This window comes from Streptomyces sp. NPDC001406 (assembly GCF_042895285.1).
Taxonomy (GTDB): domain Bacteria; phylum Actinomycetota; class Actinomycetes; order Streptomycetales; family Streptomycetaceae; genus Streptomyces.
Genome location: NZ_JBIAWG010000010.1, coordinates 90,233 through 320,918 on the forward strand (window position 1 = coordinate 90,233; position 230,686 = coordinate 320,918).

Annotated in this window: 194 protein-coding genes, 2 tRNA genes and 4 pseudogenes; 105 read left to right on the top strand and 95 right to left on the bottom strand. The window is 69.9% G+C overall.

All coding sequences use genetic code 11. The features are described 5' to 3' along the window. Positions 1–1,308, bottom strand: a 1,308-nt coding sequence (locus tag ACFY1J_RS24530; RefSeq protein ID WP_390731915.1) for a CehA/McbA family metallohydrolase, incomplete at its 3' end; no start/stop codon positions are given. Positions 1,309–1,382: 74 nt separating this feature from the next. On the opposite strand from ACFY1J_RS24530, the gene ACFY1J_RS24535 reads away from it, so the two are divergent. The 3 genes from ACFY1J_RS24535 (at position 1,383) to ACFY1J_RS24545 (ending at position 5,612) form a co-directional block, all read left to right on the top strand. Next, positions 1,383–2,249, top strand: coding sequence for an LLM class F420-dependent oxidoreductase (locus ACFY1J_RS24535; protein ID WP_390731916.1), 867 nt, complete (start codon positions 1,383–1,385; stop codon positions 2,247–2,249). A gap of 69 nt (positions 2,250–2,318) precedes the next feature. Beyond that, positions 2,319–4,904, top strand: coding sequence for a bifunctional FO biosynthesis protein CofGH (locus ACFY1J_RS24540; protein ID WP_390709774.1), 2,586 nt, complete (start codon positions 2,319–2,321; stop codon positions 4,902–4,904). 123 nt (positions 4,905–5,027) lie between these two features. Continuing rightward, positions 5,028–5,612: a hypothetical protein gene (locus ACFY1J_RS24545; protein ID WP_390709775.1), complete on the top strand. Its 585-nt coding sequence runs from the start codon at positions 5,028–5,030 to the stop codon at positions 5,610–5,612. Here ACFY1J_RS24545 and ACFY1J_RS24550 read toward each other — a convergent pair. Next, entirely contained in the window at positions 5,605–6,099 is a 495-nt protein-coding gene (locus tag ACFY1J_RS24550; RefSeq protein WP_390709776.1) for a DUF2165 domain-containing protein, read from the bottom strand. The genes ACFY1J_RS24545 and ACFY1J_RS24550 overlap by 8 nt on opposite strands. 90 nt (positions 6,100–6,189) lie before the next feature. On the opposite strand from ACFY1J_RS24550, the gene ACFY1J_RS24555 reads away from it, so the two are divergent. After that, positions 6,190–8,670 carry a tetratricopeptide repeat protein gene (locus tag ACFY1J_RS24555; RefSeq protein WP_390731917.1) on the top strand — a complete coding sequence of 827 codons (2,481 nt, stop codon included), beginning with the start codon at positions 6,190–6,192 and terminating at the stop codon, positions 8,668–8,670. A 141-nt stretch (positions 8,671–8,811) separates the two neighbouring features. Then, positions 8,812–9,930, top strand: coding sequence for an ADP-ribosylglycohydrolase family protein (locus tag ACFY1J_RS24560; protein WP_390731918.1), 1,119 nt, complete (start codon positions 8,812–8,814; stop codon positions 9,928–9,930). Positions 9,931–10,097: 167 nt separating this feature from the next. Here the strand turns inward: ACFY1J_RS24560 and ACFY1J_RS24565 are convergent, their stop codons facing one another. Together ACFY1J_RS24565 and ACFY1J_RS24570 are read right to left on the bottom strand one after the other, a co-directional pair. Further along, positions 10,098–11,645 carry a sodium:solute symporter family protein gene (locus tag ACFY1J_RS24565; protein ID WP_390731919.1) on the bottom strand — a complete coding sequence of 516 codons (1,548 nt, stop codon included), beginning with the start codon at positions 11,643–11,645 and terminating at the stop codon, positions 10,098–10,100. A gap of 218 nt (positions 11,646–11,863) precedes the next feature. Then, positions 11,864–12,649: an SDR family oxidoreductase gene (locus ACFY1J_RS24570; protein ID WP_390732026.1), complete on the bottom strand. Its 786-nt coding sequence runs from the start codon at positions 12,647–12,649 to the stop codon at positions 11,864–11,866. 97 nt (positions 12,650–12,746) lie between these two features. On the opposite strand from ACFY1J_RS24570, the gene ACFY1J_RS24575 reads away from it, so the two are divergent. Further along, complete coding sequence (locus ACFY1J_RS24575; protein ID WP_390731920.1) at positions 12,747–13,589, top strand: hypothetical protein; 843 nt, start codon at positions 12,747–12,749, stop codon at positions 13,587–13,589. A gap of 17 nt (positions 13,590–13,606) precedes the next feature. Here the strand turns inward: ACFY1J_RS24575 and ACFY1J_RS24580 are convergent, their stop codons facing one another. After that, positions 13,607–15,517, bottom strand: coding sequence for an MFS transporter (locus tag ACFY1J_RS24580; RefSeq protein WP_390709781.1), 1,911 nt, complete (start codon positions 15,515–15,517; stop codon positions 13,607–13,609). A gap of 197 nt (positions 15,518–15,714) precedes the next feature. Then, a complete protein-coding gene (locus ACFY1J_RS24585) occupies positions 15,715–18,618 on the bottom strand; it encodes a D-alanyl-D-alanine carboxypeptidase (protein ID WP_390731921.1) in 2,904 nt (967 codons plus the stop codon). A gap of 211 nt (positions 18,619–18,829) precedes the next feature. Between ACFY1J_RS24585 and ACFY1J_RS24590 the strand changes: the two genes are divergently transcribed. The 3 genes from ACFY1J_RS24590 (at position 18,830) to ACFY1J_RS24600 (ending at position 21,091) form a co-directional block, all read left to right on the top strand. Further along, on the top strand, positions 18,830–19,585 hold the full coding sequence (locus ACFY1J_RS24590) for a GPP34 family phosphoprotein (RefSeq protein ID WP_363298249.1): 756 nt from the start codon (positions 18,830–18,832) through the stop codon (positions 19,583–19,585). Between the two features lie 266 nt (positions 19,586–19,851). After that, positions 19,852–20,709, top strand: coding sequence for a helix-turn-helix transcriptional regulator (locus ACFY1J_RS24595; RefSeq protein ID WP_363298248.1), 858 nt, complete (start codon positions 19,852–19,854; stop codon positions 20,707–20,709). A gap of 190 nt (positions 20,710–20,899) precedes the next feature. Next, entirely contained in the window at positions 20,900–21,091 is a 192-nt protein-coding gene (locus ACFY1J_RS24600) for a DUF397 domain-containing protein (protein ID WP_263209855.1), read from the top strand. A gap of 133 nt (positions 21,092–21,224) precedes the next feature. Here the strand turns inward: ACFY1J_RS24600 and ACFY1J_RS24605 are convergent, their stop codons facing one another. The 3 genes from ACFY1J_RS24605 to ACFY1J_RS24615 form a co-directional block, all read right to left on the bottom strand. Further along, positions 21,225–22,073, bottom strand: coding sequence for a MerR family transcriptional regulator (locus ACFY1J_RS24605; RefSeq protein ID WP_390709783.1), 849 nt, complete (start codon positions 22,071–22,073; stop codon positions 21,225–21,227). Positions 22,074–22,153: 80 nt separating this feature from the next. Next, the gene (locus ACFY1J_RS24610; RefSeq protein ID WP_390709784.1) at positions 22,154–22,660 is read right to left on the bottom strand and encodes a glutathione peroxidase; all 507 of its coding nucleotides are present in this window, start codon (positions 22,658–22,660) and stop codon (positions 22,154–22,156) included. Further along, on the bottom strand, positions 22,647–23,687 hold the full coding sequence (locus ACFY1J_RS24615; protein WP_390731922.1) for an ArsR/SmtB family transcription factor: 1,041 nt from the start codon (positions 23,685–23,687) through the stop codon (positions 22,647–22,649). The genes ACFY1J_RS24610 and ACFY1J_RS24615 overlap by 14 nt, the downstream gene beginning before the upstream one ends. Before the next feature lie 102 nt (positions 23,688–23,789). Between ACFY1J_RS24615 and ACFY1J_RS24620 the strand changes: the two genes are divergently transcribed. After that, entirely contained in the window at positions 23,790–24,989 is a 1,200-nt protein-coding gene (locus ACFY1J_RS24620) for an MFS transporter (protein WP_390731923.1), read from the top strand. Here ACFY1J_RS24620 and ACFY1J_RS24625 read toward each other — a convergent pair. Continuing rightward, positions 24,925–25,761: a slipin family protein gene (locus ACFY1J_RS24625; protein ID WP_390731924.1), complete on the bottom strand. Its 837-nt coding sequence runs from the start codon at positions 25,759–25,761 to the stop codon at positions 24,925–24,927. The genes ACFY1J_RS24620 and ACFY1J_RS24625 overlap by 65 nt on opposite strands. 148 nt (positions 25,762–25,909) lie before the next feature. Here ACFY1J_RS24625 and ACFY1J_RS24630 point away from each other — a divergent pair, with 148 nt between their 5' ends. The 4 genes from ACFY1J_RS24630 to ACFY1J_RS24645 all read left to right on the top strand — a co-directional run bounded on the left by ACFY1J_RS24630 (position 25,910) and on the right by ACFY1J_RS24645 (position 28,901). Next, positions 25,910–26,257 carry a PadR family transcriptional regulator gene (locus tag ACFY1J_RS24630; protein WP_363298241.1) on the top strand — a complete coding sequence of 116 codons (348 nt, stop codon included), beginning with the start codon at positions 25,910–25,912 and terminating at the stop codon, positions 26,255–26,257. Beyond that, positions 26,254–27,216: a hypothetical protein gene (locus tag ACFY1J_RS24635; protein WP_390709788.1), complete on the top strand. Its 963-nt coding sequence runs from the start codon at positions 26,254–26,256 to the stop codon at positions 27,214–27,216. The genes ACFY1J_RS24630 and ACFY1J_RS24635 overlap by 4 nt, the downstream gene beginning before the upstream one ends. A gap of 290 nt (positions 27,217–27,506) precedes the next feature. Continuing rightward, positions 27,507–28,361, top strand: coding sequence for an alpha/beta fold hydrolase (locus ACFY1J_RS24640; RefSeq protein ID WP_390709789.1), 855 nt, complete (start codon positions 27,507–27,509; stop codon positions 28,359–28,361). A 108-nt stretch (positions 28,362–28,469) separates the two neighbouring features. Beyond that, entirely contained in the window at positions 28,470–28,901 is a 432-nt protein-coding gene (locus ACFY1J_RS24645; RefSeq protein WP_390731925.1) for a DUF6233 domain-containing protein, read from the top strand. Between the two features lie 36 nt (positions 28,902–28,937). Here ACFY1J_RS24645 and ACFY1J_RS24650 read toward each other — a convergent pair whose 3' ends face one another. The 4 genes from ACFY1J_RS24650 to ACFY1J_RS24665 all read right to left on the bottom strand — a co-directional run bounded on the left by ACFY1J_RS24650 (position 28,938) and on the right by ACFY1J_RS24665 (position 33,997). Beyond that, positions 28,938–30,410 (bottom strand): sugar transferase, encoded by a 1,473-nt coding sequence (locus ACFY1J_RS24650; RefSeq protein WP_390709791.1) that lies wholly within the window; start codon positions 30,408–30,410, stop codon positions 28,938–28,940. A 162-nt stretch (positions 30,411–30,572) separates the two neighbouring features. Then, entirely contained in the window at positions 30,573–31,349 is a 777-nt protein-coding gene (locus ACFY1J_RS24655) for a glutaminyl-peptide cyclotransferase (RefSeq protein ID WP_390731926.1), read from the bottom strand. After that, positions 31,342–33,183, bottom strand: coding sequence for a DUF4012 domain-containing protein (locus ACFY1J_RS24660; protein ID WP_390731927.1), 1,842 nt, complete (start codon positions 33,181–33,183; stop codon positions 31,342–31,344). The genes ACFY1J_RS24655 and ACFY1J_RS24660 overlap by 8 nt, the downstream gene beginning before the upstream one ends. Positions 33,184–33,259: 76 nt before the next feature. Further along, on the bottom strand, positions 33,260–33,997 hold the full coding sequence (locus ACFY1J_RS24665) for a hypothetical protein (RefSeq protein WP_390731928.1): 738 nt from the start codon (positions 33,995–33,997) through the stop codon (positions 33,260–33,262). 300 nt (positions 33,998–34,297) lie between these two features. Between ACFY1J_RS24665 and ACFY1J_RS24670 the strand changes: the two genes are divergently transcribed. The 5 genes from ACFY1J_RS24670 to ACFY1J_RS24690 all read left to right on the top strand — a co-directional run bounded on the left by ACFY1J_RS24670 (position 34,298) and on the right by ACFY1J_RS24690 (position 38,216). Further along, positions 34,298–35,749 carry a polysaccharide biosynthesis tyrosine autokinase gene (locus tag ACFY1J_RS24670; RefSeq protein ID WP_390709795.1) on the top strand — a complete coding sequence of 484 codons (1,452 nt, stop codon included), beginning with the start codon at positions 34,298–34,300 and terminating at the stop codon, positions 35,747–35,749. A gap of 1 nt (position 35,750) precedes the next feature. Next, positions 35,751–36,296, top strand: coding sequence for a low molecular weight phosphatase family protein (locus ACFY1J_RS24675; RefSeq protein WP_390709796.1), 546 nt, complete (start codon positions 35,751–35,753; stop codon positions 36,294–36,296). Between the two features lie 50 nt (positions 36,297–36,346). Continuing rightward, positions 36,347–36,571 (top strand): hypothetical protein, encoded by a 225-nt coding sequence (locus tag ACFY1J_RS24680; RefSeq protein WP_390709797.1) that lies wholly within the window; start codon positions 36,347–36,349, stop codon positions 36,569–36,571. Positions 36,572–36,663: 92 nt separating this feature from the next. After that, a complete protein-coding gene (locus ACFY1J_RS24685; protein ID WP_390731929.1) occupies positions 36,664–37,602 on the top strand; it encodes a sigma-70 family RNA polymerase sigma factor in 939 nt (312 codons plus the stop codon). A gap of 56 nt (positions 37,603–37,658) precedes the next feature. Continuing rightward, a complete protein-coding gene (locus ACFY1J_RS24690) occupies positions 37,659–38,216 on the top strand; it encodes a dihydrofolate reductase family protein (protein WP_390709799.1) in 558 nt (185 codons plus the stop codon). A gap of 55 nt (positions 38,217–38,271) precedes the next feature. Here the strand turns inward: ACFY1J_RS24690 and ACFY1J_RS24695 are convergent, their stop codons facing one another. From ACFY1J_RS24695 to ACFY1J_RS24705, 3 genes and pseudogenes are all read right to left on the bottom strand, one after another. Further along, the gene (locus ACFY1J_RS24695; RefSeq protein ID WP_390731930.1) at positions 38,272–38,814 is read right to left on the bottom strand and encodes a GNAT family N-acetyltransferase; all 543 of its coding nucleotides are present in this window, start codon (positions 38,812–38,814) and stop codon (positions 38,272–38,274) included. A gap of 9 nt (positions 38,815–38,823) precedes the next feature. After that, a pseudogene (sigJ, locus tag ACFY1J_RS24700) lies at positions 38,824–39,709 on the bottom strand (RNA polymerase sigma factor SigJ). A 161-nt stretch (positions 39,710–39,870) separates the two neighbouring features. Further along, positions 39,871–41,049, bottom strand: coding sequence for an NAD(P)/FAD-dependent oxidoreductase (locus ACFY1J_RS24705; protein WP_390709801.1), 1,179 nt, complete (start codon positions 41,047–41,049; stop codon positions 39,871–39,873). A 473-nt stretch (positions 41,050–41,522) separates the two neighbouring features. On the opposite strand from ACFY1J_RS24705, the gene ACFY1J_RS24710 reads away from it, so the two are divergent. Together ACFY1J_RS24710 and ACFY1J_RS24715 are read left to right on the top strand one after the other, a co-directional pair. Next, positions 41,523–43,376: an FG-GAP-like repeat-containing protein gene (locus ACFY1J_RS24710; protein ID WP_390731931.1), complete on the top strand. Its 1,854-nt coding sequence runs from the start codon at positions 41,523–41,525 to the stop codon at positions 43,374–43,376. A 31-nt stretch (positions 43,377–43,407) separates the two neighbouring features. Continuing rightward, the gene (locus ACFY1J_RS24715) at positions 43,408–43,968 is read left to right on the top strand and encodes a hypothetical protein (protein WP_390731932.1); all 561 of its coding nucleotides are present in this window, start codon (positions 43,408–43,410) and stop codon (positions 43,966–43,968) included. A 67-nt stretch (positions 43,969–44,035) separates the two neighbouring features. Here the strand turns inward: ACFY1J_RS24715 and ACFY1J_RS24720 are convergent, their stop codons facing one another. The 3 genes from ACFY1J_RS24720 to ACFY1J_RS24730 all read right to left on the bottom strand — a co-directional run bounded on the left by ACFY1J_RS24720 (position 44,036) and on the right by ACFY1J_RS24730 (position 46,136). Next, positions 44,036–45,229, bottom strand: a complete 1,194-nt coding sequence (locus ACFY1J_RS24720) for an SPFH domain-containing protein (RefSeq protein WP_390709804.1) — start codon at positions 45,227–45,229, stop codon at positions 44,036–44,038. 12 nt (positions 45,230–45,241) lie between these two features. After that, entirely contained in the window at positions 45,242–45,493 is a 252-nt protein-coding gene (locus ACFY1J_RS24725) for a hypothetical protein (RefSeq protein WP_390709805.1), read from the bottom strand. Positions 45,494–45,785: 292 nt separating this feature from the next. Continuing rightward, complete coding sequence (locus ACFY1J_RS24730) at positions 45,786–46,136, bottom strand: hypothetical protein (RefSeq protein WP_390731933.1); 351 nt, start codon at positions 46,134–46,136, stop codon at positions 45,786–45,788. Positions 46,137–46,366: 230 nt separating this feature from the next. Between ACFY1J_RS24730 and ACFY1J_RS24735 the strand changes: the two genes are divergently transcribed. The 3 genes from ACFY1J_RS24735 to ACFY1J_RS24745 all read left to right on the top strand — a co-directional run bounded on the left by ACFY1J_RS24735 (position 46,367) and on the right by ACFY1J_RS24745 (position 48,571). Continuing rightward, positions 46,367–47,113 carry a hypothetical protein gene (locus ACFY1J_RS24735; protein ID WP_390709807.1) on the top strand — a complete coding sequence of 249 codons (747 nt, stop codon included), beginning with the start codon at positions 46,367–46,369 and terminating at the stop codon, positions 47,111–47,113. 244 nt (positions 47,114–47,357) lie between these two features. Then, positions 47,358–47,699: a hypothetical protein gene (locus ACFY1J_RS24740; RefSeq protein WP_390709808.1), complete on the top strand. Its 342-nt coding sequence runs from the start codon at positions 47,358–47,360 to the stop codon at positions 47,697–47,699. A gap of 431 nt (positions 47,700–48,130) precedes the next feature. After that, positions 48,131–48,571: a VOC family protein gene (locus ACFY1J_RS24745; RefSeq protein WP_390709809.1), complete on the top strand. Its 441-nt coding sequence runs from the start codon at positions 48,131–48,133 to the stop codon at positions 48,569–48,571. 430 nt (positions 48,572–49,001) lie between these two features. On the opposite strand, the gene ACFY1J_RS24750 is transcribed toward ACFY1J_RS24745, so the two are convergent. The 3 genes from ACFY1J_RS24750 to ACFY1J_RS24760 all read right to left on the bottom strand — a co-directional run bounded on the left by ACFY1J_RS24750 (position 49,002) and on the right by ACFY1J_RS24760 (position 52,896). Then, a complete protein-coding gene (locus ACFY1J_RS24750; RefSeq protein ID WP_390709810.1) occupies positions 49,002–50,612 on the bottom strand; it encodes a serine/threonine-protein kinase in 1,611 nt (536 codons plus the stop codon). A gap of 360 nt (positions 50,613–50,972) precedes the next feature. Next, positions 50,973–51,239 carry a GlsB/YeaQ/YmgE family stress response membrane protein gene (locus ACFY1J_RS24755; protein WP_390709811.1) on the bottom strand — a complete coding sequence of 89 codons (267 nt, stop codon included), beginning with the start codon at positions 51,237–51,239 and terminating at the stop codon, positions 50,973–50,975. Between the two features lie 259 nt (positions 51,240–51,498). Next, complete coding sequence (locus tag ACFY1J_RS24760; protein WP_390731934.1) at positions 51,499–52,896, bottom strand: NAD(P)/FAD-dependent oxidoreductase; 1,398 nt, start codon at positions 52,894–52,896, stop codon at positions 51,499–51,501. Between the two features lie 218 nt (positions 52,897–53,114). On the opposite strand from ACFY1J_RS24760, the gene ACFY1J_RS24765 reads away from it, so the two are divergent. Then, positions 53,115–53,654, top strand: coding sequence for a TetR/AcrR family transcriptional regulator (locus ACFY1J_RS24765; RefSeq protein WP_390709813.1), 540 nt, complete (start codon positions 53,115–53,117; stop codon positions 53,652–53,654). Positions 53,655–53,820: 166 nt separating this feature from the next. Next, positions 53,821–55,320: a protein kinase gene (locus tag ACFY1J_RS24770; RefSeq protein WP_390731935.1), complete on the top strand. Its 1,500-nt coding sequence runs from the start codon at positions 53,821–53,823 to the stop codon at positions 55,318–55,320. Here the strand turns inward: ACFY1J_RS24770 and ACFY1J_RS24775 are convergent. The 4 genes from ACFY1J_RS24775 to ACFY1J_RS24790 form a co-directional block, all read right to left on the bottom strand. Continuing rightward, complete coding sequence (locus tag ACFY1J_RS24775; protein ID WP_390709815.1) at positions 55,310–55,558, bottom strand: hypothetical protein; 249 nt, start codon at positions 55,556–55,558, stop codon at positions 55,310–55,312. The genes ACFY1J_RS24770 and ACFY1J_RS24775 overlap by 11 nt on opposite strands. Then, positions 55,555–55,935, bottom strand: a complete 381-nt coding sequence (locus ACFY1J_RS24780; protein ID WP_390709816.1) for a hypothetical protein — start codon at positions 55,933–55,935, stop codon at positions 55,555–55,557. Before ACFY1J_RS24780 ends, ACFY1J_RS24775 begins: the two co-directional genes overlap by 4 nt. Positions 55,936–55,994: 59 nt before the next feature. Beyond that, positions 55,995–56,603, bottom strand: a complete 609-nt coding sequence (locus tag ACFY1J_RS24785) for a hypothetical protein (protein ID WP_390731936.1) — start codon at positions 56,601–56,603, stop codon at positions 55,995–55,997. Between the two features lie 193 nt (positions 56,604–56,796). Further along, positions 56,797–56,925, bottom strand: a complete 129-nt coding sequence (locus ACFY1J_RS24790) for a hypothetical protein (RefSeq protein ID WP_390709818.1) — start codon at positions 56,923–56,925, stop codon at positions 56,797–56,799. 724 nt (positions 56,926–57,649) lie between these two features. Here ACFY1J_RS24790 and ACFY1J_RS24795 point away from each other — a divergent pair. The 5 genes and pseudogenes from ACFY1J_RS24795 to ACFY1J_RS24815 form a co-directional block, all read left to right on the top strand. After that, the gene (locus tag ACFY1J_RS24795) at positions 57,650–58,747 is read left to right on the top strand and encodes a sugar ABC transporter substrate-binding protein (RefSeq protein WP_390709819.1); all 1,098 of its coding nucleotides are present in this window, start codon (positions 57,650–57,652) and stop codon (positions 58,745–58,747) included. Between the two features lie 311 nt (positions 58,748–59,058). Continuing rightward, complete coding sequence (locus ACFY1J_RS24800; protein WP_390709820.1) at positions 59,059–59,250, top strand: KOW motif-containing protein; 192 nt, start codon at positions 59,059–59,061, stop codon at positions 59,248–59,250. Between the two features lie 330 nt (positions 59,251–59,580). Continuing rightward, the gene (locus ACFY1J_RS24805) at positions 59,581–59,853 is read left to right on the top strand and encodes a hypothetical protein (protein ID WP_390709821.1); all 273 of its coding nucleotides are present in this window, start codon (positions 59,581–59,583) and stop codon (positions 59,851–59,853) included. Positions 59,854–60,214: 361 nt separating this feature from the next. Then, positions 60,215–62,221 (top strand): YncE family protein, encoded by a 2,007-nt coding sequence (locus ACFY1J_RS24810; RefSeq protein WP_390731937.1) that lies wholly within the window; start codon positions 60,215–60,217, stop codon positions 62,219–62,221. Positions 62,222–62,682: 461 nt separating this feature from the next. Beyond that, positions 62,683–62,832: pseudogene (locus ACFY1J_RS24815) on the top strand (site-specific integrase); the annotation flags it as partial. A gap of 76 nt (positions 62,833–62,908) precedes the next feature. Here ACFY1J_RS24815 and ACFY1J_RS24820 read toward each other — a convergent pair. The 4 genes from ACFY1J_RS24820 to ACFY1J_RS24835 all read right to left on the bottom strand — a co-directional run bounded on the left by ACFY1J_RS24820 (position 62,909) and on the right by ACFY1J_RS24835 (position 66,929). Beyond that, positions 62,909–62,984, bottom strand: a tRNA-Arg gene (locus ACFY1J_RS24820). 243 nt (positions 62,985–63,227) lie between these two features. Next, positions 63,228–64,724 (bottom strand): hypothetical protein, encoded by a 1,497-nt coding sequence (locus ACFY1J_RS24825; RefSeq protein ID WP_390731938.1) that lies wholly within the window; start codon positions 64,722–64,724, stop codon positions 63,228–63,230. Next, on the bottom strand, positions 64,724–65,647 hold the full coding sequence (locus ACFY1J_RS24830; protein ID WP_390731939.1) for a hypothetical protein: 924 nt from the start codon (positions 65,645–65,647) through the stop codon (positions 64,724–64,726). The genes ACFY1J_RS24825 and ACFY1J_RS24830 overlap by 1 nt, the downstream gene beginning before the upstream one ends. Positions 65,648–65,888: 241 nt before the next feature. Further along, the gene (locus ACFY1J_RS24835; protein WP_390731940.1) at positions 65,889–66,929 is read right to left on the bottom strand and encodes a hypothetical protein; all 1,041 of its coding nucleotides are present in this window, start codon (positions 66,927–66,929) and stop codon (positions 65,889–65,891) included. A gap of 445 nt (positions 66,930–67,374) precedes the next feature. Here ACFY1J_RS24835 and ACFY1J_RS24840 point away from each other — a divergent pair, with 445 nt between their 5' ends. Further along, a complete protein-coding gene (locus ACFY1J_RS24840; RefSeq protein ID WP_390731941.1) occupies positions 67,375–67,788 on the top strand; it encodes a helix-turn-helix domain-containing protein in 414 nt (137 codons plus the stop codon). Positions 67,789–67,901: 113 nt separating this feature from the next. Here ACFY1J_RS24840 and ACFY1J_RS24845 read toward each other — a convergent pair whose 3' ends face one another. From ACFY1J_RS24845 to ACFY1J_RS24860, 4 genes are all read right to left on the bottom strand, one after another. Next, entirely contained in the window at positions 67,902–68,387 is a 486-nt protein-coding gene (locus ACFY1J_RS24845) for a very short patch repair endonuclease (protein ID WP_390731942.1), read from the bottom strand. A 150-nt stretch (positions 68,388–68,537) separates the two neighbouring features. Continuing rightward, complete coding sequence (locus tag ACFY1J_RS24850) at positions 68,538–71,924, bottom strand: AAA family ATPase (protein ID WP_390731943.1); 3,387 nt, start codon at positions 71,922–71,924, stop codon at positions 68,538–68,540. A 97-nt stretch (positions 71,925–72,021) separates the two neighbouring features. Further along, entirely contained in the window at positions 72,022–72,393 is a 372-nt protein-coding gene (locus ACFY1J_RS24855; protein ID WP_390731944.1) for a hypothetical protein, read from the bottom strand. Further along, positions 72,393–74,789: an AAA family ATPase gene (locus ACFY1J_RS24860; protein WP_390731945.1), complete on the bottom strand. Its 2,397-nt coding sequence runs from the start codon at positions 74,787–74,789 to the stop codon at positions 72,393–72,395. The genes ACFY1J_RS24855 and ACFY1J_RS24860 overlap by 1 nt, the downstream gene beginning before the upstream one ends. A gap of 543 nt (positions 74,790–75,332) precedes the next feature. Here ACFY1J_RS24860 and ACFY1J_RS24865 point away from each other — a divergent pair. Then, on the top strand, positions 75,333–75,761 hold the full coding sequence (locus ACFY1J_RS24865; RefSeq protein ID WP_390731946.1) for an ADP-ribosylglycohydrolase family protein: 429 nt from the start codon (positions 75,333–75,335) through the stop codon (positions 75,759–75,761). Here ACFY1J_RS24865 and ACFY1J_RS24870 read toward each other — a convergent pair. Next, positions 75,731–76,936, bottom strand: a complete 1,206-nt coding sequence (locus tag ACFY1J_RS24870) for an IS110 family transposase (protein ID WP_390732027.1) — start codon at positions 76,934–76,936, stop codon at positions 75,731–75,733. The genes ACFY1J_RS24865 and ACFY1J_RS24870 overlap by 31 nt on opposite strands. Positions 76,937–77,203: 267 nt before the next feature. Between ACFY1J_RS24870 and ACFY1J_RS24875 the strand changes: the two genes are divergently transcribed. Next, positions 77,204–79,597: an ADP-ribosylglycohydrolase family protein gene (locus ACFY1J_RS24875; protein WP_390731947.1), complete on the top strand. Its 2,394-nt coding sequence runs from the start codon at positions 77,204–77,206 to the stop codon at positions 79,595–79,597. A gap of 109 nt (positions 79,598–79,706) precedes the next feature. On the opposite strand, the gene ACFY1J_RS24880 is transcribed toward ACFY1J_RS24875, so the two are convergent. Then, entirely contained in the window at positions 79,707–81,080 is a 1,374-nt protein-coding gene (locus ACFY1J_RS24880) for a ribonuclease HI (protein WP_390731948.1), read from the bottom strand. A gap of 431 nt (positions 81,081–81,511) precedes the next feature. Continuing rightward, on the bottom strand, positions 81,512–82,264 hold the full coding sequence (locus tag ACFY1J_RS24885) for a hypothetical protein (RefSeq protein ID WP_390731949.1): 753 nt from the start codon (positions 82,262–82,264) through the stop codon (positions 81,512–81,514). A gap of 235 nt (positions 82,265–82,499) precedes the next feature. On the opposite strand from ACFY1J_RS24885, the gene ACFY1J_RS24890 reads away from it, so the two are divergent. From ACFY1J_RS24890 to ACFY1J_RS24915, 6 genes are all read left to right on the top strand, one after another. After that, the gene (locus tag ACFY1J_RS24890; RefSeq protein WP_390731950.1) at positions 82,500–84,638 is read left to right on the top strand and encodes a hypothetical protein; all 2,139 of its coding nucleotides are present in this window, start codon (positions 82,500–82,502) and stop codon (positions 84,636–84,638) included. 17 nt (positions 84,639–84,655) lie between these two features. Beyond that, a complete protein-coding gene (locus ACFY1J_RS24895; protein WP_390731951.1) occupies positions 84,656–86,278 on the top strand; it encodes a type I restriction-modification system subunit M in 1,623 nt (540 codons plus the stop codon). After that, positions 86,271–87,482 (top strand): restriction endonuclease subunit S, encoded by a 1,212-nt coding sequence (locus ACFY1J_RS24900; protein WP_390731952.1) that lies wholly within the window; start codon positions 86,271–86,273, stop codon positions 87,480–87,482. The genes ACFY1J_RS24895 and ACFY1J_RS24900 overlap by 8 nt, the downstream gene beginning before the upstream one ends. Further along, positions 87,479–90,745, top strand: coding sequence for a type I restriction endonuclease subunit R (locus ACFY1J_RS24905; protein ID WP_390731953.1), 3,267 nt, complete (start codon positions 87,479–87,481; stop codon positions 90,743–90,745). The genes ACFY1J_RS24900 and ACFY1J_RS24905 overlap by 4 nt, the downstream gene beginning before the upstream one ends. Positions 90,746–91,020: 275 nt before the next feature. After that, positions 91,021–92,331 carry a hypothetical protein gene (locus ACFY1J_RS24910; RefSeq protein WP_390731954.1) on the top strand — a complete coding sequence of 437 codons (1,311 nt, stop codon included), beginning with the start codon at positions 91,021–91,023 and terminating at the stop codon, positions 92,329–92,331. Between the two features lie 464 nt (positions 92,332–92,795). Beyond that, positions 92,796–93,248: a hypothetical protein gene (locus tag ACFY1J_RS24915; RefSeq protein ID WP_390731955.1), complete on the top strand. Its 453-nt coding sequence runs from the start codon at positions 92,796–92,798 to the stop codon at positions 93,246–93,248. A gap of 425 nt (positions 93,249–93,673) precedes the next feature. On the opposite strand, the gene ACFY1J_RS24920 is transcribed toward ACFY1J_RS24915, so the two are convergent. The 6 genes from ACFY1J_RS24920 to ACFY1J_RS24945 all read right to left on the bottom strand — a co-directional run bounded on the left by ACFY1J_RS24920 (position 93,674) and on the right by ACFY1J_RS24945 (position 101,982). Beyond that, positions 93,674–94,651, bottom strand: coding sequence for a helix-turn-helix domain-containing protein (locus tag ACFY1J_RS24920; RefSeq protein ID WP_390731956.1), 978 nt, complete (start codon positions 94,649–94,651; stop codon positions 93,674–93,676). Between the two features lie 54 nt (positions 94,652–94,705). Next, the gene (locus ACFY1J_RS24925) at positions 94,706–97,249 is read right to left on the bottom strand and encodes a S8 family peptidase (RefSeq protein ID WP_390731957.1); all 2,544 of its coding nucleotides are present in this window, start codon (positions 97,247–97,249) and stop codon (positions 94,706–94,708) included. 97 nt (positions 97,250–97,346) lie between these two features. Next, positions 97,347–98,333 carry an AAA family ATPase gene (locus ACFY1J_RS24930; protein ID WP_390731958.1) on the bottom strand — a complete coding sequence of 329 codons (987 nt, stop codon included), beginning with the start codon at positions 98,331–98,333 and terminating at the stop codon, positions 97,347–97,349. Between the two features lie 648 nt (positions 98,334–98,981). Then, positions 98,982–99,467 carry a hypothetical protein gene (locus ACFY1J_RS24935; protein WP_390731959.1) on the bottom strand — a complete coding sequence of 162 codons (486 nt, stop codon included), beginning with the start codon at positions 99,465–99,467 and terminating at the stop codon, positions 98,982–98,984. A gap of 252 nt (positions 99,468–99,719) precedes the next feature. Next, on the bottom strand, positions 99,720–100,178 hold the full coding sequence (locus tag ACFY1J_RS24940; protein WP_390731960.1) for a hypothetical protein: 459 nt from the start codon (positions 100,176–100,178) through the stop codon (positions 99,720–99,722). 520 nt (positions 100,179–100,698) lie between these two features. Beyond that, on the bottom strand, positions 100,699–101,982 hold the full coding sequence (locus ACFY1J_RS24945; protein ID WP_390709823.1) for a M6 family metalloprotease domain-containing protein: 1,284 nt from the start codon (positions 101,980–101,982) through the stop codon (positions 100,699–100,701). A gap of 328 nt (positions 101,983–102,310) precedes the next feature. Here ACFY1J_RS24945 and ACFY1J_RS24950 point away from each other — a divergent pair, with 328 nt between their 5' ends. Next, a complete protein-coding gene (locus ACFY1J_RS24950; RefSeq protein WP_390731961.1) occupies positions 102,311–102,964 on the top strand; it encodes a TetR/AcrR family transcriptional regulator in 654 nt (217 codons plus the stop codon). Between the two features lie 289 nt (positions 102,965–103,253). Further along, the gene (locus ACFY1J_RS24955; RefSeq protein WP_390709825.1) at positions 103,254–104,792 is read left to right on the top strand and encodes an MFS transporter; all 1,539 of its coding nucleotides are present in this window, start codon (positions 103,254–103,256) and stop codon (positions 104,790–104,792) included. Between the two features lie 117 nt (positions 104,793–104,909). Here ACFY1J_RS24955 and ACFY1J_RS24960 read toward each other — a convergent pair whose 3' ends face one another. Beyond that, a complete protein-coding gene (locus tag ACFY1J_RS24960; RefSeq protein WP_390709826.1) occupies positions 104,910–105,419 on the bottom strand; it encodes a MarR family winged helix-turn-helix transcriptional regulator in 510 nt (169 codons plus the stop codon). Positions 105,420–105,536: 117 nt separating this feature from the next. On the opposite strand from ACFY1J_RS24960, the gene ACFY1J_RS24965 reads away from it, so the two are divergent. Beyond that, complete coding sequence (locus tag ACFY1J_RS24965) at positions 105,537–106,328, top strand: dioxygenase (protein ID WP_390709827.1); 792 nt, start codon at positions 105,537–105,539, stop codon at positions 106,326–106,328. A gap of 36 nt (positions 106,329–106,364) precedes the next feature. On the opposite strand, the gene ACFY1J_RS24970 is transcribed toward ACFY1J_RS24965, so the two are convergent. Beyond that, positions 106,365–106,883, bottom strand: a complete 519-nt coding sequence (locus tag ACFY1J_RS24970; protein WP_390709828.1) for a GNAT family N-acetyltransferase — start codon at positions 106,881–106,883, stop codon at positions 106,365–106,367. 186 nt (positions 106,884–107,069) lie between these two features. Between ACFY1J_RS24970 and ACFY1J_RS24975 the strand changes: the two genes are divergently transcribed. Together ACFY1J_RS24975 and ACFY1J_RS24980 are read left to right on the top strand one after the other, a co-directional pair. Further along, positions 107,070–108,068 (top strand): RNA polymerase sigma factor RpoD/SigA, encoded by a 999-nt coding sequence (locus ACFY1J_RS24975; RefSeq protein ID WP_390709829.1) that lies wholly within the window; start codon positions 107,070–107,072, stop codon positions 108,066–108,068. Between the two features lie 556 nt (positions 108,069–108,624). Next, the gene (locus ACFY1J_RS24980) at positions 108,625–109,299 is read left to right on the top strand and encodes a TetR/AcrR family transcriptional regulator (protein ID WP_390732028.1); all 675 of its coding nucleotides are present in this window, start codon (positions 108,625–108,627) and stop codon (positions 109,297–109,299) included. Between the two features lie 19 nt (positions 109,300–109,318). Here ACFY1J_RS24980 and ACFY1J_RS24985 read toward each other — a convergent pair whose 3' ends face one another. After that, positions 109,319–110,284 (bottom strand): helix-turn-helix transcriptional regulator, encoded by a 966-nt coding sequence (locus ACFY1J_RS24985; protein ID WP_390731962.1) that lies wholly within the window; start codon positions 110,282–110,284, stop codon positions 109,319–109,321. A 62-nt stretch (positions 110,285–110,346) separates the two neighbouring features. On the opposite strand from ACFY1J_RS24985, the gene ACFY1J_RS24990 reads away from it, so the two are divergent. The 5 genes from ACFY1J_RS24990 to ACFY1J_RS25010 all read left to right on the top strand — a co-directional run bounded on the left by ACFY1J_RS24990 (position 110,347) and on the right by ACFY1J_RS25010 (position 116,460). Then, positions 110,347–111,891, top strand: a complete 1,545-nt coding sequence (locus tag ACFY1J_RS24990) for an MFS transporter (protein ID WP_390731963.1) — start codon at positions 110,347–110,349, stop codon at positions 111,889–111,891. Between the two features lie 175 nt (positions 111,892–112,066). Continuing rightward, positions 112,067–112,828, top strand: a complete 762-nt coding sequence (locus tag ACFY1J_RS24995) for a DeoR/GlpR family DNA-binding transcription regulator (RefSeq protein ID WP_390709832.1) — start codon at positions 112,067–112,069, stop codon at positions 112,826–112,828. Then, positions 112,825–113,772, top strand: a complete 948-nt coding sequence (gene pfkB, locus ACFY1J_RS25000; RefSeq protein ID WP_390709833.1) for a 1-phosphofructokinase — start codon at positions 112,825–112,827, stop codon at positions 113,770–113,772. Before ACFY1J_RS24995 ends, pfkB begins: the two co-directional genes overlap by 4 nt. 214 nt (positions 113,773–113,986) lie before the next feature. Then, positions 113,987–116,071, top strand: a complete 2,085-nt coding sequence (locus ACFY1J_RS25005) for a fructose-specific PTS transporter subunit EIIC (protein ID WP_390709834.1) — start codon at positions 113,987–113,989, stop codon at positions 116,069–116,071. Positions 116,072–116,211: 140 nt separating this feature from the next. Further along, complete coding sequence (locus ACFY1J_RS25010) at positions 116,212–116,460, top strand: hypothetical protein (protein ID WP_390709835.1); 249 nt, start codon at positions 116,212–116,214, stop codon at positions 116,458–116,460. A 73-nt stretch (positions 116,461–116,533) separates the two neighbouring features. Here ACFY1J_RS25010 and ACFY1J_RS25015 read toward each other — a convergent pair whose 3' ends face one another. From ACFY1J_RS25015 to ACFY1J_RS25030, 4 genes are all read right to left on the bottom strand, one after another. Then, complete coding sequence (locus ACFY1J_RS25015; protein ID WP_390709836.1) at positions 116,534–117,280, bottom strand: DUF6227 family protein; 747 nt, start codon at positions 117,278–117,280, stop codon at positions 116,534–116,536. Positions 117,281–117,455: 175 nt separating this feature from the next. After that, positions 117,456–118,676, bottom strand: a complete 1,221-nt coding sequence (locus ACFY1J_RS25020) for an Ig-like domain-containing protein (RefSeq protein WP_390709837.1) — start codon at positions 118,674–118,676, stop codon at positions 117,456–117,458. A gap of 245 nt (positions 118,677–118,921) precedes the next feature. Then, positions 118,922–119,950: a P1 family peptidase gene (locus tag ACFY1J_RS25025; protein WP_390709838.1), complete on the bottom strand. Its 1,029-nt coding sequence runs from the start codon at positions 119,948–119,950 to the stop codon at positions 118,922–118,924. A 39-nt stretch (positions 119,951–119,989) separates the two neighbouring features. Continuing rightward, on the bottom strand, positions 119,990–121,174 hold the full coding sequence (locus ACFY1J_RS25030; RefSeq protein ID WP_390732029.1) for a low temperature requirement protein A: 1,185 nt from the start codon (positions 121,172–121,174) through the stop codon (positions 119,990–119,992). Between ACFY1J_RS25030 and ACFY1J_RS25035 the strand changes: the two genes are divergently transcribed. The 8 genes from ACFY1J_RS25035 (at position 121,093) to ACFY1J_RS25070 (ending at position 128,410) form a co-directional block, all read left to right on the top strand. Then, on the top strand, positions 121,093–122,775 hold the full coding sequence (locus ACFY1J_RS25035; RefSeq protein ID WP_390731964.1) for a recombinase family protein: 1,683 nt from the start codon (positions 121,093–121,095) through the stop codon (positions 122,773–122,775). The two genes, ACFY1J_RS25030 and ACFY1J_RS25035, sit on opposite strands and share 82 nt — an antisense overlap. 854 nt (positions 122,776–123,629) lie before the next feature. Continuing rightward, positions 123,630–124,064: a hypothetical protein gene (locus tag ACFY1J_RS25040; RefSeq protein WP_390731965.1), complete on the top strand. Its 435-nt coding sequence runs from the start codon at positions 123,630–123,632 to the stop codon at positions 124,062–124,064. Then, positions 124,064–125,512 carry a phage/plasmid primase, P4 family gene (locus tag ACFY1J_RS25045; RefSeq protein ID WP_390731966.1) on the top strand — a complete coding sequence of 483 codons (1,449 nt, stop codon included), beginning with the start codon at positions 124,064–124,066 and terminating at the stop codon, positions 125,510–125,512. The genes ACFY1J_RS25040 and ACFY1J_RS25045 overlap by 1 nt, the downstream gene beginning before the upstream one ends. 401 nt (positions 125,513–125,913) lie before the next feature. After that, entirely contained in the window at positions 125,914–126,096 is a 183-nt protein-coding gene (locus tag ACFY1J_RS25050; protein WP_390731967.1) for a hypothetical protein, read from the top strand. Positions 126,097–126,149: 53 nt separating this feature from the next. Then, positions 126,150–126,362 carry a hypothetical protein gene (locus tag ACFY1J_RS25055; RefSeq protein ID WP_390731968.1) on the top strand — a complete coding sequence of 71 codons (213 nt, stop codon included), beginning with the start codon at positions 126,150–126,152 and terminating at the stop codon, positions 126,360–126,362. A gap of 55 nt (positions 126,363–126,417) precedes the next feature. Then, entirely contained in the window at positions 126,418–127,116 is a 699-nt protein-coding gene (locus tag ACFY1J_RS25060; protein WP_390731969.1) for a hypothetical protein, read from the top strand. After that, positions 127,113–127,307, top strand: a complete 195-nt coding sequence (locus tag ACFY1J_RS25065; protein ID WP_390731970.1) for a hypothetical protein — start codon at positions 127,113–127,115, stop codon at positions 127,305–127,307. Before ACFY1J_RS25060 ends, ACFY1J_RS25065 begins: the two co-directional genes overlap by 4 nt. Positions 127,308–128,266: 959 nt before the next feature. Then, positions 128,267–128,410: a ribbon-helix-helix protein, CopG family gene (locus ACFY1J_RS25070; RefSeq protein ID WP_390732030.1), complete on the top strand. Its 144-nt coding sequence runs from the start codon at positions 128,267–128,269 to the stop codon at positions 128,408–128,410. 76 nt (positions 128,411–128,486) lie between these two features. On the opposite strand, the gene ACFY1J_RS25075 is transcribed toward ACFY1J_RS25070, so the two are convergent. Beyond that, the gene (locus tag ACFY1J_RS25075) at positions 128,487–129,704 is read right to left on the bottom strand and encodes a helix-turn-helix transcriptional regulator (protein ID WP_390731971.1); all 1,218 of its coding nucleotides are present in this window, start codon (positions 129,702–129,704) and stop codon (positions 128,487–128,489) included. Positions 129,705–130,352: 648 nt separating this feature from the next. Continuing rightward, positions 130,353–130,604 (bottom strand): annotated as a pseudogene (locus ACFY1J_RS25080) (low temperature requirement protein A); the annotation flags it as partial. 109 nt (positions 130,605–130,713) lie between these two features. On the opposite strand from ACFY1J_RS25080, the gene ACFY1J_RS25085 reads away from it, so the two are divergent. Next, positions 130,714–130,890, top strand: coding sequence for a hypothetical protein (locus ACFY1J_RS25085; RefSeq protein ID WP_390731972.1), 177 nt, complete (start codon positions 130,714–130,716; stop codon positions 130,888–130,890). Positions 130,891–130,915: 25 nt separating this feature from the next. On the opposite strand, the gene mscL is transcribed toward ACFY1J_RS25085, so the two are convergent. The 6 genes from mscL to ACFY1J_RS25115 all read right to left on the bottom strand — a co-directional run bounded on the left by mscL (position 130,916) and on the right by ACFY1J_RS25115 (position 136,703). Continuing rightward, positions 130,916–131,377 carry a large conductance mechanosensitive channel protein MscL gene (gene mscL / locus ACFY1J_RS25090; protein ID WP_390731973.1) on the bottom strand — a complete coding sequence of 154 codons (462 nt, stop codon included), beginning with the start codon at positions 131,375–131,377 and terminating at the stop codon, positions 130,916–130,918. Positions 131,378–131,539: 162 nt separating this feature from the next. Further along, positions 131,540–132,112, bottom strand: a complete 573-nt coding sequence (locus ACFY1J_RS25095; protein WP_390709842.1) for a hypothetical protein — start codon at positions 132,110–132,112, stop codon at positions 131,540–131,542. Between the two features lie 132 nt (positions 132,113–132,244). After that, complete coding sequence (locus ACFY1J_RS25100) at positions 132,245–133,078, bottom strand: S-methyl-5'-thioadenosine phosphorylase (protein ID WP_390709843.1); 834 nt, start codon at positions 133,076–133,078, stop codon at positions 132,245–132,247. Between the two features lie 100 nt (positions 133,079–133,178). Next, on the bottom strand, positions 133,179–133,496 hold the full coding sequence (locus tag ACFY1J_RS25105; protein WP_390709844.1) for an FmdB family zinc ribbon protein: 318 nt from the start codon (positions 133,494–133,496) through the stop codon (positions 133,179–133,181). Positions 133,497–133,563: 67 nt separating this feature from the next. Next, complete coding sequence (locus ACFY1J_RS25110; RefSeq protein ID WP_390709845.1) at positions 133,564–134,856, bottom strand: MFS transporter; 1,293 nt, start codon at positions 134,854–134,856, stop codon at positions 133,564–133,566. Positions 134,857–135,149: 293 nt separating this feature from the next. Then, positions 135,150–136,703, bottom strand: a complete 1,554-nt coding sequence (locus ACFY1J_RS25115) for a potassium/proton antiporter (protein WP_390709846.1) — start codon at positions 136,701–136,703, stop codon at positions 135,150–135,152. Positions 136,704–136,929: 226 nt separating this feature from the next. On the opposite strand from ACFY1J_RS25115, the gene ACFY1J_RS25120 reads away from it, so the two are divergent. Next, positions 136,930–139,689: a penicillin acylase family protein gene (locus ACFY1J_RS25120; protein ID WP_390731974.1), complete on the top strand. Its 2,760-nt coding sequence runs from the start codon at positions 136,930–136,932 to the stop codon at positions 139,687–139,689. 90 nt (positions 139,690–139,779) lie between these two features. Here ACFY1J_RS25120 and ACFY1J_RS25125 read toward each other — a convergent pair whose 3' ends face one another. After that, entirely contained in the window at positions 139,780–140,361 is a 582-nt protein-coding gene (locus tag ACFY1J_RS25125) for a 5-formyltetrahydrofolate cyclo-ligase (RefSeq protein ID WP_390709848.1), read from the bottom strand. Between the two features lie 133 nt (positions 140,362–140,494). Here ACFY1J_RS25125 and galU point away from each other — a divergent pair, with 133 nt between their 5' ends. From galU to ACFY1J_RS25160, 7 genes are all read left to right on the top strand, one after another. Next, entirely contained in the window at positions 140,495–141,406 is a 912-nt protein-coding gene (gene galU / locus ACFY1J_RS25130) for a UTP--glucose-1-phosphate uridylyltransferase GalU (protein WP_390709849.1), read from the top strand. Continuing rightward, complete coding sequence (gene glp, locus ACFY1J_RS25135; RefSeq protein ID WP_390709850.1) at positions 141,403–142,725, top strand: gephyrin-like molybdotransferase Glp; 1,323 nt, start codon at positions 141,403–141,405, stop codon at positions 142,723–142,725. Before galU ends, glp begins: the two co-directional genes overlap by 4 nt. Positions 142,726–142,839: 114 nt before the next feature. Further along, positions 142,840–143,352 carry a cyclic pyranopterin monophosphate synthase MoaC gene (moaC, locus tag ACFY1J_RS25140; RefSeq protein WP_390709851.1) on the top strand — a complete coding sequence of 171 codons (513 nt, stop codon included), beginning with the start codon at positions 142,840–142,842 and terminating at the stop codon, positions 143,350–143,352. Further along, positions 143,349–143,849, top strand: coding sequence for a molybdenum cofactor biosynthesis protein B (locus ACFY1J_RS25145; RefSeq protein ID WP_390709852.1), 501 nt, complete (start codon positions 143,349–143,351; stop codon positions 143,847–143,849). Before moaC ends, ACFY1J_RS25145 begins: the two co-directional genes overlap by 4 nt. Positions 143,850–143,869: 20 nt before the next feature. Further along, positions 143,870–144,520 carry a GNAT family protein gene (locus ACFY1J_RS25150; RefSeq protein ID WP_363302184.1) on the top strand — a complete coding sequence of 217 codons (651 nt, stop codon included), beginning with the start codon at positions 143,870–143,872 and terminating at the stop codon, positions 144,518–144,520. A 185-nt stretch (positions 144,521–144,705) separates the two neighbouring features. Next, positions 144,706–145,986, top strand: coding sequence for a gephyrin-like molybdotransferase receptor GlpR (gene glpR, locus ACFY1J_RS25155; protein ID WP_390709853.1), 1,281 nt, complete (start codon positions 144,706–144,708; stop codon positions 145,984–145,986). A gap of 91 nt (positions 145,987–146,077) precedes the next feature. Next, positions 146,078–146,151 (top strand) — tRNA-Ala (locus ACFY1J_RS25160). 49 nt (positions 146,152–146,200) lie between these two features. Here ACFY1J_RS25160 and ACFY1J_RS25165 read toward each other — a convergent pair. Then, positions 146,201–146,677, bottom strand: a complete 477-nt coding sequence (locus ACFY1J_RS25165) for a GNAT family N-acetyltransferase (RefSeq protein ID WP_363302186.1) — start codon at positions 146,675–146,677, stop codon at positions 146,201–146,203. Between the two features lie 77 nt (positions 146,678–146,754). On the opposite strand from ACFY1J_RS25165, the gene ACFY1J_RS25170 reads away from it, so the two are divergent. Beyond that, positions 146,755–147,558 (top strand): exodeoxyribonuclease III, encoded by an 804-nt coding sequence (locus tag ACFY1J_RS25170; RefSeq protein ID WP_390731975.1) that lies wholly within the window; start codon positions 146,755–146,757, stop codon positions 147,556–147,558. Positions 147,559–147,571: 13 nt separating this feature from the next. On the opposite strand, the gene ACFY1J_RS25175 is transcribed toward ACFY1J_RS25170, so the two are convergent. Further along, entirely contained in the window at positions 147,572–148,192 is a 621-nt protein-coding gene (locus tag ACFY1J_RS25175) for a MerR family transcriptional regulator (RefSeq protein ID WP_390710002.1), read from the bottom strand. Between the two features lie 185 nt (positions 148,193–148,377). Between ACFY1J_RS25175 and ACFY1J_RS25180 the strand changes: the two genes are divergently transcribed. The 4 genes from ACFY1J_RS25180 (at position 148,378) to ACFY1J_RS25195 (ending at position 152,062) form a co-directional block, all read left to right on the top strand. Then, complete coding sequence (locus ACFY1J_RS25180) at positions 148,378–149,910, top strand: flavin-containing monooxygenase (RefSeq protein WP_390709855.1); 1,533 nt, start codon at positions 148,378–148,380, stop codon at positions 149,908–149,910. After that, entirely contained in the window at positions 149,907–150,824 is a 918-nt protein-coding gene (locus ACFY1J_RS25185; protein WP_390709856.1) for an alpha/beta fold hydrolase, read from the top strand. Before ACFY1J_RS25180 ends, ACFY1J_RS25185 begins: the two co-directional genes overlap by 4 nt. Continuing rightward, the gene (locus ACFY1J_RS25190; protein WP_390709857.1) at positions 150,821–151,705 is read left to right on the top strand and encodes an SDR family oxidoreductase; all 885 of its coding nucleotides are present in this window, start codon (positions 150,821–150,823) and stop codon (positions 151,703–151,705) included. The genes ACFY1J_RS25185 and ACFY1J_RS25190 overlap by 4 nt, the downstream gene beginning before the upstream one ends. A gap of 135 nt (positions 151,706–151,840) precedes the next feature. Next, a complete protein-coding gene (locus ACFY1J_RS25195) occupies positions 151,841–152,062 on the top strand; it encodes a hypothetical protein (RefSeq protein WP_390731976.1) in 222 nt (73 codons plus the stop codon). A 46-nt stretch (positions 152,063–152,108) separates the two neighbouring features. Here ACFY1J_RS25195 and ACFY1J_RS25200 read toward each other — a convergent pair whose 3' ends face one another. After that, positions 152,109–155,381: a S41 family peptidase gene (locus ACFY1J_RS25200; protein WP_390731977.1), complete on the bottom strand. Its 3,273-nt coding sequence runs from the start codon at positions 155,379–155,381 to the stop codon at positions 152,109–152,111. Positions 155,382–155,547: 166 nt separating this feature from the next. On the opposite strand from ACFY1J_RS25200, the gene ACFY1J_RS25205 reads away from it, so the two are divergent. The 6 genes and pseudogenes from ACFY1J_RS25205 to ACFY1J_RS25230 all read left to right on the top strand — a co-directional run bounded on the left by ACFY1J_RS25205 (position 155,548) and on the right by ACFY1J_RS25230 (position 161,406). Continuing rightward, entirely contained in the window at positions 155,548–156,150 is a 603-nt protein-coding gene (locus ACFY1J_RS25205; protein WP_390709860.1) for a TetR/AcrR family transcriptional regulator, read from the top strand. Between the two features lie 120 nt (positions 156,151–156,270). Next, on the top strand, positions 156,271–158,499 hold the full coding sequence (locus ACFY1J_RS25210) for an MMPL family transporter (RefSeq protein WP_390709861.1): 2,229 nt from the start codon (positions 156,271–156,273) through the stop codon (positions 158,497–158,499). A 122-nt stretch (positions 158,500–158,621) separates the two neighbouring features. Further along, entirely contained in the window at positions 158,622–159,143 is a 522-nt protein-coding gene (locus ACFY1J_RS25215) for a YbaK/EbsC family protein (RefSeq protein WP_390709862.1), read from the top strand. Beyond that, positions 159,140–159,982 (top strand): annotated as a pseudogene (locus ACFY1J_RS25220) (EamA family transporter); the annotation flags it as partial. The gene ACFY1J_RS25215 and the pseudogene ACFY1J_RS25220, both read left to right, overlap by 4 nt. Positions 159,983–160,125: 143 nt before the next feature. Next, on the top strand, positions 160,126–161,016 hold the full coding sequence (locus tag ACFY1J_RS25225; RefSeq protein ID WP_390731978.1) for an NAD(P)-dependent oxidoreductase: 891 nt from the start codon (positions 160,126–160,128) through the stop codon (positions 161,014–161,016). 114 nt (positions 161,017–161,130) lie between these two features. Further along, positions 161,131–161,406, top strand: a complete 276-nt coding sequence (locus tag ACFY1J_RS25230) for a DUF1876 domain-containing protein (RefSeq protein ID WP_390709864.1) — start codon at positions 161,131–161,133, stop codon at positions 161,404–161,406. Here the strand turns inward: ACFY1J_RS25230 and ACFY1J_RS25235 are convergent. The 6 genes from ACFY1J_RS25235 to ACFY1J_RS25260 form a co-directional block, all read right to left on the bottom strand. Continuing rightward, a complete protein-coding gene (locus ACFY1J_RS25235; RefSeq protein ID WP_390732031.1) occupies positions 161,396–162,568 on the bottom strand; it encodes a serine hydrolase domain-containing protein in 1,173 nt (390 codons plus the stop codon). The genes ACFY1J_RS25230 and ACFY1J_RS25235 overlap by 11 nt on opposite strands. Before the next feature lie 138 nt (positions 162,569–162,706). Continuing rightward, positions 162,707–163,171: an organic hydroperoxide resistance protein gene (locus ACFY1J_RS25240; protein ID WP_390731979.1), complete on the bottom strand. Its 465-nt coding sequence runs from the start codon at positions 163,169–163,171 to the stop codon at positions 162,707–162,709. Between the two features lie 105 nt (positions 163,172–163,276). Then, positions 163,277–163,735 (bottom strand): MarR family winged helix-turn-helix transcriptional regulator, encoded by a 459-nt coding sequence (locus ACFY1J_RS25245; protein ID WP_390731980.1) that lies wholly within the window; start codon positions 163,733–163,735, stop codon positions 163,277–163,279. Positions 163,736–163,781: 46 nt separating this feature from the next. Then, positions 163,782–164,549, bottom strand: coding sequence for an energy-coupling factor ABC transporter ATP-binding protein (locus tag ACFY1J_RS25250; protein ID WP_390731981.1), 768 nt, complete (start codon positions 164,547–164,549; stop codon positions 163,782–163,784). Beyond that, positions 164,537–165,337, bottom strand: a complete 801-nt coding sequence (cbiQ, locus tag ACFY1J_RS25255) for a cobalt ECF transporter T component CbiQ (protein WP_390709868.1) — start codon at positions 165,335–165,337, stop codon at positions 164,537–164,539. The genes ACFY1J_RS25250 and cbiQ overlap by 13 nt, the downstream gene beginning before the upstream one ends. Position 165,338: 1 nt before the next feature. Beyond that, positions 165,339–166,382 (bottom strand): energy-coupling factor ABC transporter permease, encoded by a 1,044-nt coding sequence (locus tag ACFY1J_RS25260; RefSeq protein ID WP_390731982.1) that lies wholly within the window; start codon positions 166,380–166,382, stop codon positions 165,339–165,341. A gap of 176 nt (positions 166,383–166,558) precedes the next feature. Here ACFY1J_RS25260 and ACFY1J_RS25265 point away from each other — a divergent pair, with 176 nt between their 5' ends. Continuing rightward, the gene (locus tag ACFY1J_RS25265; protein ID WP_390709870.1) at positions 166,559–166,912 is read left to right on the top strand and encodes an SsgA family sporulation/cell division regulator; all 354 of its coding nucleotides are present in this window, start codon (positions 166,559–166,561) and stop codon (positions 166,910–166,912) included. Between the two features lie 44 nt (positions 166,913–166,956). Here the strand turns inward: ACFY1J_RS25265 and ACFY1J_RS25270 are convergent, their stop codons facing one another. From ACFY1J_RS25270 to ACFY1J_RS25285, 4 genes are all read right to left on the bottom strand, one after another. Then, positions 166,957–168,621, bottom strand: coding sequence for a penicillin-binding transpeptidase domain-containing protein (locus ACFY1J_RS25270; RefSeq protein WP_390709871.1), 1,665 nt, complete (start codon positions 168,619–168,621; stop codon positions 166,957–166,959). A gap of 105 nt (positions 168,622–168,726) precedes the next feature. Beyond that, positions 168,727–170,352 carry a penicillin-binding transpeptidase domain-containing protein gene (locus tag ACFY1J_RS25275; RefSeq protein ID WP_390709872.1) on the bottom strand — a complete coding sequence of 542 codons (1,626 nt, stop codon included), beginning with the start codon at positions 170,350–170,352 and terminating at the stop codon, positions 168,727–168,729. A gap of 566 nt (positions 170,353–170,918) precedes the next feature. Next, on the bottom strand, positions 170,919–171,290 hold the full coding sequence (locus tag ACFY1J_RS25280; RefSeq protein ID WP_390709873.1) for a hypothetical protein: 372 nt from the start codon (positions 171,288–171,290) through the stop codon (positions 170,919–170,921). Between the two features lie 490 nt (positions 171,291–171,780). Beyond that, complete coding sequence (locus ACFY1J_RS25285; RefSeq protein ID WP_390731983.1) at positions 171,781–173,526, bottom strand: dolichyl-phosphate-mannose--protein mannosyltransferase; 1,746 nt, start codon at positions 173,524–173,526, stop codon at positions 171,781–171,783. 97 nt (positions 173,527–173,623) lie between these two features. Here ACFY1J_RS25285 and rsmI point away from each other — a divergent pair, with 97 nt between their 5' ends. The 6 genes from rsmI to ACFY1J_RS25315 all read left to right on the top strand — a co-directional run bounded on the left by rsmI (position 173,624) and on the right by ACFY1J_RS25315 (position 179,481). Beyond that, a complete protein-coding gene (rsmI, locus tag ACFY1J_RS25290) occupies positions 173,624–174,475 on the top strand; it encodes a 16S rRNA (cytidine(1402)-2'-O)-methyltransferase (protein WP_390731984.1) in 852 nt (283 codons plus the stop codon). A gap of 246 nt (positions 174,476–174,721) precedes the next feature. Continuing rightward, entirely contained in the window at positions 174,722–175,117 is a 396-nt protein-coding gene (locus ACFY1J_RS25295; RefSeq protein ID WP_390731985.1) for a hypothetical protein, read from the top strand. A gap of 48 nt (positions 175,118–175,165) precedes the next feature. Further along, entirely contained in the window at positions 175,166–176,044 is an 879-nt protein-coding gene (locus ACFY1J_RS25300) for a TatD family hydrolase (protein WP_390731986.1), read from the top strand. A gap of 110 nt (positions 176,045–176,154) precedes the next feature. Beyond that, positions 176,155–177,438, top strand: coding sequence for a ubiquitin-like domain-containing protein (locus ACFY1J_RS25305; RefSeq protein WP_390731987.1), 1,284 nt, complete (start codon positions 176,155–176,157; stop codon positions 177,436–177,438). A 271-nt stretch (positions 177,439–177,709) separates the two neighbouring features. After that, on the top strand, positions 177,710–178,591 hold the full coding sequence (gene rsmA, locus ACFY1J_RS25310; RefSeq protein WP_390709879.1) for a 16S rRNA (adenine(1518)-N(6)/adenine(1519)-N(6))-dimethyltransferase RsmA: 882 nt from the start codon (positions 177,710–177,712) through the stop codon (positions 178,589–178,591). After that, entirely contained in the window at positions 178,588–179,481 is an 894-nt protein-coding gene (locus ACFY1J_RS25315) for a 4-(cytidine 5'-diphospho)-2-C-methyl-D-erythritol kinase (RefSeq protein ID WP_390709880.1), read from the top strand. Before rsmA ends, ACFY1J_RS25315 begins: the two co-directional genes overlap by 4 nt. Positions 179,482–179,486: 5 nt before the next feature. On the opposite strand, the gene ACFY1J_RS25320 is transcribed toward ACFY1J_RS25315, so the two are convergent. Continuing rightward, positions 179,487–180,077, bottom strand: coding sequence for a Uma2 family endonuclease (locus ACFY1J_RS25320; RefSeq protein WP_390709881.1), 591 nt, complete (start codon positions 180,075–180,077; stop codon positions 179,487–179,489). 157 nt (positions 180,078–180,234) lie between these two features. Between ACFY1J_RS25320 and ACFY1J_RS25325 the strand changes: the two genes are divergently transcribed. The 4 genes from ACFY1J_RS25325 to ACFY1J_RS25340 all read left to right on the top strand — a co-directional run bounded on the left by ACFY1J_RS25325 (position 180,235) and on the right by ACFY1J_RS25340 (position 186,961). Continuing rightward, the gene (locus ACFY1J_RS25325; RefSeq protein ID WP_390709882.1) at positions 180,235–182,043 is read left to right on the top strand and encodes an ABC-F family ATP-binding cassette domain-containing protein; all 1,809 of its coding nucleotides are present in this window, start codon (positions 180,235–180,237) and stop codon (positions 182,041–182,043) included. Positions 182,044–182,288: 245 nt separating this feature from the next. After that, positions 182,289–184,094: a PQQ-binding-like beta-propeller repeat protein gene (locus ACFY1J_RS25330; protein WP_390731988.1), complete on the top strand. Its 1,806-nt coding sequence runs from the start codon at positions 182,289–182,291 to the stop codon at positions 184,092–184,094. 55 nt (positions 184,095–184,149) lie between these two features. Further along, a complete protein-coding gene (locus tag ACFY1J_RS25335) occupies positions 184,150–186,012 on the top strand; it encodes a PQQ-binding-like beta-propeller repeat protein (RefSeq protein ID WP_390709884.1) in 1,863 nt (620 codons plus the stop codon). A 250-nt stretch (positions 186,013–186,262) separates the two neighbouring features. Beyond that, on the top strand, positions 186,263–186,961 hold the full coding sequence (locus tag ACFY1J_RS25340) for a LuxR C-terminal-related transcriptional regulator (protein WP_390709885.1): 699 nt from the start codon (positions 186,263–186,265) through the stop codon (positions 186,959–186,961). Between the two features lie 61 nt (positions 186,962–187,022). On the opposite strand, the gene ACFY1J_RS25345 is transcribed toward ACFY1J_RS25340, so the two are convergent. Both ACFY1J_RS25345 and ACFY1J_RS25350 read right to left on the bottom strand, forming a co-directional pair. Then, positions 187,023–187,361, bottom strand: a complete 339-nt coding sequence (locus ACFY1J_RS25345; RefSeq protein ID WP_390709886.1) for a hypothetical protein — start codon at positions 187,359–187,361, stop codon at positions 187,023–187,025. Positions 187,362–187,382: 21 nt separating this feature from the next. Then, complete coding sequence (locus tag ACFY1J_RS25350; protein ID WP_390710004.1) at positions 187,383–189,080, bottom strand: sodium:solute symporter family protein; 1,698 nt, start codon at positions 189,078–189,080, stop codon at positions 187,383–187,385. A gap of 131 nt (positions 189,081–189,211) precedes the next feature. Here ACFY1J_RS25350 and galT point away from each other — a divergent pair, with 131 nt between their 5' ends. Genes galT through galK form a run of 3 tightly spaced genes read left to right on the top strand, consistent with a single transcriptional unit; the run spans position 189,212 to position 192,416 of the window. Then, a complete protein-coding gene (galT, locus tag ACFY1J_RS25355) occupies positions 189,212–190,297 on the top strand; it encodes a galactose-1-phosphate uridylyltransferase (protein ID WP_390709887.1) in 1,086 nt (361 codons plus the stop codon). Further along, a complete protein-coding gene (gene galE / locus ACFY1J_RS25360; protein ID WP_390709888.1) occupies positions 190,294–191,262 on the top strand; it encodes a UDP-glucose 4-epimerase GalE in 969 nt (322 codons plus the stop codon). The genes galT and galE overlap by 4 nt, the downstream gene beginning before the upstream one ends. Further along, positions 191,262–192,416, top strand: a complete 1,155-nt coding sequence (gene galK, locus ACFY1J_RS25365; RefSeq protein WP_390709889.1) for a galactokinase — start codon at positions 191,262–191,264, stop codon at positions 192,414–192,416. The genes galE and galK overlap by 1 nt, the downstream gene beginning before the upstream one ends. Before the next feature lie 8 nt (positions 192,417–192,424). Here galK and ACFY1J_RS25370 read toward each other — a convergent pair whose 3' ends face one another. Continuing rightward, a complete protein-coding gene (locus ACFY1J_RS25370) occupies positions 192,425–192,880 on the bottom strand; it encodes a GNAT family N-acetyltransferase (RefSeq protein ID WP_390710005.1) in 456 nt (151 codons plus the stop codon). A gap of 266 nt (positions 192,881–193,146) precedes the next feature. Here ACFY1J_RS25370 and ACFY1J_RS25375 point away from each other — a divergent pair, with 266 nt between their 5' ends. Beyond that, entirely contained in the window at positions 193,147–193,920 is a 774-nt protein-coding gene (locus tag ACFY1J_RS25375) for a response regulator transcription factor (protein WP_363300299.1), read from the top strand. Between the two features lie 111 nt (positions 193,921–194,031). Here the strand turns inward: ACFY1J_RS25375 and tamR are convergent, their stop codons facing one another. Continuing rightward, positions 194,032–194,529: a MarR family transcriptional regulator TamR gene (tamR, locus tag ACFY1J_RS25380; RefSeq protein ID WP_390709890.1), complete on the bottom strand. Its 498-nt coding sequence runs from the start codon at positions 194,527–194,529 to the stop codon at positions 194,032–194,034. A gap of 89 nt (positions 194,530–194,618) precedes the next feature. Between tamR and ACFY1J_RS25385 the strand changes: the two genes are divergently transcribed. Further along, complete coding sequence (locus ACFY1J_RS25385; RefSeq protein WP_390709891.1) at positions 194,619–195,431, top strand: trans-aconitate 2-methyltransferase; 813 nt, start codon at positions 194,619–194,621, stop codon at positions 195,429–195,431. After that, the gene (locus ACFY1J_RS25390) at positions 195,431–195,814 is read left to right on the top strand and encodes a glyoxalase (protein ID WP_390731989.1); all 384 of its coding nucleotides are present in this window, start codon (positions 195,431–195,433) and stop codon (positions 195,812–195,814) included. Before ACFY1J_RS25385 ends, ACFY1J_RS25390 begins: the two co-directional genes overlap by 1 nt. Here the strand turns inward: ACFY1J_RS25390 and ACFY1J_RS25395 are convergent. From ACFY1J_RS25395 to ACFY1J_RS25405, 3 genes are all read right to left on the bottom strand, one after another. Next, complete coding sequence (locus ACFY1J_RS25395; RefSeq protein WP_390731990.1) at positions 195,786–196,400, bottom strand: Uma2 family endonuclease; 615 nt, start codon at positions 196,398–196,400, stop codon at positions 195,786–195,788. The two genes, ACFY1J_RS25390 and ACFY1J_RS25395, sit on opposite strands and share 29 nt — an antisense overlap. A gap of 106 nt (positions 196,401–196,506) precedes the next feature. Continuing rightward, complete coding sequence (locus tag ACFY1J_RS25400; protein WP_263209629.1) at positions 196,507–197,181, bottom strand: TetR/AcrR family transcriptional regulator; 675 nt, start codon at positions 197,179–197,181, stop codon at positions 196,507–196,509. Beyond that, entirely contained in the window at positions 197,178–198,182 is a 1,005-nt protein-coding gene (locus tag ACFY1J_RS25405) for an acyl-CoA desaturase (protein WP_390731991.1), read from the bottom strand. The genes ACFY1J_RS25400 and ACFY1J_RS25405 overlap by 4 nt, the downstream gene beginning before the upstream one ends. Before the next feature lie 302 nt (positions 198,183–198,484). On the opposite strand from ACFY1J_RS25405, the gene ppc reads away from it, so the two are divergent. Beyond that, positions 198,485–201,217 (top strand): phosphoenolpyruvate carboxylase, encoded by a 2,733-nt coding sequence (ppc, locus tag ACFY1J_RS25410; protein ID WP_390709895.1) that lies wholly within the window; start codon positions 198,485–198,487, stop codon positions 201,215–201,217. Between the two features lie 64 nt (positions 201,218–201,281). On the opposite strand, the gene ACFY1J_RS25415 is transcribed toward ppc, so the two are convergent. The 7 genes from ACFY1J_RS25415 to ACFY1J_RS25445 all read right to left on the bottom strand — a co-directional run bounded on the left by ACFY1J_RS25415 (position 201,282) and on the right by ACFY1J_RS25445 (position 207,796). Then, positions 201,282–201,980: an LPXTG cell wall anchor domain-containing protein gene (locus ACFY1J_RS25415; protein WP_390731992.1), complete on the bottom strand. Its 699-nt coding sequence runs from the start codon at positions 201,978–201,980 to the stop codon at positions 201,282–201,284. Positions 201,981–202,103: 123 nt separating this feature from the next. Further along, the gene (locus ACFY1J_RS25420; RefSeq protein WP_390709897.1) at positions 202,104–202,607 is read right to left on the bottom strand and encodes a hypothetical protein; all 504 of its coding nucleotides are present in this window, start codon (positions 202,605–202,607) and stop codon (positions 202,104–202,106) included. Between the two features lie 52 nt (positions 202,608–202,659). Further along, positions 202,660–203,262: an aminoacyl-tRNA hydrolase gene (pth, locus tag ACFY1J_RS25425; RefSeq protein WP_363300290.1), complete on the bottom strand. Its 603-nt coding sequence runs from the start codon at positions 203,260–203,262 to the stop codon at positions 202,660–202,662. A 108-nt stretch (positions 203,263–203,370) separates the two neighbouring features. Then, positions 203,371–203,967 (bottom strand): 50S ribosomal protein L25/general stress protein Ctc, encoded by a 597-nt coding sequence (locus ACFY1J_RS25430; protein WP_390709898.1) that lies wholly within the window; start codon positions 203,965–203,967, stop codon positions 203,371–203,373. Positions 203,968–204,159: 192 nt separating this feature from the next. Continuing rightward, positions 204,160–205,140, bottom strand: coding sequence for a ribose-phosphate diphosphokinase (locus ACFY1J_RS25435; protein ID WP_390709899.1), 981 nt, complete (start codon positions 205,138–205,140; stop codon positions 204,160–204,162). A 133-nt stretch (positions 205,141–205,273) separates the two neighbouring features. Then, entirely contained in the window at positions 205,274–206,722 is a 1,449-nt protein-coding gene (gene glmU / locus ACFY1J_RS25440; RefSeq protein ID WP_390709900.1) for a bifunctional UDP-N-acetylglucosamine diphosphorylase/glucosamine-1-phosphate N-acetyltransferase GlmU, read from the bottom strand. Positions 206,723–206,938: 216 nt separating this feature from the next. After that, positions 206,939–207,796, bottom strand: a complete 858-nt coding sequence (locus tag ACFY1J_RS25445) for a hypothetical protein (protein ID WP_390731993.1) — start codon at positions 207,794–207,796, stop codon at positions 206,939–206,941. Between the two features lie 166 nt (positions 207,797–207,962). On the opposite strand from ACFY1J_RS25445, the gene ACFY1J_RS25450 reads away from it, so the two are divergent. Then, positions 207,963–209,279 (top strand): sensor histidine kinase, encoded by a 1,317-nt coding sequence (locus ACFY1J_RS25450; RefSeq protein WP_390709902.1) that lies wholly within the window; start codon positions 207,963–207,965, stop codon positions 209,277–209,279. An 86-nt stretch (positions 209,280–209,365) separates the two neighbouring features. Here the strand turns inward: ACFY1J_RS25450 and ACFY1J_RS25455 are convergent, their stop codons facing one another. Together ACFY1J_RS25455 and ACFY1J_RS25460 are read right to left on the bottom strand one after the other, a co-directional pair. Continuing rightward, entirely contained in the window at positions 209,366–209,860 is a 495-nt protein-coding gene (locus ACFY1J_RS25455; RefSeq protein ID WP_390709903.1) for an SUKH-3 domain-containing protein, read from the bottom strand. A gap of 92 nt (positions 209,861–209,952) precedes the next feature. Then, entirely contained in the window at positions 209,953–210,504 is a 552-nt protein-coding gene (locus ACFY1J_RS25460) for a YwqJ-related putative deaminase (RefSeq protein ID WP_390709904.1), read from the bottom strand. Between the two features lie 288 nt (positions 210,505–210,792). Between ACFY1J_RS25460 and ACFY1J_RS25465 the strand changes: the two genes are divergently transcribed. The 3 genes from ACFY1J_RS25465 to ACFY1J_RS25475 all read left to right on the top strand — a co-directional run bounded on the left by ACFY1J_RS25465 (position 210,793) and on the right by ACFY1J_RS25475 (position 215,716). Beyond that, positions 210,793–211,782: an SMI1/KNR4 family protein gene (locus ACFY1J_RS25465; RefSeq protein ID WP_390709905.1), complete on the top strand. Its 990-nt coding sequence runs from the start codon at positions 210,793–210,795 to the stop codon at positions 211,780–211,782. A gap of 9 nt (positions 211,783–211,791) precedes the next feature. Next, complete coding sequence (locus tag ACFY1J_RS25470; protein ID WP_390731994.1) at positions 211,792–214,623, top strand: SUKH-4 family immunity protein; 2,832 nt, start codon at positions 211,792–211,794, stop codon at positions 214,621–214,623. 205 nt (positions 214,624–214,828) lie between these two features. Beyond that, complete coding sequence (locus ACFY1J_RS25475; RefSeq protein ID WP_390731995.1) at positions 214,829–215,716, top strand: cellulose-binding protein; 888 nt, start codon at positions 214,829–214,831, stop codon at positions 215,714–215,716. A 58-nt stretch (positions 215,717–215,774) separates the two neighbouring features. On the opposite strand, the gene ACFY1J_RS25480 is transcribed toward ACFY1J_RS25475, so the two are convergent. The 3 genes from ACFY1J_RS25480 to ACFY1J_RS25490 all read right to left on the bottom strand — a co-directional run bounded on the left by ACFY1J_RS25480 (position 215,775) and on the right by ACFY1J_RS25490 (position 219,556). Then, positions 215,775–217,394: a cation acetate symporter gene (locus ACFY1J_RS25480; protein ID WP_390709908.1), complete on the bottom strand. Its 1,620-nt coding sequence runs from the start codon at positions 217,392–217,394 to the stop codon at positions 215,775–215,777. Positions 217,395–217,397: 3 nt separating this feature from the next. Then, positions 217,398–217,865 (bottom strand): DUF485 domain-containing protein, encoded by a 468-nt coding sequence (locus tag ACFY1J_RS25485; protein ID WP_390731996.1) that lies wholly within the window; start codon positions 217,863–217,865, stop codon positions 217,398–217,400. A gap of 197 nt (positions 217,866–218,062) precedes the next feature. After that, entirely contained in the window at positions 218,063–219,556 is a 1,494-nt protein-coding gene (locus ACFY1J_RS25490; protein ID WP_390709910.1) for an MFS transporter, read from the bottom strand. A gap of 425 nt (positions 219,557–219,981) precedes the next feature. Here ACFY1J_RS25490 and ACFY1J_RS25495 point away from each other — a divergent pair, with 425 nt between their 5' ends. The 5 genes from ACFY1J_RS25495 (at position 219,982) to ACFY1J_RS25515 (ending at position 228,975) form a co-directional block, all read left to right on the top strand. Then, entirely contained in the window at positions 219,982–220,770 is a 789-nt protein-coding gene (locus ACFY1J_RS25495) for an ABC transporter ATP-binding protein (RefSeq protein ID WP_390709911.1), read from the top strand. After that, a complete protein-coding gene (locus tag ACFY1J_RS25500; RefSeq protein ID WP_390709912.1) occupies positions 220,767–223,334 on the top strand; it encodes an ABC transporter permease in 2,568 nt (855 codons plus the stop codon). Before ACFY1J_RS25495 ends, ACFY1J_RS25500 begins: the two co-directional genes overlap by 4 nt. A 396-nt stretch (positions 223,335–223,730) precedes the next feature. Continuing rightward, positions 223,731–227,288, top strand: a complete 3,558-nt coding sequence (gene mfd / locus ACFY1J_RS25505; RefSeq protein WP_390709913.1) for a transcription-repair coupling factor — start codon at positions 223,731–223,733, stop codon at positions 227,286–227,288. Between the two features lie 150 nt (positions 227,289–227,438). Beyond that, a complete protein-coding gene (locus ACFY1J_RS25510) occupies positions 227,439–228,152 on the top strand; it encodes an HNH endonuclease family protein (protein WP_390710006.1) in 714 nt (237 codons plus the stop codon). Positions 228,153–228,231: 79 nt separating this feature from the next. Next, entirely contained in the window at positions 228,232–228,975 is a 744-nt protein-coding gene (locus ACFY1J_RS25515) for a GNAT family N-acetyltransferase (protein WP_390709914.1), read from the top strand. A gap of 18 nt (positions 228,976–228,993) precedes the next feature. On the opposite strand, the gene ACFY1J_RS25520 is transcribed toward ACFY1J_RS25515, so the two are convergent. Then, positions 228,994–229,743, bottom strand: a complete 750-nt coding sequence (locus tag ACFY1J_RS25520) for a hypothetical protein (protein WP_390709915.1) — start codon at positions 229,741–229,743, stop codon at positions 228,994–228,996. Between the two features lie 90 nt (positions 229,744–229,833). Further along, positions 229,834–230,523 (bottom strand): hypothetical protein, encoded by a 690-nt coding sequence (locus ACFY1J_RS25525; protein WP_390709916.1) that lies wholly within the window; start codon positions 230,521–230,523, stop codon positions 229,834–229,836. Positions 230,524–230,686 lie beyond the last annotated feature (163 nt).

The window sequence follows — 230,686 nt, forward strand, 5'->3', positions numbered from 1 at the left end:
CTCGACCACCCCGGAGCCGGTCACCGGCAGCGGGTCGCTCGTCAGCAGGACGCCCTGGTCGGTGACGAGGCGGACGGTGCAGCGCGGGGTGCCCGAGGCCTCCAGGCGCACGGTGACCGGGGTGTCGGGGTCCGCCTCCAGCCGTTCGCCGATGCCCGCCCGCTGCCCGTCCTCGCTCGTCGCCGTGAACGTCAGCGCCACGTTCTTCGACTCGGCGACGTACGAGCGGCCCGCGCGCAGGCCCTCCAAGATCGCCTCCCGTGTGAGGTCGTCGGCGAGGACGACCGTCTGGGGCATGCCGACGACGTCCGGGTCGCGGTGGGCGTCGCTGTTGCCCATCGCGGGGAGCCAGCCCCGTCCCGACTCCCGCACCGAAGCCACCAGCTGCGCGTCCCAGGTGGCCAGTGCCACCTCGTCGTCGGGTGTGTAGGGGCCGTTCCACACCTCGACCGCGTCCGCCTCCGCGAAGCCGAACTTCCAGGCGCAGCCGACGCAGGTGGCGTGCGGATGGGCGGGGACGACCAGGCCGCCGGCCCGGTGGATGCGCCGGGCGAAGCGGCCGAAGCGGTGGTCCCGTGCCCGGTAGCGCCAGTCGACGAAGGTGCCGGGGTCGGTGCCGAGGGCCAGTACATGGCCGTTTCTCGTCGTGACCTCCTCGCCCAGCAGGATCAGCAGGTCGTCGCCCGCCTCGGCGGCCCAGTGGGCGTGTGCCGCGTTGGTGTTGTGCTCGGAGCTGTTGATGAAGTCCAGGCCGGCCGCCCGCGCCAGCGCCGCGATCTCGGCCGGGGTGCGGCGGCCGTCGGAGTGCCAGGAGTGCAGATGGCAGTCGCCCCGGTACCAGGCCCGGCCCCGGCCCCTGGCGCGGGCGGGCGGGTACACCGGTGGTACGGCGGTGCCCGGCTCGCCGTGCGTCAGCGTGACCGTCAGCTCGTAGGCCAGGCCCTGGGGCGCCACCGTGTACGGGCCGAGGACGATGTGCCAGGTGCCCTCGCGCAGGGGGCCGGGGAGATAGCCCGGTGTCGCCTCGTCCGCGCGGACGAAGAACTCGGTGCGGGCGCCGCCGGACCAGCCGCGGAAGCCCTCGCCGCCCGGCTCGGTACCGCGTTCGTCGAAGAGTCCGATGTCGAGGGCGTTCCCGGGGGTGCCGGGTGGCACGGGAGGCCTGTCGTAGGTGTAGGAGACCTTCAACTCGCTCACGCCTGCGGGGACTTCGACAGGAACGTAGACGTAGTCCGGGGAGCCGGGCGGCAGGGTGCCGCGTATCGTCCTCACCTTTCCCAACCTAGACGCGGCGGCCGGTCCCGTCATCGGCGCGATACCGCCAGGGGCAGTGCCTACCGGTCGGTATCGACAGCCGGCCCGGGGCTGGGTACACCTGGGACATGCGAATCGCCGTCACGATCTTCCTGACCGACGAGACCATCGCCCCCGTCCGGCTCGCCCGTGAGCTGGAACAGCGCGGCTACGCCGGGCTGTATCTGCCCGAACACACCCATATCCCCGTCGAGCGAACCACCCCGTACCCGGCCGGCGGTGAGCTGCCGCGCGAGTACGGCCGCACGCTCGACCCCTTCGTCGCGCTCGGGCAGGCCGCCGCGGTGACCGAGCGGCTGGGGCTCGGCACCGGCATCACGCTCGTCGCCCAGCACGACCCGATCGCCCTCGCCAAGCAGATCGCGACCCTGGACCATCTGTCCGACGGGCGGTTCACGCTCGGCCTCGGCTTCGGCTGGAACGTCGAGGAGGCCGCCGACCACGGGGTCGAGTGGCGTACGCGGCGGGAGCTGGTGCGCGACCGGATGGGGCTCATGCGTGCGCTGTGGGAGGAGGAACCCACCGCCTACGAGGGGGAGTTCGGGAGCGTGCGGGCCAGCCGGGCCCACCCCAAGCCGGCCCAGAAGCCCAGGGGGCCGGTCGTCGGGCCCCGTACGCTCGTCGGCGGCGCCGCCGGGCCCAAGTTGTTCGCGCACATCGCCGAGTACGCGGACGGCTGGATGCCGATCGGCGGGCGCGGGCTCGCCGAGTCGCTGCCCGTGCTGCGCTCGGTGTGGGCGGACGCCGGGCGCGACCCGGCCGCCCTCCAGGTGGTGCCGTACGCCGTTCAGCCCACCCCCGGAAAGCTCGCCCACTACACCGAACTCGGCATTGGGGAAACCGTGGTGCAGCTGCCGCCCGCCGGGGAGTCGGAGGTGCTGCGGGTGCTCGACGAGTACGCCCGATACCTGCCAGGAGCCAGTGACACCGTGTAACGACGAGCGGCCGGGGACGAATCGGACAGCACCTCTTTGCCCTGATCAACCCGAACGTATGCTCAAACAATGACGACTTCCGCGACCTCCGGAACCGGCCCGACCGAGAACTCCATGCGTCGCGCCCTCAGACGTGCCCGGGACGGCGTCGCCCTCGACGTCTCCGAGGCGGCGGTGCTGCTCCAGGCACGCGGCGAGGCCCTCGAGGACCTCGCCGCGTCCGCCGCCCGGGTACGGGACGCGGGCCTCGAAGCGGCGGGCAGGCCCGGTGTCATCACGTACTCGAAGAGCGTCTTCATCCCCCTCACCCGGCTGTGCCGGGACAAGTGCCACTACTGCACCTTCGTCACCGTCCCCGGCAAGCTCCGCCGCGCCGGGCACGGGATGTTCATGTCCCCGGACGAGGTCCTCGACATCGCCCGCAAGGGCGCGGCCCTCGGCTGCAAGGAAGCCCTGATCACCCTCGGCGACAAGCCCGAGGACCGCTGGCCGGAGGCCAGGGAGTGGCTCGACGCGCACGGCTACGACGACACCGTCGCGTACGTCCGGGCCGTCTCCATCCGCATCCTGGAGGAGACGGGCCTGCTGCCCCATCTCAATCCGGGCGTCATGAGCTGGACGGACTTCCAGCGGCTCAAGCCGGTCGCCCCGTCGATGGGCATGATGCTGGAGACGACGGCGACCCGTCTGTGGTCGGAGCCCGGCGGCCCGCACCACGGCTCCCCGGACAAGGAGCCCGCCGTACGCCTGCGCGTCCTGGAGGACGCCGGCCGCTCCTCCGTGCCCTTCACCTCCGGGCTGCTCATCGGCATCGGCGAGACGTACGAGGAGCGCGCCGACTCCCTGTTCGCGCTGCGCCGCGTCTCCCGCTCCTACCACGGCATCCAGGAGCTGATCATCCAGAACTTCCGCGCCAAGCCGGACACGGCGATGCGCGGGATGCCGGACGCCGAACTGGACGAACTGGTCGCCACGGTGGCGGTGGCCCGGCACATCATGGGCCCGGCCGCCTGCCTCCAGGCCCCGCCCAACCTCGTGGACAGCGAGTACGAGCGGCTCATCGGCGCCGGCATCGACGACTGGGGCGGGGTCTCCCCGCTCACCATCGACCACGTCAACCCCGAGCGCCCCTGGCCGCAGATCGAGGAGCTGACCGAGCGGTCCCGGGCGGCCGGCTTCGAGCTGCGTGAACGCCTGTGCGTGTACCCGGAGTTCGTCACGCGCGGCGAGCCCTGGCTGGACCCGCGGCTGCTGCCGCACGTGCGGGCCCTGGCGGACCCGGACACGGGCCTGGCACGGCCGGACGCGGTCGTCGAGGGGCACCCCTGGCAGGAGCCGGAGGAGGCATTCGTCGCCACCGGGCGCACCGATCTGCACCGCACCATCGACACCGACGGCCGTACCTCCGACCGGCGCGACGACTTCGACGAGGTGTACGGCGACTGGGGCGCCCTGCGCGAGGCGGCCGCCCCGGGGATGGCGCCGGAGCGGATCGACGCCGACGTCCGCGCGGCCCTGGCGACCGCGGCCGACGACCCGACACGGCTGACCGACGCCGAGGCGCTGGCCCTCTTCCATGCGGACGGTCCGGCGCTGGACGCGCTGACCCGGATCGCGGACGACGTGCGCAGGTCGGCGGTCGGCGAGGACGTGACGTACGTCGTCACCCGGAACATCAACTTCACCAACGTCTGCTACACCGGCTGCCGCTTCTGCGCCTTCGCCCAGCGCCGCACGGACGCCGACGCCTTCACCCTGTCTTTGGAGCAGGTCGCCGACCGGGCCCAGCAGGCGTGGGACGTGGGCGCGGTCGAGGTGTGCATGCAGGGCGGGATCCATCCGGACCTGCCCGGGACGGCGTACTTCGACATCGCCAAGGCGGTCAAGGCCCGGGTTCCCGGTATGCATGTGCACGCCTTCTCGCCGATGGAGGTGGTCAACGGCGCGACCCGCACGGGCATGTCCGTCCGCGAGTGGCTCACGGCCGCCAAGGAGGCGGGCCTCGACAGCATCCCGGGCACGGCGGCGGAGATCCTCGACGACGAGGTCCGCTGGGTGCTGACCAAGGGCAAGCTGCCCGCGGCCACCTGGATCGAGGTCGTCACGACCGCGCACGAGCTGGGCATCCGGTCGAGCTCGACGATGATGTACGGCCATGTCGACCAGCCCCGGCACTGGCTCGGCCATCTGCGCACCCTGGCCGGTATCCAGCAGCGGACGGGCGGCTTCACGGAGTTCGTGACCCTGCCCTTCATCCACACCAACGCGCCCGTCTATCTGGCGGGCATCGCGCGCCCCGGGCCGACGACGCGGGACAACCGGGCGGTGACGGCGATGGCCAGGCTGTTGCTGCACCCGTGGATCCCCAACATCCAGACAAGCTGGGTGAAGCTGGGCACGGAGGGCGCGGCCGAGATGCTCCGCTCCGGCGCCAACGACCTGGGCGGCACGCTCATGGAGGAGACGATCTCCCGGATGGCGGGCTCGTCGTACGGCTCGTACAAGTCGGTCAAGGACCTGATCGCGGTGGCCCAGGCGGCCGGCCGCCCGGCGCGGCCGCGGACGACGCTGTACGGGGAGGTGTCGGAGGAGCGGCAGCGGGCGGCGGCGGCGTCGGACGGGCATCTGCCGGAGCTGCTGCCGGTGCTGGACTGAGGTCTGCCGGGGCCGGACGGCGGCCTGCAGCGGGCTGGACTGAGGCAGTGCTCTGGGGCGCTCGCAGTACGATGATCCGACCCCCGTGCGATGGGGGACCCGGAGCTGAGGAGATGCGTGCCCGTGCCTGCCCGACTGCCCTCGTGGGCCTGGGTCACCGGCCTTACGGCGGGGGCGACCGCCGCCGTCGTCGTCCTCGCCGTACAGGCGGACAGGGGCCCGCACCCGACGGCCGCGTCCGTCCGGCCGAGCGCCTCGGCGTCGGCCGGCGCGCACGGGTCCGGCTCGTCGAAGCCCAAGTCGAAGCCGAAGACGTCCGCGGTCCCCGCGATACCGGCCGCCTCGGGCACGGGCCGCCGGGTCGTCTACTCGCTCGGGCAGAAGCGGGTGTGGCTGGTCGACGCGAGCGACAAGGCCGGCCGCTCCTTCACGGTGTGGCCGGGAACGGTGAGCCCCGACCCCGGCACCTACACGATCTCCAAGACCCTCGCGGCCACCACCGGCTCCGACGGTGTGCAGATCGAGCACATTCTGTACTTCGCGGCGAAATCGGGCCTGTCGATCGCCTTCTCCAACGCGGTCGACGGCTCCTCCCCGGCGTCCGCCGCGGGCAAGCAGACCAGCGGCATCCGCATGCCCAAGGCGGACGGCACGGCACTGTGGACCTTCGGCACGGAGCCGAACACCAAGGTGACCGTCGTCAAGTAGCCGACTTCTCCGGCAGCTGTACGACGATCAGGGCGATCCCGGTGAGCACGAGGACGCGGGTCGCCGCGTCCAGCCCGTTCCAGGTCTTCGACTGCCACATGGCGAACCACTCACCGCCGATCGCGATGAACCCGGCGCCGAAGAGCAGCATCAGCATCAGCAGCCCGTAGGTGGAGAGCTGCCGGGCGCGGTCGTGCCGGCGTCTCGCCCAGAACCACGTCCCGGCGATCAGCACGAGCGCCGCGACCGTTTCCCACACGATGATGGCGATGTACGCGGCGTCCTGAAGCCCCTTGTTCGTGATCGCCCGCCACATCAGGTCGTCGTCCTTGAACGTGGTGTCCATGGCGAGAACATGCCGCACGAATTGCTGGTTGGTCCCGAAGTCCGTGATGTTCCCCAGGGCGACGAGGGAGATGTAGAGGGCGACGGTGGCGGTGAGCAGGGCCGCGGCGAGGGGAAGGGTGCGTGAGGTGGGAGTGGCCATGGAGGTGATCTTTCCCTGCCCGGCCCGCCACGTGCCGCTCGGATTGAGCCAGAATGACGGGGTGTCGGCTCCGGAGGAGGGAACGGACGGATGGCGCAGGCGCGGCCGTCGATGCAGGAGCTGATCGCACGGCGCAGGCGTGCCGGTTTCGTGGGGCGTGGCGCCGAACGGGCCGCGTTCCGGGCGAACTTCGGCATCCCGCCCGAGGACGAGCGGCACCGCTTCCTCTTCCATGTGCACGGTAACGCGGGCGTCGGAAAGACCTTTCTGGTCCGGGAGTTGGAGCAGATCGCGCGGGAACTCGGCGCGCCGACCGTGTATGTCGACGAGGGCGCCGGGAGCGTGCCGGAGACGATGGCCGTGATCGGCCGCCAACTCGCCGCGCAGGGCCACCGGTTGAAGGATCTGGACCGGATGCTGGCCGCGCACCGCGAGCGTCGGCACGAGGCGGAGGCGGCCGCCGTCGCCGTACCGGAACCGGACGGGCCGTCGGCGGGCAGCCTGGCGCTGGCCCGGGCGGGCCTGGTGGGCCTCGGCCTCGTCCCGGTGGCCGGTGCCTTCGCGCCGGCGCTGGACGCGGACCGGATCGCCCAGGGCGCGGACCGGCTGCGGGCCGGACTCAGCGCGCGCTTTCGCAATCAGGAGGACGTACAGCTGGTGCTGTCCCCGGAGCGGGTGCTGACGCCGGTGCTGCTGGCCGAGTTGGCCGCCGTCGCGTCGGCGGTCCCGTGGCTGGTCCTGTTCTTCGACACCTACGAACGCACCGGGCCGTTCCTCGACGGCTGGCTGCACGAGGTGATGACCACCGACCGGTACGGGGTACTGCCCGCCAACGTCGTCGTGGTGACCTCCGGCCAGCGTCCCTTCGACACCGCCCGCTGGGGCGGCTTCGCGGACTTCATGACCGATGTGCCGCTCGGGGCGTTCACGGAGGCGGAGGCGCGGGGGCTGCTGGCGGACCGGGGGGTGCGGGACGAACCGGTGGTCGCCGAGGTGCTGCGGCTGACGGGCGGACTGCCGGTGCTCGTCTCCACGCTCGCCCAGGCCCGGCCCGCCGATCCGGACGACGTGGGCGATCCGAGCGCGGACGCCGTGGAGCGGTTCCTGAAGTGGGAGCGCGATCCGGTACGGCGCGGTGTCGCCCTGGCCTGCGCGCTGCCCCGGCGGCTGGACGCGGACGTGTTCCGGGCGGTGGTGGACTGCGAGGAGACCGAACTCGACTCGCTGTACGAATGGTTGAGAGGGCTGCCGTTCGTCGACGGGCGCGGGGAGCGGGTGCGGTACCACGATGTCGTACGGGTGCCGATGCTGCGGTTGCAGCGGACGCGGTCGCCGCGGGGGTGGGCCGAGCGGCACGGACGGCTCGCGGAGGTGTTCGGGCGCTGGCGGGACGAGGCCGAGGCCGGGCTGGACCCCCTGCGCCGGTGGGCGGACGCCGACTGGCGGGAGCTGCGGCTCGCGGAGTCCTACCACTCCTTGTGCGCGGCGCCCCGGGCCGCACTGCCCGCGATCCTGGCCGATGTCGTCCACGCCTGCGGGCAGGGCGACGAGGTGGCGCTGCGCTGGGCGAGGGTCCTGGTCGAGGCGGGTGAGGACGCGGCCGCGGAGGCCGTGCGGACCTGGGGGAACGGGCTGGCGGAGACGCTCGCGGGGAGCGGGCCGGCCGAGGCGCTCCGGCTGCTGCTGGATCGCGCGGGGGGCGACGAGCCGTGGCGGGCGGAGGCGATGGCGCTGCGGGGTGACGCCTTCGCGCGGGACGGCGACCACGCGCGGGCGCTGGAGGAGTACGACCGTGCCCTCGCCCTCGACCCGGACCTGGTGCGGGCGCATCGTGCGAAGGCCGCGACCCGGGGCGGACTGGGGGACTACGAGGCCGCGGTCGCCGGTCTCGACCGGGTGGTCGCGCTGGAGCCGGACAATCCGTACAACGTCATCCTGCGCGGCGAGTACCACCGCCTCCTGCGCCACCACGACGAGGCGCTGCGGGACCTGACCGAAGGCATCCTCCGTGACCCCGCCAGCGAGTTCGCCCGGGCCTCGCGCGGCGCCGCCCACGAGCGCGCCGGCGATCTCGACGCGGCGCTGGCGGACCTCGACCGCGCGCTGGAACTCAAGCCGGACTATGCCTGGGCGCTGGGCCGCCGGGCCCGGGTCTGGCGCGGCCTCGGCGACCACGACCGGCAGCTGGCCGACCTCGACCGGGCGATCGCCCTCTGGCCCGACTGGGGCTGGGGCCACTGCGAACGGGGTGACGCGCTGCGCGTGGCCGGTCGCGACGAGGAAGCCCTCGCCGACTACGCAACCGCGCTCGCCATCGACCCCGAATATGCGTCGGCATACGCGAGCCGGGGGGTGTCGCTGTCCAACCTCGGCCGCCACCGCGAGGCGCTCGCCGACCTGGACCGGGCCCTGGAGCTCAACCCCTCCTACCCATGGGCCCTGTGCCGACGGGCGGAGGTGCACCTCGACCTCGGAGACCCGGAGAGGGCGCTGGCCGACGCGACCCGCGCGCTGGAGCTCAGCCCCGACTACCCCCCGGCCCGCACCCTGCACGACCGCCTCACCCGCTGACCGACTCCCCGGTCACCCGAAGCGCTCATCGCTGTACGGGAATGACCGGGCCGGGATGATTTGCCCCCGTGAACCGATCGTCCCCGGTCGATTACAGTGCTGAGCTGTCGTAGGTACGGACACCGCTGTGAGGAGGTCTCGGTGGATGCGACATCCGGCGCCGTCTGGGGCCGCGCCGAGCAGCAGGACTTCCGCAGCAGGGTGCGCGGCACCCTCCTCGGCGCCGCCGTCGGGGATGCGCTCGGCGCCCCCGTCGACGGGCTCACCACGGAGGAGATCCAGACGTCGTACGGCGTCGAGGGCCTCGTCGACCTCGCCCTCGCCTACGGCAGACGCGGCGCCGTGACCCATCACACCCAGCTGACCCTGTTCACGGTGGACGGGCTGATACGCGCCCAGGTCCGCCGTGACACCGGCGCCTGGCATCCGCCGACCGATCTGCACCGGGCGTATCTGCGCTGGGCGGCCACCCAGCGGGACTGGGGCCCGGACGAGCGCCGCAAGGACGACGGCTGGCTGGCCCGCGAGGAGTGGCTGTACGCCCGCCGCGATCCGTCGCGTGCGCTGCTGATCGGCTTCGGGGACGAGAACATGGGCACGCTGGAGGTGCCCAAGAGCCCGGGCGAGCTGGGTCCGGAGGCCGTCGTCCGCTCGGCACCCTTCGGGCTGCTGGTCGGCTGGGAGCCGCAGCTGGTGCTGCAGCTGGCGGTGGAGTGCGCGACCCAGAGCCACGGTCACCCCACCGCGTATCTGTCGGCGGGCGCGTACGCCGTGATCGTGCACGCGCTGGCCCGCGGCGACAGCCTGGACGGCGCCGTGCAGCGCGCGCTGGCCCTGCTCGCCGTCCGCCCCGGTCACCAGCCCGTCTCCGACGCCCTCCAGCACGCGCTGGGCACGGTGCGGCAGGGGATGCCCGGCCCGGCACGGGTGGAGGAGCTGGCGGGGGACGGGGCCGCGGACGGTCTGCTGGCCGCCGCCGTGTACTGCGCGCTGGTGGGGGAGGACGTACGGCACGGCCTGTGCCTGGCGGTCAACCAGGCCGGCCCCTCCGGCGCCACGGGCGCGCTGACCGGCGGTCTGCTCGGCGCCCTGCACGGCGAAACGGCCCTCCCGCCGGCCTGGCTGGCCGAACTGGAGGGCCGCCCCACGATCCTGGAACTGGCCGACGACTTTGCGATGGAGATGACCCAGGGCCCGGCACTGCACGGTCCGGCGGGGGCGGCTCCGGGGTGGCTGGCGAGGTACCCGAGAGGCGCCTAGGGCTTGTCCGGCGGATCATGCCGGAGTCGCGGGGCGTGGCACGCCCTTGCAGCTGGACGCACCACGCCCCGCTCACCTGCGCTGGTGAGGCACCGTTGCCCGGAGCCGGCCTGATCCGCCGGACAGGCCCTGGCCGTCGCCGTTGCCTTCGCGCCGGCCGCCCGCGGTTACGCGGGCTCGGTTCCCGCCGTGGCCGGCACCGGGACCGCCGCCCCGTCTCCGTCCGTGTTGATCCGCTCGATGATCGCGAGCCGCTCCGGGGTGTCCTCCGGCTTCAGGTAGCCGATCAGGATGTACAGGACCAGGGAGACGACAAGCGGTACGGACACCTGGTACTGGAGCGGGACTCCGCCGTCGACGTTCCAGTTGATCGGGTAGTTGACCAGCCAGAAGGCCAGCAGCCCCGCCGCCCAGCTGGTGAGCGCGGCCGTCGGGCCGGAGCGGCGGAACGGGCGGAGCAGGCCCAGCATCATCGGGATGGCGATCGGGCCCATCAGACCGGCGACCCACTTGATGACGACGGTGATGATGTCCTTGAACGTGGGGGAGTTGACCTGCGTCGCCACCGACATGGACAGGCCGAGGAAGACGACCGTGGTCACCCGCGCCGCGATCAGCCCCGACCGCTCGTTCCAGGCCCGGGCCCGGGCCGAGAGCACCGGTGCCACGTCCCGGGTGAACACCGCGGCGATCGCGTTGGCGTCGGAGGAGCACATGGCCATGGTGTGGGAGAAGAAGCCGACGATGACCAGGCCCAACAGGCCGTGCGGCAGGAGTTGTTCGGTCATCAGGGCGTAGGAGTCGGAGCCGTCCGGCTTGTTGGCGTGCACCAGCAGCGGCGACATCCACATGGGGAAGAAGAGGATCACCGGCCAGACCAGCCAGAGGGCCGCCGACAGACGTGCGGAGCGGGTGGCCTCCCGCGGGCCGGCCGTCGCCATGTAGCGCTGGGCCTGGTTGAGCATGCCGCCGTTGTACTCGAAGAGCTTGATGAAGAGGAACGCGAGCAGGAAGACGGTGCCGTACGGGCCGACCAGCGGCTTGCCGTGGCCGTGCAGCGCGGGCTCGTCCCAGGCGCCGAGGAAGCCGATGTTCTTGTCGTCGAGCTTGATCACGACCGCGACGAACATCGACAGACCGGCGAGCAACTGGATGACGAACTGGCCGAGTTCGGTCAGCGCGTCCGCCCACAGGCCGCCGATCGTGCAGTACACGGCCGTGATGGCGCCGGTGATGAGGATGCCCTGGTTCAGCGAGACGCCGGTGAAGACCGACAGCAGCGTTGCGATCGCCGCCCACTTCGCGCCCACGTCCACGATCTTCAGCAGCATGCCGGACCAGGCCAGGGCCTGCTGGGTGGGCAGGTTGTAACGGTTCTTCAGATACTCCAGCGGGGAGGCGACATGGAGCCTGGACCGCAGCCGGTTGACGCGCGGCGCGAACATCTTCGAGCCGATGGCGATGCCGAGCGCGATCGGGAAGGACCAGGTGACGAAGGAGGTGACGCCGTAGGTGTAGGCGATGCCCGCGTATCCGGTGAACATCACCGCGCTGTAGCCGGACATGTGGTGCGAGATGCCGGACAGCCACCAGGGCATCTTGCCGCCGGCCGTGAAGAAGTCGCTGACGTCGTCCACGCGCTTGTGCGACCAGATGCCGATCGCGACCATCACGCCGAAGTAGGCGATGAGCACGGTCCAGTCGAGACCGTTCATATGCCCCCCTTCCAGGGTCCGCCTTGTGAACTCCGCCCAGCTGGCTGGCACTTCGCATAGGCGGAGCGGGGACGGGGAAGGCCGCGAAGTGCCCGCTCATCGTGGGTGCGGTTACGCGAGCACGACAAGCAAGCGGAAGGTCAAGAGCAAGCAAAAATGTTCTGCTTGCTGACCTTGGTTCACCTATGTGAACAGTTCGTCGAGCTGGGAGCATCGCCTCAACGCATCAGCTCCCCGGCGTTGACCAGCAGGGACTGCCCGGTGATGGCCCGTGCGCGGTCGGAGGCGAGGAACACCGCCGCGTCTGCCACGTCGCCGTCCGTCGCCAGTTCCGGGAGGGCCATGCGGGCTGTCAGGCGTTTCAGGACCGTGGCCTCCGGTACGGACTCCGTGTGGGCGGTGAACTGGACGTAGGCCTGTACCGGTGGGCCCCACATCCAGCCGGGCAGGACCGTGTTGACGCGGATCCGGTGGGGGCCGAGTTCCCGGGCCAGGGAGTACATCGCGCTGGTCAGGGCGCCCTTCGAGGCGGCGTACGCGGCCTGCTTCACCTGTGAGGGCGCGGCGACCGCCGACTGGGTCCCGATGAAGACGACCGAACCGCCGCGCTCCTTCAGTGCCGGCAGACAGGCCCGGGTCATGCGCAGCGACCCCAGCAGATTGACGTCGATCACCGACTGCCAGGTCGCGAAGTCCGCGTCCTCGACACCGCCGAAGTAGGAGTCCCAGGCCGCCACATGCACCACGGCGTCGATCGCCCCGAACCGCTCCCGCGCCAGCCCCGCCAGCGCCTCGCACTGCCCCTCGTCGGTGATGTCCGTCGCCCGGTGCGCCGTGTGCGCCCCGTCCGCATCGATCTCGGCAGCGCTCTTCGCGAGGTTGGCCTCGGTGCGCGCCCCGAGCACCGCGTTCCCCCCGTCCCGTACGACCGCCGCCGCGACCTGGTGGCCGAGACCCGCACCGACCCCCGAGACGACGACGGTCTTGCCCGCGAGCAGTGACATGGCGGCCTCCCGACCCTGGCGCTTCATCTGACGGTCCGTCAGAGTATGGGCGAGCGCCGGAGGACGGAAGAGAGAGCGGAAGCGGAAGGGGAACGGCATGAGCGATGAGACCCGCAGCGAGCGGTACGCCGAACTGGCCGCCGTCGGCCCGTACGGCGTCCGCCCCGGCCACGCCCTGATCACCATGGTCGAGCCGCACCCCGGCCACGAGTTCGCCTACAACCGCTGGTACGAGGACGACCACTACTACGCCGGCGCGATGGCCATGCCCTGGATGTACGCGGGCCGCCGCTGGGTGGCGACGCGGGACCTCCAGCTCCTGCGCTACCCGGAGAAGTCCGCGATAGCCCAGCCCGTCACCGCCGGCTGCTACATCTCGACGTACTGGATCACCGACGGCCGCTACGACGACCACATGAAGTGGACCGTCGCCATCAACAAGCGCCTCAACCGCGACGCCCGCGTCTACCAGGACCGCACCCACGTCTTCACGGCCTTCCAGGACCACGAGACGACCGTCTACCGCGACGGCGCGGCGGGACCGAGGGACTTCCACGCCCTCGACCATCCCTACGCGGGCCTGGTGGTCGAGGTCATCGACGCCGAGTCCCCGGACCGGCGCGCCGAACTCCTTCAGTGGCTCCGCTCCCGGCACCTCCCGAAGCGGGTGGCGGCCTCCCCGACGGCCATGGTGACCGTCTTCCGCCCGACCCCGCTCCCCGGCGACCGCATGACCTATGTGAAGCAGGTCGAGGGCGTCGACACCCGGCTCACCCTGCTGTGGTTCCTGGAGACGGACCCCCGGGAGTGCTGGCAGGGGCACTTCACCGGCCTGGACGAGCAGGTGGCGGAGTCGGGACTGGGGCGGGTCGAGCTGGTGGCGCCCTTCATCCCGACGATTCCGGGCACGGACCGGTACGTGGCGGAGCTACGCGGCTGATCCGGGGCGCCGGGCGGTCACTTCAGCTCGTCGGGGCAGGGAGTGCCCCGGGGCAGCTGGTAGGGCGCGGCCAAGCGGTACGTACCGGCCTTGGGTGCCAGCAACATCGTCCACTTGTCCCCCTGCGCGTCCTGCTGTGTCTCCATCAGGCACCCGTTGACGTTGTCGTACGACTTCGGCGTGCCGTTCGCTCGGTGCTTGGAGGCCCGTGTCTCCTGCGGCGGCTTGAGGCTCTTGCCCTGGGCGTCGACGATGCTCAGCCACGGCGAGTACGGGATGCGGATGAGGATGCGGCCGGCGTGGCGGACCTCGATCGTCAGCTCGCCCTGCTCGGCGCGGTCGACCACCGCGTCGGGCTCGGCGAGCGACGCCGGGTCGGTCACCTTGAACAGCTGCCAGTTGGCGTCGCCCCAGATCTGCTTCAGATACGGCATACCGCGCTGGACCAGGGCCCGCTCGCGCTCGCCGCCGTCCCCGTCCGGATCGTCCTTGGGCAGCACGACGAAGTGGACGGCCCAGCGCTGGAGCCACTCGTGGTAGTTCGCCGAGTTGAGCGTGTCGTCGTAGAAGAGCGGATTGCGCTCCATGTCGGCCTGGCGGTTCCAGCCGCGGGCCAGGTTGACGTACGGCGCGAGCGCGGAGGCCTCGCGGTGCGAGCGGGCCGGGACCACCTCGACGCGGCCCTTCTCGGCGCCGACCTCCTGCAGCTCGTTCACGAGCGGGGCCAGCTCGCGCGCCCAGGACGCCGCCGGGGTCGTATGGATGATGTCGTCGACCGACTTGAAGCCGATCCAGCCGACGGTCCCGAGGAACGCCAGCACGATCGTGTACCACTTGCGCGAGCGCGGCACCGCGAACGGCAGCGCCGCGATCAGCGTCACGCCCGCGAACAGCATCGGCAGCCGCGAGATGTTCGACCCGATCTGCGAGCTGACCAGCCAGACCAGTACCACCCCGATGCTGAAGACCGCGGCGGTCAGCCGGACGGTCCGCCACTCCTTGGGGACGAGGAAGAGGCACAGCAGCCCGTACGCCAGCGGCAGGATCACCGAGAAGATCGTCATCGGCTGGGTGCCGGAGAAGGGGAACAGCCAGGCCGAGACGGCGACGACCGCCGTCGGCGCGAGCCCCAGCGCCCAGGCGCCCGGCCGCCGCTTCTGCAGGAACAGCGCCGCCGCGACCAGGCCCACGAACAGGCCCGCGACGGGGGAGCCCATGGTGGCGAGCGCGGCGAGCGGCGCGGCGACCAGGGCCTTCGCCCACCGTTTGTGCCGCCAGCGGTACGGCCAGCAGAACACGGCCGCGACCGCGCCGAGCGCGAACACCGTGCCGAGACCGAAGGTCACCCGGCCCGAGACCGCGTTGCAGATCAGCGCGAAGACCCCGGCCAGCGCGGCCCACAGCGGGTTCTTCACGACCCGGCTGCGGACGAGGATCAACGTCAGCAGGCCCGCCGAGACCGTCCCGGCGATCATCATCGTCGTACGGACACCGAGGACCGACATCAGGTAGGGCGAAACCACGCTGTACGACACCGGGTGCATCCCGCCGTACCAGGCCAGGTTGTACGCCGAATCGGGGTGCCGGCCGACGAACTCGGCCCATGCGTCCTGCGCCGCGAGGTCGCCGCCGCTGTTGGCGAATGTGAAGAACCAGATGACGTGCAGCACACCGGACAGTGCGGTCATGGACAGCACGGGATGGAGCAGCAGCCGCTGTCGCAGGGGCTCGGCGGCGGCGAGCAGCCGGGCCCGTCTGCCGGTGCGGCCGGCGCCCGGGCCGTCCTCACGGCGGTCGTCGCGGCTGTCGCCGGGGCCGTGTGTCCCGGTGCCGTGACCGTCCGTGTCAGCTTCGGGCAGGCGTATTCGCGGGCCGGATCCCGGGCCCGGATCGGCGTCGTCGGCGCGTGTCGGCTCCGCTGTGGCCACCTGAAGGCACTCCCCGTGTCCCGTCTTCTGTTCTCGGCCGTGTCCCTTGGTGTTCCCGGCCGCTTCTCGTCCAGTTCGCGGCCTGGTCCCGCTGACCGGCGACCTGCCCCGATTCGTGACGCTAGCACGCACCCCGCCGCGGGGCTCCCGGGTGGGGGCTCCGCGACGGGGTGCGGTGACGGAACGTGCCGTATGCGTCAGCCGAGACGGGTCAGCTTGCTGCCGAAGCCGGGCTCGGTCAGGTCCTTCTGCAGGGCCACCGGGACCTGCACCGCGCCGCTCTTGCCGTCACCGACGGTGAGCGTGCCGACCTTGGTCCCGGCCTTCGCGGTGTGCGGGACGGTGTCGGACGCGAAGGACAGCTTCACCTTCAGACCGGCCCAGCCGACGGCCGTGACGTCCTCGGTGACGACCACCGGGGTGTGCCCGTCGAGGCCGTCGTCCACATACCCGACCACATCGCCCTTCTTCACGGTCTTCGCCGAGGTGAGCGCGTCCTCGGCGGCGAGCAGCGCCGTCTTGCTGACCGCGTTGACCGTGTCGAGGATCGACGGCTTGTGCTGGCCGAGGATCGCGCCGACGACGGTGACCGTCTCGCCGCCGACCTTCTTGCGGGCGGCGAAGAGCAGGTTGCCGCCGGCCGCGGTGGTGCTGCCGGTCTTGATGCCGATCGCCCCCACGAGGTAGGGGAGCTGGTTGTAGTTCGGCCAGTTGTGTCCGGAAGGGTCCTTCCAGCTGGCCGCGCTGGTGATCGCGACGAGAGCCGGGACCTTCACGACCGCGTTGCCGAGCTTCACCTGGTCCCCGGCCGTGGAGACGGTGGTCTCCTTCAGTCCGGAGGGGTCGGTGTACGTCGTCGCCGTCATCCCGAGCTCCTTGGCGGTGGCGTTCATCTTCTTGACGAACGCCGCCTCGGAGCCGCCCGCGTCCCAACGGGCCAGCAGACGGGCGATGTTGTTCGCGGACGGGATCATGACAGCCGACAGGGCCTGCTTCAGCGTGAGCTTGTCGCCGGCCTTGATGCTGTTGAGCGTGGACTCGCCGGTCTTGTCGTAGCCGCCCTCCTTCTCGGCGGTGGCGTCGACGGTGATGGTCGGACCCTCCTCGCCCGCCTTGAGCGGGTGGTCCTTCAGCACGATGTACGCGGTCATCGTCTTGGCCACCGAGCCGATGGCGACGGGCGTCTGCTTGCCGAAGCTGTCCATCGTGCCGATGCCGTCGACGTCCATCCAGCCCTGGCCCTCGGAGGGCCAGGGGAGGGTGACCTTGCCGCCTTCGAACTGGTACGACTCCTCGGCGGTCAGCGCGAGGGTGGGGGTGGGCAGGGGGCGCATGGCCTGTACGACCGCAAAGATGATCACCAGTAGGACGACCAGCGGGGTCCAGATCTTGACCCGCCGCACGATCGTCCTGACCGGGGTCTCCGGCGGCGGGGGCGTGTTCGTCAGCTCGGCGAGCAGGTCGAGCGGGGGCTTGGGCGGGAGCGGCTGCTGGGTGGTGCGCTCCGGGCCGACCTGGGGGATGGCGGTGGTGACGTCGGCCGGGGCCGGTGCGGGCGCCTGGGCCGGCGGCTTCGGCGTGCGGGTTGCCGGGTCGTCGAGGGGCTTGAGCGCGACGAACTTGCTGGTGCGTTCGGCTTCCGCCGGCTCGGAGGGCTTCGGCTTCGGCGTGCCGCCCAGCTTGAGCATGGTGGTCGGCTGGTCGACCTGGGGCTTGGGCCTGGGTGCCTTGAAGACGGCGGTGGGGTGGTCGACGGGGGGCTTGGGGGCGTCGGTGGGCTTGGCGTCCTCGGCCTCGGCTTCGCCTTCGGCCGTGCCGTTCCCACCCGCACCACCCGTGCGGCTTTCGTCCTTGGGTGCGGGTGGCCCCTGTGGGGCGTCCCCGCCGTCGGCGGCTCGCGGGTCGCGGGGCGTCCTGGGGTCGGGCGTCGACTTCGGGGCGGAGCCCTTTGCGTCGGCATCCACCTTCGACGCGGAAGCCGGCTCGGCGTCAGCGGCAGGCTCGTCCACGTCACCGCCGCCGCCCGCCTCCGGGGCTTCGCCGTCCTCGGCGTCGGCCTGGGCCGCGCTCCGCGCGTCCTCGGGCTCGGAGTCGGCCTGAGCCGCCGCCTCGTCGTCCTCGGTCTTCGAACCGGCGGCAGCCTCCCTCGCCTTGGTCTCGGAGTCGGCCCGCGCCGTGCTCCGGGCGTCCTCGGGCTCGGAGTCGGTCTGGCGCTGTGCCGCTCCGTGGTCGTCCTCGCCGTCGGAGTCGGTGTGCGCCTCGTCGTCGGTCTCCGAACCGGCCGCAGTCTCGCTCGCCTTGGCCTCGGAGTCCGCCTGCGCCGTGCTCCGGGCGTCCTCGGGCTCGGAGTCGGTCTGGCGCTGTGCCGCTCCGTGGTCGTCCTCGCCGTCGGAGTCGGCGTGCGTCTCGTCGTCGGTCTCCGAACCGGCGGCAGTCTCGCTCGCCTTGGCCTCGGAGTCCGCCTGCGCCGCGCCTCGGGCGTCCTCGGACTCGGAGTCGCCCCGGCCCGCCGCCTCGTCGTGCTCGGTCTCGACCGTGGCCGACCTGCCCTCGCCCTTGGCCTCGGTGTCGGCTGCCGACTCGCCCTCGCCCTTGGCGTCGGCCGCCGACCCGACCCCGTCCGTCGCCTCGGAGCCGGACTGTGCTGCTCCCTGCTCGTCCTCGCCGTCGGAGTCCGCGTGCCTCTCGTCCTCGGTCTCCGAACCGGCCGCGGCCTTCCCCTTGGCCTCGGAGTCGGCCCGTGCCGCGCTCCGGGCGTCCTCGGGCCCGGAGTCCGCCTGCGACGCGCTCCGAGCCCCCTCGCCCTCGGAGTTCGCCTGGGTCTCCTCGTCGGCCCCGGCGGAGCCGCCCGTGCGGACCCACGTTGCCACCGCCGCGCGCAGGCGGCTGTCCTCGGCCTCCTGCTCGGGGCCTCCCGCGGTAGCGGGCACGTCCCGGACCGACAGGACACGGGTCGCCGTGTCCGCGGTGCGGCGGGACACCGCGAGACGCGGGTCGCGTGCCTCGGGAACCGGACCCCCGCTCCCCGGCGTCGGTTCTGCCGACGACTCGCGCTGCTTCGACTTGTCGGGGGACTCGCCCGCCACCGATGCCTCCTCCATGTGCCGCACGCCCTCCGTGCCCTAACCGCAGTCCGGACCCCGCCTCCCCGACGCTGTCCGAACCATGTACCAGTGTCCTGTGTGCGGGCTTAACCCATGCGGCTAGACGAGAACGACATACCTACCGGTTCCCTCACGAACCGGTCACGCACCCTCGACAGACCAATGTGAGAGGGGTCACCCTGTCATTCATCCACGCGGGGAGGCATGGATGGGCAGGAGCCGCAGAACAATTCCGGAGGAGCTTCTGCTGCTGGCATTGGACCCGGCCACGGGTACCACTGCGCAGCCGCAGTCGCTCGACCTCGGTCTGGCCGGAGCACAGCTAGTGGAGCTGGCGCTGGCCGGACGGATAGCCCCAGACGGGGATCGTATCGCCGTGGTGGTGCCACGGCCGACAGGAGATCCAACTCTGGACTGCGCGTTGGAGTTGCTGCGAAGGCGCGGCGCTCCGGTTCGTGCTGTCCACTGGATCGGCGGGCCGCGTCTCGGGCTCCGCCAGACGTACCTCTCGCATCTGGAGCGGTGCGGCATGGTCGCCGCCGTGCCGGGGCAGATGTGCGGGGTGCTGCCGACGACTCGTTACCAGGCGACGGACACCGCCATCAGCCGGGAGATCCGTTCCCGGCTGGATTCCGCGATCCGCACCGGCGTACCGCCGGACCCGCGGACCGCGGCGCTCGCCGCCCTGGCGCACGCGGTCGGCCTCGGCAAGCACCTGTATCCGGGGAACGAGGGACGCTCGTCCCGCTCCCGGCTGCGGGACCTGATCCGGCACGACCCGATGGGCGGCCTCGTGGCACACGCCGTGATGGACGTCCAGAACGGCGCTGTGGCCCAGCCACGCCGCAACCCGGCCTCCGCCGGCCGCCAGGCCGGACCGGGAGCCAGGGCCGCAGCGGAACCCGCTCGTGGCGTTCCGATGCAACCGCGCCACGGTTCCATGGCGCGCGCCGTGGTCCACTGAGCCGCAGCACCACGGCAGCGCACCCGCGCACACCGCACGACCGCCGCACCGTCAGTCCCCACAGACCCGGTTCGGGAGCCGCTGGTCCGAGCGGGGCGGTGAGACACCGTGTCTCACCGCCCCGCTCGGCTGCTTGTGCCCGAACTGACGCGTACGCGCCGCATATCCACCGTTTGCCAGCGGTAGTAAGCACCTTGGTGGCAGTCTGCTCAACAGCAGATACGCAAAGTGCCAGGTACAGGCAGGCAGCCGGAGGTGCACGTCCCGTGGCGTCCAATGTCAATCCAACCGTCAGGCGACGCCGGCTGGGCCAGGAGCTGCGCAGGCTCCGCGAGCTCAAGGGCATGACGGCCGAGGAAGTGGCGGAGCGACTGCTGGTCTCGCAGTCGAAGATCAGCCGTCTGGAGAACGGCCGGCGCAGCATCAGCCAGCGTGACGTCCGTGATCTGTGCGGGGTGTACGAGGTCGAGGACCAGCGGGTCGTCGACTCGCTGATGGAGATGGCCCGGGACTCCCGGCAACAGGGCTGGTGGCATGCGTTCGGGGACATCCCGTACAGCGTCTACATCGGCCTGGAGACCGACGCCGAGTCGCTGCGGGTGTACGAACCCCAGCTGGTCACGGGGCTGTTGCAGACCCGGGCGTATGCGGAGGCCCTGGTGCAGGGCGCGCTGCCGGAGACCTCGACGACCGACATCGAGAAGCGGGTCCAGGTGCGGCTGCGGCGACAGGAACGTATCGCCGCCGAGAACAACCCGCTCCGGCTGTGGGTGGTGCTGGACGAGGCGGCGCTGCGCCGGGTGGTCGGCAGCAAGCTGGTCATGCGGGAGCAGCTGGAGCACCTCATCGAGATGTCCCAGCTGCCCCATGTCACCGTGCAGGTCCTGCCGTTCGAGGTGGGCGCGCACCCCGGGCTCAACGGCCAGTACGCGATCCTGGAGTTCGCCGACGCGGCCGACTCCAGCGTGGTGTACCTGGAGGGCGTCACCAGTGATCTCTATCTGGAGAAGGCGCACGACGTCCAGAAGTACGCCGTGATGTATGAGCACTTGCGGGCACAGTCCCTGAATGTGGAGCAATCCCGGCAATACATTGCAGACGTGGCCAAAGAGTACGCCCGTTGAGGGGGGTCCCGCGTGAAGCGCCGGATCGTACACCGGTGTAACGCTCCAGCGGAAGGCTCACCTGGAATATGCCATCCGGTTGAGTGAACAGCCACTCCAGGAAGGGATGTTGCCGAGTAGCGTCGATCACGCCAATCGATCGACATGGTTGGCGTGAATGGCACTACAGCAACTCGCTACAGGAGTGGAAATGGCACTGCTTCAGGGCGCCACGGAGACGTGGACCAAGTCCTCCTATTCCGCAGGGAACGGAGCCTGCGTCGAGGTCAAGTCGGCCGCGGCCGTCGAGCTCGCCGTGCGCGACTCCAAGGTCGCGCAGGGCCCGGTCCTCGCCTTCCCCGCCGACGCCTGGAACGCCTTCGTGGCCTCGGTCAAGGCTTAGGGGGCTCCCTGACCCTCGCCAACAAGCCCCGGACACCTACACGACAACTGCACAAGCACCACCCAGAGCCCTCTCGACCAGCCCGCCGTCCTTGCCGAGGGGGCTCACCCTCTTTCTGCTCCTGCCACGGCCCTCACTTCACCGGGAACGCCACATCGCACACCGGGTCATGTGCCCCCGACGCCTCCCAGTCCGCGAAGTACACCTCCCGGCACGGCCCGGCCATCTCCAGGCCCTGACCGGACATCCACTCCTCCACCGCCTCGAAGGCGGCCAGGATCTGCGGATGGGCCACCTGGGCCTTGGTGATGCGGGTGAACGCCAGCCGCCGGGCCGGCTCCACCCTCACCTTCGTCTCCCAGGTCCGCCCGTGCCGGGCCGCCCACGCGCGGGCCGCCTCCGCGTCCGCGACCGGTACGCACGACTCCGCGGGGCCGTCGCTCTCCATGGACACCTCGGCGTGGTAGACGACGAACGGGGCACCCGCGACGCCCCCGCACTCCCGTGCCGCCGACTCCAGCCGCCCCAGTGACGCCCCGATCCACGCCGGCAGCTCGTCGGCCAGGGTGTGCCGCGTCTCGGTGATCACCACCTGCTCGGGCACGTCCACCGTCTCCACCACGAACTTCCCGTACATCTCCGCACTCCTCCCGGACAACCGTCCACGGAGGTACTCGGCGAGCGTCCGCTGCCCCGCGACCCGCGCCTCGACGTCCGCCCAGTACGCGGCGAGCCGGTCCGCGGCCTCGGGCCCGTCCGCCTCCACCACCTCGGCGATCCGCGCGAGCGGCATGTCCAGCTGCCGCAGCAGCGCCACCAGGCGGGCACGCTCCGCCTGGTCGGCGCGGTAGTAGCGGTAGCCGCTGGCCCCGTCGACGCGTGCCGGGGACAGCAGTCCGAGCCGGTCGTACAGCCGCAGGGCCTTGGCCGAGAGCCTGGCCCGCGCCGCGAACGCGCCGATGGTGAGCAGTTCGTCGTCCACTACGCCATCCTCCGTCACCGGGCGCCTTCCGCCCGGTGACTAGGACGCTCACCCTTGCCCCAGGGGCAAGGTCAACCCGACTAGGAGAGCTGGGCCTCCACGGCGGCCACGAGCTCGGCCGACTCCGGCTCGGTCTGCGGCGAGAAGCGGGCGACGACCTTGCCGTCCCGCCCGATCAGGAACTTCTCGAAGTTCCAGCGGATGTCCCCGTCGTGCCCCTCGGCGTCGGCGAAGCCGACCAGACGGTCGTACAGCGGGTGCCGGCCCTCGCCGTTCACCTCGACCTTCTCGGTCAGCGGGAAGGTCACGCCGTACGTCGCGGAGCAGAACTCGGCGATCTCCTCGGCGCTCCCGGGCTCCTGCCCGAGGAACTGGTTGCAGGGCACGCCCAGCACGGTGAAGCCCTGTCCGGCGTAGCGCTCCTGCAGCCGCTCGAGGCCGATGTACTGCGGGGTCAGCCCGCACTTGGAGGCCACGTTCACGATGAGCACGGCCTGGCCCGCGTACTGCGGCAGGTCCGCGGAACCGCCCCGGAGGGCGCCGATCTCGACGTCCAGTACGGAGCCGTTGTCGTCAGTAGTCGTCATAACCGGATGCTAACTCCGGTAAGTGTCCCGGAGGTGACCGGTGTGCCGACGGCTCCCGGCCTCGGCTCCCGGCCTCGACGAGGACCTCGCCCGCCGCGGTGCGCGAGTACAGCACCGAGCGGCCCGCCCGCCGCCGCTCCACCAGCCCCGCGTCCAGCAGCACCTTCAGATGCCGTCCGACGGACCCGAGGCCCTGCCCGGTCACCGCGGTCAACTGGGTGGTGCTCATGGGGGAGTCGAGCAGCACCAGCACCCCGGCCCGTGCCGCCCCGAGCAGCGCGCCCAGGCTCGCGGGCACGGGCGCGGCGCGGCCGTCGGCGAGCACGCCCGCGCAGGGGTAGATCACCGCGTACCGGTCCCGCTCCTCCCACGACACCCACCCGTGCCGCTGCGGCGTCACCGGAACGAAGACCAGTTCGGCACCGGAGATCTCGCGCGGCGGGTACTCGTGCCGGTTCACCTGGAGCCTGCTGTCCCCGAGCCACCGTGTCCGCCCCGGCCGGATCGAGTCCAGTACGGCCGCCCAGCCGCCCCGGCTCACCTGTGCCGTCCGCGCGACCACATCGGCCTCCAGGACGCGTCGGCGCCGCTGCCAGTACGGCCGTACGGTCTCCTCCCAGACGTACTCCAGGAGCGCGGCCGCCCGCTCCGGCAGGTCGTCCCGGTCCAGGGCGGGCGGCAGCGGCCCGGCCAGGGACACCCGCAGATGGGCGCGGGCGTCCGCCGGGTGGGCCGCACGGACCCGTGCCACGCCCTGCTCGAACGTCTCGCCGTCCCGGGGCGTGGGCGTGAGGAAGTCGGCGATCCAGTCCGCGCCGAGGCCCGCGCGCACCAGCACCGCGGTGACCGGGTCGGACGCCAGCCGGGCCCGGTAACCGGGCAGATGCGTCCGCAGCCAGTCCTGCTCCCCGGGATGGGCGCCCTCGGCCGCGTGCAGCAGCTTGAGGCACGCGAAGGTCTCGGCGACGGGGGAGAGGACGAACCGGCTGCTCGCGAGCGTGTCCGCGTCGACCTGCCACCAGCCCATCCGCGGCCCTCCCCACGACGTTCCCCACGATGTTCCGTACGACGTTTCGCACCAGGGCGAAACAATAACGGCCGCCCGCGCGGCCGCCGCAGACTCCGCGGCATGCGCAGCTATCAAGTCCTGTTCCGTACCCCGGAGTTCACCCCGCTCTTCGTTGCCTCCGCCGCACATACGGCGGCCCAGACGGTCGGCGGTCTGGCCCTCGGCACGCTCGTGTACCGGGCGACCGGGTCGCCCCTGCTGTCCGCGGTGAGCATGTTCGGCCCGTCGCTGGCCCAGGTGCTGGGCGCGGCCTTCCTGCTCTCGGGCGCCGACCGGCTGCCCCCGCGGGCCGCCCTGACCGGGATCTCCCTGGCCTTCGCGGCCGGTACGGCGGCCCTGGCCCTGCCCGGCCTGCCGGTCGGAGCGGTGTTCGCCGTCGTCCTGGTGCTGGGCCTGGTCGCCTCGCTCGGCGGCGGGGTCCGGTGGGGCCTGCTGACCGAGATCCTCCCCAAGGACGGCTATCTGCTGGGGCGCTCGGTGTTCAACATGACGAGCGGGATCATGCAGATCACCGGCTACGCGACCGGCGGCCTCCTGGTCGCCGCCCTCTCCCCGCGCGCCTCGCTGCTGCTGTCGGCGGCGCTGTATCTGGCGGCCGCCGTGGGCCTGCGGCTGGGCCTCACCGCCCGCCCGCCGAGGGCCACCGGCCGCCCCTCGGCGTCGGCGACGTGGCGCACCAACGCCGTCCTGTGGTCCGCCCGCCCCCGCCGCCTGACCTACCTGGGCCTGTGGATCCCCAACGGCCTGGTCGTCGGCTGCGAGTCCCTCTTCGTGTCGTACGACCCCGGCGCCGCGGGCACGCTGTTCGCCTGTGCGGCGCTGGGCATGCTGGCCGGGGACATGACCGTCGGCCGACTGGTCCCGCCGACCGCGCGCACCCGCCTGGCGACCCCGCTGCTCCTGCTGCTGGCCGCGCCGTACACCCTCTTCGCCCTGCACCCGGCGGTCCCCGTCGCCGCGGTCTGCGCCGCGGTTGCCTCCGTCGGTTTCGGGGCGAGCCTGGTCCAGCAGGAGCGGCTGATGGCGCTGACCCCGGACGAGCTCGGCGGCCACGCCCTGGGGCTGCACTCGGCGGGCATGCTGACCCTGCAGGGCGTGAGTGCCGCGCTGGCGGGTTCGGTGGCCCAGTTCACCTCGCCCGCGACAGCGATGACGGTGATGGCAACGGCGTCACTCGCGGTGACGCTCGCGCTGGCTACGGCTGCTCGGTGGCCTCGGGTTCCGGAGCGGGGGCCGGAGCCGGCACCGTCGGGGCGTTGAGGCCCGCGTCGAGCTTCTGTGCGGCCCGGTCGAAGTAGCGCAGCAGCTCCACCGGGAACGGCATCACGAGGGTGGAGTTCTTCTCGGCGGCGACCTCCACGACCGTCTGGAGCAGACGCAGCTGCATGGCCTCCGGGGTGTCCGACATGATCCGCGAGGCGTTGGCGAGCTGCTGCGCGGCCTGGAACTCACCATCCGCGGTGATGACCCGGGCGCGCCGCTCGCGCTCCGCCTCGGCCTGCCGGGACATGGAGCGCTTCAGGGACTCCGGCAGCTGTACGTCCTTGATCTCGACGCGGTCGATGTGGATGCCCCACTCGGCGGCCGGGCTGTCGATCATCAGCGCCAGGCCCTCGTGCAGCCGCTCGCGGTCGGTGAGCAGGTCGTCGAGGTCGCTCTTGCCGATGATGGACCGGAGCGAGGACTGGGCGACCTGGCCGACGGCGAAGACGTAGTCCTGCACCTCGATGGCGGCCCGTAGGGGGTCGGTCACCCGGAAGTAGACGACGGCGTCGACCTTGACGGACACGTTGTCCTTGGTGATGCCCTCCTGGGTGGGCACCGGCATGGTGACCACCTGCACGTTCACCTTCCGCATCCGGTCGGCGAACGGGATCAGGAAGGTGATGCCCGGATGACGGTACGACGGCAGCGCCTTGCCCCAGCGGAACACCACTCCGCGCTCGACCTGGTTGACCACCCGCATCCCACTGCGCAGCACGAGCAGGGCCAGCACGACCACGAGCACGACTGCGACGACGGTGCCCTCCATGGCACTCCATTCTCCGACGGGACATTGGGACACCGGAGATGACATCGGCCGGGGCCCGGCGGATGCGGTGGGGCGCGTCAGGAGTGCGTAAAGAATCCTGACGCGGGCAGGTGGCGGCATATATCGGTAGCCGGTATATGCTCGGCGTATGACCGAGCAACCGCTGCGGGAGCCGACGCTCCTTCTCCTGACCGCGTTGGCGGACGCCCCCCGCCACGGCTACGCGTTGATGCAGGAGGTAGAGAAGATCTCCCGGGGCCGGGTCCGCATGCGGGCCGGCACCCTGTACGGCGCACTGGACCGCCTGCTCAAGCAGGGGCTCGTCCGCGTCGAGAGCGAGGAGATCGTCGACAGCCGGATGCGCCGCACCTACGCCCTCACCGACGCCGGTTCCGTCCTGCTGGCCGCCGAGGCCGAGCGCCTGCGCGCCACCGCCGACGAAGCGGTGAGGCGCCTGGGCGCCAACCCCGCCCGGCCGGACGGAGCCACCGCATGAGCACGCCCCCGCCGCACTGGACCACCCGTGCGTACCCCGCCGCCTACCGCCGCGAGTACGCCGCCGAGATCAGCGACCTCATCCTCCGCGTCACGGCCGAGGAAGGCCGGCGCGCCGGTGCCCTCGAACAGGCCGCGGTCCTCGGTCACGCCCTGCGCCTGCGCACCGGCCTGGACTCCGCCCGCCCCGGCGGCCGCCTCCTGGCGAGGCTGCTGCCCCTGGCGATTCCGACAGCCGCCACTCTCTCCCTCACCCTGCTCGTCCTGTGGCGGGTGCCTCCGCTGCCCTGGGACGGTGAGCGCGCCTACACCCCGCTCGCCTACGCCCCCTGGCTCGCCGTCCTCGGCTGTGCGCTCGCGGGCCGCTGGCCGGCCGCCCGGATCGCCGCCGGGGCCGCGCTGCTGGGCGCCGTCGTGTCCGTCCCCCTGGTCCGCTGGACGGACGGCACGGAAGGCCTCGCCGAGAACCGGTCGACGCTCGCGGGGCTGGCCCTGGTCGCCGTCCTCGTCCTGCTCGCCCCGCCCGACCTGCCGCCCACCACGAGTTCCGCCCGCCGGACCATGGCGCTGATCGCCCTGGCCCTGGGAGTGCCGCTGCTGGTGGGGTCGCTCACGGTCTTCCAGGCCGACTCCGGGCCGTCCGCCACGACCGACGCGCGCCCCGATCCGCTGCGTCTGCTGTTCTTCTTCACCCCGCTGGTCCTCGCGGTGCCCGCCGCCCTGGCGATGGCCCGCGCCCGCTTCGGCCCCCTCCTGGCGGCCCTCCTGATGACCGCTTCGGTACTCGCGTTCGTCCCGGTCGGCCGGCTGCAGCAAGTGCCGTACGCCGGCGGGGGCTTGCTGGCCCGCCTGACCTTCCTGACCGGCGCACTGACCCTGACCGCCTACGCGACCCGCACCATCCGCAACCGCCGACGCGGGCTCAACGGCCCCGCTGGTGAAGGCGCACGAGTTCGCTGAGGTCGTTCGCGACCATGACCCGCGCGAGACGTCCGGCGACTGCCACGGCCTAAGGCCAGGCCTTCGAGGTTGTCGGCATCGCAGAAGTCGTCGAAGAGCGTGTGGAAGATGTGATCCAGGCTCTCGAAGACGGACGGGTCCAGTCAGACGTCCCGCTGCCACGGCGGGTTGGCCGGCGCCAGGACTGCCGGGACGCTGGTGGGGACCGGTCGCGGGACTGTGGCGGGAGGGCTTGAATGAGGGCGTGCGGAGGAATGAGGGTGTGACGGGGGAGGACGAGGGAGGGTGTCATGGACCCGGCCGTCGAGCCGCTGGCCGTATCGCGCGGTCCCTACCGCCTGCACGCCGAAGTCCTGCCGGGAAACGGCACGCCTGTGGTCCTCATGCACGGCTTCCCCGACAGCACCCGCCTCTACGACCGGCTGCTGCCGTACCTCCAGGGCCGGGCGCCCGTGGTGCGGTTCGACTTCCTGGGCTGGGGGGAGTCGGAGAAGCCGCGCGAGTACCCCTACTCGGTGGCCGGTCAGGTGGGCGACCTCTCCGCCGTCGCCGGAGCGGTGGCCGAGAACCTGGGCGCCCGCCGGCTGGTGCTGGTGGCGCACGACGCCTCGGGCCCGCCCGCGATCGACTGGGCGCTCGCCCACCCGGACCGGGTCGAGCGGCTCGTCCTGCTGAACACCTACTACCACTGGACCCCCGCGCTGCGCCGCCCGCCCGCCATCGCCCTCTACTCCACGCCGCTGCTACGCATGGCCGCGCGCGCCGCCGTCCGGCGCCGACCGGAGCTGGACCGGCGCCTCTTCGCCTGGCAGGTCGGCCGGTTCATCCGTGACCCAGGCGTGCGCGAACAATACGTGGCGCGGCTCTACGAGCAGTTTCCCGCCGCGCGCCCGGCCTTCTGGCGGCTCAACGACGAGCTCCTCGCGGCCGTACTGAGCCGCACACGCCGCCTCCCCGAGCTGCGCGCGTTCCAGCCGCCCGTACGGGTCGTCTTCGGGGCCCGGGACCGCTACCTCAACGCGCGGGTGGCGCGGCAGTTCACCGACCTGTTCCCGAACAGCGAGCTGTGTCTGCTGGTCGACGCCGGTCATTACGTCCAGGTCGACGAGCCCGGGCAAGTGGCCGACGCGATCGTTTCCGCGTAGCTCAGGATGGCGCCCGAAATCGAACACGTGCTTGAATTTGGCCCATGCGACCGTTCCTCGACGACCTCGTCCAGGCGCAGCAGGCGTGGACCGCCACCGGTGCTGGGCATGTCCGCGCTGCCACCTGACGCACCGCGGCTCCGGGCGATCCTCGTGTACCTCCAGGAACAGATCGCGCAGAGCGACACCGTCGGCATCTATCTGCGTCTGCAGCGGGACGCGGTACGGGAGGCACTGGACCGCGCCGAGGGCCGGTCGGCGCCGGGAAGCCCACGGCCGAACGCGCCCGCACGGCGTCCCGCCGTACCGCCCTCCTTCGCGCCGAGCCGGGGCCGGCGGCGGTCGACGGGGTTCGTCGTCCAGCAGAAGCGGACGCCGGGCGGACCCGAGCCCGCCGTGATCCACACGGACGACTGCACGATGATCGAGGGCACCCCCCACCCGATCGGAGACCACGAGGCCCGCGTCGCGCTCACGGACCCGAACATCGAACCGTGCGGGTTCTGCCGCCCGGACACCGAGCTGGGCGTCCTGGACTAGAGGCACCGCCGCCCGTCCCGACCGTCCCACCTGCGCTCAGTAGGCCCCGGTGCCGGCCACGACGACACGCACGGTACGAGCGAGAACCGCGAGGTCTCCGGCCGGGGACCAGTTGTCCACGTACCGCAGGTCCAGGGCGACCGTCTCGTCCCAGGACAGGTCGGAGCGGCCGCTGACCTGCCACAGGCCGGTGAGCCCCGGCTTGACGGACAGCCTGCGCAGTTCCACCTCGTCGTACCCGGCGACCTCGTCGGGCAGCGGCGGCCGCGGACCGACCAGGGACATGCGGCCCTGCACCACGTTGAACAGCTGGGGCAGTTCGTCCAGGGAGCAGCGGCGCAGCACCCGGCCGGTGCGGGTGATCCGCGGATCGCGGCGGATCTTGAACATCCGGCCGTCCTGCTCGTTGCCCCCGGCCAGCTGGTGCCGCAGCCGCTCCGCGTCGGCGACCATGGTGCGGAACTTGGCCATGGTGAACGGCCTCCCGTTGCGGCCGATGCGCGTCTGCCGGTGCACGACCGGGCCCGGGGAGTCCAGCCGTACGGCCAGGGCCACCGCCGCGAACACCGGGGCGAGCAGCACGATCAGCAGTGCCGCGCCGAGCCGGTCCGTCACCGACTTGACGAGCATCGCGAGCCCGCGCCGCAGCGGCGGGGCCACGTTCAGCATCGTGAGCCCGGCCACCGAGTGGATGCCCACCCGGCGCCCGGCGACCTCGCTCAGGCCGGGTACGACCACGAGCGGGCGCTCCTCGCCGTGCAGGGCCCACGACAGCCGCCGCAGGCGAGTGCCGGACAGATGCGAGCCCGGTACGACGACCACCACGTCCACATCGAGCCGCCGGGCCGCCTCCAGTACCGGGGCGGTGTCGGCCGACGGGCGCTGCGGCGCCTGTCTGTCCAGGCGGGTGGCGACCGGGGCCAGCGCGTGCGGGTCCTCGTCGCCGACCGGGCACACCCCGACGACGACGAGCTCGTGGTCGGTCCGTCGCGCGAGGTGGCTCACCAGACCGTCGACGGCGTGCGCCTCCCCGATCACCAGGGCCCGGCGGACGGCGAGGCCGTCGCGGCGCCGGGCGAGAAGATGACGGTGGATCAGCCGGTGCACGACGGCGCTCGTCGGCACGCAGGGCACCAGTGCGGCGAGCGCGACGAGGAACGGGGACTCCTCGCCCGTCGCCGCCCGCACCACCGCGAGCAGGCCGACGAGTACCAGCCAGTCCTGCAGCGCGAGCCCGGCGCTGTTGCCCTCGCCGAGACTGCGTTCGGCGTAGCGGTTCCGTACGACGCGTACGAGCAGCCAGGCCGCGGCCGCCACCGTCGCGTAGGCCAGGGCACTGGCGCGGTCGACCAGTGCGAAGGCCAGGTATACCGGCAGGGCCGCGCCGGTCGCGTCGCCGACGACGGCGGTGGGTGCGTACCAGGCGGCCTTGCCGGTGCGGCGCCGGGGTGGCGGCGGCTCCCGGATGACCTGTGTCTGCGCAGGTCTTGCCCCAGGCACGTGGGGCATTGTGTCCTCGAACAGCCACATTCCGCCTCCAAGTACATCAAAAAGGACTGTTCGAGTGTGTATGGATGTGCCATGCACATGGGGGCGCGACGCTGGGGTGCGGGCAACTCTCACCCGATGAGCAGAGTTCCATGCCGATTGCATATGCCAGGTGCCCGTACGTCAGGCCGGGACCAACGCCACCTTGAACATTTTGGGCCAGAACTTCCCGGTGACCAGGAACTGATCCGTGCCGGGGACCGCCGCGATGCCGTTGAGCGTGGACCCCGGGACGAGTTCGTCGGCGCGCAGCAGTCCGGAGGCGTCGATGCGCGCCGTCACCGCTCCCGTGGCGGGATCGATGCGCACGATGCGGTCGGTGAGGAGCACGTTGGCGTACACCGCGCCGCCGACGCACTCCAACTCGTTCAGCTCCGTCACCGGCCGGCCGTCCTCGGTCACGGTGACCTCGCCCGTCTTCGCGAGCGTGCCGGGGTCACGGAACGTCAGCCGGGCCGAGCCGTCACTGGTCACGATCCGGTGCCGGTCCCGCTGGAGGCACACGCCCCAGCCGTCGTCCGGGTACGGGACGCGACGCAGCTCCGCAAGTGTCTTCGCGTCGCGCTCGATTGCGGTCCGGTCCCGCCAGGTCAGCTGCCACAGGGTCCGGCCGAGCACGGTGATGCCCTCACCGAACAAGGGCGCGGGGAGCGCCACGCGCACCGTGGGCTCCTCGCCCAAGAGCCCCGCCCGCACCGAGGACTGGCCGGACAGGCCGGTGCCTTCGTAGAGCGTGCCGCCGGCCATCTCAAGTCCCTGGGTGAACGCCTGCGGGTCGTGCGGAAAGGTCTTGAGCACCTCGACCCGCAGCTGCTCGACCCGGTGCGCCGGCGGGCGTGCCGCGAGCAGCAGTGCGGCCGCGACTACGGCCCCCGTCGTGCGGCGCACACGCTCAGACACGGCAGGCACCGCCCGGCTCGATCGTGGTCCGCTGCGGCATCACCAGAGACTGCCGCAGCAGCGTCGGCGTGCCGTCCGCGTGCGGCTCCCGCAGATGCAGCACCAGGGTGCGGCTGGAGCCGGCGGGCAGCTCCAGGTCCTTCGTGAACACGGAGTGGCCGCGTTCGAGGGCCGGCGCGAGCAGCGCGCTGCGGCCGTCCAGGGTGGCGTCGGTGAGGGTGGCTCCGACCCCGGCGTAGTACGACACCCTCAGGCGGTTGTCCCCCGGGCGGGTGCGGTAGGGAGGCTGGTCCGCCCTGAGGGTGACGTAGTCGGGCAGGCCAAAGGCCGGGGCCCGGTTGGTCAGGGTCATGCGTACGGTGACCGCGCGCCCGTCGCCGGAGCAGGCTCCCGCCTCCCAGGTCAGACTGCGGTCGAGGTAGTAGTCCAGCTTGCCGCCGGCCGCGTTGTTCACCACCATTCCCGCGAAGGGGCCGGGGGTGTCCGGGAGCGCGCCCGCGTAGGGGCGGGACTCCAGGAGGCGCTGCTCCGCCGGGTGGGCGCTCCAGACCTTCAGCCGTCCGGCCCGCTGGGCGTCGTTCACGGCGACGAGCAGTGCGGGCAGCCGGTGCGTGTCGTCGAGCGCCCCCATCAGCCGCGCGGCGGCGGCACGGGCGGCGTCGACGAAGAACGCCTTGCGCCGGGCCACGTCGTCGTACTTCGCGTAGCTGGTCCGCTCGGTGAGGTCCACGACGTTGCCCGGGGTGAGCTCGGTGCCGTCGGCCATCCGGGCCGGGCCGGTGACCTGCAGGAGGCGGCTCAGCGTGACCGGATCGACGGCGATCGCCCCGTCCACGCGCTCGCCGGTGTGCTTGCGCCAGGCCGCCGCCCAGATGCGGGCAGCGTAGGGGAAGTGCGGGCTCATGTTGGAGTTGGGCCAGGTATGGGCGGGGTCGCTGCCCGCGTACCGGGTGTTGAATTCCGCACCGAGGTCGATGTCCGGCTTTACCGTTTCCATCTCCGTGTTGTTGCCGAACCGCTCGAACGACAGCCGGCCCCGGTCGGCCCGCAGCACGGCGAAGGCGCCCGGAAGGCCCCCGGTGCCGCGCGACTCGGCGAGGTTCTGGAACGCGAGGAAGTAACGCCGCTGTCCTTGCGTGCCGAGCATGGGCGGCAGGACGCGAGCGGCCACGGAGGCGTCGGTCATCACCGGGGCGAGGCGGTCCAGTTGCTGCTGCAGCCCGGCCCGGGCCCGGTCGGCCGCCGGCAGCCAGGTGGACCGGGGCAGACCGTGCACATCGGTCCGCACCTCGGCCACGACATCCGCGGCCCGGGCGATGTCCCGCCCGTGCTGTTGCAGCCCCGCGAGGGCCTCGGACATACCGCCGCCGTCCTGCGTGGCCGGCGGCAGGACGTCGGTCAGCGAGGTCAGCACATCGCCGGCCAGCCGGTCCACGGCGTAGGCGGTGCCGCGCACGGTGCGCACGGGCTCCCCGAGAAAGGGCAGTTCGGCAACGGAGTACCAGGCGGGCCCGGTGGTGAGACGATGCGCCCGAGCCGCGTGGTCGGCGGCCGAGCGCACGGCCTGTTCCGCCGCCCGTGCGGGCACCGTGCCAAAGGCGGAGCCGGCCGCCATCGAGTGCCGCAGCGCGTCGAGGTCCTGCTGGGCCGCGAGCAGCTCCCGGCGGGCGAACAGCCCGGTGGCACCGATCCAGACGGCGCCGGCCAGCGGAAGCAGCGCGGCGGCCAGGAGTGCGGTCCTGAGCAGGCGGCGGCGACCCGGTGAGGGTTCGCCGGAGAAGTCTTCGGAGGAGTCTTCGGAGGAGTCCTTGGCGGAGTCTTCTGCCCCAGGCATGCGGATGGCGTCCCGGCCGGGGCCGGGACGCCGTTCCACTTCAGTACGGATGTCTCGCTCCGTCATGAACTGCCCGTCATGAGTTGCGGCGACGGCGTACGGCCAGCGTCGTGCCACCGCCCGCCAGGAGCAGCGCCGCGGCGGCGCCGCCCAGGGTCAGGGCCTTTGCGTTGCCCGTCTCAGCGAGACTTTCGCCGTTGTGCTGCTGAGTCTGCTGCTCGTAGCTCACCGGGTCGGTGACCAGCTCGCGGTCGTGGGATCCGTTGTTCCCGTCGTCATGTCCGTCGTGCCCACCGGGGTGCTGGGTGGGGCTGTGGGTCGGCTTCGGGGGCTTGGTCGGCTTCGGAGGCTTGGTCGGCCTCGGGGGCTTCGTATGCGTCGGAGTGGGCGTCGGAGTGGGCGTCGGCGTCGGGGTGCCACCGACCCCGCCCACGATGTAGATGGTGACGCCGACGCTCTGGTCGGGGTTGTCCCCGGTGAGCCGGAAGACGTGCCAGCCGTTGGGGGCGTTCGTCGGGATGGTCACCGTCCCGGCCAACGATCCATCGGCCCTGGCCTGGAAATGGCCGAGGACGATCGGTGTCGATTCCAGCAGCACCGTGATGGTCTGGAAGGGGGCGAAGACTCCCGCGGGCGTGTCGAAGCTCAGCAGTTCGCCGGCAGTCACCGTCGTGGTGCTGACGTTCAGTGGCGGAGGTGACCCCGGGTATGGCTGCGCGTAGGCGGCCTGCGCGCCAACCAGGGGTGCCGCGATGAGCATGGCAGCCGATGCCGCCGATGCCAGGGCAACCCGCCATTTGGGCGATGTCGTCATCTTTTTCACTCTCCTCGTCTCGACTTCAGTCCGGGCCAGGCTGCAGCGTGGTCGTGATCAAGATTTCGGGTACCAAGGATCTTGATACATGGAATAAGTGGGACATACCGACAGCTATTGGTGTGGCGGCACTCAGAAGCCATCGGATGGTGGAGTGCTTGCCCACCGTTGGCCTACGTCGCCGCGTCGGCTCCCCTCGTTTGAGTGCTTGAGTCCCTATGTTTCGGTGTGCCCATAGGGAACAAGGCATTTCATTTCGGATAGATCCCTCGGTCTGCGAGGGGTTATGAGGGGTGCAGCTTGGATCTCCACGGATTCCTTAGAGCTATTGCCAGACGCTGGCCGACCTTCCTGGTCTGTCTGGTCCTCGCGATCGGCGCCGCACTCGCCGTGACCGGCCTGAGTACCCCCGTCTACGAGGCGCGGACCCAGCTCTTCGTGGCCACCCCCAGCAGTGAGGACACCGCCCAGCTGAACCAGGGGCAGAACTTCTCGCAGGCGCGCGTGCAGTCGTACGCCTCGATCGTGACGACCCGCCAGGTCACCGTTCCCGTGGTGAAGAAGCTGAAGCTGCGCATCACACCGGAGGAACTGGCGTCCCGGATCACCGCCGTCGCCCCGCTCAACACCGTGCTCATCGACATCACCGTCCGGGACACCGTGCCCAGGCGGGCGGCCCGCATCGCCAACGCCGTCGCGGAGCGGTTCAGCGTGGTCGTCGAGCAGTTGGAGACGCCCAAGCGCGTCGTCCAGCCGGCGAAGGGGGCTGCGCACGCCTCGCCCGTCTCACCCGTCTCCCTGGGCGTCACCCAGGAGGCCGTCACCCCCATCCATCCGGTCTCGCCCCGCCCGCTGCTGAACCTGGCCGTGGGCGTGCTCGGCGGACTGCTGGTCGGTGCCGGACTCGTCGCCCTGCGCGAGACCCTCGACACCACACTCAAGACCAGCGAGGCGCTGGGCGAGTTCACCGCGCTGCCGGGTCTCGGCACCATCCCGTACGACAGGAACGCCCCCAGGCAACCGCTCGTCAGCACCGACGGACGCTCCAACCGCGCCGAGGCCTTCCGCAAACTGCGTACCAACCTGCAGTTCTCCCAGGTCGACGACCCGCCTCGGATCATCGTGGTGACCAGTTCGCTGCCCGGCGAGGGCAAGACCAACACCGCGGTGAACCTCGCCCTCTCGCTCGCCGAGGCGGGCGTCTCCACCTGCCTGGTCGATGCCGACCTGCGCCGCCCGTGCGTGGCCAGAACCTTCGGCCTCGTCCGGGACGCCGGTCTGACCACGGTGCTGATCGGGCAGGCCCGCGCCGAGGACGTGATGCAGCAGGTCGGCGGCCGGCTCTCGGTGCTCGCCAGCGGTGCCGTACCGCCGAACCCCACGGAACTGCTCGCCTCGGCACGCATGCAGGAGGTGCTGCGCGAGCTGGCCGACACCTACGACGCCGTGATCGTCGACACCGCGCCGCTGCTCCCGGTCGCCGACACCGCCGGACTCGCCTCGCTCGCCGAGGGCGCGCTGCTCGTCGTACGCGCCGCGAAGACCAGCCGGGACCAGGTCCGTTCCGCCGCGGAATCGCTGGACCGCCTGGGCGTCCGCGTCCTCGGCACCGTCTTCAACATGGCTCCCGTCCCCAGGGGCGACCGCTACGGCGCCTACGGGCCCTACGGCGAACTGCCCGCACCCCGTGTGTCGGCTCCTCAGGAGGAGGCCGCGGCGCCCGCGGCGACGCAACTCGCCGGCGAAGGATGACATGACCCGGGTCCTGTTCGTCTGCACGGGCAACGTCCACCGCTCGGTGCTCGCCGAGCGGCTGCTGGCCGCGAAGCTTCCGCCCGGCTCGGCCGTACGGCCGAGCAGCGCCGGCACGGAGGCATGGCCCCGGCCCGGCATGGAGAGCTCCACCAGGGCGGTGCTGGAGAAGCTGGGCGGCGACGGCTCCGGCTTCGAGGCCCGCCCGCTCACCGCACGGCTCGTCGCGGAAGCGGGGCTGGTCCTCGGACTCGCGGGCGAACACCGGGAGGCGGCCGTGCGGCTCGCGCCGGCGGCGATGCGGCGCTGCTTCACCCTGAAGGAGTTCGTGCGGCTTGCGGTTGCTGTCGACGCCGTGGACGTCGTCGACGCCGTGGTCGCGGCCGCGGCGGGCCGCCGGGGCCGCGCCGCCCCGGTCCCGCCGGCCGAGGACGACATCGCGGACCCGTGGGGAAGGCCGCACCCTGTGCTGTACGAGTGCGCCCGCGAGATCGACGGTGCGGTGAGCACGCTCGCGCGGCTGCTGGGCGGCGGGGCGAGCGCCTGACACAATGCCGCGACGCGACGCTGGTCGTGGGGTTGGGGAGGGAAGCGGCGTTGATCTTTCGTGGGGTGCTCGCACTGCTCGCGGGCGGCGCGTTCACGGCGGTGGCCTGCGGCTACCGCGGTGTCGACGTGTGGGTCTGGGACTGGGCGGACGTGGTGTTCACGCGGCGCGCCCGGTACGGAACGCCCTGGCGGAGCCTGACCACCATGCGGATCAACTTCGGGATCGCGGGAGCGATCTTCCTGGTGGCCGGCCCGTACTTCCTGACGCACTGACCGCGGCCGGGCACTTACGGGGCCCCGTCAGCGGCTGTCGCCGTCACCGCCGTCGCCGAAGGTGAGCTGCCCGGGTGCGCCATGATGGGCCCGTGGACTTCGAGCCGTACCGGGGTGAGTTGGTGGCGTACTGCTACCGGATGCTGGGCTCGTTCGACGAGGCCGAGGACCTGGTCCAGGAGACGATGCTGCGGGCCTGGAAGGCCCGTGACCGGTACGACCGCACCCGCGCGTCCGTGCGGACCTGGCTGTACCGGATCGCGACCAACGCCTGCCTGACGGCGCTGGAGGGGCGGGCCCGGCGGCCGTTGCCCTCCGGGCTGGGTGCGCCCAGCGAGGACCCCGGGGCGCCGCTCACCTCGGCCCTCGACATCCCCTGGCTGCAGCCGTTCCCCGACGCGCGCTTCGATGCGGAGGCGCGGACCGACCTGCGGGTCGCGCTGGTGGCGGCGACGCAGGTCCTGCCTGCGCGGCAGCGAGCCGTGCTGGTGCTGCGCGAGGTCCTGGAGTTCACCGCCGCAGAGGTCGCCGAGCAGCTGGGGACCACGGCCGCGGCCGTCAACAGCGCGTTGCAGCGGGCCCGTGCCGCCCTCGCCGGCGTGGGCGGCGTGGACGAGATCACGGAGCCGGACGATCCCGAGGTACGCGCGGTGATCCAGCGCTATGTACGAGCCTTCGAGGCGGCCGACGTCCCCGCGCTGGTGCAACTGCTCACGGACGAGGCGGTCCTGGAGATGCCGCCGGTGCCGCTGTGGTACCGGGGCAGCCGCGACTACGGCCTGTTCATGGAGCGTGTGTTCCGGATGCGGGGGACGGGCTGGACCATGACGCCCCTGACCGCCAACGGGCAGCCCGCGCTCGCCGCGTACGCGCCGGAGCCCGGCGGCGGGCATCGGCTGCACACGCTGCAGGTCCTCACCGTCACCGGCGGGCGGGTCGCGCACAACGTCGTGTTCGCCGATCCGCACGTGTTCAGGGCGTTCGACCTGCCCCGGCGGATTTCTTCCGACGGATTTCGCCGCGCGCGATGAGTGGGGCCGATGCCGCCGGTATGTACGGCTGAGCATCGAGCGAAGGGACACCCATCGTGAGCGTCATCGTCATTGAGTTCATCACCCTGGACGGATTCGTGTCCGACCCGGACGGCTCCGCCGGCACGCCGACCGGCGGCTGGGCGTTCCAGCACGGTCCCGAGGCGGTCGCCGGGGACAAGTTCCGGCTCGGCGGCACCCTCGACGAAGGGGTGCTGCTGCTGGGGCGTACGACCTGGCAGTTGTTCTCACGCATCTGGCCCGGACGGGACGACCCCTTCGCCGCGCGGATGAACGCCGTACCGAAGCTGGTCGTCTCCCGCACGCTGACCGACACCTCGACGTGGACGAACTCGCGCCTCGTCGACGGCAGTCTCGTCGACGCCGTCAGGAACGAGAAGCGGGACGTGATCATCACCGGCAGCCTGAGCGTCGTACAAGCGCTGATGGCCGAGGCACTGATCGACGAATACCGGCTGTTGACCTTCCCCACGATCCTCGGCACCGGCCGACGGCTCTTTCCCGACCACGGCCCGCACACCGACCTGGAGTGCGTGTCGGCCGAGCGTTCCGGCGCCGCCGTCCTTGCGCGGTACCGGAGGACGGCACGATGACGGTCCATGCAGGCAGTTGCCGGCAACGGCGCTGCACCTGCCGCTCTTCGGCAACCTAGGCCTTCGAGTCCGGCTTCCAGTCCTGGGCGAGGAGCCCGAGCAGCACCTCGTCCAGGAACTCGCCCATCACCCAGGCCGAGGAGCGCAGCACGCCCTCGCGGACGAAGCCGTTGCGCTCGGCCGAGCGCAGCATCGCGGTGTTGTCCGCGAGTGTCTCGATCTGCAGTCGCTGCAGACCGCGCACGACGAAGCCGTAGTGGCACAGCACTGCGACCACGTCGGTGCCGTAGCCCTGGCCGCGGGCGGACGGCAGCAGCCCAAGGCCGATGTGTGCGGACCGGTTGTGGTTGTCGATGCCCCACAGTGTCGCGGTGCCGACCAGGGTGCCGCCGTCCAGCTCCACCACGGAGAACGGGACGTGCCCCTGCTCCTTGTCGTCCACCACGAGCCGCGGATCCTTCGAGCCGGGCGTGATCGGCCGCCACGGCCCGCTTTCGGCCCGCGAGGCGTTGACCACGTCGTCGTAGAGCTCGGTCCGCAGGACCGGGATGTCGTCCTCGTGCCGGGCCCTGAGCCCGACCTTGCCGCCTCGTAGCATGCGTGCTTCCTATCCGGCCGGACTGGCCGGCGGCAAACCAATTTGCGCAGGCTTGATCGCTTCAGGGGGCGCCAGGCCGTTGTCGGGGGTCAGGCCGTTGTCAGGGGTCAGGCCGCTGAGCTTGTCGGGGTTGACCTGGAAGCGCAGGTTGTGGATACGGCCGTCACCGAGGTCGAAGGAGAGGGCGCCGACGGTGTGGCCGTCGAGGGTGGCCAGGATGCCGAGTTCGCCGTTGATGACGGCCGGCTCCATGGTCAGGGCGGCCAGTTCGGGCTTGGCCAGGAAGCCCAGGAGCCAGCGCGCGACATGGTCGATGCCGTGGAGCGGGCGACGGGCCGCGGTGACCTTGCCGCCGCCGTCGGACCAGGCGGTCACGTCGGGGGCGAGCAGTTCCATCATGGCGTTCAGGTCGCCGCCCGCGCAGGCGTCCAGGAACTGAGCGGTGATCTGCCGGCGCCGGTCGGGGTCGGCGTCGTAGCGGGGGCGGCGGGCCCGGACGTGCGCGCGGGCGCGATGGGCGATCTGACGGACCGCCGGCTCGGGGCGTTCGAGGGTCTCGGCGATCTCGCCGTGTGAGTAGCCGAAGACCTCGCGGAGCAGGAAGACGGCGCGTTCCACGGGGCTGAGGGTTTCCAGCACGACCAGCATGGCAGTGGAGACGGAGTCGGCCAATTCGGCCTCCGAGGCGATGTCCGGGGACGTCAGCAGGGGTTCGGGGAGCCACGACGTAGGTCTCGCGGGTGGCCCGCGCGGAGGTGAGGCGATTCAGGGAGAGGTTGGTGACCGTGCGCACCAGGTACGCCTTGGGATGGCTGATCGCGTCGCGGTCCGTGGCGCTCCACTTCAGCCAGGCGTCCTGCAGGACGTCCTCCGCGTCGGTGACGCTGCCCAGCATGCGGTAGGCGGTGGCGAACAGCAGCCTGCGGTGTTCGAGGTACGGGTCGTGCCCGGCGCCGGTGTCGATCACCGGCTCAGGCTCGCAGCGCCGCGAAACGGACGGCAAGGCGGGGATCGCGGCGCCGGGAGCGGGCTTGCCGGTCATGCCGGTCATGCCGGTCATGCCGCGGGCCTGCGGGTGGCCCGGCCGCCCTTGGAGACGATGGTGCTGACGTTCATGCGCTTGCTGAACCGGTACGTCATGAGGGGGCTGCCACTGACCATCTCCTTGTACGCGACGGCACCGCGCCCGGTGAGGCACTGGCGGCGGGGGGTGAAGTCGGTCCTGGTGAACTGGATGACGGCGTCCCGGCGGCCGAGGCTGACCGGCTGGTGGTAGTAGCCGAAGCGGAACGGCTTGACGGCCTTGCCGCGTATTAGCCGCGTGATGGTGTCGGCGGTGTACTGGGCGGTGGGCAGCCCGCTCTGGCAGGAGCCGTGGAGCTGTCCCCAGGCCAGGCGTACGGCGGCGGCGTCGCCGATGGCGTGGATCTCCGGGTGGGACACCGACCGCAGCGTGGCGTCGACCAGGATCAGACCGCGGTCGTCGGTGGCGATCCGGGCGTCGGCGGCGAGCGACGGCACCTTGACACCGGCGGTCCACAGGCAGGCGTCGGAGCGGATGATCCGGCCGTCGGCCAGCTCGACGGCCGCGGGCAGCACCTTGGTGATGCGGGCGCCGGTCTCCCGGGTGATGCCGAGGCGGTCCAGTGCGCGGTGGAGGTGGGCGCGGGCCTTGGTGCCCATCATGCCGCCGGGTTCGTCCGGGCTGATCAGCGTGACGTCCAGGCCGGGGTGGCTCTCGGCGATCTCGGTGGCCGCCTCGATGCCGGTGAAGCCGGCGCCGCAGACGGTGACCGTGCCGCCGGCCGCGGCGACCTCGGTGAGCCGAGCGGCGAACCGGGCGGCGATCTCGGGGCTGTTGAGGGTGAACGCATGGACATCGGCGCCGGGGACGTTGCCGGTGTCGGTCGAGCTGCCCAGCGCGTAGACGAGCGTGTCGTAGTCGAGGGACATCGCGCCGTCCACGGTGACACGCCGGGTCTCGGGGTCGATGGCGGTGGCGGTGCCCTGGACGAACGTGACGCCGGTACCGGTGAGCAGGTCGGGGATCCGGTGGTCGGCGAGCTGTTGCCCGGCGGCGATCTGGTGCATCCGCAGCCGCTCGACGAACCGGCTCGACGGGTTGACCAGGGTGATCTTCACGCCGGTCCGGCGGGTGCGGTGGGCAAGCCGGACAGCGCTGAACATACCTGTGTAGCCGGCGCCGAGAACGACGATGTGGTGGCCGTTGGTCATCTCAGTCTCCCTGGGTCGGTCACCGGCCTCGGTGCCGGTGACACCCGTGGGACAAGGAACCCCCGCTGGACGTGACAGGCCGCCGATGTGGCCCGTACCACATCGGTGCCCTTGAGGTAGGTTTGGATCAAGGTCGGCAGTGATCTGCCGAAGACATGCATGCCGGGCCGGAGCACGGGGAGTCCGACCAACTCGCCCGTCCGGCCACGGCTCGCGGAACGGGGGACTCATGACCAGGTATCAGTGCGTGCCCGCTGGGGCGGGCGCGATTGCCGTCGGCGCCGGAATCGAGCTTTCCCTGAAGTAACGGCTGGAGCGGTGCAGTTGTCGCGGTAGCGGCCGCGGACCCGGGTGTCACCGTGCCCGCAGTCGGGCTTGGCGGTGTCGGGCTTGGCGTGCGTCGAGCCGACTGGGCCGCCCGTAAGGGACCACCAGCCTGCCAAGAGCGCCATACATGTTGAGGAAGCATGCGCATGACTCGCATACACAAACTACTGATGTCAGCCGGTGCGCTGGTCCTGGCAACCGCCACGCCCGCCATCGCCGACACTCCCTCTCCTACTCCCTCTATTGCGCCCTCCACGCCCGTGCCCTCCGCCGACGCCGACGTTGACGATGCGGTCGAAGACGGCCAATGGACGAGCGAGGCGGCCGAGAAGTTCTGGACACCCGAGCGGATGGCCGCGGCCGTACCGGACTCTCCCCGCCCCGATGCGCCCGCCGGCTGGAAGCCCGCCGCACGCGGGTCGGGCGCGGCAGCCGCGGCAGCCGCCAAGGACGGCCACTACTTCGGCGGCGTTCCCACCGTCGGCACCTTCTTCCACTACACAAGGAACCCCGCCACCGACCAACTGGAGGGGCGGTTCTGCTCGGCCAGTGTCATCGACAGCCCGCAGGGCAACGTCATCCTGACCGCCGCACACTGCTCGGGCGGCAGCAAGGGCATGTTCGTACCCCGCTACGACGGCGCGGCGACGAACCCCGCCCCCTACGGCCGGTTCCCGGTGCAGAAGTGGATCCGCGACTCCCGCTGGTACAAGGTGGGCGACCAGCCCACCCGTGACGCCTACTCCGACCTGGACTACGCCTTCGCCCGGGTAGGCACCAACAGCAACAACCGCAGCCTGCAGAAGGCGGTCGGCGCCGCTCTCGAGCTCGGCCAGGTGAACGGCGACTACAGCCGGACGGTGACCGTGGTCGGCTACCCGGGAAGCCACAACCCGAAGAACCGGCCGATCATCTGCCCCGGCGTCACAACCCGGCAGCTTCGCGGCTACCGGCAGCTGCGCATGGAGTGCGGCGGCTTCTACGGAGGCACCTCCGGAAGCCCCTGGATCACCGGCCTGAACACCACGACCGGCAGCGGAACCGTGATCGGCAACCTCGGCGGCTACTACGGCGGCGGCCTGGAGAACAACAGCGACCGCATCTCCTTCGCCGTCACCTACGACAAGCGCGCCCTGGAGATCTACGCCGCCGCGAAGAACAACACCGAACCGCGGCAATACCCGCGCGGCTACAGCATGTACCCCACCGGCGGCGGCCTGTGGACCAAGGCCAAGAAGTTGGCCTCCGGTGACTACAACGGCGACGGCAAGACCGACATGATCGTGGTCTGGACGGACGGCGAGGTCACCCTCTACACCGGTGACGGCAAGGGCGGCTTCTCCGGCGAGAAGAGGATCACGAAGTCCGACACCTGGAAGAACGCCAAGGTCATCGCCGGAGGTGACTTCAACGGCAGTGACTCCTCCGACCTCGTCGTGGTCTGGACGGACGGCGAAGTCACCCTCTACACCGGCGACGGCAGGGGCGGATTCGCCAAGGAGACGCAGCTCCAGAAGCCCAACGACACCTGGCGGAACGCCAGCCAGATCACGGCCGGACGCTACAGCGACAACAAGTGGACCGACGACCTCATGGTCCGCTGGGTCGACGGGGAACTCTCCCTCTACACCGACGTCGACGGCCGGGGCCTCCTCCACGAGCACAAGCTCAAGGACCCCGACGACACCTGGAAGCACGCCACGATCCTCACCGCCGGCAACTTCACCGGCGGCCCCAACTGGGATGTGATGGTGCGCTGGTCGGACGGCGAGCTCTCGCTCTACCGCGACGCGGGCCCCTCCGGTGTGGGAACGGAAGTCCGGATGATGTCCTCTAACCAGCTGTGGACCCACGCCTCCGTCATGACCGCGGGCGCCTACACGCAGGGCGAGCCCGACGACCTGCTGGTGCGCTGGTCGGACGGTGAGACCACCCTCTACACCGACACCTCCACCACCCTCGGCCGTGAACACATGCTCGTGCCGCCCAAGGCCGGCTGAACCCCCCTCTCAGGAAGGCGAGGTACGCACGATGTACCTGCGCACTGCAGCGACCGCTCTCACCGCGACCGCTCTCACCGCGACCGTCATCGGCATCACGGGCTCCCACACAGCCTCGGCGGCGGACGGTCCGGGCCTGAGCGTCAGCATCCGCGAAAACGACAGCGACAGCACCGGGGACGGCCCGCTTCAGCGGGGTGCGCCCGTCGTGGTCACGTCCGACGTCGACCTGACCTCCCTGGCCGCGGACGGCAACGGCCGCTTCACCGTGAAGTCTCCGGCGTTCACGAAGGACGTGACCGTGGAGATGCGGAAGAACAGCTTCGGGGAGGGCCACGGCACCATCAGCTGCGACATCGGGCCGGGAAGCTACCCGGTCGACATCGCCGGGCAGCACGAGAACTCCGCGGCGATCGGCAACCGGGGCCACCTGACCATCACGGTCAAGGACGACAACGACCGGTACTGCGGGCAGGCGGCCGGTTCCTCCAGCCGTACCGGCACTGTTGCCGCAGTCGTCGGCGGCGGCGCGATAGTCCTCGCCGCCGCCGGCTACACCGTCATGCGCCGCAGGAGGACCAGGAACACCTGACCGCTCACCATCGGCGCCCGGACGACTCCGCAGTGAGCGCGCTCGGTCGCCGCCCCTGGTCGCCGCCCTAGTCGACGTCCACCGGACCGTCGTTCGACTTCCTCCCCTTGTTGGTGGGCAGCTGGAGCAGGCCGCTGCCGCTGCCCTCGCGCTCCTCCTCGGTCCGCCGTCCGTCGGTGTCCTGGCCGTTCAGGTTCTGTCGGACCGAGTCGAGGATCGTCAGGCCCTGGGACACCAGACCGGCGGCGATCTCGCCGAGGCCGTCCGCACCGTTGAGGACGTTGACGTTGGCGCCCGCGAGGCCGCCGGCGGCCTCCTTGACGATCTGCGGGAGCTGGTCGATCAGCATCCGGTCGAGCGCGACCCGGTCGTACGACGCCGCCGCCTCTGCCTGGATCTTCATCCGCTGCGCCTCGGCGGCCGCGAGGATCCTGACCCGCTCGGCCTCGGCCTCGGCGGGCTTCACGACTTCGGCGACCAGCTGCTGCTGGCGCAGCTTGGCCTGGCGCTGGGCCAGCTCCGTCTGGGCGGCGAGCACCTCCTGCTGGGCGTGCGCCTGCGCCAGCGGTCCGGCCTGCGCGGCCTGCGCCTGGGCGCGGTCCACCTCGGCCGAGTACTCCGCCTTGACGATGGCGGTCTGCCGGGCGTACTCGGCCTGGTTGCGGGCCGCCACCTGCTCCGCCTCGACCGAGGCCTGGGTGGCCTGCGCCTGGGCGATCTGGGCCTGCCGCTGGATGGCCGCCTTGTGCGGCGCGGACATCGCGTCGATGTAGCCGGTGTCACCGTCGTCGATCGACTGGATCTGCAGCGAGTCGACGATCAGCCCGATCTTCGCCATCTCCGTCTTCGACGTGTCCAGCACCTCCGCGGCGAGCTTCTGCCGCTCGGTGACGATCTCCTCGACCGTCATCGAGCCGATGATGGCCCGCAGGTGACCGGCGAAGATCCGGCCGGTGAGCACGGACATCTGCTCCTGGTCGGACAGGAACCGCTGACCGGCGTTGATGATGCTCTCGTGGTCGTTGCCGACCTTGAAGGCGATGACCGCGCGGACGTGCAGCGCGATGCCCTGCCTGGTCACACAGGTCTCGGTGACCTCGGACTCACACATGGACAGGGTGAGGAACCGGACCTTCCGGAACACCGGCAGCACGAACTTCCCGTGCCCCGTGACCACTCGGAACGGCGCGCCCCCCAGTCCCCGCCTGCCCCCCGAGATCAACATCGCCTCGTCGGGAGCGGGTACGCGGTATCCGAACATTCCTGTTACTCCTCAGCCGGCCTCGGCGGCATCCCCGCCGAGCGCGTCCAATGGATCCACCCACTCGATGACGCCGACCTCGCGGCATCCCCGTGATTCGATCACGAGCACCGTCGTGCCCACGGGCAGGGGCTCCTCCGACCAGGCGAGAAACGTCTCGGAACCGCCTCTGACGCGCACCAGGACTTCGCCGGGGCCTGTGGAACCGCGAGTTCCGATGAGTACCTTCCCCGTGCAGCCGATCACGGCCTCGTCCTGCGGCATCACCGGCCGTCCTCCTCCTCCTGGCCCCTTGATTCCGACGATAGACCCAGTCCGGCCGGGACCCAACGGGCGGGGGGACTCGGACCGAGCCACCGGGACGGACGGGCGGGCGGCGGCGATGCTCGGCACTGATGGGCAAGACCCACGCCCGGGCAACGACCGCACGACGCGCCACATGGCCGGAGGGCCGAAGACCGTTCCTCGCGGTCTTCGGCCCTCCGGCCGGGGTGGCGGTTGTGCCGACTACGACGAAGGGCGGCAGAAGGTGCTGCGACCGGCCTCCGAGGTGGGGCTAGCGGTTGCCGAAATAGCGGTAGTGATCGTGGCGCCGGTCGCTGTACCAGCCGTAGTGCCGACCCTGGTCCCAACCGCGGTTCCGTCCTTGGCCCCAACCGCGGTTCCGGTCCCAGCGCCAGCCGCGGTCCCAGTCCTGGTGCCGCCGGTCGTCGAAGCGACCGTCGTGGTCGTGCTCGATCCCGCGGCTGTGTGAGTAACTCCTGCCGCTGTCGCTGTCGCTGTCGCTGTCGCGGTCGTGGTCGCGGTCGGCTCCGGAAGCCAGGGCCGGCACGGCGGCCGCGCCGACGAGGGCCCCCGAAGCCACCAAGTTGGCGATCAGGCGGACCGTCGTACGGGAAACAGACATGAATCCATCACCTCACGTTCGCGCTCACCGTCCCTGGCCGGGCACGGCGTGCAATCCGGAACTCCCGGCTCAGCGCCGAGGCCCCACACTGTGGCCCTCCACGGCGACACGAGACGTAGGAAAGGTCACGACGCGGGGCCTCTGTCCGGGGGACCCGTTGCGGCGCCCGTGCGCGCAGGACACCGGAAGCACATCGAGTGCGCTTGCGGCAGTCTGCTTGGATACCGGAGATGACGACGAGTTCTCCTGCTCCCCGCGCGGACGACGCCGATTCCGACCGCCTGAGGGCCCTGCTGGAACGTGCCGCCACGGGCCGGGACAGTCAGGCCTGGAGCGACCTCTGGACGGAGCTCTACCACAACGGCTCTCTGGATGTCGCCCATCCGCTGGTGCTGCACACGCTGGCCGACATGGCGCAGGCCGACGAAGCCGACACGGCAGCTTCGGCCCTCCACCTGGCCGGCGCTCTTCTCGTCCAGGCCGACCAGCGGTACGAGACGCGGAACCTGCGACACCAGTACGCGCCGGAAGTCGCATCCCTACTGGGCGCAGCAAACCGGTGGCGGCAGGTCACCGCCGACCGGAACGACTACTGCTGTCTGGTTGAGGCGGTCCTGAACCTGGAAGGCGACATTGACTGGGCGGAGGACTTGATCTGTGGCGTCGTCGGCCAGGAATACGAGCTCGAGTGCCCCGATCCCGACGGGTGCGCGTCGCTGTGGGTGATTTTCGGAGAGCGGGGCTTCTTCAGTGCAGCGGAGGACTATGCCCTCTCCGACGACGTCGAGACCTTCCCTCTCCATCCGGTCGATCCCCGTGCCCTGGAAGGTCTCGGTCGGCGCATCCACGACCTTGCCCTGGCCGACGGCCATGAGGAAGTCGCGCGTGCCCTGACTTATGCCTTCGGTGAGGCGACTTGCCCGGAGTGTGAGCAGCGCTTCTCTGTCGTCGGGCAGGTCATCGCCAGGTACAGCTGAGAACCGCGTCGGGTGGCGGGGGTTCGAACCCACGACCGCTTGGTCCCGAAGCGACTCGTGCGGGCGTGGTTGTCCGCCTCTGTCGGCCGGCGTTGTCACGCACTCGGACACGCACTCGGACACTCACTTGCTCATCGCGGAACCGTGCACGCCGTGTTTGATGTCGTGCTGTGTCGTGGACACAGCCAAGCCGAGCTCCAGCTCCTGTCTCCCCTGGGCGGTCTCCGCATTGTTCGGAGCTGCTATGGGCGGCGTCGCCTGGTCGCTGACCGTCTGGGCGCGCGCGTATTGCGACGCGGGTTACGACGCCGGCGGACGCTTCGAACTCAACTTCTTGCTCCCTCTGGTCGTGGGAGCCGAAGCACTCGTCGGGCTCGTTGCGTGGGCCATCGGCCGCCGGCTGGTGCTTCGCGCGCCGACGGCGGTCCGCCTCTCACTGCCGACGCTGCTGGTGGTTGTCGCGACGGTGGGGCCGGCATGGTGGTTCTTCGCGACCCGGGGGACGCTGGACGGCTATCCCGGCGACTCCGGCCTTTGCCCAGTGAGTAACGTCCCGCCCCAGTGGCCTGACTGGATCCCCGTCTGATCCGCCACAACTGATCATCGGCGGCCGTGACCTGCGGCCGCCGAATCCCCCGCGTCAGGAGTTCGGTCCGAGCCCGCTCCGGCTGCTGTCGTTGATTGGTGGGACGGCCGGACAGAGATGCTGGTGTACGCCTCTGTCCGGCGTCGTTGGTGTCAGCCGTGGAGGCCCGTGTGGGGCGCTGCTGGTTGCGGTACATCACTGCTGTACCGCAACTCCCCGCGGTCAAGGGGGTGGGCACAAAGGTCCCCGGGAGCCACCTCGGGACTATGGTGCAGGCCACAGACCCCACCCCCCTCATTCCCCGGCCAACACGACGCCATCCAGATTTTTCGGAGTTCGGAGGTCTGCGGATGTCGAGAACGTGCCACCGGCTCCGTCCCGGGGACATCAGTGGCCACCACCGGCCGCACGAGGAAGAAGGAGAAACCGGCATGGCGATTCTGCGGATGGACAACGTCGGCATCGTCGTCGAGGACATGGATGCCGCCATCGCGTTCTTCGTGGAACTCGGTATGGAGCTGGAGGGCAGGGCGGAGGTCGAGGGCCTCTTCGCCGACCAGTGCACCGGACTCGACGGCGTCCGCTGTGACATCGCGATGGTCCGGACCCCAGACGGTCACAGCCGGCTCGAGCTGGCGAAGTACCGCAGCCCCGCGGCGATCAGCGCCGGGCCGCGCAACCGGCCGCACAACATTCTGGGCACGCACCGCGTCATGTTCGCCGTCGACGACATCGAGGACACCGTTGCCCGCCTGCGCCCTCACGGCGCCGAACTCGTCGGCGAGATCGCCCGGTTCGAGGACAGCTATCTGCTCTGCTACCTCCGCGGCCCGGAGGGCATCATCGTCGGACTGGCCGAGCAACTGCGCTGAGAAGTTTCGGTCGGCCTCCGGGTCAGTCCGGCCGCCCTTTTGGACTACGCAGCTGTCAGTGACGTGCGCAATGATCCGGGTACGAGTAGCTGGTGAGGCCCCGATGAGTAGTTGAGCTCATGTCGCTGTCCGGTTGCCGAGTGCAGCCTGGCTCCGTGAACGTGACCCGGAACGTCGAGCCCCGCGACCTGGCCGACTGACCCGCGTGTCGCTTCCTTGCCCTGTTCTTCTGGAGCTGGGTGGCGCTGATCACGTTCGGTCCCGTCCTTCTTCTGGCTTTCCTGCTTACTTCGCCGGGCATCGACGTGCGCTGCCAGGCCCGCTCGGGGGTGCGGGCCTGGCAGCCAGGCCCGCTCGGGGGTGCGGGCCGCTCGTGTTCTGGCTGGGAACTTGCCAGGGTGCGTGGCGACTGGGTGGGGTTGGTGTCGGGTCAGGCGGAGTGGCGGTAGTAGGTGAGGGAGACCTTGACCGGGCCGTCGTTCGAACCATCGGTGAGCGTGCGGATAAGGGCGATGTCCTGGCCGCCCGGGTAGCGGACGCAGAAGCTGCGGCCGGCGCGCAGCGTGGTGAAGGACAGGGTGGAGGCGGGCTGGGTGCCGATGCCCTTGAGGCAGTCGGTGAGCGTGAGGGACCCGGCTGGCGGGATGTAGGCGGCGCTGTCATCGGGGATGTAGTACTCGCCGTCCTCACGGCCCAGGTACCAGGTGGAGTTGTCCTGGGTCACCTTCCCAGCCTTGAGATCGAACTCGTAGTCGGAGTCAGGGGAGGTGAGTTCGCGGTTCATGTAGACGGCGGTGTAGCCGGAGACTGTGGTCGGTTGCGGGTGCGTGGAGGAGGACGGGGTGGGGGTGGAGGCAGGCGACGGGGGGACGCTGCCGGTGGCGGCGACGTTCTGCTCGACGCGGTCGTCGAAGTATGGGGAATGGAGCAGGAAATAGGCCGTTGCGGCACCGGTGATGAAGGCGATGGTCGTCAGGAGCGCGGTGGCCGCGGCTCTGCGTGTGGCGGGCGCTGGCTGCTGCTGGTGGGGCGCCGGGGCGGGGAGGACGGATGCGGCCGGGGCGTCGGCCGCGGACCGAACCGGGTCGAGGATCGTGGCGGGCGGGGGAGGTGTGGTCGGTAGGTCGGTGTGGCGGTGGATCTCGTTGCTGACCTGCTGAGGCAGCCAGCCGTCGGAGAAGCGGAGTTCGCCGCCGGTGGCGGGGTGGCTGCGGGCGGCCTCGATCAGCCAGGCTGTGTCCGGCCGGTCCTCGGGGCTTTTGGCCAGGCAGAGCCGGACCAGCTCGTGCAGCCCGTAGGGAAGGTGGGAGAGGTCGGGCTCCTCGTGTATCGCCCGGTAGAGGGAGGCGGAGTCGGGTCCGTCACCGAAGGGGGCGGTGCCGGAGCCTATGTAGGCGATCAGGGCGCCCATGGCGAAGACATCGGTGGCCGGGCTTGCGGGCAGTCCGAGGGCTTGTTCGGGGGCCATGAAGCCCGGCGAGCCGATGCGCAGGCCAGTGCCGGTGAGGGGGTGGGCGTCGGCAGCGCGGGCGATGCCGAAGTCGATGACGCGGGGGCCGTCGGCGGCGACGAGAACGTTGCCGGGCTTGAGGTCGCGGTGGACGACGCCCGCGGCGTGGATCGCCTGCAGGGCCTCGGCGATGCCGGCGACGAGCAGCAGTACGGTCCGCTCGGGCAGCGGGCCGTGACGGTGGACGACCTGCTGGAGGGAGGGGCCGGGCACGAAGGTGGTGGCGAGCCAGGGGGTGGTGGCGTCGGCGCCCGCGTCGACCACCTGGGCGGTGTAGAGGCCGTGGATACGCCGGGCGTTGGCGACCTCCTGGGCGAAGCGGTACCGGAACCCCGGATCCTCGGCGAGTTCTGGCCGGACCACCTTGAGCGCAACCGGGCGCCCGCCGACGGTGTAGGCCAAGTAGACCCGGCCCATGCCGCCCACGCCGAGCCGCGCGCAGAGGCGGTAGCCGCCGATCTTGCGGGGATCGTCCGGGGACAGTGCCTCGAAGGGCGAGGGCGACAGAGCGCCGAAGGGCTGTGCGGTCATGCTGGCTCCCAGCGGGTCGAGCGGTTGGGACTGGGGCGGAGTGGAGTGGGTGCGGTGGCCGGGGCGGCCCAGGACACCCCGGGTTGGTCGCCGACCTGCTCGGCCGGGTGCGGCTGATGAACGGGGTCGCCGCCCTCGCCGAACGGCCGACGGCGCTGCTGGCGGCTGGCATGCGCCGACCCAGCGGCAGCGTGCCGGTAGAACAGGCGCACGGGCTGACGGCGGGGCGAGAGGGACGACCACCGGTTTGTCGCTGCCCCGGGGGCAATGTGTCGCTGAGCGAGGAGGCGCCGGGACGGCCAGATGCGGAATGCCTGCCGAGACGAAGACGGTTTTCGGCGAGCCGTACCGCAAGCGGGGTTATTCGCGGGAGGTGCCGAACACGGTGCGGTGACCGATGAGCAGCACCAGGGAACCGGCGACCGCGGCGCCCCAGGTGTACGGGTCGAAGAAGTCCTTCTCCACCGGGCGGTCGAGGAAGCGGGCGGAGAGCCAGCCGCCTACGAAGGCGCCCGCGACGCCGATGAGAGTGGTGCCGATCAGCCCGCCCGGGCTGCGGCCGGGCAGCAGCGTCTTGGCGATGGCTCCGGCGAGCAGGCCGAGGATGATCCAGCTGATGATGCCCACGGTGTTCTTCCTTCCGTCGGGTCGGGTGCGCCCGAGGCCGACACTTGGTTCGCTTGCTTACGCAAGCCAGTAGTGCTTGGTCCAGGCTTCTCTTGCATGCAGCAGGCAGGGCAGGCAGGGCAGGCGCCGGACCGGATGGCAAGAGTGTCTGCAGCTCTCGGACGACCTGGTAGAGGATCAGGCCATAGCCGCTTCTCTCGGGGCTGGGCTGGCCGTCGGAGGATGCAGAAGGCGAGGGGGCCGCCCAAGCCCGGCTCTTTCAGTCCGCGATTTCCTTCGCGGCGCGAATTCCCGACAGGTAGGCGCCGTGAACGGTCTGATAGGAGGCGCGGTGCGTCGCCTCGCCGGCGAAGTGCACACGGTCGTCCACGGCGGCGGCGAGATGGTCGCGCATGGCCGGTGTGGAGCCGATCTTGTTGTACGAGTACGAGCCGCGCGCATACGGGTCGGACGCCCAGCGGGTGATCTGGCAGTCGACAGGGGTGGGGATGTCACTGCCGAAGATGGTTCTCAGCGTTCCCATGGCGCTGTTGACGATCTGGGTGTCGCTCCAGCCTTCGATCGTGCGGCCGAAGTCGGCGGCGTTGAAGCCGAGCAGTACCGGCTGGCCGGTGGGACGGGTGATGTTGATCCATTGCTCCCACTGTCCGTACTTGCCCAGCTCCGGCATGTAGGTCATCCAGTCGGTGTCCGGCCAGAACACCCGGGGGAAGCGGAGGTAGCACTTGTTGAGCACGCCCATGCCGAGCTGGGCGATGGCGTTGCGCTTGGACGCGGGCAGGCCGGGGCCGAACGTGACCGCGCCGCTCTGCAGCACGCCCAGCGGCAGCGTCACCACCACATGACCGCCATGGAATGTGCCCTTGTTGGTGCCGACCGTCACGCCGCTGGAGTTCCAGTCGATGTGCTTGACGACGTGCCCGGTCCGGATGGACAGCCCCCGCGCGAGCAGATCGGTGATCCGGCGGTAGCCGCCAGGGAACAGCACGTCCTTGCCCTTGATATCCGCACCGCTGTCGAAATACAGCGCCGACATCTGGCCCACGCTGCCCGAGTACTCGTGTTCGTAGTCGTTCAGCCCGAAGGAAGCCAGGACCTTGTCGTCGTCGGACAGTGAGGACCAGTGCAAGGCGCGCTCCACCACGCTGCGTACCGACGTGTCCTTGTCTGCGTTGTCCTGGTACGCAGCGAGAGCGTCCTCCATTTTGCTCTGCCAGCCCTCCATCGCCTTTTCGTGGGCGTCGTCGACCTCGCTGCCGTCGGGAAGGTAGTCGGTGGAGCTGTCGGGGTCGGTGACGACCGTCCGTGCTTTGGCCTTCGTGGCCAGCGTGGCGATCGGATTGTTGTCGATGCCGTGGATCCATGAGGCGCCGAGGTCGAGCGGCACGCCGGCCCACTTGTCGCTGGTCCATATGCGGCCGCCGATCCGGTTGCGCGCTTCGAGGACCACCACCTCCTCACCCTGGTCGGCCAGGTGGCGGGCTGCGGCAAGACCGCTGATCCCGGCACCGACGACGATCACCCCTTCACTGCCGGACGAAGCCGACGTGTTCGCCTCGGCCGGGCTGACCTTGCAGGCGGACAGGGAGGTGAGAGCGGCGAGGCTGGGCAGGCCCAGGCCCGCCCTCTGCAGGAAACGCCGGCGGTGCATCGTCATGGCTATCAACCGATCTGCGATCTGACACGGGCTCTTGCGGGCATGCCGATGAACGCTCCGTTGCGTTCGATGCTCTGCCCGTAGGCGAAGAAGCCGAGCAGGCTCCAGCGACGCCCCCGATCCGGTCGGGGACCGCCTCAGTACAATGAGGCTGATACTGCAGAGCATGCAATTGAAACATCAGTGTGTCAATAGAGGCATTGGAGATTGGTGCGACGATGCGTACCGACGCGGCAGAGGTGCTGGACTCGGCCATCCCGGTTCTTGCCAAGGACCGGGCGGCGTCCATGCAGGTCATCGCCGCACGCGCGGGCATCAGCCGGGCGACCCTGGTCCGCCTGTTCCCCACCCGTAAGCTCCTGGTGCAGGCGATGGCCGAGAAGATCCTGGGCGACTGCGACCGGGTCCTGGCCCAGGCCGAGGCGGACGCCGCGCCCATGGAGCAGGTGCTGGTCGCGCTGGTCGCCGAGTACACGCCGTTCGCCCAACTGTGGAACCTGGTCTACATCGAGCCCGATGTCTCGGGTCTGCCCGAGGCCAGCACGCGGGCCAAGGCGATCTTCATCCGGACCGTCAAGCTCATGGAACGCGGCCAGAACTCGGGGCTGCTGCGGGGCGACATGCCGGCCACCTGGCTGGCCTCGACGTTCTGCGGCCTGGCCGAGACCGCATGGGAGCTGACACTCGAAGGCCACATGGGCGCCCGCCAAGCCCCGGACTTCATCAACGCGATCCTGCTGCACGGCGCGACCGCCTGACCATCGCCCGGAACCACCGGGTCCGGGGCCCTGGCCTACTGGTCACGTGAGCTCGGCGGTGCGCTCGCGCGCATGCTCCGCGACCCGCCGGGCTACAGCGGTGGCGAGGGGTCCGCCGAGGTCGCGCCGTAAGCTGCGCCGGGTTTCTGATTCACGGGAGGCGTGGGTGGGGCGGGAAATGGTCCTCAGCGGCCGATACGAGCTGGCCGAGAAGCTCGGGCAGGGTGGCATGGGAACGGTCCATCGGGGAGTGGACCGGCAACTGCGCCGCACCGTCGCAGTCAAGCTGCTCTCCTCGGAGTTGGCCCACGATCCGCAGTCGCGAGCCCGTTTCCGGCGCGAGGCTCACGCGGCCGCCGCGCTGAACCATCCGGCGGTGGCCACCATCCACGACGTCGGCGAGGAGACGCACCCGGATGGCCCGCGGCCCTACCTGGTCATGGAGTACGTGCAGGGCGTCACGCTCGCCGAGGCCCTGCACGGCGGCCCACTCCCCGTCGCCGAGGCGATCAACGTGGCCTGCGCGGTACTGGACGCGCTGCGGCACAGCCACGAGCGCGGCATCGTGCACAGAGACATCAAGCCCTCGAACATCATGCTCACCGGACCCGACACCGTGAAGGTCCTCGACTTCGGCATCGCCAAGGCGTTCACCGAGGCCGCCACCCGCATCACAGGCAGTGGTGCGGCGATTGGCACTCCCGCTTACCTTTCTCCCGAGCAGATCAACGGGGCGGAGATCGACCATCGGGCCGATCTGTACGCGATGGGGTGTCTGCTGCACGAACTGCTGACCGGGCAGACCCCGTTCCGTGGCGAATCGCCCTTCGCCGTCATGCATCAGCACCTGTTCGCCGCGCCCAAGCCGGCCTCCCGGCTGAGACCGCAGATACCACCGGCGGTGGAGGCGGTGATCCTGCGCGCCCTCAGCAAGGAACCGAAGGAACGGTTCGCCGATGCCGGGCAGATGCGCGCAGCCCTCGCCGACGCCCTGACACAGACCTCCATGCCGACGGTCCAGGCCACCACGCCCGGGCCTCCGGCGACGCGAACCGGCGGCCGAACCGCTCCCCGGGACAAGTTCCGTATCGCACTGCGCCCTTCCGCGGACAACGCTCTGGCCCTGCTCGGATGCCTGCTGTCGCTGCTGTGCGCACACAGCCAACTCGTGGACACCGCCCACTTCGGCCGGGTCGCCATCGCGACGGGCGTGTTGGGCTTGCTGACGCTGCCGTGGTCGACACGCCTGTCGTGCGTGGTCGGCTGGGGGCCGGTGGCCGAGGCTGTGGCGGTCAACTCGGAACTGCGACGCGCTGAGGTCGGGTGGGTCGGCTCGTACGCCGCCATCGCTGCCTTGCTGGCATTGGCCGCCGCTTGCTGCCTCGTCAGCGCGGCACGCAGCCAGGAGCATGGCTCCGGCCCACTGGTCGCCTTCTGGTTCAGTGCCACCGCATCGATCTGGTACTTCCTCGACGACCTGCACAAGCTCGTCGTCTTCTACCTGCTGCTGACGCTGGTCGCCATTGCCACGGTGTCGTGGGAGGCCGTCGAACTCGTGCGGCGCCGGGCCGGGGACAGGCGGGCAGCGCCGGAAGGGCCGTCAGCCGGCGTGACGCCGCCTGGCCGCCGGCTCACGGGCACGTTGACCCGAAACCTCAGGGCATGACGGGGTCGGCGGCAGGCCCAGAGGTCAGCATGTGGGCCGAGATGATCTTCACCCGGGCCGCAGGGCTCGCCGAACGCGACGCGGCCTCGAAGGCCGCAGTCGGTGCACAGGCCGAGGCGTCGCGGTAGGAGCCGCATTCCTCGGCGTTGATGGCAGCAATCCGGCAGGGGGCCCGCCGCTCGAGGCAAAGCCCTACCTGAACGACCACTGCCGACAGCGACACGATCGATGAGTTCACGCGTCCGCCGGGGTTGTGCGGTCCGATACATCGACGATGCATCGATGGTCGGTTGGAGCACGGTCTCGACCGCGCAGTTCGATGGGGTATCCCGGCTGACCCACCATGCCGGCGAAGGCCCTACGGCTGGGGTAGGAGACGATCGCCACCGCATCCCATCCCTGTGCGGAGTCGCCCACGAGCGGCGTGCTCCCCACGCCGTAGTAGAGGATCTTCACACCCGCGGCTTCGGCGAAAGGCTGGGCGTGCCGCAGATAGTCGGCGTACGTCTCGGCACCACCCTCGCTGAACCGGAGCAGATTGAGCATCACCACGGGCGCTTCAGGGGCCTCCGCCACGAACCGCTCGATGTCCTCAACGCTTGGATCAAGGTTCATCGCCGGGCTCCTCTCACCTGCATTTCACTGGATCACCCATGCAGGGAGTGGGCAATTCGTCACTGTCTGCCGCTCAGTCCGTCTCGCTGGCGATGGAACGGCGCTCCGTGGGCACAACGCGGAGGCGTGTTGTTGCCGCTCAGGTCGAAGTCGGCGCAGGTGAGGAACAGGTAATTGAACTTGCCGAGCAGGAAGGCCAGGACGCCGAGGGCGATGGTGACACCGGCTGCTCCCAACCGGTGAAAGAGAGGGAGTTCTGCGTAGTCGGGGACCAGGATCTTCGACAACAGCCAGGCCAGCATCGGAGCACCCACCACGGTGAGGACTACCTCGAAGTAGTGGAGGTAGGGGGGACCGTGGGTCGTCGGGGCCAGGATGGCCAGAAGGACCCAGACCGAGGGCAGCGCCAGAGCGAGCCAGCCTCCCAAGGGGACCGCACCCCGCCTGCGCAGAATCACCCCTGAGAGAAGTACGGCGGTGGCTACGGCCCAGAGACCGAGTACGGCATCGAAGAAGACGGCGTTGTATGCGCCCAGGGTGAAAGCGGGCCACCAGACGACGAGGCTTCCACCTGTTGACGCGGCCGCCACAGCGCGGAGTGTCGGGTCCAGCTCGGGCAGGCTGCGCTTCGGCTTCGCGCTGGAATCGCGTTGTGGGTCATTGGCCATGTTCGGCTTACCGTCCGAGAGGAGAGAGTGACGGAACCGCTGCCGTGTACAGCGAACGGCGGCAGGAGCGCCAGAGCAGGACCAGCGCGGCGACCAGGCCTGACGGTGGTGGCTCCAGGGTGGGTATGTAGCCCTGAGACGTCTCAGGGCTGGGGGGCATATGAGTGGGATTGTTGGACAACTACCGACGCTGTTAGGAGTTGTAGTCGGTGGCCTGATGTCCTATCTGGTTGGGGCGCTCGCCGAGCGCAGCCGCTGGCGCAGGCAGCAGGAGACCCGCTGGGATGGCCATCTCCTCCAGGCGTACAGCGAGTACAGCCATGCCGTGAAGGAGTGCGCCACTCGGTACCAGCGGCTTGCTGCCTACCGCGGTCTCGTTGATCACCCGGCACCCCTTCAACCGACGGATGCGGAACTGGAGCAGGCAGCGACCGCAGAAGGCCGTCGGGCGGCCTCAGTGGAGGCCCTGAGCCTCCTGACCAACGCCGAGACTGCAGAAGCGGTGCAGACACTCAACAGGTGTGTTTGGCACCTTGAGTGGCTTGCTCGTGGGCAGTTGGCTGGGAACCCGCCATCTTGGGCAGAGGCCTTCAGAAGCTACCGAGCTGGCGGGCCGAGTTCCATGATCGCGCTCGGAGAAGCCTGCAAATATCCGAGCTGGGGACCTTGCGTGAGGCACCGTGGCCTCCGCCTTGGCGGCCGGTTCGAGAACCTTCTGATCCGTAGCTCTGCAGAATACGGTTATTGGTGGTCATATAGGCTGCCGGGAGGCCAGTGAGGGCCGGTGTTGGGCGATGCCGGCTTGTAGGGTTGCTGTACTTCGTTGCTGTACCGCAGCTGGGCCGGTGCTACAGCTGAGCTCTCGGTGGCTTGAGGGCGGGCTTCTACGTACGACCCTTGATGCCATCTCCGCGCCCTCTACGCTCCCCATGTGCGCCCTTCACCGGGGCGGGGTCTCCGTGCGGTACTACCAGACACATGCGTCACGTCCGTAGGCCACAGTGCTTGGCTACTGGTGCAGGGTGCCAAGATCAGAGGGGCAGCGCTTGAGTGAAAGACGAGGCATACAACGGGCCCTGCTCTCCGATCTGGGGATCTCGCTGGCGAGCGGCATCATCCTGGCGGCTGGCGGAAGCGCGATCGCGGCGCTGACCCGCTCGTGCGCCGGTGCCTCCGTTCCCGCTTGGTTGTTCGTGGCAATCGCTGCGACGTCCTTTCCGGCCGCCTTTCTGCTGACCCGTCGTCTCACCCGGTCCGGCCCTCAAGCCTTCATCCTGATCTCAGCGTTTGCGCAGACCCGCTGGCTCGCCGGGTTGTTGGACTCCGCAGTCCGCTCCCTTGACCACCACGGCATAGACCTCATCGTCAAACTGCCGCGGCACGATTACAGCGGTCAGAGCCAGGTGCGGGAGCTGAACGCTATTCGGAAGAAGAGGTGGTCATTTGTTGGTGGCCTCATTGTCTGCTCCCGCCCGGAGACCATCCGACGAGAACTGGCTGATACCAGCACCATGACCGGCCTGCCGATCGTGTTCGTCGACATCCGGCCCTTCCCGCAGGTACAGGACTATCCTCCCAACACCGTATTCGTCGGCTGTGACGCGGACGAGATCGGTGAGCGCGCATCACAGTGGGTTGGCCAGGAGCTGCGGGAAGCCGGGAAGAACCGGCCCTCCATACTCGTCGTGGCTGGTGAAGCACAGGTCGGCCGGCACCTCGCCTTCGCGGCCAAGATTCGTGACATGGTGTCGCCCTCCCGACTGGACATCAACGTGCAGGGGAACTTCTCCCGGGAGTGCGCTCGCGACGTTGTTGACCAGCATCTGCGCCACCTTCAGCGACGCGGGGAGTCGCTGGACGCCATCTACTGCACCAACGACGAAATGGCCCTGGGAGCCGTGGACGCGGTTAAGGAGCACGAGGCACGGGGCTACCAGCACGCCGGACTGTTCATCCTCGGCGTAGACGGGACACCGGACGCCCTTGCGACCATCAAGTCAGGAGCCACGCCCTTCCGGGCGACCATCGTGCAAGATCCCCGGCGTATCGCGGAAGCTGCCGTCGACCTGTTGCTGCGCTTGCGGGCCGGCGAGCACGTCCCAACACAGACACTGGTGGCCACGACTGTGTATCCCTCACAGTGACGTTGCGACTGCACGGACTTCGGCTCTGGCACAGGGCTGATGCCGTTGTGTGGCCGGCACACAGCCCGCGTCCCGACCACCAACACGTTTTCCAACTGTGTTGGTACTGCCGCGGGCTCTGTGCAGGGCCGTTCACCTGCGTTCATGGGCGGCCAGATCTCCGCGTGATGACGGCTCCAAGTCTCCCTTGAACGGCCGCGAACGAGGCTGAATGAGACGGGAACTGAGACGGTCTGTGGGCAACGCCGGCGCCGTGGTGTGCTGGACGTCCAACATTGACGCAAGGCCACTGCCACCACTTGGGAGCAAGCATGCCGACCACTTCAGAGCTACAGCCAGGGGACATGGTGCTGGTGACTGATGGCCCGTTCGCTCAGAGCACGGGCCCCGTCCGTGCCGTCGATCGGGAGCGGAACCGAGTGGAGCTGATAGTCCAGATCCTCGGAGACGACACCCGCATCGACGTCCCACTCGACGCAGTGGAGAAGGCGCCCGGCTCCTGAACCTCAGCTTGGGAAGCTTGGGTCTAGTGGGCACTACTTCCGTACTGACCTGCGGCGTAACTGGGTCGCGGACATTGGCTGTGCGTCGTTGATTCCCCATTGTTCCCCGTGAGTCCCCGCAGGTTCTGGCACGTGGGCGGGACGGTCGTTGAGGTCGGCTCGGCAGATCACGTGGGTGTTTGGAAACATTGACGGTCGGCTGCGGTCGTGGTGGTTGCTGTACTTTCCTGCTGTACTGCGGTCGGGACCCGGGGCACTCTCCTGCCATACTGCTGGGCACCGCTGTAATTCAGCAGCCGTTGAGTGCCGTCCCTGGGTATCGTCGGCCGCGTGTCTGACGAGTGCTTCGGACACCCACGGCTGGCCGCGATCTACGACCCGCTCGACCCCGATCGCAGCGATCTCGATGCGTACGTCAGGGTCGTGGAGGAGTTCGAGGCGCGCCGGGTGCTCGATATCGGCAGCGGGACAGGTGTCTTCGCTGCGGATGGACAGGTGCTGACCTCGGATTCGACGCTGCGCTTTCGTGAGCGGGAGGAGGTCGAGGCGGACCTGGTCGCGCGGGGCTACGTGGTCGAGGACGTTCGCGATGCGCCCGATTGACCGGGCCGGGAGTTCGTCTTCCTTGCGCGGCGGCCGGCACCGTAACCGAGCGGCCTCTTCGTCTCGAAGCAACCCGAAGGGGGCTTAAGTAGGGGCGAGTGTGTCGCTGACCTGCTGCGATGGTCCGCCGCCGTCCGCGCTTGTCTGGGGCTGTTCGCCAGCGTTGTCACGCAGTTGGACACTCACCACCGTTGGACCGAGCCATACCGAGTGCGCGCCTGCCATAGAAGGTGCTCGGCTCCTGGGCGGCATGCAGTGGCAACTGCGGAGACTTGCGCAGTTGTGCCGTACAACCCTGAAGGGGCTCCAGGGGTCTTGTGGGCAGTCTTGTCTTCCTAGTGGGGGTTGCATCACTGTGCGTGTGCGCAGCATTTCGGCCGTGACGGCGCTCGCGGTCGCTCTCAGTTCTGTCGCCCTGATCGGGTCGGCCGCGGGCCCTGCCGTCGCCGACAGCAGCGCCGCGCTGCCCATCACGTCCAGCGGCGACATTATTGTGGACGGCGTTCACCAGCGGGTCTTCATCAGTGACCCGTCGGGAGGCAAGGTCGTTGCCACCGACTACAACGGCACCGTCATCGGGACGATCACCTCGCTGCCGCAGGCTGACGGCCTGGAGCTTTCCGCCGACTCGGCAACGGTCTACGTCGCCGTGCCGGGAGCCGATGGGATCGTGGCCATCGACACGGCGACGCTCACCGAGGCCGGGCGGTACGCGACGGGTGACGGCACAGATCCGCAGCACCTGGCGCTCGCGGGCGGCAAACTCTGGTTCGGCTATGGCAGCGTCGGTCACGGCAACATCGGCTCTCTCGACCTGTCCGGCGGGCAGCCGCAGGTTTCGCTCGCCCAGGAGTCCGAGGGAACGTGGAAGGACGCTCCCCTGCTGGACTCGGTACCCGGCGCTCCCGACACCCTGGCGGCCGGCTCGCGCCAGTACTACTTCACCCTCGGCATCTATGACGTGTCGTCCGGCACGGCCGGCCGGACCGCGTTCCTCGGCGGGCAGGACGCCGCCATCGGCAACACCGCGGAGGACCTGGCGCTCACCCCGGACGGCACAGAGCTCGTGGTGGCCACCACAGCAGGCGACTTCCAGCAGGTCTTTCGGACCTCGGACCTGTCAGAGACCATCAGGTATCCGAGCAGCTACTGGGAACAACGGTCGGTGGATGTCGCGCCGGATGGCCTCGTCGCGGTGGGCACCGACACTTACGCCTCCTTCGACCTCCCCCATGTGTCCATCTACAAGCCGGGTAGCACGGCCCCGAGGCGGACCGCCAACTTCACCGACTACCAGAATGGAGTCGCCCAGGAGACCCTGCTCGACCACGGCGACCTCGCTTTCGCGCCCGACAGCAGCCGGCTCTTCGCGGTCACACACGGTCTCTCCAGCAGGTACAGCCTGCGCGTCGTCACCGACCCCGGCAAGGCCGTCACCACCGTCACGGCGAACGCCCCGGCGACCGCCGACCGTGCCAAGTCGCTGACCGTCTCCGGCAAGGTCACGAACACGCTCGGGCTGCCCGCGGGGACCACCGTCGCGGTGATCCGGACGGACCTGGAGTCCCCGAACGGCAAGGCGCTCCCGGCCGCGACGGTGAAGACGGACGGGACCTTCTCCTTCACCGACATCCCGCCCGCGGGCGGCAAGGTCACGTACAAGGTCTCCTATGCCGGCGGCGCCGATCGCACGGCTGCCTCCGCCTCGGACACGGTCGAGGTCTCCCGGAACTCCCCGACCCTGACCGTGAACAAGAACGGCAACATCTACGCCTACGCCAGTAACGTGACGTTCACCGCCCACCTCGGCACGACGTACAAGAACCGGACGCTCTCGCTCTACGCGGACACCGCGGGCGACGGCAAGGGCAAGTACCTGGTCAAGACCGGCACGGTCAACAGCGAGGGCAACCTGTCGGTCACCTTGCCCCTGAAGCGCGACACCACGGTGAGCGCGTCCTTCTCCGGCGACGCGCGGACCGCCCCGAAGACGGCCACGAGCTGGGTGGGCGCGAAGGTCAAGGTGTCGCTGAGCCTGAGCCGCTACTACAAGACGGCCACGGTCAACGGGCACACCAAGTACTACTTCCGGAAGACGACCAATCCGCTCCTCACGACCACGATGACGGCCTACCCCGGCCGCTCGCAGAGGCTGCAGTTCCAGATCTACTACGACGGCGCCTGGCGGTCGGCGGGGTCCCAGTACTTCAAGCTCGACTCCACGGGCAAGTCGGTGGTGGAACTGGGCGGCACACACCAGACCGGCTACTCGATGCGCGTGCGGTCGTCCTACATCAACAACTCCTCGAACGACACCGTGAACTCGACCACGCACGGCTCCTGGAAGTACTTCACCTTCACCAGCTGAGGCCGCCCGCCCCCCAAGGCCCGGCGCGTCCGATGACGCGCCGGGCCTTGGCATACATCTTCCTCAGAGGATGCGATAGAGCCGAGTGTCACGCTCAAGGACACGATGGCGCGCGCCGGCCACTCCTCGGAGCGGGCCGCGCTGATGTATCAGCACTCGGATCTCGAGCGGCAGAGGAAAGTGGCGGTCGGGCTGGATCGGATGTCCGAGGGCAGCGCAACGCGACGGCTGACCAGCCGGGCGAGGGGGCATCGGGCGCGAGGCTAAAGCCGTGGAGCCGACCACCTCAGCCACAGAGGGGTTCCCACCTTCGCCCGCATGCACGCAGCGCGCCGCCGGGCGCGGCCAGCCGGGGCGAAGACAGGAGGCAGGCCGCGCCGCAGAGGCGACGCGCGCCCGCGCCGTGCGCGGGCCTTGGCGATGGTAGTTGTAGTAGTCCTCCCACTCACGCAGCTTGTCCCGGAGTCGCGCCCCGCGTCGTGATGGAGATCCTCGGGCACTCCCAGATCAGCATCACCATGGACGTGTACACGCACGTTGTGCAGGACACCCAGCGCGAGGCCATGAGCCACATGGACCGCCTGCTGCGGAGGCGCCCCGGTCGTCAGTGACCGCCCCCGTTGATGTCAACCGTGGATGTCAAAGGCCCCTCACCTACGAAAATTCGTAGGTGAGGGGCCTTTGACCTGGTGCCCCCGGCAGGATTCGAACCTGCGACACCCGCTTTAGGAGAGCGGTGCTCTATCCCCTGAGCTACGAAGGCGGGGATGTGTGGGCAAAGGTGTTGGAAATCCGCCCACATCGGACGAATCCCGACCCCTGAGGGCCCCAGACATCCACAGGGCGCCCCACCAGAGTGGTGCACCGCGCACAGTCTAGCGGTTGCGGCAGCGCACCGAGGCGTCGTGCCCTGCTGTTGTGTGGCCCCGCCGCCCCTGCGTGCCGAGCTCCCGGTATCGGCCGGCGGAGCGTGTCGTGCGGTGAAGTGCACCGACCGGCTTCGTGGCTACCGTGTCCGGCGGGTGATGCCGAGGGCCACGGAGTTCTTGGCCCAGGCGTACCCGATGTAGATGAGCAGAGCGCCGTCGGCTCCGTACGCGGGGATCCGTCGGAGGCGGTGTGTCTCATCCAGGGTGGAGAATCCGGATTCGCTGTCCTGGCGGAACCCGATGAGGCGTTCTCCGGCTTCGGTGCCTGGCGGAATGATTCGGAGGTGCTCGGTCCTGTTGAACCTCATGCGCTTCGTCCTTGGATCCAGCGATCTATCTTCCTGGGTTTCGTACACCGGAATTCTTTCGATGTGGGGACCGTTTCGACAGTGCACCTCCAGGACGTGATAAAAGCGGCTATCTCCTCCATTTCTGTATTCGATCTCCCGAACGGGGATCGGCGTGTATAGAGTTTTCCCTTCCACGGTGATCAGGCGCTCGCAAGCGCGTCCTTCGGCCGCGTACACGTCGTGGGTGCAGCCGGTGGCTTCATAGCGATACTTCTTCAGAGGCTGGGGTCTGAGTCCGTCGTACTGACGCGTGAACACCAGGAATCCCGCTCTGATCAGCTGAGATCGGTGCATTCCGCGCCAGGCTTTGTCGTAGACCAATGTGTGGTTACCGGGGGCGCGTGTGCGAATCTCCATGGCGAGACGGACGGCCACTCTGGCTTCTTCCTGACGGTCCGGATCCAATTCCTTGGATTGGTGCCGAGCGGTGTCCGTGTTGAGAATGATTCGGCTGTGCGGCGAGCATTCGTCGCGGACGGAGAATGAGACGAGTTTGTTGCCGTAGATTTCTCGGTCGCCGCCCTCCAATTGGATGGTGGCGTCCGGATCGACCCGGTGGCGCCGCGGTACCCCGGTCCTCTCGTCGATGGTGAATTCTTCGATCTGGTCCGAGGCGGGCCGTACGACTGTTCCGTCGCCGGTGATGACTTGGCTGCGGTGGGGGCGGACCAGGGTGCCTCGCCGCTTCTTGGCGAGCATTCCCTGCGCGAGGGCCCGGTTGATCCAGGCGTCTCGGCTGGCTTCTCGAAGGTCCTGTAGCGCGTCGAGCATCTTGGGCCTGAAGTCGTGCCAGTGATGGCGCTGAGGACCCCTCTCGGGCAGGCCGTCGGCTGCGGCGTCGCCGCGGTGCTGTCGGACGCCCTCGCGGACGATCTTCCACATGTGCTCGTGCTGAAAGTTGGCACAGGCCATCTCGGCGGTGTCGAAGATCGAGATGGAGGCGAGAAGGATTAGGTAGACGAACGGGGAGTACGCGGGGCGACGGCCTGGCGTTCCTGGAGCGCGTCCGGGGTAGACCTTGTCTGCTACGTCGTACAGGTCAGGGTTGGCGACGAGGAGTTCCAGACGTTCCAGCGCGGGGAGGGGCCGGGCGGAAGGGCCGGGAGGTTCGGGGCGGCTGAAGCTGAAGACGTCCTTGGGCGTCGGGCCCATGACGTAGTCCGGCTTCTTCTTGGTCCTGGGCTTGGGCTTGGAGACGGCGGGGCGTCGTTTCGGCGTCCCCATCAGGCCTCCTTCCCTGATGGTTGCCATTCGTAGCCGGCGAGTTTTGCGGCGCGGTCCAGCGAGGAGAGCCCGAGGCGCAGCGCGACATCCGCGATCTGACCGGTTTCCGAGTGGATCTTCGCAGCGAGCCAGCTGGAGACGTCCCGCGGTGTGGCGGACCGGCCTTCCGGGGCGATTCCGCTGGCGCGTACGACCTCGCCGAAGGCCGTGCACACACTGGACTGCAGTTGGTTTGCGGGGGCGAGACCGTTCGTGGTGAGCGTTTCGGGGCGGTCGCAGCTCGCCTGGTGCTGGACATACTCGACGCGCAGGCGGAGGACCTCCCGGCTCCACGGATCCTCGAGCGGGCAATAACGGGCGGTGATCCGGGCAGCGCCCACCGCCCAGACCCGGGAGTTGTCGAGATCCAGATCGGTAGTGGCGGTCAGGCCGATTTCGCCGGTGTGGAGACCGGACAGGAGCAGCCCGAGTACGGCGGCGTGCCTGGTTTGCGGCATCCCTCGCTCGGCGTAGAAGCGGAGTCGGTCGACGTCGGTGTCGGTCAGGGTGCCGGTGGGCCGCGGTTGCGATCGCGGAATCGGAGGGAGGTCCAAGAGCGGTGCTCGGGTGGTCAGTCCCAGTCTCCGGGCCTCCGCGAACAAGGCGTCGACCGACGAGCGGCGAACCCGGCGGGTACTGTCCGCTGGGCAGGGGACCAACCGGCCTTGACGGTCGTGCCCGGGCGCGTCAATGAAGGCTTGGGCAAGGGTGTCGGTGACGTCATCGAGGCGTTCGAGGCCGAGCGCCAGAGTGAACCGCAGAAGCCTTTCCGAGTTGGTGATGTAGGAGTCCGCCGTCTGCGCGCTGAGTGTCCCGCGCGCGACCTTCTCCTGCCACTGCCGGGCGGCCTGGCGTAGGGCCGCCCGCAGGGTGACGCTACGCACGACCGCCTCCTCGGGGGCCGAATCGACTTCGATGGTGCGTGGGTGTGAGCTGGGGAATCATCGAAACGCATGGGGCACGGCGCGCTGGCGCGCTACCGTGGCTGGTGGCTCTCGCTCTGTGTGAGGGCACGCCAAAGCCCCCTTTCTCGCGGTTGGCGCCGCGATGAGGCTTACGGGGTGACGGTGCAGGGTCCGGAGAGGCGTGATCCTTTGGCCGGGAAGCGCATCTCCGGACCCGAACTCATGACTGGGGCGTCGACTGGCGGCTCCTCATCGACGGGATGAATGCGGACATCTCCCTGCTGGACGCGTAGACGGCGAGCCAGGTCTTCAAGCTCACTCGCCCGAGGTCCGACAGATGCAGGGGTTGATCGAGTTCGACTGTCGGAGCACCCGTGTCGGCCCGGGCGCAAGCGCGTGCGTCGGCGAGGATGCTCAGGACACCGTGGAGTTGTTCATGCAATTTCGCGGCTTCGTCCGGTGTCATGTAGCGCACGTACTTGAGCCAGAGCGGGTCGGTCAGGAGCTGGGCCGGGTCGTCGTCGTAAACGGGGACAGCGTCGTCGTCGTCCGCATCCCCGGCGCTGGGGGAAGTCTGGGCCTGCTCCGTGTCGTCGCCCTGTTCGCCAGGAGGTTCCTCTGCTTGAGCGTGCTTCTCGCCGCGAGCGTGCGACGAGCTGTCGCTTCGCGAGGTGCCTTCGCGTCCTGGTTCGTCATCGCCCGGCCGGCGGCCGGATGATTCCCCAGGAGAGCGGGGTGCCGCGTCTTCATGCCAGCGCACGAAACCGTCGGGCTCCTCGATCAGGAGGCCAGAAAGGATCATCAGCTCCATGAGCTTGTCGACCGACTGGCGGTGCGTTGGGCTGTCCCCGGCGAGCCTCATGAAGCGGGCGTGTACTCCGTCACGCAGTCCAGGGCCCTGGGCCAGCCTGTTCCGCGCGCACTTGGTGAACCATGTCTGATTCAATGCCCTGCGCAGTGCCGCCTTGCCGAGCTCGACGTCCTTCGCCCATGCCTCCGCTACCCGAGTTGCCGAGAGGGTGGCGAGGTACATGCCCCTGCCTTGAGCGTTCGTGACGAGCCCGCAGTACTTGAAGAAGGCCATCGTGAGTCCGATGCGCCCAGCATCCAGACCGAGCTTCGCCTTGACGTCGTGCACCGAGAACGGCTGCGGCAGGACGCCGATCGTGTAGGCGATGGCGATCTGTTCCGACGCGACCACCCGGTACGTGGGCAATTCCCGCAATGGTGCGGTCGTCGCTGTTGATCGCTGACTCGGCATTGCCCCTCCTGTGGCCTCTGCGCACAGACGGGCGCCTGGGCAGCGTAGGGCAGGGCGGTGCAGTGATGCAGAGGAATTGACCACATTGCAGTGCAGGGCAACTCGCAATCCCGGCACGGGGGTTGACCCAGGAGTGGCCCCCTGGTGGCTGACGTGACAGCGAACGCGCATCGCGAGGCGTGAATCCCGCAGGTAGGTGGCCTGACTAGGGCTGGGCGTGGTGGTTGCCCGGTTGCGTCGGCAAGTCATGTGAGTCGCCCCGTGGCGGTCCTGCGGAGGCTTTTGCACAGCAGGGGCCCCAGGGGCATCCCGAGCGGATCGTTGCACCGTTCGCTGTTCGGCTCCATGCGCGTCTTCCCGAGAAATCACACTCCGTTACTTGCTATACAAGTAGCATGTGAGGGCTTGAGGCGCATCCGGGGTGTGTCTCGGTCACACTTGTGCGGTGCCTGGAGGAATCAGACGTGCCAAGAAGCCGAGCAGTTTCGTCATCGACGGCGACTGGCCGCACGCAATGATGGAGCCGCATCGAGGCGCTCTCGTCGCGCAGGCAATAGCCCGCAAGCTCGCTGAGGCGATGGCGGAGCGGGGAATCAGCGCCAATGCCCTCGCGAAGATGAGCGGTGTCAACCGACAGGTCATCACCAACGTGCTCAACGGCACCGTCTGGCCCGACATGCTGACGGTCGTGGACCTCGAGGGTGCGCTGGGCATCTTGCTCTGGCCCGACCACACGCAGTGGAAGATCCCCGAACCGGGTCATCCAGACGATCGTGTCGCACCAGATGGAGAAGCTTCCGGGCCGAGCCGCAAAATCACCGGCCAGGAGGGGCGCTCCCGCGGCGGGGCCTCGCTCTAGGTCCGCGGACGCTGGTCGCCGGTCGTGGCCCCAGTCGGTCTCGACTGGGGCCACGCACCCCTGGTAGGCGCCGATCACTGGGTGACGGCCGCCAGTGCGGCCATACCCGGCGCCTACCTGCTTGTCGGTTCGGCCTCACTCAAGATTCGCAGCGCCCGCGGATGCCCCCGGTGGGCGAGAGCCTTCAGCACCTTGCCCACGGCTCCGTCGACGGTCTCGTGCTCCCAGATCCGTAAGGGCACCCACCCGAGGCGGACGAGGTGGGCATCGGTGTCCGCGTCCCGGCGGACGTTGTGCTCGAGCTTCTCCCGCCACCACTCCCCGTTGTGCACCGGAGCGTGCAGGTGCTGGGGACACGCGTGCCAGAAACAGCCCTGGACGAATACCACGGTCCGCCATCTGGCGAAGGTCAGGTCCGAACGTCGACGGCGCATGCCCGGAAGCGGCAGGTCCACGCGGTAACGGAAACCCAGTCCGTGCAGCGCCCGCCGCAACGCCATCTCAGGTGCGGTGTCCCGGCTACCTTGCGCCAGCATCAGGCGCCGTGCGTTCGCGTCCCTTGGCGCAGGCACTCCCGCACGGCGCACTCCATCTCTCATGCATGCGCCAACTCCTGCACTGCTGAATTCGTCACCAGCCTGCACCGTGCGCGAGATGGACTTGGCTCGCTCTTCGACGGAGGGCACTGCGCTGCGGACGCCCGAGGACCGCACGAACGAGCACGGGAAGATCCACCTTCGACCGGAAGGTCACGGCCGGCCGGAACCCAGGGCGGATTCCGCATCTCGCCCGCCCCAGCCGTCGGGGGTGCGCCAGAGGACGTGGACGCCGAAGACTGCGTGCAAGGTGTCGGCCGACCACTCCTCGGCGGGCGGTTCGGACAGGACGAGGTAGAGGCGGTCGGCGGCAGTCGGCAGCGTGTGGTTGACCTCCATGAGACGGGTGGCGCCCGCCCGGAGGTCGGCGTACGTGGAGCGACCGGCTCCGAGAACCTCGTAAAGGAAGTGGCCGTCGTCGGCGATGCGGCTGACATCGATGACCGGGGACTCGGTCGGCTCCAGGTCAGCCCAGAGCAGGTCCGCCATCAGGGTGTGGCGCACCGCCTCGTGCTTCTTGCACGTGCGGTCGGCGGCCGCCTCGGTCTCCAGTGTGTCCAGAAGGCCCTTCGCCGGCGCTGCCGGCGCGGTGGACAAGTCTTCGACGGACGTCATGGGCTCAGCTTTCTCCCGTACGGGCTGCTGGATGGTTGAGGTGGGTGCAGTCTCGATTTCCGGTTCGAGCGAGGCACTCAGGCGACCTCGCAAAGTCTCGCGGGCCTCGAGCAGGGGCTGGGCCCAACCGGCGCGTGCCAAGTCCTCTTGGAGTCGGTTCACGTCCAGGTTGTCGTCCTTGACCGTGCGGTTGGTGTTCGCCGCGAGGTCGCGCAGGAGGCTCAGGCGGTGCTTGTCCGGGGATCCGAGCACACGCCGCACGTCCACCCAGTCCGCCTGGTCACGGCGGAGGACCCGGTTGGCCATGCCCTTGAGCTCGGAGAGACGTTCGCGGGCATTCTCCGGAACAGTGCCGTCACCACTGGTCAGCTCATCCAGAACGTCGAGCGCGGCCACATAGCGTTGGACCATCCTGGACGAGATGGGCTGCCGTCCGCGCTGGTCTGTGGTGAGCAGACAGTGGTTCTTCTCGTGCGCGAACACCCAGCAGTCCAGTTCCAGGTCGGGACGTGGGGGAGCCGAGCCGTGGCGGACAGCCAGAACCAATGAGACGTTGACTGCGGGAGACAGGGCCTTGACCCGGTAGCGACCGCCCGGGCCCGGGCCGAGCACTCGGACGCGGATGTCGGTACCGATCTCGGGGACGTCGCCGTCTGTCGTGTCTGGCCCGGCTTGGGCGTGCATGGGCTCGGTCGTGTTGTCGGTGCTCGTGAGAGCCTCCGGGAGCGGAGAAGTGTGCAGGACGGTCAGGCTCTGCGTGCTGCGGGTGAGGGCGACGTAGAGCTGGCGCAGGCCGGCCGGGCCGCGGTTCGCGATGGTGGCGGGTTCGACGACGAGGACGTGGTCGTACTCCATGCCCTTGGCCTGGGCGGCGGCCAGGACGGAGACGGCCTCACGCCGTTGGTCGGTCATGCCGGCGGCCACATCGAGGTGGCGACTGATCTCGTCGAGCCAGCCGGAGTCGTCGGGGACGATGACGGCCACGGAGCGCAAAGTATCGCCGTCGCTGGTGCCGAGGAGTCGGGTGGCTTGGGCGACGGCGTCGTCGAGTAGCTTCCACGGCTCGGTCGCCAGTGTCCGGACGGCGTCCTCGCCGACTTCGCGTACGGCCTGCGGATAGGGCAGCGCTGGGGCGACCCTGCGGGCCAGGGGCGCGACGTATTCCATGATTTCCGCAGGTACGCGGTAGCTGGTGTTCAGCTCTGCGACCCGCCAGTCGCCGTGGTCGGAAAGGAGGGTGCCGAGCCGGTCCCAGTCGGTGTAGGCGTGGGGTCCCGTGGCTTGGGCGAGATCGCCGAGAACGGTCATGGAGCCGTTCACCGCGGAGCGTCTGCGCAGGGAGCGGGCCTGCATTGGCGCCAGGTCCTGGGCCTCGTCGACGACGATGTGCCCGTAGCGTTGAGGGGTCTCCCCGGTGATGAGGTACCGCAGTTCTTCGAGGCACACTTGGTCGTCGAGGGTCCAACGCTCGTCGTCGGCCTTGTCAGCCCTGGGGCGGTGAAGGGCTTCCTGTTCGTCGGCGTCGAGGATGCCGTCGGCGCAGGTGTGCAGGAGGTCTCGGGAGTCGTAGAGGCTCCGGAGGGCCTCCCTGGCGCCCGGCGACTGCCAGACGCGTTCCATCAGGCGCTCGACTTGGCGGTTGCGTTCCAGGTCGCGGCGGATCGTGTCGCCGTGGCTGCGCCGCGGGGCGACTGCGACCAGTTCCTGCAGCAGGCGGTCGACGAGCAGGCTACGGAAGCGGTCCCGGCGTTCACGGTAGGCGCCGTTGCCTTCGCGTACCTCTTCAAGTAGGGCGAGAACCTCGGAGCGCGGGATGCGGAGGGTGGAGCTGCCAGCGGTGACGGTGAGCTCTGGTTCGGCGTCCTTGTAAGAGGGGGTGGTGGTGAACTCGTCGATCGCCTCGGGGTGGCACTCCTGCTCGACGCGCCGACGCAGGACGGCCGCCATGCGTTCGTCGGACTTGACGAGTCGCGCCTGCGGTGTGTCGATACCCAGGACCTCTCCGTCCCACAGACGGGTCATCTGCACTGCGTTGACGTTTCGGGTACCGAGAGTGGGCAGGACTTGACTTACGTAGTCAAGGAAGCGCTGGTGGGGGCCGACGACGAGGATGTCCTGTGCTGTGAAGTGCTCGTTGTTGACGAGCCATGTCACGCGGTGCAAGCCGACCGCGGACTTGCCGGTACCCGGCCCTCCCTGCACGACGAGGATGTCGGAGGGGGACCCGGTGACCAAGGCCATCTGGTCGCGACGGATGGTTTCGACGATGTCCCGCATGCCGCCCCTGCGGGAGCGCCGGAGCTCCCGCAGGAGGAAGTCGTCGGGCGACAGGGGCTTCTGACGGTGGAGACGGGCGACATCGGCGGGAGTGAGGACCGGTGGCCGCGCCGCCCCCGACTGCTGTACGACGTCGGCGGTGTCTGCCGCCACAGCCTGCGGATCCGCGTCGTCCGCCGCCGGTCGCGGGGCCCGGACGGCGACGGAGATCTCGTCGACGTAGTCTTCGACCACGCGCTGCGAGCAGCGGAGCTGTCGCCGCAGGAGGACCGCGCCGGGGGCGCCGGGCAGGGCCTCGGACCACTTCCGGGCCTGTTCGGTGGTCCACAGCACGACGACGGTGTCGCGGGTGCTGACATCGGAAACGGCACGCCGGCCGATGTACCAGGTTTCGGGCTTCCCATCGGGCCCGTCCTGGACATCCACGCGGCTGACGACCAGCGAAGCGTTGCCGAGACCGCCGTAAGCCGCAGCCTTTTCTTCGGTATCGATCCGGTTGGCGACGCTGTCCTTGCCACTGGCGGAGGCCGAGGCGACCGACCCGCCAGTCAGTTCGGCCAGCCGCTCGGCGTAGCAGTTGTAGGCGCGGTCCACTGCCTTCTGCTCCACCGCGATGATCTCGCCGCGTGTGGTGGTGCTCACATGCATCCCCTCCCCTGCGGCACCCAGAGAGGTGCCGCGCCGGGCATATGCCCGGCCCCAGCGAAAGAACTATCAGACACAGGGATCGGTTGTTGACGAGTAGTCAGGGAGCCAACTCCTGCACCAGTTCGTAGACCTCAGTCCGCCATCCGCGGACCTGGTCGCGGGTGGGACCTATCTCGTACTGGTGGTAGTGGCACCCCAGGCAGAGGTGCGACCAGACGGCGCCCGTCCGGCGGGCGGTCTCCGCCGCCGTGTAGCACCGCAGGCAGAGCATCTTGGCCCGCATGGTGGTGCCGGCGAGCCCCGGCACCGCAGCATCGAGGGTGCGGTCGACGGCGATCTCCAGGGCCGTCCGCAGCGCGAGGGCGGCTCCGCGGTGACGGCCGGTCGACGTGGCTCCGACACGGAGACCGGAAAGCAACCGGTCGGCCGTCGACAGGAGCTCTTCGACGGAGGTGCCCGAGATGCTCATCACGCGGTCACCTCCGGCTTGCGCACCTTCTGCGCGAGGTCCTTGATCTCGTCCACGAAGCGGTGAGGGTCGGTGATCCGTGCCCCGGGGGCGTGGGCGCCGCTCTGGCACTGCTTGAGGAGGTCCACCGCACGCGGTCCGCAGCGGGCGCGCAGTTCCCGGTAGACGTCGTCGGTCCGCTCGATGTCGCCGAAGAGGGCCAGCGCGGCGACCTTCATGAGCTTGTCGGCGTCGGTCACGGCGGCTTGGAGCGCGTGCTCGGGGCCACCGGAGCGGTGGTGCCGGATCCAGGCGGCCTCGATGAAGGCGTTTTCCAGGGCGATTCGGCACAGACTGGGCAGCACATGGGTCCGTGCCGCCTCCGGCAGGTCCGCGGTGCTGGCGAGGGCTCTGGCGTCGTCGAGTGCCTGCCGCACCGGGTCGGTCACCGATCTGACCTTCACCTTGGACGACTCGCCCCGCTCGACCTCGAACACCGTCACCGGCAGTTCCTGGCTGGTGAACGCGCGCTGGAGCCGGGTGTCGTGGGTGAACACGACGACCTGCCGGCACTCGCCGAGTTCGTGCAGGACCTGGGCGAGTCCGTTGACCTTGGCGGGGTCCATGGACTGTACGGGGTCGTCGATCACGACGAAGCCGAACGGGCTGTCGGCGGCGGCGGCCCGGGGCAGGAACAGGGACAGCGCGAGGGAGTGCTGTTCCCCCTGGCTCATGACGCTGAGCGCCGAGGCCTTCTCGCCGTCGACGGAGACGTCCATGACGAGCTTGCGGACGACGGCCTTCTCGCTTCCTTGCAGGGCCACAGTCTTCAGGTCGACGTTGCTCTCCTGTCGAAGCCGCTCCCAGACCCGCTGCGAGTGGCTGGTGAAGCCCTCCATGCGCTGTTCCCGCAGCTCGGTGGAGAGCGCCTTCAGCCAGGCACGGGCCTTCTTGACGTGGCTCAGCCGGGGCTTGCCCTCTTCCGCCGTACGGGCCCTCCGCACCCAGCCCGCAAGACGGGTGACCAGCTGGCGCCAGCGCTCGTCACGCTTCTCCAGCTCCCTGGCGGCGTTCTCCTTCACCGCGGCGCAGGCACCGGCCAGGGTCACCGCGGCCTCGTAGGCGCGTCCGACGAGCTCGCCCGGGTCACTGATCGTCTGACAGGCGAGCCAGGCCTCCCACGGATCGGTCAGGGCGGCAGGGACCCGCTGGGGCTTCTGGACGAGGCGCTGCACCGCCAGCGCAGCCGACCGCAGTTCGCTGTGGGCGTCCTCGGCGGCCTTCGCCTCCTGCCGGAGTACGGCGATCTGGGCGCTGGCACGAGCGGCCCACGCCTCGTCGAGGAGCAGGTCCGCCCCACACACGGGGCAGCCCTCCTCATCGGGGTGGCGGTTGCTGTGGTCCAGGGCCTTCTCAAGGAGGTCGGCGCGCTGGAGGGCGTCCTCGGCACCGGTCATGCGTACGTCTTCGACGCCGGCGAGCGCCTCGCGCAGCCTCTCCACTGCTGCGCCTACCTGCTCCATGTCGGGTCCCCGCAAGTCGACCGCGGCGCGCAGTTCGGCGAGAAGGCCGTCGTCGGCTGCAGGCAGGCCGGCCACCAGCGCCTCGAGGGCCTCGAAGTCGGGGCGCCCCGTGGTGTCCATGGCCACGAGCGCCTGTATCGCACGGTCGTCGTCCTCCAGCGAGTAGAGCCCCTCCTTGAGCTCCAGTACCTCGTCCTTGGCCGCCTTGACCGCGTCGTTGAGTTCCTTCTCCTGCTGCCGGAGTCGGTCGTCGGCAGCGCTGATGTGACCCAGGCCGAGGATCGTGGCGATGGCGTCGTACATCTGGGAGGGCTTGCCACTGATCATGCGGCCGAGATCTACGTACGACAGGAAGGGGCGGTAGTCCGTCAGGGCCTGCTTCCAGTCCGCCTGGTCTACGGGGATGCGGCCGTGTCCCGGCCGCCTGAGCTCGCCCTCGGTGTCGCCGAAGTCCTCGCCCTTCCAGGTGCGAGTGAGCGTGCTCCGGCCAGTGTCGCCTTCGACGGCGAGCTTGACCTCGATCTCCGGCTTGGTGCCGTCGTGAAGATTGCGCCAGTTGCTCGTTCGCGTCGCGTCCTGCCCCTGCCAGCGCATGTTCGTGCCGGTGAAGGCCGTCTCGATGGCCTCGGCGATGCTGGACTTGCCGGAGCCGTTGCGGCCCACCACGAGGGTGACGCCGGGCCGGGGGCTGAGGTTCAGCCAGGCGCGGGGGCCGATACCGCGGAACCCGGAGACGGAGACGGAGTCGAGGTAGATGCGGCCGACGGTGGACCGCTCGTGGGTCGCACCGTCACCCAAGGCTTCCTGCAGGAGTTCCTTCACCGGCTCGCTGAGCGTCGCCCGGGCCAGGCGGGCCTTCACCTGCTCGGCGACGGGCGCCGGCCGAAGGGTCAAGTCCGGTGAGGTAGGAGCGGCGGAATGGTGGGTGTGCTGCCTTTGCGGTTCCGTCGGGGTCATGAGGTGTCTCCAGGTTCCGGTGCTGGTGCGGAGGAGAGGTTGGGACACCGGCGCTCGGTCGAGTGGATCGTGGCTCCTGCGGCCGATATGCCGACGAGACGAAACCGTAGGAGCGATGGGGTCATGGTGACGTCGCGCGACGTGATAACCCTGGTTATCAAGTGGGGGGATCACTGAAGAGTTCGTGGAGCCACCCGGAGAATCGTGCCGTGCTGTTCAAGAGTGGGCGTCTTCGTCACGCAAGTACCGCGACGGGTCCCGTTGCCGGTCCTCGCCCGGGCAGGCACTTCGTATCGTCTCATTGACGATAAGAGGGGTGTGATGCCAAGCTGGCGGAGCGTCAATCTCCTGAGCAGCAGCATTTTTTCGGGATTTCACCGTGCCGGTGCCGTCCCGGTTGCTTCCCGTCAGGGGTTGCTGCCTGTACGCCGTCACCCGCCCGGCCCGCCCTCCGCGCGCCGCCGCACCATACGGAGTCCCATGGCCCACGCCCGCGCCCCACAACCCCACCTGAACACGCAGGCCACCGACCGGGCCGCTGGCGTACTGCTCGGCGCGGCCGTCGGCGACGCGTTGGGCGTGCCCTACGAGTTCAAGGCGACGTTGCGCGACGACCAGCAGCCGCTGATGATCGGCGGCGGCCTGGGACCGTACAAGCCCGGCGAGTACTCCGACGACACCCAGATGCAGGTCTGCATCGCCGAGGTCGCGGCCGGCGGAGCGGATCTGCGCACCCCGGAGGCCCTCGACGCGATCGCCGCCCGCTTCCAGGGCTGGCTGAGCGGCGGTGCCAGTGACGTCGGCTCCCAGACCCGGGCCGTCCTGGGCGCCGCCCGCCGCGCCCCCGGAGCCCCGGGGGGGTGCCTCTATGTCTTTCGTCAAGCGAGGCGCGGGGTTCTGGCTTCGTAGAAGGTGCCGTCGCGGAGCATCGCGAACAGCACGCTGATCCGCTGTCGGGCGAGGCGGAGAAGAGCCTGCGTGTGGGTCTTTCCGCGGGCCCGGCACTTGTCGTAGTAGGTGCGGGAGGCGGGATCGGCGTTCATGCAGGCGAAGGCGGAGAGGAACATGGCACGTTTGAGCTGCCGGTTTCCGCCTCTGGGTGCGTGTTCGCCGTGGATCGAGGTCCCGGACGACCTGGTCGCCGGGGCGAGTCCGGCGTAGGAGGCGAGGTGGGCGGCGGTGGGGAAGCTGGTGCCGTCGCCGACGGTGACCAGCAGGACTGCGGCGGTCCTGACGCCGACTCCTGGCATCGACGTCAGGACCGGGGAAAGAGGGTGAGCCTCCAGCAGGGCGTTGATCTGCGTCTCCAGGGCCCGGCGCTGTGCGTGGACAGCGGCGAGCGATGCGGCCAGGGAGGGAATCACGATGTCGAGGGTGCCGGTGCCGGGCACGATCACAGTCTGTTCGTCGAGCGCGGCGAAGACGTCGTCGATCAGCCGGGCGGGCATGCGCGGGGCCCTGGGCCGGATCAGCTCGACGAGCCTGCGGCGGCCGGCTTTGCGCAGCGCGGCCGGGGAGCCGTGGCGCTCCAGCAGCCAGGTGACGGCCTGGTGGTCGAGGCGGGGGCCCAGAACGCGCTCCAGCGACGGGTGGAACTGGGTGAGCAGGCCGCGTATCCGGTTGGAGGTGCGGGTGGCCTCGGCCGCGAGGTCCTGGTCGAAGCCGACGAGGACCGTGAGTTCGGCGGTGATCTCGTCGGTGAGTTCCAGCGAGCGCAGGGTGTGCGGCATGGTGCGGGCCGCGTCCGCGATCACCGCGGCGTCCTTGGCATCGGTCTTGGCCTCGCCCGGATACAGGTCGGCGATCCGGCGCATCGCGAGTCCGGGCAGGTAGGCGACCTGACAGCCTGCGTCGCGGGCGACCGTGAGCGGGAGGGCTCCGATGGATGCGGGCTGGTCCACGATCACCAGGACGGTGCCGAACTTCGCGGCCAGTTTGTCGAACACGGCCCGCAGTTTCGGCTCGCTGTTGGGCAGCTGCTTGTCGAAGACCTTCTTGCCGGCCGGAGTCAGCCCGTGCCCGTGATGAGAGCTCTTTCCGACGTCCAGGCCGAGGAACACGCCCACGTCTTCGGTGTCGAACATCGCGCCCTTCCCCGGGGTGTTGACGGTGCCGGCCTCGGCGGTGGTGTCGTACGCGCGCATCCACGTTATGCAGACCTGCCGCCCGCAAGCTGTCCGGCATTGCGCCGGACCGGGTGGCGGCCGGACCTCTGATCAGCGTCTCCGACGGCACCTCCCGGGCCCGGTGGCACCACCCCCCAGGTCATGCCTTCGACAGGGGGACACAGCCATGCCAGGCCCGGAGGCCAACGGTCCTCTTGCAGGACCGCGGAAAACATAACGGGGGCGTTGCTCGACGCCGCCCGCCTCTTCACCGCCGCCAACGAGCACAGCGCCGGGAACGGCTCGTTGATGCGTACCGGCATAGTCGCTCTCGGCCATCTCGGCGATGCCTTCGAGATGGCCGAGGCCGCCACCACGGTCAGCGCGCTCACCCACCCGGACCCCGACTGTGCCGACGCCTGCGTGCTGTGGTGCTCCGGCATCCGCACCGCGGTGCTGCACGGGACCTTCGACGGCGTGCGCGCCGGCCTGGACCTCCTCCCCGCGGAGCGCCAGGAGGTGTGGGCGCGGCGGCTGGACGAGGCGGAGGCCAATCCGCCGCACCACTTCGCCAACAACGGCTGGGTCGTCCACGCGCTCCAGGCCGCCTGGTCGGCGATCACCCGCACTGCCGTGCCTGAGTTGAACCCCGCCGAGCGCAGTTTCCCCGCGCAGCACTTCGGCCTCGCCTTGGAGGCTGCGGTGCGGGCCGGGACGGACACCGACACCGTCGCGGCGATCGCGGGCGCCCTGCTCGGCGCGCGCTGGGGCTGCTCCGGCATCCCACTCGAGTGGCAGCAGGCCGTCAACGGCTGGCCCGGCCTCACCGGCGCCGACCTGGTCCGACTGGCGGCGCTCACCGCGCGTGGCGGGAGGGACGATGCCGCGGGCTGGCCTTCGGCCGCGCGCATGCCCGTCTCGTCCTCCACCCCCCACGGCTTCGCCGTTCCCCACCCCCACGATCCCGGGGTGATCCTTGGCAACCTGGCCCTGGCTCAGGGCAGCGAGTCGGTCCCTGTCGACGCCGTGGTCTCGCTGTGCCGCATCGGCACGGACCCGATCCTGGCTGGTGCCGACGTCGAGCACGTCCGCGTCTGGTTGGTGGACAGTCAGGGGGAGAACGCCAACCTCCACTACGTACTGGACCAGGCCGCCCGCACGGTGCAGCGGCTGCGCCTCGCCGGCAAGCGGGTCCTGCTCCACCGTGTGGCCGGGCAAAGCCGCACCCCGGCCGTCGCCGCCCTCTACAGCCACCTGGCCACCGGTACTGACTCCAAGACCGCGCTGTCCGACCTGCGCGCGGTATTGGTGCACGGTTGGCAGCTGTCGGCGCATGCCGAGATGCACGAGGCGGTGCACGAGCTGACCAACGTGCCCGGTGACGGGCAGCTGACCGGTCCAGGTGTTGCGACGGTTGATCCGATCACGGCCGCGCCGGCACAGGCCCACGACACCCCACCCCGGGAACGCGAGGACGCGCGTGGCGAGCAGAGGCAGGAGGAGCTGGACCTCGGCCGTGACACGGAGCCGGAGCAGCGAGGCAAGGTCTTGAAGGGGAAAGGGGCGCAGTCCCGGGTGCGCGGGATGATGCTCGGCCTGGCGCTGGGGGACACCCTGGGCGCAGCCCGGGGCAAGCTGCCGGGAGAGGGCACGCTGCGGGCGGGTGTCAGCACCCAGTTGGCCTGCTTCACCGCCGAGGGCACGATCCGCGCATGGGTGCGCGGCAGGCACAAGGGCATCTGCCATCCGCCGTCGGTGGTGTGGCACGCCTACTGCCGGTGGGCAGCTCTGCAGGGGATCGAGGTCGAGCGGATGCGGCAGCGCTGGGGTCACGGGCGGTGGCCGGACGGCTGGCTCGCCCAGGTGCCGGCGCTGGCCGAACGGCGTGGTTCGGCACCGGCGACGGTGGCGGCCCTGTCCAAGACCGAGCAGGGAAACATGGGGATACCGACGACCAGCCGCGGCTGCCACGCGCTCACCCGCATCTTTCCTGTCGCCGTGGTCGGCGCTGCACACGGCTCGGAGCAGTCAGTCCAGGTGGCCCGGGAGATCGCAGCTTTCACCCACGGCGATCCGGCCGCGCAGTCCGCCGCAGCCCATGCGGCGGTGCTGGCCGGCCACTGCCTGACCAGCACCCCCGAGACGCAGGACTCTCTGTTCGCCTACCAGTCGCAGGTGCAGCAAGCCCTGATGGACGGCATTCATGCTCTTCGCGCGGTCGACTCCGACCTGACCGCAGCCGAGCACAAGCGGCTCATTGGGGCGCTACGGCAGGCCGACGACCACCCCGCAGACGCGGGACGCCTCGCAGAGCTCGCACCGGACGCCACCGCGCCCTCGGCACTGCTCGGCGGCCTGTATGTCGCCGCCTCCTTCCCCAACCGGGACCAGGTGCACGCCGCGCTGCGCTTCGCCGCCGGGGCGCCGGACGGCGACTCGGTCGCCTGCGTGACCGGTGCGCTGCTCGGAGCGGCACACGGCGCCGAGGCACTACCCATCGATCTGATCAGCCGCCACGAACTGGCCTGGGTCCTCGACACCCTGGCCCGCGACCTCGTCACCGAACTCATCGACTCCGCCAGCAGCGACGGGTTCGACGGCTGGGACGACCATTGGTGGGATCGCTACCCCGGCTGGTGACCCGCCGGCTCCTTGGGGGACTGGGCCAGAGACCAGCTCGCGGGTCGGCGTAGGGTGACGAGGGCAACAACGGAGTGGCTCGGACCACTCCCGGCTCTGGCCCCGAGGCTCAGGCAGCGGCTGAGAGCGGGCGATGCCTGGAGCCTAGTGTGCGCAGAATCCGCGCTTCCTCCTTGCGGGCCGCGGAGGGAGAGATACGGCCGGCGGCGCGGCGGAGGGCGAGGCCAGCGAGGGCGTCGGCGGTTTCGTTGAGGTCATGTCCGATGTGCCCCTTGAGCCAGCGGATCTGGACGCGGTGGCGGTGGCGCAGCAGGCGGTCCATGAGGTGCCTGCCCTCCGGGAAGAGGAGGGTGCGATGGCCCGCCGCCGGGTCTGCGCTGTCCAGAGCTGCATTCGCTGCCTCAACTGCCTCGGTACTGTCGCACAGGAGGACTATGGGCGCTTCCTCGTGGCGGTCGAGGAGGCTGAGAGCGGCCGCGCAGATGCCGATCACTTCGGCTTCTCCGCTGCTTGAGGCCATGGAGTCGCCGCAGCCGGTCGTCCCGTCTTCGGCAGCCCAGCCGTAGCCGCACAGCGCGGACTCGTCGCCGACCGCGGCGTCGGCGACGGCCACGACGGCGGTGCCGGGAAGGTCGGCGAGCACGGCGTAACGGTCGCTGTCAGCCGGGGCCGTTACCGTCGAACGTTCACCGGCGTTGTCCTCGTCCGTGTCGGCGGGAGAGCCGTCGGTGAGGACGGTAGCGAGAGCGCGGTGGCACTGCGGGCAGCCGTAGGTCCGTTCGGCGCAGTCTGCCCGGTGCCTCGCGGTCAGCTCACGCACTCTGTGCCACGACTGGGGCTCGTCGGTGGCGAAGCGTTCGAGAGCTGCGGCGCGACACTGTGCGACGAGCTCCGCGAAAGACCCCGTGGCCACCCATGCCTGCATCCGATCACGGAGATCCGCGACCCGGAGTTTGGCCTCGCGGGCACGGGCAGCGAGAACAGCGGCGTCCTGGTAGGCGTCCTCCAAGGCGTCGAGCCGCGGGCGCCGTGCGAAGAGAGGGCAGGCGAGTACGTCCCGTTCGGCCTGGCCGATGGCGTAGCGACCCCAGGCCAGCGCGGAACGGGCATGTCGGCTCCACCGTTCGACCACCGCGTCGTGGAGGAGGTACGGGTTCTCTTCCTCCCGCGCGTCGCGCAGGAGGGCCTGGATGAAGGCGTCGTCGTGGCAGTCCTCCAGTTCGCGCACCGGTGCTGGCAGTTCGCTGCCGGCCGATCTCTGGTCCCACGCCCACCGGGCGAGATCGCTCTCCGGCGCCTGCGGCGTGCCCTCCGGCAGCCCCCTGTCGCGGAGTTCCTCGCGCAGGGTCGAGGCGTAGGCATCGGGGTACGCGGAACGCGCCACCCGCAGCTCCAGCATGTCCACCGGCCGGGAGAGACCGGCGAGGCGGCGAGCACGCTGCTCCTTGCACACGGCGTCCGCGCGCGAACGGGCCCGGCGCACCTTGCGCGCTTGCTCTCGCAGCCGTCGCAGCCGCTCGGGCGGCTGGGCTGAGAGCTCCGCGCTCCTGACGTCCCCACGAGCGAGGACGTCAGCGTGGGCGAGAGCGATGGCGATGGGGCCGGCGAGTGAAGCGTGTTCAAGGCTGCGGCCGCCTCAGCAGCGCAGATCCCGTTCATGCGCGCGAGGACGGCTTCCTGCAGGGCGGTGAAGTCCTGGGAGAAGCGACGGACCAACTCCGTGTGCCCGGTGATCGTCACAATGGCCTTCCAGGTCGCGAGTGGTGTCGAGTGGGACCGTGCACGTTGTGTGACCGGCATGTGCGGGCAACCCGTGGGCGCAGGCTCGGGTGCACCTGATGCGGCGAAGCCGTGAGGCTCCAAACCGCGTACGGATGCTGAGGGCGCCCAGAAGGACCCCACCGTCGGCCTGGGCTACCGCACCTGGCCGGTGAAGACGGCCGTGCGGTACCAGCCCGAGCCAGAGGTGTCGGCCGGCGTGATCTCGATCTGGGCGCTCTTGGCGGTCTTGGCGAACACGCACGCCTCTTTCCAGGTCTGCGACTTGCCCGGCAGCAGGTGGGTGTCCGGCGTGCCGTTGAGGCCCGCCTCCGTGTCGGAGATCTCGTCGGCGCCGTTGGGGCAGGACAAGCTGACCATGCTCAGGTCGAGCGGGGACTTGGAGCCGTTCTGCATGGTGACGGAGAAAGCCAGATAGGCCTTGCCGGACGGGAAGGCGTACTCGCCGGAGGTGCCCCGGCTGAAGTCGCTCAGGTGCGCCTGGACGCCGTTGGTCCACGTGGCGGTCTTGTCCAGCGCGACGGTGATGGTGTCGCTGTCGGAGTCGTCCTGGGCGTCCTGGGCGCTCTGGGTGTCCTGCGAGGCGCTGACGGTGGCCGTCGGCGTCGCGGTGTCGGTCTGGGTGCCACCGATGGTGGAGCAGGCGCTCAGGGAGCAGCCCACGGCCACCGCGGCCACGGCGAGGACGGCTTTGCGCGTGTGGGGCGTGGGCTCTGCGATCAGCGAGACGAGCGCCGAAGCTCCGTGGGTGTGCCGCGCTCCGCGCCGCGACGGCTTCTTTCCGGCCTGCGGCTGAGCGTAGGCAGGAGGCGCCTGCGGCGGCACGGCACCCCAGCCGGATCCGTCGGGCTGCTGGGAAGTGGACGGCGTCGAAGGCGTACTGGTCATGGCAGGGAACCTCCAGGTCTTCGTGCACCGGGCACGCCGGTGTGTGGCAACGCCGGCAAAGGTGCCCTGCATCGGTCGCGGAGGTCGCAATGGGCAGTGATAACCGGGGTTATCAGGCCTTCGTCATATTGGTTCGCTCGAAGGCTGTAAAGTGCTGGAACCTGCCGTCGAGCCGGGCGTTCCGCCGCAGACTCAGCAGGACAACAGGTTGAGGTAAAGGGGGGGGCGGGGCTCGATGACCACTGCGCATGAAGCCGCATCGCCCATCGTGCCCGAGATGCCGGCCTGGCGGATCACTTACGCCGAAATCGCCTCCCTCGCTCAGGTGCAGCGGCCCGTGCCCACCACGTGGAGCCGGAGGCACCCCGACTTTCCGGCGCCCGTCGCCCACGAGGACGGGCGGCCCCTGTTCGACGCACGCGCGGTCGTGGACTGGCTGACGACGACGGGCCGCGGCAACGCGGACCCCCGCCATCTGCGGGCCGAACTGGCGCTGCACACCCTGGCCGCCTTGCGGACGCCCGCCCTGCCCGCCGCCGTCCTCGTGGGGGCGCTGACGGCGTTGATCTGCCTGCGCCACCAGCTAGACGCCCCCGTCTCTGGCCAGAGCTGGGACGCGGTCCTCGCCCAGGCAGCCGACCTCGATCCCGAGGACACCTTCCTGTCGACCGAGCTGCGTGCAGTGCCGGACCCGGACCGCACCGGACCGGAGCTCGCCGTCCTCGCCGACGAGCTGACCGAGGCTGCCTACACACCTGCCGAGGCTTTCGACTGGGTCCTCGAGGCCCGCCGCCGCCTCGGCTTCCACGACCTTGCTGCCGACGAGCCCACCCCGGCGGTGGTACGCGCCCTCGCGGCCGTGTCCGGCGTCGACACCCTCGACGAGGGCTCCCTGATCGCCACCCCGCACGCCCGCTCCGGCGACCTCCTCGCCGCCCTGCACGCACAGGCCGCCGAGGAGTCCGGCCACACCTACCTCGCCTGCGACCCCGACCCGGCGAGGGTCCGCCTGGTACGCCGCCGGATGCTCGTCCGCGGAGTGAACGAGTTCGACCTCGGCATCACCGAGGGAGAGGACCTGCCCGTCGACGACTGGGGATACCCCCATCTGCTGGTCTGCGTCCTGCCTTACGAAGCGGCGGAGACCCGCAGCCCGCAGGCTGTTCTGGAACGGGTGCAGGCGCTCACCGACTACCTCGCCGACGGCTCGACGGCCGTCGTCCTCGGCCCCGCGGACGTGCTGGTCCGCCCGCTGCCCCGGCACGGCGAGGCCGATCGCCTGCGCCGCTCCTTCCTCCGGGACGGCCTGCTCAAGGCAGCCGTCAGCCTCCCCGACGGTGCTTTCCCCTACCGCCCGGGCTACCGCGCCGCCGTGTGGGTGCTGGCTCGCACACCGGCGGAAGACCGTACGGGCCTGGTGTTCCTCTCCGACTACTCCGCGCAGCCGCTCACCGACCCGGTCCTCGACGCGCTCGCCGAGGACATCACCATCTGGCGCGCCTCCGGCTGGCGCGGCGACCGCCGGCACGAACCCCGCCATGCGGTGATCGTCCCCGCCAAGAACCTCGACGACCGACCGGGTGCCGCCTTCACGACTCAGCACCGCCCTACCACGGCCCGCTACACCCGCGGTGTCATCGAGCGTCCGGCCCGCATCAGCGACCTGGAGCAGCGCCTGACGGAGCTCTACGAGCAGGCCCGGCAGCGCGCCGACCTGCGTGAGACGCTGGGCGCTCGGGCCGTGCTGCGCCCCGAGGACCAGCCTGTACGGCGCACCACCGTGCGTCGGCTCCTCGTAGAGCGCCGCCTGCGCCGGCGCCCCGGCCACCGCATCGCCGAGGAACACCTCTCGGCCGAGGGCCACTACACGGTGCTCACCCCCGACGAGGTCCTCGGTACCGCCCGCCCGGGCAGCCGCCGCATCGACCGCGGAGTGTTCCTCACCGGCTACGAACACGCCCAGTTCACCGAGCCGGGCGACATCGTCGTCACCACGAGCCCCCGGTTCGGCGCGTACGTCGACGAAGCAGGCCTGTCACTCGTGGCCGCCCCAGCCCGCATCCTGCGGGTCCACCCCGATGCCGACCCGCCGGTCCTGCCACGGGTGCTCGCGGCGCTGCTGCGGGCGGCGGCCGCTGAGTACGCGCGCACCAGCGGCGCGGTGCGGGCTTCGCGGGGCATCGAGGACCTCCTCATCCCGGAACTGAGTCGGGACGAAGCCGAACGCTTTGACGCCGTGCTCGCCGAGCTCGACAGCCGAGCGACCCTTCTGCGGGAACAGTCCGCCGCCCTCGACGACCTGGCCCGCACCACCGCCGCCGGCATCGCCGACGGCACGCTCACCCTCCAGAACCTCCCCGGCACCGACGACTGAAGGAGACGCTTCACCCCATGATTCCCGGCCAGAAGAAACCGACCGATCAGGCGGAGCTGTTCAGCGCCTCCACCGCCAAGGAGATCCAGGACATCCTGTGGAAGGCCGCGGACAAGCTCCGCGGCTCCATCGACGCAGCGCAGTACAAGGAGTTCGTCCTCGGCCTGATCTTCCTCAAGTACGTCTCCGACGCCTTCGAGGAGCGCCGTACCGAGCTGGCCAAGGAGCTGGCCGAGGACGGCATCGAGGAGGACCGCCTGGAGGAGTTCCTGGAGGACCGCGACGAGTACACCGGCGCGCACGTCTTCTGGGTGCCCGAGACCGCCCGCTGGTCGTGGATCGCCACCCATGCCAAGAGCCAGGGCGTCGGCAAGCTCCTGGACGAGGCAATGGATGCGGTTATGACGGAGAACACATCGCTGAAGGGCGTCCTCCCGAAGATCTTCAACCGCGACAACGTCGACCAGAAGCGCCTCAGCGAACTCGTCGACCTCATCAGCGATGCCCGCTTCGGCGGCAGCGAGGACAGGCCCGCGCAGGACGTGCTCGGCGAAGTATACGAGTACTTCCTCGGCAACTTCGCCCGCGCCGAGGGCAAACGGGCGGGAGAGTTCTACACGCCTCGGTCCGTTGTCCAGCTGATCGTGGAGATTCTGGAGCCGTACGAGGGACGTGTGTATGACCCGGCGTGCGGCTCGGGCGGAATGTTCGTCCAGGCGGCCAAATTCGTCGAGGCCCATCGGGGCCGCGGCCACAAGGCCGATATCTCGGTCTACGGTCAGGAACTCAACGAACGCACGTGGCGCCTGGCCAAGATGAACCTCGCCATCCATGGCATCGACGGCAACCTCGCCCCCAGGTGGGGTGACACCTTCGCCGACGACAAGCACCCCGACCTGCGGGCCGACTTCGTCATGGCCAACCCCCCGTTCAACATCAAGGACTGGGCCAGGGATGAGAACGACGCGCGGTGGAAGTACGGGGTACCGCCGAAGAACAACGCCAACTACGCCTGGCTCCAGCACATGATTTCCAAGCTGGGAGAGAGAGGCATGGCTGGCGTCGTCCTGGCCAACGGCTCCCTGACCGACCAGCAGAGCGGGCAAGGAGAGATTCGCCAGGCGCTGGTGGAGGCGGACCTCGTGGCGTGCATGGTGGCGTTGCCATCACAACTGTTCCGCACTGCCCAGATCCCGGCGTGTCTGTGGTTCCTTGCCAAGGACAAGACACCGCAGGGCTCCCGGCGGTTGGACGACCGGCGCGGCGAGATCCTGTTCATCGATGCGCGGGGCATGGGTGAGATGGTCGACCGGACCGAGCGCGTGCTTACGGAGGCCGATCTCGCAAAGATCGCCGGGACGTACCACGCCTGGCGAGGCACGGCCTCGGCTCGTGAAGAGGGGCTGACGTATGAGGACGAGCCCGGCTTCTGTTTCTCAGCGAGCTTCGACACTGTCCGCGAGCAGGGTTACGTGCTCACGCCTGGGCGGTACGTCGGGGCCGTCGAGGCGGAAGAAGAGGACGCGGAAGCGGTAGTGGCCAGAATCGCCACACTCATGGAGGAATTGTACGGGCTCTTCGACAGGTCGTCGGAAGCGGAGAAGACGGTTCGAGAGCAGTTGGGGAGGGTCGATGTCTGAGTGGACATTTGTTAGCTACGAGTCACTTGCTTCCGCCGACAAATCGTCATTCTCGATGGGGCCGTTTGGATCGAAGATCACGAAAGAGAACTACGTTAGTGACGGGATTCCCGTAATTCGCGGCGTCAATCTGGCGCGAGGAATCTTCATGGATGACGATTTTGTCTTTGTCACAGCTGAAAAAGCTGACGAGATCCTTTCTGCCAACGTGAATCCTGGAGATTTGATCTTCACGCATCGCGGAACGATTGGGCAAGTCTCCATGGTGCCGCGCAAGCCGCGATTCAGTCGGTACGTGATCGGGTCCAGCCAAGTCAAGACCCGCCTCGACGAGAAAAAAGCAGTTCCCGAATTCTACTATTACTGGTTTCAGTCTCCTGAGGGCCAACATTCAATCTTGGCGCATGCCTCCACCGTCGGAGTTCCAGGCATCGCCACTCCACTCACCTCGATCCGTAATCTCAGGGTGCCGTACCCGACTCTGTCTGAGCAGAGGGCCTTGGTTGAGGTGCTCGGGGCGCTGGATGACAAGATCGCCATTAATGAGCGCATCGCGACCACGGCCGACGAACTCCTGCGTGCGCTCTACCGAGAGGCATGCAACAGCGCTTCCGAATCGATCACCATTGGCGAACTTGGCAGGCTGATCCGTGACGGCGTGCCCGCCTCTTCCCTGACGGGTGGCGAGCACTACATTGGCCTGGAGCATATGCCGCGAAGAAATATGTGGCTTTCCGTCTGGGAAGACGACGCTGAGCTGGCAAGCGGGAAGTCTGCTTTCTGCTCGAATGACGTGCTTTTTGGCAAGCTTCGTCCATATTTTCACAAGGTGGGCTTGGCGCTAACATCGGGTGTTTGCTCTACGGACATTCTCGTGGTGCGCCCCGTGGTGTCGGGTCGTCTTGGCTGGCTTCTACTTGCGCTCTCAAGCGATGAAGTTGTAGCGCACGCCTCAGCAGTCGGTGATGGGACCCGGATGCCCCGCGCGAAGTGGAAGGATCTTGAGTCGCTTGTTGTCCCCTGGCCTGGACATGCAGAGGCGACACGACTAAACGAAATTGTCCGTTCCCTGGCTGCTCGAGTCCAGGCCTCGGTCACGGAATCCCGAACCCTTGCCTCCCTCCGCGACACCCTGCTCCCCCAGCTCATGTCCGGTCGGCTTCGCGTCAAGGACGCCGAGAAGATTGTCGAGGATGCCACGTGACGTACGACGACGAGAGCGGAAGAAGCGAGCACCACCGCCCCCTCGAAGCCGAGTGGGAGCTGCTCGCCCTCGACGAGCTGGGTGAGCTGGCCTGGCTGCCCGCCTCCGGCAACGAGTTCGCCCCCGGCTCCGGGCACCGCAAGTCGTGGGACGACCTGATCCTCTACTCCGACCTCCGCGAGGCGATCGAGCGGCTCAATCCCGAGCTCCCCCCGGACGCCGTCCGTGATGCCGTCGCTACGGCTGCGACCCCGGCCTCGCAGGACACGTACGAGGAGAACCGCACCGCGCACAAGTACCTGACGGCCGGTATCCGCTCCGTAACGTACACCGACGCCTTCGGCGCCGAGCACAACCCGACCATTCGCCTCGTCGACCTGACCGACCCGGACGCGAACACCTACCGCGCCCTGAACCAGGTCACTGTTATCGACGGCGAGAAAAACCGCCGCTTCGACGTCGTCCTGTACGTCAACGGCCTCCCGCTCGCCGTCCTGGAGCTGAAGCGCGCTGGCGACGAGGACGCCACGCTCCAGGACGCGCACTCCCAGATCACCCGGTACGTGGAGGAGTTCCCGACCGCCTTCCGCTACAACGCCGTCGTTCTGCTCTCCGACGGCATCACGGCGAAGTACGGCACGCCCTTCACCCCCTACGAACACTTCGCGCCCTGGAACACGGACGAGTCCGGCGCCCGCGTCGACCCGTTCGACGCGGAGGGTGTGGCCGACTCGGGTCAGAACCTGGCGCTGCATGGCCTGTTCACCCAGCCGCGCTTCCTCTCCCTCCTCCAGTCCTTCATCAACTTCGTCCCGTCGAAGCGGATGAAGCGCATCGCGAAGCCGCACCAGTTCCACGCGGTGACCCGCGCCGCGGAGGCCGTCCGGGAGGCCGCCGCCAGCGACGGTAAGGCCGGCGTCGTCTGGCACACCCAGGGCTCGGGCAAGTCCGAGGAGATGGTGCTCACCACGACGATGGTGATGCGCGACCCCGCGCTGCTTAACCCGACCGTCGTCGTCATCACCGACCGCAACGACCTCGACGACCAGCTCTACTCCACCTTCCTGGAGAGCGAGATTCTCCCGGAGACACCGAAGCAGATCCTCACCAGGGCCGAACTACGTGAGGAGCTGGCCGCCAAGCGGACCGGCGGCGTACTCTTCACCACCCTCCAGAAGTTCGGCAAGACCAAGGAAGAGAAGGAGTCGGGGGCCGACCACCCGCTCCTCTCCGACCGGCGCAACATCGTGGTCGTCGTCGACGAGGCCCACCGCAGCCACTACGACAACCTCGACGGCTACGCCCGCCACCTGCGCGACGCCCTCCCGCACGCCACGCTCCTGGCCTTCACGGGCACACCGATCTCCGAAGCCGACCGCAACACCCGCGAGGTCTTCGGTGACTACATCGACGTCTACGACCTCAAGCGTGCCGCCGACGACGGCGCCACCGTCAAGGTCTTCCACGAGGGCCGCGTCATCCAGCTCGTCCTGGACGAGGACGTCGACCCCACGAAGATTGACGAGGAGGCCGACCGCATCACCGACGGTCTCGACGACACCGAGCGCCGCCGGGTCGAGCAGGCCGTCGCCACCATGAACGCCATGTACGGTGCGCCCGCCCGCATCAGGGACCTCGCCCAGGACCTTGTTACCCACTGGGAGGCGCGGCGGGAGCGGATGGAGTCGTTCGTCGGCGTCTCCGAGGAGGGCGGGGCGACCGGCAAGGCGATGGTCGTTTGCGCGACCCGCGAGATCTGCGTCCGGGTCTACGACGCCCTGCGTGAGCTGCGGCCGGAGTGGCACAGCGACGAGGTCGACAAGGGTGCCATGAAGATCGTCTTCTCCTCGGACTCCCGGAAGGACCCCGGCCACCTCCGCGCCCACACCCTGCGCGACAGCCAGCGCAAGGCCGTCATCAACCGGGCCAAGGACCCCGACGACGAGCTTGAGCTGCTCATCGTCAACAACATGCTCCTGACCGGCTTCGACGCCCCGCCGGTCCACACGATGTACCTGGACCGACCGCTCAAGGGCGCCAACCTGATGCAGGCCCTGGCCCGCGTCAACCGCCGTTTCCGCGGCAAGGAGGACGGTCTCCTCGTCGGCTACGCGCCGCTCACCGAGAACCTGCAGAAGGCGATCGCCGAGTACACCGACGCCGACCAGCAGGACCGCACCCTCGGTCAGGACCTCGACCGCGCCCTGGACGAACTGCGAAACGAGTACGACATCCTCACCGACATCCTGCGTGGCTTCGACTGGCGGTCGCGCCTGACCCAGCCGACCAAGACGGCCTTCATAGACGCCGCCCTGAAGACGGCCAACTATCTGCGGGACCCGCGCACCCCTGGCAACGACCCGGAAAAGCTCGACGACCCCCGCCAGACCCTCGGCCGGCGCTTCCGCGAGCACGCCCACCGCCTCGAGCGCTTCTACGCGCTGTCCGGCAGCGCCACGAACATCGGCGAGCGCTTCCCAGACCACCCTTCCTGGCGCCGGGACATCCAGTTCTTCGTCGAGGTCCGCGCCTACATGGCCAAGCTCGACGCGATGGACCGCGAGGCCCGCGGCCTGCCGGTCGCCCGCGACGTCGAGCTGTACCTCGCCCAGCTGACCTCCTCGGTCGTCGAGACCGGAGGGATAACGGACCTGTTCGCCGAGGCCGGCCTGGAGACCGCCGACCTGACCCACCTCAACGACGCGCTCGTCGCCAAGCTGCAGAACAGCGAGACCCCACACCTGGCGGCGGAGGCGCTGCGGCGGCTCGTCGAGCAGAAGATGCGTGAGGTCACGCGGCACAACATCGTCCGTCGCACGGCGTTCTCGGAGCGGCTGCAGGACCTCATGGTCCGGTACATGAGGCAGCAGTACACCAGCGCCGAACTCATCGCCAAACTGGTCGAGATGGCCAAGGAGGTCATCGAAGACGCCAGGCGCGGAGAGAAGTTCGACCCGCCGCTGAACTGGCGCGAGCTCGCCTTCTACGACGCGGTGGCCGACCACGGCTCGGCGCGGGAGCTCATGGGCGACGAGGTCCTGGCTGTCATCGCCCGTGATCTCGTCGCTGAGGTCCAGAAGAAGCTGAAGCCGGACTGGATCGCCCGTGAACCGGTCCGCGCCGGTCTCCGCAGCGCCATCAAGCGCCTCCTGGCTCGGCACAAATACCCGCCGGACCAGCGTCCGGAGGCCGTCGAGCTGGTCCTGAAGCAGATGGAGCACTTCGCCAACGAGTGGTCCACGACCGGCGTCCCGGATAGCTAACCGCACTCCGTACATGCAATTTCCCGGATCGCGCTGATTACCCACGTTCAGGGTGAGTTGGTGGGGCAACGGCACAGGCACGACATCTTCAGGGTCTCCCTCGCTTCGCGGCGTCCTTGATCTAGACGATCCAGATCACCGCAGGTGAGGGGCACCCTTCCGTTGCCGGTTCGTCAGTTCACCGGCAGACGGTGCCCGTAGTTGAATACACAAGGTTCAGGCTGTTCTTGTCGGACGTCAGCCGTAGGCTGCCGCTGGAAAACAAGGGGGAGACGATGACTGACGACCGCGAGGCGATCGTTCCGGTGTGGACGCTGGCGACCGGTGACGTCCGGGTGCCCGCATTGGCCGGAGACGGGCCGATGACGGCTGAGCGCTTGGCCGAACTGCGCGGTGTACTGGCCGCCTTGGCCGACGAGCCGATCGCCACACTTGAGGTACACCCGCTGTCCGCCAAGCTCGACCGCGGCCGAGGCATCCCGCTCGATGCCGCAAGTCCCCTGGCGCAGCACCTGTCGCAGCTCATCACGCAATCGGCGAAGAATTCCTCTGTGGCGGCCAAGGCGACCGCCACCGGCGAAAACCTGTATCGCATGGTGGTTCCGGCGAAGACCGCCGCCCAGCTCGGGCAGGGCATCGTCCGCCCGATGGCGGCGAAGGGGGTGGCCAATGGCATCCGCGGCGCATTCGTGAACTCGAAGGGCACGATCGTCGACGCGGCGTCGTTCGTGCCCGTCGGTAAAGCGGCAGCCGCGGGCGCAGCCGGTGGAGCCGGTGCGACAGCCGGCGTCGCCGTCGCCGGCAGCGCGGCGCTGACCGTGGCCGCGCCGCTCGTGCTCATGGCCGTAGCGGTGGGGGTGAGTGCACATGCCGACCACCAGCGCCAGCAGGCCATCGCACGCATCACGGAACTGCTGGAGCAGCTGCACGACCAGAAGCTCGATGACGAGCGCAGCGAACTCGATGGCTGCCGCGACGCTATCGACAAGGCCACCGCCATCCTCCTCGACCAGGGCAAACTCGGTGTCTCGCTGGGACTGGACTCGGCCGTGCATGCAATCGGCAAGGCGCTGGCCGCCGCTGACCGACGCCTCACCAAGTGGAAGAACGCACTTGACGAGCTGCCCGAAGGCAAGGCTGTCGAGATCGACACACTGACCAAGTCGTTCCCCGGCGTCGACGACGACGGCGGCACATTCCGCACCCACCTGGAACTCGCCGACTTGGCCATTGCGCTGAAGCGTCGGGTCATCGTTCTGCAGGCCGTCGATCATGCCCAGAGCGACCCCGGCAACCCGTTCGAGAATTTCGCCCGCGCACTCAAGGCCGACCAACAGCGCCTCGAGGAACTGGAGTCGAGCATCGCGGGTGTGCTGGAACGCCTGTCGGCGCTGGAGCTGACACGCCCGAACGGATTCCGACCCGTATTCACGACCGGTGAAGTAGATCGTCTGATGCGCGCGGCAAGCCGGATTCGTAAGCTGGGCGACGGCGTCATGGTCAACAGCCGCGCGACCGACGTGGCGATCGAGATCTCCCGCAACAAGGACGGCTCGGTGGTCGTGTTCCCCGCGCAGCCCGCGTAGACGTAGGCGCGCTCGCCTCGTCCCTGGTCCGACCGCAGCCGGACCAGGGCGAGACTCGTCGGCGTCCTCCGCCTTTCCGCGGGCGGCATGTGCGGTGTACGCCGCCCACAGCGTCTACATCGGCAAGGCCGACGCCGGGGAAAATGCCAGGCACGGCCTGCAGGGCCGACTGAGACAGTACGGCAGGTCGGGCGCTGGCTCGTCCGGTCACTGGGGAGGCCGCTACATCTGGCAGTTCCACGACTCTGCATCCCTGTTGGTCGCCTGGCGTGCAACTGCTGAGACGAGGCCAGCAGATGAAGCCGACCTGATCGACGAGTTCATCCTTCTCCGTGGCAGGACCCCATTCGCCAATCTGCGCGGAGGAAGCCGTACCTAACACCCCAAGACCCTTGTGGAATCGTGTACGAATCCATACGGTGCAGGCGTACGACTTCGTGGGCGAACCCGAAAGGGGGCTTGTCGTGGATCAGGGAACTCTGCGGTCCGCTGTCGTCGCCGCACTGGCCGACCTCGAATCCAGCAAGACCAAGCTCATGGGGGTACTCGCCCAAATTGACGGCACTGACACTGCTATCGACCTCGGACGTCAAGGGCTGTGGACGAAGGCGCAGATTGCCCTCCTGTGGAGCAAGGTGAACCATCTCCCTGGGGTCCGCGCGCTCTTCGAGGCCACTGCGGAACGCCCGGACGAGAAGCTCACGTTCTCGGAGATCCTTCAGCGTTCCGGACTTCCCGAGCGCCAGCAGAGCAACGAACATGCAGCCCTCAGCCGCATCTCCGCACAGCTGTTCAACGAGAAGCGTTGGCCCATTGAGAACAGCCAAGGCGGCACCGACAGCGCTACAGGCAAGGCCGAGATGCTCTACTGGATGGACAGCCGCGTCGCTGCCTGGTGGCGCGATATCACGCAGTGATCAGTGGAGGCCCCAGAACCTTTCGGTCCTGGGGCCTCCCACTTGCCCTCCGGAGGCAGCAGCCACCAGCTGCTGTCAGGGGGCCGGCTTGTCGCAGAGTTCGCATCGCCGCCTTTGTCGGTTTGGCGGCCTGCGTCGCCCCGCCTGCCCCGGGGCACAACCTCTTCCGGAGCTGGGCTTCCTCAACCGACTTGCCAGAGACGATCACGTCGCTCGTCAGGGGTCCACGCATGTGAATCCGGCCGATTCGGCTCCGAGACGTGAAGCGCCAGGTCCGGCAATCCTCCGTAAAGCCCAGGATTGGCAGTAGTTCATGTTTCTACTTTACGTGATTGTCTGGAACTGGGTAGATCGTGCTGGTGTGGTCACCGTGAAACCGGTACACGTCCGGTGACGGAGGCGCACCACGACCCCGGCGGCTCAGATCAGACGAGCAGGCCCTTTTCGTTCAGCTTGTTCACCCAGTCCTGGTAGGCATCGAGCACTGACTGCGCTGCCCGGTCGTTCTCCCTGAGAGCCTCGTAGTAACGCGCCGGATCCGTCCGCTTCCACTCCGGCGGAACCACGAAGTACGTGAGCGGACCGTCCATTGGTGTGTGCAATCCACCGAACACGTTGCTGAGTTCGCAGACCGCGTTGGTGAAGCTCTCCGTGGCTGCGGCCAGACCGGGGTCACGGAAGCGCAGCACTTCCCCTTCCAGAGCCTCGGCAGCATCGTGGACCTCGTCGCTGACTGCAGCAGGGATGCGGTGGTACGGGCCGCCGTTACGCAGATGCTTGATCCACGGGGCGTCCAGCGGGACCAGCCGCAGCAGACGCGCAGCGGTGTTCTGGTCGGCGGTGCCAGTCGTCAACGGCCCCGACGCCTCGTCGCTGCTTGACCAGCCCAGAGCCAGCAGCCGCTGCAATTCGGCCGGCTTGAGCCATGAGGTGTCATCCCCGGACCGGACGGGGACAGCGACACCCTCGCGTCCCTTGGGGTCCGTCGCGGGCACCACGAAAGGCTTGTCCGCCGAAGGCTGCGGTGGTATGTGCAGCACGAGAACCCCGCTGTCTTTCTGGCAAGGGACCCACTCGATGCGGAGGTCACGCACTGGGGGTCGCACCTGCTCCATAAGGATCTTGCGGTGGCGGCCCTGGTCTACGAGTCGCTGAGGAACCGGCTTGAGCTCACTGATGACCTCCCGACCGTCCACCAGCTCGGTCCGCAGACCGATGAGGAGCAGGCCACCCTGTGCGTTGGCCATCGCAGCCACGTCCTTGCACAGCTCGGCGCGCGGACCGGCCTGATCCAGGTTATAGATCGAGCTCTTCACATCGAGCCATGAAGTTTCGGGCAGGCCGAGAAGACAGTTCCACTGTCCGTGGAGAGCTGCCTGAGAGAGGGTGGCGAGATCGGTCATCGGCCCAGTATCGCGGGCGACGGAGATACCGCCGGAGCCGGTGAGGCGAGGCAGCTACCAGCCGATCTCCGTCTGTACTGGCAGGTGCGTGTCGACCTCGTTGCGCACCGCCGGTGCGCCGAGGATCGGAATGTCGAGCTTGTTTGCGATCGGGGTGTACAGGTCAGTCTCGACTTCCGGTGTCTCCAGCGACACCAGGAGCGCGTACCGCACTGGACGGCCCACCCGGTCGGTGCGGTTGTGGCTCTTCCACCAGCCGCCGGAGGGATGGACGGCCAGCACGCCGCAGTCGGCCAGTTCCGCCGCCGAACCCTGCCAGACATCGGTATGGAGCGATCCCTGATTACGACCCTGCGGGCCGACCAGCCAGTTCTTGTCGCCCTCGAAGGCTTTGGCGTGAGAAGGCGTATCGCTTTCGGCTTCGGCCTGGGCGGTGATACGACGTTCGAAGCCGTCCACGGATTCGCCGGGCGCTCTGATCGCGAAGCGGAGCCGGTGGGAAGCGTAGCTGTACCTGCCCCGCATACCCAGGCGCCCGGGATTCGGCTCGACGAAGTACGACAACGTCACCCGGAGTGCAACGGTGGAAGCACCGAGGTCTCGCAACTGCTCCAGTGGCCAAGGCAGTTCGTGGAACTCCAGCTCTGCCAGGCGGACGCCGCCACTGTTGTCCCTCTGGAACGGGATCAGGTGGCTCTGCACGATGAGGGTGACGGCATTGGCGGCGCTGGACAGCACTCGTTCCGCACTCGGCACGCCCCAGCCGTAGCGGCGGATGACCTGCTTCATAAACTCCTTTTTCGCCAGCCTCGGGCGCCCGGACTTCGTGTAGAGGCCGTTACCCATCATCGCGGGCGTCCAGCGCGCCTCATGTACTAGCAGTCCTCGTATGGCCTCAGGTGACAGGCTGGGGTAGGCAGCGTGGGCCAGAGCGGCGAGGCGGGCGGCTTGGGCGGTGGCGGAGCTGGTCGCGTTCGCGGAGGAGATCTTACGAAAGAAGTCCTTGCCGGTTGTGGTCACGCTGACCACGTCGTGCGGGGTCAGAAGGGTCTCGCCGGGGTCGACCAGGAGGTTGCCGCCCTCCATGACGATGTCGGGCTTCACCACGGGCGTTCCCGTCAAGGCGACCGACGTCCGGCTGAAGGGTGAGAGCTGACCGGCCTCAGCGAGCGGTTGGAAACCTGCGAAGGACGGGTCATCGGGTACGCCGGTCAGTTCGGTGAAGGCCCCGACAGCGAGAATATTGAGGGCCTGAGCGGGCTCCTCTATCCGCGAGAGATCACACATCGTCAGGTGATCCAAGCGCCCCTGCGGGGTCCGAATGTGACGTGGCTCCAGTCCCCGGATATTGCCTGCGCTGACCACGATCAGTCGTGAGGCGTCTGGATCAGGGGCACCGATCAGTTCGATACGGTCGTCGTGGGCCACCACGTCCGTTCCCGCGGCGAGTGCGTCAAGGGCGGCGGACCACAGGGTAGGAGTCCCGTCGACACCGTTCTTGCCGTCCCGGGACTGGTCGGTGACCGCCATGGAGAACACGCGGGCACGCGGCGGGCCTGCGCTCAGAGCCTCGATCTCGGCCGTTGCCACGGCGTTCGCTGTCACCTCGGCGTAGGTACGCGGGTGTGCGGGATCCCCTGTCACGCCGTCGAGGATCTTCACGGACTCCAGACCGTGGGTCAGCACGACCGGATCCGAACTCTCCAGCGGTCCGGCGAGGTCTCCGTAGAGCGCGATCCCCGCCATCTCAGTGCCGTGTCCGTGCCGGTCGGCCGCTGTCTGGTGCGGCAGAGCGCTGTGCGCCCGTCCGTACAGCGACGTCTTCAGGAGAGGGTGTTCCTGGTTCACCCCCGTATCCAAGACGCACACCGCGGGAGCATCAGGCGGGGCGGCCTCGACCCGATCGGCGAGGTTGTCCACCAGCTCGTGCTGGAGGGAACGGTCCACGGAGTGCAGTTCCTGGGCGAAGGCGGGCCGACGGATTTCCACCGGGGTTGCGTTGGTACCCATGAGGGCCTGTAGCTCTTGGCCGGAGGCGTGCACATGAGCGACGAGGCGCTCGCCGATCGCCAGAGCCACCTCGGTCACCGGCCATTGATGCTCCGAGGCCAGCTCCCGCAACGTCGAGACCGGATCCGATTCCACGATCCGCGGGTCGAACCACAGTTCCCACCAGCGGCACTCCTCCAGCGGTGGGAGAGGATCATCTTCCTGCCACAGATGCTCGAAGAGGGCTCGCTGAACCTTCTCCATGTTGGCGACGAGCGGAGCTTGCTTGGGCGCACCGCTGACGGTGTTCTCAGTGAACTGCTTGATACGGCGGGAGAGATCCCCGACATTCTCGTACGGAACCCACACCAACGCGTCCTCGGGCCGCTGGTCAGTCCGCGGATGGACGCTCATCAGCGTCAGCCCCGAGCTGTCGAGGGCCTCCAGCTTGAGGGCGTGCCCTGCCGCGGCTTCGATGCGTACGGCGAAGCCGTCGGCCCGGTACGGCTCGGGGATCTCGACGCGGGCGTCCACTGCCTCGTCGCGGGCCTGTTCCAGGCCGCCGACCAAGCGAGACACGTGCCCCTGCCGGTCGGCGGACCGATCCATCGGGTCCTTGTTCCTCGCCGGCCGGAGCTGCTTGGGCCGCAAAGTGCGAGCAGGCCAGGGGACGATGAGATGCGGAGCGCTGGGGAATGAGTGCGACTCAGGCATGGTGGAGCGCGTGCCGCTCACCCAGAGCGTCCAGCAACAGACGATCGTCGATCACGTCAGCACCCCCCAGAATGGCCTGCTTGGCAGCGGACTCGGCAGCTTTCACGAGTTCCGCATGGCTTAGTCCGGCCACACGCTCGGTTACATAGGGCCACCGTACTGCGCTGGTATCCATTCCCGCGAGCCTCCTGCGCATCACTTCCACAGCCTGCTCCGGTGTGGGCGCCTCGTAGGCGATCACGAGGTCGAAGCGTCGGAACAGGGCTCGGTCCAGGATCTCGTGGTGATTGGTGGCCGCCACCACGAGGCTCTCCGAGGGGGCCTCGTCCAGGAACAGCAGGAAGGAGTTGAGGATGCGTCGCGCCTCTCCTACGTCATTGCCGACGGCTCGCTGTGCACCCAACGCGTCGAACTCATCGAACAGGTAGACCGCCCGTGTCTGGGCCACGGCATCGAACACCAAACGCAGCTTCGACGCCGTCTCGCCCATAAAACGGCTGATCAGTCCATCCAAGCGGATGGTGAACAGGGGCAGGGACAGCTCGCCAGCCAGTGCGGCCGCCGTCATGCTCTTGCCTGTGCCCGGCGGGCCGGAGTGCAGAATCCGATGTACTGGGGTGAAGCCGAAGCGTTCAAGCCGAGCGCGCTGCCGTTGCTCGTGCAGAACCCGGTCCAAGGAGGCACGGAGCTCCGAGGCGAGGGTCATGTCGTCGAGCCGGATGTCGGGATACCAGGCCGTCAGCAGGCTCGATAGTTCCCCTCGGGGTTGAACCACAGGCGTTGGACCGGCAGCGCCGATCGTCTTCGCTCCCCGTTGCCGCATCGACTCGACAAGCTCTCGCAGCTCTACCGCGAACTTGCCGTGCCCCTGACGCGCAGACTTAGCCGCAACCTGGAGGGCGATGCTGTAGAAACGGTCATCGTCCGCCTCGGCGTGTGCCCGCACGAGGGCCTTGAGATGTTCGGCGCTGGTAGCCATACGCGTCACACCTCCCCGAGCAACCGGTGCGGCCACCCTAGCCGCTGCCACTGACAAGGCATCGTACGAGGAACTCGTCCCACGTACCCACTGAGCGAAACCGCCTGTGCCTTTCTATTCGGTCTCAATGGCATCGTTGTCAGCACGTGCTGTGAACCAGGCCTGCCGAGCCACATCGACTCGTGACGCACACGTCCCCTACGCCATTGGGGGAGCTCCTCTCGCAGCAGTCATCGTCCGACATCGAGGTCCGGCCCGGTCGCAAGCCAGGAGAGAACACCGACTAGCCAACCGCGCAGACCCATGTCTGAAGTGCCGCCTGGCCCAGGGGCCAGGCGAGAGTGGAACGCGGTGATCAACCGCGGGCGCTCCCACAAAAGCATCCGGGTGCTCCGCTCGGGCCCAGTCAACCGCGATTCCTGCGGCCTCGTGCGCCGCGCGGCCTGTCGTTCCACCGGATGACAACGGTGGCGATCCGCACTGAGTCCGTTCGGTTCACACCAGAGGTACGCCGCCCAGTCGGCACCAGGCGCGGCACCCTCGATCGCGACGAGCCGATCACCGCGACGCGCCGCCAGACGATCCAGCGGCGCGACGACCTTGCCGGGCCAGTACCACCGTCGGTCGCCGTACACGAGCACGCGGGGATCAGCCAGTTCCACCCTGCTCCCCGGCCTCCCCAGCCGCGCCGTCGGCCGGTCTCTCCTGGACCGCTTCGTCGTGCGGCATGAAGGAGGAGGAGTCGGCCTTCTGCTCCTCGCATTCCGCAATCGCGAGCGTGTCTTCGAGTTCCCTCAGTTCCCCCTCGCTGATCAGCGAGGCGATGGGTCCGGTGATGTCGGTGAAGACGATACGTGTTCTGGAATTGGAGATCCTTCGGAGGGGTTCTCCGAGTGACGCAGTAAGTCTTGAAACAGGAACGCGGTTCGTGTCGCTCAGCGGCGAATCCAGCCAAGCGCAGCAGGTATGGAGCATGAAATTCAGCGAACATTCCTGGCGAGCGGTTTCCGTGTAACGATCGCGAGCCAATGCTGACTTGATCGCCTGACTCAAGAACTCCTCCGTGCTCTTCCCTGATTCCTTGGCCCACGCGCGGATTCGTCTCTTCACCCCAGGTGCGAACGGAATGCTCATCCGCAACATCCCGTCCGGTCCTGGGAAGAGAGTGCAAAGTACGTCAATGGGGAGGGAGCCCTGGAGTCGTCTCCATACTTTCTTGATGGCAAGCTCCTCGTCCCGTGCAGGTACGAGAACGGCGATGCTTTTTCCGTCGTGCGACGATGCCATCGGCATGCCGCTAATCCGACTCGCGGCCTTCAGTTCGACTCCGCGTACGGTCCGAGTCAGTATGATCTCAATTGCGTGCAGAGGCATGGGGACTCCAGGTCAGTAGAGCGAAATGGGGCCGTCGGGAAGCCAGCCCTCCACGTATCCGGCGACCAGAAGGGCCACGCCTTCGGGGGACACATCGCGGTGGCGATCCCTCAGCTCGCTGACTTTCCACCGGGTGTGTGAAGGAGACATACTCAGAAACGATTCCGACTCTTCCGCGCTGATCCGCACGATGAAAACGCGGGAACCAGTGCGCTGGTTGCGTTCCCAGCAGTCGGAATCCCGCGTTTCGTGAACTCCATAGACGGATCCGAAGCGAGGGTTTGAGATGTGAAATCGCTCGGCGAGGTGCTGGGCGGCCCCGTCCTTGAAATCGGCGTCGGCAGTGAGAAGGGCCTGCGGAACCGTCCAGCCGGCGCAGCATCCGCCGCACAGCATGAGGCGATCCTGGTCGTCCAGGAGGAGCAGGAGGACGCGGCGGTCGGCGACCGACGGGGCGTGGGGGGTTGCCATGCGGCCAGGCTGTCGCCTAGCTACTCAAGTAGCAACCGCGCCGCCGCCCCATGGGTGACAAGTTCACTCGGGCAGTGCCAGATGCGTGCCGCGTGCCGTGGCCCGCCTGTCCCGGTCGGTGTGCACGGGTTAATCGAATTCGGGCGTTGCACTGCACCCTACATACATGTCATGAGCTGCGAAAACGCTGCAAAGGCGTTTGTGATTCGGGGCTGTCGCGTTTTGCGGCGTCGCACATCACCAGGCCTGACCTGTGGCGACGGAATTTCCCACACATCCCACGAAGGCGGATCGTGGCCGCTTGGGTCACAGGCGTCAGCGTACCGGATTTGGTTGGGGGGAGTGTGGGGGCGGGGCGGTGGTACGCGGTGGCGCGGGGCGCTGTGTGCGGGGTCGGCTGGATTCGGGTTGTCTGGTCGTGAGTTCGGGGGAGAGGTGGGGCATGTGGGCCTCCCGGGGGCGGCAGGGGGCGTATGCCTGGTGCTGCGGTTCGTCCTGGCGTGATGGCCGGCCCATCTGGCTATCTCCGCGTCACCCGCACCTTGTAGTCGCCGGCCAGGTCCGCTGCCGTTATCGCGATGGTGATTCCCCTGCGGGGATCCTTGAAGGTCTCGCCGGGGGCGAAGGTCGCGTCGGAGAGTTCCGCGTGGACGTTGGGACTGCGGGTGCAGCCGCCGGTGCCGCGGTGGGCGTCGTAGACGGTGATGGGGCCGCGGCCGGTGTCGACGTTCGCGTCGACCCGGTAGATGAGGACGCCCGGGTGGCAGACGGTCTCGTCGTTGCCGCCCCGGGCGCGCAGTTCGACGGCGTAGCCGCTGCGGGCGGTGATCGGCACGAAGATCAGCTTGTGGCCGCCGGTGCGGAACAGCGGTGTCAGTGTGTACTCCTTGCTGCCCCGGGCCGCCGCACAGCTCACCTGCTTCGCGTCCAGCCAGCCCAGCTTCCATTTGTGCCAGCCGAGCAGGTCGTTGTTGGCGCCCCAGTCCTCGCTCATGATGTCCCAGTGGCCGACCGCGCCCCCGCCGTCCTGGGTGTAGAGGTCGGGCAGGCCGAAGACATGGCCGTTCTCGTGCGGGAGCACCCGGTAGCCGGTCCGGTCGTAGGTGCCGGAGCCGTCGTCCTGGCGGGAGTAGACGAAGGACGCGTTGGCGACGGGGACGCCGTCGGCGACGGGTGCCTCGGCGTTGCCGGCGAAGGTCACGGACAGCACGGTGTCCAGGGCGGAGGGGCCCGCGTTGGGGGTCACCAGCACGTTCAGCAGGTCGTACGAGCGGAAGTCCACCTCGGGGTCGGCGGCGGCCACGATGTCCTGGACCAGAAGGCGGTAGCCGGGGTCGAAGGGGGCGCCGCGCTCTATGCCGTACGCCGCGAACGGCTTGGGCATCCGCAGCCAGTGCGGGATCGGGGTCTCGGGGCGGTAGTCGAGGCGGCCGTAGGAGGCGGCGCGGAACCACTCCTGGGTCCGCGGGAAGAACTCGTGGAAGCGGTCGAGGGCGTCGCCCTCACCGGGCGCGTCGGGGAAGTCGACCATCAGGGTCAGCGCGTGGACGGTGCCGGTGGAGCGGGAGTAGCCGCCGGGGGTGGGGACGCCCTCCGTCATCTGGACGTCGAGGTTGCCGCTGATCAGACAGGGGCTGAGGGCGGGGGTGCGGGCGAGTGAGATGGGGCCCGCCCCGCGCGAGGTGGGGCCCGCCGTGAGGTGACCGGTCCCGGCCGAGGTGCTGACCGCGAGGATCAGCGCGGTCACGGCCGTGAGGGCCGCCACGCGGCGCGGGCGTATCCGGCGGGAGATCGGCGGCTGCATGCATGGACCTCTCGCTCCACGGCAGCCACCGGTCTCCGGCTGCACCCTTTCGATCACCCTGGGTCGCCGGGGCTGCGGGCGCGCGCTGGAGGGGCCGATCGTGGGTTTCCCGCCGGTAGTGGTGTGACCTAGCTCACAGGAAATCTCCTCGGGGGCGGGAAATAACCGGGGATCGTTTCCCCGTTTAGACCTGTGTCCGAGCGAAACGGGGATTACTTCCCCGGATCGCATCCGGATCGCCAACGGCAAGCCGGATCAGCACCGGCGAGCCGGATCGGCGCCAGCAGACCGACCGCATCGCACCCGCGAACCGACCGAGGAGTACGCCGTGCAGACCGTGACTTCTCCGCACCCCGTAGCGCGCAAAGCAGCCCGGCCCCGCGCCGACGCCCTGCGCAACCGGGAGCGGATCGTCACCGCCGCCCGGGAGATGTTCGTCGAGCACGGCCCCGACGCCCCGCTCGACGAGATCGCCCGCCGGGCCGGCGTCGGCAACGCCACGGTGTACCGGAACTTCCCGGACCGTGACGCCCTCGTCCGCGAGGTGGTCTGCTCGGTCATGGACCGTACGGTGCGGGCGGCGGAGCAGGCCCTCGCGGAGACCGGCGACGCCTTCGAGGCGCTGGAGCGCTTCGTGCACGTCTCCGCCGACGAGCGGATCGCCGCCCTGTGCCCGATGATCTCCAGCACCTTCGACGAGCATCACCCCGATCTGGAGGCCGCTCGGGAGCGTGTCGAGCGGATCGTCGGAGAGCTCATGGACCGGGCCAGGGAGGCCGGGCTGCTCCGCCCGGACGTGGGCGTGGGGGATCTGCTGGTCGCCGTGGCCCAGCTCAGCCGGCCGCTGGCCGGCACGGGATGCCTCAGCGCCGACCGGTTCGTACACCGCCATCTGCAGCTGTTCCTGGACGGGCTGCGGGCTCCGGCCCGATCCGTCCTGCCGGGCACGACCGTGACCATGGAGGACCTGCGCCAAGTCTGACCACAGGCCAGAGATCACAGACCACAGATCAACACCACAGATCAACATCACAGATCACAGACAGACGAAAGCCCGACGAAAACCTGACGACACCGAGCCCGACCAATACGTGACTCCGACGATCCATCGTCCGATCGATTAGTTCACGGCCGTACTCCGGTCATCACCGCAACCAAGCTTCCGGTCGTCCACGAGGGCGGACCGTTCTTACGCAACGCCACGCAACGCCACGCACCGCAACGCCCCTCAATACCTTTTTCCGTCACGAAGTCCCGAAGTGGGTACACCCATGTCTGAAACAGCCGCAAAGGCTCCCGGCGCCGTCGCGCAGACCGGCGACGCCAACCGCTGGAAAGCGCTCGTCTTCATCGCGCTCGCCCAGCTGATGGTCGTCCTCGACGCCACCATCGTGAACATCGCGCTGCCCTCCGCCCAGCAGGACCTGGGCATCTCCGACGGCAACCGTCAGTGGGTCGTCACGGCCTACGCGCTCGCCTTCGGCGGCCTGCTGCTCTTCGGCGGCCGGATAGCCGACCTGTGGGGCCGCAAGCGGGCCTTCGTCGTCGGTCTCGTCGGCTTCGCCGCCGCTTCCGCGCTCGGCGGCGCCGCGACCACCGGCGCGATGATGTTCGGTGCCCGGGCCCTCCAGGGTGCCTTCGGTGCCCTGCTCGCCCCGGCCGCGCTCTCCCTGCTCGCCGTGATGTTCACGGACGCCAAGGAGCGCGCCAAGGCCTTCGGCATCTACGGCGCGATCGCCGGTGGCGGCGGCGCCGTCGGCTTCATCCTCGGCGGTGTGCTCACCGAGTACATGGACTGGCGCTGGACGTTCTTCGTCAACATCCCGTTCGCGATCGTCGCGGCGGCCGGCGCGTACTTCGTCGTCCGTGAGCCCGAGGGCGGCCGCAACCGCTCCCCGCTCGACATCCCCGGCGTGATCCTGTCCACCCTGGGCCTGGTCTCCCTGGTCTACGGCTTCACCCGCGCCGAGTCCGACGGCTGGGGCGACTCGGTGACCGTCTCCCTGTTCGTCGCGTCGGCGGTACTGCTGCTCGCCTTCGTCGTCACCGAGGCCAGGGTCAAGGCCCCGCTGCTGCCCCTGCGCGTGGTCACCGACCGCAACCGCGGCGGCATCTACCTCTCCCTCGGCATCGCGATCATCGCGATGTTCGGCACCTTCCTGTTCCTGACCTACTACCTGCAGGTCGTGAAGGGCTACTCGCCGATCAACACCGGCTTCGCCTTCCTGCCGATGATCTTCGGCATGATGGTCGGCTCGACCCAGATCGGCACGCGTCTGATGACCCGCGTCCCGGCGCGGCTGCTGATGGCCCCCGGCTTCCTGGTCGCGGCGGGCGGCATGTTCCTGCTGACCCGGCTGGAGATCGGTTCGTCGTACGCCTCGACCGTCCTGCCGTCGATGCTGCTGCTCGGCCTCGGCATGGGTACGGCGTTCATGCCCGCCATGTCCCTGGCCACCCTGGGCGTCGAGCCCCGGGACGCCGGTGTCGCCTCCGCGATGGTCAACACCTCGCAGCAGGTGGGCGGCGCGATCGGTACGGCCCTGCTGAACACGATCGCCGCCTCCGCGACGACCTCGTACATCAAGGACCACATCGCCACCGCCACCTCCAAGTCCCAGCAGCAGTTGGTCCAGCTGCAGGGCATGGTGCACGGCTACACCAACGCGATCTGGTTCGCCGTCGGCATGCTGGTGCTTGCCGCGGTGATCGTCACGGGCTTCGTGAACGCCGGCAGCCCGGACACCACCACGGTGGCCTCCGGTGAGGGCATCGAGGACGAGGTGGCGGTGCCGGTCGTGGCCCACTGAGGCGTCCGGCGTACCACTCCGGGAGCTTCGCGTACGTATGCGGAGGGGGAACCCCGTACGTACGACCCCTGAGGACCTGCCCCGGCTCCGACCGGCTCCCCGAGTGAGCGGAACGGCTCAGCGGAGCCAGGGCAGGTCCGCACCCGCTTCGTCCGGCTGAAGACCCTCGGCGACGATCTCCATGATCTCGCCGAGGGTCTTCTGCTGTTCGGGGCTCAGGCGCTCGAACAGCGCCTGGCGTACGGCGGCCACATGGCCCGGCGCGGTGCGTCGCAGTACCTCGGTGCCCGCCTCGGTGAGCACCGCGAACTGGCCCCGCTTGTCGGAGGGGCAGTCCTCCCGCCGTACCCAGCCGCTCTTCTCCAGACGGGCGATCGCGTGCGAGAGACGGGAGCGGGTGATCTTCGCCTTCATGGCCAGCTCGGTCATCCGCAGCCGGCGGCGCGGGGCCTCGGCGAGCTGGACGAGGAGGCCGTAGTAGATGTGCGGCATGCCCGCGTCGCGCTGCAGCTGACGGTCGAGGTGGTCTTCGAGCAGGGTGGTGGCGTGCAGATACGAGCGCCAGACGCGCTGCTCCTCGGTGGTGAGCCAGCGGCCGTCCGCGGCGGATTCGGATGCCGTGTTCATGCGGTCCACTGTACGAGGAATCTCCTTGAAACTTGAACAAGTGCGGCGTAGTGTGTTCCATGAAGCTTGAGAGTTAAAGCAATGGGTCCGTGGGATCCGCCGGAGGGAGCCGCCGTCATGACCGCCGCCGCTAAGGAGCGCATGCCCGCCCTCTACCTCAGCCACGGAGCCCCGCCGCTGGCCGACGACCCGGTCTGGCCCGGCCAGCTCGCCGCCTGGTCCGCCGACCTGCCCCGGCCCAGGGCGATCCTCATGGTCTCCGCCCACTGGGAGGAGGCCCCCCTCGCCCTCGGTGCCACGCAGGCCGTCCCCCTCGTGTACGACTTCTGGGGCTTCCCGGAGCGCTACTACCAGGTGACGTACGGCGCTCCCGGCGCACCGGAGCTCGCCGAGGCCGTGCGGAAGCTGCTGCGCGCCCCCGGCACGCCCGTCCAGGACATCCCGGACCGCGGCCTCGACCACGGCGCGTACGTCCCGCTGGCCGAGATGTTCCCCGAGGCCGACATCCCCGTCCTGCAGATCTCCATGCCCACCCTCGACCCGGTGAAGCTGATGGAGATCGGCCGCAGGCTGGCCCCGCTGCGCGACGAGGGCGTGCTGATCGTCGGCTCGGGCTTCTTCACCCACAACCTGGCCGCGCTGCGGTACACGGGCGGCGGCGTGCCCAGCTGGTCCTCCGAGTTCGACGACTGGGGCCGGCGCGCGCTGGAGGCCCGCGACTGGGACGCCCTGCTGGACTTCCTCGACAAGGCCCCGGCCGGCCGGTACGCCCACCCGCGCACCGAGCACTTCGCCCCGCTGTTCGTCACCATGGGCGCGGCGGAGGCCGGCGGTGAGCTCGACGCGCAGAAGTCGGTGATCGACGGCTTCTGGATGGGGATGGCGAAGCGGTCGGTGCAGTTCGGCTGATCCCTCCCGGGGGTCACGGTTGCTTCCTTCCGGGGGTCACAGCTCCTTCTCGTACCAGGCCACGTCCCAGTACCTGCCGAACTTGCGGCCCACCTCGCGGTACGCACCGACGTACCGGAACCCGAAGCGCTCGTGCAGTCGCGTGGACGCCTCGTTCGGCTGGGCGATGCCGGCGTAGGCGCGGTGCAGGTCCTCGCTCTCCAGGGCCTTGAAGAGGGCTTCGTACAGGAGCGTGCCGATGCCGCGGCGCCCGGCGTGCGGGGCCAGGTAGACCGTTACCTCCACGGAGGTGGAGTACGCGGGCTTGGCCCGGTAAGGGCTGGATGTGGCGTAGCCCAGAATCTCCTGTGAGTCCGCGTCCATGGCAACCATCAGCCGGTACGGGCCGTCTTCCGGGTGGGAGAGCAGCCAGGGACGTCGCTCTTCCGGCGTGAAGACGGCGGTGTCGAAGGTGATCGGTGTCTCACGTACGTAGTGGTTGTAGATGTCCGTGAGGGCTTCGAGGTCAGCCTCGGCTCCTGGCCTGACCTGCACCTCTGTAGGTTCCGACGGCATCTCGCCTCCCTATGTGGCGCGCAGGGTACTGCATGATCAGAAAAATCGGGGGGCGGGTTGGGAATTCTGTCCGGATTCCAGTCGTTGTTTCCATCGGATGCAGGGCACTCGACCAGAGTCCCAGGAGTTCTCGGAGTGCCGGGCGTCCAGGACCACCCGCTGACCCACCATCGCAAGGGAGCACGCATGGCAACCCGTGCCGTCGCCCGTCGTCAGTCCGCCACCGGCGAGACGGCCGACGCGGCAAGCAGTGTTCGCGCCCATGGCGGCGAGATCGCCGACCGCGACCTGGTCGGCATGTATCTCGACGAGATCGCGCGCACACCGCTGCTCGACGCCGCCAAGGAGGTCGAGCTGTCCCAGACCATCGAGGCGGGTGTGTTCGCGCGACAGGTCCTCGACGGAGACGAGGAGTCCGCCACGGACGCCAGCCGCGAGGAACTCGAGGCACTGGTCGCCGCGGGGGAGCGCGCCAAGGACATCTTCATCCGCTCCAACCTCCGGCTGGTCGTGGCGGTGGCCCGACGCTATCCCCGCAGCGGTCTGCCCCTGCTCGACCTGATCCAGGAGGGCAACGCCGGTCTGGTGCGCGCGGTGGAGAAGTTCGACTACCGCAAGGGCTTCAAGTTCTCGACGTACGCCACCTGGTGGATCCGCCAGGCGATCACCCGCTCGATAGCGGACCAGTCCCGCACGATCCGACTGCCCGTCCACCTGGTGGAGGAGCTCGGCCGGATCCGCCGCGTGCAGCGCGAGTTCAACCGCGAGAACGGGCGCGAACCCGAGCCCGCGGAGATCGCCGCCGAGCTCGGCTCCACCCCGGAACGCGTCACCGACGTGCTCGACTGGGCCCGTGACCCGGTCTCGCTGAACATGGCGGTGGACGACGAGGGCGAGACCCAGTTCGGCGACCTGCTGGAGGACACCTCGGCGGTCTCCCCCGAGCAGTCGGTCCTCACGCTCCTGCGCAGCGAGGAGTTGGACGGGCTGATCGGCCGGCTCGACCAGCGCACGGCCTCCATCATCAAGATGCGGTACGGCATCGAGGACGGCCGGGAGCGCACGCTCACCGAGGTCGGCAAGGAACACGGGCTGACGCGCGAACGCATCCGCCAGATCGAGAAGCACGCGCTGCTCGAACTGAAGAAGCTGGCGCGCGACACCGGGTTCGACGCGGTGGCGTAGCGGCACGGATGGACGGCACCGGCGTTCACCGGAGCGGACACGTGGGGGCGTGTGTGGCTCCATGGGCGCCGAGTGGCGCACGGGCGTACGGCCACTGTCTCCCGCGTACGCCGGGTGGCGGAAGACCGCGCAAACATGGCTCTGTACCGCCGCTTCAACTCACGGGGCCCAGGGAACAACCCTTCAGGGCCCAGGAGTTCGGGGATCGGGACCGCACTCCCTCGACCCCACGACCACCCTGAGCCACGCGTCCCGACGCATTCCCCCCCGGCGCCGGGACCTTCCGAGAGCCGGGCTTCGGCGCCACTCCCCCCGGGTGCCGGAGCTCGGCTCCTTTTTGTGCCAGGGGCTGCGCCATTGCCTTTGGCCGGGCACGTTGAATCGGCGGGTCACCCCGTACCTGAACCCCGGGGTGGCCCGCCGGATGGCAGATTCTGCCACATGGGCATAGCCTGCCGAAGTGAGCACCCCCAGCGCCGCCGACCACTCCTCTGACCAGCCCTTTCCCGCCGCGCCTCCGATATCCCTGACGGAGCGCCGCAAGGCGGAGACCCGGATGGAGATCGCCCGGGCGGCGGCCCGGCTCTTCGTCGGCCAGGGGCTGCGCGCCACACGTGCCGAGGACATCGCCCAGGCCGCCGGGGTCGCCCCGCGCACCTTCTACCGCTACTTCGCCACCAAGGAGGAGGCGGTGGCCCCCCTTTACGGGGCGGGCGCCCAGCGCTGGGTGGAGGCGGTCCGTGCGGCCCCTGCCGCGCTGCCGGTTCCGGAGGCCCTGGAGCACGCGGTGCGCCACACCCTGACCCCCGGCGGCGGCGTCTCCGCCGCCTCCTGGGAGTGGGTCCGCACCCTCATCGGCCTGGCCCGCACGAGTCCCGCGCTGGGCAAGGTGTGGGCGGAGGTGTGCCAGGCGTCGGAGCAGACGCTGGCGGAGGTGCTGGCGGCACGGGCGGCTGCCGCCAGGACCGCCGACAACTTTGCCCGCGGGACGCCAGTCGACAACGTTGCCGCCGGCATCACTCCCACCCCCGAACTCCGCTTCACCGCCGCGGTCGTGGGCGCCGCGGTGCGCGTGGCGGTCGAGTCCTGGGCCGCGACGTCCGCCCCGCCTTCGGGCCCGGAGGGACCGGCGGCACTGGCACTGCGGAACCTCGCGGCGTTGCGGGACTTTCCCTGGGGTGTGCTTACGGGTGCGGGTGCGGGGGCGGGTACGGGGAAGGCCGACGGGTAGGGAGTGGCCGTACGGCCGCTCAGGCACCGCCCGCTCTGCTCAGGCGCGCACCCAACTCCCGTACGCAGTCGATGAGTTCTGCAGGCTCACGGACGGTGAAGTCGAGTCCCGTCATCGCCAGCCGGACCGCCAGCCACTCCACGGGGTCCCCGGTGGCGCCCCGCACGACGCAGCCCTGTTCGCCGGCCGGCTCCGGCGTGCCGAGCCAGTGGGGCAGACGCGCGGCGACGTCGTTCGCCGGTGCGGTGAAGGCGACCGTGAACTCGTAGGTCTCCTGCCGCCGTTGGATCGACCGCCGCAGATATTCCGCCGCGCTCCCGGTCGGCAGCTCCCGCGGCGTGAACCGCGCCCCGGTGGCGAACGGTTCGCTGACCCGGTCGACGCGGAAGGTGCGCCAGTCGTCCCGGTCGAGGTCGTACGCCACGAGGTACCAGCGGCGCCCGGTCGACACCAGCCGGTACGGCTCCGTCAGCCGGCGTGACTCGGTGCCGTCCCCGGCCCGGTAGGCGAAGCGCAGCCGCTCCCGCCCGGCCACGGTGGACGCCATCACGGTCAGTGTCTCGGGCGCGATGCTCGCCCCGTCCCCGCTGGTCAGCGGTGTCGTCGCGGCCTGGAGAGTCGACACCCGGTGGCGCAGCCGCGAGGGCAGCACCTGCTCCAGCTTCGCCAGCGCCCGTACCGACGCCTCGTCCACCCCCTCCACCGCGTGCCCGGCGCCGGCCCGCAGCCCGACCGCGATCGCCACCGCCTCCTCGTCGTCGAGCACGAGCGGCGGCATGGCCTTTCCGGCGACCAGCCGGTAGCCGCCGTCGGCGCCCATGGTCGCCTGCACGGGATAGCCGAGCTCCCGCAGCCGGTCGATGTCCCGCCGGACCGTGCGGCGCGACACCCCCAGCCGGTCGGCGAGCTCGCCGCCGGGCCATTCGCGGGGCGTCTGGAGGAGGGAGAGGAGCTGAAGGAGCCGAGCCGGAGTGTCCGTCGTCATGTTGTCGAGGATGCCGCACAACTAGGACACGATCTGGCCTATTGGGGTCCTACCTTCATTCCATGACCTCCACCGAAACCCTTGCCGGCAGCACCGGCTCAGCGGCCGACAGCACCGGCTCGGCGGCCGACCGCCGCCGCTGGTTCGCCCTCGCGATCGTGATGACCGCGGCCTTCATGGACCTTGTCGACGTCACGATCGTCAACATCGCGATTCCGTCGATCCAGCAGGACGCGGGCGCCTCCTTCAGCCAGATCCAGTGGATAACCGCCGGTTACGCGCTCGCGTTCGCGGCCGGCCTGATCACCGGTGGTCGTCTCGGCGACATCCACGGCCGCCGCCGGATGTTCCTGATCGGCATCGGCGGCTTCACCCTCGCCTCCGCGCTGTGCGGCTTCGCAGCGAACCCGGAGATGCTGGTCGCCTCCCGCATCCTGCAGGGCGGCATGGCGGCGATGATGGTGCCGCAGGTCCTGTCGATCGTGCACGCCACCTTCCCGGCGCACGAGCGCGGCAAGGTCTTCGGCCTCTTCGGCGCGATCGTCGGTCTGGGCGCGGTCTCCGGCCCACTGCTCGGCGCGCTGCTGACGGAGTGGAACCTGTTCGGCCTCGAATGGCGGCCCATCTTCCTCATCAACCTGCCGGTCGGCATCGCCGCCCTGATCCTCGGCAGCCGCTTCATCTCGGAGTCCAAGGCCCCGAAGGCGCTCAAGCTGGACCTGGTCGGTGTTGCGCTGGTGACGCTGGGCCTGCTGATGCTGCTCTACCCGCTCACCCGCGGCCGTGAGCTGGGCTGGCCGCTGTGGGGCCATCTGTCGATGGCCGGCTCGCTCGTCGTCTTCGGGGCGCTGGTGGCCTACGAGCGGCGCAAGAGCGCGCGGGACGGCTCCCCGCTGGTCGAACTGTCGCTGTTCAAGGTGAAGAGCTTCGCGGCGGGCATCGCGGTGCAGACCGTGTTCGGGATCTCGCTCGGCATCTTCTTCCTGGTGTGGACGCTGTACATGCAGGTGGGCCTCGGCTGGAGCCCGCTGCGGGCCGGTCTGACCGGGGTGCCCTTCTCGATCGCGGTCTCCGTGGCGGCCGGGATGTCCGTGCAGAAGCTGGTCCCGCGGTTCGGCCGCAAGGTGCTCCAGGCGGGCGCGCTGGTGATGGCGATCGGCGTCCTGATCTACCTGGCGGAGTCCGAGCGCTACGGCCTCGGCATCGCCTCCTGGCAGATGGCGCTCCCGCTCGTCGTGATGGGCGCGGGCATGGGTCTGATCGTCGCCCCGCTGACGGACGCGGTGCTCTCCGGGGTGCCGCGCGAGCACGCCGGTTCGGCCTCCGGGCTGATCAACACCGTGCAGCAGATGGGCAATGCGCTCGGGCTCGGGCTGGTTTCGGTGGTGTTCTTCGGCGAGATCGGCGACCGGCTGACCCGGGCCCAGGTGGGGCCGGCCTTCGTGAACGCCTTCCAGCACGCGCTGGGCTGGGTCGCCGCGGTGCTGGGCGTGATCTTCCTGCTGATGTTCGCGCTGCCGAAGCGGCCGGCTCAGCATGTGGAAGGCGGCGGGGACGGCGAGGGCGAGCAGCTCCTGGTGGAGGAGGAGCGCGAGCTCGTGCACTGAGCCCCTGCTGAGGAAGGGCCCGGCACCCGAGGGTGCCGGGCCCTTCCGTGTGTCCGGGCAGAGTGGGACGTCCGTTCATGCCCGAATCAGGCCCGAACCTGTTTACTTTCCAGAAATCCAGGCGTAGCCTCCAAGCGAAACCACAAGTTCGGGCATCAGTCGGAGGCAAGCGGACATGTACGCACCGGAGCGACAGCAGGAGATCCTCCGGCTCGCCCGTGAGGGCGGCCGGGTGGACGTGGTGTCGCTCGCCGAGGAGTTCCAGGTGACGGCGGAGACGATCCGCCGGGACCTGACGGCCCTCGACCGCGCCGGCCTCGTCCGCCGGGTGCACGGCGGTGCCATCCCGGCCGGGCGCCTCGACTTCGAACCGGACCTCGCCGAGCGCGAGTCCACCTCGACCGACGAGAAGGACCGCATCGCCAAGGCGGCCGTCACCGAACTGCCGACCGAGGGCACGCTGATCCTCGACGCCGGTACGACGGTCGCCCGCCTCGCCGGGGCCATCCCCCTGGAGGCGACGCTCACCGTCGTCACGCACAGCCTGCCGATCGCGGCCCGCCTCGCGGACCATCCCGGCATCCAGCTCCACCTCGTCGGAGGGCGCGTACGACACCGCACGCGCGCCGCCGTCGACGCCTGGGCGCTGCGCGCATACGGCGAGATCAGGGCGGACGTCCTCTTCGTCGCCGCCAACGGCTTCTCCGTCGAACACGGTCTGACCACCCCCGACCTCGCCGAGGCCGCGGTGAAGCGTGCGGCGGTCGCCGCGGCCCGCCGCGTGGTCCTGCTCGCCGACTCCGCCAAGCACGGCCAGGAGCACTTCGCCCGCTTCGGCGACCTGAGCGATGTGGACCTGCTGATCACCGACAGCGGGCTGAGCCCCGAAGACACCGCCACCATCGAGCGCGGCGGCACGGAAGTAGTGCGCGCATGATCCTCACCGTCACCCCCAACCCGTCCCTCGACCGCACCTACGAGGTCCCCTCGCTGGAGCGCGGCGAGGTCATCCGCGCCACCGGCGAGCGCATGGACCCCGGCGGCAAGGGCGTGAACGTGTCGCGCGCCGTCGCGGCCGCCGGTCGCCGCACGGTCGCGGTGCTGCCGCTCGGGGGTGCGCCGGGAGCGCTCGTCGCCGACCTGCTCGACGCGCAGGGCATCGAGGTCGCGCCGGTGCCGGTCGCCGGAGCCACCCGCTCGAACATCGCGCTCGCGGAGGCGGACGGGGTGCTCACCAAGATCAACGCGCCGGGGCCGGAGCTGTCGGCGGCCGAGCAGGAGCTGCTGTTCGAGACGGTCCGCGAGCACGCGGGCGACGCCGACTGGATCGCCTGCTGCGGAAGCCTGCCGAGAGGTCTGGCGCCGGCGTGGTACGCCGATCTGGTCGCCCGGGTGCACGCAGCGGGCGCGCGCATCGCGCTGGACACGTCGGGGCCCGCGCTGATCGAGGCGCTGCGTGAGCGTCCGGACGTGGTGAAGCCGAATGCCGAGGAGCTCGCGGAGGCCGTCGGGCGTCCCCTGGCGACCGTGGGCGACGCGGTGAAGGCGGCCGAGGAGTTGCGCGAGATGGGCGCACGCGCCGTGCTCGCAAGCCTGGGCGCCGACGGGCAGTTGCTCGTGGACGACGCGGGTACCTGGTTCGCAAGCGCGCGGGTGGACGTCGTACGCAGCAATGTCGGAGCGGGCGACGCCTCACTCGCCGGCTTCCTGGTCGCGGGCGGCAGCGGGCCCGAGGCGCTCGCCTCCGCCGTCGCGCACGGCGCCGCCGCCGTCCAACTGCCCGGCAGCGTGATGCCCACGCCGGCCGACCTGGACCCGGCGGCGGTGACGGTCACGGCGCAGGTCCCGGCGGACCGCGAACTGACGGAGCCGGTGTCATGAACGTACGCACGAGACGCCGTACGACGGCTGCGGACCGGACGTGGCACCGCTCCCCGTTACTCGCCACCACCTCCACCACCTCCACCATCCCCATCACCCCCGCACTCTTCGGATCCACCGAACTCCCCACACCCCCCGCTTTCCCCCGCAGCACCTCCGTCCCCACTCCCGCCCACTGCACTCCACGGGCGATACGCGTGCATAGGAGCCCGCGATGAGCGACATGATCACCGCGGACCTGGTCGACCTCGACCTGTCCGCCGACACCAAGGAAGCGGCGGCGCGTGCCCTCGCCGAGCGCATGGTGGCCCTGGGCCGGGTGACCGACCTGGAGGGCTTCCTCGCCGATGTGGCCGCCCGGGAGGCACAGATGCCGACCGGCCTGGACGGCGGCATCGGCATCCCGCACTGCCGCAGCACGCATGTGACCGAGCCGACGCTGGCCTTCGGGCGCAGCGCCGCCGGGATCGACTTCGGCGCGGCCGACGGCCCGGCCGACCTCGTCTTCCTGATCGCGGCCCCGGCCGGTGCCGACGACGCCCATCTGACGATCCTGTCCTCGCTGGCCCGGCAGTTGATGAACACCGAGTTCACCGACGCGCTGCGCTCGGCGGGCGACGCGGGCGCGGCGGCCGCGCTGATCCGCGGGGACAAGGTGCCCGGGGGCGAGGCGGATGCGGCTGAGGGCGCTGCGGCGGGCGCCTCCGAAGACACCGCTGCGGCGCCGGGGGCGGCCTCCGCCGGCGCCGCGGCGGGCAGTACGGCACAGGGCGCCACGCCGAGTGCCTCCGGCCCGGGTGGCGAGCGCGCGTTCCGTGTCGTCGCCGTCACCTCCTGCCCGACCGGTATCGCCCACACCTACATGGCGGCCGAGTCGCTGGAGCACGCGGGCCGTGGGGTGGGCGTCGAGGTCCTCGTCGAGACGCAGGGCTCGGCCGGCTTCACCCGGCTCGACCCGGCCGCGATCGCGGCGGCGGACGCGGTGATCTTCGCGCACGACGTCCCGGTGCGCGACAAGGACCGCTTCGCCGGGAAGCCCACGGTCGACGTCGGCGTGAAGGCGGGCATCAACCGTCCCGCCGAGCTGATCGCCGAGGTGCGTGCCAAGGCCGAGCGCGGCGAGGTGACGGCGGGCTCCGCGCCCGCCACGCCGATCGAGCGCGCGGGTGACTCCACCGAGGGCTACGGCACCAAGCTCCGTAAGTGGCTGATGTCCGGCGTCAGCTACATGGTCCCGTTCGTCGCGGCGGGCGGTCTGCTGATCGCCCTGGGCTTCGCGATCGGCGGCTACAAGATCAACAAGGCGCCGTCGGTGATGGACCACTTCGTGTGGACGCAGACCGACAGCTGGGGCGCGCTGTTCTTCCAGATCGGCGTCGTGGCCTTCGCCTTCCTCGTCCCGGTCCTCGCCGGATACATCGCCTACGGCATGGCGGACCGCCCAGGCCTCGTCCCCGGCTTCGTCGGCGGCTCCATAGCCCTCACCATCAACGCGGGCTTCCTCGGCGGCCTCGCGGCCGGTCTGATCGCCGGTGGCGTGGTGATGGCGATCCAGCGGATCGACATCCCGGCGGCGTTGCGCGGCATCATGCCGGTGGTGGTGATCCCGCTGATCTCCTCGGCGATCGTCGGATTCCTGATGTTCGTCGTGATCGGCAAGCCCATCGCGTCCGCCCAGAAGGGCATGACGGACTGGCTGAACGGCCTCACCGGCACCAACGCCATCCTGCTCGGCGCCCTGCTCGGCCTGATGATGTGCTTCGACCTCGGCGGCCCGGTCAACAAGGTCGCGTACACCTTCGCCACCGCCGGCATCGCGGTCGCGAGCCCCAGTGACTCCGCGATGAAGATCATGGCGGCGGTCATGGCGGCCGGTATGGTCCCGCCGCTGGCGATGGCCCTGGCCACGACCGTGCGCGGCAGGCTCTTCACCCAGACCGAGCGCGAGAACGGCAAGGCCGCCTGGGTCCTGGGCGCCTCCTTCATCTCGGAGGGCGCGATCCCGTTCGCCGCGGCCGACCCGCTGCGCGTCATCCCGTCGGCGATGGTCGGCGGTGCGGTCACCGGCGCCCTGTCGATGGCCTTCGGCGCCACCCTGCGCGCCCCGCACGGCGGCATCTTCGTGGTCCCGCTGATCGGCAACCCGTTCCTCTACCTGGTCGCCATCGCGGCCGGTGTGTGCGTCACGACGGCGCTGGTGGTGATCCTGAAGGGCATGCGCAAGCAGGCCGTCAGCACCGGGTCGACGGCGAACGCGACTACGGCGAAGTCGGAGGCGCAGCAGCCGGTGGCGGCGTAACGGCCCGCCGCCCGCGCCCCCTTGATCCCTTTTACTCTTCGCCCCCCTGTCCCTTTCGAGCGCTGTGAGTCGTTCACGGCACCTGCGAGATACGTCACGGTCCGGGACCAAAGTCCCGGGCCGTGGTGTGTACTGGGCGCATGCCCGAGCACGTCTCGATTCTCCAGCTGACCGGCGTGGTCGGCCTGGCCCTGGTGACCGCCACCTGGGTCATCCTCCTGCGCACCCGGCGTCGCGCCCGCGCCGTGGCCGTCGTACGGCGCTCGGGTCCCGTGCTCCAGGCCCTCCCGCATCAGCGCCAGGCCCCGCCCCACAGGGAGTCCGTCGAACTGACCCCGGCGGAGAAGGACGCGTTCGCGGGCCTGATGCGACGTCTCGACGAGCGCTAGGCCTCGAGAGAAGCGTCTCGGGGGGAGCGCCTCAAGGAGACTGCCTCGGGGGAAGCGTCTCGGGGGAAGCGTCTCAGGCCTGCCGTGCCGCCCGGCGCTCCATGGCGTCGCGGGCCGCGTCCTCCGACAGGTACACCTCGCACATGTGCCGCCCGTCGGGCGTCGCCGTGTGCTCGACCTCCCAGAGGGAGAGTTCCTCGCCGTCGCGCAGCAGGAACGCGTGCTCGTAGAGCGAGAAGCACAGCCCCACCCGGCCGGCCCGCCCCGGGCGGCCGAAGGCCTGGGTGATCTGGTGCGCGAACGCCGTCGTCAGCAGCGCGGCCATCTCCGTGCCCGGCCGGTCCGGGTTCTCCGCGCGGCGCAGAAGCCGACGCGCGTGGTCCGCGGAGTCGTCCGGAACATACACGTGTCGTGGCTCGAGGATCGGCGACAACTGTGTCAGCACCGGCAGTTCGAAGTCCGGCGCGTCCGGCGGCAGCGGCAGCCGGGCGGTCGCGGCGCGCAGCTCCTCCTCGTCCACATACACCTCGTGCTGGGGCTCGCTGCCGGGTGCGGTGTTGTGGACCAGCTCCCAGAAGGTGACGGACGAGCCGTCGGAGAGCAGCCAGGTGTGCCGGTACGTCTCGCGGTGCAGCCCCGAGCTGTGGTGCGCGGAGTGCAGCGAACTGTCGTGCGCCAGCGCGCAGTCGAGCTGTCGTATGGCCTCGTCGGGCAGCTCGAAGGAGTTCAGGGCGCGACGGAGGAGCCGCGCGAGGTGCTCCTCCGGAGACTCGGGCGACTCGGCTGGTTCGTACGCTGTCGTCTCGTACGGAACGCTCAAGGTTGCTCCCGGCGTTGCTGCATGTCACCTTGTGGGTGCATACCGTAGCCCCTCGGTCGGACATCATGTCCGGGAACCGAGAAAACGTACGTCGGGAAAACGCGCGGGCCGCGCGGATGGTTCCCGCGCGGCCCGACAACCCGTCAGAACAAGCCAGTCGGAAGGCACTTCCCGATCAGGCGGCGCTGCCCGCCTGCCACTCGCTCCACGACATGTTCCAGCCGTTGAGCCCGTTGTCCGGGGACACCGTCTTGTCGGGGGAGTTCTTCACGACCACGACGTCCCCGATGAGCGAGTTGTCGTAGAACCACTTGGCGGTCGTGCTCCCCTGCGCGCCCCGCACGTCCTGGAGTCCTACGCAGCCATGGCTGGTGCCCTGGCGGCCGAAGGGCGGGTTGCCCTGGTTGTACCAGTAGTTGCCGTGGACGAACGTGCCGGACGTCGTCAGGCGCATCGCGTGCGGCACGTCCGAGATGTCGTACTCGCCGCCGTAGCCCACCGTCGATCCGTTCATGCGCGTCTGCACGAACTTCTCGGAGATCACCATCTGCCCGTTGTACGTGGTGTGCTCCGGGCTGCCCGACGAGATCGGGACCGACCTGACCGTCCTGCCGTCCCGCACCACTGTCATCGTCTGCGTGTTGACGTCGACCGTGGAGACCTGCGAGCGCCCGACGGTGAAGGTCACCGTCTTCTTCTGCACGCCGTAGACGCCGTTCGCGCCCTGGACCCCGTCCAGGTCGATCTTCATCGTGACCTTGGAACCGGCCTTCCAGTACTCCTGGGGCCGGAAGTCGATCCGCTGTGCCCCGAACCAGTGGCCGACCACCTGCTGGCCGCTGCTGGAGGTGACCGTGATGTGCGACTGCACGGCCTTCTTGTCGGTGATGACCTTGTCGAAGTTGAACGACACCGGCATCCCGACACCGACCGTCGTGCCGTTGTCCGGCGTGTACGTGCCGATGAAGCTGTTCGCCGTCGTCACCGTGGTGAAGATGGAATTGGCCGCGGACGTACGCCCGTTGGCGTCCTTCGCGGTCGCCGAGATCTGGTACTTGGTCCCGCGCTCCAACTGCTCCTTCGGCTTCCAGGTGGCGCCGTCGGCCGAGATCGTGCCCGGCACGGCCTGCCCCGACCCTGCCACGGTCATCTTCACCTCGGTCAGCTTGCCGCCGCTGACCTTCACGCCGGTGGCGTTGATGGACGCGCTGGTCGAGCCGTCCTTGGCGGAGATGGCTATCTGGGCCGAGGACGTCTTGGCCGAGCCCTTGCCGCCCTTGGAGTCGTCGCTCTCGGCGTTGGCGTTGCCGCCGCAGGCGGTGAGGGTGAGGGCGCCGACCATCAGGGCGGCACAGGCCCCCAGTGCGCGCCGCGCTGCAATGTCCGGCGTTGTCACGGGCTGCTCCAGTTTCTTGTGATGTGGGTGATCCGCTCCAGTGCGTGGAGAAAGAGGGAACCGAAGCCCGCGCGGGTTCCCTCCAACTCCCTTGAACACCACCACGTGACAGAACCGGGACAATCCGCGGACGGCAGAAGACCGCAGAAGACCGCAGAGGATCGCAGAGGAACCGAGGAGGACCGAGGAGGACCGAGGAGGACCGAAGAGGACGGCAGAGGACGACGGAAGAAGACAGCGGCCCGTTACCGGGAGCCGTACAACTCCCCGTACGACGGCCACGTTCCGCCCGGCCCGTCCACCGACTCGGCGGCGCGTACGGCACGGACGATCGCGCGCGTCACGAGGTCCGCGCCGGCCGCGAGGATGTCGTTGAGTGCGAGCGGGCGCTCGGCGTCGAGCGGGCGCGCTCCCGTGGCCAGCGCGAACACGGTGTCGCCGTCGTTCAGCAGATGCACCGGGCGCACGGCGCGCGCGATGCCGTCGTGCGCGGTGCCGGCCACCTTCTGCGCCTGTGCCTTGGAGAGTTCCGCGTCGGTGGCGACCACGGCGAGCGTGGTGTTCAGCACCGGAGGGGTGTTCTTCGCGGCGGCCTCGGCAAGGCGCCGGCGCGCGGCCTCGTGCACCCGCGCCTCCGGATACTCCACCCGCCCCTGGAACAACTCCCCGTACAGCACCCCCGTTTCCGGATCCAGCACCGATCCCACGGCGTTGGTGACCACCAGCGCGGCCACCGTGATCCCCGAGTCCAGGACGGTGCTCGCGGTGCCGACCCCGCCCTTCAGCCACTTCACCGCGGCGCCCGTACCGGCCCCCACACACCCCTGGGGCACCGGCGCGCCCAGTGCGCTCGCCGCGGCCGCCTCGACCGCCGCCCGGCCCGTCGACGCGTCCGGCCTGGCCCGGAAGTTCCCGCCCCGGCCGAGGTCGAAGACACAGGCGGCGGGCACCACCGGGACGACATGCGCCGGGTCGGGCCCGACCGGGACTCCGCGTCCCTGTTCCTCCAACCAGGCCATCACCCCGGACGCCGCGTCGAGCCCGTACGCGCTGCCGCCGGTCAGCACGACCGCCTCGACCTTCTGCACCACGTTGCGCGGGTCGAGCGCGTCGGTCTCCTTGGTGCCGGGGCCACCGCCGCGCACGTCCACGGCGGCGACGGCGCCGCCCTCGGGAGCGAGGACCACCGTGGTGCCCGTGAGCCAGCCGTCGCCGCTGCGTGTCGCGTGCCCCACCCGCAGTCCGGCCACGTCCGTCAATGCGTCAACTGTCATGGCAGCCAGTCTGTACCGGCCCGGGCCGCGCAGGAGGGCTCACGCGGCGGTCGCGGTCGCCTTCGCCCCGCCCTCGCGGGCGCCCGTCCGCGCCGTCAGGATCACCCCCGTCACCACGGCCAGCGCCGACACCAGGCCCGCCGCGAGCACCGCCCAGTCGCCCAGGAAGGTGCAGCAGATCACCAGCAGCGCCGTGACCGGCAGGACCAGCTGCTGGGCTGTGCCGATCTTGAAGTGGCGCGAGTGCAGTGCCCAGACGGTGAGCAGATACAGCGCCGTCGGCAGGGTGACGGCCGCCGAGGCGGACAGGACGGAGATGTGCGCCTTGCCGACCGCCTGCTCGACCGCCACCTCCAGACCGGCGCCGATCGCGGCGGCCGAGGAGAAGATCACGTAGTGGCCGTAGCCCCACAGGAACGACTGCTTGTTGGAGCGCAGATGCCCGTGGATCGGCACCGCGAAATAGATCCACCACGCGGAGAAGACGATCAGCAGACCGCCCGCCGCGATCGGCAGCAGCTCGCCCAGAGCGTCGTGCTCGTCCACGGCCGACTTCACGGCGACCGTGGCCGCGGCGATCGTCTCGCCGAGCACGATGATCGTGAACAGCCCGTACCGTTCGGCGATGTGGTGCGGATGCCAGGACGTGGCGCAGGCCCTCTCCGCGTACACCGGCACGCACAACTCCGCGATCACCATGACCAGGAACAACCAGGGGCGCGCGGGTTCCGGCAGGAGCACCAGGCCGACCCAGCCCACCTGGCACGCCAGGACCCCGCCGGCGTACCGCAGGGCCATGGCTCTCTCCGCGCCCCGGGCCGATCTCGCGGCTCTGAGCCACTGCGTGGCCATCGCCAGCCGCATGATGACGTAGCCGAGGAACACCACCAGGTAGTTGTGGTCCTGGAACGCCCGGGAGACACCGGCGGCCAGGACGAGGACGCCGGCGATCTGGACCAGCGTGACGGCCCGGTACAGCACGTCGTCGTTGTCGTACGCCGAGGCGAACCAGGTGAAGTTCATCCAGGCCCACCCGTGAGTCAAGGGTGCAACACCGCCTTGACCTGCGGGAACGTGCCGACGGGCCCTCCACCCGCTCTGTACCCCGCAGGAGGCGGACACCTGCGAACGAGCGGAGAGACATGGAACGCGACGACCTTCCCACCCTGCGGGCGCTGGGCTTCGATGACGATGAGCTGAGGGCCCTGGGACTCTGGGAGCCAGCCACGGGGGACCCTGCCGACATGGCAGAGGCGTACATCAGGCGCAGCAAGAAGCGCGATGACCTGGCCACGCTCAGGGCACATGTCCGCGACGTCTGCCGTACGGCTACCTCCGAGGGAACGAAGATCCGCCGACTCTGGTTTGAGCAGCGCAGCGCGAGCAAGGCACATGTCCGGCGCGAGGAATTCGAGAAAGCCACCGGCGCCGTTCTCGACGGACGCAGCAAGGCGCTCTACGTCTGGAAGCTGGACCGACTTAGCCGCCGAGGAATGGGCGCCGTTGGTCTCCTGCTGGACGAATTTGAGAAGCGTGCTGCCCGGCTGGTCAGCGTGACTGAGGGGCTGGATAGCTCACAGCGCGGCGCACGAATGGTTATCGCCTTCCTGAGCGAGCGTGCCCGCGAGGAGGCCGCAGATATCGCGCTGCGTACTAAGGCAGGTGGAGACGCGCACAAGGCAGAGGGGCGCTGGCCCGGGGGAGTGGTGCCGTTCGGTCTGCGCTGCCCGCGCGGTAGCGGAAAGCTGGAACACGACCCGGTTGAGTACCCGACGGCCCGCCGTATCGCTGAGGCACTGCTGAACGGGGACACCCCAGCGGCTATCGCCGAGGAACTCAACAGCGAGCGAATCAAGACCCGCAAGGGCAAGCAGTGGCGCGCGCAGACGATCATTCACCTTGCGCAGTCGCCTAGCTGGGCCGGACTCATTCCGGACCGCGAGCGTGCCAAGGATGAGTTCGGTAACCCGCTGGATAAGTGGCACCGGGGCGGTAACCCGCTCATGGGTCCGAATGGTCATCCCATCAAGGCAGGCAAGGGTGTCGTCACGTTCGCAGAGCGGGAACTGATCCTGTCCAAGTTCGCAGCGCGCAGCCGCCCCGGTACAGCGATTGGGGACCGATCGCGCGGTAAGCGCAAGGCAGCAACGATTCTCACGGGTGTTCTGCGCTGCCCCCACTGCAAGGGACCCATGGGGAACGGCGGACGGAACTACCGGTGTCAGGCCAGGATCAACCAGGGCCCGTCCGTGTGTAAGGGAATCGCCACCCTGCGAGAGCGCGCAGACGAAGCGATTGCCGTTCTGTGGGTAAACCACATCCTGAGCCTGTCGCCGGACTCGCCGACGATCCACGCCATTGCCCGGCGCTGGTTGTCGTACAACGACCCTGCCAAGGAAGCACGCAAGCGCGCAGTGTCGGCAGCGCTGGAGAATGCAGCATCCCGAGAGCTGCGGCTGCAAAAAGAGTTTTTCATCGGGGGCGGCATGTCTGAGGCGCAATACGAGATGCTGCGCGCTGATCTCTCGGCGCAGATTGCGGGGCTCAAAGCGGAGCTAGCGGAGTTGTCCCAAGAGGCCGATCTGACGCCACTGATGGACCCCGAGGCACTGACTGACTTGTGGTACTCAGCCGGGATCGAGGGACAGCGCGCGCTACTGCAAGCAGCGGTCAAGAATGTCACGTTGCTGCCGCCGAAATTCAAGGGTGACCGGACCCCGATTCTTGACCGGCTGGACCCGGAATGGCGGGACGCCAGCGAGAACCCCGCTGTGGATGCTGCGTGGAATGCATGGGAGGAGCGCCGTACGGCATTCGCAGTCTGACTCAGCGAAAACGAATGGCACCGGTCCGGCCGAATCTTGGCGGACGCAGACCGGACCGGTGTCCCTACAGAGGGAGGCACCAGGATATGACGCGCGAACAATGGATGGCACAGCAGGAGGCCGAAGAGGCAGCGCTACTGCGAGAGGCAGAGTGGCGCCGGATCGCTCGCAGGCTCGACGCCCTGTATGCAGCTCAGACGGCCGGAGATGACTCGGTCTACACCCGCCAGCGAATAGACCGTCTGGAGCGGCTGCAGGCGGCCCTGTGCGGCTTTGCTGAGGCGTTGGCAGGTTAGGCGACGGTGCACCACCCGCAGCCCCGTTCGGTCCTAGTGATCGGGCGGGGCTTTCTGCTGCCCGCTGTCGAGCGCAGCGCAGGCCCGTCGCCCGTAGGCAGATAGCCGCAGAAAGTGACCCCGGTCACATAGTTACCATTCTGTAATATTTGCAAGTTCCTGACCAGTGGAAACGCCGGGCAGGCCCTTCACTCGATCTATATACAGCGAGAGAGCGAAAAGCGCCTCACACAGATTTCCACCTTGGCCGGTGGAGCAAGGCCTCAGTCATTGCGACTGGGGCCTTTGCTTTGCCCGCTGACTGAAACCAGACATGGAACGGAGACAGCGTGAATGCACGTGAAGTGGAAACGCGGGTCCGATCGCTTGGAGCCCGGCGTAAGGAACTACGCGCCCAACTTGCCAGCGTAGACAGCGAGCTAAAGGCGCTCATGCCCGATGCCCGGAGCGTGGCCCAGATGAGCCAGGAAGCCATCCGAGACGCGTGCGCGCTGGGTGTCCCCACCATTCGCCTCTGGACCCAGGGCGCCTAACCCAACCGGCCAAGGAAGGAACCCCATGGACCTAGACCGCTACCAACCGCGCGTAGCCGCAACGCTGGTCGAGGACTTTTACCCGAACGGCAAGAAGGCTGGCGAGTCCCGCGTAATCACCTGCCCTTACTGCCGGATGCAGCACGCCCACGGCGCCGTACTCGGGCATCGGGCAGCGCACTGCACCGACTACGTGGCTAAGCGAAACCAGGTCGTTGACCCGCGCGATACCCGAGACACCCCCGGATATGTGCTGTGCGATCCGGCTGAGCCCGTGAACTGGCAACTCGAATACGTCTATGGGCAGTTGTACGTACTGCGCAACAAGCATCGGCGCCTGCTCGCTGACTGGCAGCGCATGAGCCCATGGACGGCGCGAGAGAGGCGCGTACAGCAGACCCTACGAGACGAAATTGACGGCATCGCTTCGGTGCTCCGTAAGGCTGGAGTAAGCCTCTGATGGACCTGAACAACGTTGACCTACAGGCAGTGCTAGGCGCCCTACTACAGGCGCAGGGGGATTCCAGCGCTGAGGCCATAGGAACGCAGTCAGACGACGACCTAGCCACTTACGCGCTGGACAGCCGATTTGGTGGCTCGCTGGCCTACAGCCGGTCACGTGGCTGGCACACGTTCCCCGATGCCTCCCACCACTGGCAGGCAGACCCCGAGGGCGACGAAATCACGTCGACCGTACAGACGATGCTGAGGGACCTGCGTAAGGCTGAGAGGGATCAGCGGAAGGCGCAGTACCTAGGTTCCCGCCAGCGGCGAGACAACGTCGTAGACATGCTCAAGGGCCTCCCCGAAGTGCGATACGGCGGAGAGTGGGACCGTGACCCGTATCTACTCGCTGCACCTAACGGAGTGGTCAACCTGCGCACGGGTGAGCTGCGCGACGGGGAACCCAATCAGCGGATCACGCGCGCCGTGACAGTCGACTACGACCCTGCGGCGCAGTGCCCCCGGTGGGAACGGTTCATCGCTGAAATCTTCGCCCACGACCCGGAGTTGCCCGCCTATGTTCAGCGCCTCTTGGGCTACGGCATAACGGGTAGCACGAAAGAGCAGTGTTTCGCTGTGCTCTACGGCGCAGGATCTAACGGTAAGTCGACGCTACTAACTACGCTGCGGGAACTACTCGGCGACCACGCTGCCACTGTGCCGTTCGACATGTTCACCACCAGCGGGAAAGCGCGCGGAGGACCCGAGGCCGAAATGCTGGTCGGCGCACGGCTAGCACTGGCCAGCGAGACGAACCGATCGGCCGTACTCGACTCCGCTGCAATCAAGAACGCGACAGGCGGGGAAGAGATCACGGTCAATCCCAAGTACCGCAAGCCGTACGCATTCAAGCCGCAAGCGCTGATCCTGCTTGCCAGCAACTACAAGCCGGTGGTCCGTGAGCAGGACAACGGCACTTGGCGCCGGATCAAACTGATTCCGTTTCTTCAGCGGTTCGAGGGTGACGCAAAGGATCTGGACCTTGAGGACACGCTACGCAGCGAACGGGCGGGCATTCTCTCCTGGCTTGTCCGGGGCGCAGTCGACTGGTTCGAGAACGGCCTAGACGACCCTGCCAGCGTGCGTGAGGCAATCGCCGAGTACCGCGAGGAATCCGATTCCCTCGCAGGGTTCATGCCCGGTGTGCTGGTGACCGTTCCGGGGTGCTGGCTTTCCAATGCTGCTGTCTGGACAGCGTACGAGCAGTGGGCAAAGGACAACGGTGAAGAGTCCTTCCAGCGGTCCAGCACGCTGAACAAGGCGCTGATGGAACGCAGCAAGGGTGAGATCAGCGCACAGAAGAAGAACGGCACCCGTGGCCTGCTCGGGATCGCGCTCGCTGACGACCTATCACGCGAGGAACTGCGGAAGCACGCGCCCGGGATATTCGGCGTGGACAGCTAGCCGACCCTGTATGGACAGCTGGGTTTGAGTAGCTGTCCACGGAAACCAGCAGCTCAGAGGGTGTTTGTGGACGGCTGGACAGCTGTGGACAGGTGTTTCAGGAAATGGAATCCACCAGTGCTAATAGCATACGGACTTTTGCCCAAGTGCCTGTCCTAGCTGTCCTACCCGTCCACTACACCCGCTGACCAGCGCAAACACCGTGGACAGGTGCTGCCCCTGCCTTGGACGGCTGAGGTGCCCTGTCCACGCACACGCAAACGATCACCCCTCGCCGGCTTCGGCATCCTGCCTGTTCAGCGCGCTGCCCATCGTTCCCGCATGGCTTCCCAGGCGCACACGTACCCGGCTACGCCCTGCCCGATTGGAAGGAAGAGATGACTACTCCCACACCTACCGCAATGCCCGGCGCGAAGATATCGGCTGCTGCCCGTGAACGCGCTGCCCTGTCCGCCCTGGTTATCAGCCTCGCTGAAGCGCTGGAGTCCGCCGACGAGATAGACCTTGACGCCGTCGAGGTGCTCACCGGCCTGCTCGCACAGTTCGTGGCGCTGATCAATACCCAGCGCGAGCGCCGCGCGTGAGTCTGCCGACACTTACGCCCGACGGCCCCGCTATGAGCGCCCTATTCGACGCTGTGGCCATCGCTGAGCCCGATGGTCTGGAACTGCCCGGGGATGTTCTCTGGGCATTCACGCAGGCCGCAAAGGCTCACGGCGTATATCTGCCGAATCGTACGGTGCGCGCCTATCTGCGTTCCCGTGGCATCCACGAGCGCCGGATTCCTGAGTTGGACCGCCGCTATTACGCCGGGATCGCCCTGCGTGATGGCTACGTAAACACCCACTGATCCCGGGGCACCTACCAATCTTGGTACGTGATCCCTTCCCCTGAAACGGAGTTACATGATGGACACCACAAGCCTGCCTGCGGGCATCACTATTCCGGCTGCTGTCGTCAAGGCTCAGGCCGCCCGAGACGCTGCCTGGGACCGTTACGGCGACGCTCAGATTGAGTACGCCGATGCCCTCGATGACGGCTATCTGGCTCGCGCTCAGGCCCGTGATGCGGCTGCCGCCCGCGCTGCTGTGCTGGCCGGTAAGCCGCTCCCCAAGGGCGAGTCCGAGGTAACCCGCGTAACTGCCGTGCGCGGTACGGCCATTGGCGTTATTGAGGCGCTGGAAGCCCAGATTCGGGCCGCTGACGCTGCCGTCCATCGCGCCTGGGCCGAGAGTCTGCCCGAGGTGCGCGGCCAGGTCGTAGCGGCGCTCAAGGCCAGCGAGGAGGCCTGCCACGAGACCGAGGCTGCCTACCGCCGTGCCCGGGGCAACTTCCGCACGGCCGTGTCTGCGCTGGCTGCTGTTGATCACATGCAGCGTGGCCGCACGGGCAACCCTCCTGGCTTCACCAGCACCCCGGACCGTGACCAGTCCCTTGTGTCCCTGGGGCGTGACTGGCTGCTGAGTAACGCCGTGTCGGTCGAGCCTGGTGACGTCATCAAGGTCCGCATTCCTGCCGTGAACGCGGGCGGGTACATCACTCGCGAACTACCGGCCGAGACCGCCGAGAAGCTGATCAGCGCCGGTGTGGCTGAACGCGCGTGAGACTGCGAGTCGCGCTCGGCCGCTACCTGTCCTACGGCGGACAGCAGTACCAGCAAGGCGACGAGTTCGAGGTAGCCGACGAGAGCGCCGCTCAGTGGCTCCGTACGGGCCTGGTGCCGCCCGCTGATGGCGACTGGCCAGACGGCATCCACTCGACGCCTGAGACTGCGCGCGAGTCATTCGGTCATTAGTTTCGCGCTCTTTTTCACATTCAGTGACCACACCCCTGGGGGGTAACCCCATAACCCCCCGGGGGCCCTGAACGCGGGGGAGGGCGCTGCCTAGTGCGCTCGGGGAAAAATACGCGCCGTGTTCAAAACCCTCTTGCTCATAACACAACGCTACCGATAGGGGGTCACACACAGTGGCCAATACCGATAACCTCCGCCGTGGCCGATCACGCCCCGGAATTGCCCGCACAACTCTACCCGCCGAGTGCGAGTTTCCCGTGCCTCTGCCGCCCGAGCGTGCAGCGGAATGGACTGACGGAATGCTCGCCCGCTGGTCGTCTCTGTGGAAGGGGCCCAGCGCGAACCTATGGGATGACGCCTGCATTGGCATGGTCGCTCTGCTAGTCGAGTTGGAATCCCTGGGAACCAACGTGAATGCCGCTCAACTCACCGAGGTTCGCCGTATATCCGAGACTCTGCTATTGACTCCTGGCTCGCTGTCTGCCGCAGGCTACGCGCTACCCGGGTGGCCGGAGTGAGTGTGCGCCGACGGGCGGTAGCTGCGAGAAACGTTGAGCCTCAACTCACCGAAAGGCGCCCTAAGTCCGGCACCTGGAATGAGCGCGACGTATCCGGCTGGACTATTTGTGCTGTGCACGACTACGGCGTGATGCCGGGCGGTACCTGCCTGCTGTGTCGCCTCGAAGAGGAGGGGGTGAATCTGCCATGGGTCGTCAAGTGACGCTGAGGCTCGATGACTCGCAGGCTGAGTCTCTGGCCAGACTCACCCACGGCGGGCGCAGCGCGAATGACGTTCTCCGCAGTGCGCTGACTCACTACGAGACTCTCTGTCGTGATGCTGCCGCCCTGCGCGCTGTAGGCGCCCCTGGTGGCCTGATTCAGATTCAGGTCGAGATTCGCCCGGAGGGCTTCTCATTCACCCCGCTGAGGCCCCTTGCGGGCAGGGAGGAGCGCCCGTGATGATTCGCCGCATTCGAGTCCGCCTCTGGGAGTCGGAGTTCGAGACTCTTGCCCGGCTTGCTAAAGAGTCAGGGCGAACCTTCAACGACGTGATGCGTGATGCGCTGCGCGAGCATGCAGCAAAGGCGCCTGAGTCGCGCTAAGAGCGCGTGGTGACACGAAACGGCCCCTAGGTCTCTGGGAGATTCCCGGAGCTTCCTAGGGGCCGTTCTGGCGTTTCTAGGCTGCCTGGTGCTCTGCTAGCAGCGCTGCGACTTCCGGCACTTCCGCGTACTCCTGCAAGCGTCCGAGGATGACGCGCACGCGTTCCGCGACTCTTTCTGACGGTGTATCAGATCCTAGGGAGATGACTCGCTCGGCCACTGCTGCGGCCTCTTCAGGCTCGCCCCCGTCGGCCAGTGCTACAGCGAGCCAAGAGAGGTACAGCGCCATTTCCCGCGTGTGTGTGGCGTCATAGCCGCTGAGCACTTCACGGAGCAATGGCACGGCGCGCAGGGGTCGGCGCAGCTCTGTGTAAACCCGACTCTCCATAACCCGCAGTTCCCCGGCGTCGACCCAATACAGGTAGGCCGGAGATTCGACTCCCTCGCTGTCCTCGCTGAGCGCTTGCCCGGCTTCCCCCAGCGCGCGCATGGCTTGCTGCCCGTTGGCTACGCCCCTGGCTTTCGTGTGTGCCCATGCCACGCGATCGAGATAGAGCGCACGAGCCTTTGGCGGAGCATCGGCCCCAGCGTCATTGAGCGCCGCTTGTGCCAGCGTCAGTCCCTCGGATTCCCGCCCGGTGTTGCTGAATTGGTAGGCCAGTGATCCGGCGACATTCCCCGCAAGCGTGTAGTCCTCCGCCTGCCTCGCTGCGCTGATTCCTAGCCGGTAGATGCGCTCAGCTTCCGCATGCTGCCCGGCGTCTGAAGTGATCCATCCGGCAATCTGGGCCAACTCGCCAATCTGCCGCAGCAATTGGCGCCCTACCTCGCCGCTATGGCTGTTTTCCCGGTACAGGTTCACAGCGCGCCGTAAATCCCGCAGCGCAGGGCGGATTAGGTCACCCCCGGCTAGGACGTCATCGGCGAGCCTGAGCCCGTGAACGCGCTGCTGTAGGTCGTCCACTGTGCCCATTCCGATACGGCGCCCTGAGCGCCCCTCCAGCGGGCTCAGCGGGTCACCCTCGGGCAGGAAGTCAGCGAGGGTTGGCAAGGGTTGCTCAGCCGGTTTCAGGGGCGTGCGGAGCACTTCCACGGATACGCCGAGAGCAGCAGCGAGAAACGGCAGCCATTCACGGGGTGTGCGCTTGCCTGTCTCCCATCGGCTGACTTCCTGCCGCCCCACGGGATCGCCGATCACACCGGCCGCGCGGCAGACCTCACGCGCCAGCCGTGACTGACTCAACCCGCGCTGTTCGCGCAGACGTTTGATGTTGGCCCCGATGCTGCTGCCCATGCCCACAATTCTGGCCGACAGTTGGCCTACAGGGGGCCGCTAGTCGCTGATCACTTCCGCGCGGACGCTGGACCGCATGACTGCGCCGAAGAGATTTCCCACAGCGCCGGATGAGTTGCCGTGGCCGGTTACGCCGGACCCCGAACCTACGGCCGGTTGTGACGTGTGTTTGGCGCTGGATTCGCAGCGCACGGAAGCCAGGATGCGCGGGGATCTCTCAAAGGTCAGTGATCTCAACGTGGAGATTCGCAGGCATGCGCACGGCTCATGAGCGCACCCGCTGACTACCGCCCGAAACCACGTGCCGGACGAACGGGCGGAGAACAGCCCTGGTCGCTGTGGAGGCACGGGAATCTGTGCGGCTGCTGCACCGGGTCCGGCGAAATCTGGTGTGACGGCTGCTGCGGGTTTGGCGGTTGCCAGCGCTGCGGGTGGACCGAGAAACGGCCGTGCCCCGTGTGTGTCGGCGGCAGCGCGGAACCTATCCGCTGGTGAGACTCCGGCCCGCTGAGGACGGCCCAAGCAAGGCTCAGCGAGTCGGCCGCCCCGTCTGTGCGTCCCTCCCCCGAGGCGCATAGGCGGGGTTCCTGCTGTCCGGGCGTAGCCCCTGGTCAGAGGCTCGCGGTAACCTGGTGTTCCCTTGGTTCACGCCCACCAGATGGCGAAGAACACGAACGCGTAGTTCAGGATGCCGTGGCCCGCGTGACCTGCGGCTACGGAGTGCACGAGCTGGACGCCTGCCTGTGCGATGGCCACGACGAAGCACAGGTCGAAGAAGAGCTCGAGCGGCGAGGCGACACGGTGTGCCTCGTCGCGCCCGCGTGCGGTGAGCCGGCGCAGGGGTCCAAGGGGCTGCTGCCCGCCCGGGGAGGAGGTGGGCGCCGAAGCGGAACTCGACATCATGCCTCCCAGCACAGCATGAAAATTCACCGAAATCTTGTGCATGGATTCACAAGCAGACCGGGGGACGAAAGGCGGGGGGAGGGACGCGGGCCCGTACCCTTGAGGCATGAGCAGCGACCCCGCCCCCGAGCCGCGTTCCCCGAAGTCCGCGCTGGTCTTCGACGACCCGCTGAACCAGCAGTCCTCGGACGACACGGACCGCGGCTGGGGCGAGCGCGGGGACGGTGACGGCGCCGCCGACCTGAAGCGGTTCCTCGACGAGAAGCCGCCCCACCACCTCTGAGCCCGCCCCGGCGAGAACTGCGCCGCTACCGTTCGCCGCGGCCCGAGGCGCCGCGCTGTGCGATCAGCTCGTCGCGGATCTGCTGGAGCACCTCCAGCTCCGTCACCTCGATGACCTCCTGTGTGCCTTCCCGGGCCTTGCGGCGGGCCTCCACCCGGGCCAGGTACTTCGCCATCGGCAGCACCATCAGGAAGTAGACCACCGTCGCGGTGATCACAAAGCTGAGCGTGGCACCGAGGACGGAGCCCCACAGCAACTGGATGCCGTGGGTGCCTTGGCACGACGAGCTCAGGCACGAGCGGTAGTTGTCGAGGTTCTGTGTGCCGATCGCGCCGACCAGCGGGTTGATTATGCCCTTCACCAGCGAGTTCACGATGTTCGTGAAGGCCGCGCCGATGACCACCGCGACCGCCAGATCGACGACGTTGCCGCGCATCAGGAAGGCCTTGAAGCCCTCCCATATGCTCGGTTCCTTCTTCTTGCTCACCTCGGGGACTCTCCTCGCGCGCACAGGGTGTGGAACGAAACGCTCCGCAACCTAAGGCACGATGCCGCCATCCTGTCCAGTTCCTTGGCTCGCCTCCTGTCCGGTTCCATGGCTCGGTCCGACGGCGAAAAGGGTTGTCGCCGGGCGGACGGTGGCGGGTGCTCAGCACAGCGTCACCGCCAGCCGGGCGGTCGCGCTCGCGCCGACGAGACGCGCCGCGGTCGAGCGCGGCACCGAGAGCACGACCAGCGCCCCGCTCTCCGCGGCGCCGTCCAGGGGCTCCGGGAGCCTTGTCACCCGCGCACCGCGCGCGATCACCCGGGCATCCCCGCCCGCGGCCGGATCCTCGGCGGCGATCACGTCGACCCGGTCGCCGGGCCGCAGCAGCCGGACGGTGGCGGCATCAGCGATCCGCACGGGCGCGGTGACCACCTCCACCGCACGGTGACGTCGCGCGGGCTCCGCCACCGGATGCCCGCGTGCCCGCTCGCCCGGGTCCTGATCCGTTCCGGCGCGCGGTCCGGCGGCCACGAGCGCTGCCGCGGTGACGGCGAGCCCCGCCGCCACGGCCCGCCGTCGATGCCGCACGAGCCGTTGCAGCCGATACCGCCCGCCGCGCACCCGCACCGGCGCGAAGTGCGGGACCTCGCACGTGGCGGGAGCGTCTGTGCCCAGCGGGCGCGGGGAGGGAAGGGGAGAGGGGAAGCGGGAGGACGGGGACTGAGCGACGGGCACGGGGAACCACCACCTGCGACGAGGAATCGGCTTGCGAAACCACGATGAGGCCTCGCGCCGAAGCTCGCCGGAGCCGGTGGGCTACTGGCGGGTTGTGGACAACTCGCTCACCCGACCGTGGTCAGACCATGGTCACGGCAGCTCGAATCCCGGATTCATCCCGCCGAGCGCGTTCGCGCACAGGCAGTCCCGCGCCGCGTTGTCCGGCAGCGCCGCCACCGCGTCGAACAGGACGCCCCGCATCCGGTCCACGTTGGCCGCGAACACCCGCAGGACCTCCTCGTGCGAGACTCCCTCGCCGGTCTCCGCGCCGGCGTCGAGGTCGGTGACGAGCGTCAAGGACGTGTAGCAGAGCTCCAGTTCACGGGCGAGCGCCGCCTCCGGGTGGCCGGTCATGCCCACCACGGACCAGCCCTGCGCCTGGTGCCAGAGCGATTCGGCGCGGGTGGAGAAGCGCGGCCCCTCGACCACGACCAGCGTGCCGCCGTCCACGGGCTCCCAGTCCCGGCCACGGGCGGCCTTCAGCGCGGCGGCCCGCCCGGTGGGGCAATAGGGGTCGGCCAGCGACACGTGCACCACGTTCGGCACCGTGCCGTCGGCCAGCGGCAGCCCGTCGAAGTACGTCCCCACCCGCGACTTCGTGCGGTCCACCAACTGGTCCGGCACGAGCAGCGTGCCGGGCCCGTACTCGGGGCGCAGACCGCCGACCGCGCAGGGCCCGAGGACCTGGCGGACGCCCAGGGAGCGCAGGGCCCAGAGGTTGGCGCGGTAGTTGATGCGGTGCGGCGGCAGATGGTGTCCGCGTCCGTGCCGGGGCAGAAAGGCGACCCGCCGGCCGGCGATCTCGCCGAGGAAGAGAGAGTCGCTGGGTGCACCGTAGGGGGTGTCCACCTGGACCTCGGTCACCTCGTCGAGGAACGAGTAGAACCCCGATCCGCCGATCACACCGATCTCTGCGTTCGCCATGACGAGCACATTAGCTGGCTGCGCAAAACGCGGGGGAGCCGGTCCCGGGCACCACCGAAACCCTGCCGTCGGGCGACGGCAGGGTCTGCGGGGAGGAGTCTCAGGCGGCGGAGCTGCTGGTGGAGCTCGACGACGGCTTCGGGTCGGACGCCGAGGAGTTCGACGAACTCGTCGAGCCGGTCGAGGCCGACGAGGAGGAGCTCGACGAGGACTTCGACGCCGGGCTGCTGCTCGACGAGGAGCCGCGGCTGTCGTTGCGGTAGAAGCCGGAACCCTTGAAGACGATGCCGACCGCGGAGAACACCTTCTTGAGGCGGCCAGCGCAGTTGGGGCACTCGGTCAGGGCGTCGTCGGTGAACTTCTGCACCGCCTCGAGGCCCTCGCCGCACTCGGTGCACTGGTACTGGTACGTCGGCACTGTCTTCCTCCTGGCACTCTGACTCGATGAGTGCTAACGACGGTCCATAGTGACGTATTCCCGGGGATCAGTCCACCGTCACCGGCACGCGGTGACCGACGCCACGTGCGACGGTGCGGGTCCGCGGCCGGGCGGCCAGCAGCGAGCGCAGCGCCACCAGGGTCGCCAGGGCGAGTACGGTGCCGGCCATCGGAACCAGGAATCCGGCGCCGTCCCAGAGGCGGTCCTCCAGCTGTCCGGCCACGGTGACCGCGGCCGCCTGGCCCAGGGCTACCGCGCCGGTCAGCCAGGTGAAGGCCTCGGTGCGGGCACCGGCCGGGACCAGGCCCTCGACCAGGGTGTAGCCGGTGATCAGGGCGGGGGCGATGCTCATGCCGACCAGGAGGCCGAGGCCCGCGAGGACCAGCGCCGAGTGGGCGGTCCACAGGGCGGAGGCGGTCAGCGCGAGGGCGGTGTAGCCGAGGACGAGGCGCCGCTGCGGGGCGACCTTCCAGGCGATCGCGCCGCATGCGATCCCGGAGAGCATGTTGCCCGCCGCGAAGGTGCCGTACAGGACGCCGTTCAGGCCGGGCTCGCCGATCGACTCGGTGAACGCGGCGAGGCCGACCTGCATGCCGCCGAAGACCGACCCGATGCCCAGGAAGGTCACCACCAGCACCCGCACCCCGGGGACGCGGAGCGCGGAGGTGTGCTTCACGCGCGCGTGCCCTGCGTCGGTCACCGGCGGCTGGGTGCTCTTGCGCGCGGCGAACAGCAGGCCGCCGAACAGGGTCAGCGCGGCCTCCGTGATCAGGCCGGCGGCCGGGTCCACGGCGGTGCACAGCGCGGTCGCCAGCAGCGGGCCGACGACGAAGGTCAGCTCGTCCGTGACGGACTCGAAGGCGGCCGCGGTGGCCATCAGGGGCGAGTCCTGGAGCTTCACGCCCCAGCGGGCGCGCACCATGGGGCCGATCTGCGGCACCGAGGCGCCGGTGGGCACGGCCGCGACGAACAGCGCCCACAGAGGTGCGTGGGCCAGGGCGAGCGCCGTCAGGGTCAGGGCGGACAGCGTGTGCACGAGGATGCCGGGGAGCAGCACGGCGCGCTGGCCGTAGCGGTCGGCGAGACGGCCGCTGTAGGGCGCGAACAGGGCCATGGAGACACCGGTGGCGGCCGCGGCTGCGCCCGCGGCGCCGTAGGACCCGGTGGTGTGCTGCACCAGCAGCACGATGGAGAGGGTGAGCATCGCGAACGGCTGGCGCGCCGCGAAGCCGGGGAGCAGGAACGTCCAGGCGCCGCGGGTGCGCAGCAGCTGTCCGTATCCCGGGCGGGACGGTGCAGCCGAGTTCTTCGACGGCTCGGTGGTGACCGTGGATGCCACGGCCCGTGCCTTTCTGCCGCCTGGTAGCGCGGCCCCTTGTCCGGCTGGTTCGCCGCGCGGGGTGCGCCGAGAGCTGTCCTCTTGCGCGGAACTGCGGTAGATACCGGCGCCCACGTGCAGAGGAGAGCGGTCCGGCCGCCATACGGTCGCGCCAGCTCTGCGTCAGGCAGAGTTGGTTCGATCAGGGTGCCTTCATCGTACAGGGGGCAACTCGCCGTACACCTGTGAAAACGAGCACCATCGGGTGCGTTCACCTGGGATTGGCAGTGGTGTGAACCGTACGAAACATGCCCTTAACGGGAGCCCGCGCCGTTCCGGCCGAGGCCGAGCCATCCGGCCAGCTTGCCGCCCTGGGCGACCGCGCGCAGCCGGCGCTCCGCGGCGTCCCGGACGGGGTCCGTGGCGACCACGAGCAGCTCGTCCCCGTACCGCAGCACCGTCGTCGGCAGGGGCACGAACGACTCTCCCTCGCGGACGACGAGGGTGACGGCCGCCCCGGCGGGCAGCCGCAGCTCGTTGACCTCGACGCCGTTCATCCGCGAGCCCTCGGGGATCGCGACGGAGAGCAGATGCCCGCGCAGCCGCTCCAGGGGCGCCGACTCGATGCCCAGGTCGGCGGCCTCCGGGCCGTCGCCGAGGCGCAGCTTGCCCGCCAGCCAGGGCAGCGTGGGCCCCTGGACGAGGGTGTAGACGACGACCAGCACGAAGACGATGTTGAAGATGCGGTGGCTGGCGTCGACGCCGTTCACCATGGGGATGGTCGCCAGGATGATGGGCACGGCGCCGCGCAGGCCGGCCCACGACATCAGGGTCTGTTCCTGCCACGGCACCCGGAACGGCACCAGGCTCAGCACCACGCTCAGCGGGCGCGCCACCATGGTCAGCGCGAGGCCGATGACGAGGGCGGGCACGATGTCGTCGCCCAGCTCGTGCGGGGTGACCAGCAGGCCGAGCAGGACGAACATGCCGATCTGGGCGATCCAGCCGAGTCCTTCGGCGAAGCCGCGGGTGGCGGGCCAGTGCGGGAGCTTGGCGTTGCCGAGCACCATCGAGGCGAGATAGACCGCGATGAAGCCGCTGCCGTGCGCGAGCGCGCCGCCCGCGTACGCCGTGACCGCGATCGCCATGACGGCGATCGGGTAGAGGCCGGAGGCGGGCAGCGCCACGTGCCGCAGGCCCCAGGAGCCGAGCCAGCCCACGGCGAGTCCGATGGCCATGCCGATGCCCAGCTCCAGCGCTATCTCGCCCAGCAGCACGTACCAGTGCTGGACCGGGCCCGTCTGGGAGAAGGCCACGACCAGGATGACCACGGGGGCGTCGTTGAAACCGGACTCCGCCTCCAGGGTGCCCGTCACGCGCGCGGGGAGGGGAATTCTGCGCAGTACGGAGAAGACCGCCGCCGCGTCCGTCGAGGACACCACCGCCCCGATGATGAGCGCCTGCCGCCACTCCAGCCCGATCAGGTAGTGCGCGCCCGCGGCCGTGACCCCGACACTGATCGCGACCCCGACCAGCGCCAGCGTGGAGGCGGCCGGCAGGACCGGTTCGATCTCCTTCCACTTCGTGGTGAGACCACCCTCGGCCAGGATCACGACCAGGGCCGCGTACCCGATGAGCTGGGTCAGCTCGGCGTTGCTGAACTGGACGTTCCCGATGCCGTCCTGGCCCATGAGAACGCCGATGCCCAGGTAGACGAGCAGGCTGGGGAGCCCGCTGCGCGAGGAGATCCGGACCGCCGCGACCGCGACGAGCAGGACGAGGGAGCAGACGAGCAGGAGCTGGTTGAGGTGGTGGACAGTCAGCGGCGGTTCCCTTCGCTGCCCCGCGCGCGGGGGACACGCGGGCACACGTACACAAGACCCGAGGCTGCGGCACTCCGCACCCAAGTACTTTGTTACCTTACCTAACTCTTGACGTTTTCTTGACGCTCCACGAGGCAAGATCGAACGTCCGTGCGCGCTGGTTCACCGACTCCGCGTCAAGTGGCACGGGGCCCTGCGCCTATGGTTGCTCCAGCGCTCATTCAAAAGGACAGCCCGCCTCGCCGCTCGCGTTAGGACAGCAAGGACAGCGATGCCCCCCAACACCACCGCCTCAACGGGTGACAAGCCCGGCAAGTCCGGCAGGAAGAAGGGGCGCAAAGCCCGACTCATCGTGCTCGTGCTGGTGCTGGCCATCATCGGAGGCGTCGCCTACGGGGCGTACTGGTCCATCAGCACGGTCCGCGCCTCCTTCCCGCAGACCACGGGTTCGATCACGCTCCAGGGCCTCTCGGGTCCCGTCGACGTGAAGCGGGACGGCTACGGCATCCCGCAGATCTACGCCTCGTCCGACGAGGACCTGTTCATGGCGCAGGGCTACGTCCAGGCGCAGGACCGGTTCTACGAGATGGACGTGCGCCGCCACATGACCTCCGGGCGCCTGTCGGAGATGTTCGGCAAGAGCCAGGTCGAGAACGACGAGTTCCTGCGCACCCTGGGCTGGGACAAGATCGCCAAGCAGGAGTACGACTCCAAGCTGTCGGCCGCCACGAAGAAGTACCTCCAGGCGTACGCCAAGGGCGTCAACGCCTATCTGGAGGGCAAGGACGGCAAGGACCTCTCCCTGGAGTACGCCGCCCTCGGGTTCACCAACGACTACAAGCCCGAGCAGTGGACCCCGGTCGACTCGGTCTCCTGGCTGAAGGCGATGGCCTGGGACCTGCGCGGCAACATGAAGGACGAGATCGACCGCGCCCTGATGACCAGCCGCCTCGGCCCCCAGCAGATCGCCGACCTGTACCCCGAGTACCCGTACAGCCGCCACAAGGCGATCGTCCGGACCGGCCAGTACGACGCGGTCACCAAGACGTTCGGGCAGGGCGGCGCCACGAGCGGCACACAGGGCACGACGGGCACCACCGGCACCTCGAACTCGTCGACCGCGGGTTCGGCCCTCACGAGCCAGCTGGCGGGCCTCTACAAGGTCCTGGACGACGTCCCCGCGGCCGTCGGCGTGAACGGCCAGGGCATCGGCTCCAACTCCTGGGTCGTCGCCGGGAACCACACCATCACCGGGCATCCGCTGCTCGCCAACGACCCGCACCTGTCGCCCTCGCTGCCGTCCGTCTGGTACCAGATGGGCCTGCACTGCCGCACGGTCTCCGTCAAGTGCCAGTACGACGTCACCGGCTACACCTTCGCCGGCATGCCGGGCGTCATAATCGGCCACAACGCGGACATCGCGTGGGGCATGACCAACTCCGAGGTCGACGTCACCGACCTCTACCTGGAGAAGCTCAGCGGCGACGGCTACCTGTACGACGGCAAGGTCAAGCCCTTCACCTCCCGCGAGGAGACGATCAAGGTCGCCGGGGGCGAGTCCAAGAAGATCGTCGTCCGCCGCACCGCGGACGGGATGCCGCTGCTGTCCGACCGCGACGACGAGCTCGTCAAGGTCGGCAGGAGGGCCACCGTCGACACCTCCGCTCCCGACCGCGGCGACGGCTACGGCATCGCCCTGAAGTGGACGGCCCTGCAGCCGGGCACCACCATGGACGCCGTCTTCGCCATGGACCGGGCGGGCGACTGGAACGACTTCCGCGCCGCGGCCGCGCTGTTCGACGTGCCCTCGCAGAACCTGATCTACGCCGACAAGGACAACATCGGCTACACCCTGCCCGGAAAGATCCCCACGCGCGCGCAGGGCGACGACGGCTCGATCCCGGCCCCGGGCTGGGACTCCAAGTACCGCTGGACCGGCTACATCAAGCAGGACGAGCTGCCCTACGAGTACAACCCCTCGCGCGGCTACATCGTCACCGCCAACCAGGCCGTAGTCGACAAGGACAAGTACCCCTACACGCTCACCACGGACTGGGGCTACGGCGCCCGCAGCCAGCGGATAACCGATCTGATCGAGTCGAAGATCAAGGGCGACGGCAAGATCTCGACCGACGACATGCGCCAGATGCAGCTGGACAACAGCAGCGAGATCGCCAAGCTGCTCGTGCCCAAACTGCTGAAGATCAACCTCGGCGACAAGGACGTGCGCGACGCCCAGAAGCTGCTGGAGGGCTGGGACTACACCCAGGACGCCGACTCCGCGGCGGCCGCCTACTTCAACGCCGTCTGGCGCAACATCCTCAAGCTCGCCTTCGGCAACAAGATGCCCAAGGAGCTGCGGGTCAAGGGCCAGTGCCTGTGGGTGGACAAGATCGACAACACCGGCCCGGTGGACGACGACACCAAGGTGCGCGAGTGCGGCGAGCGCGACGCCGACCAGGCGCAGCCGGACGGCGGCGACCGCTGGTTCGAGGTGGTCCGCAAGCTCATGGACAAGCCGGACAGCGACTGGTGGAAGGCGCCGGCCGGAGTGGGCGACCGCCCCAAGGCCGACAACCGCGACGAGCTGTTCAAGCGCGCCCTGATCGACGCCCGCTGGGAGCTGACCGCCAAGCTCGGCAAGGACATCGACACCTGGAGCTGGGGCCGGCTGCACCGCCTGTTCCTGAAGAACCAGACCCTGGGCACCGAGGGCCCGGGCGTCCTGCAGTACGTCCTCAACCGCGGCCCCTGGAGGCTCAGCGGCGGCGAGGCGACGGTCAACGCGTCCGGCTGGAACGCGGCCGGCGGCTACGGCGTCGTGTGGGTGCCGTCGATGCGGATGGTGGTCAACCTCGCCGATCTCGACAAGTCCAAGTGGATCAACCTGACTGGGGCCTCCGGGCACGCCTACAGCGCCCACTACACCGACCAGACCGGCAAGTGGGCCAAGGGCGAGCTGCTGCCGTGGTCGTTCTCGGCGAAGGCGGTCGACGGCAGCACGAGCGACACGCTCGTCCTCAAGCCGTGAGCCGCTGACCGCACGTCCCCGAAGTGGCCCTCCACGCACGCGTGGAGGGCCACTTCGCATCGGGGGGACCACCCGGGGAGGGGCGAGAGGTCAGGCGGCCTTGAAGCGGCGCAGGCCCGACGGGGTCACCACCGCGTCCACCGGCCGGTCGTGCGGTTCCTCGGGGACGCTCTCGACGACCTCCGAGTCGTACAGGAGCACCACGAGCGCGGGGTGCGCGTCCGCCCGCTCCAGCCGGGCCAGTACGCGGTCGTACGACCCTCCGCCGCGTCCCAGGCGCATCCCGCGCGCGTCCACCGCGAGCCCGGGCAGCAGGACGACGTCGGCGGACGTCACGGCGTCCGGGCCCAGGCGTTCGCCGGCAGGCTCGAAGAGCGCCATCTTTCCGCCGTGTTGGACACGCGCGAGGGAGCCCTCCCCGGCGTACGCGCCCCAGTCCAGGTCGTTGTCCGGCAGCAGCGCCGGGAGGAGCACGCGCACGCCGCGCGCGTGCAGCGCGTCCAGCAGCGCGAGCGTGCCGGGTTCGCTCTCCACGGAGACGTACGCCGCCACCGTGCGCGCACGCCTCAGCTCGGGCAGCTCCAGCGCGCGCTCGGCCAGCGCCGTGCCCGCCTCCCTGACGACATCCGCCGTCAACCTGTTCCTCACCGCGAGGAACTCTCGCCGCAACATTCGCTTGTCAGGATCCACCGCACGTCCGACGTGTTCCACTGGTCGCTCTTGCACCCTTCCTAATGTGCTCATATGAGAGCTAATTAACCGGACCCGCGGATTCCCCGCAAAGCCACCGGATAAGGTTGCGGTCATGACTCAGTCGCACCCCAGGATCAGCAAGGCTGTCATTCCCGCAGCAGGCCTCGGCACCCGGTTCCTGCCGGCCACCAAAGCCACTCCCAAGGAGATGCTGCCGGTCGTGGACAAGCCCGCGATCCAGTACGTGGTCGAGGAGGCCGTGTCGGCGGGGCTCGACGACGTGCTCATGATCACCGGACGCAACAAGCGCCCCCTCGAGGACCACTTCGACCGCAACTACGAGCTCGAGTCGGCCCTGGAGAAGAAGGGCGACGCCGAGCGGCTCGCCAAGGTCCAGGAGTCCAGCGACCTCGCCACCATGCACTATGTGCGCCAGGGCGACCCGAGGGGCCTCGGCCACGCCGTCCTGTGCGCCGCCCCGCACGTCGGGCACGAGCCCTTCGCCGTCCTGCTCGGCGACGACCTGATCGACCCGCGCGACCCCCTGCTCCAGCGCATGATCGAGGTCCAGGAGCAGCACGGCGGCAGCGTCATCGCGCTCATGGAGGTCGCGCCCGAGCAGATCCACCTCTACGGCTGCGCGGCCGTGGAGAGCACCACCGACGGCGATGTGGTCAAGGTGACCGGCCTGGTCGAGAAGCCGGACCCGGCGGACGCCCCGTCGAACTACGCCGTCATCGGCCGCTACGTCCTCGACCCGCACGTCTTCGAGATACTGCGTCAGACCGAGCCCGGGCGCGGCGGAGAGATCCAGCTCACCGACGCTCTCCAGCAGCTCGCGCAGGACGAGAAGGTCGGCGGCCCCGTGCACGGCGTCGTCTTCAAGGGCCGCCGCTATGACACCGGCGACCGTGGCGACTATCTGCGTGCCATTGTCAGACTCGCATGCGAACGTGAAGACCTGGGCCCGGACTTCCGGACCTGGCTTCGCAGTTACGTAGCCGAGGAGATGCAGCAACGTTGAGCAGCGCCGCGACCCGCCCCGTCGGCCAGGACCACCTGTGGTCGGTGGACGAGCACCTGGAGGACATCCTCGCCACCGTCCGCCCCCTGGACCCCATCGAGCTGCAACTGCTCGACGCCCAGGGCTGCATCCTGGTCGACGACGTCACGGTGCCGGTCTCGCTGCCACCGTTCGACAACAGCTCCATGGACGGGTACGCGGTGCGGGTCGCGGACATCGCGGGCGCGAGCGAGGAGTTCCCCGCCGTCCTGGAGGTCGTCGGGGACGTCGCGGCGGGCGCCGCCCATCTGGCCCGGGTCGGCCCGGGCCAGGCGGCCCGCATCATGACCGGCGCCCCGCTGCCGCCCGGCGCGGAGGCCGTCGTCCCCGTGGAGTGGACCGACGGAGGCCTCGGAGAGGGGCCCGTGAGCGGAATGCCCGCCCGCAGCCTGGCCCCCGAGGGTGCCACCGGGCATGTGAACGTGTACCGGCCGGCCGAGGCACGCGCGCATGTGCGCGCGGTGGGCAGCGACGTGAGGGCCGGCGACCGCGCCCTGGAGGCGGGTACGGTCCTCGGCCCGCCGCAGATCGCGCTGCTCGCCGCGATCGGGCGCGGCACGGTGCGCGTGCGCCCGCGGCCGCGCGTGGTCGTGGTGTCCACCGGCAGCGAGCTGGTCCAGCCCGGCGAGGAGCTGGGCAGCGGCCAGATCTACGACTCCAACAGCTTCGCCCTGACCGCCGCCGCCCGGGACGCGGGCGCGATCGCCTACCGGGTGGGCGCCGTCGTCGACGACGCCGAGACGCTGCGGTCCACCATCGAGGACCAGCTCATCCGCGCCGACCTGCTGGTCACCACCGGCGGGGTGAGCGTCGGGGCGTACGACGTGGTCAAGGAGGCGCTGTCGCACGTCGGCGACGAGGACGAGGCGGGCGGCGGCGTCGAGTTCCGCAAGCTCGCCATGCAGCCGGGCAAGCCCCAGGGCTTCGGCTCCATCGGCCCCGACCACACCCCCCTGCTCGCCCTGCCGGGCAACCCCGTGTCGTCGTACGTCTCCTTCGAGCTGTTCGTCCGCCCCGCCATCCGTGCCCTGATGGGCCTTGCGGACCTCCACCGGCCGACGACCCGGGCGACCCTGAAGGCGGACCGGGCGCTGAGCTCGCCGAAGGGGCGCAGACAGTTCGTGCGGGCGACCCATACCGAGGGCGAGGCCACGCCCGTGGGCGGTGCCGGATCCCATCTGGTCGCGGCCCTGGCCCACGCCGACGCGCTGATCGTCGTACCCGAGGACGTCGAATCCGTCGAACCCGGCACGGAGGTCGAGGTCGTCCTGCTGGGCTGAGCCCGGTCCCGGGGGTCCCGCACCGGTGCGCACGCCGACTTGGCGGTAGCGTGTCGCGCACAACAGGCCCGTGCGCCGCACCGCGACGGGCCCGGACCGGGAGCGCCACACACCATGACTGTGCCTTCCCGGGGGGAGACCCCCGGACCCCCTGTGCAGGACCGACTCACGCACATCGACGAGGCGGGCGCGGCCCGCATGGTCGACGTGTCCGGGAAGGACGTGACCGCGCGCACCGCCCGTGCCAGCGGCCGTGTCCTCGTCTCGCCCCGCGTGGTCGAGCTGCTGCGCGGCGAAGGGGTTCCCAAGGGAGACGCGCTCGCCACCGCGCGCATCGCCGGGATCATGGGCGCCAAGCGCACCCCGGACCTGATCCCCCTGTGCCACCCGTTGTCGGTCTCCGGTGTGAAACTGGAGCTGTCGGTCGCGGACGACGCCGTCGAGATCCGGGCCACCGTGAAGACCACGGACCGCACGGGCGTCGAGATGGAGGCCCTCACCGCAGTGTCGGTCGCCGCGCTCACCGTGATCGACATGGTCAAGGCCGTCGACAAGGGAGCGGTCATCACGGACGTACGGGTGGAGGAGAAGACGGGCGGCAAGTCGGGCGATTGGAGCCGGGCATGACATACCGGGCCCTTGTGGTCACCGCCTCCAACAGGGCTGCCGTCGGGGTCTACGAGGACCGGGGCGGTCCGCTGATCGCCGAGGGCCTCGCCGGTTTCGGCTTCGCCGTGGACGGTCCGCGGGTCGTCCCCGACGGCGACCCCGTGGAGGCGGCCCTGCGCGCCGGTGTCGAGGCGGAGTACGACGCCATCGTCACCACCGGCGGCACCGGCGTCTCGCCGACCGACCGCACGCCCGAGGCGACGCGCAGAGTGATCGACTACGAGGTGCCGGGCATCGCGGAGGCCGTCCGGGCGTTCGGAATGCGGAAGGTGCCGACCGCGGCGCTGTCCCGGGGCCTGGCCGGAGTGGCGGGGCGGACGCTGATCGTCAATCTGCCGGGCTCCACCGGCGGGGTGAAGGACGGCCTGGCCGTCCTGGAGTCCCTGCTGGTCCACGCCGTGGACCAGATCCGCGGCGGCGACCACCCCAGACCCGGACATGGGGGTGCGAGCTGAACAGCCCATCCTGGCCCGTCGTGCTGGCGGACGGCGACATCGTCCTCCGGCCGATAAAGCTGCGCGACCAGCGGGCCTGGCGCGAGGTGAACCGGCGCAACCGGGACTGGCTGCGCCCCTGGGAGGCGACCATTCCGCCGCCCACGCCCAGCGGGCCGATAGCGCACCGTCCGACCTACCGGCAGATGGTCCGGCATCTGCGCTCCGAGGCGAACTCGGGCCGGATGCTGCCGTTCGTCATCGAATACCAGGGGCGGCTGGTCGGACAGTTGACGGTCGCCGGGATCACCTGGGGCTCGATGTGCTCGGGGCATGTCGGCTACTGGGTCGACGAGGCGGTGGCCGGCCGGGGGGTGATGCCGACGGCCGTGGCGCTCGTGGTGGACCACTGTTTCCGCGCCGTTGGTCTGCACCGCATCGAGGTCTGCATTCGCCCCGAGAACCGGCCCAGCCGCCGGGTCGTGGAGAAACTCGGATTCCGCGAGGAGGGCCTGCGCCCGCGTTATCTCCACATCGACGGAGCCTGGCGCGACCACCTCGTCTTCGCGCTCACCGCGGAAGAGGTGCCCGAAGGGTTGCTGAGCCGCTGGCAGCGGGCACGCTCTCAGGGAAGGTCGAACAGCGGGAGTGCGCCGCGGAATCCGCAGAACACCCCCGGCAATCCCGCATAGCCCGGGAAATTGAATATTTGTTCGAAATTGATCGGTCGATGACCGTCTCGGAGTATTGAATTCACGGCTCCGACGGCCTACTGATCGCATCGGTCACAAAAAAAGTTCGAAATATCAGCCAGATCGTGCGACACACCGGCCCAATTGGCAGATGGCCTCACGCAAACCCCTCTACCGTGTGAGACGTGAGCAGCAGCGGCCTCATCTACGCAGTCATTGTCGGGGCCTGGGCCGCCTACTTGGTGCCGATGTGGCTCCGTAGGCAGGACGAGCTGAACGAGGCCCGTCCGACGGAACGCTTCAGCACCGCCATCCGGCTGCTGTCCGGACGGGCGGGGATGGAGCGCCGGTACGCCAAGGACCTGCGGGCGCGCTCCGCCCAGGAGGGGGAGCCCAGCGCCGGCGACCCGGACGCCGTCACCGACTCGGTGGACGTCCGGGCCTTTGCCATGCGCCCGACCCGCCGTCAGGTACGGGCGGACGTCGAGCCGGAGACGCCGGAGCGCCCGGAAGCGGCGCGCGGCCAAGCGACCGGGCCGGCCCCGAAGTCCGGCTCGGCGCCCGCGCGTCAGCAGGGATCCGCGCCCAAGTCCCCTTCGGCGTCGGCGCCCAAGTCACCTTCCCCTTCCCCTTCCGCGCCGAAGTCCCCTTCCGCGCAGAAGCGCGTGCCCGTAGCGCGGCGTTCGCCCTCGGCCCAGGCGGCCGCGGCACGCGCCCAGCGCTCGAAGGCACTTGCGCGTCGCCGGCGCACCACGGTGATGCTCTTCCTCGCCTTCACGCTCGGCGCCATCGTCGCGGCCGTCGGCGGGCTCGCGTTCCTGTGGGCGCCCGCCGTGCCCGCCATACTGCTCAGCTCGTACATCGCGTATCTGCGCAGCCAGGAACGCCGCCGCTTCGCCTACCAGATGGACCGGCGCCAGGCCGAGGCCGCGGCCGCGCGGCTGCGGGAGCGCGCACGCCAGCCGCGGCGGCGCGCGCCCCTGGACGCGGGTGCGTCCGCCGACGAACCGGACGAGGGACCAGCGACCGAGACCGACACCGGCATGTCCGCCCTCGCCGCCGACCGTCGCGCCCTCGTGGAGCAGACCGACCACGCGGAGTGGGTCGACCAGCAGCGCGAGCGCCAGCGCCGGCCCGGGCACGGCGACAGCTGGGACCCGGTGCCGGTGCCGCTGCCGACGTATGTGACCGCGCCGGTCGCGCCGCGAGCCACGTCCGACGTGGACCTGGAGGCGCCCGACGCGTGGAGTTCGGCGCGGTCCAGCTCCGTCGCGCCGGAGCAGGAGGCGAAGCCGGACGCCAGGACGCGGGAACCCGAGCCCGCGGCCGAGGACAAGCCGGCCGCGGACGAGCGCGGTGACGCACGGCGCCGTGCCGCCTCCGCCCGCCGCGCGCGCGAACGCGGTCGCACGCCGCTCTTCGACCAGTACGAGGACGGCGACCGCCCGCGCGCGGCCAACGAGTGATGCCCGTCACCCCGTGGGAGTCCGCCCTGACCAGTCAGGGAACGGATTTCCAAGCACCCCGATCGGGGTGCTAAAGTTTCACTCGTTGCAAGGGCCTGTGGCGCAGTCCGGTAGCGCACCTCGTTCGCATCGAGGGGGCCAGGGGTTCAAATCCCCTCAGGTCCACGCAGCATGAAGCCCCGATCGGCGAAAGCCGACCGGGGCTTCATCGTGTTCACAGCGGCTTCGCGTAGCAGCGGCTCGACTCGTAATGGCGGTAGTAGCCGAACTTGGTGCAGGGCTCATAACCGCTGGAGATGTAGAGGGCGATGGCCTCCGGCTGCTTGGTGCCCGTCTCCAGGACCATCCGGGCACGTCCGGCCGCGCGGGCATCCTCCTCCAGGGCGGCCAGCATGCGGCGGGCCAGGCCGCGGCCGCGCATCTCCTCGACCACGTACATGCGCTTGAGTTCGGCGTCGCCGTCCTCGTGGCCCTCGCCGTTCTCGTCCTGGCTGCGCCAGCCGCCGGTGGCCACGGGGCGGCCGCCCTCGTCGTACGCGATCAGGTAGACGCCGCTGGGCGGCTCGAAGTCCGACGCGTCCAGGGTGGTGGCGTCACCGCCGTCGCCGTAGCGCACGTGGTACTCGGCCTGGACCTCGTCGTTGAGCTTGACGGCGTCGGGGTGGTCGAAGGGGACGGGGCGTATATTCATGCCGGGCATCGTACAATCATGCAGAAGGGGATCCGGCGGAAACCGGACCTCGTCCAGTGTGCCGGTATCGTGCCCGGGTGCTGACTGTGACCTCGGTGAATGTGAACGGGCTGCGGGCCGCCGCGAAGAAGGGCTTCGTGGAATGGCTCGCGGAGACCTCCGCGGATGTGCTCTGCCTCCAGGAGGTGCGCGCGGAGCCGCAGCAACTGCCCGAGGGCGTGCGCAGGCCCGACGGCTGGCACGTCGTACACGCCCCGGCCGCCGCCAAGGGCCGCGCGGGCGTCTCCCTCTACACACGGCGCGAACCCGACCGCATCCAGGTGGGCTTCGGATCGGCCGAGTTCGACGGCAGCGGCCGCTATGTGGAGGCCGACCTGCCCGGCGTCACCGTCGCCTCCCTCTACCTCCCCGCCGGGGAGGTCGGCACCGAGCGGCAGGACGAGAAGGTCCGCTTCATGGAAGAGTTCCTCGCCCACCTGAAGGGGCTGCGCGAGCGCGCCGCCGCCGATGGCCGCGAGGTACTGGTCTGCGGCGACTGGAACATCGCCCACCACAATGCCGACCTCAAGAACTGGCGCGCCAACACCAAGAACTCGGGCTTCCTGCCTCAGGAGCGGGAGTGGCTCGGCAGGGTCCTTTCCCCGGCCGACGGCGGCTACACGGACGTGGTGCGCACCCTGCACCCGGACGCCGAGGGGCCGTACACATGGTGGTCGTACCGGGGGCGGGCCTTCGACAACGATTCGGGTTGGCGGATCGACTACCACGTCTCGACGCCCGGGCTCGCGGCCAGGGCCGTCAAGGGCTTCGTCGAGCGGGCGGCCACGCATGCCGAACGGTGGTCCGACCATGCGCCGGTGACCGTCGTGTACGACCGCTGAGCGCCTCTCGCGCTCAGTCCCGCTTCCGCAGTCGCCGGTCCAGGGCCAGGGACAGTTCCGCCTCCACCACGCTGCGGGCCAGGGGGCGCAGGCGGGCCAGGTCCTCCTCGGGGCCGTGGCGGAGGATGACCTCGGTGAAGAGTTCGGCCAGGGCATCCGCGTGTTCGCGTACGCGCTTGGCCGCCGTCAGGACCTCGGCGAGCGGGATGCCCTCGCGGACCAGGGCCGCGGACACGTCCAGCAGTCGGCGGCTGATGTGGACGATCTCGTCGCCGTCGGTGCCGAGGTAGCCGAGGTCCATGGCCGCGGCGAGGTTCTCGCGGGTGACCTCGCCCGCGAAGTGGTCGGCGAGTTCCTCGGGGGTCAGCCGGACCGGCTCCTCCTCGGTGGGGGCGCCGACGCCGAGCAGGTCGGCGACGTCCCGGCCGTGGTCGAAGGCCTCGGCGAGCTCCGCGATGCCGTTCAGGGTGTGGCCGCGTTCCAGCAGGGCCGAGATCGTGCGCAGGCGGGCCAGGTGGTGGTCGTCGTACCAGGCGATACGGCCCTCGCGGCGGGGCGGCGGGATCAGCTTGCGCTCGCGGTAGAAGCGCAGGGTGCGCACGGTGATGCCGGCCAGCTGTGCCAGCTCCTCCATGCGGTACTCGCGCTGCTCGCCGGGTCGTCCTGCGTCTTCAGCCACGCGTGCAGCCTATGTTGTACCGCGGGTAACTTCCTTCCCCCGACCCCTACCGCTCGGTACGGAGCTGCTCTACCCTCCCATTGCGCCAGTGTTCACTGGCATGGTTCAACGAGTCCGATGCGATGCCTGGAGGCTTCGGGATGGCCGAACACGAGCATGTACGGGTGGCGGTGATCGGGTCCGGCTTCGGCGGGCTGGGCGCGGCCGTACGGCTGCGCCGCGAGGGGATCACCGACTTCGTGGTCCTCGAGCGGGCGGACAGCGTCGGCGGCACCTGGCGGGACAACAGCTACCCCGGGTGCGCCTGCGACGTACCGTCCCACCTGTACTCCTTCTCCTTCGCGCCCAACCCCGACTGGCCGCGCACCTTCTCCGGCCAGGAGCACATCCGCGCCTACCTGGAGCATGTCACCGACGTCTTCGGTCTGCGCCCGCACCTCCGCTTCGGCGCCGAGGTGAAGCTGATGACCTGGGACCCGGAACAGCTGCGCTGGGACATCGAGACCACGAACGGCTCGCTGAGCGCCGACATCGTCGTCTCCGCCACCGGGCCGCTGTCCGACCCGAAGATCCCGGACATCCCGGGCCTGGAGTCCTTCCCGGGCAAGGTCTTCCACTCGGCCCGCTGGGACCACGACTACGACCTGAGCGGCAAGCGGGTCGCGATGGTCGGCACGGGGGCGTCCGCCATCCAGATCGTACCGGCCATCCAGCCGCGGGTCGCGAAGCTCACCCTCTTCCAGCGCACCCCGCCCTGGGTGATGCCCCGCATGGACCGCGCCATCAGCGGCGCCGAGCGCCGGCTCCACCGCGCCCTGCCCTTCACCACGCAGCTGCGCCGCGGACTGCTGTGGGGCATCCGGGAGTTGCAGGTCCAGGCCTTCACCAAACACCCCGACGAGCTGGGCTTCGTCGAGCAGTTGGCACGACGCAACATCGCCCGCGCCATCAAGGACCCGGCCCTGCGCGCCAAGCTCACCCCGGACTACCGCATCGGCTGCAAGCGGATCCTGCTGTCCAGCACGTACTACCCGACGCTGGTGAAGCCCAATGTGGACGTCGTCGCCAGCGGGCTGAGCGAGATCCGCGGGTCGACCGTCGTCGCCGCCGACGGCAGTGAGGCCGAGGTCGACGCGATCGTCTTCGGTACGGGCTTCCACGTCACCGACATGCCGATCGCCGAGCGGGTCGTCGGGGCGGAGGGCAGGACCCTCGCCGAGAGCTGGAAGGACGGGATGCAGGCCCTGCGCGGGGCGTCCGCGGCCGGCTTCCCCAACTGGATGACGGTCATCGGGCCCAACACCGGGCTCGGGAACTCCTCCATGATCCTGATGATCGAGTCCCAGCTGAACTACATGGCCGACTATGTACGGCAGCTCGACGTCCTCGGCGGCCGCGCCGCGCTCGACGCCCGCCCCGGCGCCGTGGAGGCCTGGAACCGCATGGTGCAGGAGCGCATGAAGCGCACGGTCTGGAACACCGGTGGCTGCACCAGCTGGTACCTGGACGCGAGCGGTCGCAACACCACCATCTGGCCCGGTACGACGACGGAGTTCCGCAAGGCGACCCGTCGGGTGGACCTGGCGGAGTACGAGCTGCTGCGGGCACCGGCCCGCACGGGCGCGACGCAGAGCGCGGCGCAGGACGTGACGCAGGCGGAGGTGGCCTCGTGAGCCGACTCACCTACGTCGCCACCGGCCCGTACGCCCCGCCCGCCCCCGCCCGTGAACTCACGGTGGTCTCCGCCGACGGCGCCCGTCTGCACGTCGAGGTGCACGGGCCCGAGGGCGCGCCGCCCGTTGTCCTCGCCCACGGCTGGACCTGCTCGACCGCCTTCTGGGCGGCGCAGATCCGGGACCTGGCCGCGGACCACCGGGTCATCGCGTACGACCAGCGGGGACACGGGCGCAGCCCCGCGAGCCCCGCCTGCACGACCGACGCGCTGGCGGACGACCTGGAGGCGGTGCTCGCGCAGACGCTCGCGCCCGGCGAGCGCGCCGTGATCGCCGGCCACTCCATGGGCGGGATGACGGTGATGGCCGCGTCCGCGCGCCCCCGCTTCCAGGAGCACGCGGCCGCCGTACTGCTGTGCAGCACCGGCAGTTCGAAGCTGGTCGCGCAGGCACGCGTCGTACCGATGCGCGCCGGGCGCATACGCACCTGGCTCACGGCGCACATCCTGGGTTCGCGCGCCCCGCTCGGTCCGGTCACTCCGGTCGCGAAGCGGATCCTCAAGTACGCCACGATGGGCGCCGGTTCCGCCCCGCACATGGTGGAGGCGTGCGCGCACATCGTGCACGCCTGCCCGCGCGCGGTGCGCCACGCCTGGTCGCAGGTGCTGGAGCGGCTCGACCTCGACCACGGCGTACGGGAGTTGCGGGTCCCCACGGCGGTGGTCGCCGGCACCGAGGACCGGCTCACCCCGCCGGCGCACGCCCGTTTCCTGGCCGCCGAGCTGCCGGACTGCGTCGGCCTCACCGAGCTGCCCGGGCTCGGCCACATGACCCCGGTGGAGGCGCCCGAGCTGGTCACCGGGAAGATCCGGGAACTCGTCACCACGTACGTACACGTCAAGGAGGGCGCATGAGCAGGGTGAGCCTGGAGGGCCAGGTCGCGGTCGTCACCGGAGCCGCGCGCGGCGTCGGCGAGCTGCTCGCGCGCAAGCTCTCGGCGCGCGGTGCCAAGGTGGCGCTGGTCGGGCTGGAGCCGGACGCGCTCAAGGAGGTGTCCGGCAGGCTGCACAGCGACAGCGACCACTGGTACGCCGACGTCACCGACCACGAGGCGATGGCGCGGGTGGCCCGGGAGGTCAAGGAGCGCTTCGGCAAGGTCGACATCGTGATCGCCAACGCCGGGGTCGCGAGCGGCGGGCCGTTCACGGACTCCGATCCCGAGGCCTGGCGGCGGGTGATCGAGGTCAATCTGATCGGCTCGGCGGTGACGGGCCGCGCCTTCTTGCCGGTGCTCACCGAGAGCCGCGGCTATCTGCTGCAGATCGCCTCGCTCGCCGCGGTCACCCCGGCGCCGATGATGACGGCGTACTGCGCGTCCAAGTCCGGCGTGGAGGCGTACGCGCACTGTCTGCGCGCCGAGGTCGGCCACCAGGGCGTGAAGGTCGGTGTCGCGTATCTGTCGTGGACCGACACGGACATGGTGCGCGGTGCCGACCAGGACGACGTCATGCGGGAGTTGCGGCAGCGGCTGCCGTGGCCGTCCAACAAGACGTACCCGCTGGGCCCCGCGGTGGACCGGATCGTCGCCGGCATCGAGCGGCGCTCCGCCCACGTGTACGGGCAGTGGTGGCTGCGCGGGATGCAGGGCGTGCGGGGCTATCTGCCGGCGCTCATCGGGACCGTGGGACAGCGCGAGATGCGCCGCTTCGCGCCCCGGCTCCAGGGGATGCGCACGGGGCTGGTCGGTGCGGGCGGGGAGGCCGACGAGCGCGAGCGGTCCGCCCGGCACGAATGAGCGCGCCCGCGCCCGGCCAAGTCGGCCGCTACGCACCGTGACTGATCGACATGCGCAGTGTGTCCACCCGTGTGAATCTGGTCGGGGCCCAACCAAAGGGCCCAAACCCCTCACCCTCCACGGGAGTGAACCCACATGGGTATGAAGGACCAGTTCCAGGAAAAGTCCCAGGGCAAGCAGAAGGGCGCCCAGCGCGGCCCGCAGCAGCCCCAGCGTGGCCCGCAGCAGCCGCAGCGCGGTCAGCAGCAGCCGCAGCGTGGCCCGCAGCAGCCTGAGCGCGGCCGCCAGAACGTGCGGGACACCGACGAGTCCGAGCACGACATGCGTGACCGCATGGACATGGACTACGACGCCTGACGTCGCAGGTCCGGTGGAAGGGGTGCCCCGCGCGGGGCACCCCTTCTCATGTCCGCGGCGGTGTCCGCGGCGGCAGCTCCGGCCGCGAGCGGTCCGGTACGTCGCTGTAGTCGGGCGGGACCGCCGCCGGGTTGGTGGTCAGCAGGTCCAGGGCGAGCTGCACCGCGTCGTCCATCTCGACATGGCGGCCCTCCGCCCAGTCCAGCGGGGTGCGCAGGATGTCCAGGTCGGGGGCGACGCCGTGGTTCTCCACGGACCAGCCGTAGGCGTCGAACCAGGCCGCGTTCATCGGCACCGTGATCACCGTGCCGTCGCCCAGCCGGTGCCGCCCGGTCATGCCGACCACCCCGCCCCAGGTGCGCTGACCCACCACCGGCCCGAGCTTGAGCAGTTTGAAGGCCGCCGTGATCATGTCGCCGTCGGAGGAGGTCGCCTCGTCGGCGAGGGCGACGATCGGGCCGCGGGGCGCGTTCGAGGCGTACGACACGGGCTGGGCGTTGCGGGTCAGGTCCCAGCCGAGGATGGTCCGGGTGAGTTTCTCGACGACCAGCTCGCTGATGTGCCCGCCCGCGTTGCCGCGCACGTCCACGATCAGCACGGGCCGGGAGACCTCCATGCGCAGGTCGCGGTTGAACTGGGCCCAGCCCGAGCCGCCCAGGTCGGGGATGTGCAGATAGCCGCACCTGCCGCCGCTCAACTCCCGGGTGACCTCGCGGCGTTTGGCCACCCAGTCCTGGTAGCGCAGCGGCCGCTCGTCGATCAGGGGCACGACGGCGACCCGCCGCGGCGGGCCCGTCTCGCCCTCGGCCGGGGCGAAGGTCAGCTCCACCGTCGTACCGCCCGAACCCGCCAGCAGCGGATAGGGACCCGTCACCGGGTTCACCGGCCGGCCGTCCACATGGGTGAGCACGGCGCCCTCGCGGATGCCCGTGCCGGCCAGCGGGGAGCGGGCCTTGGAGTCGGAGGAGTCGCCGGGCAGGATCCGCTTGACCGTCCAACGGCCGTCCCGGCACACCAGGTTGGCGCCCAGCAGGCCCTGGAGGCGCTGGTAGTGCGCCGGTCCCTCGTTGCGGCGGGCGGGGGTGACATAGGCGTGGGAGGTGCCCAGCTCGCCCAGCACCTCGCGCAGCAGGTCGGCGAACTCGTCGGGGGAGGCGACCCGTTCGACCAGCGGCCGGTACTGGTCGAGGATCGCGTCCCAGTCGATGCCGCACATGTGCGGCTCCCAGAAGTAGTCCCGGATGAGCCGGCCGGCCTCCGCGTAGGCCTGGCGCCACTCGGCGGGCGGGTCGACCTCGTGCAGGATGCGGCGCAGGTCGATCCAGGTCGTGGTGTCGCCGTCGCCGGGCTCGGTCGCGGGGACGGCCCGCAGGTCGCCCTCGTCCATGAGCACCAGCCGGGTGCCGTCGCCGCTCACCGAGAACCAGTCGAGGTGGTCGACGAGTTGGGACTTCTTCGCCTTGGTGAGGTTGAAGTACTCCAGCGTGGGCCGCTCACTGGGGTCGTTGGGGTTCGCGAACGTCTCGCCGAGCGCGCCCGAGATCGGCCAGCGCAGCCAGACCAGGCCGCCGCCGGAGACCGGCAGCAGCCCGGAGTACTTGGAGGCGGAGACCGGGAACGGGGTGACCCTGTTCTCCAGCCCCTCGACCTCCACGGTCACCGCGCCGCCCTCGCCGGTCTCCTCGTCCTCCACGGGGTCCAGGCCCCCGGCGGCCGGCCGGCCCTCGGGGTTCAGGGCGAAGGGGGAGGGAGTGGCCGAGGACAACGGGACCAGGTACGGGCGGCAGCCGAGCGGGAAGGACAGGTCGCCGGTGTGGACGTCGTACACCGGGTCGAAGCCGCGCCAGGACAGGAACGCCAGATAGCGGCCGTCCCGGGTGAAGACCGGGTTCTCGTCCTCGAAGCGGCCGTTGGTCACGTCGACGACCGGCTGGTCCGCCTGCCCGGGGCCGGAGATCCGGGCCATCTTGATCTGCCGGAGCGAGCGGCCGATCCCCGGATGCGACCAGGTCAGCCAGGAGCCGTCCGGCGAGAAGGCCAGGTCCCGCACCGGGCCGTTGATGGACCGGATCAGCTCGGTCACCGCACCGTCCGCGTCCTCGCCCGTGTCGATCAGCAGCAGCCGTCCGTCGTGCGCGGCGACGGCGAGGCGCTCGCCCAGCGGGTCCGAGGCCAGTTCCAGGACCCGGCCCAGCTCGCCGGAGGCCAGCCGGCGCGGCGCGCGGTCGCCGCTGGCGCGGGGCAGCTGGGAGATCTCGATCGCGTCCTCGCCCTCGGCGTCCGTGACGTAGGCGATCCGCCCGGTCGAGCCCAGCATCACCGGGAGCCGGACCCGTACGCCCGGCGTGTCCGAGATGGTGCGCGCGGGACCGTCGCGGTGGGTGAGCCAGTACAGGCTGCCGCGGACCACGACGGCGCTGGCCCGGCCGGTCTCGTCGACCGAGATGCCGTCCACGTGCCGGGCGGCGGGCACCTGGTACCTGCGGCGTCCCGCGCGGGCTCCGGACAGGCGCACATCGAGCCGGTGCGGCACCGAGTCCGCCGACAGGTCGTCCACCAGCCACAGGTCGCCCGCGCACTGGTACACCACCCGCGTGCCGTCGCTGGAGGCGTGCCGGGCGTAGAAGGCGTCGTGGTCGGTGTGGCGGCGCAGGTCGGAGCCGTCGTAGGCGCAGGAGTAGAGGTTGCCGACGCCCTCGTGGTCGGAGAGGAAGGCGATCCGGCCGCCGACGAACATGGGGCAGTCCAGGTGGCCGCCGATGCCGGCGAGCAGCCGCTGCCCGTGCAGCCACAGCCGGCCCATGGCGCCGCCCCGGTACCGCTTCCAGGCGGCCGGTTCGTGCGGCGGGGTGCCGGTCAGGAGCAGGGTCCGGTGCCCCTCGTCGAGGTCGGCGACCTGGATGTCGGCGACCGGGCCCCAGGGGAGCTTGCGGCCGGGGTCGCCTTCGGTGGAGACCTTGTAGGCCCAGGTGAAGTACGAGAACGGCTGGCTGTGGGAGGCGACGGCGAGGATCTCCGGCCCGCCGTTCTCGGCAGGCGTCCAGCCGCACACCCGGGTGTCCGCGCTTCCCCAGTACGTCAGCTGCCGGCCCGGCCCGCCCTCCACGCCGACGACGTGGATCTCGGGCACCAGGCTGCGCCAGCTCGTGTACGCGATCGTCCGGCCGTCGGGCGAGAAGCGGGGGTGGCCGGTCTTGGTGCGGTCCACCGTGAGCCGCCAGGCGCGGCCCGGGGAGCCGAGGGGGGCCAGCCAGAGGTCGTCCTCGGCCACGAAGCACAGCAGTTCGCCGCTGAGGTGCGGCAGGCGCAGATAGCTCACCTCCCCATGCTTTTCCGGGGGATGGACCGGAGCAACTTGTGAAAATTCCGGGCGCTCGACCAGGGCGTGACCCAGGACACGTACGAAACGGTTTCGTTTCGTATGGAGGGTGCGCTACATTCGTCACGTACGAAACCGTGTCGTTCGGAGTGGGAAGGTGGGAACGATGACCGAGGTCGCCACGGCGCGCCGCAGTCGTATCACCCCCGAGCGTGAGGCCGAGTTGTACGAGGCCGTGCTCGACCTGCTCCGCGAAGTCGGCTACGACGCCCTCACCATGGACGCCGTGGCCGCCCGCACCCGGTCCAGCAAGGCGACGCTCTACCGCCAGTGGGGCGGCAAGGCCGAGCTGGTGGCGAAGGCCGTGCGGCACAGCAAGCCGGGCGGCTCGGCCGACGAGGTCGACACCGGGTCGCTCCAGGGCGATCTGCACGCCCTCACGCTGCGTTCGGACGACTGCGAGATGGAGCAGAGCTCCGCGCTGATGCGGGGTCTGGCCATGGCGGTGCACGGCAACCCGGACCTCCTGCAGGCGTTCCGGGAGCATCTCATCGAGCCGGAGATGGCGGAGTTCCGTCGCGTGATCCAGCGGGCGGTCGACCGGGGAGAGGTCCGTGCGGACAACCCGGCGATCGGGTTCGTGATGCACATGATGATCGGCGGGTTCGCCGCCCGCGCGATGATCGACGAGCAGCCGCCGACGCAGTCGTTCCTCCTCTCGTACATCGACGCCGTGGTCCTCCCCGCCCTCGGCGTTCCCACCGACTGACAAGTCCCCTCAGCCCCACCTGACGTCACCGCTCACGTCGTCGGGCCGATCACCCCTGCCACCCACGGGGTTGGTCACCCCTGCCCTGAACACCCCACGACTGACCGGGAGTACGACCTCGTGGCCACGTTCCTCTACAAACTGGGCCGACTCGCCTTCAGGCGACGGCACTTCGTCGCCCTCATATGGGTGGCGCTGCTGACGCTGGCGGGCGTCGGGGCGGCGAGTGCCCCCGCGGCCGGCAACACCTCCTTCTCCGTCCCCGGCACCGAGGCCCAGAAGGCCTTCGACCTGCTGGAACAGCGCTTCCCCGGGATGAGCGCCGACGGCGCCACCGCGCGCGTCGTCTTCAAGGCGCCGAGCGGCGAGAAGATGACCGCCGCCGCCAACAAGAAGATCGTGAAGAAGACGGTCGCGGAGCTGAAGGACGGCTCCGAGGTCGCCTCCGTCGCCGACCCGTACCAGGCCGGGGCCGTCAGCAAGAACGGCACGGTCGCCTACGCGTCGGTCAAGTACAAGGTCTCCGGCATGGAGCTCAAGGACTCCACGCGCGAGGCCCTCAACGAGGCCGCGCAGGACGCGCGGGACGCCGGGCTGACCGTCGAGGTCGGCGGTGACGCCCTCAACACGACTCCCGAGACGGGCGCCACCGAGGTCATCGGCATCGCGATCGCCGCGGTCGTCCTCGTCATCACCTTCGGCTCGCTGCTCGCGGCCGGACTGCCGCTGGTCACCGCCCTCATCGGCGTCGGCATCGGCGTCTCCACCATCGCCGCGCTCGCCAACGCGCTGGACCTCGGCTCCACCACGTCCACCCTGGCCTCGATGATCGGCCTCGCCGTCGGCATCGACTACGCGCTGTTCATCGTCTCCCGCTACCGCGCCGAACTGGCCGAGGGCCGCGAGCGCGAGGAAGCCGCCGGGCGGGCCGCCGGCACCGCGGGCTCCGCGGTGGTCTTCGCCGGTCTGACCGTGGTGATCGCCCTGGTCGGCCTGTCCGTGGTCAACATCCCGATGCTGACCAAGATGGGCGTCGCCGCCGCGGGCACGGTCGCCATCGCGGTCCTGATCGCGCTCACCCTGATCCCGGCGCTGCTCGGCTACGCGGGGCGCAAGGTGCGTCCGGCGGGCGAGAAGAGCAAGCTGCTCGGCGGCGGGCGGGGGCCCAAGCACCCCCACAAGGCCGGCCGGCCGAACATGGGCACGCGCTGGGCGAGCTTCGTCGTACGCCGCCCGGTCGCCGTCCTCCTGCTGGGCGTCGTCGGCCTCGGTGCCGCGGCCGTCCCCGCCGCCTCCCTGGAACTGGGCCTGCCCGACGACGGCTCCCAGCCGACCTCGACGACGCAGCGCCGCGCCTACGACCTGCTCTCCGAGGGCTTCGGCCCCGGCTTCAACGGCCCCCTGATGCTGGTGGTCGACGCCAAGGACAGCGACCACCCCAAGGCCGCCTTCAAGGAGGTCGGCAAGGAGATCAAGGGCCTCAAGGACGTCGTGACGGTGACCCCGGCCGTGCCCAACAAGGCCGGCGACACCGCGACGATCACCGTGATCCCCAACTCCAAGCCGTCCTCGACGACCACCGAGGACCTGGTGCACGCGATCCGTGACAAGGGCACGGAGATCAAGGCGGACACGGACGCGCAGGTCCTGGTCACCGGCTCGACGGCGATGAACATCGACACGTCGCAGAAGCTGAACGACGCGCTGGTCCCGTATCTGGCCCTGGTCGTCGGCCTGGCCTTCCTCCTCCTGATCCTCGTCTTCCGCTCGATCCTGGTCCCCCTGAAGGCGGCCCTCGGCTTCCTGCTGAGCGTGCTGGCGGCCCTCGGCGCCGTCGTCGCGGTCTTCCAGTGGGGCTGGCTGTCCGGCCTGATGGGCGTCGAGCAGACCGGACCGATCATGTCGATGATGCCGATCTTCATGGTCGGTGTGGTCTTCGGTCTCGCCATGGACTACGAGGTGTTCCTCGTGACCCGGATGCGGGAGGCGTACGTCCACGGGGAGAAGCCGAGCCAGGCCGTGGTGACCGGCTTCAGGCACGGCGCCCGCGTGGTGACCGCCGCCGCGGTGATCATGATCGCCGTCTTCTCCGGCTTCATCGGGTCCAGCGAGTCGATGATCAAGATGATCGGCTTCGGCCTGGCGATCGCGGTGTTCTTCGACGCCTTCGTCGTCCGGATGGCGATCGTCCCGGCGGTGCTCGCGCTGCTCGGCAAGAAGGCCTGGTGGCTGCCGAAGTGGCTGGACCGCGCCCTGCCCAACGTGGACGTCGAGGGCGAGGGCCTGCGCGCCCACGACGGCGACCGCCCCCGGGACGGGGACGCGGACCGGGAGCTGGTGCACGCCTGACGCGCCGCTTCCGCTGAAGGACCGGCCGGCGAGGGATCCGTGGGGACGGGGCGCTCTCGCCGGCCTCTTCATGCGAGGAAACCCGGTCGCCTGCCCCGTACACGTACCGCTAGCGTGCCCGCATGACGACGACAGCCGCCACTGACGCCGACGCCGAGGGCACCGGAGCCCACCCCCGCTTCGCCGCGGCCCTGGAGGAACTGGGCCTCGGGGAACTCCACTCCCGGGTCAGACGCTTCCCGGACGCGACCCGCACCGCCGCCGAGGCCGCCGCGGCCATCGGCTGCGAGCTGAGCCAGATCTGCAAGTCGCTGATCTTCGCCGCCGACGGGGTACCGGTCCTCGTCCTCATGGACGGGGCGTCCCGGGTGGACGTGGAGCGGGTGCGGGAGGAACTCGGCGCCGAGGCCGTCACCCGGGCCAAGGCCGATGTCGTACGGGAGACGACCGGGTACGCGATCGGGGGCGTGCCGCCCTTCGGGCACCGGACCCGCACCCGGGTGCTCGCCGACCGGTCGCTGCTGGCGCACGACCTCGTGTGGGCCGCCGCCGGGACCCCGCATGCGGTCTTCCCCATGGAGCCGAAGACGCTGATCGCCCACGCGGGCGGCACCCTGGTGGACGTGCGCGAACGCACCTCGTGACACCGCTGGTCACCGCGGCGGTGCTGCTCGCCGCGGTCACGCACGCCAGCTGGAACGCGATCGCCCACCGGATCACCGACAAGCTCGTCGGCTTCACCCTGATCCTGGCCGGCGGTGTCCTCATCGGACTGGCCCTGGCGCCGTTCACGGCGTTCCCGGCGGCCGCGGCATGGCCGTACCTGTTCTGCTCCGCGGCCATCCACCTGGTGTACGTCGTCCTGCTGATGGCGTCCTTCCGGCACGGCGACTTCGGGCAGGCCTACCCCATCGCGCGCGGCACCGCCCCGCTGGTCGTCACCGTCCTTGCGGCCGTCTTCGCCCACGAGGTGCCCGACCGCTGGGCCGCCGCCGGTGTCGCCCTGTCCTGCGCCGGACTCACCGGTGTCGCCCTGTGGGGGCTGCGCGGGTGCCGGCCGAACTGGGCCGCGATCGGGGCGGCCCTCGCGACGGGGCTGTCCATCGCCTCGTACACCGTCGTCGACGGGCTCGGCGTGCGCGCCTCGGGCTCCCCCCTCGGGTACACCGCCTGGCTGATGATGGTCCAGGGCGTGGTGATCCCGGCGTACGCCGTCCGGCGCCGGCGAGGGGAGACGCTCGCCCTGCTGCGCCCGTTCGCCGCCCTCGGGCTGTTCGGCGCGCTTCTGTCCCTCTCGGCGTACGGGCTGGTGCTGTGGGCGCAGACCCGCGCCGAACCGGCGCCGATCGCGGCCCTGCGGGAGTCGTCGATCATCGTCGGAGCGGCGATCGGGGCGCTGTTCTTCAAGGAGCGCTTCGGGGCACCCCGGATCGCCGCCGCCGGGCTACTGGTGGTCGGGATCGGGCTGATGCTGCACGCCGGTCAGCGGCGCGGGGGAGTGGATCCCGCTGCCGGACCCGTCCGCGCCGCCGCCGGGAACGCTCGCGTCTGGACGACCATGGAGACCGCGCCTGAGCGACCATGCTCAAGGCCCGTACTCACCGCACGGATCAGGAAGTTGACGTCATGACAGACAAGCTCACCGTGAGCGTCCTGGGCACCGGGATCATGGGGGCCGCGATGGCCCGCAACCTCGCGAAGGCCGGGCACACCGTCCGCGTCTGGAACCGCACCCGCGCCAAGGCCGAGCCGCTGGCCGCCGACCGCGCCCACGTCACCGACACCCCCGCCGAGGCCGTCCAGGGCGCCGATGCCGTCCTGACCATGCTGTACGACGGCCACACCGTCCTGGAGGTCATGCGGGAGGCGGCTCCCGCACTGCGCCCCGGCGCGGTCTGGGCGCAGTCGACCACCGCCGGCCTCGACTCGGTCGCCGGCCTGGCCGGCTTCGCCCGCGACCACGGCCTCGTCTTCTACGACGCCCCGGTCCTCGGCACCCGCCAGCCCGCGGAGGCCGGACAGCTGACCGTCCTGGCCGCCGGTCCCGAGGAGGGCCGGGCGGCCGTCACGCCCCTGTTCGACGCGGTCGGCGCCCGTACGGTGTGGACCGGCGACGACGGGGCGGCGGGCAGCGCCACCCGGCTCAAACTGGTCGCCAACAGCTGGGTCCTCGCGGCCACCGCGGCGACCGGCGAGGTCCTCGCCCTGTCCCAGGCGCTCGGCGTCGACCCGCAGGCCTTCTTCGACCTCATCGAGGGCGGGCCGCTCGACATGGGGTACCTGCGGGCCAAGGCGGCCATGGTGCTGGGCGAGCGGCTGTCCCCGGCCCAGTTCGCGGTGGCCACGGCCGAGAAGGACGCGCGGCTGATCGTCCGGGCCGGTGCGGACAACGGCGTCCGTCTCGACGTGGCCGAGGCCGTCGCGGAGCGCTTCGCGCGCGCCGCCGCCCAGGGCCATGCCGACGAGGACATGGCCGCCGCGTACTTCGCCAGCTTCGACGGGAAGCCGGCTTCCTGAGCGGAAGCCCGTCCCGGACGCCCATTTCCTGACGGAAAGCCAGTTTTCCGGGCCGACGTGACGCCGGGGGCGTCGAGGAGCACCCTGGAAGCAGTGATTCCGGAGGTGGTCCTCATGATGCACACCGCTGTGGGATGGCACGTCGAGCTGGAGTTCAAGGAGGACGATCTGCACACGCGGGCGGCCGCGCTGGTGCGTCTGCCCGACGGCAGTGAGGTACGGGCGCACGGGAGTGCCAGCAGGCACCACACCGACGCCAATCAGCCACGCGTCGGCGAGGAGATAGCCGGCGCGCGGGCGCTCAACGAACTGGCGATGCAGTTGCTGACCAAGGCACACGGAGAGATCGACTCGGCGTCCGGGCGGACCTCGCACCCGATCAACGTGTGACGCGCTCCAGGGCCGTGCGCACCGCCCGCACCAGGGCCTGCGCCCGCGGGTCCGCCGTCACGCTCTTGCGGAAGCCGTTGGTGACATAGCCGAAGGCGATGCCCGACTCGGGATCGGCGAAGGCGAGGGCGCCACCGCGGCCCGGGTGGCCGAAGGAGCCGGCGGACAGCAGCGGCGACGCGCTGCCGTGCAGCATGTAGCCGAGGCCGAACCGGGTGCCGACCACGAGCACGCGGTCCGGCCCGGCCGACTGCTCGCCCCGGGCCGACTTGACCGTCCCGGGGTGGAACAGCCGTGTGCCGCCGTCCACCTCGCCGATCAGGGAGGCGTAGAAGCGGGCCAGGCCGTCGGCGGTGGCGATGCCGTTGGAGGCGGGGAGGGCGGCCGCGCGGTAGGCGGGCGCGTTCTCGTCGGGGAGCGGTGTGATCGCGGCGAAGGCACGGCGGGTCAGGGACTCCGGGTCGGCGTAGGCCTCGGAGACGGACCGCTTCGGACGGGTCCTCAGCGCGCCGCCCGCCTCGGCGGCCTCGACGGGGCCGACCCGGCCCACGCGGGCGGCCTCGGACTCCGGCAGGCCGAGCCAGAGGTCGGCACCGGCCGGCCCGGCGATCTCGGTCGCGATGAACTCGCCGACCGGGCGGCCGGTGACGCGCCGTACCAGCTCGCCGGTGAGCCAGCCGTATGTGTGCGCGTGGTACCCGTGGTCGGTGCCCGGCTCCCACACCGGCGCCTGGGCCGCGACGGCCTGTGCGCCGAGGTCGGGGTCCGCGGCCTGCTCCGGCGTCAGCGGACGGTCGAGCACGGGGACGCCGGCACGGTGCGCGAGCACATGCCGGACCAGCGTGCTCTCCTTGCCCGCCGCCTTGAACTCCGGCCAGTACTCGCCCACCGGCGCGTCCAGGTCCAGCTCACCGCGCTGGTGCAGAAGCAGCAGCGCGGCGGCGGCGACGCCCTTGGTCGCGGAGCGCACGATCTGCGCGGTGCCGTGCTCCCAGGGGGCCGTACCGTCGACGTCCTTCGTCCCGCCCCACAGGTCGACCACCCGGTGCCCGTCCCGGTACACGGCGACGGCCGCGCCCCGGTCGCCGAGCAGCCCGAAGTTGCGCGCGAACGCCGCCCTGACCGGCTCGAAGCCCTCGGCGACTGTGCCGCTCACGTCCACGTCCACATTCACGCCCACGCCCGGTCCCTCCACTTGCTTGCGCCAGCGAGTGAAACACGGGACTGCGGCCTTGGATTCCTCGGCGGGGTAGCGGATTTGGTTACGGTTTGGTGTCCTGGAGCCCGCAGGCGCCGGGATTCAGCCCAGCACGATCGTCACATCGATGTTGCCGCGTGTCGCGTTGGAGTACGGGCACACCTCGTGGGCCGCGTCGACCAGCTTGGCCGCGACGTCCGCGTCGAGGACCGGGAGGGAGACGCTGAGGGCGACGGCCAGGCCGTAGCCGCGGTGCTTGTTCGGGCCGATGCCGACCTTCGCGGCGACGGTGGAGCCGGTCAGGTCGTAGCCCGCGCGGTTGCCGACCAGGATCAGCGCGTTGTGGAAGCAGGAGCTGTAGCCGGCGGCGAACAACTGCTCCGGGTTGGTGCCGTTGCCGTCCCCGCCCAGCTCCGGCGGCATCGAGACCTTCAGCTCGATCGCGCCGTCCTGACTGGTGACGTACCCGTCCCGGCCACCGTGCGCGGTGGCTTCGGCGACGTACATGATCTTCGTCGGGCGGGTGTCAACAGCGGTGCCGTCGGTTGCGGCGGTGCCGTCAGTCATGGTCGGCCTTCCAAGGAACAGGTGTGCACAAGTACATCGTGCACAAGGTACTGGCCGGTAGGTCAGTTGTCGCCCTCAGGGCACAGTGACCGTGGGTAACGTCCGTCAGTGCCGGGTGGAGGCGTGCTCGGCGCGCTCCGCGAGCCGCCACAGCTCCTCGCGCAGCCGCGCGACCTCGGAAGCGCCCAGCCCCGTCGTCGTGAGCAGCGCGCCGGGGACCCGCGCCGCTCGCTCCCGGAGTTCGCGCCCGCGCTCGGTGCACGCGACCAGCACCGAGCGCTCGTCACGCGCCGAGCGCTCACGGCGCACCAGCCCCGCCGCCGCCAGCCGCTTCAGCAGCGGGGACACCGTGCCGTAGTCGAGGCGCAGGGCCGCGGCCAGTTCCTTCACCGTGGTCTCGCCGCGCTCCCACAGGACAAGGAGGACGAGGTACTGCGGGTAGGTCAGGCCGAGTTCGTCGAGGAGCGGGCGGTACGCCGCGGTCACGGCGCGCTGGGCCGCGTACAGCGCGAAGCAGAGCTGCTCGTCGAGCAGCAGCGACCCGGCGTCCTCTTGATGCGTCACCCGCCCATTGTCCCGGACGATCCGGGACGGCCGTCACGGAAACGCGTCAGGTCAGCTCGGCGGCGGCCGGAACGGACCTCGGGTCGAAGCCGAAGGGCAGCTCAAGACGGTGGGCGCGCATCAGTGCGTCGTCGGACAGGAGGTCGCTCGTCGGACCGTCCGCGGCGATCACGCCGTCGCTCAGGATCAGGGAGCGCGGGCACAGTTCCAGCGCGTAGGGCAGATCGTGCGTGACCATCAGGACCGTGACGTCCAGCGAGCGCAGGATGTCGGCCAGTTCGCGGCGGGAGGCCGGGTCCAGGTTGGAGGACGGCTCGTCGAGGACGAGGATCTCCGGCTCCATCGCGAGGACCGTCGCGACCGCGACCCGGCGGCGCTGGCCGAAGGACAGATGGTGCGGCGGCCGGTCGGCGAAGTCCCGCATGCCGACCCGCTCCAGGGCGGTACGCACCCGCTCCTCCAGTGCGGCCCCCTTCAGTCCGGCCGCGGCCGGACCGAACGCCACGTCCTCTCGCACGGTCGGCATGAAGAGCTGGTCGTCCGGGTCCTGGAAGACGATGCCGACCTTCCGCCTGATCTCGGCCATGTGCTCCCGGCCGACCGGCAGCCCGGCCACGGTCACCGTGCCGGTGCCGCCGCCCAGGATGCCGTTGAGGTGCAGCACCAGGGTCGTCTTGCCGGCGCCGTTCGGGCCGAGCAGCGCGACCCGTTCGCCGCGCCCGATCGAGAAGTCCACCCCGAACAGGGCCTGGTGGCCGTCGGGGTACGCGAAGGCCAGTCGGGCCACTTCCAGCGAAGGTTTCACAGGGTCCATCCCAGCAGGCAGACGACGAGGGCGGCACAGGGGAGGGCGAGGGCGTACGACCACTGCGCCCGGGACGCGGTCACCTCGTCGATGACCGGCATCGAACCGGCGTATCCCCGGCTCACCATGGCCAGATGCACCCGCTCACCGCGCTCGTAGGAGCGAATGAACAGCGCGCCGGCCGACTTGGCGAGCACTCCCCAGTGGCGTACGCCGCTCGCCTCGAAGCCGCGCGACTCCCGGGCGATCCGCATCCGGCGCATCTCGTCGGTGATGACGTCGCCGTAGCGGATCATGAAGGACGCGATCTGGACGAGCAGCGACGGGAGTCTGAGGCGCTGCAGGCCGAGGAGGAGTTCACGCAGTTCGGTGGTGGCGGCCAGCAGCACGGAGGCGGCGACGCCCAGTGTGCCCTTGGCGAGCACGTTCCAGGCGCCCCACAGGCCGTTGACGCTCAGCGACAGACCGAGGACGTCCACCCGCGCGCCCTCCGCCACGAACGGCATGAGCACCGCGAAGGCGACGAACGGCACCTCGATGAGCAGCCGCTTGAGCAGGAATCCGGCGGGTACGCGCGCGAGGTGGGCCACATACGCGAGCAGCACGGCGTACAGCCCGAACGCCCACATCGCCTCGCGCGGGGTCGACACCACGACCACCACGAAGGCGAAGGCGGCGGCCAGCTTGGTGTGCGGCGGCAGCGTGTGCACGGGGGAGTGCACGTGCCGGTAGAGCCTGTGTGCTCCCCCAAGCTCTCGGCTCCGCTCGAGCAGGGAGGTACCCCCATCGGCGCCCATGTCAGACGCCCGTGCTCGCGGGTGAGACGTCGTTCGTACGGCGCCTGCGCACCGCCCAGAACACGGTACTGCCCGCGACGACCGTGACGCCGACGCCGATCACGCCCGCGAGTCCGCCGGAGAGGCGGGCGTCGGAGACGTCCTTCACGCCGTAGCCGGCGAGCGGGGAGCCGTCGGACGCGTGCTTCTGGGCCTTCTGGTCGATGCCCTTGTCGTGCGCGACCTTCTCCAGGCCGTCGGGGTCGGCGGAGGCGTAGAAGCTGACGAACCCGGCGAGCACCAGGGAGGTGACCAGGCCGGTGATCCACAGCGTGCGGTGCGAGCGGGCGGCGACGGGGACCGGCCGGGTGGTGGGCGCGTCGACGAGTTCGCCGTTCACCCGCAGTTTCAGACGCTGCTGGAGTCCGCGGGCGCCGTACACGAGGTCCGGCCGTACGGCGATGACGGCGCCGACCGTGAGCGCGGTGATCGCGGCCTCGCCGATACCGATGAGGACGTGGACGCCGATCATCGCGGTGGCGACCTTGCCGATGGCGACGTCGGTGGTGCCGCCGACCGCGTAGATCAGCGTGAAGGCGACGGCCGCGGCCGGGACGGAGAGGACGGCGGCGACGAAGGAGGCGACGGTCACCGAGCGCCGCTTGCGGGGGAGCACCTTCGCCAGGCCGCGGAAGACCGCGTACGACACGACCGTCGTGACGATCGCCATGTCCGTGATGTTGACGCCGAGCGCGGTCAGGCCGCCGTCCGCGAAGAGGATGCCCTGCATGAGCAGGACGACGGAGACACACAGGACGCCCGTGTAGGGGCCGACGAGTATCGCCGCGAGGGCGCCGCCGAGCAGATGGCCGCTTGTTCCGGCCGCGACGGGGAAGTTGAGCATCTGTACGGCGAAGATGAACGCCGCCACCAGTCCGGCCAGCGGGGCGGTCCGCTCGTCGAGTTCGCGCCGCGCGCCGCGCAGGCTCACGGCGAGGGCGCCGGCGGCGACCACTCCGGCGACCGCACAGGTGGGGGCGTCGATGAATCCGTCAGGTACGTGCACCGTTTGATTCTAGAGGCTTGTTGCGAACCTCTTGCAAGAGCGAGGAGCTGGTTTATGCATATCGCACAACTGAGATGCGCAGGGTTCGATGAGCGCAATATGGGAAATATGCGACATTGGAGTGGAGGCGGAGGCATGACTTCCGCCCAGGTGACGCAGCGTGAGAGGGCCGTCTGATGTCCGTAGTCGAGCAGTACGCGCGAGCTCACATAGTCACGGAAGAGAATGTCAACGTGCAGGAGGAACCGGCGGTCCCGGTCATCCTGCGCTACGACCCCGATGCGGACCCCCGGGCGGTGCGGGTCGGACTTCCCGGGCCGCACGAGTGGACTTTCTCCAGATCGCTGCTGGAACAGGGGCTGCGGGCGCCGGTCGAGAGCGGGGACGTACGGGTGTGGCCGTGCGGCCGGGTCCAGGCCGTGGTGGAGTTCCACTCCCCGGGCGGGGTCGAGGTGGTGCAGTTCGAGTCGAAGACCCTGCTGCGGTTCCTGCGGCGGACGTACATGGCCGCCGAGCCCGTGGCCCATTGAGGGTCCGGCCGCCCGGCCGTTGAGGGCCGGCCGCCCGCCGGGGCTCAGCTCCCCATCTTCAGCAGCGCCGCCACGATCGGTCCCGCCGTGTCGCCTCCGTGCCCGCCGGCCTGGACCACACCCGCGGCCGCGAGGTCGCCGCGGTACGCGGTGAACCACCCGTTGGGCTTCTTCTGGCCGTCGACCTCCGCCGAGCCCGTCTTCGCGCCGTAGTCGGGGCCGAGCCCGGACATCGCCTGGGCCGCCGTGCCGTACGCGGCCGTGTACCGCATCAGTTCGCGCAGCTGCGAGAGCGTGGACGCGGACAGGGTGCGGGTGGCGGTGGCCGTCCTGCGGTGGTCCACGCTCGGGGAGACCAGATAGGGCTGGTGGAAGACGCCCGCCTTGATCGTCGAGGCGACCGACGCCATGTTCAGCGGGTTCATCCGCACCCCGCCCTGCCCGATCAGCGAGGCCGCCATCTGGGCCGCCGACTGCACCGGCACCGAGCCGTCGAAGGTCGGGACGCCGATCGCCCAGTTGTTCATGGACAGGCCGAAGACCTGCTGGGCCTGGTTCGTCAGGTCCGCATTGCCCAGCTCCTTCGCCTGGCTGATGAAGGCCGTGTTGCAGGAGCGGGCGAAGCTCGCCTTGAACGTGCCGCCCTTGATCTCGAAGTCGTCGTCGTTGTGGAAGGTCCAGCCGCCGTACTTCACCTTCTTGGGGCAGGGGTGCCCCTTGTCCGCGGAGGCCAGACCCTTCTCGATGAGCAGCGACGACGTGATGATCTTCATCGTGGAGCCGGGGGCCAGCGAGCCCTGGAAGGCCGTGTTGAAGCCGTGGCCGGTGTTGGCCACCGCGAGGATCTCCCCGGTCGACGGGCGCATGACCACGACCGAGGCCCGCTCCTGCTTGGTTACCTGCTTCTCGGCGGCCGCCTGGAGGGCCGGGCTCAGCGTCGTCCGCACCGTGCCCGGGGTGCCCTTGCTGAGTTCCACGAGCGTCTTGTCGGAGAGCTTGTGCGCCGTGGACGCCTTGCCGCGCGCCACGCGCAGTTCGAGGCCCGCCTTGCCGCCCGCCGTCTTGCCGAACTTCTCGCGCAGCCCGTCGAGCACCGTCCCCAGGGAGGGGTACTTCGCGGCGGTCAGCTCTCCTCCGTCGCGGTCCAGCGCCTTGATGGGCGGGGTGCCGGACTCGCCGGTGACCAGCTTGTCGCCGTCCTTCAGGTCGGGGTGGACGACGGAGGCGTGCCAGTCGACCAGCGGCTTCCCGTCGCGGGCGCGGCGCACGACGGTGAGCGAGCTGTCGTAGGCCAGCGGCTTGCTGATGCCCTTGTAGGTGACCGTGCCCTTGACGGAGAAGGAGACCTTGGCGCCGGTGCGGGTGCCCGCGGTGAGCGTGACGTCCTTGATGCGGGCGTCCTTGGAGTAGCCGGTGAGCTGGGTGGTGGCGGCGGCGGAGTCGTCCGTGGCGGCCGCGGCCAGGTTCACCCTGCCCTGCTGCCAGGCCGTGAGAAAGCGCTCGGCGGTGGTCTGCACCTCGGTCGCGGACAGCGGGCCGGTCTTGACCGTCTTGTGGTCGCCGGTGGCGCCGGCCTGCCCCTCGGCCGCCGCGCCGCCGTAGAGCAGATAGACGCCGAGGCCCGCGCCGCCGACGACCGCGGCGATCATTCCGCCGACGACCGCGGGTCTGGTACTCCGTCGCTCGACGACGCGCCTTCTCTTGCCCACTGCCTCAGTTCCTCCGCGAATTCCCCAGGGTCCCCGCCGCCCTCGTAGCCCTCACACTCCTCAACGACACCACCCACCCTAGAGTCCCTTCCTGTACGAGTGACTTCAGCCTCCCGTCCGTAGCACAGCTGCGACAATCGGCCCGGCCGCGTCGATGCCGTGGCCGCCGTCCTGGGTCATGGCCGCGGCCGCGATGTCATTGCGGTAACCGGTGAACCAGCTGTTGGACTTCGCCTGCCCGTCGACCTCCGCGGAGCCGGTCTTCGCGCCGATGCTGCCGCTCAGGCCGCGCATCACACCGGCCGCGGTGCCGCTGACCGCGGTGCGGTTCATCATCGAGCGCAGTTGCTGGACCGTGCCGGCCGTGAGGCCCCGGGCCGTGGCCAGATCGCGGCCGTCCAGCTTCTGCGACACGATCACCGGCTGCCGGAAGGTGCCCGTCATCGCGGTCGCCGTCACCGAGGCCAGGTTCAGCGGGCTCAGCTGCACCTGGCCCTGGCCGATCATGTTGGCCGCCGTGTCCGGGCCGCCGGAGGCGGGGACGCGGCCGTCGAAGGAGGGTATGCCGACCTTCCAGTTGCCCTGCCCGAGCCCGAAGCGCTCCCCGGCCTCCTTGGTGAGGGAGTCGACCTTCACCTCGTCCGCGTACTTCACGAACGCCGTGTTGCAGGAGCGGGCGAAGCTGTCGGAGAGCGTGGCGTGCTCGTCCGGGGCCAGGCCCTTGAGGTTGCTGAAGGTCTGGCTCTGCCAGGTGGCGGTCGGCGGGCAGGGCGCCGGGCCGGTCGCCGTCGTGATCCCGTTGTCGATGAGCGTCGCCGCGCTGACGATCTTCATCGTGGAGCCTGGCGCCAGCGTGCCGAGGAACGCCGCGTTGAACCCGTCGTCACGGTGGTTGGCGACCGCCAGCACCTCGCCGGTGCTGGGCTTCACGGCCACCACCGAGGACTCGGCGTACTTCGTCACCGCCTGCTCGGCCGCCGCCTGCGCGCTCGCGCTCAGTGTCGTCGGCAGCCGGCCCGCCCTGCCCTTGGCCAGGGTCAGCAGGGTCGTGTCGGCGGCCCCCTCGGCCTGGTGCCGGATGGCCAGCTCGACGCCGGGGGTGCCGCCCGCCTTCTCGCCGTAGCGGCTGCGCAGCTCGTCCAGGATCGGGCCCAGGGACGGGTACTTCTCCTTCGTCAGGACCTTGCCGTCCCGGTCCACGGCCTCGATGGCCGGGCTCGCCGAATCGCCGGTGACCAGCGTGTCGCCCGCCTGCAGCCGCGGATGGACGACGGACGGCTGCCAGTCGACGAGGGGGCGGTGCGTCGTCTCGCCGCGCACCACGGTCAACTCGCTCTTGTAGTCGAGCGGCTTGGACTTCCCGTCGTACGACACCGTCGCGCGGACCGTGAAGGGCACGGTCGCGCCGGTCGCCGTCCCGGGCGTGATGCTCACCTTGGTGATGTGCGCGTCCTCGCCGTAGGCCGTCAGCAGCACACCCGCTGCCTCGGCGTTGTTCGTGAACGACGCGGCCGTCGCCGCCTGCCCCTTCTCCCAGGCCGCGAAGAACTTCCGCGTGGTGTCCCGCACCTCGTCACCACTGGGCGGCCCGGTCCTCACCGACGCCGAGCCCCCGCCCGCTCCCCCGTCCCCGCCGAGCGCGGACAGAACGTTGTACGCCCCGTACCCGGCCCCACCCACCAGCGCGGCGAAAACCCCGCCCACGATGGTGACCTTGACCCCCTTGCGCATGCCGAAGTCCCCTCCCCCGTCCCCCGTTTCAGTCTTCGAACTGTAGGTGGCACAAGAGGGAACTGTGGGGTGGTTCGGCGGGAAGCGGTCGGGCCTGCGCGGTGGGCGCAGGCCCGGACAGCAGAGTCGCTGTGGTCAGGGCGGTCGCCGCCAACGCCATGATCTTCTTTATGGTGTTGATCACATCATGATGGGAACACCCCCCAACAGACGCTCTTGAGGCTGTCGGGGTACGGAGCCGGAAGCGTCGCAGGGCTTTCGCCTCTGCTCGGGGCACGCCACGCTGCCTGGGCTGCGGTGCTCGCCCTCAGGTGACCTGCAACCGCACCTGCGTTCTCTGGACGAGGTGTGGACGGTGGATGTCACTCCCTGGCGTCAGCACCTAGTTTTCGCAGGTCATAGCGACTTCGGCTGCGTTTTCTTGGGGGGACTGCGGGTCCGCGGAAAATCGCGGCTCACAGGCGGCGGCCTGCGCGGTCTGTGATTTACAGAGCAGGGTCCTCGAAGCGCGTGCGAAGCAGGGCCTTGCTGACCTGTTCAAGAGCGCCGATGGCGATGGCGGGCCGTCAGGGGCTGCCCGGGCCGGCCGCTGCCAGGGCTTCCGCCGCTACCCGTCGCAGCGCACGGTGCGTGATCCAGCTGCTTTTCCCGCCAGCCAGGTGCGCCACGGCCTGGCCCACCCATTCCGGGTCGCCGAGGAGATGTGGCTTTCCCTCGTCTATGAGCTGCCGCAGCAGATACTCCAGCCGGAGGGCGTCCACCGCCCGGTATGGGCGCGCGTGCCGGTCGAAGCGCAGCTGGTGGTCCTCGTACGGGTGGCGCAGTGTCATGTGCATCCAGCCGCCGTCGCGCCCGGCGACCATTCCCCTCAGCGTGTACATGCCCCTGCTGTTTGTGTTCCAGGAGTGCTTGCCCCAGGTGATCCAGATGCCAGTCATGATCCTGGACCACGGGATCAACCGTCCCTCGGAGTCTGGCTCATGCTGGTAGAGCCCGCCCGGGCTGAACTCCACCCAGTGGGCATCCGGTCGTGTGGCGTCCCCGACTCCCCAATGGCCGTCGGCCAGTTCCAACGGTCCCAGGAATGTGCCGTCCCCTACCATCCCGTCATTGAATCACGTGTTCTATGAACTGTTGTGCCATCTGCCCAGTACCTCCCGTCCGTACCGTGCCCGCAACTCCTCGCTGAACAGCCCCATTTCGAAGGGGTCGGTGTAGCAGCGGCCTCCACGTCCCGCTTCCGCTGACGCATGCCGACCGCCCGTCGTCGATCTGGCCGCGGTCGAGTCGCGCGGTCTGTAAATCTGCTCGTGCCCAGAACCGGGCCGTCTCTGGGCCGTCCGAGGGCGACCTACGACAGCCGCCAACGACCGACAACGACTACGAGGGCGCGGCGGCCTGCCGCGCCCTCGTAGTCTGTTCGCCCAGCTAGACCCAGGTATCCAGCCACATCCGCGACCGCCAGCTGTCGATCGGGATCGCCGTGCCCGTGTACAGCGGCCAGAAGTAGATGAAGTTCCAGGCGATCAGCAGGACCAGGACGCCCGCGGCCGCCGAGCCGATCACGCGGCGGGTGTCGGTGGAGCCGGGAGGGCTGATGATCGCGCCGATCAGCATGGCCACCGCCAGGCACAGGAACGGGACGAAGACGACCGCGTAGAAGAGGAAGATCGTGCGCTCCTGGTACATGAACCAGGGGAGGTAACCGGCCGCGATGCCGCAGGCGATGGCGCCCGCGCGCCAGTCTCGGCGGAAGGCCCAGCGCCACAGGACGAAGAGGATCGCGAAGCAGGCCGCCCACCACAGCACCGGCGTGCCGATGGCGAGGACCTCACGGGCGCACTTCTGGCCCGCGTCCGCCGGGCAGCCGTCCGCGCCGGGCGAGGGCGACTCGTAGAAGTACGAGACCGGGCGGCCCAGCACGATCCAGCTCCACGGGTTCGACTGGTAGGTGTGCGGGGACGACAGGCCGACGTGGAACTCGTACACCTCGTGCTCGTAGTGCCACAGGCTGCGCAGCCAGTCGGGCAGGAAGGTCCAGCTGCCGCCCTTGCCGTCGGTCGCCGCCCAGTTGCGGAAGTAGCCGCCGGTGCCGTCGGTCGGGGAGAGGATCCAGCCGATCCAGGAGAACAGGTACACGGCGACGGCCACCGGGACCGTGGCCAGGAACGTGATGCCCGTGTCGTGCTTGAGGACCGCCCGGTACGGGTGCCAGGCACCGGCCACCTTGCGGGCGCCGACGTCCCACAGCAGCGCCATCACACAGAACGCGGCCAGGATGTAGAGGCCGTTCCACTTCGTGCCGATGGCCAGGCCGAGCAGGAGGCCCGCCGCCCAGCGCCAGGGCCGCCACCCCAGACGGAGACTGTCACCGACGTGCGGGTCCGGGCGGACCCGGCCGTCCGCGTCCATGGGCAGCGCGGCCGCGAGTTTCTCCCGCGACTTGTCCCGGTCGATGACGAGGCAGCCGAAGGCCGCGAGCACGAAGAACATCAGCACGCCGTCGAGCAGCGAGGTGCGGCTCATCACGAAGTGCAGCCCGTCCACCGCCATCAGCGCGCCGGCCAGACAGCCGAGGAACGTCGAGCGGAAGACGCGGCGCCCGATCCGGCACAGCAGCAGCACGCTCAGCGTGCCCAGCAGCGCCGTCATGAACCGCCAGCCGAACGGGTCGAACCCGAAGATCAGCTCGCCGAGTCCGATGACGTACTTGCCCACCGGCGGGTGCACCACGTACGCCGCGTCCGACGGGATGCCGACGTGCCCCGCCTTCTGCAGGATCAGATCGTTGGCGTTCTTGTTCCAGTTGACCTCGAAGCCGCGGTGGACGAGCGCCCAGGCATCCTTGGCGTAGTACGTCTCGTCGAATATCACCGCCTTCGGGCTGCCCAGGTGCCAGAACCGCATCAGGCCCGCCATCAGCGTCACCAGCAGCGGACCGCCCCAGCCCGACCAGCGGCCGATCCGCTCGGCCAGCGTCCGCGGCACGCCCAGGACCAGCCACAGCCGCGGGCTGGGCTGCGCGTACGGCGGCACCAGCCGGTCGAGGACATCGCCGTCGCTTCTGTGCCCCGCCGGGTAGCCGAAACGGCGCAGCCGCTGCTGCCACGACGGCCGCTGGTCGTGCGGTGCCTGGCCCTGCCGGGTGTCCGTGGAGGACGCGGTACTGGTCACCGCGCCATCGTAGGGAAACGTTCTGTGTGAGTCCCGCGCATGGGCCTCACCGGTTGGTGTGCGTTGCGCCTCCCAGGGCCCTGGGAGGATGGGGAGCGTGACTGGAACCCTTGTTTTGGCGGGCACCCCCATCGGCGACATCGCGGACGCGCCGCCCCGGCTCGCTCAGGAGCTCGCCGGCGCGGACGTCGTCGCCGCCGAGGACACCCGGCGGCTGCGGCGGCTCACCCAGGCGCTGGGCGTGACGCCCAAGGGCCGCGTGGTGTCCTACTTCGAGGGCAACGAGTCGGCCCGCACGCCCGAGCTGGTCGAGGAGTTGCTCGCAGGGGCGCGTGTGCTCCTCGTCACGGACGCCGGCATGCCGTCGGTCTCCGACCCCGGCTACCGCCTGGTTGCCGCGGCCGTCGAGAAGGACATCCACGTCACCGCGGTGCCCGGACCGTCCGCCGTGCTCACCGCGCTCGCGCTGTCCGGACTGCCCGTCGACCGGTTCTGCTTCGAGGGGTTCCTGCCGCGCAAGGCGGGCGAACGGCTCTCCCGGCTGCGCGAGGTCGCCGAGGAGCGGCGCACCCTCGTCTACTTCGAGGCCCCGCACCGCCTCGACGACACCCTCGCCGCGATGACCGAGGTGTTCGGCGCCGAGCGGCGCGCCGCGGTGTGCCGGGAGCTGACCAAGACGTACGAGGAGGTACGGCGCGGACCGCTCGCCGAGCTGGCCGCCTGGGCCGCGGAGGGGGTGCGCGGCGAGATCACCGTCGTCGTCGAGGGCGCCCCCGAGCGCGGCCCCGAGGAGCTCGACGCCGGGGAACTGGTGCGCCGGGTGCGGGTGCGCGAGGAGGCGGGGGAGCGGCGCAAGGAGGCGATCGCCGCGGTGGCCGCGGAGGCGGGACTGCCCAAGCGGGAGGTGTTCGACGCGGTGGTCGCGGCGAAGAACGCGCCGCCGTCGTGAGGGGGCTCACGTCGGGCTCACATCCCCTCTGAGCAGGCTGCTTCTCCCATGAGCGCGCGCCCCATGGGTGGGCAAAGGGCAGTTGCGGAAGGCAAAGCCCGCACCCGGTACCCGGGGCCGGTATGGCAAGGAAAGTCCAAATCGCCTCCAACACTCGACAGGCCGGGTGCGTTCGCGTCGGTGAAGGCGTCCACTTGGTCGAAGGGACGCACCCGTCCCTTTGTCCAGCGGACCCGAGGAGCTGGCATGAGTGAGATCGCAGGGCAGACCGGCCTCCGCGGTACGGCGAGCGCAGTCGTTCACGAGTCGTATTCCTTCGCCTGCATGCGATGCGGGCACGGCTGGGAGCAGTCGTACGCGATAGAGCACCACACGGACGCCGACGGCCACGAGTTCGTCACGTACGTGGCGAACGGCACGGTCGTCCCGTCCCCGCTGAGCCGGCCCAGCTGCCAGAACTGCGACGGCCACGTCGTACGGATCATGCGGCCGGGGCAGGTCTCGTCGGTGCGCAGCGCGGCGCAGCGGCACCCGCACGGGACGCAGCCCGAGGCCGAGGCCGGGACGCCCGCGCAGGCCGAGGAGCAGCACCACTGGCATCTGTCCGATCTCCTGCATCCGTTCCAGCGCAGGGCGAGCTGAACCACCTCGCCCGGCCGACGGGGCATGCCCCTTTCGTAGGATCGGGGCATGCCTTCGAACGCCGACAAGAACGCGGCACCGCCGCTCCCGGAGCCCCTCCGGGTGCCCGTCGCCGACTCCCACACCCACCTCGACATGCAGTCCGGCACCGTCGAGGAAGGCCTTGCCAAGGCCGCGTCGGTGGGAGTGACGACGGTCGTCCAGGTCGGCTGCGACATCAAGGGCTCGCGGTGGGCCGCGCAGACGGCGGCGGCGTACGACAGCGTCCACGCGACCGTCGCCCTGCACCCCAACGAGGCCCCGCGCATCGTCCACGGCGACCCCGACGGCTGGTTGCGGCAGGGTGCGCGCGAGCCGGGCGGCGACGCGGCGCTGGACGAGGCGCTCGCCGAGATCGACCGGCTGGCCGCTCTGCCCCAGGTCAAGGGCGTCGGCGAGACGGGCCTGGACCACTTCCGCACCGGGCCCGAGGGCAAGGCGGCCCAGGAGCGGTCCTTCCGCGCCCACATCGAGATCGCCAAGCGGCACGGCAAGGCACTGGTCATCCACGACCGCGACGCCCACGCCGACGTCCTGCGCGTCCTGAAGGAGGAGGGCGCCCCCGAGCGCACCGTCTTCCACTGCTACTCGGGCGACGCCGAGATGGCCGAGGTGTGCGCACGCGAGGGCTACTACATGTCCTTCGCCGGGAACGTCACCTTCAAGAACGCCCAGAACCTGCGCGACGCCCTCGTCGTCGCCCCGCTGGAACTGGTCCTCGTGGAGACCGACGCGCCCTTCCTGACCCCGGCGCCCTACCGCGGACGGCCCAACGCCCCCTATCTCGTTCCGGTCACCGTGCGCGCGATGGCCGCCGTGCGCGGCATCGACGAAGACGCGCTGGCGACCGCCCTGGGGGCGAACACGGCCCGCGCCTTCGGCTACTGATCGCACGTTCGGTGGGCAACAGTCCGTAATCGCGCGACTTTGGAGAGCGACGCCCGCTCCGCTAGGTTCTGGGGGCCCGATCCGGACCCCTCTGGCTCCCTGGAGCGTGCGTGAGCAAGTCGCAGTACGAGACGTACGGCCCCGACCCCCTGGTGCACACCGCGGAGACCCTGCCCTACGGGATGTACGAGGCCCCTTTGTACGAGGACACCTACCGGCCCTCCTGCGAACGGCAGGTGCTGCCCCGCCAGACGCACGGGCGAGCCGCGCGGCGGCGCCGGGCACGCTCCGCCGCACGGTCGGAGTCCACCGTGCGCCGACTGGTGCCGCAGGCGCTGGTCGTCGCGTTCCTCGCCGGCGGCACCACCGCGTTCGTCGCCAAGGACAAGGCGGTCGAGCTCACCGTCGACGGGAAGCCGCGCACGCTGCACACCTTCGCCGACGACGTGACCGAACTGCTCGCCCAGGAGGGCGTGCGCGTCGGGGCGTACGACCTGGTGGTGCCCGCTCCCGGCACGGCGCTCGCCAGCGGCGACGAGGTCGAGGTGCACTACGGGCGCCCCCTGCGGCTCACCCTGGACGGTCAGCGGCGCGAGGTGTGGACGACGGCGCGCACGGTCGACGAGGTGCTCGCCCAGCTGGGCGTGCGTGCCGAGGGCGCCTACCTCTCGGCCTCGCGCTCCCGGCCCATCGGACGCGCCGGGCTCACGCTCGACGTCCGCACCGAGCGCGCCGTCACGATCATGGCGGACGGCCGGGCCCGCGTCATCCGCACCAACGCGGCGACCGTCCGCGAGGCCGTCGAGGAGGCCGGGGTCACCCTGCACGGCGAGGACACCACGTCCGTCCCGCCCGAGAGCTTCCCGCGGGACGGGCAGACGGTGACCGTGCTGCGGGTGACCGGCACCCAGGAGGTCCGGGAGGAGGCGATCCCGTTCGACGTGACGCGAACCGCCGACCCCGCGCTGTTCCGGGGCACGGAGGTCGTCGAGCGGGCCGGGCAGCCGGGGCTGCGGCGGGTCGCCTACCTCGTGCGGACCGTCAACGGGGTCCGGCAGAAGCCGCGCCTGGAGCAGTCCGAGGTCGTGCGGGAGCCGCGCGCCCAGGTCGTGAAGGTGGGTTCGAGGCCGCATCCGCCGTCCGTGCAGGACGCCGACGACCTGGACTGGGACCGCCTCGCGGACTGCGAGTCCGGCGGCCGGACGCACGCGGTGGACCCGTCGGGGACGTACGGCGGCCTCTACCAGTTCGACTCCCGCACCTGGCACAGCCTCGGCGGCAAGGGGCGCCCGCAGGACGCGTCGGAGGACGAGCAGACGTTCCGGGCGAAGAAGCTGTACGTGCAGCGGGGCACGAGCCCCTGGCCGCACTGCGGGTCCCGGCTGCACGGCTAGGGGGTGTCGTTCGGATCATCCCGGCATCGCGGGCCCTGGCACGCACTCCCCCAAGCTCTTCGAGCAGGGGGGACCCCAGCCGCGTTGTCGTCACTCGCCGGCTCCCCCAAGCTCTCGGCTTCGCTCGACCAGGGGGCACCCCCCATGACCCCGCTCGGGGTCGGCCAGACCGCACCCCTCGTCACGGCCGACCTGATCCGAACGACACCCCCCGGCCGTCGCCCGGGGCACCCTGGCGATCCCGGCGGCCGCACCCCCGTACCCTTGTCCCGTGAGCAGCCCCACCCCAGACGCCCTCCTCGGCCCCGCCGACATCCGTGAGCTCGCGGCAGCGCTGGGCGTGCGTCCCACCAAGCAGCGCGGCCAGAACTTCGTGATCGACGCGAACACCGTCCGCCGGATCGTCCGCACCGCCGAGGTCCGCCCCGACGACGTGGTCGTCGAGGTCGGCCCGGGGCTCGGCTCCCTCACCCTCGCGCTGCTGGAGGTCGCCGACCACGTCACCGCCGTCGAGATCGACGACGTCCTGGCCGGCGCGCTGCCCTCGACGATCGCGGCGCGCATGCCGGGGCGCGCGGACCGGTTCGCGCTGGTCCACTCCGACGCGATGCACGTCGCCGAGCTGCCCGGCCCCGCCCCCACGGCCCTCGTCGCGAACCTGCCCTACAACGTGGCCGTCCCGGTGCTGCTGCACATGCTCGACACCTTCCCCGGCATCGAGCGGACGCTGGTGATGGTGCAGTCCGAGGTCGCTGACCGGCTCGCCGCCGCGCCCGGTTCGAAGGTGTACGGCGTGCCCTCCGTCAAGGCCAACTGGTACGCCGAGGTGAAGCGGGCCGGGGCCATCGGCCGCAATGTCTTCTGGCCCGCGCCGAACGTCGACAGCGGGCTCGTCTCCCTCGTCCGGCGGGCAGAGCCGATCAAGACGACCGCCTCCAAGCGCGAGGTCTTCGCGGTCGTCGACGCGGCGTTCGCACAGCGGCGCAAGACCCTGCGGGCCGCGCTCGCCGGCTGGGCGGGCTCCGCCGCGGCCGCCGAGGCCGCCCTCGTCGCCGCCGGCATCTCGCCGCAGGCGCGCGGGGAGTCGCTGACGGTCGAGGAGTTCGCGCGGATCGCCGAGCACAAGGACGCGTACGAGGGGACGGGCAAGTGAGCGTCACGGTCAGGGTTCCGGCCAAGGTCAACGTCCAGCTCGCCGTGGGCGCCGCCCGGCCGGACGGGTTCCACGACCTCGCCAACGTCTTCCTCGCCGTCGGCCTGTACGACGAGGTCACGGTCACCCCGGCGGAGGAGCTGCGCGTCACCTGCGAGGGACCGGACGCGGACCAGGTCCCCCTGGACCGCACCAACCTCGCGGCGCGCGCGGCGATCGCGCTCGCCGGGCGCCGTGGCATCGACCCGGCCGTGCACATCCACATCACCAAGGACATCCCGGTCGCCGGCGGCATGGCGGGCGGCAGCGCGGACGGCGCGGGCGCGCTGCTCGCCTGCAACGCACTGTGGGGGTCGGGCGCCTCCCGCGCCGAACTCCTCGCCATCTGCGCCGAGTTGGGCAGCGACGTGCCCTTCAGCCTGGTGGGCGGGGCGGCCCTGGGCACCGGGCGCGGGGAGCAACTGACGGCTCTGGAGGTCGGCGGCACCTTCCACTGGGTGTTCGCGATGGCGGACCGCGGGCTGTCGACCCCGGCCGTCTTCCGTGAGTTCGACCGGTTGGCTCAGGGGCGGGACATTCCGGAGCCGGTGGCTTCCGGGGAACTGCTCAAGGCGCTGGAGAAGGGCGACTGCGACGCGCTGGCGGCGGCGGTCTCCAACGACCTGCAGCCTGCAGCGCTGTCCCTGTTCCCGGAGCTGGCGGACACACTTGCGGCGGGGCGCGGCGCGGGCGCGGCGGCGGCCCTGGTCTCGGGTTCCGGGCCCACGACGGCCTTCCTGACGCGGGATGCGGAGTCGGCGGAGAAGGTGGCTCAGGCGCTGCGGGCGTCGGGGACGTGCCGGTCGGTGCGGACGGCTTCCGGCCCGGTGGCGGGCGCGACGGTGGTCTGAATCGATCAGAGGGTGTCGATGGCCGTCAGATCGATGTCGATGGGAAAGGGCTTGTCGACCTTGATGCGGTCGCGGTAGGTGCCGGTCGACCGGTATACGCCGGTGTCTTCCGAGAGTTCGAAAACCTCGATGGCCGGGTGTTCGTCCGGCCCGCTCATCTCGACCAGCCAGTAGTGCCGGATCCCAGCCGCGGCGTACTTGTGCGTCTTGGTGAGCCGGTCGCGGGATTCGGACTCGGGGGAGATGACCTCGACAGCCAGAACCACATCCGGTCCCTCGATGTATGTCTGCCGCCGCCCCTTCTTGGCGGTCGCTTTGATCACGGAGATGTCCGGCTCGGGTCCGTTGCGCCGATCCAGCACCACCGTCATCTCGCGCGCGACCTTGAAATCGGCGGGCACCGTGCCGCGCAAGCCGCTCACCAGCAGGTCGATCGCGTCCGTGTGGAACAAACGCTGCGGGCGCACGAGTACCAGGCTCCCGTCGATCAACTCGGTGTGCGGCGGGAGATCAGGCAGTGTGAGCAGGTCGTCCACGGTGTAGCCGTCCAGCGGGGGCATGCGCCATCCGGACTGCTCTGCGGGCTGGGCTGTCATGGTTCCTCCCATGGACAAGATCCTGCTGCCTGTCCTCCACGGTAGCGGCCGCATCCCGATCACGTCATCACAAAGAGTGACCGCCCCCTCGCGCCCCGCCCCCACCCCCGCAGGCCCTAGGCTAGAAGGCTGACCGACCCCCCTGCGCAGGAGTGAAATGGCCGTCAACCTGGTCAATGTCGAGAACGTCAGCAAGGTGTACGGCACCCGTGCCCTGCTGGACGGTGTCTCGCTCGGCGTGTCGGAAGGGGACCGGATCGGGGTCGTCGGACGCAACGGCGACGGAAAGACCACCCTCATCCGGATGCTGGCCAAGCTGGAGGAGCCCGACACCGGACGGGTCACGCAGTCCGGCGGGCTGCGGCTCGGCGTGCTCACCCAGCACGACTCCCTCGACCCGTCCGCCACCGTCCGCCACGAGGTCATCGGTGACATGGCCGACCATGAGTGGGCAGGAAACGCCAAGGTCAGGGACGTACTCACCGGGCTGTTCGGCGGGCTCGACCTGCCCGGCTTCCCCAAGGGGCTGGACACCGTCATCGGCCCGCTGTCCGGTGGCGAGCGGCGGCGGATCGCGCTCGCCAAGCTGCTCATCGAGGAGCAGGACCTGCTCGTCCTCGACGAGCCCACCAACCACCTCGACGTCGAGGGCATCTCCTGGCTGGCCCGGCATCTGCAGAACCGGCGCTCGGCGCTCGTGTGCGTGACGCACGACCGGTGGTTCCTCGACCAGGTGTCCACCCGCATGTGGGACGTCCAGCGCGGTGACGTGTACGAGTACGAGGGCGGCTACTCCGACTATGTCTTCGCCCGCGCCGAGCGCGAGCGCATCGCCGCCACCGAGGAGACCAAGCGGCAGAACCTCGTCAGGAAGGAGCTGGCCTGGCTGCGCCGCGGCGCGCCCGCCCGTACCTCCAAGCCACGCTTCCGTGTCGAGGCCGCCAACGAGCTGATCAAGGACGTGCCGCCGCCGCGCGACAGCAGCGAGCTGATGAAGTTCGCCTCCTCGCGGCTCGGCAAGACCGTCTTCGACCTGGAGGACGTGAGCGTCCAGGCCGGGCCCAAGGTGCTGCTCAAGCACGTCACCTGGCAGCTCGGTCCCGGCGACCGCATCGGCCTGGTCGGCGTCAACGGCGCCGGCAAGACCTCTCTGCTGCGCGCCATGGCCGACGCGGCCCGCACCCAGGGGGAGGCGCAGCCCGCGGGCGGCCGGGTCACCGTCGGCAAGACCGTCAAGCTCGCCTATCTGTCCCAGGAGGTCGCCGAGCTGAACCCGAACTGGCGGGTCCTGGAGGCGGTGCAGCAGGTGCGCGAGCGCGTCGATCTCGGCAAGGGCCGCGAGATGACGGCGGGACAGCTGTGCGAGACGTTCGGCTTCAACAAGGAGAAGCAGTGGACGCCGGTGGGGGACCTGTCCGGCGGTGAGCGGCGCCGCCTGCAACTGCTGCGGCTGCTGATGGACGAGCCGAACGTCCTCTTCCTCGACGAGCCCACCAACGACCTCGACATCGAGACCCTCACCCAGCTGGAGGACGTCCTCGACGGCTGGCCCGGCTCGATGATCGTCATCTCCCACGACCGGTTCTTCGTCGAGCGCACCACCGACCGGGTGTTCGCCCTCCTCGGCGACGCCACCCTGCGGATGCTGCCGCGCGGCATCGACGAGTACCTGGAGCGGCGGCAGCGGATGGAGGAGGCGGTCGCCGCCTCGGCCGCCGCCGCGGCGCCCAGGGCCGCCGCCCCGGAGAAGAGCGCCGCCGGCCAGCGCGCCGCCAAGAAGGAACTCCAGAAGATCGAGCGCCGGCTGGACAAGATCTCCGAGCAGGAGACCAAGCTGCACACGCAAATCGCCGAGAACGCCACGGACTTCGCGAAGGTCGCCGAACTCGACGCGCAGCTGCGGGACTTGACGGGCGAGCGGGAGGAGCTGGAGCTGCGGTGGCTGGAACTGGCGGAGGACGCCTGACCTTTCCTCTCTCTCGTCATCCCTCGCGCGCAGGGGGCGCGTGCGCTGCGTGAAGGGGGCGTGAAGGCGCATAACGACGCCATCACGGGCCGGTCCTCCCTTGGGAACAGGGGTGGGCACGGCCCCGTGTGCTGTCTGTACCGGGTGATAGAAAGAGCCGTCTGAGAACTTTCTGAGTACGACCTTGGGTCCGACACGAACCTCAGGGCGTGGCTAAAAATCAGTGAACGAGGGGGAGAGCGCTGATGACTCAGCCGCCCAACCAGCCGCCGCAGCAGGGTGGTTTCGGAGCACCGCAGGACCAGCCACCACAGGGCGGCGGCTTCGGGCCCCCGCAGACGCCACCCGCGCAGACGCCGCCCGCGCAGGGAGGTTTCGGCGCCCCCCAGGGCACTCCGGCGGCCCCGCCTCCGCCGGCCCAGCCGCCCCAGCAGCCGCAGCCGGGCTACGGCTACCCGCAGCAGCCCGGCCCGTACGGACAGCAGCCCGGTCCCTATGGCGCCCCCGGCGCATACGGGCAGCCGCAGCAGCCGGGGCCGTACGGACAGCAGCCCGGTTACGGCTACCCGCAGCAGCCGCAGTTCCCCGGCGCGCCCGGCACCCCGCCGCCCGGCGGCTCGAAGAACCCCTTCAAGGGGAAGCCCGCCGTGATCACCGCGGCCGCGGTGGCGGCGCTGCTCGTCGTCGGCGTGGGCATCTACGTGGCCAGTGGCGACGACGGCGGCAAGAAGAAGCCCGTCGCCCAGCAGAGCGACGACTCCAAGTCCACCGGCTCCGCCGACCCGGTCAACCCCGGTGACGGCAGCGGCGACGGCGGCTCGGACCCGGACAACCTCAACGAGGGCCGCAAACCCGGCGAGGCCAGGGTGCTCTGGTACAAGACGGCTCCGGACGCGCCCGGTTCCGGCGCCGACGCACCCGGTATGTGGGTCACCGGAAGCACGGCGGTGAAGGCGGCGTACAAGCAGGTCTTCGGCTACCGCGTCGGCAATGGCGACCCGGCCTGGTCCCCGATCACCTTCGCGCAGAAGATCTGCGCGGTCACCCCGGTGAAGTCGGCCGACAACAAGGTCGTCGTGGCGTACATGAGCGGCACCAGCGACCGCGCCAAGTGCAACCAGCTCCAGCAGATCGACCTCGACACCGGCAAGAAGGGCTGGAGCGGCACGGTCGCCGACGGCGCGCTGTTCGACAGCACGCTCAGCCTGGAGCTGACCATCGCCGGCAAGACGCTGATGGTGGGCCGCTCGCAGTCGGGCACGGCGTACGACCTCGCCAGCGGCAAGAAGCTGTTCGACAAGAAGAGGTACGGCACCGACTGTTTCCCGACCGCGTTCGCGGGCGGCACGAACCGTCTGATCTCCGTGGCCTCCTGCGACGCCACCGGCAGCAACGAGCACGACGAGATCCAGGAGCTCGACCCGGCCACCGGCAAGGTCCGTTGGACCCAGCCGGTGAAGAAGGGCTGGACGGTCGCGCGGACCTACTCCGTCGACCCGCTCGTGGTCTATCTGACCAACGAGGACAAGAAGGCCTGGAACATCTCCACCTTCACCAGCAACGGCAAGTTCCGCTCCGAGGTCAAGGTCGACGAGAAGTTCGCCCCGCAGTGCGGCTGGGCGATCCTCGAACGCGACCTCCAGGGCTGCCAGGGCGTCGCCGCCGACGCGAACACCCTCTATCTGCCCACCGACTCCACCAGCGGCGCCAACGAGATCGTCGCGATCAGCCTGGCCACCGGCAAGGCCGCGTGGCGTGTGAAGTCCCCGGCGGACGAGTCGATGACGCCCGTCAAGGTGGAGGGCGGCCAACTCGTGGCCTACGTCCACCCGTCGTACGACGCGGGCGGCCAGGTCGTGTCGATCCCCACGACCGGCTCCGCCCACACCACGACGAAGCTGCTGCAGAACCCGCAGGGCACCGCGGAGATCGAGGACGGCTTCTTCGACGGTGCGATCGAGTGGGCCGACGGACGCTTCTACATCTCGTCCACCCGGCTCAACGGCAACGACGACACGAAGGAGAAGCTGATGCTTGCCTTCGGCAAGTGAGCCCGGTCCGCACCCCGCTTCTCCTCCGTCCCCGTCCTTCCGAGGTACACCTGTCATGACCCAGCCGCCTCCGCCGCCCAACCAGCCCCCGCAGCAGGGCGGTTTCGGCCCGCCCCAGGACCAGCCGCCCGCGACGCCCACGCCGCCGCCTGCCACTCCGCCGACCCCGCCGGGTCTCCAGAAGGCGCCGGAGCCGGGCTATGGCTATCCGCAGCAGGCCCCGCAGACGCCGCCTCCGCCGCCCGGCTACGGATACCCCCAGGCCCCGCAGGGCGCCCCGCAGACGCCCCCGGGCTACGGCTACCCCGCCCAGCCGCCGAACCCGTACACCCAGCCCAACGCGTACGGCCAGCAGCCCGGTTACGGGCAGCAGCCGGGCTATGGACAGCAGCCCGGTTACGGCTACCCGGGCCGGCCCACCATGCCGCTCCAGCCGCAGCCCGGGGCGCCGGGCGGGGGCGGACGGAAGGTCAACTCCTCGCTCGTCATCATCGTCTCGGCCCTCGTCGTGATCGCCCTGATCGTCGGCGGCGGCATCTGGTACGCGAAGTCGTCCGGCGACGACGGCAAGAAGCACGACACCGCGAGCTCCGGCGGCACCACCGGCGGCAAGGACGGCAAGGGCGGCAAGGGCGGCAGCGGGGGCACGACCTCGGGCGGCAAGGAGAAGGTGCCCTCGGACCCCGCCTCCGCGATCAGCTTCAAGGTCCCGCTGCCCAAGGCGGACGACACGGTCGTCACCACCGGCTCCTGGCTCACCGACAAGGTGTACGCCAAGAGCGGCATCGCCCAGATCGTCGGCTACGACCCCGACAGCGGCAGCAAGCTGTGGACGATCGACCTGCCCGGCCCCGTGTGCAACGCGACCACCCACGTCACGTCGGACAACCTGACGGCGATCACCTTCCAGCCGAAGATGCCCGCGAAGAGCTCCTCCGCGGGCTGCAGCCAGGTCGCGGCCATCGACCTCGACGCGGGCAAGAAGCTGTGGACGAAGACGGCCAAGTCCGGTGACTACGCCATCAACTTCGACAATGTGACGGTCGCCCAGCGGACCGTCGCGGTCGGCAGCACCAATGGCGGCGCCGCCTTCGACATCGACTCCGGCAAGGTGCTCTGGCAGCCGAAGCCGACCGATACCTGCTACGACGCCGGGTACGGCGGCGGCGACCAGTTGGTGGCCGTGCGCAAGTGCGGTCAGTACGACAACCGCCAGCTGCACATCCAGACCATCGACCCCAAGTCGGGCAAGGTGATCTCCGAGTACAAGATGGCCCAGGGCATCGAGTACGCCAGCGTCGTCTCGACGAACCCGCTGGTGGTGGCCGCCGACGTCGGCGACAGCGCGGGCGACGGCAGTGGCATCTCGGACTACTTCTCCATCGACAACAAGACCGGCAAGCTGCGCGCCAGGATCAACGCGCCCGGTGACTCTTACGGCGGCCGCTGCGACGGCATCTCCCGCATCGAGTACTGCAAGGAGATCGTGGTCGGCAACGACAAGCTGTACGTGCCGACCGAGGAACACGACGGCAAGGGCGACTACAGCAAGACCAACGAGATCGTCGCGTTCGACCTGAGCACCGGCAAGCAGACCGGCCAGCGCGCCGATGCCGGCGACGGCTACACGATCTCCCCGCTGCGCATGGACGGCGGCAACCTGATCGCGTACAAGCGCCCGCCCTACGACAAGGGCGGCCAGATCGTCAGCATCGACGGCGGCTCCTTCAAGGAGACCAAGCTGCTGGAGAACCCGGCCACCCGGGACGTGCGGGACGTGGAGACCAGCATGCTGCCGGAGTACGCGGAGATCCTCTACGCCCAGGGGCACCTCTACATGTCGGCGGTCTTCGCCCACAAGTCGGACTCCGCGTACGGCAAGGAGTACCTGGCGGTCGCGTTCGGCGCGGGCGGCTGATCGCGCGCCCCCCGTTTGACGGCCCCGCCCCTGCTCAGGGGCGGGGCCGTTCACGTACCGCTCATCACCCTCGAATGCCAGAAATTCCGTCGATCCGGGGCACTTCTCATCAGTAGGGGCAGCGCGACGTCGAACAAGCGTGTAGCTTCCGGGGTCATGAAGGGCAGGGGTGCCGGGGGGCCCTCTGTCCATGTGGACCAGTGGACATCCATGGTGGGGCATCCATTGGGGGGACTGGGGGGTTGCTTCTATGGGAGTGCGGCTCATGGTGGTCGACGACCACCGATTGCTCGCGGAGGCGCTGGCCTCGGCGCTGAAGCTGCGCGGGCACCGGGTGCTCGCGGCGGCGGCTCCGGCCGCGGGCGCGGCGGAGCTGGTGATCAGCCGTGCGCCCGAGGTGTGCCTGCTGGGTACGGCGGCACCGGCCGAGCCGGGGGCCTTCGATCCGGTGGTGCGGATCAAGCGGGAGCGCCCGCAGGTCGCGATGCTGGTTCTGGGCCCGGTGCCGTCCCCGCGGGGGATCGCGGCGGCCTTCGCGGCCGGTGCGTCGGGGTACGTGCGTCATGACGAGCGGATAGAAGGGGTGGAACGGGCGATCATGAAGGCCCGGGCGGGCGAGGCGGCCGTCGCCCCGCAACTGCTCCAGGGAGCCTTCAGCGAACTCCTGAATCCCGCCGCCCAGCCCGACGACGAGGGCCAGCGCCTGCTGCAGATGCTCACCCCGCGGGAGGTCGAGGTCCTGGTCAGGGTTGCCGACGGTGAGGACACCCGGCTGATCGCGGCCGGCATGGGCATCGCCCCGAGCACGGCCCGTACCCATGTGCAGCGCGTCCTGATGAAGCTGGGCGTCGGCTCCCGGCTGGAGGCGGCGGCCCTGGCGGCCCGGACGGGGCTGCTGGACAGGGCGGGACCGGTGCCGAACGCGTCGACCGCGCACCCGGACTCCTAGGAGGGTGCCGTCCCCCGCGCCGCTGGGGCCGGAGCGCGATGGACTCCGGCCCCACGGGGCGTCACTCGCGCGGCTTGTCGTCCGGGGCGGCCTCCGGGAGCGGTGGCGGGGTGGGCCGCAGCTTCAGCCAGACCAGGAAGAACAGGCCGAGCAGCAGCATCCCGATCCCGGTCCACAGATTGATGTTCACGCCCTGCGCCTTGGCCATCTCGGCGTCCGAGGCGGTGATGCCGGCGATCGTGACGATGATCCCGTAGACCACGAACAGGACGCCGATGATGCGGCGCAGGTCGAAGATGCGGGCCGCGGTCGTGGACCGGTGCTCCAGTTCGGTGACTTCCTGCTGGACGTCCCTCTCGGAGTATCCGGGGTGCCCGGGGTACTCGTGGTGGTCGGACATGGTCTCTCCATTCTCCCGCGGTCAGAACGAGAACGGGATGTAGCAAGCGGCGGCCAGGATCACCGCGCCCCAGCCCAGCAGGGCCGGCCTGCGGTACCAGGCGTCGTCGCCGGCGGCGGGCGGCTCGGCCATGCCGGGGGAGCGGGTGCCGTAGACGAGGCCCTCCAGGTCCTCGGCCGGCTTCGGCGCGGTGAACAGCGTGACGATGAACATGACGACCGCGCCGGCCACGAAGCCCGCGATCGCGGAGACGAAGTTGGCGCCCTGGTCGCTGGGGATGCCGATGATGCCCCGCTTGTAGATGACGAAGTAGTTGACCATCGCCGTGACGGTGCCGGCGAGCAGCCCCCAGAAGCCGGACTTCGCCGATGCCCGCTTCCAGAACATGCCGACGATGAAGACGACGAACATCGGCACGTTGAAGAAGGAGAACAGCGTCTGCAGGTAGGCCATGATGTTCGAGAACGAGGAGGCCAGGAACGCCGTGCCGACGGAGGCCGCCACGCCGATCGCCGTGATCAGGCGGCCGAAGCGGACGTAGTACTCGTCCTCGCGGTGCCGGATCACGTACTTCGACCAGATGTCGTTGGTGAACACCGTGTTGAAGGACGACACGTTGGCCGCCATTCCGGCCATGAACGCCGCCAGCAGACCCGTCACCGCGATGCCCAGCACGCCGTTGGGCAGCAGCTCCTGCATGAGATAGGGGATGGCGTCGTTGTACTGGAGGGGGGAGTTCTTGGTGCCGATGTTCGGCACCAGCGCGGCGGTGACCAGGCCCGGGATCATCACCAGGAAGACGATGAAGATCTTCGGGTACGCGGCGATCAGCGGCGTGCGCTGTGCTGCGGAGAGGTTCCTCGCGGACAGGGCGCGCTGCACCTCGGCGAAGTTCGTCGTCCAGTAGCCGAAGGACAGCACGAAGCCGAGGCCGAGGACGATGGTCAGCCAGTTGGCGCCGAGCGGGTTGGGACTGCCGATGCCCGTGCCGCCCCATGCGGTGACGAAGTCGGGGCCGTGCAGCACGGTGAGCCTGTCGCTCAGCCCGCTCCAGCCGCCGACCTTCTTCAGGCCGAGCACGGAGATCGGGATGAGGGCCGCCAGGATCACGAAGAACTGCAGCACCTCGTTGTAGATCGCGGAGGAGAGCCCGCCGAGGGTGATGTAGGCGAGCACGAAGAAGCCGGCGACCACGATCGCCACCCACTGCGGCCAGCCCAGCAGGGCCTCGACGACGATCGCGAGGGCGTAGAGGTTCACACCGGCGATCAGGATCGCCGCAAAGGCGAACAGGATCGAACTCAGCAGGTGGGCCCACCGGTCGAAGCGCAGCAGCAGGAACTCGGGGACCGAGCGGACCTTGCTGCCGTAGTAGAAGGGCATCATCACCAGGCCGAGGAAGACCATGGCGGGGATGGCGCCGATCCAGTACCAGTGGACGGTGTAGGCGCCGTACTGCGCGCTGTTGGCCGCCATGCCGAGGATCTCGGTCGCGGCGAGATTGGCCGAGATGAACGCGAGACCGGTGATCCAGGCGGGCAGGGAACGCCCGGAGAGGAAGAAGTCCAGGGTGGTCTTCACCGAGCGGCGAGCCGCGAGGCCGATGCCCAGGACGACGGCGAAGTAGATCGCGAGGATCGTGTAGTCCAGCCCGTTCGTGGGGAGCCGCAGCTCGGCTGCCAGATGCTCTGGGGCCTGTGTGAGGGCATATGTGTGGATTTGCACTCCGTTATTGAACACGTCCGCTCATCCACGTTGTTTGATTGCGATGTTGACTGTCGTGGTGAGTTGTGTTTTGGTGTGTGCGTTTCTGTTTGAAGGTTGAAGGTGGCTCGGATAGGGAGTCCGTAGTGAAGAAGACCTCGACTCGACTGGCCGACGGTCGTGAGTTGATCTACTACGACCTGCGGGACGACACCGTGCGCGACGCGGTCGACCGGCGCCCCCTCGACCGCACCGTGACCACCTCCGAGATCCGCCGCGACCCGCTGCTCGGCGACCGGGTCGCGATCGCCTCGCACCGCCAGGGCCGCACCTATCACCCCCCGGCCGACGAGTGCCCCTTGTGCCCATCGGCGAGCGGCCGCCTGAGCGAGATCCCGGACTCGTCGTACGACGTCGTCGTCTTCGAGAACCGCTTCCCGTCGCTGGCCGGCGACTCGGGCCGGTGCGAGGTCGTCTGCTTCACCTCCGACCACAACGCGTCCTTCGCCGACCTCACCGAGGAACAGGCCCGCCTCGTCCTCGACGCGTGGACGGACCGGACCTCGGAGCTGTCGCACCTCCCCTCCGTCGAGCAGGTGTTCTGCTTCGAGAACCGCGGCGAGGAGATCGGCGTGACGCTCGGTCACCCGCACGGCCAGATCTACGCGTACCCCTACACCACCCCGCGCACCGCGCTGATGCTGAACTCCCTCGCCGCCCACAAGGAGGCCACCGGCGGCGGCAACCTCTTCGACACCCTCATAGAGCAGGAGCTCGCCGGTGAGCGGGTCGTCCTTGAGGGTGAACACTGGGTGGCCTTCGTGCCGTACGCCGCGCACTGGCCCTACGAGGCCCACCTGTACCCCAAGCGCCGCGTCCCCGACCTGCTCGCGCTCGACGAGGCGGCGCGCTCAGAGTTCCCCAAGGTTTATCTGGAACTCTTGAGGCGCTTCGACCGGATCTTCGATGGGGGGGATGGAGGGGAAAACTCTGCGGGTGAGCCTCCGACGCCGTACATCTCCGCCTGGCACCAGGCACCGTTCGGCCAGCTGGAGGAGTTCGAGGGTGTCAGCCGTGACGACTTCGCGCTCCACCTTGAGCTTTTCACCATCCGCCGCACTTCCGGCAAGCTGAAGTTTCTCGCGGGTTCCGAATCCGGCATGAGCGTGTTCATCAACGACGTGCCGCCGGAACGCGCGGCCGAGCGACTGCGAGAGGTAGCGAGTTCATGAGCGGCAAGTATCTGGTGACCGGCGGTGCGGGCTACGTCGGCGGCGTCGTCGCCCAGCACCTGCTGGAGGCCGGCCACGAGGTCACGGTCCTGGACAACCTCTCCACCGGCTTCCGCGAGGGCGTGCCCGCGGGCGCCGCCTTCGTCGAGGGCGACATCCGCGACGCCGCCAAGTGGCTCGACCCCTCCTACGACGGCGTCCTGCACTTCGCCGCCTTCTCCCAGGTCGGCGAGTCGGTCGTGAAGCCCGAGAAGTACTGGGACAACAACGTCGGCGGCACCATGGCGCTGCTCGGCGCGATGCGCGAGGCCGGCGTCCGCAAGCTCGTCTTCTCCTCCACCGCGGCCACCTACGGCGAGCCGGAGCAGGTCCCGATCGTCGAGACCGCCCCCACCCGGCCCACCAACCCCTACGGCGCCTCCAAGCTCGCCGTCGACCACATGATCAGCGGCGAGGCCGCCGCCCACGGTCTGGGCGCGGTGTCGCTGCGCTACTTCAACGTGGCCGGCGCCTACGGCGCGCAGGGCGAGCGGCACGACCCCGAGTCGCACCTCATCCCCCTCGTCCTCCAGGTCGCCCAGGGCCGCCGCGACGCGATCTCCGTCTTCGGCGACGACTACCCGACCCCGGACGGCACCTGCGTGCGCGACTACATCCACGTCGCGGACCTGGCCGAGGCCCACCTGCTCGCCCTCGGGGCCGCGCGGCCCGGCGAGCACCTGATCTGCAACCTCGGCAACGGCGAGGGCTTCTCCGTCCGCGAGGTCATCGAGACCGTCCGCCGGGTGACCGGCCACCCGATCCCCGAGGTCGTGGCCCCGCGCCGGGGCGGCGACCCCGCCGTCCTGGTCGCCTCCGCCCAGGCCGCCCGCGAGCGCCTCGGCTGGAACCCGTCCCGTGCGGACCTCGCCGCCATCGTCGCGGACGCCTGGGAGTTCGCGCAGAAGATCGCAAGGGAGCAGTAGTGGGGGCACAGCAGGTCCGCGAGGGCTTCGTCGAGCTGTACGGGACCGAACCGGAGGGCGTCTGGTCCGCGCCCGGCCGGGTCAACCTGATCGGCGAGCACACCGACTACAACGACGGCTTCGTCATGCCGTTCGCGCTGCCGCACGTGGCGACGGCGGCGGTGTCCCGGCGCACGGACGGGGTGCTGCGCCTGCACTCCTCGGACGTCGAGGGCGGTGTCGTGGAGCTCTCGCTCGACGCCCTCGCACCCGAGAGCGACCGCAACTGGACGGCGTACCCGGCCGGTGTGGTCTGGGCGCTGCGTGAGGCCGGCCACCCGGTCACCGGCGCCGACATCCACCTCGCCTCGACGGTCCCGACCGGCGCCGGCCTGTCCTCCTCGGCCGCCCTGGAGGTCGTGATCGCCCTGGCCCTGGGCGACCTGTACGAACTCGGCCTCCAGCGCTGGCAGTTGGCCCGCCTGTGCCAGCGCGCGGAGAACGTCTACGTCGGCGCCCCCACCGGGATCATGGACCAGACCGCGTCGGCCTGCTGCGAGGAGGGCCACGCCCTGTTCCTCGACACCCGTGACCTCTCCCAGAAGCAGATCCCCTTCGACCTGGCGGCAAAGGGCATGCGCCTGCTGGTGGTCGACACCCGGGTCAAGCACGCCCACAGCGACGGCGAGTACGGCAAGCGCCGGGCCGGCTGCGAGAAGGGCGCGGCGCTGCTCGGCGTCGACGCGCTGCGGGACATCCCCTACGCCGGCCTGGACGCGGCACTGGCCCGGCTGGGCGACGAGGAGGAGGTGCGCCGCCTGGTGCGCCACGTCGTCACGGAGGACCAGCGCGTCGAACGCGTCGTGGCGCTCCTGGAGTCGGGCGACACCCGGGCGATCGGCCCGGTCCTCACCGAGGGCCACGCCTCGCTCCGCGACGACTTCCGCATCTCCTGCCCCGAGCTGGACCTGGTCGTCGACACGGCCCTGACCGCGGGCGCGCTCGGCGCGCGGATGACCGGCGGCGGCTTCGGCGGCTCGGCGATCGTCCTCGCGGAGGCAACCGACGTCGACACGATCACCAAGGCGATCGAGGAGGCCTTCACCGCGGCGAACTTCACGGCACCGCGGCTCTTCGAGGCGGTACCGGCGGCGGGGGCGCGGCGGGTGGGCTGACGGCCGGGTCAGCCCAGTTGCTTCGTCAGGGTGTACTCCGTGATCCCCGGTGGATAGTCGGGGATCACGCACACCACCTCGTAGCCCTGTTTCCGGTAGAAGTCCGGGGCCTGGAAGTCCCAGGTCTCCAGGCGGGCCGAGCGGCAGCCGCGGTCCTGGCGGGCGATGCGTTCCGCCTCCGCGAGCAGCCGGGAGCCCAGACCCGAGCCACGGTGGCGTTCGTCGACCCACAGGTAGGTGACGTGCAGCCAGGTCGTCCAGGTGTGGCCGACCAGTCCGCCCGCCTGCTCCCCGGTCCCGTCCAGGGCCCACACATGGAGCGGGGCTTCTCGTTCCGCCGGCGTGCCGCGCAGGGCGGCCAGCACGGGGGAGGCCGCCGTGTTGGTGTCCAGCAGCCGGGAACGGAGAAGATCGCGCCTCGCCTTGTCGACTTCTGCCTCAATACGAAACATGCGGCACACCATAAACGCGCTGGACAGCCAGTTCTGCAAATAACCTTCCGCTCCGGGCCCCCGGCCGTACCCTGATGAACAGCACCGGTGGGGGCCGGTGCCGATCAGGGGGCGAGACAGTCGGGTACGACGCCCGCGGTGGGGGTAGCAGTCTCTGCACGGCGGCGGCCGTGCGGTTTGCGTCACCCGTACTCGTGGGGGTCGTACCCGCGCCGGTCGGCGTTCTCCGGGCGATGGGGTCTCCCCTGCTCCTAGTGGAGCTTGGGGAAGGGGGTTACATGGTTCGCATCCGAGTCCTGGTCGTCGACGACCATCGCATTTTCGCCGAGTCGCTCGCCGCGGCCCTCGCCGCCGAGCCCGACGTCGACGTCTCCGCGGCCGGCAGCGGTCCGGCCGCACTGCGCTGCATGGAGCGGGCGGCCGCCGAGGGCCGCCGCTTCGACGTGCTGCTCGTCGACGCCGACCTGGGCGGCCATGTGCCCGGTGCGCGGCCGGCCGTGCCGGTGCAGGAGGGCAACGAGGAGGGGCTCGTCGACGGCATCTCGCTGGTCGCGGGCGTCCGTTCGGCACAGCCCGGCGTACGGACCGTCGTCCTCGCCGAGAAGGACGACCCCCGGCGCGCGGCCCTGGCCCTGCAGGCCGGTGCCTCGGGCTGGGTCGCCAAGGACTGCTCGCTGTCCCGGCTGCTCAACGTCATCCGCGGCGTCCTGCGCGACGAGACCCACCTCCCGCCCGCCCTGCTCACGGGAGTGCTGCGGGAGCTGACGGCCGCCCGCAAGCACCGCACCGAGAGCGAGCGGCTGGTGGAGTCCCTCACCCCGCGGGAGCGGGAGGTACTGCGCTGCATGGTCGCGGGCCTCGGCCGCAAGGCCGTCGCCGAGCGCCTGTTCCTCTCCCCGCACACCGTGCGCACCCATATGCAGAACGTCCTCGGCAAACTGGGCGTCCACTCCACCCTCGCCGCGGTCGCGCTCGCGCGCCGGGCCGGGGTGGGGCCGGTCGACCTGGGGCCTGCCGGGCGGATCAGGGCGGAGGAAACCAACAGCGCCTGATCGGCGCAGGCGAGCGGGGTCGTGGGGGTGCCCCCTGCTCGAGCGAAGCCGAGAGCTCGGGGGAGTGCGTGCCAGACCCCGCGTCTCCGGCATGATCCGCCCGGCAGGCCCTCAGCCGGGGATGTTGTCGAACGGGGCGGTCAACTGGCGGAGCAGTGCCGCCAGTTCGCCCCGCTGGGCGCGGGAGAGTTCCGCGAGGATCGCCCGCTCCTGGTCCAGCAGGCCCGCCAGTGCCTGGTCGGCGCGGTCGCGGCCTTCCTCCGTCAGGCGCACCAGCACCCCGCGCCGGTCACTGGGGTCGGGCAGTCGCTCGACCAGGCCCTTCTTCGTCAGGCGGTCGATGCGGTTCGTCATCGTGCCCGAGGTGACCAGGGTCTGGGTCAGCAGCTGTCCCGGCGAGAGCTGATACGGCGCCCCCGCGCGCCTGAGCGCGGTCAGCACGTCGAACTCCCAGGGCTCCAGTTGGTGCTCGGCGAAGGCCAGCCGACGCGCCCGGTCCAGGTGCCGGGCCAGCCTGCTCACCCGGCTCAGTACTTCGAGCGGTTCCACGTCGAGGTCCGGGCGCTCCCGGCGCCACGCAGCGACCAGCCGATCGACCTCGTCCTCCATGGCGATCAGTGTAGTGGTTGTGTCGACATGAAGTCTCTTGATTTCAAGTCTCTTGACATCGAGATATATCGGCGAGGAGAGTGGAGGACATGACGAAGCCGACCTGGGACCCCGGCCAGTACCTGCGTCACGCCGGTCACCGCGCCCGCCCCTTCACCGACCTCCTCGCCCGCATCCCCGACCTGCCGGGCACTCGGCCCCGCATCGCCGACCTGGGCTGCGGCCCCGGCAATGTCACCGCCCTGCTCGCCGAACGCTGGCCCGCCGCGCACATCACCGGCTACGACAGCTCGCCCGACATGCTCGACAAGGCCCACGTCGACCACGAGGGGCCCACCTCCGGCGGAGGCCGCCTGGACTTCGCCCACGCCGACGTACGGACCTGGACGCCCGGGGAGCCGTACGACCTGATCGTCAGCAACGCCACCCTGCACTGGGTGCCCGGCCACGCCGACCGCTTCGCCGACTGGATCGGCGCCCTCGAACCGGGCGGCACCTTCGCCTTCCAGGTCCCCGACAACATCGACGCCCCGCTGCACGCCCTGATGCGCGAGCTCGCGGCCACGCCCCGCTGGAAGGCCCGCCTCGCCGACGTCCTGCGCCACGAGGACTCCGTCCACGCCCCCGGCGTCTACCTCGACCGGCTCGCCCGCCTCGGCTGCGCCACCGACGTGTGGCAGACCACGTACTTCCACGTCCTGCGGGGCGAGGACCCCGTCCTCGACTGGGTCAAGGGGACGGGACTGCGGCCCGCCCTCACCGTCCTCGCGGACGACCCGGAGGCCCGGGACGCGTTCGTCACCGCATACCGGGACCTGCTGCGGGAGGCGTACCCGAGCCAGGAGTACGGCACCGTGCTCCCGTTCCGCCGGCTGTTCGCCGTCGCCCTCAAGGAGGGCTGATGCTCGCCGCTGTCGACCACGTCCAGCTCGCCGCCCCGCCCGGCTCCGAGGACCTGCTGCGGGCGTACTACGTCGGTGTCCTCGGCATGACGGAACTCCCCAAACCGCCGGCGCTCGCGGCCCGCGGCGGCTGCTGGTTCGAGGCCGGCTCCGTCCAGCTCCACCTGGGCATCGAGCAGGACTTCCGGCCCGCGAAGAAGGCCCACCCGGGGCTGCGGGTGACGGACATCGAGGCGTACGCGGCCCGGCTGGCCGCGGGTGCGGCACCGGTGACCTGGGACGACAACCTCCCCGGCCACCGCCGCTTCTATTCGGAGGATCCGGTGGGGAACCGGCTGGAGTTCCTGGAGCCGCTCAGAGCTCGTCGAGCGCGCCCGAAGTGATGTCGATTTCGATGTCGAACGGTGCAGAGAGTTCGAGCTTGTCGTGGTGGATACCAGTGAGCGCGTAGGCCTTGTTGACCGGGTCCAGCTCATAGGTCCTGACCACTGGGTGCTGATTCCCCTCGGCCATCTCGACCAGCCAGAAGTGCGGGATACCGGCGGCCGCGTATTTCGTGGGCTTGCTGTCACGGTCCCGGGCTTCGGAGTCCGGGGAGACGACCTCAACAGCAAGGACGAGGTCCTCGGAGTGATACCGGGTCTGCTCGCGTCCGGTGAAGGCATCCGCACGCACGACACTGATGTCGGGTTCAGGTGCGTTGCGGTGATCGAGGACGACGGTCATCTCGCGACGCACCTTCAGACCACTGGGGACGGCACGGCGCAGGCCGGCTACCAGCAGGTCGATCACGATGCTGTGGAAATCCCGCTGCGGACTCACGAAGACCAAGCTCCCGTCAAACAACTCGGTGTGCGGCGGGAGGTCCGGCAGTGTGAACAGATCGTCGACCGTGAAGCCATCGGGCGGCGGCACGGGCAGGTGGATGCCGGGCTCGGCGTCGTGTGCGCTGCTCGGCTCGGCAGTCATGGTGATTCCTCCCATGAGCGGTGTTCAGCGGCCTGATACCCACGCTAGCCGCCGGGACCGACAAAGGTCATCACATCGGGTGATCAGCACCCCGCGCCGGACACCGCTAACTCTTGCGGTGCCCGATCAACCGCGGCTTCGGCTCCAGCCCGTCCAGCCCGTGCCACGCGAGATTCACCAGGTGGGCGGCGACTTCCGCCTTCTTCGGGCGGCGCACGTCCAGCCACCACTGACCGGTCAGCGCCACCATCCCGACCAGCGCCTGGGCATACAGCGGCGCCAGCTTCGGGTCGAAGCCGCGGGACTTGAACTCGCGGCCCAGGATGTCCTCCACCTGGGTCGCGATGTCCGAGATCAGCGACGCGAAGGAACCCGTCGACTGGGGGATCGGAGAGTCACGGACCAGGATGCGGAAGCCGTCCGTGTACTCCTCGATGTAGTCCAGCAGCGCGAACGCCGCCTGCTCGCACAGCTCGCGGGGATGGCCGGCCGTCAGGCTGCTCGTCACCATGTCGAGCAGCCGGCGCATCTCGCGGTCCACCACCACCGCGTACAGCCCCTCCTTGCCGCCGAAGTGCTCGTACACCACCGGCTTGGAGACCCCGGCCTTCGCCGCGATCTCCTCCACCGACGTGCCCTCGAAGCCCTTCGCCGCGAAGAGGGTGCGACCGATCTCGAGCAACTGCTGGCGGCGCTCGGCACCGGTCATCCGGGTCCGGCGCGCTCGCCGCGGCTTTTCGGTGCTGGGGGTGCTGGAGTCGGTCGCCACGGCGTCAATCATGCCGCCTTCGCGGCCTTGGCCCCCCGCCGAGAGCCGTCTTCCCCGGTGTTACGGCGCGAATCGATACGCGAGCGTGACGGCCAGCGCACGTCGTACGCCCAGCCGAACATCTCAAACCAGCGGATGATCCGCGCCGACGAGTCCAGCTGACCCCGCTCCACACCGTGCCGCGCCGAGGTCTGGTCGGCGTGGTGCAGGTTGTGCCAGGACTCGCCGCACGACAGGACCGCCAGCCACCACACGTTCCCCGAGCGGTCGCGCGACTTGAACGGCCGCTTGCCCACCGCGTGACAGATCGAGTTGATCGACCACGTCACATGGTGCAGCAGAGCCACCCGCACGAGTGACCCCCAGAAGAACGCCGTGAACGCGCCCCACCAGGACATCGTCACCAGGCCGCCGATCAGTGGCGGCAGGGCAAGGGAGAGCACCGTCCAGTAGACGAACTGACGGGAGATCGTCCGGATCGCCGGGTCCTTGATCAGATCCGGCGCGTACTTCTCCTGCGACGTCTGCTCCTCGTCGAACATCCAGCCGATGTGCGCCCACCACAGGCCCTTGACCAGCGCCGGGACGGTCTCGCCGTACCGCCACGGGGAGTGCGGGTCACCCTCCGCGTCGGAGAACTTGTGGTGCTTGCGATGGTCGGCCACCCAGCGCACCAGGGGACCCTCGACCGCCAGCGACCCCATGATCGCCAGAGCGATCCGCAGGGGCCGCTTGGCCTTGAACGAACCGTGGGTGAAATAGCGGTGGAAACCGATCGTGATGCCGTGGCAGCCCAGGAAGTAGAAGAACACCAGCAGGCTCAGATCCAGCCAGCTCACCCCCCAGCCCCACGCCAGCGGCACCGCGGCCACCAGCGCGAGGAACGGCACGGTGATGAACAGCAACAGCGTGATCTGCTCGATCGAACGCTTCTGCTCACCGCCCAGCGTGGCGGAGGGGATTGCGTCGGTCGCCTGCGGGGCGTCATCGATCACATCGGAACTCGTGGTCATGGGCGTCCCCTGTGGGGTCGAGGGTGAAGGGGGGGGTGCCGGGTCGCGGCGACCTAGTGGGACTGTACCCAGACTTCCCTACGGTTCCGTAACCTACGGCGACGTAAGTATGGCAGCGCGGTGTCCGGCGGCAAGAGCCCGTGAGCCAGCGCGTCCACATGGACACCTATCCTTGGAGTCGGTCGGACAGCGCGGTCCGCTCTGTTTCTTCCCGGATGTCCGGGCCGTACGCGGCAGCTGCCGCGCGGCAGACACCCGGGTTCCCTCCCGGACGAGCTTCAACACTGCAAGGAGCCGCACCTGTGAGCAGTGCCGACGACCAGACCACCACGACCAGCAGTGAGCTGCGCGCCGACATCAGGCGACTGGGCGACCTCCTCGGCGAGTCCCTCGTCCGGCAGGAGGGCCCCGAGCTGCTCGAACTCGTCGAGAAGGTCCGCCGCCTCACCCGCGAGGACGGAGAGGCCGCCGCCGAGCTGCTGCGCGGCACCGAACTGGAGACCGCCGCCAAGCTGGTCCGCGCCTTCTCCACCTACTTCCACCTGGCCAACGTCACCGAGCAGGTCCACCGCGGCCGCGAGCTGCGCGCCCGGCGCGCCGCCGAGGGCGGCCTCCTCGCCCGCACCGCCGACCGCCTCAAGGACGCCGACCCCGAACACCTGCGGCAGACCGTCCAGCACCTCAACGTCCGCCCCGTGTTCACCGCACACCCCACCGAGGCCGCCCGCCGCTCGGTCCTCAACAAGCTCCGGCGCATCGCCGCACTCCTGGAGGCCCCGGTCATCGAGGCCGACCGCCGCCGCCACGACACCCGCCTGGCCGAGAACATCGACCTCGTCTGGCAGACCGACGAGCTGCGCGTCGTACGCCCCGAACCCGCCGACGAGGCCCGCAACGCGATCTACTACCTCGACGAACTCCACGCCAACGCCGTCGGCGACGTCCTGGAAGACCTCACCGCCGAGCTGGAGCGCGTCGGCGTCAGGCTCCCCGACGACACCCGGCCGCTGACCTTCGGCACCTGGATCGGCGGCGACCGCGACGGCAACCCCAATGTCACCCCCGCCGTGACCTGGGAAGTCCTCATCCTCCAGCACGAACACGGCATCAACGACGCCACGGAGATGATCGACGAGCTGCGCGGCCTGCTCTCCCAGTCCATCCGCTACACCGGCGCCACCGAGGAACTCCTGGAGTCCCTGCGCACCGACCTGGACCTCCTGCCCGAGATCAGCCCCCGCTACAAGCGCCTGAACGCCGAGGAGCCCTACCGGCTCAAGGCCACCTGCATCCGCCAGAAGCTCGCCAACACCAAGCAGCGCCTGGCCAAGGACACCCCCCACCAGCCGGGCCGCGACTACCTCGGCACCGGCGAACTCCTCGCCGACCTGCGCATCCTCCAGACCTCCCTGCGCGAACACCGCGGCGGCCTGTTCGCCGACGGCCGGCTCGCCCGCATCATCCGCACCCTGGCCGCCTTCGGCCTCCAGCTCGCCACCATGGACGTCCGCGAACACGCCGACGCCCACCACCACGCCCTCGGCCAGCTCTTCGACCGCCTCGGCGAGGAATCCTGGCGCTACGCCGACATGCCCCGCGAGTACCGGGCCCGGCTCCTCGCCAAGGAACTGCGCTCCCGCAGGCCCCTCGCTCCCACCCCGGCCCCCGTCGACGCGGCCGGCGAGAAGACCCTCGGCGTGTTCCAGACGGTCAAGAAGGCCCTGGAGGTCTTCGGACCCGAGGTCATCGAGTCCTACATCATCTCCATGTGCCAGGGCGCCGACGACGTCTTCGCCGCCGCCGTCCTCGCCCGCGAGGCCGGCCTCGTCGACCTGCACGCCGGCTGGGCCAGGATCGGCATCGTCCCCCTCCTGGAGACCACCGACGAGCTCAAGGCCGCCGACACCATCCTCGAAGACATGCTCTCCGACCCGTCCTACCGGCGCCTGGTCGCGCTGCGCGGCGACGTCCAGGAGGTCATGCTCGGCTACTCCGACTCCTCCAAGTTCGGCGGCATCACCACCAGCCAGTGGGAGATCCACCGCGCCCAGCGCCGCCTGCGCGACGTCGCCCACCGCTACGGCGTCCGGCTGCGCCTCTTCCACGGCCGCGGCGGCACCGTCGGCCGCGGCGGCGGCCCCTCCCACGACGCCATCCTCGCCCAGCCCTGGGGCACCCTGGAGGGCGAGATCAAGGTGACCGAGCAGGGCGAGGTCATCTCCGACAAGTACCTCATCCCCTCCCTCGCCCGGGAGAACCTGGAACTGACCGTCGCGGCCACCCTCCAGGCCTCCGCCCTGCACACCGCGCCCCGCCAGTCGGTCGAGGCCCTGGCCCGCTGGGACGCCGCCATGGACGTCGTCTCGGACGCCGCCCACGACGCCTACCGGCGCCTGGTCGAGGACCCCGACCTGCCCGCGTACTTCTTCGCCTCCACCCCGGTCGACCAGCTCGCCGACCTCCACCTGGGCTCCCGCCCCTCCCGGCGGCCCGACTCCGGCGCCGGACTGGACGGCCTGCGCGCCATCCCCTGGGTGTTCGGCTGGACCCAGTCCCGGCAGATCGTCCCCGGCTGGTTCGGCGTCGGCTCCGGGCTGAAGGCGCTGCGCGAAGCGGGGCTGGACACGGTGCTCGACGAGATGCACGAGCAGTGGCACTTCTTCCGCAACTTCATCTCCAACGTGGAGATGACCCTGGCCAAGACCGACCTGCGCATCGCCGAGCACTACGTCGACACCCTCGTCCCCGACGAGCTCCGGCACGTGTTCGACACCATCCGCACCGAACACGAACTGACCGTCTCCGAGGTCCTCCGCATCACCGGCGAGAAGGAACTCCTCGACGCCACACCGGTGCTGAGGCAGACCTTCAGCATCCGTGACGCCTACCTGGACCCGATCTCCTACCTCCAGGTCACCCTGCTCAAGCGCCAGCGCGACGCCGCGGCCAGAGGCGAACAGCCCGACCCGCTGCTGTCGAGGGCCCTTCTCCTCACCGTCAACGGCGTGGCCGCGGGCCTGCGCAACACCGGCTGACGGCCGACGACATGGGTGTGCCCCCGTGCTTCACGCGAAGCACGGGGGCACACCCATGCGGGCATCAGCCCCGGACGGCCTTCCGGCGCCGGAACACGAGGTAACCGCCCGCGCCGACCAGCGCGGCCGCGACACCCGACAGCAGACCCACCGGCGCGCCGTTGCCCGTCTCGGCCAGACCGCCCGAGCCACCGCCCTGCTCGGACGACGACGGCGACGCGACCGGCGCCGTCGACTCGCCACCGCCCGCCGACTCGCTCGCAGACGCGCTCGGGGACGCGGAACCCGACGGGCTCGCCGACTCACTCGCGGAGGAACTCGGGGACGCGGACGGCGTCGTACCGCCGCCCTCGGAGTCCGCGCAGTCCGTCCAGAACACCTTGTGTTTGGCCGCGCCCTTCTCGCCGTCGAAGTTCCAGAACAGCTTGTAGTGCCCGTCGGGCAGCGACAGGTCCTCGGTACGGCCGTGTCCCTCGCCGTCCAGGGTGATGGCACCGGACTTCACGGTCTCGCCCTTCGGGGCGGCCGTCGGAGCCCACGCCTCGATGTGCCAGTCGACCTCCTGCACCCCGTCGAAACCGAAGGCGTCCAGGTAGAACGTGCAGACGTGCGGTTCGTTGCGGCGCAACTCCTCGCCCGTCTTGGCATCGTGGATCTTCACTGTGCCGTTGTCACCCGGAGCGGTGGCGTAGGCGGAAGGGGCGGCGAACAGCGCGGCCGCCGCGACGGCGCACACGGCGCCGGCGCGAGTGAGGGTACGCATGGGGCAGTCCATCTTCGAGTTACGGACGGGAAGATGTGGAGGGGGCGGCTCAGCATCCAGCCCCGACTGACCCGCGGTCAATCACGAACACACAACACTCGGATTCCACTGGGCACACCGGGCTCAGAGCGCCAGGAAGGCCGCAGTCAGCAGCACGGCCCCCGACCCCGCCAGCACCCACGCCGGCCGCGTCAGCCGCAGCCCGCCCGCCACGACGACCGAGGCGAGCAGCAGAGCCCCGCCCAGCGGAACCCACGCATACAGGATCCCCGCCGGCCCCGACCGTACGACATCATCCGTACCGGGCTTCACGATGACGGCGTACGTCTGTCCCTTGCGCACCGCCACCGGCTCCTGGATGAAGACACGGTTCCGCGCCGTCGCACCCGGCGAGACCGGCGTGAAGGGCCCCGAACACGTGTCCCGGTCGCACTGGGTCACCCTGATCGTGCCGTGCTCCCGGCCCTTCGTCAGCATCACGTGCTGCGCGGTCCCCCAGGAACCCCACACACCCGCGATCAGGATCAGCACGGCGACCGCACCCATCACCGCGAACCGCCCGAACCGCACCGCGGCGGCCGAGGCCTCACGGGAAGAGATGGCAATGGCAGGCATGGCCGGGATCATTGGCCATGCCCGTCCGATCGGTCAACTCCCGCCCGCCCCACAGCCGGACAAGTCAGGAGTTGTACGAGCTTTGCGCCCGCTCCAGTCCCTCGATCACCAGACACTCCACCGCGTCCGCCGCCCGGTCCACGAAGTAGTCCAGCTCCTTGCGCTCCGCCGACGAGAAGTCCTTCAGCACGAAGTCGGCCACCTGCATGCGACCCGGAGGCCGCCCGATCCCGAACCGCACCCGGTGATAGTCCGCACCCATCGCCTTCGTCATCGACTTCAGCCCGTTGTGCCCGTTGTCCCCGCCGCCCAGCTTCAGCCGCAGGGTCCCGTAGTCGATGTCCAGCTCGTCGTGCACCGCCACGATGTTCGCCACCGGCACCTTGTAGAAGTCCCGCAGCGCATTCACCGGACCGCCCGACAGGTTCATGTACGACATGGGCTTCGCCAGGATCACCCGCCGGCTCGCCGGACCGGGCGGGCCGATCCGCCCCTCCACGACCTGAGCCTGCGCCTTCCCGGCACGCTTGAACTTCCCCCCGATCCGCTCGGCCAGCAGATCGGCCACCATGAAGCCGACGTTGTGCCGGTTCATGGCGTAGTCGGGACCGGGATTGCCCAGGCCTACGACCAGCCAGGGGGCATTGGCGGGGGTGGTCACGTCCATGTCTCCTTGATACGCGTCGACACGCGTCCTCGATAAGTCCTTGATACACGCGACAGCCGCTGCCCCCCGGCCGGGAACAGCGGCTGACACGAACGACCACCGCGAGGATCAGGCCTCGGCGGCCTCTTCGCCCTCGCCCTCGCCCTCGGCCGCGGCCTCCTCGGCCTGCGCGGCCAGGACCTGGAGAACGACCGCGTCCTCGTCGACGGCCAGCGTCACACCGGACGGCAGGACGATGTCCTTGGCGAGGACCGAGGCACCGGCCTCCAGACCCTCGACCGACACCGTCACGCCCTCGGGGATGTGCGTGGCCTCGGCCTCGACCGGCAGCGCGTTCAGGACGTGCTCCAGCAGGTTGCCACCGGCGGCCAGCTCACCCTCCGCGTGCACCGGAATCTCGACCGTGACCTTCTCGCCCCGCTTGACCAGCAGCAGGTCGACGTGCTCCAGGAAACCCTTGATCGGGTCGCGCTGCACGGACTTCGGGATCGCCAGCTCGTTGGACTTGCCGTCGATGTCCAGGGAGATCAGGACGTTCGGCGTACGCAGCGCCAGCAGCAGGTCGTGGCCCGGAAGGGTCAGGTGCAGCGGGTCGGAACCGTGGCCGTACAGCACACCGGGAACCTTCGACTCACGGCGGATACGACGGGCGGCACCCTTGCCGAACTCGGTACGGGTCTCGGCGGAGATCTTGACCTCGGACATGATCACTCCTCGTAGAAGTAGATACGGACGTGGTCACCCGGCCACGAACGGCCTGCTACGAAGAGCGCGTCGATAACGGACCGCCGTACCCCGTCACAGAACGGGAACGGCCTCCCTCGCCGAGCAACTGAAACAGTCTACTCGGCGCGGGAGGCCGCAGAAAAATCGATCAACCTCGAAGGCGAACAGAGATCACTGCTCGTCGAACAGGCTCGTCACCGAACCGTCCTCGAACACCTCACGCACCGCACTCGCGATCGTCGGCGCGATCGACAGCACCGTCAGCTTGTCCAGATCCCGGCTCAGCTCACCCGGCGTCGGCAGCGTGTTCGTGAACACGAACTCACTCACCCGAGAGTTCTTCAGCCGGTCCGCCGCCGGACCCGACAGCACACCGTGCGTCGCCGTCACGATGACATCCTCCGCACCGTGCGCGAACAGGGCGTCCGCCGCCGCACAGATCGTGCCACCGGTGTCGATCATGTCGTCCACCAGCACACACACCCGGCCCCGGACCTCACCCACGACCTCGTGGACGGTCACCTGGTTCGCCACGTCCTTGTCACGCCGCTTGTGCACGATCGCCAGCGGCGCACCCAGACGGTCGCACCAGCGGTCCGCCACCCGCACACGGCCCGCGTCCGGGGACACCACCGTCAGCTTGTCCCGGTCCACCTTCCGACCCACGTAGTCCGCGAGCAGCGGCAGCGCGAACAGGTGATCCACCGGCCCGTCGAAGAAACCCTGGATCTGGTCGGTGTGCAGATCCACGGTCAGGATGCGGTGGGCACCCGCCGTCTTCATCAGATCCGCGATCAGACGCGCCGAGATCGGCTCACGACCACGGTGCTTCTTGTCCTGCCGGGCATAACCGTAGAACGGCACGATCACCGTGATCGAACGGGCCGACGCACGCTTCAGCGCGTCGATCATGATCAGCTGCTCCATGATCCACTGGTTGATCGGAGCCGTGTGGCTCTGGATCACGAAGCAGTCCGCACCACGCGCCGACTCCTGATAACGCACATAGATCTCGCCATTGGCGAAGTCGAAGGCCTTCGTCGGGACGACCCCGACACCCAGCTGCTGGGCGACCTCCTCGGCAAGCTCGGGGTGGGCGCGGCCGGAGAAGAACATCATCTTCTTCTCGCCGGTCGTCTTGATCCCGGTCACAGCACTGTCTCCTCAGAGGTGTCTCAGCTGGGTGTCGAGCGACCTCTCGGCTGGGCGTGAGAGGCCGACTCAGCTGGTGGGGTGCGGGTATGCACTTATCACGGTACGCCGTGTTCGGCGGACCCGTTTCCGGTCAGTCCTCGCCGCCGCGCTGCCGGGAGGCCGCCTCCGCCGCCTTCGCGGCCGCGCTCCCCGGACGCTTCCGGGCCACCCAACCCTCGATATTCCGCTGCTGACCGCGGGCCACGGCCAGCGAACCGGGCGGCACATCCTTGGTGATCACCGAGCCCGCGGCGGTGTACGCACCGTCCCCGACCGTGACGGGAGCCACAAACATATTGTCCGAACCCGTACGGCAGTGCGACCCGATCGTCGTGTGGTGCTTGTCCTGCCCGTCGTAGTTCACGAACACACTCGCGGCACCGATGTTCGAGTGGTCACCGATGGTCGCGTCCCCGACATACGAGAGATGCGGAACCTTGGTCCCCTCCCCGATCGAGGCGTTCTTCGTCTCCACATACGTACCCACCTTGGACTTCAGCCCCAGACGGGTACCGGGTCGGAGATACGCGAACGGCCCCACACTGGCCTGCGGCCCGATGTGCGCCCGGTCGGCCACCGTGTTGTCCACCCGCGCGCCCGCGCCCACCTGCGTGTCCGTGAGCCGGCTGTTGGGCCCGACCTCCGCGCCCTCGCCGAGATGCGTCGAACCCTGGAGCTGGGTGCCAGGGTGGACGAGAACGTCCTGCTCGAACGACACGGTCACATCCACCCACGTCGACGCCGGGTCCACGACCGTCACACCGGCCAGCATCGCGCGCTCCAGCAGCCGGTCGTTGAGGATCCGGCGCGCCTCCGCGAGCTGCACACGGTTGTTGATCCCGGCGATCTCACGGTGATCAGCGGCGACCGAGGCCCCCACGCGATGCCCGGCCTCCCGCAGAATCCCGAGGACGTCCGTCAGATACTCCTCGCCCTGGCTGTTGTCCGTCCGTACCTTCCCCAGCGCGTCGGCCAGGAGCTGCCCGTCGAAGGCGAAGACCCCGGAGTTGATCTCACGGATCGCGCGCTGCGACCCGTCGGCGTCCTTGTGCTCGACGATCGCGGTCACGGCACCGGAGGCGTCGTCGCGGACGATACGGCCGTAGCCGGTCGCGTCCGGGACCTCGGCGGTCAGCACGGTGACGGCGTTGCCGTCCGCGTGATGGGTCGCGGCGAGCGTCCGCAGCGTCTCGCCGCTGAGCAGCGGGGTGTCTCCGCAGACGACGACCACGGTTCCGTCGACGGTCCCGCCGAGCTCCTCCAGAGCCATCCGTACGGCGTGTCCGGTGCCGTTCTGCTGGTCCTGCACGGCGGTCCGCACCTGCGGGTCGATGCCGCCGAGGTGCTCGGTGACCTTCTCGCGGGCGTGTCCCACGACGACGACCAGCTCGTGCGGGTTCAACTCGCGGGCGGCGGCGAGCACATGACCGACCAGGGAACGGCCGCAGATCTCGTGCAGGACCTTCGGTGTGGCCGACTTCATACGGGTGCCCTCACCCGCTGCAAGAACGACGACGGCTGCCGGGCGAATGGCGCTCACGGGGTTGCCCTTCGGCTTTGGATGGGTGGGGGTGGACATCCGCAGGATACCGGGGCGTTTCGGGGGAGACATGGGAGCGGGCCCTGCCAGCGCTGGCAGGGCCCGCATGTACGCAGCTCCCCCATCAGGATTTGAACCTGAACTTAAGGGACCAAAACCCTCAGTGCTGCCTGATTACACCATGGGGGATGAAACTCGACTAAACCGGACATTTGGTCAGGTTGCCGAGTCGGCACCCAACACTATGCCGTACCAAGACCCTTCGATGCGACGGTACAAGTCGGCGCCCTTCAGGACTTTGATCACCAGGCAGCCCCGGTAGGTGTCCCCCACGTTCTTGCGGACCGTCTTGGGGTTGTGCTTCTTGAGAGTCGTCTTGTTGAAGGCGGAGGCGTCGGCGCCGACCAGGTCGGCCCAGTACCGTTCGGCACCCGAAACATCGGCATTCTCATGGATCATGACGGTGTAACGCAGGCGTGCCCGCTCGACGCCGAGCAGGTCGAGCCAGGCGAGGTAGACCTTGATCACCCCCGGGTCGCTGTTGACGAAGGTGACGTTCTCGCGGCGGTCGTACGGCTTGTCCTTGCTGCCCTCGGCCCAATAGAGACCGACGCCCACGAGGAACAGTTCGCGGGCTGACAGGTCGCCGATCGACTGCTTGGCCTCGTCCTTGCTTCGCCGGCGCTCTTCGTCGCGGATGCGGAGCTTCGCCTCCCAGCCCTTCCTGGCGATGGCTGCCGCCTCTTCAGGGCTGCGCTTGCGCTCGGGCCTCGGCAGATCCCGCACCCACAATGAAACCGAGCTCCGCGAACACCCCAGCTCCGCCTCGATCTGGTCGTACGTCCAGCCCTGCCTGCGCAGGTCCCGCGCCCTCTCCCGCATGTCGTCCTTCGCCCGCGGGCGTTTCGTCCGCTCCGGGGGCGGCTCCCCCTTCACCAACTGGTTGAGGATGTCGTTGTTGAAGATCTTCAGCTCGTCGCGGATCTGCCGAAGGCTGTAGCCCCGGCGCCGCAGCGCGACCGCCCGCTCCCGTAGCCCCTCGAAGTCGGTGTACTTGCCGTGTGAATGTGCCATGTGCATACCGTCCGGCCGGAATGGTCGGTTCCGGGGCCGAACGGGCGTGGTTCAGTAGTTCGAGGGATACCGGGGGGTTTCGCAGTTATTCGATTACGGAGTGTGGTGTAGGCCAGTAGGCGAAACTCACCGGAAAAGCTCACCCCACCGCCCGTAGGCTGGACGCATGACCACGACGGGGGAAGAGCGCGCCACGGCCCTGACCGGCCCGTGGTGGTGGGCGAGGTGGCGCAGCGCGGTACTCGACGGGAGTCTCGCGCTGGTGTCCGCGTTGGAGTGTGCGGCGGAGGGCATCCCCTTCGCCCGCGACGCGGGTATCCCGGTGTCGGTCGGGATCGTGTTCGGTCTGCTGGCCGGTTCGGTGCTGTTGCTGCGGCGGAAGTGGCCGATCGCGGTCGTGTTGGTGGCCATTGCGATTACGCCCGCCCAGATGGGTTTCCTGATGGGCATCGTCGGCCTGTACACGTTGGCCGCGGCGGAGCTGCCGCGGCGGATCATCGCGGCGCTGGCGGGGATGTCCCTCGTCGGGACGATGATCGTGACGTTCGTGCGGGTGCGCCAGGACATGGCGCGGGGTGATCTGACCCTCGGGGACTGGTTCGTGCCGTTCGCCTCGATCACCACGTCGCTCGGGCTGACCGCGCCGCCTGTGCTGCTGGGGCTGTATGTGGGTGCCCGGCGCCGGCTCATGGAGAGTCTGCGGGAGCGGGCGGACAGTCTTGAGAGGGAGCTGCAGCTGCTCGCGGAGCGGGCGGAGGAGCGCGCGGAGTGGGCGCGGAACGAGGAGCGGACGCGTATCGCCCGCGAGATGCATGACGTGGTGGCGCATCGGGTGAGCCTGATGGTGGTGCATGCGGCCGCGTTGCAGGCGGTGGCCCGGAAGGATCCAGAGAAGGCCGTGAGGAACGCGGTGCTGGTCGGGGACATGGGCCGGCAGGCGTTGACGGAGTTGCGGGAGATGCTGGGGGTGCTGCGGTCCGGGGACGGTGCGCAGCGGCGGGCGGCGTCGTCGGTGCCGCCGGCCTCGGTCGGGGTGCCGGTGGCGGAGGCCCAATCCCTTGTCGATGAGGACGACGCTGTGGTGGAGGGGCCCTACCTGGCGGAGCTGGACGTGCTGATCGGGCAGTCGGCGGCGGCGGGGATGGTGGTGGATCTGTCGGTCGAGGGTGATGCGCGGTCGTATGCGCGGGCGGTCGAGCAGACGGCGTACCGGGTGGTGCAGGAGGCGTTGACGAACGTCCACAAGCATGCGGCGGGTGCGAAGACGCACGTACGGCTGGCGCACCGGGTGTCGGAGATCGCGATGCAGGTGGAGAACGAGCCGCCGCCGGAGTTGTCGTCGGCGTCGGCGGCGCGGTTGCCGTCCGGTGGCAATGGTCTGCTCGGGATGCGGGAGCGGGTCATGGCGCTGGGCGGCGTGTTCGTGTCCGGGCCGACCGATGCGGGGGGCTTTCGGGTGTCGGCGGTGATTCCGGCGGTGTAGGCGCGCGGCGGGCGGGGGTGCCGCGCGGGGAGGCCGGGCGGGTGCCGGTGGGTGCCGGTGGGTGCCGGTGGGTGCCGGTGGGTGGTTCAGCCGGACGTGAGCCGTACGGGTTCGATGCCCGCGATGAGCGCCGACAGGGCGTGGTCGATGTCGGGGCCGAGGTACCAGTCGCCGGTGTGGTCGAGCGTGTAGACGCGGCCTTCGGCGTCGATGGCGAGGAGGGAGTGGGTCTCGGTCTCCTCGCCGAGGGGGCACAGCTCGGTGTCGAGGGCGCGGCCGAGGTCGCCGAGGGTGCGGGCGAGGTGGAGGCCGTGCAGCGGGTCGAGGTCGAGGGCGGCGGGGGCGATCTGGCGGCCGGGACCTGCCGGGGTGATGGTGAGGCCGCCGAATTCGGCCCAGGCTTCGACGGCCGCGGGGAAGACGGTGTGCCGGTGTCCGGCGGGTGAGGTGTGTTCGCGGAGGGTGTCGGCCCAGACCTCGGCCTGCTTGATGTCCCAGCGTCCGGGTTGCCAGCCGGCGGCGCGCAGTGCGGCGTCGATGGGTACGGGGAAGCGGGTCGTTGAGGTGCGGTCGGTGTGCATCTGCCCTTCGATCGTCGAGTTCGCTGCGGGGTGCGCGTGCTTGTGTGTGGGTTTTGTGCCTTGGTGGCCCCGTGTGATGTGGGTCCGGGGGTTCAGTTGCCGTCTGTCGTGGGGTCGACGATGCGGACGCCGAAGTGGGCGCTGAGCGCGGTGCAGGCGCGGCAGGGTGCGGCGAAGCTGCCGTGGAGGGGGTCGCCGTCCTCGCGTATCCGGCGGGCGGTGAGTTTGGCCTGCTTGAGGGCTCTGCGGGCCTCGCCGTTGGTCATCGGCTTGCGGGCGGCGCGCTTGCTGCGGGCGGCGTCGGCGGTGGCGATGTGGCGGGATATGAGGAGGGTTTCGGCGCAGCGGCCGGTGAAGCAGTCGCGCTGGGTGCTGGTGAGGGTGTCGAGGAAGTCCTGGACGAGGGGGTGGAGGGGAGGGGGTTCGTCGCCGCGGGCGGCGGTGGCGGTGAGGGTGGCGCCGCGGACGGAGAGGGCGGCGGCGACGGTGGGCGTGATGCCGTCGCGGCGGTGCAGGAGGGCGGGGGCGTGTGGGGTTTCGGCGTGGCTCCAGCCGATGCGTGGGTCGCCCGAGGCGTGGTTGTGCCTGCCGCTGGTGCGGGTGTCCGTGGGTGGTCCCGTCTGCGTCGCATTCATGATCATCATCCCTTCCGGGCGTCCCCCGAAGGTCACAGAGTGCCAAATGCCGTGGCTGGTGCGGAAGCTGGGGCGGCGCGACACGCCCGGGTTTGGGCAGGCTGTCACGGCAGGGTGACGGCTGGTCACGGAAGTGGAGGCCCGGTGACCGGTGTCCGTGTACCGCATAGGCTGTCGGCACCGCGATGCTCGCGGTCAACGTGTCGTAGACGTTGCAGAGACAGTCGAATACGGACCGTCGCGTGCCACATACGGTGCGGTTTCGGTTCGTACAGAGTGCCGCAGGGGGCAACCGCCATGACGACAGGTCGGCTCGGGCAGCAAGCCGCGCCGCCGAACGCGGCCTATGCCGGGCAGGTCGTGCATTTCCCGGATCCGGTCCGGGCGGCACGTCACCCGAGAGGGGTACGTATCGATGAGCACGGTTACCCCGACTTCTCGCCCTACGCGCGCGCGGCCGCGGAGATCGCCGAACCGCCCGAGGGGTTCGGCGTCGACGAGTTGCGGCTGACGGACTATGTGTCGGCGAACGCGGCGTTGTCGGCGTCGGGGCACGATCTGTGGGACACGGTGCCGGAGGTGGCGACGCCGCACGGCTGGACGTGGCATCACGTGGTCGGTTCGCGGCGGCTGGAGCTGGTTCCGGTCGAGGTGAAGGCGTTGCTGCGGCACCACGCCGGTCTGGCGACGGCGCGGGTGGACCACGGCAAGCGGGGGACGCGGCCGTTGCAGGAGACGCGTCCTGCGCATGTCGGGCTGCCGAAGTCGGGTGTCGCGGTGACGGAGCAGCAGGTGCAGGGGGTCGAGGAGGACCTGGGGTACCGGCTGCCGGGTGCGTACCGCTCCTTCCTCAAGGCGGCGGGCGGATGCGCGCCGGTGGGCACGGCGCTGGACGCGGAGCTGGGTCTGCTGGTGGACCAGCCGTTCTTCACGGTGCGGGACGAGGCCGCGGTCAATGACCTGGTCTATGTGAACAAGTGCCTGCGTGACCATCTGACGAAGGATTACCTGGGTGTGGCCTTCGTGCAGGGCGGGTTGCTCGCGGTGAAGGTGAAGGGCGAGCGGCTCGGTTCGGTGTGGTTCTGCGCGTACGACGATGCGCGGGACGTGGATCCTTCGTGGCCCCCGGCGGAGCGCGTGGAGCGGTTGCTGCTGCCGTGCGGTGACGACTTCGACGCGTTCCTGTCCCGGCTGGCGGGCAGCCCGCCGGAGTTGGAGACGGTGGCGAACCTGATGGTGGACGGCGGTTTCGCACATGCCGTTCCGGTCTCTTCCATGGGGGAGTGAGCTTCGGCGATGGTGACGTTCGCGCAGGCGCAGGAGCGCGCCGAGGAGTGGGTCAACGGGGACGTTCCGGCGTATCAGCACCGTGAGGTGCGGGTGCGGGAGTTCGACCTCGGTTTTGTGGTGTGGGGCGAGGACCGTGCGGAGGGGCCGCGTTCGGACGCGGGCGCTCAGCGGCTCGTCATCGCGCGGGACAGCGGTGAGGCGACGCTGTGGCCGGCGCTGCCGGTGGGTGAGGTGATCCGCCGGTACGAGGAGGAGTACGGCCGTCCGGACGAGGTCGAGGACGCGGTGCCGGCGCCCGCGGCCCGCGTGGATCTGAACCAGACGTCGTTCCTGCTGAGCCCGCCGGAGTGGCTGCAGGAGGCGGCGGACAAGCTGGGGATCCCGGATCGGCGCTCGTCGGACGGTGAGCTTCCGCAGACGCAGGCCGGGGTGCCCACGGCCGCGGCCGCGGAGCCCTCCGCCGCGCCGCCGGCCGCGGGAACTCCCGCGCCGGGGACCCCGGTCGGTTCCGGGGGCAGTGGTGCGGCGTGGCCGGCCGCGGGTGGCGGCGAGCCGGGCGACGGGGCGCACGGTGTGTCTGCCGGGGCGACGCCCTGGGCCGGTACGGACACCAACGCGGACGCCGGTGAGGACCGTTCCGTGCCGCTGCCCGCGACGGTGTTCGCGCCGCCGCTGAGCGACTCCGGCGGCGGGGCCACGCCGCCGGACGCCAAGACGGCGCTGATGTCGGGTGGCAGCGGGCTGCCGCCGACGGCGGTCTCTCCGGCGCTCGGCGATCAGGGTGCGCCCGGTGTGCCGCAGGGCAGCACGCCGCCTCCGCCTCCGTACGGCTATCCGCAGGGGCAGGCGGCTCCGGGTACGCCTCCTCCGGGTGTGCCGCAGGGCAGCACGCCCGCGCCGCCGGCCGCGCCCACGTACGGCTATCCCCAGGGTCCCGGCGCTCCCGCCGGCCCGGGCACTCCGCCTCCGGGCGCCCCCGGTTACGGCTACCCGCAGGAGCCGGGCGGTGCCCCGGACGCGCCTCGTCCCCCGGCCGGTCCGGGTGGGCCGGGGCGGCCGCTGGCGCCCAACGCCAGTGACATCGCGGACGCCGCGACCAGCAAGGCCGCGCCGCCGCCGCGCCGGCCGCGGGGCCCGGTGGGCGCGCCGCCTCCGCCGCCGGGCGCTCCGGGTGCTCCGGGCGCGCGACCGGGGAGCACGCCTCCGCCGCCGCCCGCGCCGGGCGCTCCGGGTGCTCCGGCGGGCGGGTATGTGCCGACCCAGCTGATGTCGTCGCTCGGTCCCGAAGGGCCGGAGGGAGTGGCCGGTCCGGCCGGACCGGGCGTGCCGACTCCGCCGGGTGCCCCCAACCCGCCCGGTGCGCCGGGCACGCCGGGCGGCACGCCTCCCGGCAATGTGCATCACGCGGCCACGGTGCTGGCCGACCCGTCCCAGATGGGCGGGGGCACGGGCGGGGGCGCGCCGCAGCCGCCCGGCGCCCCGGGCGTTCCGGGCGCGCCCGGCGCACCGGTTCCGCCTGGCGCTCCCGGTGCTCCCGGGATGCCCCCGGCGGGCCCCGGCGCTCCCCAGCCGCCGGGTGCTGCGGGGGGTGCGCGAGAGGCCGTACACCACGCGGAGACCGTGCTGGCCGGGCCGCCGGTGGCCGGGCCCGGCGCACCTCCGCCGCCGCAGGCCCCCGGCGTGCCCGGGATGCCGGGCGCCCCGCAGCCGATGCCCCCGGGCGCCCCGCAGCCGATGCAGCCGCACGGCGCGATGCCGCCGCCCGGACAGCGCATGCCGGGGCAGCCCATGCCCGGTCAGCCCATGCCGGGGCAGCCCATGCCCGGGCAGCAGCCTCCGGCGTACGGCTATCCGCCGCAGGGGCAGCCGACGGTCGGCCCGGGGTATCAGGCCGTGCTGCGCTACCGCGCCCAGGACGGTTCCGAGCAGCAGCTGATCCGGCGTTCGGCGCCGGGTACGCCGCACCCGGAGTGGCAGATCTTCCACGAGCTGCGCGCCATGAACGTGCCGCCGGACAAGGTGCTGGAGCTGCACACGGAGCTGGAGTCGTGTGCGCTGCCGGGTGCCTACTGCGCGCGGATGATCCGGGAGCAGTGGCCGCAGGCGCGGATCACGAGCATCGCGCCGTACGGCACGGACCACGCGAGCCGGCAGCAGGGCATGCAGCAACTGCTGGCGCACCAGGGCGAGTTGCACCAGGTGGCGGACGGTCCCGCGCGGCCGGCGCCGGTGCGGGTGCCGGTGCCGCAGGTACCGCCGGTGCCGCCCGTCCCGCCGGAGGGGATCGCCCAGGAACTGGCGGCGGCGTTCGGGCCGGGTGTGTTCCGGTTCGAGCAGGCGGCGGTGTCGCGGCAGGGCGTGCCGCCGGTCGTGGCGCACACTCTGGTGGCGGCCGGACTGCCGCTGGACATGGGTCCGTTCTTCTGGGCGCAGGCCCAGCCGGGCCGTCCGGTGCCGACGCTGGCTGAGCTGGCACAGGAGCGCGGCGTGCAGCCGGCCCCGGACGCGGGTTCGTACCTGGTCATGGGCACGGACTTCGGCAAGGCGATCTGTGTGCAGTACGGCACGGCGAACATCGTCGCGGTCCCCGTGGAGGCGGGGCCGGGCGGTGCGCCCGTACCGCCGCAGTTCGTGAACTCCGGGCTGCCGGAGTTCGCGCGCTGTCTGGCGCTGTTGGGCCGGATGTGGCGGCTGCGGTTCGGTCTGAACCAGGAGCAGGCGGGCCGCTGGACCGTCGACTTCCAGGCGCAGCTCGCCTCGCTCGACCCCGCGGCGCTGGGTTCGCCGGAGAGCTGGTGGTCGGTGCTGCTGGAGCAGATGTGGGACGGGTTGCTGTGACCCGTGTCCGACTTATCTGACGCATCGTCAAGGGCAGGGCCCGGTCGTACGACTTCGTACGACCGGGCCCTGCCCTTTTCAGGTGGTGTCTCGCCATGTTCGTTGCTTATGCGTGGAGTGTCGCGTTATAAACACTTGCGCCTGATCCATAAAGATGTGCGCACCATCGTCGGTGCGTGTGGGGCAGGTGGAGAGGGGTTCCACGGTGAGCAGCGCTTCGGAGTCGCCGTACGGCTTCGCGACCGTCCGGGGGCGCGGCTACCGCCCCGAGCAGGTCGACGTGTACGCGTCGGCACTCTCCCGGGACCGCGACGCCGCGTGGGAGCGGGCCGCGCGGCTCACCGTGCTCGCCAAGGACATGGGGGCGGAGGCGGAGCGGCTGCGCGGGACGGTCGCGCGGCTCACCCCGCAGACGTACGAGACGCTCGGGGAGCGCGCACGGCGCGTGTTCCAGCTCGCGGCGGAAGAAGCGGCGGACGTGCGGGAGGGCGCGCGGCGCGCGGCACAGGAACACCTCGCCGAGGCGGAGGCGTATGCCCTCGACGTGCGGCGCACGGCGCAGGAACAGGCGGACGCGCTGCGTGCGGAGGCCGAGGAACGCTCCCGGCAGCGGCTGCTCGTGGCCCGCGCCGAGGCGGACGACCTGCGTATCGGCGCCCGGCGTGAGGTGAAGGAGGGGCGCGGCGAGGCGCTCGCCGCGTTGCGGGAGGTGCGGCAGCGCACCGAGGGGATGCTTGCCGAGCAGGCCACGGAGCACGCCGAACGATGGGCCGAGGCCGACCGGCAGGCCGTCGAGCGGGCCGCCGCGCTGGAGAGGCAGCATGTCGAGCAGTTGGCCCGGGCCGAGGTCGCGCTGGCCGAGGCGAAGCGGGAGTTCGGGGAGGCGGAGGCGGCGGCACGGCGGTGTCAGGAGGACGCACACGCGCGTGCCGCCGATCTCGTTGCCGCGGCGCGGGTGCGGGAGGACCGGATCGCGCGGGAGACGGAGCGGGTGCTGCGCGAGCACGGGGAGCGGTGGGACGACGTACAGGCACACATGGATCACATGCGCGACAGCCTGACGTCGCTGACCGGGCAGGCCGCCCTGGAGTGAGCCGGGCGCGACCCGGCCCCCGCGCTTCAACTCTCCCCGCGCCTCGCCCCCCTGTGCCTCAACTCCCCCTGCGCACGGCCCCCGCCAGGATCCACCCCTCCACCGCCTCGTACTGCCGCCGTTGTTCCTCCGCCTTGCGCCGGCCGGAGGCCACCGTGCCCAGCCAGCCGAAGAGGAAGCCCGCCGGGATCGAGACGATGCCCGTCGTCGTGAACGGGAACCAGTTGAAGTCGGCGTCGGGGAAGGCCGAGATCGGTGAGCCGGAGACCAGGTTGGTGCCCGGCATCAGCAGCAGCACGGTGAGGGAGCCGCCGATCAGGGTGCAGATCAGGCCGGTTCGGGTGTAGCGGCGCCAGAAGAGGCTGTAGACGAGGGCGGGGGCGATGGCGGAGGCGCCGAGGCAGAAGGAGAGGGTCACCAGGGGCTGCAGGCTGCGGTGCTGGACCAGGGTGGCCAGGAGGATGGTCGGGGCGCCGATCGCCAGGGCCGAGAACCGGGCCAGGGTCATCTCGCGGCGGGCCGACATCTCCCGTACCCGGCCCGCGAACACGTCGTGGGCCAGGGAGTTGGCGCAGGCCAGGATCATTCCGGCGACGGAGGCCAGGAGGGTCAGGAAGATCGCCGTGGTGACCGTGGTGAACAGGAAGGTCTCGGCGCTCGACACGTCCGGTCCGAAGGCCGCTCTGGAGCCCAGCAGATACGCCGTGTTGCCCTGCGGGTCGGCCTGGGCGATCGTCGTACGGCCGATCAGGGCCGTCGCGCCGAGGCCGACGACCGTGATGACCAGGACGAACACGGCCACGCTGGACACCGCCCAGGACATCGAGCGGCGCACCTGGCGGGCGCTGGACGCGGTGTACATGCGCATGGTGATGTGCGGCAGGCAGGCGCCGCCCACGACGATCGTCAGCTCGGACGTGATCATGTCCAGTCGGGGGCTGGTCCCGCCCATGAACTGCAGTCCCGAGTGCAGGAAGGCGTCCCCGGCCCCGCTCTGCCGGGCGGCCGCGTCGAACAGGGCGCCGGGGTCCCAGTCGAAGCGGTGCAGGATCAGCAGGGCGACCAGTGCGCCCGAGCCGAGGAGCATCACGATCTTCACGATCTGGATGAGGGCGGTGCCCTTCATGCCGCCGATCGCCGCGTAGCTGATCATCAGCGCGCCCAGCCCGATGACGCAGCCCGTCTTCAGCGACTCGCTGGAGAAGCCGAGGATGAAGGCCAGCAGTTGTCCGGTGCCGGCCAACTGCACCAGCATCAGCGGCAGCAGCGCGGCGATGGTCACCGCGCACGCCGTGACGCGGACGCAACGCCCGGGCATGCGGCGGGCGAGCGCGTCGCCCATGGTGAACCGGCCCGCGTTGCGTAGGGGTTCGGCCAGCAGGAACATCATCAGCAGCAGCGACAGGGTGGTGCTCAGCGCGAGCACGATGCCGTCGTATCCGCACAGGGCGATCACTCCGCCCGTGCCGAGCACGGTGGCCGCCGAGATGTAGTCGCCCGCGATCGCCAGGCCGTTGCGCATCGGGGACAGGGAGCCGTAGCCGGTGTAGAACTCGTCGAGGTCGTCACGGTCGGGGCCGGTCATCACGCACAGCAGGAGGGTGATGGTGGCTACGGCGGAGAACGCGACCAGGGACATCGCCTGCGCCGAGTCGCTGAATCCCGTGAACCCGGTCATGGTTCACGCCCCCCGCCTGGCGTCCAGCTCCGCCTGCTTGCGGATGCGGTCCGCGATCGGGTCGACCTGGCGGCGCGCGGTGTGCTCGTACAGCGCGATCGCCAGCCAGGTGACGGGGAGTTGGAGGAGCGCGAGGAGCAGTCCGGCGGGGATGCCGTCGCTGACCGTGGTGGTCATGACGTCCGGGGCGAACGCCGACAGGACGAGGAAGAGCGTGAAGTAGCCGAGGGCGGTGAGGGTGGCGGTGCGCCGCTGCCAGCGGTAGGCGGTGCGCAGGACCCGCAGGTCGCTGTGGTGGCCGAGGGGGGTGCGGTGGGGCCGGGGGCGGGGCCTGGGCGGTTCGGGGGGCAGTGGCTGCCAGGGGTAGGTGAGTTGCGCCGGGGCGGATGGGTGCGGGGAGCGGACGGAGGGATATGGGTACGGGACGGAGGGATACGAAGACGGGACGGGTGGATACGGGTCGTGGGACATCCCGTGCTCCTTGCCGGCTCGGGTCCGTGGCGGCGGACCGCAGGGAGATTGGGGGGTGCGAGCCACGCACGCTACTCGCAGGTATCCGGAGCGCGCGACGTTTTCACCAAACTGGACGGTCGGTATGCGCTTACTACGCAAAAAGGACCCTGACCTCGGGTGTTACCCGCGTTAACTCATATTTTTCTGGCTCTCCGTCAGTCCTTCAGCACGGGGAAGCGCCGCGGCGCCAGGAACAGCAGCACCAGAAACGCCAGTCCCGCGGCGCACGCGGCCCCCATATACACCGCGTGCACCGCGTCGGCGATCGCATGCCGCGTGGCCTGCGGCGCCGTACCGGCATCGAGCCCCCGCGTCACCGAGTCCAGGTCGCCCGCGCCGCCCAGCCGCGCGGCCAGCACCCCGTTGGCGACCGCGCCGAACACGGCGGCGCCGACGGTCTGCCCGGTCTGCCGGCAGAAGAGCACCGACGCCGTGGTGGTACCGCGCTCCGCCCACCCCACGGTCGACTGGACCCCCACGATGAGCGGCAGTTGGAACAGCCCCAGCGCACCGCCCAGCAGCAGCATCAGCAGCGTCGGCTGCCAGGCCGCTCCCGGATACGGCAGGAACGGGAACGCGAACAGGATCAGCGCGGCCGTGCCGATGCCGAGCATCGCGGTGTCGCGGAAGCCGATCCGCCGGTACACGTGCTGGCTGAGCGCGGCCGACACCGGCCAGCTGAGCGTCCACACGGACAGCACGAATCCGGCGGCCACGGGCGCGAGGCCGAGCACCGACTGCGCATACGTGGGCAGGAACACCGCCGGCGCCACCATCAGCAGGCCCAGTGCGCCCAGCGCCAGATTGACCGCCGCGATCGTACGGCGCCGCCACACCCACCCAGGAATGATCGGCTCCGCCGCCCGCCGCTCCACCCACACCACCACGCCGACCAGCCCGAACCCCGTGGCGAACAGGGCGAGCGACGGCACGGACAGCCACGCCCACGCCACCCCGCCCTGCACCAGCGCGGTGAGCAGCACCCCGCCGCACGCGAACACCGCCAGCGCGCCCGCCCAGTCGACGCGCACCGACGCGGGCCGCTCGCGCGCCGGCTCGTGCAGATGACGGACGACCAGCCAGAGCGCGGCCCCGCCTATGGGCAGATTGACGAGGAAGATCCAGCGCCAGTCCGCGTACGCCGCCAGCGCCCCGCCGATCCCCGGTCCCGCGACCGCCGACACCGCCCACACCGTGGACAGCTTGGACTGGATCTTCGGGCGCTCCTTGAGCGGATACAGATCGGCGGCCAGGGTCTGCACCGTGCCCTGCAGCGCCCCGCCGCCCAGGCCCTGCACGATGCGGAACGCGATCAGCGCGCCCATGTTCCACGCGGCCGCGCACAGCAGTGAGCCGAGCAGGAACACGGCCGCACCCGCCACCAGGACGGGCTTGCGGCCGAAGGTGTCGGAGAGCTTGCCGTAGACGGGCAGGGTGACCGTGACGGCGAGCAGATAGCCGGAGAACAGCCAGGAGAAGACGGTGAACCCGCCGAGGTCGGCGACGATCTGCGGTACGGCCGTGGAGACGACGGTGGAGTCGAGCGCGGCCAGTGCCATCGCGAGCATCAGGGCCGCGACGACCGCGCCGCGCCGGGCGGGTGCGGTGCGCTCGGCGCTGTCCCGGGTCGCCGGTCTCGTACTGCCCACCCGGATCCCTCCCCCTACTGGTTTCCCTCTGCATCCATCCGCCCCGCGACAGCTTCCCACTTGACCATGACGCAACGGGAGGGTGGAGCCTGAGTGCGCCGGTGGGTGGACCTTCCCCGGAGAAGGACTCCACCTGGCGGTGGACGTCCCCTAGGGGGATCTCCGCACGAAGGCTCGGGGAGGGTTCGTACCCCTGGAGGAGGAACCGGCCCCCGGGTCGTCCTTAACCTGGCTTTACGCCGCCGGGGGGCGGTTGTCCGAACCGGCGGGGGTGGGGTTTTCCCCCGGGGAAGACGGGGCTTCGCACCAGCGCGCGGCACCCCCGCCACCCACGAGACTCATCGGCGTACCACTTCGACCGACCGGTGCGGCACCGAGCGCCGCTCGCCCGTCAACCGACATATAACCGACATAGGAGACTTACCGTGACATCGGCTGTGACCATTCCCAGGCACGGGGGTACTGGAGGGCCTACGGCCGTTGCGGCGCGGGCCCGACAGGTCGTCAAGGCGTACGGGTCGGGGGAGACCCGTGTCGTCGCCCTCGACCACGTCGACGTGGACATCGCCCGCGGCCAGTTCACCGCGATCATGGGCCCCTCGGGGTCCGGCAAGTCCACCCTGATGCACTGCCTCGCCGGACTCGACACCGTGACGAGCGGCCAGATCTATCTGGACGAGACCGAGATCACCGGCCTGAAGGACAAGAAGCTCACGCAGCTGCGCCGGGACCGGATCGGGTTCATCTTCCAGGCGTTCAACCTGCTGCCGACGCTGAACGCGCTGGAGAACATCACCCTGCCCATGGACATAGCCGGCCGCAAGCCGGACAAGGCCTGGCTGGACCGGGTCGTGGAGACGGTGGGTCTGGCCGGACGGCTCAAGCACCGGCCGTCCCAGCTCTCCGGCGGCCAGCAGCAGCGCGTCGCCGTGGCCCGTGCCCTGGCCGCCCGCCCGGAGATCATCTTCGGTGACGAGCCGACCGGAAACCTCGACTCGCGCGCGGGCGCCGAGGTGCTGGGCTTCCTGCGCCGCTCGGTGGACGAGCTGGGCCAGACCATCGTGATGGTCACCCACGACCCGGTGGCCGCCTCCTACGCGGACCGGGTGCTCTACCTCGCCGACGGCCGGATCGTCGACGAGATGTTCCAGCCGACGGCCGACCAGGTCCTGGACCGTATGAAGGACTTCGACGCCCGGGGACGTACGTCATGACCGTCCTGAAGACCTCGATGCGCAACTTCTTCGCGCACAAGGGACGCATGGCGCTGTCGGCGATCGCGGTGCTGCTGTCGGTGGCGTTCGTGTGCGGCACGCTGGTGTTCACCGACACCATGAACACGACGTTCGACAAGCTGTTCTCGGTGACCGCCTCCAACGTCACGGTCTCGCCCAAGGGCGCGTCGAACGACAAAACCCCGCAGAACGGCGTGCCGCTGTCGCTGCCCGCGTCCGCCGTGGCGAAGGCCAGGACGGCCGACGGCGTCAAGTCGGCCGAGGGTGCGGTCAGTTCCCTGAACGTCACCGTCGTCAACAGCGACAACGACAACATGGGCTCCAGCACCGGCGCGCCCACCATCGCCGGCAACTGGACCAGGAACGACCTGCGGTCCATGGAGATCACCTCCGGGCACGCCCCGCGCGGGCCGACCGAGGTGATGGTCGACGCCGACACCGCCGACAAGCACCACCTCAAGATGGGCGACGAACTGCGCACCATCGCGCAGACCGGCGACTTCACGGCCCGGATCGTCGGCATCGCCACCTTCAAGGTGACCAACCCCGGTGCCGCGGTCGTCTACTTCGACACCGCCACCGCCCAGCGCGAACTGCTCGGCGCCACCGGCCGGTTCACCCAGATCAACGTCACCGCCGCGGCCGGCGTCTCCGACGCGCGGCTCAAGCACAACGTCGCACAGACGGTCGGCGCGGGGACGTACAAGTACCAGACCGCCAAGGAGAACGCCGACGAGAACCGCAAGGGCGTCGGCGAGTTCATGAACGTCATCAAGTACGCCATGCTCGGCTTCGCCGGCATCGCGTTCCTGGTGGGCATCTTCCTGATCATCAACACCTTCTCGATGCTGGTCGCCCAGCGCACCCGCGAGATCGGCCTGATGCGGGCGATCGGCTCCTCCCGCAAGCAGGTCAACCGGTCGGTGCTGGTCGAGGCGCTGCTGCTCGGCTTCGTCGGCTCGATCCTCGGTGTCGGCGCCGGTGTCGGCATCGCCGTCGGCCTGATGAAGCTCATGGGTTCGATGGGCATGGACCTGTCGACCCGGGACCTGACGATCAAGACGACCACCCCCGTGGTGGGCCTGATCCTCGGCGTGATCGTCACCGTCCTCGCCGCCTATCTGCCCGCCCGCCGTGCCGGCAAGGTCTCCCCGATGGCCGCGCTGCGCGACGCCGGTACGCCGGCCGACGCCAGGGCGGGATGGATCCGGGGCCTGATCGGCCTGCTCCTCACCGGCGCCGGTGCGGCCGCCCTGTTCGCCGCCGCCTCGGCGAAGAAGGCCAGCGACGGCTCGCTCGTCCTCGGCGCGGGCATCGTCCTGTCCCTGATCGGCTTCGTCGTCATCGGCCCGCTCCTTGCGGGCGGGGTGGTCCGGGTGATCAGCGCGGTGCTGCTGCGGGCCTTCGGCCCGGTCGGCCGGATGGCCGAGCGCAACGCCCTGCGCAACCCGCGCCGTACGGGGGCCACGGGCGCCGCCCTGATGATCGGCCTCGCACTGGTCGCCTGCCTGTCGGTGGTCGGCTCCTCCATGGTCGCCTCCGCCACCAGCGAGCTCGACAAGTCGGTCGGCGCGGACTTCATCGTCACCGGCCGCCAGCGGATCGTCCCGCAGGCCCAGCGGGCGATGGAGCGCACGCCGGGCCTGGCCCATGTCACCAGCTACAAGGAGATCGAGGCCACGCTGACCTCGCCCGACGGCAAGACCGACGACAAGGGTGTGACGGCCGCGGACCCCTCGTACTCCGGTGACCTGCGCCGCACCACCACCGAGGGCACCCTGACGAACGCCTACGGCAAGGACGCCATGGCGGTCGGCTCCGACTACGCCAAGAAGCACGGCGTGCACGTCGGCGACACCATCACGGTCGCCTTCAAGCACGGCCGCACGGCCGGGCTCAAGGTCGCCGCCATCACGGACGACGACACCGCGCTCGACAAGGGCGCGCGCTACATGAGCATCGCGACCATGGCGAAGTACGTCCCGAAGAGCCAGATCCCGCCGAACGTGATCATGTTCGCCAAGGCCAGGGAAGGCCAGGAGAAGCAGGCGTACGCGGCTCTGAAGACGTCCCTGAAGAAGTGGCCGCAGTACGACGTCAGGGACCAGACCGACTACAAGAAAGAACTGAAGGACCAGGTCGGCCAGCTCCTGAACATGGTCTACGGCCTGCTCGCCCTGGCGATCATCGTCGCCGTCCTCGGTGTGGTGAACACCCTGGCGCTGTCGGTGGTCGAGCGGACGAGGGAGATCGGCCTGATGCGGGCCATCGGCCTCTCCCGCCGCCAGCTGCGCCGCATGATCCGCCTGGAGTCGGTGGTCATCGCCCTCTTCGGCGCCCTGCTCGGCCTCGGCCTGGGCATGGGCTGGGGAGCGACCGCCCAGAAGCTCCTCGCCCTGGAGGGTCTGAACGTCCTGGAGATCCCCTGGCCGACGATCATCGGGGTCTTCATCGGCTCGGCCTTCGTGGGCCTGTTCGCGGCACTGATCCCGGCGTTCAGGGCGGGGCGGATGAACGTGCTGAACGCGATCGCGACGGATTAGCCGCGTCGGCCGCGTCGGCCGCGTCGGCCGCGTCGGCCGAGCCGACGCCTGGACCACCGCACACGGGGGTTGCGGGGGAAAGCCCGGTGCCGGGGAGCCTTGGGGGGCTTCCCGGCACCGGGTGTATGCGTGCGTATATGTGTGCCGGGATTTCTGGGCACCGGTGGGTACTACCAGCCCGTCCGGCGTTTGAGGGACGAGGCCGTTCAGGCCGAAGCGGGGGTCTGGGGGCGGCAGCCCCCCCAGTGAGCGGCCACACCAACCCCGGCGACCGGCAAACCGGCGTTGTCCACAGGCCCCCGCACCAGCCGGCGCAGCGTCGTACGCTGGAGACCCCCCGGCCGGGACTCGCGTCGGGTCATTCGCGTTGCCCACCCTCGGACGGAAGCCCCCTCCATGAGCCTGCACGGTCTGCTCGACGCCGTCGTCAAGGACGCCGCCCTCGCGGAAGCGATCAAGGCGGCCGAGGACGGCAACCGGATGCACATCGACCTGGTCGGCCCGCCGGCGGCCCGCCCCTTCGCCATCGCCGCCCTGGCCCGCGAGGCCGCCCGCCCGCTGCTGGCGGTGACCGCGACGGGACGCGAGGCCGAGGACCTGGCCGCCGCCCTGCGCTCCCTGCTGCCCCCCGAGGGCGTCGTCGAGTACCCCTCCTGGGAGACCCTCCCGCACGAGCGGCTCAGCCCCCGCAGCGACACCGTCGGCCGCCGCCTCGCCGTACTGCGCCGCCTCGCCCACCCGAGGCCCGACGACCCCGAGACCGGCCCGGTCTCCGTCGTCGTGGCGCCCGTACGCTCCGTGCTCCAGCCGCAGGTCAAGGGCCTGGGCGACCTGGAGCCGGTGGCCTTGAGGACCGGGCAGACCGCCGACCTGAACGAGATCGTCGAAGCCCTCGCGGCCGCCGCGTACTCCCGTGTCGAGCTGGTCGAGAAGCGCGGTGAGTTCGCTGTACGCGGCGGCATCCTCGACGTGTTCCCGCCCACCGAGGAACATCCCCTGCGCATCGAGTTCTGGGGCGACGACGTCGAGGAGATCCGCTACTTCAAGGTCGCCGACCAGCGCTCCCTGGAGGTGGCCGAGTACGGTCTGTGGGCGCCGCCCTGCCGTGAGCTCCTGCTGACGGAAGACGTCCGTACACGCGCGCGTGCCCTTGCCGAGCAGCACCCGGAGCTGGGTGAACTGCTCGGCAGGATCGCCGAGGGCATCGCGGTCGAGGGCATGGAGTCGCTGGCCCCGGTCCTGGTCGACGACATGGAGCTGCTCCTGGACGTGCTGCCCAAGGGCGCGATGGCCGTCGTGTGCGACCCGGAGCGGGTACGCACGCGTGCCGCGGATCTGGTGGCGACGAGCCAGGAGTTCCTGCAGGCCTCCTGGGCGGCCACCGCCGGCGGCGGCGAGGCGCCCATCGACGTCGGCGCGGCCTCCCTGTGGTCCATCGCCGACGTCCGCGACCGCGCGCGCGAGCTGGACATGATGTGGTGGTCGGTGTCGCCGTTCGCCGCCGACGAGGAACTGACGGACACATATGCCGCTGACGCGGCGGGGGACACCCTCAAGCTTGGCATGCACGCCCCCGAGACCTACCGCGGTGATACCGCGCGCGCCCTCGCCGACACCAAGGGCTGGCTCGCCGACGGCTGGCGCACGGTCTTCGTGACCGAGGGCCACGGCCCCGCGGCCCGTACGGTCGAGGTGCTCGGCGGCGAGGGCATCGCCGCCCGCCTCGACACGGACCTCGCCGAGCTCACCCCCTCGGTCGTCCACGTCTCCTGCGGCTCGATCGACTACGGCTTCGTCGACCCGGCGCTCGGACTCGCCGTCCTGACGGAGACCGACCTGACGGGCCAGAAGGCGGCCGGCCGGGACGGCGCCCGCATGCCCGCGCGCCGCCGCAAGACCATCGACCCGCTGACCCTGGAGCCGGGCGACTACATCGTCCACGAGCAGCACGGCGTCGGCCGCTACGTCGAGATGGTGCAGCGCACCGTCCAGGGCGCCACCCGCGAGTACCTCGTCGTCGAGTACGCCCCCGCCAAGCGCGGCCAGCCCGGCGACCGCCTGTACATCCCCACCGACCAGCTGGAGCAGATCACCAAGTACGTCGGCGGCGAGGCACCCACCCTGCACCGCCTCGGCGGCGCGGACTGGACGAAGACCAAGGCGCGCGCGAAGAAGGCCGTCAAGGAGATCGCCGCCGACCTGATCAAGCTGTACAGCGCGCGAATGGCGGCCCCGGGACACGCCTTCGGCACGGACACCCCCTGGCAGCGGGAGCTGGAGGACGCCTTCCCGTACGCCGAGACCCCCGACCAGCTGACGACGATCGCCGAGGTCAAGGAGGACATGGAGAAGTCGGTCCCGATGGACCGCCTGATCTGCGGCGACGTCGGCTACGGCAAGACGGAGATCGCGGTGCGGGCCGCCTTCAAGGCGGTGCAGGACGGCAAGCAGGTCGCGGTCCTCGTCCCGACCACGCTGCTGGTGCAGCAGCACTTCGGGACGTTCAGCGAGCGGTACTCGCAGTTCCCGGTGAACGTGCGCGCGCTGTCCCGCTTCCAGACCGACAGCGAGGCCAAGGCGGTCCTGGAGGGCCTGCAGGACGGCGCCGTCGACATCGTCATCGGCACCCACCGCCTGTTCTCCTCGGAGACCAAGTTCAAGGACCTCGGCCTGGTCATCGTCGACGAGGAGCAGCGCTTCGGCGTCGAGCACAAGGAGCAGCTGAAGAAGCTCCGCGCGAACGTCGACGTCCTGACCATGTCCGCGACCCCGATCCCCAGGACCCTGGAGATGGCGGTCACCGGCATCCGCGAGATGTCGACGATCACCACCCCTCCGGAGGAGCGCCACCCGGTGCTCACCTTCGTCGGGCCGTACGAGGAGAAGCAGATCGGCGCGGCCCTCCGCCGCGAACTGCTGCGCGAGGGCCAGGTCTTCTACATCCACAACCGGGTCGAGTCGATCGACCGCGCGGCCGCCCGGCTGCGCGAGATCGTCCCCGAGGCGCGCATCGCCACCGCCCACGGCCAGATGTCGGAGTCCACGCTGGAACAGGTCGTCGTCGACTTCTGGGAGAAGAAGTTCGACGTCCTGGTGTCGACCACGATCGTCGAGTCCGGCATCGACATCTCCAACGCCAACACCCTGATCGTCGAGCGCGGCGACACCTTCGGCCTCTCGCAGCTGCACCAGCTGCGCGGCCGCGTCGGCCGGGGCCGCGAGCGCGGCTACGCCTACTTCCTGTACCCGCCGGAGAAGCCCCTGACCGAGACCGCCCACGAGCGGCTCGCGACCATCGCCCAGCACACGGAGATGGGCGCGGGCATGTACGTGGCCATGAAGGACCTGGAGATCCGCGGAGCGGGCAACCTGCTCGGCGGCGAGCAGTCCGGACACATCGCGGGCGTCGGCTTCGACCTGTACGTGCGCATGGTCGGCGAGGCGGTCGCGGACTACCGGCGGCAGCTGGAGACCGGCGAGATCGAGGAGGAGCCGCCGCTCGAAGTCAAGATCGAGCTGCCCGTCGACGCGCACGTCCCGCACGACTACGCCCCCGGCGAGCGGCTCCGCCTCCAGGCGTACCGGGCCATCGCCTCGGCCAACACCGAGGGGGACATCAAGGCCGTACGGGAGGAGCTCGTGGACCGCTACGGCAAGTTGCCCGAGCCGGTGGAGAACCTGCTCCTGGTGGCGGGCCTGCGCATGCTCGCGCGCGCGTGCGGCGTCGGCGAGATCGTGCTGCAGGGCACCAACATCCGCTTCGCGCCCGTGGAGCTGCGGGAGTCGCAGGAACTGCGGGTCAAGCGCCTGTACCCGGGCACCGTCATCAAGCCGGCGGTGCACCAGGTGCTGGTACCGCGCCCGAAGACCGCGAAGGTCGGCGGAAAGCCGCTGGTCGGGCGGGAGTTGCTGGGCTGGGTCGGGGAGTTCCTGGCATCGATCCTGGGTTCGTGACCGCGCCCTTCCCGCTCACCGTTCGAACTGGGCCGCGTCAGCCCCCTCGGGCTCCCGTCCACCCGCAACCTCCCGACGGCTACCGTGGGGTCAGGACCAGTCCGCCCGCATGGAGGCGGTACAGGGGAGGCAAGGGGAGGGCGCGCAGTGATGCGTCTGAGGGGCGGGGCAGTCACCGCTGTCGTCATGATGTTCGCCGTGGCCGGCTGCACGGCAGAGCGGACCGAGGGGTCTTCCGGACCCGAACGGTCGGGCGGCGGGGGCGTTGCCCTGGCCGCCGCGGACTCGCTGACCGTCAAGGGACGCGCGCCGAAGACCGGTTACTCCCGCGCCAGGTTCGGCACGGCCTGGGCGGACACCGACTCCAATTCCTGCGACACCCGGGACGACATCCTCAAACGCGACCTGAAGGAGGTGAAGTTCACCGGCGGCACCTGCAAGGTCTCCTCCGGCCTGCTGGACCCCGACCCCTACTCCGGCAAGGGCGTCACCTACCGGCGCGGCCGCAGCCAGGTGGACATCGACCATGTCGTCGCCCTCTCGGACGCCTGGCAGAAGGGCGCCAAGTACTGGGACCACAGCAAGCGCATAGCCCTGGCCAACGACCCGCTCAACCTCCTGGCCGTGGACGCAAGCACCAACCGCAGCAAGGGAGATGGCGACACGGCCACCTGGCTGCCGCCCAACCAGTCCTACCGCTGTGCCTATGTCGCCGCCCAGGTGGCAGTGAAGAAGAAGTACGACCTGTGGGTGACCGCCGCGGAGAAGACCGCGATGAAGAAGGTCCTCACGACCTGCCCGAACCAGAACCTCCCTTCGGGAGGCAACTCGACGAAGGCACCGGATCGCTTCCGGGCGCATTGAGGGCAGTGGGAAGGGGGGAGGGCCCGGAGGACATAAAACCGTTTCCTGGCCGCCGGCCCCACCGCATACCGTCGCCCGCATGGACGTGAAGGTAACGAGCCTCGCCGAGCAGCCCGGCAAGTTGGAGCAGGTTCTCGATATGGCCGACACCTGGCCGGAGTTCACCGTCAACGACCCGGTGGGCGACGCCTACTACGGCCGCATCCCGATCGAGCTGCCGGAGTATGCACTGTTCGCCGAGGACGAGCGGGGCGAAGTCGTCGCGCACGGCTACAGCGTGCCCTTCGCTCTCGGTGCCGAGGACCGCGGCACCCTGCCCGCCCGTGGCTGGGACCAGGTGCTCGGCTGGGCCTTCGCCGATCTGCGCCGTGGCACCCGCCCCGACACGGTCAGCGCCATCTCCATCGTCGTGGCCCCGCACGTCCAGGGGACCGGGCTGTCCGGCCGGATGCTCTCGGCGATGCGCGCCAACGCCCGTGCGCATGGCTTCAGCGAGGTCGTCGCCCCGGTCCGCCCGAGCGCCAAGCACCTTGAGCCCCGCACTCCGATCGAGGAGTACGCGTACCGGGTGCGCCCCGACGGTCTGCCGCACGACCCGTGGCTGCGCGTCCACGCCCGGGCCGGTGCCACCATCGACTCCGTCGCCCCGGCGTCCATGACCGTGGCCGCCTCGCTGGAGGAGTGGCGCCGCTGGACCGGGCTGCCCTTCGACACGGAGGGCGACATCGACGTACCCGGCGCACTGGTCCCGGTCCGCTGCGAACCCGAGCGCGGATACGCCGTGTATGTCGAGCCCAACGTGTGGATGCGGCACCCGCTGTGAGGGGCGCCGCATCCCGGTTCAGCCGCCCAGCGCGTCCAGGTCGAGGATCTTGCCGGCGGGCTTCTTCGCCGGTACCGGCTGGTTGTAGTCGCCGAGCGTGAGGTGCACCGGGTCCTTGGCGGACGTGCTGTCGATCTTCAGCAGATACGGCTTGCCCTCGGTGGCGACGTACAGCGTGTACTGGTCCTTGCCGTCCTTCTCGTGCAGGACGATCGCCGGCGTACCGTCGACCGTGGTCGTCCTGCCCCGGGTGGCGTCCGAGTTGACGGCCGCGGCGCCGCCGAGCACCGAGTCCAGGTCGCAGAAGCTCGCGATGTCCTTGGCGTCCTGGCCCTTCACGGCCATCTTGGTCCACTTCCCGGCCAGCATCGCCACGGCCGCGTCGGTGTCGGCCTTGGACTCGCCCTTGCTCTGGGCGCGCAGGAACGCCTCGTCGTACTTCATGTAGATGGTGTCGCCGGTCTTGATCAGGTCGGCCTTGCCCTGACCGCCCATGCTCATGGTGCCGGCGCATTGGCCCTTCTTGTTCAGGGCCATGTCGAGCTGGATGGTGCCGTTGCTCTCGTCGTCGGCGACATCGCCCTTGAGTCGTAGCGACGAGGCCCCGGTGGTGGCCTTCATTGCCCGGTCGGCGATCTCACCGCCGGTGAGCCCGGCGAACGGACCTTTCGGCTTGCTGTCCGCCTTGTCCTGCCCCGGCAGACAGCCGGTGAGCCCCGCGGCGGCCGCGGCGGCGAGACAGAGGGCGGCAAGTGCGGTGCGACGCATGGGAGTTCCTTGGTGAGTGTGGTGAGCGGTGTTGGGTGAGCGGTGTTGGGTGAGCGGTGTGGGTGGGGGTGGTGTGATGGGCCGGCCGGGTCAGGCCGTCTTCTTCCAGTCCCCGCATCCGGCGGTCTTGAAGTAGGCGTCGGAGGAACTGATGGTGACGACGGCCGTGCCGGTCACGTTGTTGTTCGCGATGATCGAGTCGAGGCCGTGCTCGGCGTCCTTGGTGCGCTCCCAGTAGCAGGAGTCGTCGGCGTTGCCGGTGGACCTGTAGGTGCCGGGGGCGATGTCGGCGCCGACCTTGAACATGCCTCCGTCGCCGTCCATCGTCGAGGCGCGCGAACCCTTCGCCTTCGGGTCGACGGCCTCCCAGTCCTTGCAGCCGCTGGACTTGAACAGCTTGTCGGTGGGCTTGACGGTGACGTAACTGGTCCCGCTGACGTTGTCGTTGGCCAGCAGTGAGTCCATCTCGCCCGAGGCGTCCTTGGCACGCTCCCAGTAGCACATGTCGTCGGTATTGCCGCTGGTGCGGTAGGTGCCGGGCTTGACGTCCGAGCCGACCTGGAAGTCGCCGTCCCCGTCGAACGCGGCCTTCTTCTTCGTGGCGGCCTCAGATCTGCCCGAGTCCTTCTTCCCGCCGTTCTTGTGCTCGGCGGACGTCGAAGAGCCCTTGTCGCTGCTGTCGGATCCGCCGCCGCTTCCGCCGCCGGCGTTCGCCGACACGGCACCGATGACGACGATCCCCACGACGGCGCCCAGCGCGACCTTGCCCTTCATGCCCATGACTGTCCCCTCCTCCGATACGGTGACCCACCCCCTCCGGCGGCCACTCGTTCGCTGGGTCAATAAGAACAGAGCCTGTGAACCGAGTCAACACGGTTCACACGATGAGTTCCGTACACGCGCGTGAATGGGTGGATCACATGTTCGCCGGTATGCTCGTGTC

Bases quoted from the DNA above. Each gene is read 5' to 3' on its own strand.
- ACFY1J_RS24535 (WP_390731916.1), top strand. From the start codon at position 1,383: ATGCGAATCGCCGTCACGATCTTCCTGACCGACGAGACCATCGCCCCC.
- ACFY1J_RS24540 (WP_390709774.1), top strand. From the start codon at position 2,319: ATGACGACTTCCGCGACCTCCGGAACCGGCCCGACCGAGAACTCCATG.
- ACFY1J_RS24550 (WP_390709776.1), bottom strand. From the start codon at position 6,099: ATGGCCACTCCCACCTCACGCACCCTTCCCCTCGCCGCGGCCCTGCTC.
- ACFY1J_RS24555 (WP_390731917.1), top strand. From the start codon at position 6,190: ATGGCGCAGGCGCGGCCGTCGATGCAGGAGCTGATCGCACGGCGCAGG.
- ACFY1J_RS24565 (WP_390731919.1), bottom strand. From the start codon at position 11,645: ATGAACGGTCTCGACTGGACCGTGCTCATCGCCTACTTCGGCGTGATG.
- ACFY1J_RS24570 (WP_390732026.1), bottom strand. From the start codon at position 12,649: ATGTCACTGCTCGCGGGCAAGACCGTCGTCGTCTCGGGGGTCGGTGCG.
- ACFY1J_RS24575 (WP_390731920.1), top strand. From the start codon at position 12,747: ATGAGCGATGAGACCCGCAGCGAGCGGTACGCCGAACTGGCCGCCGTC.
- ACFY1J_RS24585 (WP_390731921.1), bottom strand. From the start codon at position 18,618: ATGGAGGAGGCATCGGTGGCGGGCGAGTCCCCCGACAAGTCGAAGCAG.
- ACFY1J_RS24590 (WP_363298249.1), top strand. From the start codon at position 18,830: ATGGGCAGGAGCCGCAGAACAATTCCGGAGGAGCTTCTGCTGCTGGCA.
- ACFY1J_RS24600 (WP_263209855.1), top strand. From the start codon at position 20,900: ATGGCACTGCTTCAGGGCGCCACGGAGACGTGGACCAAGTCCTCCTAT.
- ACFY1J_RS24610 (WP_390709784.1), bottom strand. From the start codon at position 22,660: ATGACGACTACTGACGACAACGGCTCCGTACTGGACGTCGAGATCGGC.
- ACFY1J_RS24615 (WP_390731922.1), bottom strand. From the start codon at position 23,687: ATGGGCTGGTGGCAGGTCGACGCGGACACGCTCGCGAGCAGCCGGTTC.
- ACFY1J_RS24620 (WP_390731923.1), top strand. From the start codon at position 23,790: ATGCGCAGCTATCAAGTCCTGTTCCGTACCCCGGAGTTCACCCCGCTC.
- ACFY1J_RS24625 (WP_390731924.1), bottom strand. From the start codon at position 25,761: ATGGAGGGCACCGTCGTCGCAGTCGTGCTCGTGGTCGTGCTGGCCCTG.
- ACFY1J_RS24630 (WP_363298241.1), top strand. From the start codon at position 25,910: ATGACCGAGCAACCGCTGCGGGAGCCGACGCTCCTTCTCCTGACCGCG.
- ACFY1J_RS24635 (WP_390709788.1), top strand. From the start codon at position 26,254: ATGAGCACGCCCCCGCCGCACTGGACCACCCGTGCGTACCCCGCCGCC.
- ACFY1J_RS24640 (WP_390709789.1), top strand. From the start codon at position 27,507: ATGGACCCGGCCGTCGAGCCGCTGGCCGTATCGCGCGGTCCCTACCGC.
- ACFY1J_RS24645 (WP_390731925.1), top strand. From the start codon at position 28,470: ATGTCCGCGCTGCCACCTGACGCACCGCGGCTCCGGGCGATCCTCGTG.
- ACFY1J_RS24650 (WP_390709791.1), bottom strand. From the start codon at position 30,410: ATGCCCCACGTGCCTGGGGCAAGACCTGCGCAGACACAGGTCATCCGG.
- ACFY1J_RS24660 (WP_390731927.1), bottom strand. From the start codon at position 33,183: ATGCCTGGGGCAGAAGACTCCGCCAAGGACTCCTCCGAAGACTCCTCC.
- ACFY1J_RS24665 (WP_390731928.1), bottom strand. From the start codon at position 33,997: ATGACGACATCGCCCAAATGGCGGGTTGCCCTGGCATCGGCGGCATCG.
- ACFY1J_RS24675 (WP_390709796.1), top strand. From the start codon at position 35,751: ATGACCCGGGTCCTGTTCGTCTGCACGGGCAACGTCCACCGCTCGGTG.
- ACFY1J_RS24695 (WP_390731930.1), bottom strand. From the start codon at position 38,814: ATGCTACGAGGCGGCAAGGTCGGGCTCAGGGCCCGGCACGAGGACGAC.
- ACFY1J_RS24705 (WP_390709801.1), bottom strand. From the start codon at position 41,049: ATGACCAACGGCCACCACATCGTCGTTCTCGGCGCCGGCTACACAGGT.
- ACFY1J_RS24710 (WP_390731931.1), top strand. From the start codon at position 41,523: ATGACTCGCATACACAAACTACTGATGTCAGCCGGTGCGCTGGTCCTG.
- ACFY1J_RS24715 (WP_390731932.1), top strand. From the start codon at position 43,408: ATGTACCTGCGCACTGCAGCGACCGCTCTCACCGCGACCGCTCTCACC.
- ACFY1J_RS24720 (WP_390709804.1), bottom strand. From the start codon at position 45,229: ATGTTCGGATACCGCGTACCCGCTCCCGACGAGGCGATGTTGATCTCG.
- ACFY1J_RS24725 (WP_390709805.1), bottom strand. From the start codon at position 45,493: ATGCCGCAGGACGAGGCCGTGATCGGCTGCACGGGGAAGGTACTCATC.
- ACFY1J_RS24730 (WP_390731933.1), bottom strand. From the start codon at position 46,136: ATGTCTGTTTCCCGTACGACGGTCCGCCTGATCGCCAACTTGGTGGCT.
- ACFY1J_RS24735 (WP_390709807.1), top strand. From the start codon at position 46,367: ATGACGACGAGTTCTCCTGCTCCCCGCGCGGACGACGCCGATTCCGAC.
- ACFY1J_RS24740 (WP_390709808.1), top strand. From the start codon at position 47,358: ATGGGCGGCGTCGCCTGGTCGCTGACCGTCTGGGCGCGCGCGTATTGC.
- ACFY1J_RS24745 (WP_390709809.1), top strand. From the start codon at position 48,131: ATGGCGATTCTGCGGATGGACAACGTCGGCATCGTCGTCGAGGACATG.
- ACFY1J_RS24750 (WP_390709810.1), bottom strand. From the start codon at position 50,612: ATGACCGCACAGCCCTTCGGCGCTCTGTCGCCCTCGCCCTTCGAGGCA.
- ACFY1J_RS24760 (WP_390731934.1), bottom strand. From the start codon at position 52,896: ATGACGATGCACCGCCGGCGTTTCCTGCAGAGGGCGGGCCTGGGCCTG.
- ACFY1J_RS24765 (WP_390709813.1), top strand. From the start codon at position 53,115: ATGCGTACCGACGCGGCAGAGGTGCTGGACTCGGCCATCCCGGTTCTT.
- ACFY1J_RS24780 (WP_390709816.1), bottom strand. From the start codon at position 55,935: ATGAACCTTGATCCAAGCGTTGAGGACATCGAGCGGTTCGTGGCGGAG.
- ACFY1J_RS24785 (WP_390731936.1), bottom strand. From the start codon at position 56,603: ATGGCCAATGACCCACAACGCGATTCCAGCGCGAAGCCGAAGCGCAGC.
- ACFY1J_RS24790 (WP_390709818.1), bottom strand. From the start codon at position 56,925: ATGGCTGTACTCGCTGTACGCCTGGAGGAGATGGCCATCCCAGCGGGT.
- ACFY1J_RS24800 (WP_390709820.1), top strand. From the start codon at position 59,059: ATGCCGACCACTTCAGAGCTACAGCCAGGGGACATGGTGCTGGTGACT.
- ACFY1J_RS24825 (WP_390731938.1), bottom strand. From the start codon at position 64,724: ATGGGGACGCCGAAACGACGCCCCGCCGTCTCCAAGCCCAAGCCCAGG.
- ACFY1J_RS24835 (WP_390731940.1), bottom strand. From the start codon at position 66,929: ATGCCGAGTCAGCGATCAACAGCGACGACCGCACCATTGCGGGAATTG.
- ACFY1J_RS24845 (WP_390731942.1), bottom strand. From the start codon at position 68,387: ATGAGAGATGGAGTGCGCCGTGCGGGAGTGCCTGCGCCAAGGGACGCG.
- ACFY1J_RS24850 (WP_390731943.1), bottom strand. From the start codon at position 71,924: ATGCATGTGAGCACCACCACACGCGGCGAGATCATCGCGGTGGAGCAG.
- ACFY1J_RS24855 (WP_390731944.1), bottom strand. From the start codon at position 72,393: ATGAGCATCTCGGGCACCTCCGTCGAAGAGCTCCTGTCGACGGCCGAC.
- ACFY1J_RS24865 (WP_390731946.1), top strand. From the start codon at position 75,333: ATGGCCCACGCCCGCGCCCCACAACCCCACCTGAACACGCAGGCCACC.
- ACFY1J_RS24870 (WP_390732027.1), bottom strand. From the start codon at position 76,936: ATGTTCGACACCGAAGACGTGGGCGTGTTCCTCGGCCTGGACGTCGGA.
- ACFY1J_RS24885 (WP_390731949.1), bottom strand. From the start codon at position 82,264: ATGACCAGTACGCCTTCGACGCCGTCCACTTCCCAGCAGCCCGACGGA.
- ACFY1J_RS24890 (WP_390731950.1), top strand. From the start codon at position 82,500: ATGACCACTGCGCATGAAGCCGCATCGCCCATCGTGCCCGAGATGCCG.
- ACFY1J_RS24895 (WP_390731951.1), top strand. From the start codon at position 84,656: ATGATTCCCGGCCAGAAGAAACCGACCGATCAGGCGGAGCTGTTCAGC.
- ACFY1J_RS24900 (WP_390731952.1), top strand. From the start codon at position 86,271: ATGTCTGAGTGGACATTTGTTAGCTACGAGTCACTTGCTTCCGCCGAC.
- ACFY1J_RS24910 (WP_390731954.1), top strand. From the start codon at position 91,021: ATGACTGACGACCGCGAGGCGATCGTTCCGGTGTGGACGCTGGCGACC.
- ACFY1J_RS24920 (WP_390731956.1), bottom strand. From the start codon at position 94,651: ATGACCGATCTCGCCACCCTCTCTCAGGCAGCTCTCCACGGACAGTGG.
- ACFY1J_RS24925 (WP_390731957.1), bottom strand. From the start codon at position 97,249: ATGGATCGGTCCGCCGACCGGCAGGGGCACGTGTCTCGCTTGGTCGGC.
- ACFY1J_RS24930 (WP_390731958.1), bottom strand. From the start codon at position 98,333: ATGGCTACCAGCGCCGAACATCTCAAGGCCCTCGTGCGGGCACACGCC.
- ACFY1J_RS24935 (WP_390731959.1), bottom strand. From the start codon at position 99,467: ATGAGCATTCCGTTCGCACCTGGGGTGAAGAGACGAATCCGCGCGTGG.
- ACFY1J_RS24940 (WP_390731960.1), bottom strand. From the start codon at position 100,178: ATGGCAACCCCCCACGCCCCGTCGGTCGCCGACCGCCGCGTCCTCCTG.
- ACFY1J_RS24945 (WP_390709823.1), bottom strand. From the start codon at position 101,982: ATGCAGCCGCCGATCTCCCGCCGGATACGCCCGCGCCGCGTGGCGGCC.
- ACFY1J_RS24955 (WP_390709825.1), top strand. From the start codon at position 103,254: ATGTCTGAAACAGCCGCAAAGGCTCCCGGCGCCGTCGCGCAGACCGGC.
- ACFY1J_RS24960 (WP_390709826.1), bottom strand. From the start codon at position 105,419: ATGAACACGGCATCCGAATCCGCCGCGGACGGCCGCTGGCTCACCACC.
- ACFY1J_RS24965 (WP_390709827.1), top strand. From the start codon at position 105,537: ATGACCGCCGCCGCTAAGGAGCGCATGCCCGCCCTCTACCTCAGCCAC.
- ACFY1J_RS24970 (WP_390709828.1), bottom strand. From the start codon at position 106,883: ATGCCGTCGGAACCTACAGAGGTGCAGGTCAGGCCAGGAGCCGAGGCT.
- ACFY1J_RS24975 (WP_390709829.1), top strand. From the start codon at position 107,070: ATGGCAACCCGTGCCGTCGCCCGTCGTCAGTCCGCCACCGGCGAGACG.
- ACFY1J_RS24980 (WP_390732028.1), top strand. From the start codon at position 108,625: ATGGAGATCGCCCGGGCGGCGGCCCGGCTCTTCGTCGGCCAGGGGCTG.
- ACFY1J_RS24985 (WP_390731962.1), bottom strand. From the start codon at position 110,284: ATGACGACGGACACTCCGGCTCGGCTCCTTCAGCTCCTCTCCCTCCTC.
- ACFY1J_RS24990 (WP_390731963.1), top strand. From the start codon at position 110,347: ATGACCTCCACCGAAACCCTTGCCGGCAGCACCGGCTCAGCGGCCGAC.
- ACFY1J_RS24995 (WP_390709832.1), top strand. From the start codon at position 112,067: ATGTACGCACCGGAGCGACAGCAGGAGATCCTCCGGCTCGCCCGTGAG.
- pfkB (WP_390709833.1), top strand. From the start codon at position 112,825: ATGATCCTCACCGTCACCCCCAACCCGTCCCTCGACCGCACCTACGAG.
- ACFY1J_RS25005 (WP_390709834.1), top strand. From the start codon at position 113,987: ATGAGCGACATGATCACCGCGGACCTGGTCGACCTCGACCTGTCCGCC.
- ACFY1J_RS25010 (WP_390709835.1), top strand. From the start codon at position 116,212: ATGCCCGAGCACGTCTCGATTCTCCAGCTGACCGGCGTGGTCGGCCTG.
- ACFY1J_RS25025 (WP_390709838.1), bottom strand. From the start codon at position 119,950: ATGACAGTTGACGCATTGACGGACGTGGCCGGACTGCGGGTGGGGCAC.
- ACFY1J_RS25035 (WP_390731964.1), top strand. From the start codon at position 121,093: ATGGAACGCGACGACCTTCCCACCCTGCGGGCGCTGGGCTTCGATGAC.
- ACFY1J_RS25040 (WP_390731965.1), top strand. From the start codon at position 123,630: ATGGACCTAGACCGCTACCAACCGCGCGTAGCCGCAACGCTGGTCGAG.
- ACFY1J_RS25045 (WP_390731966.1), top strand. From the start codon at position 124,064: ATGGACCTGAACAACGTTGACCTACAGGCAGTGCTAGGCGCCCTACTA.
- ACFY1J_RS25050 (WP_390731967.1), top strand. From the start codon at position 125,914: ATGCCCGGCGCGAAGATATCGGCTGCTGCCCGTGAACGCGCTGCCCTG.
- ACFY1J_RS25060 (WP_390731969.1), top strand. From the start codon at position 126,418: ATGATGGACACCACAAGCCTGCCTGCGGGCATCACTATTCCGGCTGCT.
- ACFY1J_RS25070 (WP_390732030.1), top strand. From the start codon at position 128,267: ATGATTCGCCGCATTCGAGTCCGCCTCTGGGAGTCGGAGTTCGAGACT.
- ACFY1J_RS25075 (WP_390731971.1), bottom strand. From the start codon at position 129,704: ATGGGCAGCAGCATCGGGGCCAACATCAAACGTCTGCGCGAACAGCGC.
- ACFY1J_RS25085 (WP_390731972.1), top strand. From the start codon at position 130,714: ATGAGCAGCGACCCCGCCCCCGAGCCGCGTTCCCCGAAGTCCGCGCTG.
- ACFY1J_RS25100 (WP_390709843.1), bottom strand. From the start codon at position 133,078: ATGGCGAACGCAGAGATCGGTGTGATCGGCGGATCGGGGTTCTACTCG.
- ACFY1J_RS25120 (WP_390731974.1), top strand. From the start codon at position 136,930: ATGCCCCCCAACACCACCGCCTCAACGGGTGACAAGCCCGGCAAGTCC.
- ACFY1J_RS25125 (WP_390709848.1), bottom strand. From the start codon at position 140,361: ATGTTGCGGCGAGAGTTCCTCGCGGTGAGGAACAGGTTGACGGCGGAT.
- galU (WP_390709849.1), top strand. From the start codon at position 140,495: ATGACTCAGTCGCACCCCAGGATCAGCAAGGCTGTCATTCCCGCAGCA.
- moaC (WP_390709851.1), top strand. From the start codon at position 142,840: ATGACTGTGCCTTCCCGGGGGGAGACCCCCGGACCCCCTGTGCAGGAC.
- ACFY1J_RS25145 (WP_390709852.1), top strand. From the start codon at position 143,349: ATGACATACCGGGCCCTTGTGGTCACCGCCTCCAACAGGGCTGCCGTC.
- ACFY1J_RS25165 (WP_363302186.1), bottom strand. From the start codon at position 146,677: ATGAATATACGCCCCGTCCCCTTCGACCACCCCGACGCCGTCAAGCTC.
- ACFY1J_RS25175 (WP_390710002.1), bottom strand. From the start codon at position 148,192: ATGGAGGAGCTGGCACAGCTGGCCGGCATCACCGTGCGCACCCTGCGC.
- ACFY1J_RS25180 (WP_390709855.1), top strand. From the start codon at position 148,378: ATGGCCGAACACGAGCATGTACGGGTGGCGGTGATCGGGTCCGGCTTC.
- ACFY1J_RS25190 (WP_390709857.1), top strand. From the start codon at position 150,821: ATGAGCAGGGTGAGCCTGGAGGGCCAGGTCGCGGTCGTCACCGGAGCC.
- ACFY1J_RS25195 (WP_390731976.1), top strand. From the start codon at position 151,841: ATGGGTATGAAGGACCAGTTCCAGGAAAAGTCCCAGGGCAAGCAGAAG.
- ACFY1J_RS25205 (WP_390709860.1), top strand. From the start codon at position 155,548: ATGACCGAGGTCGCCACGGCGCGCCGCAGTCGTATCACCCCCGAGCGT.
- ACFY1J_RS25215 (WP_390709862.1), top strand. From the start codon at position 158,622: ATGACGACGACAGCCGCCACTGACGCCGACGCCGAGGGCACCGGAGCC.
- ACFY1J_RS25225 (WP_390731978.1), top strand. From the start codon at position 160,126: ATGACAGACAAGCTCACCGTGAGCGTCCTGGGCACCGGGATCATGGGG.
- ACFY1J_RS25230 (WP_390709864.1), top strand. From the start codon at position 161,131: ATGATGCACACCGCTGTGGGATGGCACGTCGAGCTGGAGTTCAAGGAG.
- ACFY1J_RS25240 (WP_390731979.1), bottom strand. From the start codon at position 163,171: ATGACTGACGGCACCGCCGCAACCGACGGCACCGCTGTTGACACCCGC.
- ACFY1J_RS25250 (WP_390731981.1), bottom strand. From the start codon at position 164,549: ATGGACCCTGTGAAACCTTCGCTGGAAGTGGCCCGACTGGCCTTCGCG.
- cbiQ (WP_390709868.1), bottom strand. From the start codon at position 165,337: ATGGGCGCCGATGGGGGTACCTCCCTGCTCGAGCGGAGCCGAGAGCTT.
- ACFY1J_RS25265 (WP_390709870.1), top strand. From the start codon at position 166,559: ATGTCCGTAGTCGAGCAGTACGCGCGAGCTCACATAGTCACGGAAGAG.
- ACFY1J_RS25275 (WP_390709872.1), bottom strand. From the start codon at position 170,352: ATGCGCAAGGGGGTCAAGGTCACCATCGTGGGCGGGGTTTTCGCCGCG.
- ACFY1J_RS25280 (WP_390709873.1), bottom strand. From the start codon at position 171,290: ATGACTGGCATCTGGATCACCTGGGGCAAGCACTCCTGGAACACAAAC.
- ACFY1J_RS25295 (WP_390731985.1), top strand. From the start codon at position 174,722: ATGAGTGAGATCGCAGGGCAGACCGGCCTCCGCGGTACGGCGAGCGCA.
- ACFY1J_RS25300 (WP_390731986.1), top strand. From the start codon at position 175,166: ATGCCTTCGAACGCCGACAAGAACGCGGCACCGCCGCTCCCGGAGCCC.
- ACFY1J_RS25320 (WP_390709881.1), bottom strand. From the start codon at position 180,077: ATGACAGCCCAGCCCGCAGAGCAGTCCGGATGGCGCATGCCCCCGCTG.
- ACFY1J_RS25325 (WP_390709882.1), top strand. From the start codon at position 180,235: ATGGCCGTCAACCTGGTCAATGTCGAGAACGTCAGCAAGGTGTACGGC.
- ACFY1J_RS25330 (WP_390731988.1), top strand. From the start codon at position 182,289: ATGACTCAGCCGCCCAACCAGCCGCCGCAGCAGGGTGGTTTCGGAGCA.
- ACFY1J_RS25335 (WP_390709884.1), top strand. From the start codon at position 184,150: ATGACCCAGCCGCCTCCGCCGCCCAACCAGCCCCCGCAGCAGGGCGGT.
- ACFY1J_RS25340 (WP_390709885.1), top strand. From the start codon at position 186,263: ATGGGAGTGCGGCTCATGGTGGTCGACGACCACCGATTGCTCGCGGAG.
- ACFY1J_RS25345 (WP_390709886.1), bottom strand. From the start codon at position 187,361: ATGTCCGACCACCACGAGTACCCCGGGCACCCCGGATACTCCGAGAGG.
- galE (WP_390709888.1), top strand. From the start codon at position 190,294: ATGAGCGGCAAGTATCTGGTGACCGGCGGTGCGGGCTACGTCGGCGGC.
- ACFY1J_RS25370 (WP_390710005.1), bottom strand. From the start codon at position 192,880: ATGGTGTGCCGCATGTTTCGTATTGAGGCAGAAGTCGACAAGGCGAGG.
- ACFY1J_RS25375 (WP_363300299.1), top strand. From the start codon at position 193,147: ATGGTTCGCATCCGAGTCCTGGTCGTCGACGACCATCGCATTTTCGCC.
- tamR (WP_390709890.1), bottom strand. From the start codon at position 194,529: ATGGAGGACGAGGTCGATCGGCTGGTCGCTGCGTGGCGCCGGGAGCGC.
- ACFY1J_RS25385 (WP_390709891.1), top strand. From the start codon at position 194,619: ATGACGAAGCCGACCTGGGACCCCGGCCAGTACCTGCGTCACGCCGGT.
- ACFY1J_RS25390 (WP_390731989.1), top strand. From the start codon at position 195,431: ATGCTCGCCGCTGTCGACCACGTCCAGCTCGCCGCCCCGCCCGGCTCC.
- ACFY1J_RS25395 (WP_390731990.1), bottom strand. From the start codon at position 196,400: ATGACTGCCGAGCCGAGCAGCGCACACGACGCCGAGCCCGGCATCCAC.
- ACFY1J_RS25400 (WP_263209629.1), bottom strand. From the start codon at position 197,181: ATGATTGACGCCGTGGCGACCGACTCCAGCACCCCCAGCACCGAAAAG.
- ACFY1J_RS25405 (WP_390731991.1), bottom strand. From the start codon at position 198,182: ATGACCACGAGTTCCGATGTGATCGATGACGCCCCGCAGGCGACCGAC.
- ACFY1J_RS25415 (WP_390731992.1), bottom strand. From the start codon at position 201,980: ATGCGTACCCTCACTCGCGCCGGCGCCGTGTGCGCCGTCGCGGCGGCC.
- ACFY1J_RS25420 (WP_390709897.1), bottom strand. From the start codon at position 202,607: ATGATCCCGGCCATGCCTGCCATTGCCATCTCTTCCCGTGAGGCCTCG.
- pth (WP_363300290.1), bottom strand. From the start codon at position 203,262: ATGGACGTGACCACCCCCGCCAATGCCCCCTGGCTGGTCGTAGGCCTG.
- ACFY1J_RS25430 (WP_390709898.1), bottom strand. From the start codon at position 203,967: ATGTCCGAGGTCAAGATCTCCGCCGAGACCCGTACCGAGTTCGGCAAG.
- ACFY1J_RS25445 (WP_390731993.1), bottom strand. From the start codon at position 207,796: ATGGCACATTCACACGGCAAGTACACCGACTTCGAGGGGCTACGGGAG.
- ACFY1J_RS25450 (WP_390709902.1), top strand. From the start codon at position 207,963: ATGACCACGACGGGGGAAGAGCGCGCCACGGCCCTGACCGGCCCGTGG.
- ACFY1J_RS25455 (WP_390709903.1), bottom strand. From the start codon at position 209,860: ATGCACACCGACCGCACCTCAACGACCCGCTTCCCCGTACCCATCGAC.
- ACFY1J_RS25460 (WP_390709904.1), bottom strand. From the start codon at position 210,504: ATGATGATCATGAATGCGACGCAGACGGGACCACCCACGGACACCCGC.
- ACFY1J_RS25465 (WP_390709905.1), top strand. From the start codon at position 210,793: ATGACGACAGGTCGGCTCGGGCAGCAAGCCGCGCCGCCGAACGCGGCC.
- ACFY1J_RS25470 (WP_390731994.1), top strand. From the start codon at position 211,792: ATGGTGACGTTCGCGCAGGCGCAGGAGCGCGCCGAGGAGTGGGTCAAC.
- ACFY1J_RS25480 (WP_390709908.1), bottom strand. From the start codon at position 217,394: ATGACCGGGTTCACGGGATTCAGCGACTCGGCGCAGGCGATGTCCCTG.
- ACFY1J_RS25485 (WP_390731996.1), bottom strand. From the start codon at position 217,865: ATGTCCCACGACCCGTATCCACCCGTCCCGTCTTCGTATCCCTCCGTC.
- ACFY1J_RS25500 (WP_390709912.1), top strand. From the start codon at position 220,767: ATGACCGTCCTGAAGACCTCGATGCGCAACTTCTTCGCGCACAAGGGA.
- mfd (WP_390709913.1), top strand. From the start codon at position 223,731: ATGAGCCTGCACGGTCTGCTCGACGCCGTCGTCAAGGACGCCGCCCTC.
- ACFY1J_RS25510 (WP_390710006.1), top strand. From the start codon at position 227,439: ATGCGTCTGAGGGGCGGGGCAGTCACCGCTGTCGTCATGATGTTCGCC.
- ACFY1J_RS25515 (WP_390709914.1), top strand. From the start codon at position 228,232: ATGGACGTGAAGGTAACGAGCCTCGCCGAGCAGCCCGGCAAGTTGGAG.
- ACFY1J_RS25520 (WP_390709915.1), bottom strand. From the start codon at position 229,743: ATGCGTCGCACCGCACTTGCCGCCCTCTGTCTCGCCGCCGCGGCCGCC.
- ACFY1J_RS25525 (WP_390709916.1), bottom strand. From the start codon at position 230,523: ATGGGCATGAAGGGCAAGGTCGCGCTGGGCGCCGTCGTGGGGATCGTC.